Source organism: Cupriavidus sp. GW823-FHT06D04 (assembly GCF_058795055.1).
Genome location: NZ_JBXAHL010000007.1, coordinates 29849 through 213283, shown reverse-complemented (window position 1 = coordinate 213283; position 183435 = coordinate 29849). Strand labels below are relative to the sequence as shown.

General features: G+C 63.6%; 155 protein-coding genes and 2 pseudogenes. 95 read left to right on the top strand and 62 right to left on the bottom strand.

Annotated elements, in window-relative coordinates; all coding sequences use genetic code 11:
* Positions 1 to 452 precede the first annotated feature (452 nt).
* Genes AC1Q7H_RS12830 through AC1Q7H_RS12820 form a run of 3 tightly spaced genes read left to right on the top strand, consistent with a single transcriptional unit; the run spans position 453 to position 2777 of the window.
* Positions 453 to 1436 carry a Bug family tripartite tricarboxylate transporter substrate binding protein gene (locus tag AC1Q7H_RS12830; protein ID WP_153953554.1) on the top strand — a complete coding sequence of 328 codons (984 nt, stop codon included), beginning with the start codon at positions 453 to 455 and terminating at the stop codon, positions 1434 to 1436.
* Positions 1429 to 2295, top strand: a complete 867-nt coding sequence (locus AC1Q7H_RS12825; protein WP_492378076.1) for a PhzF family phenazine biosynthesis protein — start codon at positions 1429 to 1431, stop codon at positions 2293 to 2295. The genes AC1Q7H_RS12830 and AC1Q7H_RS12825 overlap by 8 nt, the downstream gene beginning before the upstream one ends.
* On the top strand, positions 2280 to 2777 hold the full coding sequence (locus tag AC1Q7H_RS12820; protein WP_492378068.1) for a RidA family protein: 498 nt from the start codon (positions 2280 to 2282) through the stop codon (positions 2775 to 2777). The genes AC1Q7H_RS12825 and AC1Q7H_RS12820 overlap by 16 nt, the downstream gene beginning before the upstream one ends.
* 17 nt (positions 2778 to 2794) lie before the next feature.
* Here AC1Q7H_RS12820 and AC1Q7H_RS12815 read toward each other — a convergent pair whose 3' ends face one another.
* Positions 2795 to 3565 (bottom strand): helix-turn-helix transcriptional regulator, encoded by a 771-nt coding sequence (locus AC1Q7H_RS12815; RefSeq protein WP_013953082.1) that lies wholly within the window; start codon positions 3563 to 3565, stop codon positions 2795 to 2797.
* 174 nt (positions 3566 to 3739) lie between these two features.
* Positions 3740 to 4045 (bottom strand): YciI family protein, encoded by a 306-nt coding sequence (locus AC1Q7H_RS12810; RefSeq protein ID WP_018314678.1) that lies wholly within the window; start codon positions 4043 to 4045, stop codon positions 3740 to 3742.
* Positions 4046 to 4427: 382 nt separating this feature from the next.
* Here AC1Q7H_RS12810 and AC1Q7H_RS12805 point away from each other — a divergent pair, with 382 nt between their 5' ends.
* The 4 genes from AC1Q7H_RS12805 (at position 4428) to AC1Q7H_RS12790 (ending at position 7255) form a co-directional block, all read left to right on the top strand.
* Complete coding sequence (locus tag AC1Q7H_RS12805) at positions 4428 to 5627, top strand: hypothetical protein (protein WP_492381372.1); 1200 nt, start codon at positions 4428 to 4430, stop codon at positions 5625 to 5627.
* Between the two features lie 252 nt (positions 5628 to 5879).
* Positions 5880 to 6134, top strand: coding sequence for an RNA-binding protein (locus AC1Q7H_RS12800; protein WP_114130830.1), 255 nt, complete (start codon positions 5880 to 5882; stop codon positions 6132 to 6134).
* Positions 6135 to 6198: 64 nt separating this feature from the next.
* Positions 6199 to 6786, top strand: a complete 588-nt coding sequence (locus tag AC1Q7H_RS12795; protein ID WP_492378070.1) for a hypothetical protein — start codon at positions 6199 to 6201, stop codon at positions 6784 to 6786.
* A gap of 247 nt (positions 6787 to 7033) precedes the next feature.
* Positions 7034 to 7255 carry a hypothetical protein gene (locus AC1Q7H_RS12790; RefSeq protein ID WP_492378071.1) on the top strand — a complete coding sequence of 74 codons (222 nt, stop codon included), beginning with the start codon at positions 7034 to 7036 and terminating at the stop codon, positions 7253 to 7255.
* A 120-nt stretch (positions 7256 to 7375) separates the two neighbouring features.
* On the opposite strand, the gene AC1Q7H_RS12785 is transcribed toward AC1Q7H_RS12790, so the two are convergent.
* From AC1Q7H_RS12785 to AC1Q7H_RS12765, 5 genes are all read right to left on the bottom strand, one after another.
* A complete protein-coding gene (locus AC1Q7H_RS12785) occupies positions 7376 to 7549 on the bottom strand; it encodes a hypothetical protein (RefSeq protein WP_492378072.1) in 174 nt (57 codons plus the stop codon).
* Positions 7550 to 7557: 8 nt separating this feature from the next.
* Positions 7558 to 7827 carry a hypothetical protein gene (locus tag AC1Q7H_RS12780; RefSeq protein WP_013953073.1) on the bottom strand — a complete coding sequence of 90 codons (270 nt, stop codon included), beginning with the start codon at positions 7825 to 7827 and terminating at the stop codon, positions 7558 to 7560.
* A 33-nt stretch (positions 7828 to 7860) separates the two neighbouring features.
* Positions 7861 to 8172 (bottom strand): hypothetical protein, encoded by a 312-nt coding sequence (locus tag AC1Q7H_RS12775; RefSeq protein WP_148271662.1) that lies wholly within the window; start codon positions 8170 to 8172, stop codon positions 7861 to 7863.
* A gap of 221 nt (positions 8173 to 8393) precedes the next feature.
* On the bottom strand, positions 8394 to 9338 hold the full coding sequence (locus AC1Q7H_RS12770; RefSeq protein ID WP_013953070.1) for a histone deacetylase family protein: 945 nt from the start codon (positions 9336 to 9338) through the stop codon (positions 8394 to 8396).
* Positions 9339 to 9769: 431 nt separating this feature from the next.
* Entirely contained in the window at positions 9770 to 10240 is a 471-nt protein-coding gene (locus AC1Q7H_RS12765) for a cupin domain-containing protein (protein ID WP_013953069.1), read from the bottom strand.
* 370 nt (positions 10241 to 10610) lie between these two features.
* Here AC1Q7H_RS12765 and AC1Q7H_RS12760 point away from each other — a divergent pair, with 370 nt between their 5' ends.
* Complete coding sequence (locus tag AC1Q7H_RS12760) at positions 10611 to 12425, top strand: L-lactate permease (RefSeq protein ID WP_153957052.1); 1815 nt, start codon at positions 10611 to 10613, stop codon at positions 12423 to 12425.
* A 415-nt stretch (positions 12426 to 12840) separates the two neighbouring features.
* Here the strand turns inward: AC1Q7H_RS12760 and AC1Q7H_RS12755 are convergent, their stop codons facing one another.
* The 3 genes from AC1Q7H_RS12755 to AC1Q7H_RS12745 form a co-directional block, all read right to left on the bottom strand.
* Positions 12841 to 13581 (bottom strand): transcriptional regulator, encoded by a 741-nt coding sequence (locus AC1Q7H_RS12755; RefSeq protein WP_249221288.1) that lies wholly within the window; start codon positions 13579 to 13581, stop codon positions 12841 to 12843.
* 1801 nt (positions 13582 to 15382) lie between these two features.
* Positions 15383 to 16663 carry an MFS transporter gene (locus AC1Q7H_RS12750; RefSeq protein ID WP_492381376.1) on the bottom strand — a complete coding sequence of 427 codons (1281 nt, stop codon included), beginning with the start codon at positions 16661 to 16663 and terminating at the stop codon, positions 15383 to 15385.
* Positions 16664 to 16791: 128 nt separating this feature from the next.
* Positions 16792 to 16989, bottom strand: coding sequence for a hypothetical protein (locus AC1Q7H_RS12745; RefSeq protein WP_492381371.1), 198 nt, complete (start codon positions 16987 to 16989; stop codon positions 16792 to 16794).
* Positions 16990 to 17361: 372 nt separating this feature from the next.
* Between AC1Q7H_RS12745 and AC1Q7H_RS12740 the strand changes: the two genes are divergently transcribed.
* From AC1Q7H_RS12740 to AC1Q7H_RS12705, 8 genes are all read left to right on the top strand, one after another.
* Positions 17362 to 18501, top strand: coding sequence for a polysaccharide biosynthesis/export family protein (locus tag AC1Q7H_RS12740; protein WP_211981490.1), 1140 nt, complete (start codon positions 17362 to 17364; stop codon positions 18499 to 18501).
* Positions 18498 to 18956 (top strand): low molecular weight protein-tyrosine-phosphatase, encoded by a 459-nt coding sequence (locus tag AC1Q7H_RS12735; RefSeq protein WP_492381370.1) that lies wholly within the window; start codon positions 18498 to 18500, stop codon positions 18954 to 18956. Before AC1Q7H_RS12740 ends, AC1Q7H_RS12735 begins: the two co-directional genes overlap by 4 nt.
* Entirely contained in the window at positions 18953 to 21187 is a 2235-nt protein-coding gene (locus AC1Q7H_RS12730; RefSeq protein WP_492381369.1) for a polysaccharide biosynthesis tyrosine autokinase, read from the top strand. Before AC1Q7H_RS12735 ends, AC1Q7H_RS12730 begins: the two co-directional genes overlap by 4 nt.
* 296 nt (positions 21188 to 21483) lie before the next feature.
* Positions 21484 to 22908 (top strand): mannose-1-phosphate guanylyltransferase/mannose-6-phosphate isomerase, encoded by a 1425-nt coding sequence (locus tag AC1Q7H_RS12725; RefSeq protein WP_492381368.1) that lies wholly within the window; start codon positions 21484 to 21486, stop codon positions 22906 to 22908.
* Between the two features lie 73 nt (positions 22909 to 22981).
* On the top strand, positions 22982 to 24289 hold the full coding sequence (locus AC1Q7H_RS12720) for a lipopolysaccharide biosynthesis protein (RefSeq protein WP_492381367.1): 1308 nt from the start codon (positions 22982 to 22984) through the stop codon (positions 24287 to 24289).
* A complete protein-coding gene (locus tag AC1Q7H_RS12715) occupies positions 24289 to 25224 on the top strand; it encodes a polysaccharide pyruvyl transferase family protein (protein WP_492381366.1) in 936 nt (311 codons plus the stop codon). The genes AC1Q7H_RS12720 and AC1Q7H_RS12715 overlap by 1 nt, the downstream gene beginning before the upstream one ends.
* A 5-nt stretch (positions 25225 to 25229) precedes the next feature.
* A complete protein-coding gene (locus AC1Q7H_RS12710) occupies positions 25230 to 26126 on the top strand; it encodes a glycosyltransferase family 2 protein (protein ID WP_492381365.1) in 897 nt (298 codons plus the stop codon).
* Positions 26127 to 26683: 557 nt separating this feature from the next.
* A complete protein-coding gene (locus AC1Q7H_RS12705; protein WP_492381364.1) occupies positions 26684 to 27967 on the top strand; it encodes a hypothetical protein in 1284 nt (427 codons plus the stop codon).
* An 89-nt stretch (positions 27968 to 28056) separates the two neighbouring features.
* Here AC1Q7H_RS12705 and AC1Q7H_RS12700 read toward each other — a convergent pair whose 3' ends face one another.
* The 4 genes from AC1Q7H_RS12700 to AC1Q7H_RS12685 form a co-directional block, all read right to left on the bottom strand.
* Positions 28057 to 29433, bottom strand: a complete 1377-nt coding sequence (locus AC1Q7H_RS12700; protein WP_492381363.1) for a right-handed parallel beta-helix repeat-containing protein — start codon at positions 29431 to 29433, stop codon at positions 28057 to 28059.
* 406 nt (positions 29434 to 29839) lie between these two features.
* Positions 29840 to 30619: a WecB/TagA/CpsF family glycosyltransferase gene (locus AC1Q7H_RS12695; RefSeq protein WP_492381362.1), complete on the bottom strand. Its 780-nt coding sequence runs from the start codon at positions 30617 to 30619 to the stop codon at positions 29840 to 29842.
* The gene (locus tag AC1Q7H_RS12690; protein WP_492381361.1) at positions 30616 to 31710 is read right to left on the bottom strand and encodes a glycosyltransferase; all 1095 of its coding nucleotides are present in this window, start codon (positions 31708 to 31710) and stop codon (positions 30616 to 30618) included. Before AC1Q7H_RS12690 ends, AC1Q7H_RS12695 begins: the two co-directional genes overlap by 4 nt.
* A gap of 37 nt (positions 31711 to 31747) precedes the next feature.
* Complete coding sequence (locus AC1Q7H_RS12685) at positions 31748 to 33127, bottom strand: undecaprenyl-phosphate glucose phosphotransferase (RefSeq protein ID WP_492381375.1); 1380 nt, start codon at positions 33125 to 33127, stop codon at positions 31748 to 31750.
* Positions 33128 to 33673: 546 nt separating this feature from the next.
* On the opposite strand from AC1Q7H_RS12685, the gene AC1Q7H_RS12680 reads away from it, so the two are divergent.
* Positions 33674 to 34492 carry a transcriptional regulator gene (locus tag AC1Q7H_RS12680; protein WP_492381360.1) on the top strand — a complete coding sequence of 273 codons (819 nt, stop codon included), beginning with the start codon at positions 33674 to 33676 and terminating at the stop codon, positions 34490 to 34492.
* Positions 34493 to 34522: 30 nt separating this feature from the next.
* Here AC1Q7H_RS12680 and AC1Q7H_RS12675 read toward each other — a convergent pair whose 3' ends face one another.
* On the bottom strand, positions 34523 to 35470 hold the full coding sequence (locus AC1Q7H_RS12675; protein WP_492381359.1) for a helix-turn-helix domain-containing protein: 948 nt from the start codon (positions 35468 to 35470) through the stop codon (positions 34523 to 34525).
* A gap of 505 nt (positions 35471 to 35975) precedes the next feature.
* On the opposite strand from AC1Q7H_RS12675, the gene AC1Q7H_RS12670 reads away from it, so the two are divergent.
* The 4 genes from AC1Q7H_RS12670 to AC1Q7H_RS12655 all read left to right on the top strand — a co-directional run bounded on the left by AC1Q7H_RS12670 (position 35976) and on the right by AC1Q7H_RS12655 (position 40425).
* A complete protein-coding gene (locus tag AC1Q7H_RS12670; RefSeq protein WP_211982182.1) occupies positions 35976 to 36776 on the top strand; it encodes a transcriptional regulator in 801 nt (266 codons plus the stop codon).
* A gap of 296 nt (positions 36777 to 37072) precedes the next feature.
* Positions 37073 to 38770, top strand: coding sequence for a hypothetical protein (locus AC1Q7H_RS12665; protein ID WP_492381358.1), 1698 nt, complete (start codon positions 37073 to 37075; stop codon positions 38768 to 38770).
* Positions 38771 to 38936: 166 nt separating this feature from the next.
* A complete protein-coding gene (locus tag AC1Q7H_RS12660; protein WP_492381357.1) occupies positions 38937 to 40058 on the top strand; it encodes a hypothetical protein in 1122 nt (373 codons plus the stop codon).
* Positions 40059 to 40137: 79 nt separating this feature from the next.
* Complete coding sequence (locus tag AC1Q7H_RS12655) at positions 40138 to 40425, top strand: hypothetical protein (protein WP_492381356.1); 288 nt, start codon at positions 40138 to 40140, stop codon at positions 40423 to 40425.
* Positions 40426 to 40561: 136 nt separating this feature from the next.
* Here AC1Q7H_RS12655 and galU read toward each other — a convergent pair whose 3' ends face one another.
* The 10 genes from galU to AC1Q7H_RS12605 form a co-directional block, all read right to left on the bottom strand.
* Positions 40562 to 41458: a UTP--glucose-1-phosphate uridylyltransferase GalU gene (galU, locus tag AC1Q7H_RS12650; RefSeq protein ID WP_492381355.1), complete on the bottom strand. Its 897-nt coding sequence runs from the start codon at positions 41456 to 41458 to the stop codon at positions 40562 to 40564.
* Between the two features lie 720 nt (positions 41459 to 42178).
* Positions 42179 to 42769, bottom strand: a complete 591-nt coding sequence (locus tag AC1Q7H_RS12645) for a phosphatase PAP2 family protein (protein WP_013953044.1) — start codon at positions 42767 to 42769, stop codon at positions 42179 to 42181.
* Positions 42770 to 43515: 746 nt separating this feature from the next.
* Positions 43516 to 47904 (bottom strand): cellulose biosynthesis protein BcsC, encoded by a 4389-nt coding sequence (locus AC1Q7H_RS12640; protein WP_492381354.1) that lies wholly within the window; start codon positions 47902 to 47904, stop codon positions 43516 to 43518.
* A complete protein-coding gene (gene bcsZ, locus AC1Q7H_RS12635) occupies positions 47877 to 49118 on the bottom strand; it encodes a cellulose synthase complex periplasmic endoglucanase BcsZ (protein WP_492381353.1) in 1242 nt (413 codons plus the stop codon). Before bcsZ ends, AC1Q7H_RS12640 begins: the two co-directional genes overlap by 28 nt.
* Entirely contained in the window at positions 49115 to 51439 is a 2325-nt protein-coding gene (bcsB, locus tag AC1Q7H_RS12630) for a cellulose biosynthesis cyclic di-GMP-binding regulatory protein BcsB (protein WP_492381352.1), read from the bottom strand. The genes bcsZ and bcsB overlap by 4 nt, the downstream gene beginning before the upstream one ends.
* A 79-nt stretch (positions 51440 to 51518) precedes the next feature.
* Entirely contained in the window at positions 51519 to 53696 is a 2178-nt protein-coding gene (gene bcsA, locus AC1Q7H_RS12625) for a UDP-forming cellulose synthase catalytic subunit (protein ID WP_492381374.1), read from the bottom strand.
* Positions 53697 to 53710: 14 nt separating this feature from the next.
* Positions 53711 to 54484 (bottom strand): cellulose biosynthesis protein BcsQ, encoded by a 774-nt coding sequence (gene bcsQ / locus AC1Q7H_RS12620; protein ID WP_211981421.1) that lies wholly within the window; start codon positions 54482 to 54484, stop codon positions 53711 to 53713.
* Positions 54481 to 55092 carry a cellulose biosynthesis protein BcsP gene (gene bcsP / locus AC1Q7H_RS12615; protein WP_492381351.1) on the bottom strand — a complete coding sequence of 204 codons (612 nt, stop codon included), beginning with the start codon at positions 55090 to 55092 and terminating at the stop codon, positions 54481 to 54483. The genes bcsQ and bcsP overlap by 4 nt, the downstream gene beginning before the upstream one ends.
* Positions 55093 to 55160: 68 nt before the next feature.
* Positions 55161 to 55616, bottom strand: a complete 456-nt coding sequence (gene bcsD / locus AC1Q7H_RS12610; protein WP_013953037.1) for a cellulose biosynthesis protein BcsD — start codon at positions 55614 to 55616, stop codon at positions 55161 to 55163.
* A 618-nt stretch (positions 55617 to 56234) separates the two neighbouring features.
* Positions 56235 to 57677: a sialidase family protein gene (locus tag AC1Q7H_RS12605; protein WP_211981417.1), complete on the bottom strand. Its 1443-nt coding sequence runs from the start codon at positions 57675 to 57677 to the stop codon at positions 56235 to 56237.
* Positions 57678 to 58073: 396 nt separating this feature from the next.
* On the opposite strand from AC1Q7H_RS12605, the gene AC1Q7H_RS12600 reads away from it, so the two are divergent.
* The 3 genes from AC1Q7H_RS12600 (at position 58074) to AC1Q7H_RS12590 (ending at position 61464) form a co-directional block, all read left to right on the top strand.
* Positions 58074 to 58388 carry a high-potential iron-sulfur protein gene (locus AC1Q7H_RS12600; RefSeq protein ID WP_080569592.1) on the top strand — a complete coding sequence of 105 codons (315 nt, stop codon included), beginning with the start codon at positions 58074 to 58076 and terminating at the stop codon, positions 58386 to 58388.
* A 730-nt stretch (positions 58389 to 59118) separates the two neighbouring features.
* Complete coding sequence (locus tag AC1Q7H_RS12595; protein WP_013953035.1) at positions 59119 to 60366, top strand: CaiB/BaiF CoA transferase family protein; 1248 nt, start codon at positions 59119 to 59121, stop codon at positions 60364 to 60366.
* A 120-nt stretch (positions 60367 to 60486) separates the two neighbouring features.
* Complete coding sequence (locus tag AC1Q7H_RS12590; RefSeq protein ID WP_153954077.1) at positions 60487 to 61464, top strand: Bug family tripartite tricarboxylate transporter substrate binding protein; 978 nt, start codon at positions 60487 to 60489, stop codon at positions 61462 to 61464.
* 217 nt (positions 61465 to 61681) lie between these two features.
* On the opposite strand, the gene AC1Q7H_RS12585 is transcribed toward AC1Q7H_RS12590, so the two are convergent.
* The 3 genes from AC1Q7H_RS12585 to AC1Q7H_RS12575 all read right to left on the bottom strand — a co-directional run bounded on the left by AC1Q7H_RS12585 (position 61682) and on the right by AC1Q7H_RS12575 (position 64366).
* Positions 61682 to 62092 carry a carboxymuconolactone decarboxylase family protein gene (locus AC1Q7H_RS12585; protein ID WP_114130878.1) on the bottom strand — a complete coding sequence of 137 codons (411 nt, stop codon included), beginning with the start codon at positions 62090 to 62092 and terminating at the stop codon, positions 61682 to 61684.
* Positions 62093 to 62097: 5 nt separating this feature from the next.
* Complete coding sequence (locus AC1Q7H_RS12580) at positions 62098 to 63096, bottom strand: Bug family tripartite tricarboxylate transporter substrate binding protein (RefSeq protein ID WP_153953997.1); 999 nt, start codon at positions 63094 to 63096, stop codon at positions 62098 to 62100.
* 211 nt (positions 63097 to 63307) lie between these two features.
* Entirely contained in the window at positions 63308 to 64366 is a 1059-nt protein-coding gene (locus AC1Q7H_RS12575; RefSeq protein ID WP_013953031.1) for a beta-keto acid cleavage family enzyme, read from the bottom strand.
* A 200-nt stretch (positions 64367 to 64566) separates the two neighbouring features.
* On the opposite strand from AC1Q7H_RS12575, the gene AC1Q7H_RS12570 reads away from it, so the two are divergent.
* The 8 genes and pseudogenes from AC1Q7H_RS12570 to AC1Q7H_RS12535 all read left to right on the top strand — a co-directional run bounded on the left by AC1Q7H_RS12570 (position 64567) and on the right by AC1Q7H_RS12535 (position 70756).
* A complete protein-coding gene (locus AC1Q7H_RS12570; protein WP_153953998.1) occupies positions 64567 to 65589 on the top strand; it encodes an AraC family transcriptional regulator in 1023 nt (340 codons plus the stop codon).
* 573 nt (positions 65590 to 66162) lie between these two features.
* Positions 66163 to 66333 (top strand): annotated as a pseudogene (locus AC1Q7H_RS12565) (IS110 family transposase); the annotation flags it as partial.
* Positions 66334 to 66808: 475 nt separating this feature from the next.
* On the top strand, positions 66809 to 67930 hold the full coding sequence (locus AC1Q7H_RS12560) for a substrate-binding protein (RefSeq protein WP_492381350.1): 1122 nt from the start codon (positions 66809 to 66811) through the stop codon (positions 67928 to 67930).
* A gap of 564 nt (positions 67931 to 68494) precedes the next feature.
* The gene (locus tag AC1Q7H_RS12555; RefSeq protein ID WP_013953026.1) at positions 68495 to 68788 is read left to right on the top strand and encodes a hypothetical protein; all 294 of its coding nucleotides are present in this window, start codon (positions 68495 to 68497) and stop codon (positions 68786 to 68788) included.
* Between the two features lie 101 nt (positions 68789 to 68889).
* Positions 68890 to 69237, top strand: coding sequence for an MTH938/NDUFAF3 family protein (locus AC1Q7H_RS12550; RefSeq protein WP_492381349.1), 348 nt, complete (start codon positions 68890 to 68892; stop codon positions 69235 to 69237).
* A gap of 185 nt (positions 69238 to 69422) precedes the next feature.
* Positions 69423 to 69707, top strand: coding sequence for a DUF3303 domain-containing protein (locus tag AC1Q7H_RS12545; protein ID WP_153954002.1), 285 nt, complete (start codon positions 69423 to 69425; stop codon positions 69705 to 69707).
* A gap of 130 nt (positions 69708 to 69837) precedes the next feature.
* Complete coding sequence (locus AC1Q7H_RS12540) at positions 69838 to 70548, top strand: hypothetical protein (RefSeq protein ID WP_228772397.1); 711 nt, start codon at positions 69838 to 69840, stop codon at positions 70546 to 70548.
* A gap of 31 nt (positions 70549 to 70579) precedes the next feature.
* Positions 70580 to 70756 (top strand): hypothetical protein, encoded by a 177-nt coding sequence (locus AC1Q7H_RS12535; protein ID WP_194946799.1) that lies wholly within the window; start codon positions 70580 to 70582, stop codon positions 70754 to 70756.
* 463 nt (positions 70757 to 71219) lie between these two features.
* On the opposite strand, the gene AC1Q7H_RS12530 is transcribed toward AC1Q7H_RS12535, so the two are convergent.
* The 3 genes from AC1Q7H_RS12530 to AC1Q7H_RS12520 are packed head-to-tail and all read right to left on the bottom strand — an operon-like array spanning position 71220 to position 74071.
* Positions 71220 to 72542, bottom strand: a complete 1323-nt coding sequence (locus AC1Q7H_RS12530; protein WP_492381348.1) for a phosphoribosyltransferase family protein — start codon at positions 72540 to 72542, stop codon at positions 71220 to 71222.
* A 19-nt stretch (positions 72543 to 72561) separates the two neighbouring features.
* Positions 72562 to 73575 carry a zinc-dependent alcohol dehydrogenase family protein gene (locus AC1Q7H_RS12525; RefSeq protein WP_492381347.1) on the bottom strand — a complete coding sequence of 338 codons (1014 nt, stop codon included), beginning with the start codon at positions 73573 to 73575 and terminating at the stop codon, positions 72562 to 72564.
* A gap of 40 nt (positions 73576 to 73615) precedes the next feature.
* Complete coding sequence (locus AC1Q7H_RS12520) at positions 73616 to 74071, bottom strand: universal stress protein (protein WP_211981407.1); 456 nt, start codon at positions 74069 to 74071, stop codon at positions 73616 to 73618.
* Between the two features lie 306 nt (positions 74072 to 74377).
* Between AC1Q7H_RS12520 and AC1Q7H_RS12515 the strand changes: the two genes are divergently transcribed.
* Together AC1Q7H_RS12515 and AC1Q7H_RS12510 are read left to right on the top strand one after the other, a co-directional pair.
* Positions 74378 to 75214 carry a universal stress protein gene (locus AC1Q7H_RS12515; RefSeq protein ID WP_492381346.1) on the top strand — a complete coding sequence of 279 codons (837 nt, stop codon included), beginning with the start codon at positions 74378 to 74380 and terminating at the stop codon, positions 75212 to 75214.
* A gap of 32 nt (positions 75215 to 75246) precedes the next feature.
* Entirely contained in the window at positions 75247 to 76089 is an 843-nt protein-coding gene (locus tag AC1Q7H_RS12510) for a universal stress protein (protein ID WP_211981400.1), read from the top strand.
* 295 nt (positions 76090 to 76384) lie between these two features.
* Here the strand turns inward: AC1Q7H_RS12510 and AC1Q7H_RS12505 are convergent, their stop codons facing one another.
* Both AC1Q7H_RS12505 and AC1Q7H_RS12500 read right to left on the bottom strand, forming a co-directional pair.
* Entirely contained in the window at positions 76385 to 76585 is a 201-nt protein-coding gene (locus AC1Q7H_RS12505) for a hypothetical protein (protein ID WP_211981398.1), read from the bottom strand.
* A gap of 201 nt (positions 76586 to 76786) precedes the next feature.
* Positions 76787 to 77050 (bottom strand): type 1 glutamine amidotransferase family protein, encoded by a 264-nt coding sequence (locus AC1Q7H_RS12500; protein WP_492381373.1) that lies wholly within the window; start codon positions 77048 to 77050, stop codon positions 76787 to 76789.
* A 618-nt stretch (positions 77051 to 77668) separates the two neighbouring features.
* Here AC1Q7H_RS12500 and mdh point away from each other — a divergent pair.
* Positions 77669 to 78841 (top strand): iron-dependent methanol dehydrogenase, encoded by a 1173-nt coding sequence (mdh, locus tag AC1Q7H_RS12495; RefSeq protein WP_492381345.1) that lies wholly within the window; start codon positions 77669 to 77671, stop codon positions 78839 to 78841.
* Between the two features lie 452 nt (positions 78842 to 79293).
* On the opposite strand, the gene AC1Q7H_RS12490 is transcribed toward mdh, so the two are convergent.
* From AC1Q7H_RS12490 to AC1Q7H_RS12460, 7 genes and pseudogenes are all read right to left on the bottom strand, one after another.
* Positions 79294 to 79578: a septal ring lytic transglycosylase RlpA family protein gene (locus tag AC1Q7H_RS12490; protein WP_080569590.1), complete on the bottom strand. Its 285-nt coding sequence runs from the start codon at positions 79576 to 79578 to the stop codon at positions 79294 to 79296.
* A 406-nt stretch (positions 79579 to 79984) separates the two neighbouring features.
* A complete protein-coding gene (locus tag AC1Q7H_RS12485) occupies positions 79985 to 80221 on the bottom strand; it encodes a hypothetical protein (RefSeq protein WP_492381377.1) in 237 nt (78 codons plus the stop codon).
* A pseudogene (locus AC1Q7H_RS12480) lies at positions 80193 to 80375 on the bottom strand (bifunctional aspartate transaminase/aspartate 4-decarboxylase); the annotation flags it as partial. The gene AC1Q7H_RS12485 and the pseudogene AC1Q7H_RS12480, both read right to left, overlap by 29 nt.
* Positions 80376 to 80576: 201 nt before the next feature.
* Complete coding sequence (locus tag AC1Q7H_RS12475) at positions 80577 to 81929, bottom strand: dicarboxylate/amino acid:cation symporter (RefSeq protein WP_013953013.1); 1353 nt, start codon at positions 81927 to 81929, stop codon at positions 80577 to 80579.
* Positions 81930 to 82367: 438 nt separating this feature from the next.
* Entirely contained in the window at positions 82368 to 82673 is a 306-nt protein-coding gene (locus AC1Q7H_RS12470; protein WP_018314260.1) for a hypothetical protein, read from the bottom strand.
* 455 nt (positions 82674 to 83128) lie between these two features.
* Positions 83129 to 83317, bottom strand: coding sequence for a hypothetical protein (locus AC1Q7H_RS12465; protein ID WP_492381344.1), 189 nt, complete (start codon positions 83315 to 83317; stop codon positions 83129 to 83131).
* Positions 83318 to 83557: 240 nt separating this feature from the next.
* Complete coding sequence (locus AC1Q7H_RS12460; RefSeq protein WP_013953011.1) at positions 83558 to 84508, bottom strand: LysR family transcriptional regulator; 951 nt, start codon at positions 84506 to 84508, stop codon at positions 83558 to 83560.
* Between the two features lie 166 nt (positions 84509 to 84674).
* Here AC1Q7H_RS12460 and AC1Q7H_RS12455 point away from each other — a divergent pair, with 166 nt between their 5' ends.
* The 15 genes from AC1Q7H_RS12455 to AC1Q7H_RS12385 all read left to right on the top strand — a co-directional run bounded on the left by AC1Q7H_RS12455 (position 84675) and on the right by AC1Q7H_RS12385 (position 103098).
* Positions 84675 to 86135, top strand: coding sequence for a form I ribulose bisphosphate carboxylase large subunit (locus tag AC1Q7H_RS12455; RefSeq protein WP_035826739.1), 1461 nt, complete (start codon positions 84675 to 84677; stop codon positions 86133 to 86135).
* Between the two features lie 57 nt (positions 86136 to 86192).
* The gene (locus AC1Q7H_RS12450; protein ID WP_010809290.1) at positions 86193 to 86612 is read left to right on the top strand and encodes a ribulose bisphosphate carboxylase small subunit; all 420 of its coding nucleotides are present in this window, start codon (positions 86193 to 86195) and stop codon (positions 86610 to 86612) included.
* Between the two features lie 152 nt (positions 86613 to 86764).
* On the top strand, positions 86765 to 87718 hold the full coding sequence (cbbX, locus tag AC1Q7H_RS12445) for a CbbX protein (protein WP_153954007.1): 954 nt from the start codon (positions 86765 to 86767) through the stop codon (positions 87716 to 87718).
* Positions 87719 to 87721: 3 nt separating this feature from the next.
* The gene (locus AC1Q7H_RS12440; protein ID WP_153954008.1) at positions 87722 to 88486 is read left to right on the top strand and encodes an HAD family hydrolase; all 765 of its coding nucleotides are present in this window, start codon (positions 87722 to 87724) and stop codon (positions 88484 to 88486) included.
* A 1-nt stretch (position 88487) separates the two neighbouring features.
* Positions 88488 to 89213: a ribulose-phosphate 3-epimerase gene (gene rpe / locus AC1Q7H_RS12435; protein WP_492378503.1), complete on the top strand. Its 726-nt coding sequence runs from the start codon at positions 88488 to 88490 to the stop codon at positions 89211 to 89213.
* A gap of 57 nt (positions 89214 to 89270) precedes the next feature.
* On the top strand, positions 89271 to 90365 hold the full coding sequence (locus AC1Q7H_RS12430) for a class 1 fructose-bisphosphatase (protein WP_492381343.1): 1095 nt from the start codon (positions 89271 to 89273) through the stop codon (positions 90363 to 90365).
* Positions 90366 to 90376: 11 nt separating this feature from the next.
* A complete protein-coding gene (locus AC1Q7H_RS12425) occupies positions 90377 to 91255 on the top strand; it encodes a phosphoribulokinase (RefSeq protein ID WP_316153732.1) in 879 nt (292 codons plus the stop codon).
* A gap of 40 nt (positions 91256 to 91295) precedes the next feature.
* Complete coding sequence (tkt, locus tag AC1Q7H_RS12420; RefSeq protein WP_492381342.1) at positions 91296 to 93305, top strand: transketolase; 2010 nt, start codon at positions 91296 to 91298, stop codon at positions 93303 to 93305.
* Positions 93305 to 94003: a phosphoglycolate phosphatase gene (gene gph / locus AC1Q7H_RS12415; RefSeq protein WP_492381341.1), complete on the top strand. Its 699-nt coding sequence runs from the start codon at positions 93305 to 93307 to the stop codon at positions 94001 to 94003. Before tkt ends, gph begins: the two co-directional genes overlap by 1 nt.
* Before the next feature lie 59 nt (positions 94004 to 94062).
* Positions 94063 to 95073 (top strand): type I glyceraldehyde-3-phosphate dehydrogenase, encoded by a 1011-nt coding sequence (gene gap, locus AC1Q7H_RS12410; RefSeq protein ID WP_013953002.1) that lies wholly within the window; start codon positions 94063 to 94065, stop codon positions 95071 to 95073.
* A 9-nt stretch (positions 95074 to 95082) separates the two neighbouring features.
* Positions 95083 to 96321, top strand: a complete 1239-nt coding sequence (locus tag AC1Q7H_RS12405) for a phosphoglycerate kinase (RefSeq protein ID WP_492381340.1) — start codon at positions 95083 to 95085, stop codon at positions 96319 to 96321.
* Between the two features lie 42 nt (positions 96322 to 96363).
* On the top strand, positions 96364 to 97401 hold the full coding sequence (fba, locus tag AC1Q7H_RS12400) for a class II fructose-bisphosphate aldolase (protein WP_013953000.1): 1038 nt from the start codon (positions 96364 to 96366) through the stop codon (positions 97399 to 97401).
* A gap of 277 nt (positions 97402 to 97678) precedes the next feature.
* Positions 97679 to 99952, top strand: coding sequence for an FdhF/YdeP family oxidoreductase (locus tag AC1Q7H_RS12395; protein ID WP_013952999.1), 2274 nt, complete (start codon positions 97679 to 97681; stop codon positions 99950 to 99952).
* Positions 99953 to 100081: 129 nt separating this feature from the next.
* Positions 100082 to 102856: an ATP-dependent Clp protease ATP-binding subunit gene (locus tag AC1Q7H_RS12390; protein ID WP_492381339.1), complete on the top strand. Its 2775-nt coding sequence runs from the start codon at positions 100082 to 100084 to the stop codon at positions 102854 to 102856.
* A gap of 44 nt (positions 102857 to 102900) precedes the next feature.
* Entirely contained in the window at positions 102901 to 103098 is a 198-nt protein-coding gene (locus tag AC1Q7H_RS12385; RefSeq protein WP_013952997.1) for a hypothetical protein, read from the top strand.
* Positions 103099 to 103163: 65 nt separating this feature from the next.
* Here the strand turns inward: AC1Q7H_RS12385 and AC1Q7H_RS12380 are convergent, their stop codons facing one another.
* Positions 103164 to 104069 carry an adenylate/guanylate cyclase domain-containing protein gene (locus AC1Q7H_RS12380; RefSeq protein WP_013952996.1) on the bottom strand — a complete coding sequence of 302 codons (906 nt, stop codon included), beginning with the start codon at positions 104067 to 104069 and terminating at the stop codon, positions 103164 to 103166.
* A gap of 78 nt (positions 104070 to 104147) precedes the next feature.
* Here AC1Q7H_RS12380 and AC1Q7H_RS12375 point away from each other — a divergent pair, with 78 nt between their 5' ends.
* From AC1Q7H_RS12375 to AC1Q7H_RS12355, 5 genes are all read left to right on the top strand, one after another.
* Positions 104148 to 105068 (top strand): hypothetical protein, encoded by a 921-nt coding sequence (locus tag AC1Q7H_RS12375; protein WP_492381338.1) that lies wholly within the window; start codon positions 104148 to 104150, stop codon positions 105066 to 105068.
* Entirely contained in the window at positions 105065 to 105523 is a 459-nt protein-coding gene (locus tag AC1Q7H_RS12370; RefSeq protein ID WP_013952994.1) for a (2Fe-2S)-binding protein, read from the top strand. The genes AC1Q7H_RS12375 and AC1Q7H_RS12370 overlap by 4 nt, the downstream gene beginning before the upstream one ends.
* 9 nt (positions 105524 to 105532) lie before the next feature.
* Complete coding sequence (locus tag AC1Q7H_RS12365; protein ID WP_492381337.1) at positions 105533 to 107707, top strand: xanthine dehydrogenase family protein molybdopterin-binding subunit; 2175 nt, start codon at positions 105533 to 105535, stop codon at positions 107705 to 107707.
* A 311-nt stretch (positions 107708 to 108018) separates the two neighbouring features.
* Positions 108019 to 108615, top strand: a complete 597-nt coding sequence (locus AC1Q7H_RS12360; protein ID WP_013952992.1) for a helix-turn-helix transcriptional regulator — start codon at positions 108019 to 108021, stop codon at positions 108613 to 108615.
* A gap of 149 nt (positions 108616 to 108764) precedes the next feature.
* Entirely contained in the window at positions 108765 to 109667 is a 903-nt protein-coding gene (locus AC1Q7H_RS12355) for a LysR family transcriptional regulator (RefSeq protein ID WP_013952991.1), read from the top strand.
* Here AC1Q7H_RS12355 and AC1Q7H_RS12350 read toward each other — a convergent pair.
* The 6 genes from AC1Q7H_RS12350 to AC1Q7H_RS12325 form a co-directional block, all read right to left on the bottom strand.
* Entirely contained in the window at positions 109664 to 111196 is a 1533-nt protein-coding gene (locus AC1Q7H_RS12350) for a class I adenylate-forming enzyme family protein (RefSeq protein ID WP_492381336.1), read from the bottom strand. The genes AC1Q7H_RS12355 and AC1Q7H_RS12350 overlap by 4 nt on opposite strands.
* A gap of 143 nt (positions 111197 to 111339) precedes the next feature.
* Complete coding sequence (locus AC1Q7H_RS12345) at positions 111340 to 112638, bottom strand: CaiB/BaiF CoA transferase family protein (RefSeq protein ID WP_013952989.1); 1299 nt, start codon at positions 112636 to 112638, stop codon at positions 111340 to 111342.
* 96 nt (positions 112639 to 112734) lie between these two features.
* Positions 112735 to 113892 carry an acyl-CoA dehydrogenase family protein gene (locus AC1Q7H_RS12340; protein ID WP_492381335.1) on the bottom strand — a complete coding sequence of 386 codons (1158 nt, stop codon included), beginning with the start codon at positions 113890 to 113892 and terminating at the stop codon, positions 112735 to 112737.
* A 52-nt stretch (positions 113893 to 113944) separates the two neighbouring features.
* Positions 113945 to 114931: a Bug family tripartite tricarboxylate transporter substrate binding protein gene (locus tag AC1Q7H_RS12335; protein ID WP_013952987.1), complete on the bottom strand. Its 987-nt coding sequence runs from the start codon at positions 114929 to 114931 to the stop codon at positions 113945 to 113947.
* Positions 114932 to 115049: 118 nt separating this feature from the next.
* Positions 115050 to 116258, bottom strand: a complete 1209-nt coding sequence (locus AC1Q7H_RS12330; RefSeq protein WP_013952986.1) for an acetyl-CoA C-acetyltransferase — start codon at positions 116256 to 116258, stop codon at positions 115050 to 115052.
* Between the two features lie 41 nt (positions 116259 to 116299).
* Positions 116300 to 117604, bottom strand: a complete 1305-nt coding sequence (locus AC1Q7H_RS12325; protein ID WP_492378510.1) for an acetyl-CoA hydrolase/transferase family protein — start codon at positions 117602 to 117604, stop codon at positions 116300 to 116302.
* Positions 117605 to 117859: 255 nt separating this feature from the next.
* Between AC1Q7H_RS12325 and AC1Q7H_RS12320 the strand changes: the two genes are divergently transcribed.
* Positions 117860 to 119026, top strand: coding sequence for an acyl-CoA dehydrogenase family protein (locus tag AC1Q7H_RS12320; RefSeq protein WP_013952984.1), 1167 nt, complete (start codon positions 117860 to 117862; stop codon positions 119024 to 119026).
* A 149-nt stretch (positions 119027 to 119175) separates the two neighbouring features.
* Here the strand turns inward: AC1Q7H_RS12320 and AC1Q7H_RS12315 are convergent, their stop codons facing one another.
* Complete coding sequence (locus tag AC1Q7H_RS12315; RefSeq protein ID WP_013952983.1) at positions 119176 to 119691, bottom strand: Lrp/AsnC family transcriptional regulator; 516 nt, start codon at positions 119689 to 119691, stop codon at positions 119176 to 119178.
* A gap of 192 nt (positions 119692 to 119883) precedes the next feature.
* Between AC1Q7H_RS12315 and AC1Q7H_RS12310 the strand changes: the two genes are divergently transcribed.
* A complete protein-coding gene (locus AC1Q7H_RS12310) occupies positions 119884 to 120900 on the top strand; it encodes a 1-aminocyclopropane-1-carboxylate deaminase (protein ID WP_013952982.1) in 1017 nt (338 codons plus the stop codon).
* Between the two features lie 42 nt (positions 120901 to 120942).
* Here AC1Q7H_RS12310 and paaX read toward each other — a convergent pair whose 3' ends face one another.
* Complete coding sequence (paaX, locus tag AC1Q7H_RS12305) at positions 120943 to 121884, bottom strand: phenylacetic acid degradation operon negative regulatory protein PaaX (protein ID WP_492381334.1); 942 nt, start codon at positions 121882 to 121884, stop codon at positions 120943 to 120945.
* Between the two features lie 131 nt (positions 121885 to 122015).
* On the opposite strand from paaX, the gene paaA reads away from it, so the two are divergent.
* The 9 genes from paaA to AC1Q7H_RS12260 all read left to right on the top strand — a co-directional run bounded on the left by paaA (position 122016) and on the right by AC1Q7H_RS12260 (position 131098).
* Positions 122016 to 123002: a 1,2-phenylacetyl-CoA epoxidase subunit PaaA gene (gene paaA, locus AC1Q7H_RS12300; protein WP_013952980.1), complete on the top strand. Its 987-nt coding sequence runs from the start codon at positions 122016 to 122018 to the stop codon at positions 123000 to 123002.
* A 54-nt stretch (positions 123003 to 123056) separates the two neighbouring features.
* The gene (paaB, locus tag AC1Q7H_RS12295) at positions 123057 to 123338 is read left to right on the top strand and encodes a 1,2-phenylacetyl-CoA epoxidase subunit PaaB (protein WP_010809321.1); all 282 of its coding nucleotides are present in this window, start codon (positions 123057 to 123059) and stop codon (positions 123336 to 123338) included.
* Positions 123339 to 123348: 10 nt separating this feature from the next.
* The gene (gene paaC / locus AC1Q7H_RS12290) at positions 123349 to 124104 is read left to right on the top strand and encodes a 1,2-phenylacetyl-CoA epoxidase subunit PaaC (RefSeq protein WP_492378512.1); all 756 of its coding nucleotides are present in this window, start codon (positions 123349 to 123351) and stop codon (positions 124102 to 124104) included.
* Between the two features lie 5 nt (positions 124105 to 124109).
* Positions 124110 to 124625, top strand: coding sequence for a 1,2-phenylacetyl-CoA epoxidase subunit PaaD (gene paaD / locus AC1Q7H_RS12285; RefSeq protein ID WP_211981377.1), 516 nt, complete (start codon positions 124110 to 124112; stop codon positions 124623 to 124625).
* A 19-nt stretch (positions 124626 to 124644) separates the two neighbouring features.
* A complete protein-coding gene (gene paaE / locus AC1Q7H_RS12280; protein WP_492378513.1) occupies positions 124645 to 125721 on the top strand; it encodes a 1,2-phenylacetyl-CoA epoxidase subunit PaaE in 1077 nt (358 codons plus the stop codon).
* Between the two features lie 58 nt (positions 125722 to 125779).
* Positions 125780 to 127444 carry a phenylacetic acid degradation protein PaaN gene (paaN, locus tag AC1Q7H_RS12275; RefSeq protein ID WP_211981376.1) on the top strand — a complete coding sequence of 555 codons (1665 nt, stop codon included), beginning with the start codon at positions 125780 to 125782 and terminating at the stop codon, positions 127442 to 127444.
* An 81-nt stretch (positions 127445 to 127525) separates the two neighbouring features.
* On the top strand, positions 127526 to 128875 hold the full coding sequence (paaK, locus tag AC1Q7H_RS12270) for a phenylacetate--CoA ligase PaaK (RefSeq protein WP_153954021.1): 1350 nt from the start codon (positions 127526 to 127528) through the stop codon (positions 128873 to 128875).
* A gap of 253 nt (positions 128876 to 129128) precedes the next feature.
* Positions 129129 to 129437: a DUF485 domain-containing protein gene (locus AC1Q7H_RS12265; protein ID WP_153954022.1), complete on the top strand. Its 309-nt coding sequence runs from the start codon at positions 129129 to 129131 to the stop codon at positions 129435 to 129437.
* A complete protein-coding gene (locus AC1Q7H_RS12260; protein WP_492378515.1) occupies positions 129434 to 131098 on the top strand; it encodes a cation acetate symporter in 1665 nt (554 codons plus the stop codon). The genes AC1Q7H_RS12265 and AC1Q7H_RS12260 overlap by 4 nt, the downstream gene beginning before the upstream one ends.
* A 47-nt stretch (positions 131099 to 131145) precedes the next feature.
* On the opposite strand, the gene AC1Q7H_RS12255 is transcribed toward AC1Q7H_RS12260, so the two are convergent.
* Positions 131146 to 131814: a DUF2076 domain-containing protein gene (locus AC1Q7H_RS12255; RefSeq protein WP_492378516.1), complete on the bottom strand. Its 669-nt coding sequence runs from the start codon at positions 131812 to 131814 to the stop codon at positions 131146 to 131148.
* Positions 131815 to 131937: 123 nt separating this feature from the next.
* Between AC1Q7H_RS12255 and AC1Q7H_RS12250 the strand changes: the two genes are divergently transcribed.
* Positions 131938 to 132123, top strand: coding sequence for a Rid family hydrolase (locus AC1Q7H_RS12250; protein WP_249679159.1), 186 nt, complete (start codon positions 131938 to 131940; stop codon positions 132121 to 132123).
* A gap of 38 nt (positions 132124 to 132161) precedes the next feature.
* On the opposite strand, the gene AC1Q7H_RS12245 is transcribed toward AC1Q7H_RS12250, so the two are convergent.
* From AC1Q7H_RS12245 to AC1Q7H_RS12225, 5 genes are all read right to left on the bottom strand, one after another.
* Complete coding sequence (locus AC1Q7H_RS12245; RefSeq protein WP_492378517.1) at positions 132162 to 133523, bottom strand: sensor histidine kinase; 1362 nt, start codon at positions 133521 to 133523, stop codon at positions 132162 to 132164.
* Entirely contained in the window at positions 133516 to 134196 is a 681-nt protein-coding gene (locus AC1Q7H_RS12240; protein WP_114135028.1) for a winged helix-turn-helix domain-containing protein, read from the bottom strand. Before AC1Q7H_RS12240 ends, AC1Q7H_RS12245 begins: the two co-directional genes overlap by 8 nt.
* Positions 134197 to 134300: 104 nt before the next feature.
* On the bottom strand, positions 134301 to 135758 hold the full coding sequence (locus tag AC1Q7H_RS12235) for an efflux transporter outer membrane subunit (RefSeq protein ID WP_492381333.1): 1458 nt from the start codon (positions 135756 to 135758) through the stop codon (positions 134301 to 134303).
* A gap of 1 nt (position 135759) precedes the next feature.
* Positions 135760 to 138921 carry an efflux RND transporter permease subunit gene (locus AC1Q7H_RS12230; protein ID WP_492381332.1) on the bottom strand — a complete coding sequence of 1054 codons (3162 nt, stop codon included), beginning with the start codon at positions 138919 to 138921 and terminating at the stop codon, positions 135760 to 135762.
* Between the two features lie 14 nt (positions 138922 to 138935).
* A complete protein-coding gene (locus tag AC1Q7H_RS12225; RefSeq protein WP_492381331.1) occupies positions 138936 to 140165 on the bottom strand; it encodes an efflux RND transporter periplasmic adaptor subunit in 1230 nt (409 codons plus the stop codon).
* A gap of 368 nt (positions 140166 to 140533) precedes the next feature.
* Here AC1Q7H_RS12225 and AC1Q7H_RS12220 point away from each other — a divergent pair, with 368 nt between their 5' ends.
* From AC1Q7H_RS12220 to AC1Q7H_RS12205, 4 genes are all read left to right on the top strand, one after another.
* Positions 140534 to 141478, top strand: coding sequence for a COG4280 domain-containing protein (locus AC1Q7H_RS12220; RefSeq protein ID WP_492381330.1), 945 nt, complete (start codon positions 140534 to 140536; stop codon positions 141476 to 141478).
* 229 nt (positions 141479 to 141707) lie between these two features.
* Complete coding sequence (locus AC1Q7H_RS12215) at positions 141708 to 142217, top strand: lecithin retinol acyltransferase family protein (protein ID WP_153954029.1); 510 nt, start codon at positions 141708 to 141710, stop codon at positions 142215 to 142217.
* Between the two features lie 212 nt (positions 142218 to 142429).
* Positions 142430 to 143104 carry a heavy metal response regulator transcription factor gene (locus tag AC1Q7H_RS12210; RefSeq protein WP_153954030.1) on the top strand — a complete coding sequence of 225 codons (675 nt, stop codon included), beginning with the start codon at positions 142430 to 142432 and terminating at the stop codon, positions 143102 to 143104.
* On the top strand, positions 143101 to 144507 hold the full coding sequence (locus AC1Q7H_RS12205; RefSeq protein ID WP_211981364.1) for a heavy metal sensor histidine kinase: 1407 nt from the start codon (positions 143101 to 143103) through the stop codon (positions 144505 to 144507). Before AC1Q7H_RS12210 ends, AC1Q7H_RS12205 begins: the two co-directional genes overlap by 4 nt.
* 1 nt (position 144508) lies before the next feature.
* Here AC1Q7H_RS12205 and AC1Q7H_RS12200 read toward each other — a convergent pair whose 3' ends face one another.
* The 5 genes from AC1Q7H_RS12200 to AC1Q7H_RS12180 all read right to left on the bottom strand — a co-directional run bounded on the left by AC1Q7H_RS12200 (position 144509) and on the right by AC1Q7H_RS12180 (position 151468).
* Entirely contained in the window at positions 144509 to 144724 is a 216-nt protein-coding gene (locus AC1Q7H_RS12200) for a hypothetical protein (protein ID WP_153954031.1), read from the bottom strand.
* A gap of 114 nt (positions 144725 to 144838) precedes the next feature.
* On the bottom strand, positions 144839 to 146386 hold the full coding sequence (locus AC1Q7H_RS12195; protein WP_492378521.1) for a class I adenylate-forming enzyme family protein: 1548 nt from the start codon (positions 146384 to 146386) through the stop codon (positions 144839 to 144841).
* Positions 146387 to 146454: 68 nt separating this feature from the next.
* The gene (locus AC1Q7H_RS12190; protein ID WP_153954033.1) at positions 146455 to 146964 is read right to left on the bottom strand and encodes an acetone carboxylase subunit gamma; all 510 of its coding nucleotides are present in this window, start codon (positions 146962 to 146964) and stop codon (positions 146455 to 146457) included.
* Between the two features lie 23 nt (positions 146965 to 146987).
* Entirely contained in the window at positions 146988 to 149312 is a 2325-nt protein-coding gene (locus AC1Q7H_RS12185; protein ID WP_153954034.1) for a hydantoinase B/oxoprolinase family protein, read from the bottom strand.
* 11 nt (positions 149313 to 149323) lie between these two features.
* Positions 149324 to 151468: a hydantoinase/oxoprolinase family protein gene (locus AC1Q7H_RS12180; protein ID WP_153954035.1), complete on the bottom strand. Its 2145-nt coding sequence runs from the start codon at positions 151466 to 151468 to the stop codon at positions 149324 to 149326.
* 439 nt (positions 151469 to 151907) lie between these two features.
* On the opposite strand from AC1Q7H_RS12180, the gene AC1Q7H_RS12175 reads away from it, so the two are divergent.
* From AC1Q7H_RS12175 to ggt, 7 genes are all read left to right on the top strand, one after another.
* Positions 151908 to 152441 (top strand): lecithin retinol acyltransferase family protein, encoded by a 534-nt coding sequence (locus AC1Q7H_RS12175; protein WP_492378522.1) that lies wholly within the window; start codon positions 151908 to 151910, stop codon positions 152439 to 152441.
* A 350-nt stretch (positions 152442 to 152791) separates the two neighbouring features.
* A complete protein-coding gene (locus AC1Q7H_RS12170) occupies positions 152792 to 154741 on the top strand; it encodes a sigma-54-dependent Fis family transcriptional regulator (RefSeq protein WP_249221285.1) in 1950 nt (649 codons plus the stop codon).
* Positions 154742 to 154903: 162 nt separating this feature from the next.
* Entirely contained in the window at positions 154904 to 155851 is a 948-nt protein-coding gene (locus AC1Q7H_RS12165; protein WP_153954037.1) for a LysR family transcriptional regulator, read from the top strand.
* 197 nt (positions 155852 to 156048) lie between these two features.
* Complete coding sequence (locus AC1Q7H_RS12160; protein WP_115213844.1) at positions 156049 to 156528, top strand: (2Fe-2S)-binding protein; 480 nt, start codon at positions 156049 to 156051, stop codon at positions 156526 to 156528.
* Between the two features lie 20 nt (positions 156529 to 156548).
* A complete protein-coding gene (locus AC1Q7H_RS12155) occupies positions 156549 to 158867 on the top strand; it encodes a xanthine dehydrogenase family protein molybdopterin-binding subunit (protein ID WP_211982177.1) in 2319 nt (772 codons plus the stop codon).
* 304 nt (positions 158868 to 159171) lie between these two features.
* Positions 159172 to 160164 (top strand): tripartite tricarboxylate transporter substrate binding protein, encoded by a 993-nt coding sequence (locus tag AC1Q7H_RS12150; protein WP_371827411.1) that lies wholly within the window; start codon positions 159172 to 159174, stop codon positions 160162 to 160164.
* Between the two features lie 149 nt (positions 160165 to 160313).
* Positions 160314 to 161921: a gamma-glutamyltransferase gene (gene ggt, locus AC1Q7H_RS12145; protein WP_211982173.1), complete on the top strand. Its 1608-nt coding sequence runs from the start codon at positions 160314 to 160316 to the stop codon at positions 161919 to 161921.
* A gap of 129 nt (positions 161922 to 162050) precedes the next feature.
* Here the strand turns inward: ggt and AC1Q7H_RS12140 are convergent, their stop codons facing one another.
* On the bottom strand, positions 162051 to 162806 hold the full coding sequence (locus AC1Q7H_RS12140; protein WP_153954040.1) for a sulfite exporter TauE/SafE family protein: 756 nt from the start codon (positions 162804 to 162806) through the stop codon (positions 162051 to 162053).
* Between the two features lie 310 nt (positions 162807 to 163116).
* Here AC1Q7H_RS12140 and AC1Q7H_RS12135 point away from each other — a divergent pair, with 310 nt between their 5' ends.
* The 10 genes from AC1Q7H_RS12135 to AC1Q7H_RS12090 all read left to right on the top strand — a co-directional run bounded on the left by AC1Q7H_RS12135 (position 163117) and on the right by AC1Q7H_RS12090 (position 174130).
* Entirely contained in the window at positions 163117 to 164085 is a 969-nt protein-coding gene (locus AC1Q7H_RS12135) for a Bug family tripartite tricarboxylate transporter substrate binding protein (protein ID WP_153954041.1), read from the top strand.
* An 11-nt stretch (positions 164086 to 164096) separates the two neighbouring features.
* Complete coding sequence (locus tag AC1Q7H_RS12130; protein ID WP_211981358.1) at positions 164097 to 165209, top strand: DSD1 family PLP-dependent enzyme; 1113 nt, start codon at positions 164097 to 164099, stop codon at positions 165207 to 165209.
* Positions 165210 to 165338: 129 nt separating this feature from the next.
* Entirely contained in the window at positions 165339 to 166793 is a 1455-nt protein-coding gene (locus AC1Q7H_RS12125) for an N-acyl-D-amino-acid deacylase family protein (protein WP_153954042.1), read from the top strand.
* Between the two features lie 67 nt (positions 166794 to 166860).
* On the top strand, positions 166861 to 167490 hold the full coding sequence (locus tag AC1Q7H_RS12120; RefSeq protein WP_153954043.1) for a helix-turn-helix transcriptional regulator: 630 nt from the start codon (positions 166861 to 166863) through the stop codon (positions 167488 to 167490).
* A 253-nt stretch (positions 167491 to 167743) separates the two neighbouring features.
* Positions 167744 to 168757 (top strand): Bug family tripartite tricarboxylate transporter substrate binding protein, encoded by a 1014-nt coding sequence (locus AC1Q7H_RS12115; protein ID WP_492381329.1) that lies wholly within the window; start codon positions 167744 to 167746, stop codon positions 168755 to 168757.
* Between the two features lie 14 nt (positions 168758 to 168771).
* Positions 168772 to 170523 carry an IlvD/Edd family dehydratase gene (locus AC1Q7H_RS12110; protein WP_153954045.1) on the top strand — a complete coding sequence of 584 codons (1752 nt, stop codon included), beginning with the start codon at positions 168772 to 168774 and terminating at the stop codon, positions 170521 to 170523.
* Between the two features lie 12 nt (positions 170524 to 170535).
* Entirely contained in the window at positions 170536 to 171483 is a 948-nt protein-coding gene (locus tag AC1Q7H_RS12105; RefSeq protein WP_153954046.1) for an NAD(P)-dependent oxidoreductase, read from the top strand.
* An 89-nt stretch (positions 171484 to 171572) separates the two neighbouring features.
* Positions 171573 to 172358 (top strand): SDR family oxidoreductase, encoded by a 786-nt coding sequence (locus AC1Q7H_RS12100; protein WP_153954047.1) that lies wholly within the window; start codon positions 171573 to 171575, stop codon positions 172356 to 172358.
* Between the two features lie 74 nt (positions 172359 to 172432).
* Positions 172433 to 173368 (top strand): dihydrodipicolinate synthase family protein, encoded by a 936-nt coding sequence (locus AC1Q7H_RS12095; RefSeq protein WP_211981354.1) that lies wholly within the window; start codon positions 172433 to 172435, stop codon positions 173366 to 173368.
* 30 nt (positions 173369 to 173398) lie between these two features.
* Complete coding sequence (locus tag AC1Q7H_RS12090; protein WP_153954049.1) at positions 173399 to 174130, top strand: ribonuclease activity regulator RraA; 732 nt, start codon at positions 173399 to 173401, stop codon at positions 174128 to 174130.
* Positions 174131 to 174181: 51 nt separating this feature from the next.
* Here AC1Q7H_RS12090 and AC1Q7H_RS12085 read toward each other — a convergent pair whose 3' ends face one another.
* Positions 174182 to 175063: a LysR family transcriptional regulator gene (locus tag AC1Q7H_RS12085; protein ID WP_153954050.1), complete on the bottom strand. Its 882-nt coding sequence runs from the start codon at positions 175061 to 175063 to the stop codon at positions 174182 to 174184.
* Positions 175064 to 175266: 203 nt separating this feature from the next.
* Between AC1Q7H_RS12085 and AC1Q7H_RS12080 the strand changes: the two genes are divergently transcribed.
* The 7 genes from AC1Q7H_RS12080 (at position 175267) to AC1Q7H_RS12050 (ending at position 183292) form a co-directional block, all read left to right on the top strand.
* A complete protein-coding gene (locus AC1Q7H_RS12080; protein WP_153954051.1) occupies positions 175267 to 176292 on the top strand; it encodes a Bug family tripartite tricarboxylate transporter substrate binding protein in 1026 nt (341 codons plus the stop codon).
* Positions 176293 to 176337: 45 nt separating this feature from the next.
* Positions 176338 to 177882: a UxaA family hydrolase gene (locus tag AC1Q7H_RS12075; protein ID WP_211981352.1), complete on the top strand. Its 1545-nt coding sequence runs from the start codon at positions 176338 to 176340 to the stop codon at positions 177880 to 177882.
* A gap of 37 nt (positions 177883 to 177919) precedes the next feature.
* Positions 177920 to 178861 carry an SMP-30/gluconolactonase/LRE family protein gene (locus AC1Q7H_RS12070; RefSeq protein ID WP_492381328.1) on the top strand — a complete coding sequence of 314 codons (942 nt, stop codon included), beginning with the start codon at positions 177920 to 177922 and terminating at the stop codon, positions 178859 to 178861.
* 81 nt (positions 178862 to 178942) lie between these two features.
* Positions 178943 to 180235 (top strand): MFS transporter, encoded by a 1293-nt coding sequence (locus AC1Q7H_RS12065; RefSeq protein ID WP_492381327.1) that lies wholly within the window; start codon positions 178943 to 178945, stop codon positions 180233 to 180235.
* A 105-nt stretch (positions 180236 to 180340) separates the two neighbouring features.
* The gene (locus AC1Q7H_RS12060; RefSeq protein WP_211981348.1) at positions 180341 to 181150 is read left to right on the top strand and encodes an NAD-dependent epimerase/dehydratase family protein; all 810 of its coding nucleotides are present in this window, start codon (positions 180341 to 180343) and stop codon (positions 181148 to 181150) included.
* Between the two features lie 458 nt (positions 181151 to 181608).
* Positions 181609 to 182355: a hypothetical protein gene (locus AC1Q7H_RS12055; protein ID WP_492381326.1), complete on the top strand. Its 747-nt coding sequence runs from the start codon at positions 181609 to 181611 to the stop codon at positions 182353 to 182355.
* A gap of 16 nt (positions 182356 to 182371) precedes the next feature.
* Positions 182372 to 183292 carry a 2OG-Fe(II) oxygenase gene (locus AC1Q7H_RS12050; RefSeq protein WP_153954060.1) on the top strand — a complete coding sequence of 307 codons (921 nt, stop codon included), beginning with the start codon at positions 182372 to 182374 and terminating at the stop codon, positions 183290 to 183292.
* The last annotated feature ends 143 nt before the right edge of the window (positions 183293 to 183435 follow it).

Genomic DNA, 183435 nt, shown 5'->3' with positions numbered 1-183435 from the left:
TCATGCATGCGGCTAACTCTGCCTCATTCTGAGGGACGTAAGTTGAGGGGAGGGGGCGACCGGCGCTTTCCGACCCCGCGCCTTCCGTCGTAACCGAAGGGCGCCGGCAAACCGTCGTCGTCGCGGATAGACCAGACCACGCCCGAATTTGCGACTTCGCGATAGAAGGCGTGGGCTTGAGGTGCGGCAGTACTCATGGTGGACTCAAATCTGGTGATGGCACTCGTCCCCGATGCAATTACGCCAATGTAGCCGATCTCTCCGACGAGTCCTTCCTTGCCGGCCTCGATTTTCCCGATCGTGCGCCGATTGAACGCTACTGGCCGGCAACCGCCGGTCGTCATTCCAAGCCCCCGGCGCATGCGCATTTCGGATGGCTGAAAGTCGCATTCCGGTTCGTAGCCCGCCCGACACGTTCGTAGACTCCATGCATTCCAACAAGCGGAGTGCACATGTCCATCCTGTCCATTTCAACGCGCAAGGCCCGCTGCGCCGTGCTGGCGGCCGCGGCCGCAGCAAGTTGCGTCGCCGCGTATGCGGAAACCTGGCCATCAAAGCCGATCACCGTGGTCGTGCCATTTCCGGCTGGCGGCGGTACCGATCTGGTGGTTCGCTCCATCCAGCCGCTGTTGCAGCGTGAGCTCGGCCGCCCCGTCGTGATCGACAATCGCAGCGGCGCAGGCGGCACGCTTGGGTCTGCCTATGTCGCGCGGGCTGCGGCCGATGGCTATACGGCCGGGGTGGTCACGACGAGCACGCACGCGGTAAGCGTCGCCCTGTATCCAAAGCTGACGTACAACCCGGCAAAGGACTTCGCCTATGCCGGATTCATTGGCACGTCGCCTTATGTGCTGGCCGTCAACAACACCTTGCAGGTGGCGGATGCCAAGGCGCTTGTCAGCAGACTGAAGGCCGACAAGGCGCAGCACAGCTTCGGTTCGGTTGGTGTCGGCACCGTGTCGCACCTGATGGGCGAGCAGTTTCAGAAGCTCGTCGCCGTGCCGATGGTTCACGTCCCGTATCGCGGTGCGGCGCCGGCATACACTGATCTGATTGGTGGACAGGTGCAAATCATGTTCGACAATCCGGTGGGACTGGCGCCATACATCAAGGCACACAAGATTGCGGCCATTGCCGTGACCGCTCCGACACCGCTGCTGCCCGATGTACCGACGTTCGCCAGCCAAGGCGTGCCAGGCTTCCAGCAGCAACTGTGGTACGGCATCGCCTTTCCGAAGGGAACGCCCGCTGCGATTGTCGATCGCTTCAATGCAGCACTGAACAAGGTACTCTCTGACAATGCGGTCGTGGCCGATCTATCGAGCAAAGGTGTGGCGGCGCGCCTCGGTACACCCGCCGCACTGCAGGCCGCGGTTCAAGCAGACATCCCGTACTGGGGCAAGATTGCCAGTTCCGTGGGAGCTACAGGTGAGTAATGTCAGTCTGATCCGGGTCTTTGTACGCGATGGGCGAGGCGGCAATCCGGTGCCGCTGGTCTCCGATGCCCGTGGCATGAGCGCGGCGGAAATGCGAAGGGTTGCTTCCGCATATGGGCACGAGTCCGCCTTTGTATTGCCGAGTGATATCGGTTGCGACTGGCGTTTCCGATTCTTCGTTCCGCAGCACGAGATGGAGATGTGCGGCCACGCCACCGTGGGCACGCTGTGGGCGTTGCGCCAATGGGGCCGCTGGACGACCCCGGCGGTGCGCATCGAGACGCTGAGTGGCATCGTGCTGGCGTACTGGGACGATGCGCTGCAATCCGTTTGGATCTCGCAGCCGACGGTGCGTACCCAGGCGCTGGACGCCGGGGCATCGGGCCGAGTGGCGGCGCAACTTGGTCTTCCGGCCGGTACGTATGCGGCCACCAATGCCGCGACGAGTCGCGTCAAGACGCTCATCGCCTTGCCTTCCGTGGCGGTGCTCGACAGCTTGCAACCGGACTTCTCGACGATGGAGTCCCTCTGCGCATCGATCGGCTCGACCGGGCTCTATCCCTATGCATTTGGCGTATCGAAAGCGGACGGCCGACCCGTGATCCATGCGCGGCAATTTCCAAAGTCGTCCGGCTATCCCGAGGATGCCGCCACCGGCATAGCGGCGGCTGCCTTATGGGGCTTTCTGAACCAGGCGGGTGAACTGGCTGGCCCTGATGGAAAGGTGTCTTCCATCGCGGTCTGGCAAGGCGATGCTATGGGCAGCCCCTCGGAAATTCTCGTGGCGCCGCGCCATACGGATTCGGGCGAGCCTGACGGATGCTGGCTCAGCGGCAGCGTGACTTGGAGCAATGCGTGACGGACAGTTCCCCCGAGGCGCGGCTTGCCGCAGCCGGATTCACGTTGCCCGAAGTGTCAAGTCCACGTGGCAGCTATGCGCCGTATTGCGCGATCCAGGTCGGCACATCGCAATGGGTGTCGATTGCCGGTCAGGTATGCCGGCGGAATGGCGTGGCCATGGCCGGCCAATGCCGGAGCGACGATGATCTGGGACTCGCCCGCCATGCCGCCGAAGTATCGGTGCTGAATGCACTGGCCATACTGCGGCTGGCTTGCGATGGCGAGTTGGCGCGCGTGGTCCAGATCGTTCGCTTGCGTGGCTTCATCCGCGCGGCACCGGACTTTACACGACATGCGGCAGTGCTCGATGCGGCCTCGGCGGTTATGCGCGCAGCATTCCCCGGTCAGCCGCTGCCGGCACGCAGCGCGCTTGGCGTGGCGAGCTTACCGGACCGGGCTTGGACGGAGATTGAGGTCGACGCCATTGTGATGACGGCCTGAACGCGTCGGCCGCTAGGCTAGGACGGCGCCGGCACCTCGCGCAGCAGCCGGTGCAGATGCCCGCTGGAGGCAAAGCCGAGGTCCATGCTGACGCAGGCGGCGGACCGGCCTCCTGCAATCAGCTTGCGTGCGTGCTCGGCCAGAATACGACGCCGTACCGTCACGGGCGTCGCGCCGAACTCGATCTGACAGGCGCGCTGCAAATGTCGGATCGAGATGCCCAGTTCGCCGGCCACGGTATCGATCGATGGCAAGGGCATGTCGCGTTCGAGCGCCGCATGGAAGCGCTGGACCATGCGCAGTGCGACGGACGCCGGCTCTTCGGGCATCGCCAGCGGCCGGCTCGTCATGATCTGCGCCACGATGGCGCGCACGAGCCAGGACGCGCTGTTGTATGAGATCGTAGGCGCGAGCAGCGCCTCAAGCATCGCGATCGTCGCGGCGTCCAGGTGCATGGCGCCGAACCGTAGGCACACGGGCAGGCGATCGGGCGGCAGATAGAGTTCCCCGTGCTGCTGAAGGCCGTGCTCGGATGCCGTCAGGTGCGACGTCGACGCATGCAGCAATACAGCGGTACCGCGCACCAGCGAAGCGGCATGCAGTGCGTCTGGCTCGCCGGACGAATCGTTCCAAACCGTCCTGAGCCTGCCCATGCGCGGCCACAACAGCATGCCGCAGTCGTGGACGTGCCATGCTCGGCGAAAAGCAGGCTGTCGGCTGTCATGCAGGGCGAATCCATGCTCGGCGGTCAGGTGAAGCTTGGGCGACAGGTGAGGATCGTTGGTCATCGCAGGCGTTCCGGCGGTCACAGGCGGAATGCCACCGATAATACGCCGTTCCGTGGACTGGGGGCAGCGGAGTGGGGGCAGCGGAGCGCCAAATCGGCGGAGCCGCGCACGCGGCGATAAAGAAAGTAGATGCGGGAGAGTGTCTTCGATCGTAGTGGGTACGGGCCCTGCCCGTCAGCTCTCGGGGTCATACCCAAACTCGCGGAGTTCCTGCGAGCAGCGGCAAGCTTTGGCGATCTTCGCAGCCCACAGGATGGCGGCTTCGCGCGACGGGAGCTGCAGGACACAGAAGCCACCGTCGAACTCCTTCGTCTGGGGATAGGTTTCGTTTGTGACCGTGCCGTCTGAGGCGACCATGAGTGGTGCGACATCCTCATTGATACCACCACCGAACACGTACACGCCTGCAGCCTTCGCCTCGCGTATGACCTCGTGCGCAGCTTCGCCCACGGCGGCAAAGTCCTCGGCGGGGACTTCCATCGCTTTTCCAGGAAAGGAGATAAGGTATTTCGTCATTTCGGTCCTTCGGTTGAGGTCGGTGCTGTTTGTGAGGCCTAGCCTGTTATGAGGCGATGTGTAACGCGCCCTAATACGGATGATGCGCTCTAACACGTGCAGATTCCGAGCATGTAGCCGTTGATCCTGCATAGTCTTGCTCTCATTGGCTGTACTTTCATCCAGCATTAAGTTTGCCGTGTTTTAGCGCTGCCGTTACAACTGGCTAGCCATGCCGACGGCCTCACGGATCAAAGTGCAATGAGACTAACACGGGACGCGTTGTTCCCGGCGAAGCACAAGTCTTTGCGGCCATCATGCACACAAATGCCCCTAACACCGGTAATAATTACCAAGGAGCCACTGTATGGGTAACGTGATAGCCGATGGCGTAGGAGGTACGATGAGGATGCGGCTGGCAATCTGGCTTGTAGTCTTGGCCGTTTTGTGGTCCGGGGCGGCAGTCGCCGCCAGCTTCGGCAGCAAGGGCGGGCCCGATCCCGCGAACATCGACCATATTGCCGACCTTCTTCGCGAGGATCCCTACGATCTGGAGTTGCTGATCAGTTTCGGCACTTCCAAGGGCGGATCGGCCGGCCATATCGCCCTTGCGATTCGAGACGAAGTACCTGGTGACGATCTGGTCTACTCAGCCAATTTCTATGCCGACCGCGCACGCAGGCACGCAACAGGTTTCTACACGAATGATCTGATGGTGGCCATTCCGAAGAAGGAGTACCTGTACAAGACGGTCTCCTCTATCGCGCAGACTGCTTCGTTTGGCCTCGACTTTGGCGAGATCTACAAGCGCTCGATCATCGGCGTGCGCGTCTATGGCGTACCGGCGAGCGACAAGGCGGCCCTTGCGGCGTACTTCAAACGCATCAATTACGACTATCACCGACGGGCCAGGAACACCGAGTATCACAGGGGCGAGATCAAGTACGATTACTTGCGCCTCAACTGCGCCAAGACCATCGGGGCCGCATTCAAGTTTGGTGCCAACTACAGGGACCTCGATGTCACCAGTGCCAGGGTTCTCTCCGGGCGGCGCGTGGTGGCGGCCGCCACGGCCAACGTTCCCACCGAAATGGCGATGAAGCTCATCGAGGAGTGGGGCAAGAGCGGGTATGGCATGGATGTGGTGCTGTACAAGAAATATGGTGGCTCGTCCTATGTCGATCCTCACGAGGACGAAAAGGTGGCGTTCAAGGACTTGCCCAATCGTTTCCCATCGGTCTTGTCCCTGGACTTCCGCAGGGAAGAGGGGACGTATCAGGACTTCGACAACCTGTTCGCGATGTACCTCCTCTATAACCTGGGCAAGTACAGCGTGCGTGTTAACGAACGTACGTTGCTGCTGGAGATCGAGAAGGAAAAGGAACCGATGACCTACCAGGAGGCGGCCAGACTTGCTAACCGGAGCGCCAGGTCAGACAGCGAGAATTTCCGCCGCCACCTTGAGTTTCGCCCGCGCGGTACACGGATCGGGGAAACGCCGGACAACACGCACCTCTACAATTTCACTGACGACAGCGCCATGAAGATTCAGCCCAACAAGGATTGAGGAACTGAAGCCGCATGTGGATCTGCTGATGACCAGGTACTTTCCCGATGCGCATTTCTCGGATGCGCACCGCGCGCTTCCAGCCATACGTAGAAGAAGCTTTTCTTATCTCATCGTCCGAAAAGATTCAGTTCTGTTGCGACCATGGCTGACGCTACAGTTCGGAACAAGACGCAAATCGGGGGCCTGGCTGCCGCGCTCAGTCCCCATGCGCAGAATGCGACTGCCGGCACCGTTTTGCGGAGGTGAGTCATGTCTATTCTCTTGCTTGGAAACCTCGACGCCAAAACCACCGATGAGGAAATCGGCGCCTTCCTGGTGAAGTACGGATTCCCGGAATACACCAGCATCGAATACATGGAAGGCGACGGTACCAGGCCTGCCGTGCGGCTGACCTTCGATACGCTCGACGATGACACGCTGGACAAGCTGCGGGGGCGTATCCACGACATGTTCTGGAAAGGTCACAAGATCTCCGCCCTCGTGATGAGAGAGCGCTTCAACTAAAGCGAGGGGCGGCATAGGACATCGCGAATGGGCGCAATGCAAGTCTGATCAGAAGGGATACAGCTTGAAACGAACGACACTTCTGGCTGCGGCGGTGATGGTAGCGGCTACCGCTTCTGCGTGGGCGCAACCCGGAACCCGCGTGGATGTCACGCAGTCAGCTGGACAGGCGACCGCGACCGGCACGGCGAAACTCACCGCCAAGATCGTCAAGATCGATGTGCCGACGCGAACAGTCTCGCTGAAATCCGCCGACGGCAGGACCACGGATCTCGTCGTGGGACCGGAGGCGAGGAACTTCGAGCAACTTAAGGTCGGAGATACCGTCACGATCGAGTACAAAGAAGCTCTGACCATGAGCCTCAAGAAAGGTAGCGGGCCGCTTGCAATGCGTGAGCGCGAAATCTCGGATCGTGCAGCGCCGGGAGCGAAGCCGGGCGGCACAATTGGCCGGGAAGTGACCGTCACGGCGGACGTCGTCGCGGTCAACACCAGCACCAAGACCGTCACCCTGAAGGGGCCGAAAGGACGCACCGTGGACCTCCTGGTCGAGGATCCGGAACGTATCAAGAGCATCAAGAAGGGCGGCCGGGTCGAAGCAGTCTATACCGAGGCCGTTGCTGTATCCGTGCAGCCGGGCGCAGGCAAGTAGCAGCACAGGATCATCACAGGACAGGCCAAGCCCGCCGACCATGCGGGCCCCTTTCCTAGTGTCCGCGGTCGGCGCGCGGACAATGCCGTGTCGCCATGGTGAACCGCCCCTCGCGTCCTTGACTCGCCGTGTCCCGTCAGCGTGTCTCGTTGACTTTTAACCGTCAGCAGTGTCGGCTTGCGCACAGACCGCGTGCCGCACGCGCCGCAAACTACTTCGAATCTGTCCAACCCGCCAGGAGGCACAGATGAAACAGGTATCACTGACCATTCCAGAAATTGGATTGATTGCCGGAACACGGGCGGCAGGCGCTGCGGGCCTCGCACTGTTGCTCAGCGACCGAATGAATCCGGAACAACGCCGCGCCGTCGGCTGGACGCTGCTCGCTGTAGGGGTCATCACCACAGTGCCGTTGGTTGCGCAAGTGCTTGGGAAACTTCAGCCATACAAGGGCCCCGACGAGAAGTGAAATAATGGTGCGAGGTCCAGAGCCCAAAATTGACGGGCTCGACGACCGACCGGTCCTGGCCGGTCGTCCCGTCGGATGCACGCTGGGAACCTGCGATCGTCCCTGACCCACTGCTGCCGTTCAGACCGGGGCAGTCGCAATGGCGTCTTCAAGCAGCACTTTCAGAAAGAAGCCGACATTCGAATGTCGGCCTGAGAGCGCAGTCGAGTGGCCGTAGTTGGCCGGTTGCGCGTGAACAGGGCCGCGCCAGAAAGCGGCCGCACGAATACGTAGCATCGTTTCGTCGGCCAGCATCGGCCGCGCTAGTACTTGATGTCCCGTTTTTCCTGGCGGCCCTCCTGCTTCGTGTCGCGCTTGTCTTGCCGGCACTGGGAGTTGCTTTTCTGGTTTGCAGCCCGGCAGTCGACCTTGCCCGCGCGCGCTTCCTGTTTGGCAGCCTGGTTTGCGTCCCTGCCTTGTTGGCGCTGTTGCGACTGGTTGGTGGCCAGGGCAGCCCCCGATAGCGCCAGGAGTCCGGCTGCGGCCAGCATTGCGCCCGTCCGCCTCCAAAGTCCATTTCTTGATTCGACCATTTTCACCTCCTCCGTGCTGGGTAGAAACGGCGGTCAGTTGTCGCACAACGCCGCCTTCGCATGCTCGTAGAGAGCCAGGCTGAAGAAGCCTCCTCCGACAAAAGAAAGCATCCCTTGCCCGCAGCCGATGATGGCACGAATGAGTGTCGCCGAGAACAAATTCCCATGCGCAAGCCGTTCCTCAAAGGGTGGCAATGGTTCGTGAGTGGCCGACGATCCCACGTCAGTTGCGGCGCGCGTCAAGCGTCCGCTGTTTGGCCATACCTGACGTTTGAGCGTCCGCGCGGTCTTCTGCGGGGATGTCGCTTGATGGCCGGCAAGAAACGGCCGATGGGAGAAGGGCACCTGGAAATCTTCAGTTCCTGATGCAGCGCTGGAGGTACCCCAAAGGTCTCCTAGGATGGATTCTTGTTGAGTTCACGTAGCGCGACCGCCTGGATCGTCGGAGCCGCGAGGGCGCCTGCGAGCGTGCGTGCAACGCTGGACAGTGTCATGAAGAGTTCCGGGGCAACCATCATGCGCGACGACGTATTATCGGCGCTGAACGCGGTCGCACCGCTGTCTCTTCACCCGGCATCGAGCTGCATCAGAGCGCTGACATGAGCCATTGCACTCGTAGCCAATGCGTCAAGACTATAGCCTCCTTCCAGGATCGATACGATGCGGCCGTCGCACGTCTCGTCGGCAATCTGCATCAGTTCCTTGGTGATCCAATGGAAGTCGCTGTCTTCCAGGTTCATGCCAGCGAGGGGATCCAGGCGGTGCGCGTCGAATCCCGCGGAGACAATGAGGATCTCGGGGGCGAATGCCCTTAGCGAGGGAAGCACAAGGGCGGAAATCGCGGCACGGAACTGCGCCGGCTCACAGCCGCGAGGCAACGGAACGTTGACAATATTGTGGTTCACCCCTGTCTCGGACCGGGCTCCAGTACCGGGATAGAAAGGCGACTGGTGGCTGGATGCATAGAACAGCTCCGGGCGGTCGAAGAATGCTGCCTGCGTTCCATTGCCGTGATGCACATCGAAATCGACCACAGCGACGCGCTCGAGTTTGTGGACCTCATAGGCGTAGGCTGCCGCGATCGCCGCCTGGTTGAAAATGCAAAAGCCCATCGCCTTCGCCGGTTCAGCGTGATGGCCGCACGGCCGCGTCGCACAGAACACGTTACGCGCCTGGCCGTCCATCACCGCATCGACACCCGCGCAAGCAGCGCCGACGCAGCGCATGACGGCTTCCCACGAGCCCGGAGACATGATCGTATCGCCCGCGTCCAGCGGCACGTATCCCTGGGTGGGGGCGCTTTGCGCGATCTCGTCGATGTAGTGCAAATCGTGGATCAATTGCAACTGCTCGACGGTGCCCATTGGCGCATCGCGCCATTCCAGCGAAGCGAACTCCGGCGTTCGCAACGCCTGCACGACGGCTCTAAGGCGTTCAGGCGACTCCGGATGGTGCGGCCCGGGGCGGTGTTCGAGACACGCGGTATGGGTATAAATAATCGTAGTTGTCATGTTCGGCTGTACTCGGTTTCAACCGGCGACGATTCCCTGAATCGCACACCGGTGGCCTACGTCGATCGTCACGGCAATCCCACCAGATATGTAATATATCAGGAGTGCGCAAACACCAACTGTCCAGCCTTTTTGAAGAGTCGCAGCGCCAGCCCGGCACGGCCGGGCGTTTTGTGCGTGGTAGTTAACTTCTTGATGGGTGGCCCCATCGGGCGGTGGCGCTGGCCGGAAGCGGCAGAGTCCTGCTCAGGGGGCGGTTGAAGCCGCGATGGCCCGCTCCAGGTCCAGCCGGTTAAGGGCCGCCGCCGTTTGTGCCCGGCGCCTTGGCCGGGGCTTGATCTTGTCGCATTCGGTCTTCGGCGGGCTCTTTCCGCCGAACGTTCCTGAACCGCCGTTCATCCGCCCCCCAACCGCTCATACCCATGTCGGACTCACGGATGCGGATGAATGGGATCGACCCAATAGACTTCTTCCGGTGGCTCGGCGGGTTTGATATCCAGGTTAATGACAATTGGATCTTGACCGCTGCGGACCACCACACAACTGAGAACCTCAGTTTTGCTTGCATTGATCTCTTGATGAGGTACGAATGGCGGCACGTAGATGAAATCGCCAGGCCCTGCCTCTGCGACAAACTCCAGATTTACACCCCATCGCATACGTGCCCGGCCGCTCACAACGTATATGACGCTTTCCAATTCGCCATGATGGTGAGCTCCCGTTTTGGCATTGGCATCAATGGTGACCGTGCCTGCCCAAAGTTTGCTAGCCCCCGCCCGCGCATGTGTGATTGCGGCCGCTCTCGTCATGCCAGGCGTTTGAGGTGTATTGAGATCGAGTTGGGAGCCAGGAATGATCTTGACTCCGTGATCGCGCCAATTTGGCTTTGACTCAGAACCCATTTCATCGCTCCAGCCACAATTGAAGTGGGGTTGGCATGGAAGCTGCCAGTTCTACAGACTCCGGCCAGCCACCGATTACTGGGAAATGCTCCTGATCAATTCAAGTTTAGGTGGCTAGCCCAGCACGTCAACTGACAGCGCCGGTCGCTGCATGACTCACAGTCCATTACGCTATTGCCGCGCGGTCGTGACATCGGGCCACGATCCAGGAACACCTTCAGGTTTGCTGGCTGGTGCACGCGGCGGTAGAATTTTTGCGGACCCCGCTGCTCTTCGCCGGCCTAAGAACAACTCGCGTGCCGGATACTAATCCGCCCACTGAATGTGCAGCATCCGATTCGTTTGAACGGGGTAACCGATGAGGGAAACCATGTACCAGCAGACATACAATCCGCTCGGGAACGTGTTTCTTTCCACAGTGGTGGCAGCGATCCCGATCCTTGTGCTCTTGTACTTCATTGCCCTGCATCGGCACCGCGATTCGCAAGGCAACGTACACCTCGGCATTTCTGCACCCTATGCGGCGCTCTATGGCGTCATCGCGGCTTTCCTGGTCTCCTGCATCGTCTTCAGGATGCCGCTTGCCTCGGCGGCGTCAGCCTTTGCGCTCGGGTCGCTGTCCGGCTTCCTGGGCATCATCTGGATCGTCCTGGCTGCGATGTTCCTGTACACGATGACCGTAGTGACGGGCAAGTTCGAGATTGTGAAGGAGTCCATCATCCATATCTCGTTCGATCGGCGGCTGCAGTGCGTGCTGATCGCGTTTTCATTCGGGGCGATCATCGAGGGAACTTCGGGCTTCGGGACGCCGGTGGCGATCGCGGGTGCGGTGATGGTGGGCCTGGGATTCAAGCCCTTCCAGTCCGCTGTCCTGAATCTTCTGGCCAATACCGCGCCGGTCGCGTGGGGAGCGATTGGCACGCCGATCGTCACGCTGGCAGCGGTGAGCGGCCTGGACCAAGTCACGCTGTCCGCAATGGCCGGCCGCCAACTGCCCTTTGTCTCGGTCCTGGTCCCGTTCTGGCTTGTTGCCACGTTCGTGAAGATGGAAGGCGGCACCTGGAAGGAAGCATTCGAGGTGTGGCCAGCGGCGCTGTGCGCGGGGGCATCGTTCGCCGTCATGCAGTGGTTCGCGTCAGGAACCAACGAGTTCCACCTGATGACGGATGTGGTCTCCGGCGTGTTCTCGGTCATCTGCACCGCACTGTTCCTGCGCTTTGCATGGCATCCGAAGACACGCTTCCTGCTCAGGGCCGAGCGCGAGGCGCTGGCTGCGGCCGGCAAGGCCAGCGCGACAGCCACGGTCGACAGTACCGAGTGGAAGTACTCGTACACGACCCGGGAGACAGTCTACGCATGGCTGCCCTGGGTGATCCTGATCCTTTGCTGCGCCATCTGGGGCATACCGGAGTTTAAGAAGTATTTGAACAACCTGTTCTCCTCGATCACGTTTTCCACGACCTTGCTTGGCTCACCATTCTCAGGGACGCTCTCGCTGCCGGTCTGGGACATGCCCGCCCTGCACAACCTGGTGCAACGGATGCCCCCGGTGGCGCCAGCCAATGCCAAGCCGGAGGTGGCAAGGTTCACCATCAACTGGCTCTCGGCCGCTGGGACCGGCGTATTCGTGGCCGCGATCCTGTCCGGCCTGGTTCTCAGGCTGAGCGCGGCGCAATGGAAGGCGGCTTTCGCCCAGACCCTCCAGCGCATGAAGATTCCAGTCCTGGTGATTGCGCAAGTCCTTGGACTCGGCTTCCTGACGCGGTACGCCGGTACTGACGCGGTGCTCGGCCTCGCGTTCACTGGGGCCGGCTTCCTGTATCCCTTCTTTGCCGCCTACCTGGGCTGGCTCGGCGTCTTCCTGACGGGCTCCGACACTGCCTCCAATGCCCTGTTCGGTAGCCTACAGCGAATCACTGCCGAACAACTCAATTTGAATCCGATCCTGATCGTCGCCACGAACTCGACCGGTGGCGTGATGGGAAAAATGATCGACGCGCAGTCCATCATGGTGGCCTGCGCAGCATGCTATGACGAGCCAGAGGAGAGATCGCATGCGCTGGGACCGATCTTCCGCACGATTTTCTGGCACTCAATCGCCGGAGCCGCGGTTATCGGCCTGATAGCGCTTCTGCAAGCTTACGTCTTCCCGGGGATCATTCCGATACCACCGGTCGGAAAATGAAGCATGAAGAGGAGATTTGACACAGACCAGACGGCGTCCGTTGATCGTGCCACTCATTGTGGGAGAACAGCACTTCGTATATGTTGGCTGGCAGCTTCACCCATCGAAGCGGCCAGCCAACTACCAACCGGCGAACGTCTTGGAAGGCCGATGAAGCGACTTGCATCGCTGGCCAAAAGTCCGTTAGCTTGCCTGGAGCCGACGTTTCAACTACCGAGTGATCGCGCGGATCTACGACGCTTGATGGCCGGCAACCGCCGTTGCCCTTCGGCCAGGCTTGGCTAGCAACGGATGCCGGCAGCACGTCAGACCAGGACGAGCGTGAGGCCAGCGTTGCCGGGGCCCAAGACAGGGCACGATAACGGGCTCTTTTATCGCGACTCGTGATGGCGGATTCCCTTGGCATACACCCATACTAGGCGAAGGATTCACGAATCCCCGCCTGAGCGTGTTCGCTGCTGGGAAACACTGGCCGAGCACCTTCCTCCGTATGGCGACCAGCCGCGTCGGCAGGCAGCTGGCTCCTCCAGTACGGATCGGGCAAGACCTCCAACTGCGCCCACGGGGCGTTGTCGACGGGATCGAGATCGAGGCAGTGTTTGAAGTCGCTCGCTGCCAGGCGCGTGCCTAGAAGCTTGCCAAACGCATCGAGCTGGACCTGCGAGATCAGTCCTGCGCTGCCGCCGAGCGCTGGGCAGATGATCCACGTCGTGCCGTCCCTGGCGAAGATGCGCAAGCGCCTGACTTGGTCGGCCGGCTGGATTGCGTGCTCTTCGCTGGCGAGCCCGCGTAGCGAGAAGGCTTCGAGGTATTCGTCGGTATGGCGATGGCCCAGACAAACGACCACCTTCGGGCGCCAGCGGGCGCAGGTCTTCGCGAGAAACCGGAAGCGTTCGCCATGCCGGCACAGATCCTCGTAGCGCGTCTGTGGGACGAGTTCGGGCTGGCCTCGGAACGCTTTGGACCAAGGCGTTCGTCCATCGAGTTGGGCAGGCAGGGGAAACAGGCTGAGCCTGAACTCGGCGCCCCCAGGCGCGTAGAGATGGCGCCAGTAGTATTGTTCCCAGTCGTTGTCCGCGAGCCGAACGCGCAGTGCTTCAGCCCGCGCGGCGGCCATGATGCGGGCAATGTACTGATGGCCGAGCCACTTGCCCATGTTTTCCCGCTGCTGGTGGCGGAACTCGGCGTCCCAAGCGGGCGGCGCCACACGCGGCTGCAGCGGCGCGACAAGGGGCTCCAACCAGGCGCGCGGGCTTCTGTCGCATATCCAGACGGGAGCTCTTGGGTTGCCTCCTTCCATCCCCACGTACGATGCAAAATAACGATCCAGTTCCTGACGCGTGAATACCCCTGAATGCTGCATATTATCCCTTGCTGCTTGGTGGGACCCCCATACATCCAATGCCGCAGCATGCCGCCGCCTCTGGGGCGTGCGTGCCACTGTGGTCGTTTAAAAACTCTTTCTGCAGGCGGAGTACGAACGCGATCAGTGCGCCCTCGCGGGCGGCATCCTTGTGCCGATGGGATCTCGGTATAATGGCCCGCCCGCTGCCATGTCACCGGTAATTGCTAGTCGTTCCTTAATGCCGGCGATATCTTGGCGCCTGCGTAACCGCAGGGCCAGGCCAGTACCCGCATGCCGCGCTGCCAGAAAATGCAGCCACGTCGCTTTCGATGACGAAAAGCAATGTCGACTGAATAAGAAAATGCCAGCCGGCCCTTTCGTGGGTCCAGGCTATGTCCGTTCTTATGTGATTGTTGTCACTGACGCAAACCGATACTACTTTTGTATCGCCTGAGCATTACCCGCATATCGATAGCACGCGCCAAGGAGGAAAAATCAAGATCTCTCGAAACGCGCAGCCATGCGGTATTCCAGCCCGGCAGCATTCTTATCCCCGATTCCTGCAATTGAGGTCAATTTAACCAAACCTGCCGGAAATAGGAATTCCAATCTTTTAAGGTCTGACATAAGTGGCTTTGCTGCGCTGCGATATTTCTGGGCTTATCCCCTTTCAATCCCCTCTATGGAGGGGATTGAAAGGGGGGCGCCTGATGTTCGTGCGCTCCGCGTTCAGTGCAAGCGTGGCACATTCGCGGTGAGTCGGCGTACTCGACGACGTTCCATTTGCTATGAAAATTCTTCCGGTCATTTGACCTAATACTTTTTCATTAACTGTTTAGCGCGCCGTACCCCGCTCCAGTAGGGATTGATAGCATTTTTAGGCCACTGGATACCGCTGCCCGCAGTGTCTGTAGGAGCCTCCGAAAAACTACTCTCCATAGTCGGCAATCCCTTGTCCATCAAGGCTTTGCGAGAGTCCAGAAGTCCCGAGGAGAGAGCGCAACGCGATTAATGCCGTGCGCTCCGACATTATCCTGAGCGCCAGCGGTGGGACGTGCGCCCCTCGTCCATAGAGCTGATTTGCCATTCCAATTCCGCCAGCTAGATTGACCTCATCGTTGGCGCTCGCCAAAGCCATCGAATTTACGTGCCTAAGAGCCGGGGAAAGGGGGGCATCCCATGAAACGCATCCATATGAGCTGTTCGGGCCCAAGGCACGTCAACAACAACCAGGCCACCGATTGGGGAGGCCTCGCCATCAACCTCGCCTGCATCAAGTAGGCACGTTGGATGGCGGCGCGCGTCTGGGCCGGGGGGGAGGCGCGCGCTTGAGCGGCGGCAGGACACATTGTCCTGCCGCCTTTCTGTTCCGCCATGGAACCTGCCGTGGCGAACGACTACGCACAGCTCGTTTGGGCTGATGGCAAAGAAAGAGGGTGTAGGCGCCACAGGGATGCGCCTACACCCTTAAGTTGGCAACGGGGTCGCCGCTTGGCATTGTGCTGCATCGCAGCATCGGCGGTACCCCTCAAGCGATGGGAAGCACGAGTGCAGCGTAAGGAAGTGCTCGGCCTGCCTGAAGCGTCGGGGAATTCTGACTTGATAGGGCGGTTCAGGCTTGTGGGCGCTGCTCCTTGATCAGCACGACCGCACCGAAACTCAGCAGGCATGTCGCTGCCATATACCAGGCCGCCGACATGGGATTGCCACTCAACTTAATCATTCCCGTCACGATGAACTGCGCGGTGCCGCCAAACACCGCAACGTTCAGCGCATGCGAAATCGCGGCGCCGCTGGCGCGAACCCGTGCAGGAAATGCCTCGAGCACAAGCAGGGTGCCAACGGCAGCGCCAAGTGCCACCATTGCGCTGATCAGCCCGACGCCAACCAGGACTGTCAGCGTGCCGTCTGCACGCACAATCGTCAGGAAGACCGGGAAGACCAGAAGCACTTTGCATCCCGCCGTGAAGAGGGCTAGCGGCTTGCGGCGGGGCAGGCGGTCGATGAGCAGGCCGGACAGCGGCGGGATGACAGTCAGCAGCAGCGCGGACAATGTTGCAGCCAAAAATCCTGTGCTGGCAGGTACGTGCATCACGCGATGCAGGTAGCTTGGCATGTAGTAGACGATGACGTAGACCGGGATCGTTGACCCCATCCTGATCAGGATCGCCAGGAGCATGGTGCTGCGATGCTCGCGCCACAGCTCGACGAGCGGCGCGGCGGCAGCTCTTCCCCTTGTGTCGGCGACCGGCGCCTCGCGAAGCTGGCGGCGAACGTAGATGCCGACTGGCGCGATCAGAAGTCCGATCAGGAACGGGAGACGCCAGCCCCAGGAAGCCAGATCCTCCGGCGACATTACCTTCGTGAGAAGGGCGCCCAGGGATGCTCCCAGCAACGCAGCCGCGCCCTGGCTCACGGACTGCCAGCTGACCACGCGGCCACGACTCGACACCGGTACGGTTTCCATCACGTATGTTGAGGCAACGCCAATTTCACCGCCGACGGCAAAACCTTGCAGCGCCCGACCGATGATGATGATGACCGGCGCAGCCGCACCGATCATTGCAAACGGCGGGCAGAGGGCGATGGCCGCCGTTCCGACGGTCATCAGGCCGATGGTTCTCGTCATCGCCGCGCGGCGCCCGACACGGTCGGCGTAGGCACCGATCATCATCGCGCCAAGCGGCCGGATGAGAAAGCCAACGCCAAAGGTGCCCACTGCCAACAGCAACGAAGTCAGAGGATCTTCCGCCGGGAAGAACTGGTCTCCGATCATCGCCGCGAAGAATCCGAACACGGTGAAGTCAAACGTTTCCAGTCCACTGACGAGAGACGTTGCGACGACAGTCTTTCGGAGGTCGCTTTCGCTTTTCTGAGTGTCTCCTTCCCCCATCTTCAACCGTCAATGCTCCAATTCATGACTTTCCCCACCTAAGCGTGGGGCCCACTAAAGCAGGGTAAGACCCGGTCCGACCCCCATCAATAATCAACCCCGGCAAGCCTGACCCCTTGCCTGACCCGTTAGGGTGTAGGACTCCCTGCGCCTACACCCTTCTTTTTTTGCGCTTTGGCAAATTGCGGGAAGAAGGGTGCGAGCATAGTGGCGTCCGGAAATCCGGTGGGCAAGATGCGCCGGATCAGACGATCTTGCAGGCCAGGAACACGGCCGAAAAAAGCCGCAGCAAGCTGGCTGTCACGAGACGAAATGCGCAGCCGCATGACGGAATTTCCCACGCTCGACGAGGCACGCATTCTTGCTCAATATCGCTTCGCGCACATCCCTCCTTTTTGCGGGTCCACTCTTACGTGGGGATAGATAACTCGCTAAAAACGCCATTTGTGCCTTGAAGATGTAGCCGCTGGAGCCATACACTTCGCCGGTCATTCGCGTAATGACGCAGTGCAAAAAGAGCGCGCCACCGCGCCGAGCAGCACGAAGCCAACACCGCCAGGTTCAAATCCGCAAGCTGCGCAAACAAGCGGAAAGGCACCAGCGTGTGCCATGTCGGACAAGCGGAATCCCCGCAATACAGCCCGCTCAGGAGACGGCGGACAATGCGGGCCTTCTTGTAACAAGGGAATAATCGAGACGTGCTAAAGCTTTCAAGCAGGCTGACGTTTGGCAGGGCGGTAATGTACCTGGGGATCGTTCCGTTGCTGGCTTCCTGTGCACTCGCACCAGGGATGCGCTTCGACCCGCAGCGACCGCTCGATCCGGAGGACCCGGAATCGGTGCCCAAGATCACGCTCATCACACCGGCGCTGGTGCGCACGCTGAAGGCATCCACACAGCCAGCGAATGCTGGGGTGGAGGAGCTGTTCGCAGACCCGAGGCCCTATACCGTGGGCGTGGGCGACATTCTCTCGATCGTTGTGTGGGACCACCCGGAACTGGTGTTCCCCACGCAAACGTACTCGATTGGTACTGCGTACGAGATCCCGAACTACAGCGGCGCGGCCAACGTGCCGGGCTACGTCGTAAGTCCCGCGGGCACCATCCAGTTTCCTTATGCCGGTGTGCTCAAGGTTCTCGGCCGCACGCCGGACGAAATCCGCGGACAGTTGAGCACCCAGCTCAAGCCTGTCGTCAACATGCCGCAGGTCACCGTACGCGTGCTCGCCTTCCGCAGCAAGCGCGTCTACATGGACGGCGAAGTCAAGACGCCCGGCCCCCAGAACGTCGACGACGTACCCATGACCCTGGTCGAAGCGCTCAACCGCGCCGGGGGTGTCAACGTCCTGACGGGCGACAACAGCCGCATCCGCGTTTCGCGCGAGGGCAAGACCTACGTCGTCAACCTGCCTGCGCTTCTGCAGCAAGGCATCGACCCCGCCCAAATCCTGCTGCGCAACGGCGACATCGTTCGCGTGGAACAACGCGAGGACAGCAAGGTATTCGTGACCGGCGAAGTCGTGCGTCCTGTTGCCGTTCTGCCGCGCAACGGCCGCCTGACGCTCAGCGAGGCCATTGGTGAAGCCGGCGGCGTCAATCCCCTCTCGGCCAACGCCAAGGAACTCTACGTTATCCGCAAAAGCAACGATGGCGAAGCAGAGGTGTTCCACCTCGACGGCAAGTCACCTGTCTCCTTTGCCCTGGCCGAGTCGTTCGAGCTGAAGCCGAGGGACGTCGTCTACGTCGATGCCGCAGGTGTGGTCCGCTGGAGCCGTGTGATCAACCAACTGCTGCCGAGCGGGAATTTCTTCACGTCCACGGCGAACGCGGTCAAATGATCAAGACTGTACTCGTGGTCTGCATTGGCAATATTTGCAGGAGTCCAATGGCGGAAGGGCTGCTGCGGGAGGCATTGCCAGGCGTAACTGTTTCGTCTGCCGGCCTCGCCGCACTCATTGGCAAGCCAGCAGACAGCAATGCGGCCGAACTCCTTGCCAAAGCCGGGCTCGACATCTCATCGCACGTTGCCCAGCCACTCACCGGCATGCTCGTTGGCCAGGCGGATCTGATTCTGGTGATGGACAAGGAGCAAAAACATGAAATTCAGAGAAGGTACCTGGCGGCATCGGGCAAAGTCTTCCGCTTGGGCGAACTCGGAAAATTCGACATCCCCGATCCATACCGCCAGCCGCGTGGTGCCTTTGAAGATGCGCTTCAGCTTATTCAGCGGGGCGTGGATGCATGGGTGCCTCGCATTCGAGCGCTGAAACCGAATTCGCAGTCCTATATATGAACCAAAACCCTCCCTACGTGCCCCTTTCCGCACCTGCTGATGGCGAGATCGACTTTGTTCGATATTTGGATGTTCTGCTGGCGAGTCGTTGGTTGATTGCTGGGATCGCAGCTTTGGTGGTGTTGCTAGGAGTGGCATACGCCTTTATTGCACGCCCAATCTACGAAGCTGACATCCTCGTGCAGGTGGAAGACAACCCTAACAGCGCGAATAGTCTGCTGGGCGATGTATCTTCGCTATTTGATGTGAAAACTCAAGCCACAGCTGAAATCGAGCTTCTGCGTTCGCGCATGGTGGTGGGCAAAGCCGTCGATGACCTGCGGCTCTACATCGATGCTAAGCCTCGGTATTTCCCTGTGGTCGGTGAGTGGCTCGCGAGCCGTTCAAAGCGACTGTCGGAGCCAGGACTATTTGGGATTGGCGGATTTGTGTGGGGTACAGAAGCCATCAAAGTTGCTACCTTTGATGTGCCAGCCAACCTGGAAGGCGAGAAGTTCCGGCTCACGTTACTTGGTGGCGGCCGCTTCCTGCTAGAACAGAGTGACCTAGATAATCCACTTGAGGGCAAGGTCGGCGAGCCTCTTCTCGTAAATCAGCAGGTTGGAGAAATCAAGCTCCTGGTCACGGAGCTCAAGGGAAAAGCTGGCACGGCGTTTTCGCTAGTCCGGAACTCCGAACTGAAGACGTTGGAAAATCTCCAAGATGATTTGAAGATTGAAGAGAAGGGGAAGCAAAGTGGCATCATCGGCGCCGCTCTTCAAGGCAAGAATCCTGCATTGACCTCCGCGATTCTAAATAAAATCGGCGCCGAGTATGTTGATCAGAACATTAGGCGCAAGGCGGCTGAGGCAGAAAAATCACTGATATTTCTCGGTGATCTACTGCCTCAACTAAAAAGCGAACTTGATCGAGCGGAAGTCAAGTACAACGCTATGCGCAATAAGCGCGGCACATTTAACCTGAGTGAGGAAGGTAAGGCGTATCTTCAGGAAACAGTCACATCTGAAACTAGCCTTCTTGAACTTAAGCAAAAGCGAACCGAATTGCTGACGCGATTCAGGCCAAATCATCCATCCTTGTTAGCAATCGATCAGCAGATTGCCGCACTAAGCGCAAAGGTCGGGAGCGTGGCCAAACAGATGAAGTCGCTGCCTGACCTCGAGCAGGACACGCTGCGTTTGATGCGTGACGTTCAGGTGAACAATGATCTCTACGTTGGGTTGCTCAACAACATGCAGCAACTCAAGTTGGTGAAAGCAGGAAAGGTGGGAAATGTTCGACTGGTAGATAGCGCGCGTATCCCGGAGGAAGCCGTAAAGCCCAAAAAGCCATTGGTTGTCGCGCTTGCTGCTGTGCTTGGTGTGATGCTAGGTGTAGTGGTTGCGTTTGTGCGAAATGCGCTATACGGAGGCATCACGGATGCCCAGGATATCGAGCAGCACACTGGGTTGAGTGTCTACGCAACGGTGCCCCTTTCCCAATCGCAAGTTGATCTAACGGAAAGGCTTCGTTCACGCAAGCCAGGCCAACACGTTCTTGCTCAGCATTTCCCGAATGAGCCCTCTATTGAGAGCCTGCGCAGTCTACGCACGGCGTTACAGTTCGCAATGCTGGATGCTGGCAACAATCGCGTGCTCCTTACCGGACCTACCCCGGGTGTTGGTAAGTCATTCATATCTGCAAATCTGGCCGTCATCATGGCTTCAGGTGGGAAACGTGTGCTGGTGATCGACGCCGATATGCGTAAGGGCTATCTGAACCAGTACTTCGGTAAGGATCGGAATCCTGGCCTGTCGGACGTACTGGTTGGCAAGGCGGCCATCGAGCAAGTAATCCATCACAATGTGATTGAAAATCTCGACTTCATCGGGACTGGGACTATCCCTCCCAATCCAGCCGAACTAATGATGAATGAGCGCATGGTGAGCTTGTTAGAGAAATTCAGTGATAAATACGACCTCGTTCTCATCGATACGCCTCCCGTGCTAGCTGTTTCAGACTCCGCTATTTTGGCAGCGAGTTGCGGGACAGTGCTTCTCGTTACTCGCTTTGAGAAGACCACAATTGGCGAGATAACGGAGAGCGCAAAGCAATTGGGTCACGCGAATGTCGACGTTAAGGGAGTGATCTTTAATGGGCTGGATCCGGAAGCATTCCGCTATGGCTATGGTTCAAAATACGGTCGATATCGCTATGCCTACTATGGTTATGCAACCGATAAAGAGCAATAAGAAGCCCTGAAGCTCAGATCGGTTGGATCCTTGAATCGGTGGCGGCTCAAAAATCGAGAGATTGCACAGACCGCCAATTAGTGTGTCGCCTGCCTGAGAAGACTGCGGAGCAACGGTGGTGTAGCCTTTTTCGACTTAGTAGGCTACGCCATTGTTCCGCCTTGCACGAAAAGCAATTCTCCTCCCGCCTGGGGGAGGTGGCGCGTGAATCTGCAAAGATCGCGCCGTTCTTCAAGCGCCTGTGTCCTCTTGGCACAGGCGGCCCGATGTAGACATGAGAGAGTAGGAGCACAGGGATGGAGTCTTCGCCCGTAATTATTCCTGTTGTCCTTTGCGGTGGATCTGGCACGCGTCTCTGGCCGTTATCACGCGAAGGTTATCCCAAACAGTTTCTTCGCCTCTTGGGCAATCGATCGCTTTTACAAGACACGCTTCTGCGCTCAAGTGAGGTGCCTGGCGTCGGCTCTCCCATTTTGATGGCGGGTCATGGGCATCGTTTCATGGTAGCCGAACAGGCGCGAGAAGCTGGATTTGAGAATGCCAGCGTGATTCTGGAGCCTCACGCGCGAAATACTGCGCCGGCAGCAGCCGTGGCAGCTTTGTGGGCTATGGCTGATGGAAAGGATCCTCTCCTTCTCCTTCTGCCGTCGGATCATTTGATTCGCAATATCCCCGCATTCGTCCATGCAGTAATGGCCGGTGTGTCCTCTGCTCAGAAGGGCGCGATAGTCACTTTCGGTATCGTGCCAACGGAGCCTGCCCCGGGATACGGCTATATGAAGACGGGACCGTGTGACGAGGATGCAGCATTTGAGGTGGATAGATTTGTCGAGAAACCATCCCTTGCAACAGCCAAGGACTATTTATCCCAAGGCGGCTATTTCTGGAACAGCGGCATGTTCCTATTTAAAGCGTCCACGTATCTTGGAGAACTGGAGAAGTTTCAGCCGAAGATGCTTCGCTCAGTGCAAGACGCTGTAGCCGGAGGACGCAAGGATCTCGACTTCTTTCGCCTGGACGAGGAGGTATTCAAGCAGTGTGGTAGTGACTCGATCGACTATGCGGTAATGGAGCACACGGATCGAGCTCGCATGGTACCCATGTCCGCGGAGTGGAGTGACGTGGGCTCCTGGGATGCACTTTGGCAAGCAGGGGAGAAAGGGGAAGATGGCAACCTTGCCACTGGCGATGTGCTTATCCACGACACAAAGGATTGTCTTGTTCACTCTTCACACCGACTGGTAGCGGTCGCCGGACTTGATAACTTGATGGTCGTCGAGACACCGGACGCCGTGCTTGTCGTGCACAGAGACAAATCGCAGGACGTAAAGGCGCTGGTCGAAAAGATACGGCATAGAGGTCGACGTGAAGTAAAAGAACACCGGAAGGTCTACCGTCCTTGGGGTGCATACGACTCCGTCGATAACGGAGAGCGTTATCAAGTAAAGCGTATTACTGTCAAGCCGGGGGGGAAGCTTTCCCTTCAAATGCATCATCATCGCGCCGAGCACTGGATCGTAGTGTCTGGAACTGCCCGCATTCGCAACGGAGAGCGGGATTACTTGCTCACGGAAAATCAATCCACCTACATTCCTGTTGGTGAGCCTCACTGCCTAGAGAATCCTGGAAAGATTCCATTGGAACTGATTGAGGTGCAATCGGGTGCATATTTGGGCGAGGACGACATAGTCCGTTTCGAAGATATTTATGGGCGTGCATAATTTTTTTTGCAGAGTTGCCATGAATATTTTCCAGCGAAGAATAGGTTAGACCTAAGAAGATTGAGATGACTTGATGATCGCGAGAGCCTGGTTTAAATCGATTTGTTCCGTTGCTGCCGTGGTCGTCATAGGGTTTGCATCGAACTTGCTGACGGCCAGAGCCCTCGGTCCAGAGGGGCGCGGATCATACTCTGCGGTGATATTGCTTACAACACTGGTTTCCGGACTGGCTCAATTTGGCTTTGGCCAAGCATTTGTTTTTGCTAGTAGAGCCGATAAAAATCTAGACCAGCGAGGCTTGTTTTGGAAATGTAGTGCCACTGTGCTGTTGAGTGCGGTTGTAATTGGTCAGGTATTTCTTATGCTTGCACCGAGATTGAGTGGCGGCCATGCGATATTCGCGATCATTTTTTGCACTGCATTTTCCCTGTACACCCTATATGTTGGCGCGGCGCAGCTGCAATCCGACCTAAATATTTACAATATTGGAAAGCTGCTATTTCCGTTTCTAAGTTTAGTTGTATTCCTCTTTGGATTTCTGGGTCAGTGGCTGACGCTTGAGTATGCATTGACTGCGCAGACGTTCCTCTCGATAGTTTGCTCTGTAGTTTTAGTGGTGATTCTTCTGAAGAAAATCATCCGAAAAACTGGGGAGGTGAGCAAAACTGCAGAGTCGAAGAATGCCACAGTGAATTTTGTTTCCTTAGCATTAAAGTATCACTTAGTGGTGGTTTTAGGTTTGGTCACCACCAATCTGGATAAAGTCTATTTGCTATTGCGCGGCGGATTGGGCGACTTTGGCTTGTATAGCGTGGCGGTCTCTACATCCAGACTGATCGGCGCTATCCAAGAAACGGCTTCCACGGCGCTCTTCTCGCATTTTGCTGGCCGGGAGACTGGCGATCCTAAGGACACCATTCTCATGGTGTTTCGAATGACATTGCTCCCACTACTGGCAGTTGCGGTGATTATATCGCTCGCTAGCACCCATTTAATAGTCTTTGTTTTTGGTCGGGACTTTGGAGCGGCTGCTCTGCCGTTCAATATACTGCTGTTTGAAAGCGTTATCGGCGGCGCCTCGTGGATTCTCGCGCAGCAATTCAATGCCATGGGTCGACCAGGCGTTGTGCTGACGCGACAGTTGGCCGCGGTATTGCCCGTGTTGTTCCTGATCCCATTTCTCTCGCAGGAAAACCTCACGGTGACATTGGCTCTTCTTTTATTGTTAGGGTCGTGTATACGATTAGTTGTCACCCTTTTGATGTACAAGATCATTTTGGCTCAGCCGATTCCGTCAATTGCACCATCTAAGGCCGATTTGAAATTTGCATCAAAGATAATTGGCGAGAAATTGTTTGCAAAACACAAAAGGTATGAGTAATGAAGAAAGAACACCGAGAAGTGATGCTGCATCTTCAGGGTTTGCATCGTGTGATCTCTGACCTTATTGACGGGCGATCGGTTAACTATATCGATGTGCCGATTCACGGAAATATTGGTGATCTATTGATTATGAAGGGGGCGATGAAGTTCTTCTCGAGGAACAAAATCAGACTCTCACTAATGGCTGGTTACTACAACTACCGACCGAATTGGACAAGGCCGGGAGATGTGGTAGTGTTCCAAGGCGGCGGGAATTTCGGCGATTTGTATTCTGGGCCCCAGCAAATCAGAGAGGAAGCGATTAATCGACTAGGAAATAATAGAATAATAATACTTCCTCAATCGATTCACTTCAAATCTGCCAAGAATTATAAGAAATCTGTGGATTTATTGGCTAAGCACCAAGATCTACATATATTTGTAAGGGATGCGGCGTCTTACGAACTTGCGAAGCCAATGTCGAGACACGTTTATCTCGTGCCGGATATGGCTCACCAATTGTGGCCATTAAAGCCGAACGTAGGATCGGGTAGCGGGGTATTGGGATTTTTTAGAACCGATGACGAAATCGGAACGCGGACCATTAGTGAATCGCGGACGCAGACTGATTGGCCGCAGGTGGTAGGTGCTAATCGTACGCAGCGGATTCTCCTGTTCTATAGGATAACGAAAGCACTTCATTTGCTTCGCGTAGACAGGCCATTTTCCATGAGGGCTATGATGCTATGGATGAAATACGCAGATCGTCTCATAGCAGAGGCAATCGATCTCTTTTCTTCCCACGAGCATGTCCTCACGGATCGCTTGCATGGGCATATCTTAGCTTGTCTTCTAGATATGCCTAATACGGTCTCCGATAATTCATATGGAAAGAATTCGGGATACATTAATTCATGGACAAAAGAAAGTAGTATTGTCAGCTTGGTTGGGTGATGCAGATGCCGAAGATTTCAGTAGTCATGCCGGTCTATAACGGTGAAAAGTACGTGCGAAGCGCTATCGAATCGATCTTGGCTCAGAGCTTTGCCGATTTCGAGCTTTTGGTGATTGACGACGGCTCCACCGATCAGACCGGCAACATTATCCAAGAGCTGGTGGACCGAGACCCGCGTCTTAAGACGATCCGCCAGGCGAATGCTGGAATCGTATCGGCCCTTAATAGGGGACTCGAACTTTCAAGCGGCGAGTACATCGCACGTATGGACGCAGACGATGAGGCTTTGCCTGATCGTCTCAAGCTACAGTGTGAACTGATGGATACGAACGAAGCCGTTGTAGCTTGCGGGAGTTTTTATAAGAAGGTCGGCGCTGCTACGGGAATTGTCAAGATGCCCGTCTTGAATGAGCAATGCCTATCCTATCTGCAGTTCCATAGCTGTTTTGCTCATCCAACGGTAATGATCAGGTCAGCAACGCTCAGGCTTCATAACCTGCGCTATAGGAAAGAGTGGGAGTATACGGAAGATTTTAAGCTGTGGTTGGACCTGGCTCAGTACGGTGAGCTAGTTAATATTCCAAAGGTCCTTTTGAACTATAGAATGCATTTTCAGCAGATTGGGGTAACGAAGCGAGCTTTGCAGAAGGAGAAGCATACGGATCTGGTCGAAAGTAACCTAAGAAAGATTGGTGTGGAGGTCTCGCATACAGATATCTACGACTTCCTCTGGCCTGAGAGGTTGAAGCCCATAAGGTCACCTGGATACATTCTTCGTGCACTGCGAATTCCCATGAGGGTCATTCGTTCGTCGGCAGAAGGTCGCTGGCGCATGGCCCGGAGGGCAGGGGAGATTATCGTGAAGAACGTCGGTAGGTCGATTCTCGCGAAATCTGCTTAATGACTTGTTGGACGAGAGAATATATCTCCAGTTGGCATTAGGTTAAAATAGGCTGAAATTATGGGCGCTATCGGGTTTCTATTTTGTGATTGGTCCTGTAACCGCCATAGTGGGAGGATACAGTTCATACTTTTCATGTACCGAGTTACATCATACTTTTATCTAAAAGGCCGCTTGGTTAGAATTCTTGCCCTTCCGCTGTTCGTATTCTATAGGATTCTGGTGGAATGGTTCTTCGGTTGCGAATTGCCGTGGAAGGCAAGGGTAAAAGGCCCTTTGACCATATATCACGCACAAGGGATTGTGATAAATCCAGCCACGGTAATCGGATCGCATTGCATTATTCGTCATAATACAACTATCGGGGCTCGACTCGCTTCGAGCGATGCCCCCATCATTGGGGATCACGTTGACATTGGCTGCAGTAGCACCATTATAGGTGCTGTCTCGATCGGCTCCCATGCCAAGATTGGTGCGGGCTCTGTCGTTGTCCATGATGTAAAAAGCCGTGCCGTGGTTGCTGGAAATCCTGCGAGGCCGATTCGATCGGAGACTGCATGAGATCGGACGTACTATTGGTAGTTCTCTTCTTTATGAAACTATCAATCGATTTTCTATCTCCTGTGCGAGCGGCTAACTTCTTGCTTACAAGTTGCGCTGCTATTGGCGTTTGTTTTGTGCTTTTGGCCCAGCCGCGTACATTTGCGCGAGTTGGTGTGGCCGGCATACTTCTCGCGTCGTCCTACTTAATAATGTGTGTTTGGTGGTACCTTCTGAGCGATGACCTCGACTCTTTTTTAAGATACGTGTCATTGGTGCCGATTTACTACAGTGTAAAACTGCTCGTGCTCAATTTGAGCGAAAAAAAAATAGCTGCGGTTTGCCGAATCGTGTTGAATTGCTTTATTTTCTTCTTTTGTATCTCGTTCGTTGTGTCTGTTGGGGTGGCGAATCCCCTGCGGAGGCAATTCTTTAATTTTGAACATGCCAATATTCTCGGAAGTTATGCATTGTGTAGCTTGGCATTTGTTTATGTTATTAATTCCGTTTCTCTGGCGCGCGTGAGGCAGAAGGTAATACCTGTTGCAATGTGTATGCTTTCGACCTCCACTGGTGCCAGTATTCTAAGTCTTGCCGCCTTCCTGAATATGAGAAGGTTTGGACTTACTTCCATTATACGTCTTCTGCTCGTCGGGGTGATCGGCGTCGTGGTATCTGGATATATAATCTACGCGATGGATATTGAGCTTTTCGGTAAAATATTTGGCCCATTTCAGCTTATTTGGAACGGCGCGATGGATCAGGTCGTGGAGTTGGCGCGACTCGGTCGTCCTATCCAGGAGCTTGGGGATGAATATCAGAGTTCACTCACATGGCGCTTCTACGCATACGTAGTTTTCGGTGATTTCATTAAATCACTACCCCTGGAGGAACTACTTTTTGGGTTAGGCTTCGGCGGCTATACCCGTGTTTGGGGTGGAATGATGCCTCATAATGACTTTCTGCTAGTGCTGGTGGATTTTGGTCTGCTTGCTCTGGTGGCGCTAATCGTGGCTATTGGGATAGGCCTGCGGTTGGTTTGGAAACGTCACCGGGCGTGGGTTCCTATAGTGTTCGTTCTTGTTTTTAGATTGTCGTTAGAAAATAATATCTCGTCATTCTATTTGGTTAGTCTTATCGTGATGACTGTGGCGCTTGCGATAGCGTCTCTTCAGATTGTGACAAGGCAACAGCGGGCAAGAGCGTTGGGGGCAAGGATTGTTGCTGAGGGTTCTGCGAGTAGAGGTGGGGAGCGAAAGGGTCTCCAGCCTCTCGGTGTCGGTGTGCGACGATCATTTTAGGCCGGGATAGTATAGGTTGATCCTGATTGCGGAGAAGTAGATGGGAGATTTTTACCAGAGCGTTTCCTTGATCCATCGGTTGGTCGTTATTAATTGGAATTCTTCTGTTGTTGCCTTGTGTCGTCAAAACTATTTCCGGAGACTGCCGTAATGGCGCGATGAACTGAATTATTAGGGCGACCGACGACACGGTTGTTTCGTACTGTGGAATTTTCCTCAGAATAACGCCCACCATTCTTACCGGTGATGCTGATACCGGCTTTGGCGGCGTTATTATATCCGTATATTATGTTGCCCTCGATCTTCAGTTCGCCAAATATTGTCGCCGCGCCGTCGGTGATAATGGATATTCCACTTTCGGTTGGCGTGTAGATGACGTTATTAGTGGCGACTATGTGACGGGTCCTGCCGTTTGTGTAACACTTGATGCCATCTCCAGTTGAGTCGCGTATTATGTTCCCTCTGGCGATTGCATCGCTATACAGATAGATGCCCTCCTTGCTGGGTGTTGCTAAGTCATTGTAGCCAGTGCGAGTTATCTTGTTGTTTAGAATGGTACCGTTTCCCTCGATCCCATTTTCCCCCGCATCTTCGATCTCGTTGTCAATTACGATGCAGTCCTCAGCTGTGGAGTGAATCAAATAGATTCCATTCGTACCGACTCCAGAGGAGCCCTTTGGCTTTAATGCACCGGTGCGCTTGATCGTGTTGTGTGCGATCAGTCCGCCGGTAGGGTTGTTATACGTCGTTATGCCACGATAATAGGTGTCATGTATATTGACACCCGATATCTCATAGTCTTTTCCTCCGTTTACGAAGACTGCACCTTGACCATATGAGCGTTGCATTTCGCCTCCGATAACGCGTAGGCGAATTCCGTTGGTTGAGTAGACCCCGCATCCTTGATAGGTTGGATTGATGTTCTCGCCACCAGTGTTCGCGAAATCTGGATTGATAACCACCAGATCGGCAGCGCCGTGGCTATTGTCAACGGCGTTGTAGTGAACGTCACGAACCTTGGGGGCTATGAGGGTTACACCATTTGCGCCTGCCAGAATGCTGAAGCCATTGCCTCGATTGGTCTTCCCGTTGCCGGAGATGAATACTCCGTCGCAGATGCACCTGGTATCCAGCTGAAGCGAGCCCTCGACAAAGACTAATTCGCCACCTTGGCCGATGATGCGGGCACCGGGTGGTACTCTAACTGTCGCCCCGATCTTGAAGCGACCAGGCGGGATGGCGATTGCCGCGCCACTAGCTAGGGCGGTATTTAATGCCGCTTGGTTGTCTGTGCCGCGGGTACCGTTCCAATCAGCCTTGGCGCCAAAGTCTGTCAGCCGGAGAACTTGGCCGCGGAAGGGCTCCACTGGGAAGGCCCCTTGAGCGCTTCCAGCGCGGCCGCGATACCCGATGCCGAGGGCGAGGCCGCAAAGCATTGCAATTGCAGTACGTCGAGTTTTGTCCATGTCGACTCCGATGCCTGTCAGTATGCAGGGGCCGTGATGTCCCCTGTAGTGATTCGCTTTCCAGTCGCACTGGCGGGATGATCGCAGAATGCACGGGCACAGTGGTGTTCTAGCTGCGCCGAGGCAACGCATTTTTCTGTATCTGACGGAGGGTATGGCAGCCTGAGGCTATAGGGAAATGGTCTATGCCGAGGCGGTAGGTATAGCCGTTTTGCCCCAATTGGCTAGCGACGTGATCGTTGACGCGAGGGGCGACGGAAGGGATTCCGAATGAGTGTAAGCGTCTGTCGGTAGATATCGGTTACACCGCTCGGCGATCCAGGTTGAGGGGGAGGTGGAATGACCTCAGCTTTCCCCTCCGAGGTTCGTCAACAAAGGTTGGACCAGCAACAGGTTACTTTAGTCTCTATGCCCTGCGGTGACGGCCAGCAACCACTTCCTTAATCACGAGCAGCGGGAAGACGACAGCACCATAGGCATACCGCTTGACCAATCTTCGTGGCTCAGACCCCATCCTATGCAGCCATTCCAAACCAGCCCGCTGCATCCATTTCGGTGACCGCCGCTTGGCGCCGGCTAGAAAATCGATGGTAGCGCCAACACACAGAGCCACTTTCACCGGGAGTTGGGCGGTGTGCTTTTTTATCCAGAGTTCTTGTTTTGGAGCACCTAGTCCCACGACGAGCAGTTCAGCACCGGATTGTGCAATCTTCGAGCAAATGGAAGCACACTCTTTCGGATCCTTTTCGAAACCAAAGGGAGGGCTATAAGTGCCCACCACGCGAATATTCCTCCACTTTCCTTCGATGTTGCGCGCGGCTAGCTCGGCCACGCCAGGCGCTGCACCAAGCAGAAAGACGGTGAGGTTGCGATGCCATATCGAGGAGACGTGCGCAAATAAATTTGGTACAAGGTCGCTTCCTGTTACCCTCTCGGGGAGACGAGTCCCCAGCAGCCTTGACGCAGCAACAACCGGCCAACCGTCGGCAAGTATCAGGCTGGCGGATTGGTATGCTTGAAGAAAATCCGCTGATTGTCCAAGCTTTACAATGTGATCAACGTTAGGCGTGACAACATACTCACAGCTACGTTTGTCCGATTGGAGTTTTTCCAGCACCTCTGCGACCGCGTCGGTTCTGTCAAGCGCATCTATCTCTATGCCAAATGCTTGCAGGCGCTTGGTCATTCGACGATTTCCCGGTAAATGGTTGCGACCTCTCGTGCCATTGCTATGTCCGAGTAGTGGGAGCGCTGTCTAGCTCGCCCGCACTCTGCGAGTTGGGCAAGCTGGGCGGGTGATTGGATGAGCTGTTCTATTGCTTCAGCAATTGCGCGAGGCTGATTGGGCTCGACAATAATTCCGGCGCCGTCTGGCTCTAAGACTTCCGGAATACCTTCTACCCTTGTGGCTACTACAGGCAGACCAAGGGCCATCGCTTCGATGACGACCATTGGTAGCCCCTCCCCGAACAGGCTGGGTAGGACGAACACATCCATCTTCTTGAATTCAGTAGCAACGTCGAGGGTAAATCCAGCCCAAGTAATAGCGTCATTAAGATTTAGCTTTGCCGTGATCTCGCGGATGTGCTTTTCATACTGGGTGGTTTCAAAAGCTCCTACCGCAAGGAGGCGCACAGATTGGCCCTTCTCTCGTAGCAAGGCTAAGGCTTGCAGCAACACCTCGAGCCCCTTACGCTGACGGAATAGGGCGACCGTACCGATCACCCATTCTGATGAGTTACCGTTCGGAATGGATTGATCGGCGATTGCGGGTACCCCATTGGGAACTACTGCTATCTGGTTCGACGAGAATCCGCAATCGCGAAGATACTGGCTCAAACTGTTGGATACGGCTATAAGCCTCACGGCTTTTGAGAGACTCCAGTTCTCCACTATCGCATTGATGAAGGTCCGAGCTCGGTTCTCGCTGTCGCGACGAGTAGGGCTATGAACGTGGTGAACCATGGGAATGCCCGCTTTGCTTGCTGCAAACCTTCCGATGAGTGCAGCGCGTGGCGTGTGAGTGTGGAGCAGTCGGTAGCCATGCTGCCTGATGATCGCGGCGACTTGGCCCGCCACAGACGCGTCGAATCTGGAGCGCATCGATACCTTATGAAGGGGCGTATCGACCGACCGCCGGCAATTTGGGAACAGTTCCGGCTTGAGACATGCGAATCCACATTCAACGCCGAACTCAGGCAGTCGCAATGCAAGGAGATCTTGAACTCTCTCGGCCCCTGAGTAGAACTCTCCGTTAATCAAATGCAATACTTTCATTGGACGCATAGTTTCCTGGCTAGGCTGCCGGATTTTTTCAGTACGCATTCCGCCCCGTCCACCCCTTGAACGCCGTCCAGAAAATAATCCTCACATCCATCCAGAACGACCAGTTCCGGATATAGAAGATGTCGTGCTCCACCCGCTTGGCCATCTTGTCCAGGGTGTCGGTCTCGCCGCGATAGCCGTTAATCTGGGCCCAGCCCGTGATCCCGGGCTTGACCCGGTGGCGCAGCATGTAGAAGTCCAACTGCTCCTTGTACATATTGTTATGCGCCATGGCATGCGGCCTCGGGCCAACCACGCTCATCTCGCCCCTGAGCACATTGATAAACTGCGGCAGCTCATCCAGGCTGGTGCGGCGCAGGAAGGCGCCGATCGGCGTGATACGGCTGTCGCCTTTGGTGGCTTGCGTGACGGTGCCATGCTCGGCGTGGACCTTCATGCTGCGGAACTTGTAGACGTGGATGACGCGGCCGTCCATGCCAAGGCGCTCCTGCTTGAAGAAGACTGGGCCCGGGGAGTCGCGCTTGATCAGGAGGCCAATGATCAGGAACAGCGGCGACAGGGCGATGAGGACGAGCGCGGCAAAGGCTCGGTCGAAGATGGCCTTGATCGTGCCCCGTACGCCGAGCGCGGGCGGTCTGTTCATTTCCACCGCGGGCATGCCGAGGAAGTTGCCGACGTTGTGGTTGAGCAAGTCGAAGTCGAGCACGCTCGGCATCCACTTGATGTCGATGAAGTCATTGCGCAGCGAGAAGTTGATCTCCTGCATCAGGCGGAACTCGCTCATCGGCAGGGTGAGCCAGATTTCGTCGATCTCATGCTCGCGCGCGAAATCGGCGATTTGGGCGCTGTCGGTGATGCGGCGGCGTCCTTCGGGCGTGGGCTCGCCTTCGGGGGCGTAGATGCCGCTGATCTTGAATCCGGTGGCGTGGCTGGCGGTCGCGCGGCGGTACATCTCCTGTCCGGTACGGCCATAGCCAACGATAAGCACGCGCTTGCTGTTGGCGCCGGTGACGCGCAACAGGTTGAGCACGACGCGGCTGGCCACGCGCAGGCCCAGCAGGCCGGCCAGCGAGAAGGCGTACCAGTAAACCATCCACAAGCGGGAGAGGGAGTCGGCCTGGTGCAGCAGGTAGGTCAGCAGAACGCTGATCAGCCAGACCAGGCTCCAGGCGGATAGCAAGCGTGTGGCGAGCGAGAACAGGCTGCGGCCACGCCATGAGCTGTAGAGGTCGAACCCGGGCAACACGATGAAGGCGATCGCGCAGCCGAAATACTGGACGAACAGGTGGATCGGCGCGTGCGCGCTGGCAAAGCGCACTTCGCTGGCCAGTATTGCCGCCACCCAGATAGCGCCGGCGTCGAGCAGGCGCACCATCAGCGCGAGCTGATCGTGATGCCTGGCAAACATATCGCGATAGACACCCATTGCTTCCCCCGAAGCGTTCGCGTAATGGGCGCTCAAGCGAGTGCCCATGCCCTTTTTTTCTCCTCCGAACTTGCCGGCCGTGCACAGTGGCGGCCAGGCTCGTCGCTGGCATGCATCTTGGTGTGCATGCTCTTGGCGCAGACAAAGCAGAGTCGTGCGGGACTGCCTTGCGGCAGTCGGTTCCATGGCGTGGCTGCGGTCAGCTAGTGACCGGCCACTGGCCGCATCCTTGAGTGCCGTCCCTGGAACTGCAACGCTCTCTTCCTGCCGGCGCGCTGGTGGCGCCGGTGTGCTTCGTGTTTCTGGTGCGAATAGTGCGGTGCAGCGTGACCCGTCGGTACCCTGCGTAAGAAGGGAAAGTGGGACGATGTTTGTGTGGCACCTTTAAGTCGCTCTCTTCCGTTTTGAGACATATGGTCAAGTGCGAGGCGCGGCCACAGCTAGAGTCTTGCGTCGGCATGGCGCGCAACGCGGTAGTGCCGATCTCAAGCCGGTGTCACGGCAATCTTCCGCAGGATGCAACAAGACATGAAAGGGAACGTTTTTACCCGCGATGAGCTGGACGCCTATTTTTCTTCCTTCGTGGGGATGGAGGGCGGCAATCCGGCGGCAGCGGTCTGGATTTGCGATCATGTACCTACCACGGTGGGCTTGCCGTTGGCGGCGCCGCTGGCTCCGCAGCGGGTGCCGAGCGCCTGGGACGCGCATTTTCGGGTCGCTCACGCACACGATATGGCAAGGTGGCAGACGCACCAGCGCATCGCGCGCATCATGTCGGCGGCGTGGGAAATGGTGTTGTTTGCCCGGCGCGATAGCTGCAGCTGGCAGCGCTATCTTTCCGAGTATCTCTACCGTGCGCGCGGGTGGGAATTCAAGCTGAGCCTGTTTCCGCTGCCGACTCGCGCGGACAACGGGCTGCCATGGAAGCGGCTGTATGGTCAGCAGCCCGAACTCAATCCCAAGGTCAACTACCTGTCACTGTGCCGCAACGGCGGACGCTTCCGCTTCATCGAGGCATTGCGCCGGCGCCAACAGCCCAAGGTGGTGATCTGCCTGGGCGAGCGTCACGAGGATGACTACCTGCACGCGTTTGGCATGTGCGGCCAGCCATACACCGAGCATGTCCTGAAGCCGGCTGACCAGGCACGGGTACTGCGCGTCTACCAGGACCAGGGCACGCGCCTGGTTATCTGCCCGGCGGTGGCCGGCGCTGCCGGCCTGGGATCGGACGTCCTGTTGAATGCAATGGGGCACTTCATCAGCCAGTGGCTGACGATCGCCGATTTCCAGATACGGCCAGAAGAGCCCGATCGACACCGACAGGAAGAGCCCGAAGCCTCGGTGTGACACCGTTTGGCCACTGCGGCTGCGGTGTCATCACGCGGCATGACGCTGCATCCATTGCTGATAATCCTTGCCCTGGACTGCGATCGCGGCTTGCCAGAAGGCACGGTTGCCGGCGTCAGTCGCGTAGGCCCGCAGGTCGCGCGGTGACATGCCGAGGGTGCGGCGGAATGCGCGCGTAAAGTCGGACGGGCTGTTGAAGCCCAGCCCGTAGGCGATGTCGTTGACAGCCAGGTGGGGGTAGCGCACCAGGTCCTGCGCGGCAGCCCGCAGACGGCTCTTGCGGATATAGGCTTGCACGCCGCCTTCGGGTTCGAACAAGCGGTAAAGGGTGGCTCGCGAGATTTCCAGCTTTGACAGCAGCCTGGTGGGCGACAGTCCGGCTTGGCCGGGATCGGCGTCTATCAGCCGACGGGCGCGTGCCAGTACGGCGCTGCGCACCGCGGCGCGAGTGCTGCCGTCCAGGCCCACGCCTCGCCGCAGGGCCCCGACCAGTAGCTCCACGCCGGTGTGCATGGCGTGCACGGTGGCCTCGGGTGTCATGGTTGGCAGATCCCGACTGAGTGCGACTGCGTGTGCAACGGCCAGTCGGCTCAGCGGTGTGTCGGTCTCCACGATACGTCCGTGCGCGGCCTCGGCTTCCATGAAAATGGCTTCCATCGTTATGCGCGGGACGAAGAATGAGAGCGCGCGTGTTGCCTCGCGCCGCATCTCAATCGGCTGCCCAAGGTCCGTCAGCAGAATACCTCCGTGGCGCGGCTGTGGATTGCGGCGCTCACCCACCACTACGCCGGCGCTGCCTTCGACGAAGACCTGTATCGCGTGATGCCGTGCCGAGTCAGTCGAGATACGCGCGAGGCTGCGTTGCAGCGTGACGCCGTCACAGCGGCAGTCCGTGAAAGACATGTCCGCGATCAGGTAGCGGTCGATGGCTGCGTGGAAGGGCGCAAGGAGGCTGTCGCGCGTGACCTTCAGGTCCATGACGTGCCCAACGCGTTGTCGCCACGCAAGTATCTGACCCCGGGCGGCCTGCGGTCCATCGGCACCTACCTCGAAGTGGCTGTGCGGCAAGCGTTCGGGTTCGGCGCCCGTGAACTGGGTAGCGTGGCGCGGTGAGGCTGGGACGTTTGACACTATCGATGACGCGAAGCTTGGTGACTGGTTACCGGCCGGTACAGAACAGAACATTGGCGCACGAGGGCAACTTTAACCCAAACGCACGACGTACGTGTGACATGCGGGCACGCTTGTAGATTGACTTGCTACGAGTTTATCGAGGCCTCGCGCGCGTGATTGCCGTGATATTGCGTTGAACGTTACCCCGCTTACGAAGGGAAACGAGATGACAACGTATCCCTCGAATGGGGGGAGAAAACACGCTGATTCGCGCGCAGAATCCGGCCGCTGCCTAGTTTGTGTGGTGCAACAAATCGCTGAGCGGGGGCTCAGCCTTTTGGCATCCTTTACTCACCCACGCGGTAGAGGCATGAAAACAGAACCGAATACAGTGTTTACGCGTGAACAGCTCGAAGAATATTTCGCGTCGTATGTAGGGATGGAAGGGGGAAATCCGGATGCGGCAGTATGGTTTTGTGACAGTTCACCGCATCCGAGAGCGGAGTCGATGGTGGCGCCGCTGGTTCCGCACGCGCAAGCCAGTGCGTGGGACGCTGCGTACCGCCACAAGCACCGCGCCCACATGGAGCGCTGGCAGTCGCACCAGAAGATTGCCAGGATCATGGCCGCAGCGCGCGCGCATTTCTTCAACACGCCCCTGGGCGAGCGGGACTGGAAGCATTACTTCGACCGTCATCTGTACGCGCCGCACGGCGCGGAGTTCAAGCTCAGCCTGTTTCCGCTGCCAGCGCGGCTGATTAACCAGACACCGTGGTCGACGGCATTCCGCGGCCAGCCGGAGCTTGTGCCCAGGCAGCGTTACCTCGAGCTTTGCCGCGATGGTCAGCGCTTCGCCTTCATTGACAGGATCCGCAGGCTCTGGAAGCCAAAGGTGGTGGTATGCCTGGGCGAGCGCCACACCGACGATTTCGTGCAGGCGTTCGCGCTCGGGAATGTGCGCGGCGCCGACCATATCCTGCAGCCCGCTGACTTGCCCAAGACCCTGCGCGTGCTGGAGCACGACGGCACCACGTGGATCATCTGCCCGGCACTGGCCGGCGCAGCGGGACTGACGTCTGACGTGTTGCTTGACGCAATGGGGCAATACATTGCCGGCTGGCTGGGACCGGGCGATTTTCCTGCGCTCTGCTCTGGTGCAGACGCCTGTTAGCGAGGCCGTAGTGAGTCACGGCGGGCGTGCGTCGGCGATGCTGCAGTGCGGCTTACGAGGCTGCGCGCAAGCAAAGGCTATCCCCCGCCAAGTAGGGGTGACACAGATTTGGGGATTTGTTTATCTGTGTGCTGGCGCGATCTGCAAGCTGCTGCAGCAAAAAACCGCTTGCGAGCCGAAGCGTGGCACGACAGGGCAGCGTAGGGCGCCGGAGACTGTGCGCGGCAGTATTCCGTCGCAGGATTTCCCCACCAATGTATCGACGTACCGAAGTATCGATCTCAGGAGAGAGAAGCGTGCAAACCAAAACCCGGAACATCTTCACCCTCGGCATCATGGCTGCCGCCGCGGCAACGCTTGTTGCCTGCGGTGGCGGCGACGATTCGCCGACGCCGTCCCAGCCTTCTGTCACCGTGAGCGGCAAGGCGGTGGACTTCTACCTGTCTGGCGCGACGGTCACCTTCCTCGATTGCAGCAACAAGACCACGACGACGAATGCAACCGGCGACTTCACCTTCCCTGCAGGTTGCGCCACGAGCGCGCTCAAGGTGACCGGCGGCACCGATATCGGTACTAACCAGCCGTTCACCGGGGTGCTGCAGGCACCGGCGGTGACATACAAGGAGGGCGTGACACCGGTGATCTCGCCGCTGACCACGCTGGTTGCGCAACTCGGCCCGACTCAGGCAGCTGCACTGGCGGCGAAGCTCGGCCTGGCAGGCAAGGACCTGGCCACGCTGGACCCGATGCAGGACGCAGCCACGCTCAGGGCGGCGGTCGTGGTACAGCAACTGGTCGACCAGGTCGCCAAGACGCTGACGGGCCTGGCCACGGGTGGCACGCTGACCGCCGAGGCTGCGGCCGCAGCGGCTGCCAAGGCGGTCGCCACCGCCGTGGCCGGCGCGTCGGGCACGGCTGACCTGGCCAGCAGCGCGCTGGTGACGAGCGTGGTGTCGGGCGCTGTGCAGAACGCCCAGAGCGGCCTGCCCGCGAGCCTGCAGTCGAACATTGCCGCCGTGGCAGCCAACGTGGCCGCACTGACCGCCCCGCTGATCACGAGCCAGGTGTCGAGCGTGAGCACAGCGCTGGACGACATCGCGCTGAGCAGCAGCCCGGCCGAAACGTTGTCGAAGCTGAAGGCGAGCGGGTCGATCAACGTCGTGACCGAGAGCGCACAGACCACGACGACCACGGCGCTGGTCAAGGCTATAACGCCGGCCGCGCTGACCGATGCGTCGAACGCGACCAAGCTGGCTGCACTCGGCGACGCCGTGTCGACCGGCAATACCACCGAGATCCAGCAGGCATCCGCGGACCTGGGCAGCGCGGTGAACAGCACCGCGATCAACGAGGTGGCGAACGCAGTCAAGCTGACCAACTACGTCCTGCTGTCCAACCTGACGATCAACGGCCAGGCTTACCCGATCACCGACTCGATCTCGGTCACGGGCGGCACGCTGAGCTCGATCAAGGTCGCGCTGACGCAGAATGGTGATGCCTTTAATGGCGGCCCGTCGCAAGTGCGCGCTGGCCTGAGCTATACCTACGGCGGCAACCAGGTCGACGTTATCATCGAGAACGTGACGCTGACGTTCAACGGATCGCAACTGGTGGATGTGGTGGTGCCGGCCAACACGACTTATTCGTTCGAGATCAGCGGCAACGTGTCGGCTGCCGCAAGCCTGACCAATGGCGTCGCGGACAACCTGTTCGACAGCGCCAACGGCGGTTCGCTGAACCTGCCGTTCACGGTGTTCCTTGGCAAGCTCAAGTCTGCCGGCGCGCTGAGCCAGGCGCAGGTTGACGCCCTCACGCCGAAGTCGCCCAGCACGTTCCCCGTGACGTTTGCGCTGACAGGTATTAGCGGCAAGGACGTGAAGCTGGGTGCGCTGGTGGACGGCAGCGTGGAGAACGCCAAGACGGCGTCGGTGAGGACTGACGCGGCCAAGGTGACCGGCGACGGCCTCAAGACTACGGTTACGCTCAACCCGTGACCGGCGCGTAGTGCTGCCTTCCGCCAGGATGGGGAAGGCTATGCCCCCGGTCATCCGGACGCATGCCTCAGGGCAGTGCCACGGGTGGCCGGGTTCTTTTGTGTCTGCGTCGAGTCCCTGGGGACGCGCCATGAATGAGGCTTGCCCCGCGGCCTCGGAGTTTTCTATGCAGCTGTTTCGCAAGCGCCGGCTGGAGCAAGCCTGCGCGCTGATGCTGGGCCTGTCGTGCGCGGGCGCGGCCAGCGCCGCGCCGGACGATGTATTCATGCTGGCCGAGCCCGCCACGGGCGAGTTCACCTCGGTGCGGGTGGAGGCCAGCTACGACATGGTCAATCGCACTGTGGATGTCTTCAACCTGCGCGGGCGGCAGGGCCCCGTGTCGGACAACGCCGGCGACTATCGCGGTGGCAAGCTGATGCTGGGCTACAAGTTCTCGCCGTACTGGTCGGGGTCGGCCACCTACTGGCGCCGCGGTATCGATTACGGACAAGACCATAACCAGATCGACAGCTGGATGTTGGCCATGCACTACGACCCGCTGGCAGAGCCTGGCGCGCGCGATCGCATCATGGTGCGCTTCTCGCTATGGGGAGACCACTCCGGCAGCCTGAACCGCTCGACGCCGGTCACGGTTCGCAACACGACCTTCAACAGCCTGACGGTGAACAACGCGAATGACGTCCAGGGCCAGGCCGACGTCATCTTCTCGGGCGAGCTGACCGAGCGCAACCAGCTCACGGGTTTCGTCGGGCTCGGGATCAGCCGTGTGACCATCGGGAACCTCAATGCCGGGCTGCAGCGGGGCAATTGCAATTTCAACGTCGCCATCGGCTCTGACAATATCGCCAACGGCGCGCTGGCCGCACCGTGCCGCGCTGGCAATGCCACCCTCCAGTCGGCCTCGTTCGCAGTCGACGCCAGCCAGTTCGGGATCAATTTCAACGACGATTTCAACTACACGGCCGGCTACCTGAACCTGGGCGGCTCATGGCGCTGGAAGTACGAGAACTTCGCCGCGCGGCTGGGCTACCAGTTCCAATACCTGCTGCGTAGCAATGTCGATGACCGCGCGAAAACCTATGGCTACTCGCCGATTCGCTCGAACCATACGCTGGGGCTGGAGCTATCGTATGCGGTAGTGAAGAACGTGGAGGTGTTCCTGCGCGGCCAGGCGTCGCTGTACAACTTCGTTGGCACCATTCCGTTTCTCTATAACGCCACGACCGCTGGCAAGCTGGACCGGTACTACGGCTACGGCTCGATCGGCATTCGCTTCTCCGGGTTCTGAAATCGAGATCCAGACTCGGTCCTTCTCATTCAACAGACATAGAATGGCTTGGAGGCGCGTGTAGCGTGGCCAAGTAGTAGTGTTGATTCCTGATTATCACCAAGCCAATTTCGCTATGTCGCAATACACCCAGCTTGCAGTTCGAGCCTTGGGCATCGGTACGCTCATCGTTACCGTGGCCGTAGTCTTCCGGCAAGCATATCTGCGCGTTGCCACCGAGGCCGGCATTGCCAGCCCAGCAGAGGCGCCCAGGGCAACGAAGTTGAAGCAATGCGAGGCTATGCACAGCCGCCTGAAGAGTCGCCATGTTTCCGAAGAAGCTGCAGAAGCAGACCGGGATCCGCGCGCCCTTTGTATCGAATCGTGACTGTAAGGGGGCTGGCATCGCCGCACAGCGACGCTTGCAGTCTTGTTTGTGAACCGCCGTATGCGGAGCCGCACGGACGGTGGAGAGAGGGGTGAGGGGGTGCCCCCCTCACCAAACTGAATGGCAGGCAGCTTCGTCAGGCAACCACGCTGTCAGCCTGATGATGGTCACCCTGCCCCAGGTAGCGGCGGAAGTCGGGGCCGACTTCCGGGTGCTTCAGCGCATACTCGACAGTGGCCTTCAAGTAGCCCAGCTTGTTGCCGCAGTCGTAGCGCGTGCCCTGGTAACGGTAGGCCAGCACCTGCTCCTGGCCGAGCAGTGACTGGATGGCGTCGGTGAGCTGGAACTCGCCTCCGGCACCCGGCTTGAGCTGCCGCAGGTGGTCGAAGATGCGCGGCGTCAGGATATAGCGGCCGACCACGCCCAGGTTGGAGGGTGCATCTTGCGGCGCGGGCTTTTCCACGATGCCGGACATCTTGATGACGCCCTCGTCCCATTCGCGTCCGTCGACTACGCCATAGGAGCGGCTCTGCTCCGGCGCGATCTCTTCCACTCCCAGCACCGAGCAGTTGTAGTGGTTGTAGATGTCGACCATCTGCTTCATCACCGGCGGATTGCCGTCGATCAGGTCATCGGCCAGCATGATGGCAAAAGGCGCGTCGCCGACAAGTTTGGCTGCGCACAGCACCGCGTGGCCCAGGCCCAGTGCTTCGGGCTGGCGCACATAGAAGCACTCGACGTTGGCCGGCTTGATAGAACGGACCGCGTCCAGCAGCGCCTGCTTGTTCTTGGCCTCGAGCTCCACTTCCAGTTCGTAGGCCTTGTCGAAATGGTCCTCGATGGCGCGCTTGGAGCGGCCCGTGACAAAGATCATCTCGGTAATGCCGGCGGCCATGGCTTCTTCCACGGCGTACTGGATCAGTGGCTTGTCGACGACAGGCAGCATTTCCTTGGGGCTCGCCTTGGTGGCGGGGAGGAAGCGGGTGCCCAGTCCCGCGACGGGGAAGACGGCCTTGGTAACGCGGTTGTCCATATCCTGTGTTCCTTCTGAATGTTTAGTGGTTCAATCAGCTGCTTCCACAACTCGTTATCAATGATCGGCTTTGCCATTACCCTGATCCGTCGTTACGCTGGCTCAGCCAACAACTTCTGCCTGCGGCGCGCAGTTACGACCGATGCGGCAGCATGCACGCTCCAGCCACGTCGCGCGACGTAGCAGTTCGATGCCAGCCCGGTGGCATTTCGCATCGAGCAGTTGTCGGAATTTTGCATAAGGCAGGCTCGAAAGCATGCGGGGGCGATTTGGGCTGGCCTATCCCGGCGCCTTCTTCCTGGCGCTGAAGTCCAGGTCCTCCGCACCAGCGGCTTCCCCTTCGCCAAGGCCTTCGGGGGGCTTTCCCTTTCAAGAATACGTGCGCACAACCTTGCTCTTGAGCGGCCATGGTCGCGCGGCGAGTATCCAGATACAGATCAGCGGCCCAAGAATCGGGATCAAGGAAAGATAGGCATATAGCGCGCTGAATCGCGCAGACCTGAACACGATGCGGAATGGAACGAACCATGCCGCCTCGAAGGCGACGAACGCTAGCAAATAGAGCATCGCGGCTTACCGGTGAGATTGACCCTGAGCGAAGCGCATTCCTAGTTTATTGTGCGCTGCAACTTGATTCTACCTACTCGTCAGCTGGGCCGAACCCCCCTGAGTAAGGGACTGCAAGCGAGGGTCCGACCTCGAGTCCCTCCCCACTTGACGTTAGCGTGCGGCCGAAACTGCGGAGAATGCACGTGCGCACAGACCTCGTGAATGTGCCTCGATCATGGTCTGGAAGGGCGCGTGGTTTCCATACGCCGCGGTGGTGACGAGGATGAGCGCAGCAGCGGCGCCAACCGGTCGAAACGGTCTGAATTCGGAACGCGTGAGAGCGCGAACAAAGAGCGCCCCGATTGCAGCGCCCAAAAGCCAGCCCGCGATGACTTCGGGAACCGTGTGCGCGTGATCGAAGACCCTGGCGACAGCAGTCAGCAGGCCGACAAGCAAGCCGGCGATGGCGCCGATGCCCGCGTTGCCTCCCATGCCCCGGGAAAGGAGTGCGATGGCGACGGTCCAGACAGCTGTCGACAAGGTCGTATGCCCGCTGATCATGCGAAATCCGATCGAGGAAATCTCGAACCCGCATCCGGCGTACAGGACTTTAGTGATGCCGGTGAGTGCCATGCCGGCCGACAGAAGCAGTATCCAGCGGATGGCCAGGCGGGGAGCTGATATTCCCAGCCAGACTGCGCATGAAATGGCGACTGGTAGCGTCAATGCGGCATCGCCGACATCGCTGATTGCGTTCCACATGGTCTCTTTGGGGAGAGAAGCTGCCGCAGCTTAGCGCAGCCAAAAGAAACTGCATTCAAGGTAATCGGGGGGGCAAGCTGATACAGCACGACGGCATATGCCGCGATGAAGCGCAGGAGGTCAAGGCAGATCGGGGCCGGAGTCGCCGGGCGGCCTCTTCATTTCGGAGCCTTTGGCTGCTGGAGTGTTGAACTGCCCGTGGACGGGTACAGAGATGGTGAACGCGGCTGGGAATTTGTCATTCCGCTTCTTTCAGACGATGTGTCTCCAAACTGGGAACGGCCTGTTGTGCCGCTATAGCGCCTCCCAATATCGGCGTTCACGCCACCCGCGGAGTAGCTTTGCATTTGGCCAGAGCCGTAGCTGGCACCACCGTACTGCGTGCCACCAGTCTGGCCGTAGCTGGCCACACCCAGACGCTGGCCGGCATTGGCGCCCCCGGCAACCAGCACGAATATCAAGAGGGATGGAAATTTCATCTGCAACCTCCGCTCGTGAATGTGTGCGCACAGGCCTTGTCTTGAGCGGCCCACGCTCGAACCGCAAGCGTTTATTGTGCGCTGCAACCTGATTCTACCGACTCGTCGGCTATGTCGATCCCTTCGAAGTAGGGGATTCCATGTGATTGCCCCGGACTCGAATGGCTCCCGACCGCGGCCATCCCGAGGCCTGAGCACCCGCCGCAGCCGTCTGTCCGGCTGCGCCTGCTTTCCGATCATTGACGCCGCGCCGGCCACGCGGCGCAATCAGAACGGCAGCGGGCCCACCGCGGATTGCGGCGGCACCGGCGGGAACGCGATCAGTCCGGTCTGGCGCTGCAGCGCATAACGTACGTAGACGCCGGCATACCATTGGCGATAGTCTCGTGCGTTGTCGATGCCCACCAGGCCGCCCACATAGAGTTGCTGCGCCGCCTGGTATTCGATCGAGCCGACCAGGTTGTAGGCCAGGCCGGTCTTGGACTGGCCCGGGTAGACTGCGCTGGTCGCGTTGGTCAGGCCCTTGCTGTTGGCGGTGGCCACCGCGGCATTGGCCGCCGACTGGGCCGCCGCGTCAGTCGGGAAGTAGTTGGAGTCATCCTCGCTGAACGCCTGCACCCCGAGCGCGCCGCGCACGTTGTAGGCCAGCCGCCCGGTGCGGCCCGACAGCGAGAGCGGCACCGTGACCGCGAAGTAGGTCTGCGGGCTGAAGTACCCGCCCTGGCCGAAGGTGAAGTAGCGCAAGTTCTCCGCATACCCCATCGAGGTAAAGTTCACACCGCTCATCAGGCGCTGGTCTGGGGTGTCGATCACGCGCAGGTAGAAGCCGCCGCCGCCTTCCCAGCGCGTGTTGCGCTTGACGTCGTGGCCGGTCAGCAGGCCATAGCCGCCGTAGCCGTAGATGCCGAAGAGTCCGTCGTCCCAGCCGACGTCCGCGCGCGCGCTGCTGTTCATCACGCCGCCCCATTGCTGGCCCGTGCGCTCGTCGCGCACGCCTGCGTAGGACAACAGGCTGTCTGTCACTGGCCGGCGCGAAGCACCGAGCGACAGCGTGGTGCGCTGGGTCAGCGGCAGGTTCAGGCGCGCACCGGCGTTGACGTCGGTGTAGCGAAAGCCCAGCGGCGTGCTGCCCAGGTCGGCATTGAAACGGTCGGATTCGTAGGCTACGCCGAGCGCCACCCCAAAGGCGTTCTGCGTGCCCGCCGAAGCGGATTTCAGCGGGCTGCCGTTCAGGTTGACCGCCGCGCCGTTCACGCCATAAGCCAGCGGACCGCCGCCAAAGCGCGAGGCGTTGTTGAAGTCGCCGCCGACCGAACCGGCATCCAGCGCCACCGGCGTCACGCGTGCCACCAGCTTGCCGTTGCCCGCCGCCATCTTGGCCTCCGCCGTGACCTGCAACTCGGTGAGCTGGCTCATGCCGGAATCGCCGTTGCGCCCGCGCAGCATGGGGCCGCCCGCGAGCGTGGCGGTACGCTGGGACTCGATTTCCTGAAGTTCCTGCTGGGCTGTCCTGGGACCGGTCGGGTTGGCCTGCGAATCGGTGTCGGCCAACCACGGCGCGCGCGACTGGGCGCCGAGCGGCTGGCGGGCCGGCACGGCGGATGCGGCGCCGTAGCCGTCGGCTGCGGCCACTGTCTGGGCAGCGGGGTATTGCGGTGCCGGGTATGGTGGCGCCTGGTACGGCGCCGCATTCGGAAACGGCGCCGGATACTGCCCGGCCGGCTGCTGCGCCTGCGCAGCAGGATAGGCAGGCGCAGCCGCCACGACCTTCGTGCTCTTGCCGCGCGTGGCACTGCTGGCGGCCGGCGCGCGCGGCGATGCGCTGGCCGGCTGCGGGTAGTAGGCCTGCGGCTGGATGGCCAATGCGCCCGCGGCCGGCGCCGTGCCGAGGGGCGCGGGGATATACGGCTGGCCGTAGGCCTGCGCGCTGGTATGCATCATCACCGGCGGGGGCAGGGCTGCTGCTGCGGTCGGCGCCGGCACGGCCACGTAGGGTGCCGGCGAGCCCGGGGGCGGCAGTTGCGAACTGCCGCGTTGGCCCGGCAGGCCGACAAAGGGGTTGGCAGGGACGCGGTCGAAGCCAGAGGCGTCAGGGCGGGCGCCGGGCGCGGCCCCGGCGGCGCTCTCTGCCGCCACCGCGGCGCGGAAATAGTCGGCCGCGCGCGACGTCTTGCCCTGCGCGCGGTAGAGGCGGCCGGCGGCGGTCAGCACTTTGGGCGACTTAGGCGCCTGCGCCAGCGCCATCTGCAAGGTGCCTTCGGCCCAGCTGAACTCCTTGGCGGCGGCGGCGGTACCGATTGCGGCCAGCATCAGGTCCAGGTTGCGCGGGTCTTTCTCCAGCACGCTTTCATACAGCGCGAGCGCCTTCTTGTTCTCGCCGGCCTGCGCGTACATGCGCGCCAGGCTCGCGCGCACGGCGCCGTTGCCGGGGCGCTCGGACAGCGCCGGGGCCAGCGTGTCGTAGGCCGCGACCAGGTCGCCGGCTTCGGTCAGCGCATCGGCCTGGCGCACGATATAGGCCACGCGCACATCGTCGTAGTCGCGCCGCTGGGGCTGGCTCATGCTGGCGCCCGCCAGCTGGCGCAGCACGCCGGCCAGCTCTACGTCCTGCCTGGTCTTGAGCAGGATGGCGGCGTACTGCAGCTGCATGCCGACGTCCGCGCGCGGCGTGCGGCTCATCACGCTGCGCATCAGCGACAGCGCGCGCACCTCGTCGCCGGCATCGGCGTAGGCCAGTGCCAGCGCGCCAAGCTGGTCGGCATCCTGCTGGGCATAGCGCTCAGCCTCCTGCAGCACGGCCAGCGCGGCGCGCTGCTGGCCGGCCGCGGCCAACTCGCCGGCGCGCGCGGCCTCGGCGTGCACCCACAGGCGACGCTGCAGCGTGCCCATGTCGCGCGTGCGGTTCTGCGGCGGGATCCGTTCGAGCGCATCGAGCCCGCCTTGCCAGTCGCCGGTCTCGGCCGACAGCAGGGCGCTGGCGTAGAGTGCGTCCGGCATGTCGGGGTTGGACAGCAGCAGGCCGTCCATGATGCCGCGCGCCTGCTCCTTCTGGCCCACCGAGGCAAAGGCGCGCGCCGCGTCCAGGCGTACCCACGGGTTGGTGGGATCGGCTGCCATGGCGTCTTCGAGCGCGCGGCGCGCGCCGGCGGTGTCGCCACGCTTCAGGGCGGCACGCGCCTGGGCACGCGCTTCGTCGGCGCGCAGCTTGCCGAGCGAGCCGACCTTCTCCTGCTGGGCCGGCGTGAGGTTCTGCACCATGGCCAGCGCTTCTGCGCTCTTGTTCTGCGCCGACAGCACGCCCACCAGCCCGCGCGTGGCGTCGGGATTGTCCGGATGCTGTTTGAGCACGCGGCGGTAGACGGCCTCGGCCTGCGCGTACTGGCCTTCCTCGGCCATCAGGTCGGCCAGGGCGACCTGAGCGGAGGGCTCGCGCGCGTCCAGCTTGATGGCACGTTCGAGCAGGCGGCGCGCTTCGGCGCGGTTGCCGGTGTTGCGCGCTGCGCTGGCCTGCTCGGAGAGCAACCAGTAGGTGGCGCTGTTCTGCGCTGCACGGTAGCGGCCGCCCGCGCCGCGCCTGGTGGCCTGCTCGAAATAGTCCACCGCCTCGGCGAACTTCTCCTGCTTGAGCCGCAGCACGCCCATGCCGCCGAGCGCGTCGGCATCGTCGGCGTGTTGCGCCAGGGCGCTCTGGAAGCGCTCGCCGGCGCGTTCGAGATTGCCCGCGTCGAGGGCGTCGAAGCCCTGCTGCACAAGCTGGCGCACCGGGCTCACGCTGGCGCCGGCCAAGCGCGCGCCTTCCTGCTGTGGCTGCGGCTGGATCCTGACCGCGTCGAGCTTCGCGCGGATGGTGGCATCGTCGGGATGGCTGGCCAGCCACGCCTGGTACAGCGGCGCATCGGCCGGGCGCCCGCCCAACCAGGTCAACGCGCGGCGCCAGCTCTCGCGCGCCTGACCCGCCACGTCGGGGCTCTTGCTGAGCGCTTCGAGCCCGCGGATGCCTTCGCGCCGGGTGGATTCGCGGTAGGTCAGGTGCTGGGCCAGGGCGAGCTGGGCGCGGTGGTCGGACGGATTGGCGCGCGCGAGCTGCTCCAGGCCCTTGCGGGCCTCTTCCCAGCCTTGCGCGGTGCCGCCCAGGGTCTGGTAATACTCGAGCGCGAGGTTGCCCTGCGGCGCGGCGCCGCCGGCGGCCTGCTGGTAGCGCTTGACCGCTTCCTCGCTCTGGCCGCTGCGTGCGAGCTGGCGCGCCTGCTCGAGCTGCTGGCCTGTGCCGCCGCTGGTGATGAGCTGCGTCAGACGCGCCACCTGAGACGAGCCGGGCTGGGCTTTCTGGAGCCGCTCGAGGTAGGAGCGCGCCGCATCGGCACGGCCCGACTCGGCCTCGGCCACGCCCATTCCGTACAGCGCCTCGGGCTGGTTGGGATTGAGGCGCAGGATTTTCTGCCACGCTTCGGCGGCGCGGTCGCTGCGGCCGCGTTGCTGCCAGTACTTGCCCTGGTCCACCAGCAGTTTGACCGGGTCCTCCTGGGCGGCGGCGGCTGCGGTGAATGCGGTCAGCAGGCTCAGCACGAGCGTTTTCGCGCGCAGTTGCCTGGCGCGTGGCGCCCGCAGGGAAATGGTCGCGCGTCCGTTCATGGCCGGGCGCTTGCGGTTCGGCATTCTTTCTCCCACTCCAGCTCGAGTTGCCCCGAAGGGGCGAACCGGTAGCGGCCTTCGGCAAAGCCGAGGCCGAATAGTCCCAATACGGTGTCGTAATACGTGGCGGCGGGCTTGCCAGCGGCTGCCGCGCCGAGCATGGCCTCGGCGCGCGCGCGCTGCGCCGCGGCGGCCGGCGATCCGGCCGCCTGCAGGAAGGGCACCAGCGCGGCGGAAAAGCCGGCCGGGCCTTCGCCCTCGAGCGCGCCGCTGCCGGCGTGCATGCGCTCGGGCGGGGCGGCGCGCCCCACCATGCGCTGCGCCTGCGGCGCCATCACCTTCATCAGCACACGCCCGGCGGCATCGCCACGCGGCGTCATGCCGGCCCACAGGTAGACCCGGATCGCGTCATAGCTGCTCACGTCGCCGTTGACGGGGTCGGTAAGGAAACCCATGCCGCCCTGGTCGGTGCGGTATGCCGACCAGTCGGGCACGATGCCCTGTCTCGCCACTGCCTCGACCAGGCGCCCGGCCTGCGTGGCAAGCGTGCCCCACGGCCCGGACGGATCGCCGCCGGCCAACCGGCGCAGCAACGGCACCGGCAGGTAGCTGGCGTTGAGGCGCCACTGGCGCGCGCCGTCTTCCTTGCCTTCGGCAAAGCCCTGCGGCCCCGGCAGCAACATGGCACCGAAGCCCGGCAGCGACACCACTTCCTCGCGCGCCACCAGCTTCAGCAGTGCGCGCGCCTGCCCGGCATAGCGCGGCTGGCGCCACACGCGGGCCGCCTCGAACAGCGCGAAGGCAAACCACAGATCGGCGTCCGAGGCGGAGTTGGCGTCGATCACGCCCCACGAACCGTCGGTGCGATGGCCCCATTGCCAGGCCGGCAGCTTGTCCTGCAGGCTGCCCGCGCCGAGGTTGGCGATGCTCCATTGCCAGAGGCGGTCGAACGTGGCGCGGTCATTGGCGATCAGCGCGAACACCATGCCGTAGGACTGGCCCTCGGAGGTGCTGTGCTGCTCGCGCGTGGACGGGTCCAGCACGCGGCCGTCGGCCTGCACGAAGGACGACAGGAAGTGCTGGTACAGCGGCCAGGGGCAGGAGGAGGGCGCAGCGGCGCCCGCCAGCGTCGGCCAGCCTCCCAGCGCCGGCAGGGCGGCCAGCGGTGCGAGCCGGGCCATCGCGCCAAGCCCCGGCAGGCGCGCCAGCCAGCGGCGGCGCGGCTGGTTGACGTTCACGTGGGTTCTCCCCGCTTGCGCCGGTTGGCACGCGCGCGCAACGAGACGAACAGCAAGGCCGCCAGCAACAGCGCGGCGCCGCCGATCATCGGCACCATGGTCAGCGACCGCCGCGACAGCCACCACTGCGCATAGGTCCACGGCGGCAGCTTGCCCACATGGTAGTTCTGCTGCGCCGCCAGGCTCTCGACCTCCTTGCCGTGCACCAGCGCCAGGCTGCCCTGCACGCGCTTCACCTGCTCGGGATCAAGCAGCACCTCGGTCATCGCCAGCAGGCCCTGGGGCGCATTGCTGGCCAGCGCCACCACGCTGCGCCCGGACGCCAGCGGCGACTCGAAGCCGCTGAGCACGGCGTCCGTGCTGACGCTGGTGAGCGACAGGCGCATCTCCACGGGATGGTTGCGCGTACCGTCGGCGCCGTTCCACCAGCCCATCACGGTGGAGACGATGTCGGTCAGCGCAAAGTGTTTTTCATTGCCCGCCAGCGAGACCGGCATGCGCGCGGCCCACTGGGTGAAGAGCGGCTGGTTCTGCGTGGTGCCGATCACCAGCAGGTCGCGCGCGGCCATCTTCCCGACCTGGGCCGCGCCGGCCACCGCCACGCCGGTGGCGGGGTGGCCGGTGGATTCGCCCATGCGGCCCATCAGCGTGAGATAGGCGGAGTAGTCCTCGGCGCCGGGCTTGTCCGGAAGGATCACCGCGGTCTCGGCGAGGTCGGCCAGGCGCGTGAAGGGGAAGCCGCTGTTGCCGAACACCGCCAGGTCCGGCAGCGCGATAAAGTGCGGCAGGCCGGAGACGTCGATGGTGGAGTCGGGATCGATGGCGCCCTTGACGTTGTCGATCAGCACGTCCTTGCAGGCGCCTTGCTTGAGATAGTCGTAGTAGAAATGGAACTGCAGCTGCGACTGCGCGGGCAGCATGAACAGTGGCAGCTCGATACGCTCATCCACCGGCACCGAGCCGTCCGGCAACACCTTGGCCAGCAGCTGGCTGGCGCGGCCGTCCGGGTTCTTGACCGGGCGCAGGGCGTAGGCGCGCAGGAACTGCTGGTTGACGTTGATGTTGAGCGTGGACTTGTCCAGCGCCGGGCGCGGTGTGTAGCGGTACTTCAGTTCGATCGGGATGCCCTTGCTGCGCCAGCCGAATAGGTCCGGCGGCAGGCGGAAGTTCACGCGCACCAGGTCGGGGCTGTAGCCCGAGACGTTGAGGTCGCGCACCTCGACGAGTTCACCGAAACGAACCGGGCGGTCGCTGCGGATCCAGTTGGGCGCGTCATAGGGCACGCGCGGCGCGCCCTCGTCGAGCTTGCTGATGGTGGCGCTCTGGCCGGAGAGTGCGCGTGCGCCCAGCGTAAGTGCGCGCGCGGCGGTCTTGAGCTCGGCGCTGTCGCGGCCCATCACCAGCAGCAACTTGGCGTTGGCATCGCCGGGATTGGGCACCACCGCGAGCGCCGGGCCGTTGACGGCCGGCACCGCCACGCCGGCCGGCTTTTCGTCGTTGGTGACAAACACCACTGCGTTGCCGCTGGCGGGCACCTGGTTGAGGGAGGCGGCAAACGACGCCCCGCGATAGCCGGCCAGCGCGCCGAACCACGACGACACCGCGCCGGCGGCTTCCAGCGTGGCGGCCGAGGGCTGGCCCGCGAACACGAAGGGCAGCCTGAGGCGGCCCACGTCGCGGCGGTCGAAGAACGGCAGCGGCAGCAGCGAGAGCTCATTGGCCAGCGCCACTGGCGCGAGCGTCAGCTCCAGCACGCTGCTGTTGCCCACGGTGGTCCACAGGCTGGAGTGGAAGGGGTCCTCGCACTCCGTGGTGTAGTGGCCGATCAGCTGCAGGTTGAGCCGGTTGAACTCGGTGATCAGGCGCGGCGAGATGGTGAGGTCGCGCTCCAGGCTGGTGCCCGCGGTTTCCCTGGGCACCGGCACGGTGGCAGCGACCTCGCCATTGACCATGACGTTGATGTGCGAGAGCGACGGGATCAGCGCGGGCGAGTACGTATAGCGCAGCTTGAGCCTGGCCGCGGTCACCACTTCGTCGGCCCGGATCGAGAATGGCACGCCGTTGATGGCGTCCACCCCGCGCAACTGGAACGGGGCGTCGGCGCCGAGTTGCTTGAGCGGGATTTGCACGGTGCGGCTGCCGCTGCGCGGCGCGGCGGGTGCGGCCGAGGGACCGGCAGCCTGCGCGGCAACCGTGTCGCGCAAGATATCGGGCTGGGCGGGGCGCTGTGCGCCGACGGGGTGCACCGCCAGCATGGCGAGCGCGAACAGGGTGCCCATGCGGGTGAGTGCGGGCAGGCGTGGTGTCTGGTTCAAACGCATTCTCTTCTTGTGCCAGTGGTCCGTTGCATGTGGTGCGCCGCAGCCGGACGGGACGCGGCGCGTGAACGGCTCTGGCTGGTCAATTGGCGGAAGCGCCGGGCTCGGGCCGGCGCAGCAGCCGGCGCATCTCGCGGCTCAGGTGGAACATCACGTTATGGAAGCCGAGCAGGCCGATGCGCAGGATCTGGCCGGCCGCCATGCCGGGCGCGTCCGGGCGCTTGCGGCCCCACGAATCGATCCAGGCGTCGGCGCGGGCGAAGGTGCACTGGATGAAGGCCATCTCCTCGCGCGGGCTCATCTCCCCCAGCACCAGCCCGGTGTGCGACTCGCCCTGGAACACCACCCTGGCGGGGAACATGTGCTCGTCGTGTTGCAGGTACAGCGAGATCCGCACTGGCTCGCCCACCTGGGCCTCGACGCCATGCGGCAGCCGGATGCCGATGCCGCCTTCGGCAAAGTCGATGGTTTCGCATACCACGGCGCGGCCGTCGCCGAAGTGCAGCGTGGCCGGCAGCTTCATCGCCACGCGGTGCGCCTCGCGGATCTGGCGCGTCTCGCTGGCCGCGGCAATGGACGCGCCCAGGATGATGAGGTTGTAGAAGGTCCAGGCCAGGTTGAGCACCACCGTGGTGGCCTCCTGGTGCCACACGAACAGCCGCAGCAGGCCCACCACTACGCCCAGCAGGTTGAACAGCAGCAGCACCAGGTAGGGGCGCGAGATGACCCAGTCGAAGTACGCTTCCTCGATCACGCCGCCCTTGGGCGTCACGTTGAACTTGCCGGCCGCCGGGTTGACGAAGGCCACCAGCACCGGGCGCATGATGTACCACGCCAGCACCGATTCGTAGACCTCGTTCCAGAAGGAATGGCGGAACTTGCCCTGGATGCGCGAGTTGGTCATGTTCGCGTGCAGCATGTGCGGCAGCGCGAAGATGGCGATGGTCAGCGCCGAGGCCTGGATCACGTGCGCGCCGAACAGCAGGTAGGCCAGCGGCGCGGTCAGGAACACCAGCCGCGGCAGCCCGTAGAAGAAGTGCAGCATGGCGTTGAGGTAGCACAGCCGCTGCGGCAGCGACAGGCCCGGGCCTAGCAAAGGGTTGTCCACCCGGCAGATCTGCGCCATGCCGCGCGCCCAGCGGATGCGCTGGCCGACGTGGCCGGACAGGCTTTCGGTGGCCAGCCCGGCCGCCTGCGGAATCGCCAGGTAGGCCGTGCCGTAGCCCTTGCGGTGCAGCTTGAGCGCGGTGTGGGCGTCCTCGGTCACGGTCTCCACCGCAATGCCGCCCACTTCGAGCAGCGGCGCGCGGCGGATGATGGCGCACGAGCCGCAGAAGAAGGTGGCGTCCCACAGGTCGTTGCCGTCCTGCACCAGGCCGTAGAACAGCTCGCCCTCGTTGGGCACCTCCTGGAAAGTGCGCAGGTTTTTCTCGAACGGATCGGGCGAGAAGAAATAGTGCGGTGTCTGCAGCATGGCCAGCTTGCGGTCCTTGATGAACCAGCCCATGCAGATCTGCAGGAAGGAGCGCGTGGGAATGTGGTCGCAGTCGAAGATCGCCACGTACTCGCCGTGGGTGTTCTTGAGCGCCTCGTTGATGTTGCCGGCCTTGGCGTGGCGGTTGTGGGTGCGCGTCACGTGGGTGACGCCCACCTTCTCGCAGAACGCGCGGAACTCCTCGCGGCGGCCATCGTCTAGCACGTAGATGTTGATCTTGTCGCGCGGCCAGTCCATCGACATGGCGGCGAACACCGTGGGCTTCACCACCGACAGCGGCTCGTTGTAGGTGGGGATGAAGATGTCGACGGTGGGCCAGGTGGCGCTGTCCGCGGGCATCGGCACCGGACGGCGCTTCAGCGGCCAGGCCGTCTGGAAGTAGCCGAGCAGGAGGACCACGAAGGCATACAGCTCGGCCAGCACCAGGCCGATGCCGAACGCCGCGTCGACCCAATTGCCCAGGCTTATCGTCTCCGTCAGCCGCCAGTACATATAGCGGCTGGACACCGCGACCGACAGCACCACCATCATCAGGGTGGCGAGATGGCCCTCGACCCGGTTCAGCCACATGGCGAGCACGATGCAGGCCGTGACAAAGCCGACTTGCTGCCAGAATTCCAGCGGCACCGTGACCACCAGGGCAAACATGAACAGCGCCAGCACCAGCGCCAGGGTGCGTACCGGCCTGCGGTTCCACAGCGGCAGTTCCACGAAGCCATTGCCGAACCGCTGCAAGGCCGCCGACAACGCGTTGGGGGAGCGCATCGACTGGTCTGGCTTCACGCGGCTTCTCCATGGGCCGCCATGACGCGGCGCAGCCACGCGGCGCAGCGCTGCAGGTCGTGCGTGGCCTGGCTATGTGGGTTGTACTCGAGCACGCTGCGGTCGTAGGCAAGCGCCTCGGCCACGGCCTGGTCCTGGTGGATCACCCCCAGCACGCGCTCGCCGAGCTGGGCGCGCAGCACTTGCACCACGTCCTTGCCAAGCTGGCGGCTCACGTCCACCTGGTTGATGACCAGCACGTGGCCTAGGTAATCGGGACGGCCTTCGCAATAGGTGCGGATCAGGTCTTCCATCAGGGGCATGGTGGCGTACGAGGCGGCGTCCGGCAGCGAGACCATCACGCAAAGCTGCGCGCACGACAGCGCCTGCCGCATGTAGGGCGAAGGGCCCGGCGGCGTATCGATGACCACCACGTCGTCGCGCCCCAGGCCCAGCGTGCCGAGCTGCGTGCGCAGCCAGCCAGGATGGGTGACGAGATGGGCCTCGAAGGCGGAGCGGTCCGCTTCGTTGAGCGCGCCGAACGGCATCAGCACCACGCGAGAGCGGCCGCGGTACATGCTCTGCTGCCAGGCCTCGCCTGCCAGCGTGGCGCGCGCGTGGCCCGACACCTCGTGCGGCGGCATGCCGAAATGCAGGCGCAGTGCATTCTGCGGGTCAAGGTCGACGGCGAGGACGTGCTCGCCGGCCATGGTCAGGGCTTCGGCGAGGTTGGCCGACAGCGTGGTCTTGCCCACACCGCCCTTGGCCGAGACGACTGCAATGATTTTCACGAGCGATTCAGCCGATCGAGGAAGGAACGGCGGGCGGGCACTCGCTCGCTGGCCGGAGCCGGCTGCGGGCGGCCTTCGAGCCGCGCGAATACGCGCGACAGTTCGGTGCCGGCAGCGACCGGCTGGGCAGGCTGGATCGGGCTTGCCCGCTCCGGCTCGGCGGGCTCGGGTGTGGGCGTCCAGATGGCGGCGGGGCAGGAGGATGCTGCAGGCTCGGTAGCAGGAGTGAGACCGGATGCGTGGCCAGATGCGGGACCTGAAGCGGGCGGCACCGCCGGGACAGCCTGGGCCAGCGTCTGCGGCGCCGGCGGCATGCCTTCGGGCGTGCGAAAGCGCGGCGCCATCGCGGGCGCCTCGACCGGGTTTGCCATCGGCTTTCCCGCGGCCGTCATGGCCGGCGACGCTACGGGCGCAACGGGTGCCGCCGCAGGCTGTCCAGCGCTATGCACCGGCGGCACGAGGCCGGCGCCGTCCACCCGCACCGCCGACAGCAGCGGCCAACGCTCGCGCGCTTGCGCCGCGGCGTCCTCGCGCACGATCTCTTTATAGGCTTCCGGCTTGCCGCCAAAGCGCTGGAACAGCTGGGACAGGTCGTCTAACTGGCTCATGGTTCTGACTCACGGAGAGGAGTGCTGTTGCTGGGGAGGCCGGCCCGGCAGGGCGGGCCCGCGTCGCCTCAACGGCCAAACCGGAATTCCAGGCACCCGGCAGCATCGATCGGCGTACTTTGGCTGACCTTCAGGGTGTCGGACGAACCCAGCATACGAAACCAGTGCTGGTAGGCCCCTTCCAGGAATGCCGGCGACCAGCTGCCGGATGACTCGCCGAGCGCTGCCTGCAGCGGCGCGCAGTAGTGGCGGATCACCAGCGCGCCGCCAGCATCCTCGATGCTGGCCCATCCCCAGTCCACGTCCAGCCAGATCTGCGCAAGCGCCCGCTCGAGTTCGGCCAGCGTGGCGCAGTTGCCCGGATCAAACCGCTGGGCAAACCGCACGCCAACGCGCCACATGAAGGCGCGCAGGCTGGGCGGGTCCATCACCCCCGAGAGTTCCTCGGCCAACGCCGTCAGCACGTCACGCCATTGCGAGGAGCAGTGGCGCTCGGTCAGGTATTGCAAGATCGCTTGATTCATCCCTAAAAAAATCCTGTCCTATGAAAACCTGGCGCAGCCGCACCCGTGCTAAGGCGCGCAAGCCCAATCGGCGGCTCCGGCGTTCGCAAATCCGCATTGCGCGGGCCGCAATCGGCGAGCCTGACAGCTTCCCTCCGCGGTGGGAAGCCTCCCCCTGCTAAAGCGGGGAAACGCAATTTGCAAACATGGGGAATTCTGATTCGCCGCCGGGCCCTTATCGCTCCGATATCCGTGAGGAGTATGCGCATTGGTCCAGCGCGACTTTTGCGTCATTGACGTCGATACGATGATGGCAATCAGGAGAACGGCGTGAACCGGAGCCGCCAGCAGGCGCAAGCACAGCTTTCAGTGGATTGACGGGACATAAGACGGCAGAAGGGCGTACAAAAAATCTAAAGATGCTAAGCAGCAGTGCATCGTGAAGGGGCGCGAGCTCTTCGAAGAAATGGGGATCGGTACTTCGCGCCCCTGATTTCTGTGCAGTGGTACCAGCCTGCCTCAGATTCCGCGCACTGCCAGCAAGTTGACAGCGCCAGCTTTCTAGCCATCCTTGCAACCACGCCTCCTCCTAACCTGGCGTCGGCCAGGAGAGGCAGGGAGCGATGATGCAGGTTACTGTTACGGAGCAACCACGAACACATCTGTGCGATTCGCCGTATTGCCTGAGTTCGCCTGGACAAAGAAGGGCACAAAGGCATTTCCCATTGTCGCCAACCCTTCATAGTCGCCGACAAAGAAGCCCGATGCCGCCGGCGCCGTCTTCATATCGAAGGGACCGGCCAGATGGACTTCGCCGCCGAACGAAACGCCCCCGTTGCCCGAGGTGGTGAGCCAGTAGTCCGTAGGCAGCGTGGTGGTGTTGCCGGTGGCCAGGTTGCGGAAATCGTAGTAGGTAACAGCAACGATTCCGGCAGAATTGACTCGCACGGACGGCGTGAATGCGGGACGTCCGGTAGGCGTATTGACGCGAATCGGAGTGCTCCAGGTCTGGCCGCCGTCGCGTGATGTCGACATGGCGATCTCATCGTACAGCCCGCCATTGAAGCGCGAATCCTGCCACACCACGTAGAGTTGCCCGGTTGCCGGGTCGATGGCCGGCTCGGGAATGATGTCCCCGGTGCGCACTGCTTCGCCGGTATTGGGATCCGTCACCCCCACCGTGCGCATGTCGGCGATGACGTTAGGCTTGCTCCAGGTGGCGCCATCGTCGGTCGACATGACGAACGCGAGCTTGGAGGCGGTGATATTGAAGGGCGGCCTGATGAGGTTGAAGAAGTTGTAGAGCGTGCCGGTCTGCGAGTTGACCACGATCTGGTTTCCAATGGTCTGCTGCCGCGACGGGGTGTTCACGATCACTTTCGGCGGGCTCCAGGTCAGGCCGCCGTCGACAGTCTTGGAGAACAGCGCGGGTCCGCGGAAGGCGGCGGTGTGCAAATTGGCATACGGATTGGCATTCGGCTGCTCGAGACGGTCCCATACGGCGTAGGCAACGCCAGGGGTGACCGGATTGGCCGTCACCGATTCCTTGTCGTTGAAGAACTGCGAAGAGGGTTCGTTATCCGCAATGATGACACTTAGGTTTTGCCAACTCTTGCCGCCATCGCGCGAGACCGCGGCGCCGACCGCGTTGCTGTTGTTGGAGCGGTTGAACGAAATCGAGATCGCATAGGCGGTGCCGTCGGGCCCGATCGACACCCACGGGTCGGAGGCGCGCTCGTAACCGAGCCCGCCGGCGCAGGCACTGAACGGCAGGGCCGTCTGCGTCCAGGTCTTGCCGCCATCGAAGGAGGAACCGGCAACCAGACCACGTGCGCCGCCATCCGACCAGCGGTCCTGCTGCCACACGCCAATGAAATTGGTGGGGTTGGCGGGATTGATGGCCAGATAAGGTTCGACCTCTGCATTCAAATAATTTATGCCGGTGCCGCCGCCAACGGTGCATCCGGCAAATGGGCTGGGGCCGGAAACCAGCGTGGCCGCCTGGCTGGGGGGGCTGACCGTCAAGGCTGCGCAGAGCGCGGTTCCGGCTAGCAACGGGATAAGCTTGTTATTGCAATGCATGAGGACCTCCTCCAATTGCAGACGGCTCGCCTCAGCTTAGGCAACTTGTCTCGTTGGCAAGATGACGAATTGTTAATTCTGTATGAGACCTGGCTTTTTGACCTCCGGCTTACAAGCGGTGCTTTCCTGAACCATGTTTCGGCTGGGGCAGGGCGATGGCAAGGGATGGAGCGGATGCCACCCGCGCGGCCCGGCGTTCATGCAATGCAGTTTGCCGCCGCGGCGCTGTCCCCAGGGGGCGGCGCTGGGTTACGCCGGTCGCAGCGTCTTGTGCTGCACTTTTCGGTTCGAAGCAAAGCGGGCCTCATGGCTTGTGTTTGCCGCTCGAACGTCTAGCGTGAAAGGAAGGGAGGCGAATACAAGCTGACCAACAATGTCTTGACTGGAGGTGCTGCGATGACTACTCGACGAACATTTTTGAGGGGTATATCGGGCGTTGTTGCGGCCGCAGTGGGTGGCATCGAGTCCCCGGCAAATGCACAAGCGGGGAAGCTTGACGAGAACGATCCACAAGCCGTCTCACTAGGATACAAGCACGAAACAACGAAGGTCGATAAGGCCAAATTTCCAAGGCACGAGGCAAGCCAGAAGTGCAGCAACTGCCAATTGTTTCAAGGAAAAGCCGGCGACGCGTGGGGACCCTGTCCCATTTTCAGTAATAAGCAGGTCGCAGCAAACGGTTGGTGCAACTCTTACGTGAAGAAGGTTTGAAAAATCTAATACGCCTCTATCTCTAAGCGCGCTATCTCACATGAACGGAGACAGCAATGAAAAAGCTAGCCTTCCTCGCCGCCCTTTCGCTTACGGCTGTTGCGGCTTGGGCCCAGGGCGGCCGCTACGGCTCCCCTCCAACACCAGGGACTGACACTGGCAGGCGCGCGGAGCCGTCTGGGCAGGCTGCCAGCGGTGCCTCCGGCGAGAGCGCCAAAAAGGACAAGAGCGCAGCTCACGGCGACGTTGACCGTAATATGGGGCGTGCAGGCGGCCAAGGCGCCTCGGCAGCGGCCACGCGTAGCCACCCCGCGTCGGCCCCAAAGGGCCAGCCCTGACCTGCGGAGGAGAGGGGCGGTGCAATCAGAACCGCCTTCTTGCTCAAGAAGCACAACCTCGAGTCAAGGTCGCCGACGGAGGGTGCCTCAGCGGCCCGATTCACTGTCAAATTTTATTGAACATTTTGTCAATTTTAATCGGGATTGTATAGCGGTGTTATCCAAGCAAGAATGCTAGGCTGACCGCGATGGGGACCCGCCCACGCCCGAGGAAGCTTCCGCTTCCTTCTGTCGCCACCGTCGTCGGCGATGCACTGCAATTCGCGATTCCGGCACCGCATCCAGAGTGCTGCGCTGCGGCAGCCCTGCCGGCATCGCGTGACGCCAGCCCGACATAAGCTACGATTATTCACAGACGGCTCGTGCCTCGAAACAGCCCATGGAGACAAACAATGCAGACGCCTGACCAATCCCAAGGCATCGACTTCCCGCTTGAGGGCGTGCGCGTACTCGACCTGTCGCGTGTGTTTGCGGGACCGCTGTGTGGCCAGGTCCTGGCCGATTTCGGCGCTGAGGTGGTCAAGGTGGAACACCCCGGCCGCGGCGACGACACGCGCGACTGGGGCATGCGCATCGGCAAGACCGAGACCACCTACTACAACAGCATGAACCGCAACAAGCGGTCCATCACGCTGGATCTGCAGAGCAAGGAAGGCGTGCAGATTGTCTACGACCTGCTGCCGCAGTTCGACGTGGTCATCCACAATTTCAAGACCGGCGGGGCTGAGAAGCTTGGCCTCGGCTACGAACAGCTCAAGGCCATCAAGCCCGAGCTGATTTACTGCGCGGTTTCCGGCTACAACACCAGCGGCCCCGAGGCCAAGCGTCCCGGTTACGACCTGGTGATCCAGGGTGAGGCCGGGCTCATGGCGCTCAACGGCGAAGCCGACACGCCGCCGCTGAAGTTCGGCGTAGCCGTGGTGGACCTGATGACCGGCATGTATGCCGCGCAGGCGGTGCTGGCGGCCTTGTTCCGCCGCGAGCGCAAGGGCAAGGGCCAGCTGATCGAGATGGCGCTGTACGACTGCGGGCTGATGGTTACCGGCTATTACGGCCTGGACGCCATGCTGCTCGGGCGCGACCCCGCACGCTATGGCAATGCCCATCCGTCCATCGTGCCCTATGGCATGTTCGAGTCCGCCGATGGCCCGCTGATCATCGCCGTGGGCAACAACAGCCAGTTCGACAAGTTCTGCCGCCAGGTCATCGAGCGTCCGGACATCGTCGAGGACCCGCGCTATGCCACCAATGTGGAGCGCGCCAAAAACCGCGAGACCTTGACCCCCATGATCACGGGCCTGATCCGCGGCTTTGCGCGCGACCTGCTGCTGGAGCGCATGACGGCCTGCGGCATTCCTTGCGGTAAGGTGGCGGGACTGCATGAGGCATTGACCAGCGAGCGGACCCGCGAGGGCGGCCTGCTGCGCGAGATGCCCCATCCCGTGGCAGGCAGCACGCACGTGTTCGCGCCCCCTTACCGCCTGGATGGCCAGCGCCTGCCGATCCGCAACGCGCCCCCGACGCTGGGCGAGGGCACGCGGGCAGTTCTGCAGAACCTGCTGCAGATGAGCGATGACCAGCTGCAGGCACTGCAGGCCCGCGGCGTGCTGACGCTGCCCGAGACACCACAGCAGGCCTGAGCATTCGTGCCGCGCGGACGCACATGAACGTCCGCGCAGCCCTGCCCGGCAAGGGGGCTTGGGTTCCCTTGCACTGATTCAACTGGAACAACAATCGTGCGTACTCGAAATTTCACCCGTATGGTCCACTCCCGGCGTCGTGCCATCCTGGCCCTGGCCGCGGTGCCGCTGCTTGTCGGCAGCGCTTTCGCGCAATCCTGGCCGAACAAGCCGATCAAGCTCGTCGTGCCGTTCCCGCCGGGCGGGCCCACGGATACGGCGTCGCGTATCGTCGGCCAGAAGCTGGCCGAGCGCCTCAAGCAGCCGGTGGTGGTGGAGAACCGCGCCGGTGCATCGGGTTCCATCGCTGCCGCCCAGGTGGCCAAGAGCGCGCCCGACGGCTACACGCTGATGATGCTGGCCACGCCCACGCTGCTGGCGCCGCACCTGTACAAGAAGGCGGGCTACGACACGACCAGGGACTTCACGCCCGTCGCCACCGTCTATGACCTGCCGATCGTGGTGGTGGTCAACCCGACGCTGCTGCCCAGCGTGACGGACCTGCCCAAGCTGATCGCACAGGCCAAGGCACAGCCGGGCAAGCTCAACTACACCAGCTCCGGCGCGGGCAGCTTCGGCCACCTGAGCATGGAACTGCTCAAGCAGATGGGCGGCTTCGAGATGCAGCACGTGCCCTACAAGGGCGGCGTGCCCGCGATCAGCGACACCCTCGGTGGCCAGGTCCCGATCATGTACGCCGACCTCGTCGCCGCGCTGCCGCACATCCAGGCGGGCAAGCTGCGCGCCATCGCGGTCGGCTCGCCGCAGCGCGTGAGCATGCTGCCCGACGTCAAGACCATTGCCGAGCAAGGCTTCAAGGGCTACGACGCCGTTTCCTGGGGCGGCCTGCTGGCGCCGCCGGGAACGCCCAAAGAGGTGGTGGACCGCGTCTCGGGCGAGGTCGGCAAGATCCTGGCCGACAAGGATGTCCAGGACAAATTGCTGAAGGCCGGTGCCATTGCCAACTACCAGGCGCCGGCACAGATGGCCCAGCGCATCCAGCAGGACTATGCCAAGTGGGGCAAGGTGATCCGCGACAAAGGCATCGCGGTCGAGTAAGCGTCTGCAAGCCGGGCACGCTGCAATGGCGTGCCCGGTGCCAGTTGGCGAGGGCGGACTGCTGTGTTTATTGCAGCCTGACATGGCGCCTGCCGCCTTGACTGGTGTTGTTGCTGAAAACGAGATGAGACCCTTTCCCGGAAAACGCTGTAGACCCGAAAGCATGCCAGTCAGCACATGAGGCTGACTGGCATGCTTTGCCTTGGATGGAAGAGATTCACTTCTTGCTTTGAGAATGCGCGTCAAAGCGCGCGACTTCTTCGAGCAGCATCGGCGCACCCATGCTGTTCGCGTGCAAGCCTAGAACACTGACGCCTTGAAGGACAGCGGCGATCTCTTCCTTGGTGGCGCCGAGCTCGAGCGCCCGGCGGATATGGCGCCGCGTACCAGGACCGTACATGTGCGTGCAGGATACATCGACGGCTATGGAGATGAACTCCCAGACCTTTGGCTCTATCAGCCCCTTGGTCATAGGATGCATGGCCATGTCGAGGAATTTCTCGGTCCAGATGGGGTCTAGCTCGGTGAAGCTGTTCCACTCCGGATTCCAATAGCCGCTCGCGCGCAAGCTGTCGCTGATGGGCGTGGCTGGCAGGGTGCTTGTACCGGTGTACTTGTCGTCGTGCATGGCGGTCAGTTCAAGGAGGGCTTGTAGTTGATGGCACGTAGTGCCTGACCTGTCCGCTCGTTCTCCCGCCTGAGCGTCTTCTCCAAATCGGCCGTCGTCTGCGTGAGACTCCCTGGGTTCATTCCAAGTGCCGCAAGCTGGCTCTTCACCGAAGGGGATGAGACGGCCTTGAGTAGCTCCCTCTGCAGCCTGCTGCGGATGGCAGCCGGCACGTCTGGCGTGGACCAGACGCTGGTGCCCATGATCTGGCTGAGATTTGGATAGCCCGCTTCCGCCATTGTCGGCACATCGGGCAGGAACGGCGAACGCTCGGCCGATGTCACCGCCAGCGCCCGGACCTTGCCGGGTTTCACGAGCGCAAGCGCGGTGCCCATGCCGTCAAACATGAACTGAATCTGGCCGCCCATCAGGTCGGTGAGCGCAGGGGGCGAGCCCTTGTAGCCGACGTGCTCCATGTCCAGCCCGGCCGCCTTGTTGAACTGCATGCCTTTGATGTGAGAAATCGTACCCGAGCTGTAGGACGCGTAGGAGACCTTTCCCGGATGTGCCTTCACGTAGGCCACCATCTCGCTGAGATTGGTGACCGGCAGACGAGGGTCGGCAACCAGCACCAGCGGCACGCTGGCCACTTCAGCGACCGGTACCACATCCTTGAAGGGATCGAAGCGGAATTTGTAGCTGTACGGGTTCTCCGTCACTAGCGAGTTGGGAGACAGCACGAATGTGTAGCCATCGCGTGGCGCGCCGAGCATTGCGTCCGTGGCAATGATGCCGCCCGCGCCGGGCTTGTTTTCAACCACCACGGATTGTCTGAGGTTCTGGCGCATGCTCTCCGCAATCGTACGTGCGATCATGTCGGATGCGCCCCCCGCCGGAGCTGGAACGAGGATGCGGATGGGGCGATTGGGCCAATCCCCTTCCGCCAGTGCGCTGGAGAGGGGCAGGGCGGACAACAGTGTTGCAAGGCAGGTACGGCGTACAAGCCGGATGATGTTCGAGGTCATTTGGCCCTTTGCGTATGTGTTGTTACGGCGTCGTATGCGGTGGTTGTGCGAATGACAGGTGTGTCTGGCATGAGCAGGGGCGCTCAGACTTGCTCCTCATGACTGACGTCAGCAGGAGCGAACAAGACAAAGCAGATCGATCCAGTTGTCGCAATTCAGGCTGGAGTGCACATATCAACTGGACCGACTTCTCGTCTGTGCCGTAGTCGACTCAGGCTGCGCGGCGCAGCGGCACGTTCTTGACACCAGGCTTGCGGTTCGGGGTCATGCCGTTGGCGGCCAGGGTTTCATCGACATCGTCGTACCAGGTGCCAATACGGTAGATTTCCCGCGCTTCCTTGCCATCGGCGATCTCGCGGCCCAACTCCTTGGCGATTCGTACGAGCTGCTGCACCTGCTGCACCGAGGTGAAGCGCTTGCCATGCTGATCGATGAGGGTGTCCTCAATGCCGCAGCGCACATGCATACCCATCGCCAACGCCATCGTGTTCCACGGAAGTACGTTCTTGAACAACGACTCTGCGGTAACGGTGCAGCCATCCGGTGCACGTTGGATGAAGTCGAACAGGTTGTACGGATGCGGTCCATGGTGGCCGCCACCGATGCCGATGCAGGTCAGGTTCAGCGGGCCCTTGTAGACCCCCTTGCGCACCATGCGGTCCAGCGTTTCGAGCGCGTGCATGCCAACCAACTGAAAGTGCGGCTGGATGCCGGCATTCTGCAGGCGGCGCAAGTGTTCTTCCGCCCAGGTCGGGCCTGCCGGAACGATCATTTCACGGTAGGCATCGTACGTAGCCGGATTGGCGAGGGACGTGCCTTCGTAGAATTCCGGATAGATCAACTCCATGATATTCATCTGGATGGTGTTGAGCGCTACCGTCACCTGGTCCGGTTTCGGGTCCAGTTCGGCCAGTGCGTGTCGGGTGTCGTCCGACAGCCACTTGGCAGCCTGGCCATCGTCTTCCGGTGCAAACGAAATCGAGCCGCCGACCTGAATGATCATGTCCGGCACCGCCTTGCGCACGCCGGCGATCAGTTCGTTGAACATGGACAGGCGCTTGGAGCCCTTGCCATCCGGTTCGCGCACATGCAGGTGCAGCACGCTGGCGCCGGCCTCATAGCAATCGACTGCCTTCTGGATTTGCGCTTCCATGGTCACAGGGATGTCTTCGGGAAAATCTTCCGGCATCCACTCCGGACCGTAGGGGGCCACCGTGATCACGACCTTGTCCATGTTCTCCGGGTGCAGCGAATCATCCAGAAATTGCATTTCGTTCTCCTTAATGGGGGGTAGCTATCGGCGCCGCAATGAACTGTTGAGCTCGAACCGGGATTAGTCTAGTAATCCCGGGGCGGTCGCTTTCTCTCATTTCATGACATTCATGTCTCATTTCATGACAGAATATTCGGAATACCCGGGTTTCCCCTGAACGAACGGATCTGGGCTACTTCCCGAGTAACGGAGAAACGATGGCCACATTGATTCGCACTGGCGTGCTCAGGAACTACTTCAAGGTTGCGCAGCAATTGGGCCTGGAACCGCAGCCGTTGCTACGGAAATTGAGGTTGAGCAGAGAGATGCTTGCGGACCCGGACCACTGGATTTCCGGGAGTGGTGCCGTTACCTTGCTTGAAGAGTCTGCGCGGATCACACAATGTCCGACATTCGGGCTGCGTATGGCCGACCTGTGGCAACTGTCTGACCTCGGTGTCGTCAGCGTTTTGCTCACGCATCAAAGGACCCTGCGCGACGCTGTCGGAACGTTGATTCAGTTTCGGCACCTGATGAATGAGTTCCTGGTCATCCGGATCGAGGAGGTCGGCAAGAAGGTTTTCGTCCGGGAGGACGTCGTCGCGGATGACGCCGGCCCATCCATACAGTCAGTTGAGCTGGCACTGGGCACACTGTCACGCATGTGTAGCACGCTTCTGGGCACCTCCTGGCACCCTCTTAGCGTCAATTTCACCCATGACGCCCCACCTGATCTGCGGCTGCACCGCCGCATCTTCGGGGGGAAGCTGGAGTTCGCAAGCTCGTTCAACGGTCTGGTTTGCCGAGCTGCCGACCTGGAGATTCCCAACCCCATTGCCGACCCCGTCATGGCACGCCATGCCCAACGCTTGCTTGAAGGGTTGCCGGGGGCTAACGAGCCGTCAGTTGTGCTCAAGGTGCGCAAGGCGATCTATCTGATGCTTCCGATAGGGCGCGCTACCATCGAGCAAGTTGCTCAAGGCGTGGGAATGAACGTGCGCACGCTGCAGCGCCAGCTCGAAAGCACCGGAGCGGTCTTCTCCGACATGGTCAATAGCGTACGGCGCGATCTTGTCATCCACTATATGGACAACGGAAGCCTCTCGCTGGGCCGCATTGCCGAGTCGCTCGGATACTCCTCTTATGGCTCGTTTGTCCGTTGGTTCACGGCGCAGTTCGGGATGACGCCGACGCGGTGGCGCAACACTAAACCAGCAGACAGGGGAAGGTGCGACAAATAGCCGTTGTTGGAGACAGCGTGCCAAAGCGGGGGCAACGACGAAGTTAGCCGCGGTCTCCGGAGGAGAACCCCGCCGCCTGCCGCTTAATCAGCCCCCGATTTGGGCGGTCTCCTTCGAGGTAGCCGCCACTGACCGGTCGATTCGTCGCCGATCTGGGTCAAGTGAGGGCAGGGTGCCGACCGGCGCTTCCCGACCCTTTATAGATAGTCCGTCCCGCTTTCATCGATACCTTGGGACTGGCAGCGAAGCTGCCAGTGAAGGCGGGACAAGCACCTGTGGGCTACGAATATCCCGACCCAAACGCCAGGACGATTGCTCAGTTAGCTCCGAGTCCACAGGTGCGCTTGCGCTCAAACGAATACTCAGGGCTCGCCGTCGCACCGGCTCACTATATTGCCTTCGCTGAACGCAAGCATGCATGTCCCTGCCAAGTAATCTATCACTTGTGGAGGTTCACATGGCACCTCTGTTGAATCAGCAATTCAAGGCCTTCGTCGGCATCGATTGGGCCGATACTAAACATGACATCTGCCTGCAGCCGGCCGGTGAGGGCAGGCGCGAGTTTGACTGTATCGAGCGAAGGGCAGCTCGTACCAGGTTGCGGTTCGCGCATTGGCGTTCAAGTGGATACGGATCCTCTACCGTTGTTGGCAGACAGGAGCTCGGTACGACGAGAGCAGCTACCTCAACGCCTTGAGGAAGCGCGGTTCGCCACTCCTCGGGAACCTAGCGCTTCCAAGGTAATCCGTTTCGGTCGGCGGTGACGAAGTTCGCCCAGGTACGAAGACGGACAGGATTGCCGGCTTAAAGGCTCGTGCGGGAAACCAACTTTGCTCTGAAAAAAACTTGACTGACCACCTCAGGGCGTGACTGAGTCATTCGACTGCTCAGTGCGGAAGGGTTGAGTTGGCCGATGTGCCGCCATCCAGCCTCCGCTCGCCGGACGGCCGGTGAAGGATGGCTAGCGGCTCTCAAGGTTGGCGATCGTCGCTTCATCGGCCTAAGTAGCCACTTGCACTTCGATCATGTGCCGCTTGCCCCACAACCTGTGGCTGCCATTGGCCGTCTTAACTCTTAACTTGAACGGGGCATCGCTAATGAGGTAGTGGACAGAAGAAATGCCCCAATGAACTAGTCTTGACAATATCGCCCAGCTACCGGGCAAGCCGGCGGCCGTGCCTTCTGCTGCTTAACGTGGCCGTTTGAGGGAGAAGAACCGATGAGTGAATCAACAAGTGGATCCATCAAGGTGGGCGTCATCACCGACATTACAGGTCCCCTCTCGTTCTTGGGCATCGCCAATGCAAATGTGGCCAAAATGGTGATCAATGAGATCAACGCAAGGGGGGGCTTGTTGGGACGGAAGATCGAGCTGTACCTCGAGGACAGTGCAACGACCGATAGCGTTGGGGAAGCCAAGGCGCGGAAGCTCGTCCAGCAAGATCAGGTCGACGTTGTTTTCGGCGGCATTTACAGCTCCATGAGGCAAGCCATCAAGGGTCCTGCTGTCTCGCAGGGCAAGAAGCTCTACATCTATCCGGAGCAATACGAGGGAGAGGAATGCCACCCGCTGATCTTTTGCACCGGCCCAGTGCCTGCTCAGCAGGTTGAATCTACGATTCCATGGCTGATGCAGAAAACCGGAGCAAAGAAGTTCTACTGTCCATCGGCTAATTACATCTGGCCGCACACGATGAACAGGAAGCTACGTGAGGTGGCAACCGCCCATGGCGGCTCGATCGTCGGCGAGGAGTACTTTCCGCTCGACCATACCGACTATAAAGCGACAATCGAAAAAATTATCTCCAGCGGAGCCGAGGTGGTATTCAACACGATAGTTCCGCCCGGCCTGGGGTCGTTCCTCGAACAACTCCATCAGTCCGGCTTCATGAAGCGCGGCGGCCACCTCGTGTGCACGTACTTCGAGGAGAACTTCCTTGGCTTCTTTCCGCCGGAACAAGTGGAGGGCCTATATAGTTGCCTCGACTACTACCAGAACGTCAGCGATCCTTTTAGCAAGGAACTGTTGGCGAAGTATGACAAGCTCTATCCAGGCGAAGCCAAATTCACCGCTGGCAGCGCAGCCACCGGCTTGTACCGTGGTCTGAAACTCTGGGAGGCTGCGGTAAAAGAAGCCGGCTCGCTAAACCAGGATGATGTGATCAAAGCACTGGACCACGCGAAGATCGCACAGGGGCCAGGGGGGGCGGCTGAAATGGTGCCCAGTCAGCATCACGTCCGGCTGAACATGTATATCGCCCAGGTGAAGGGCATGAAATTCGAAATCGTCAAGAACCTGGGGCCCATGGATCCGAAGGAGTGTATGCAAGGAATGAAGTAAGCGACCAGGATTCCACGGCTTTGCGCGCTGTGCATCCAGTGTGACGCGTAACGGCTGTATCTGCCCCATCCGGATGAACGCGAAAGTCTTGCATTTCAGCCGGCCTGCGCCATGAAACAGGACGCACCAGCACCTGACAACGCCATGCTGCGGACGGCGCTAAGGCGCCGTCGCTGATGCCGAGCGTTACTGTTTGCATTTTGAAGTATTGCGGACTTGCTTCTGTCCTGAGGTGTCTCCGCCTTTAAGCAGGCATTGAGCTTCTTCCCTTAGTTTTCCGAGGTCGGCCGTTCGAAGCTGCCTCAGGGAACGGCAGTTCCTCAGCCGGGAAGAGCGGTCCGCCGCCGTGCCGGCCAACGGCGGATCATCGGCCGATGCGGTCATCCGATGGGAGCCTTCGAGTGGCTCAAACTGGCCGGCAAGCGACCTCCGCCAGTTGTGGGCCGGTCGGCTCTTGTCGACTTTCACGGCGGCCCAAAGTGTGCCGGTCAACGCTCCAAATTGACGCGCCGAAAGATCAGGTGCAACCTTCCATCATCTTCCGCCTCCGCACCGGAGCCCGCCATGACCTCCCAAGAATTCCGAGCGTTCAAGGCAAACCTGGCAATGTTGCTCCGCGACATGCCGATCGGAACCACTGCCGATTTCTCCGACGTGGCCGTTGCCTACTGGGATGGCACGCAGGTGATCGGCGCTTATTTGCGCGACGGCGGGCGGCTGGATGAGGACTTCGAGTTCGACGAGAACGTGTGGGAGAGCTGGCACGACGAACTAGTCGGCTGGCAGGCCAACCCGACCTTCACCGAACGCGAGGAACTGAAGGCCAGCCTGCAGCACCCCGCGCAACGTGCCGGATGACCGCACCACCTCGCCAGCCCGTCTGACGACCACAGCGGGCGCACGCAAAGGCCAGCCACCGCGCACAGCAAACGCGCACCCAAATCGCAGAGGAGCTCTAAATGCGGTTTGAATCATTCTCCTTCGGCACCATCAGTATCGACGGCGTCACATACAACCACGACGTAGTCATCGACCACGGCAAGGTCCTTAAACGCAGGAAGGGCCCCTCCAAGCCATTCCGCGAAGCTTTCGGCCACACGCCGCTGTCGATCCAGGAAGACATCCCCTGGAACTGCAGCAAACTCGTGGTCGGCACCGGAACCGGCGCGTTGCCGGTGATGGACGAGGTGAAGCGCGAGGCAAAACGGCGCCATGTCGAGCTGGTCATCCAGCCGACAGCCGACGCCATCAAGACGCTCGCGTCGAACCCCAAAGGCGCCAACGCGATCCTGCACCTCACCTGCTAGCGCCGCCAGCCGTCCGCGTCGGGTGACAGGCGTCGGGCGGCGTCCGTTCCGGGCATCCCGACAGGTCACAAACTCCCCCATTTCGCCACGCGCGGAGACGCGCGCGCTCGATCGCATCCGCATGGCGCGCCGGAACGTATATAGAAGTAGGAGGAGGTGAGACACCACCATCAGGAGATGCCGCCATGAAATTCATGATGACCTTCCATTGGGCTCCGGATAAGGAGCAGCGCGCCGAAGCGATCGATCGCTTTCTGCGAACCGGCGGGCTACCGCCGGAGGGCATCCAGTTGCTGGGCAGGTGGACCAGCGCCTCTCTCGGGTCGGGCTTCGATCTGCTCGAAACCGACGATGCGGCCAAGCTCACCGAGTTCGCCTATCAGTGGAGCGATCTGATGGAGCTGGAGATCATGCCGGTCCTGGAAGATGCCGAGCTGGCCGCCGTCCTCGGGCGGGTAGCCAAGAAATAGACCAGGCGCTTGTTGCGTAGCAACGCGATTCGACATGCACACAACCCGGCACGCCCCCCTTCGCGGCCTGAGGCGCTATCCGACTGCTGCCCGGCCAGGACGTTCGAGACGGACGATCCTGGTCGCACTTTTGTTACTAATCGGCTATGCCGCAGCCGATCTCTTCTGGCCATGGCACCGCGACCTGAGCCGCTTCGATCCGATCGCGACCGGCACGCTGGAAACGAGGATGTGGCGCTCGTACTACGATCGCCGACCCGTCTCGCTCTTCCTTGAACTGGCGCAGACCCTGCGCACGCAGTATCGGTTTCCGTGGCTGAGGTCGTACGTCGGCGCCTATTATGGCGCCTCCGCCGCCTTCACCTTCAAAGAGGGGAAGCAGCGCAGCGACTACGAAAAGGCGATGCCCGCGCTGCAGTCCTATTTCACCCTGATCCACTACACGGGGGACCGCAACTTCGACATCGCCCGAACCACCAGGCTGGAACTGGAATGGTGGATCGTGCATCGGGAGCATGATCGTTATGGGCCCGATGCGTTGACCAACACTTGCGCGGAAGCGGCGGCCTCGCTGTATATGGTGCCCGCGAATGCCACGCGCGAACACGGGCGGCTGCGCGCGCAAGCGATGCTGCTTCGCGATGCTCGCGCAGAAGCGGGCGACATGACGGACGCGGACTGGGCAATCATCCAATCGATGCTGCACCAGAGCTATCAGTCGCTAAGCCATGCGGTCTCATCGCTTCCGCTGCGGCAAGCCGGCCGTGAGCTGCGAGGCGGGCGTCGATTCCTCGAGCAGGGCGCTGCTACGTCTCCACCGCAGGGCGGTAATCCGGGCTAAGTGCCGCTAACAAGACGAGGAGGTGTCAGTCATGTCAGCTATCAAGCGCATCAATCCAGGCCATTCCGCCTATCAGGCCGCGCCGCACAGGACGACCCGCTACCCTGCGGAGCACGTCACGTTGACGGCTGGCTCCAGGAAGAGGCTGCGCCCCTGTGTGCCGCATCGAAAGGTCGGGCGCGGCAAGGTCGGCGTCGGCGGCAAGTAGGCACCTGCAACCCTTGTATGGCGTCGAGCTTCAGAAGGTGGCTTGACGTGAATTGGCCTGTCCGGCGCGAGGGCGGATGAAACGCGGTCGTTCCTCCAACTCTACCCTGCCGACCTGATGTCCGCCGAAGCGTATTCGCTGCCTCCGCGCAAGCCAGGACACTCGATCGGCATTGACGGGCAGCGGTGCTGGTAGTGTCTTGAATCGTCGACCATCTACCCCTCGATGTCGACCGGTTGAATCCCCAGCCGGCAAGCGACGGTCCAGCCAGCCCAACGTTGTGTCAGGCGTCCAAAGTGAATAACCGCAGCCGAAGCTGCGGTTATTCCTCATTCTCCAGTATGACGAACCGCCACCAAGACTACCGCTCGTAGCGGCCGCGCCAGACATCCGGCTCAGTCCGAGGGGAAATGCAAGCTGCAGCTTGATAAGACTGCTGCGGAGCGTAATCCGCCAGGTATTGTCATCCGCCGTAACCCAGGCCGAGAGGAGATGGGGCCGCAAGGTGCCGCTCGAACCAGCCTATCGTGAGTGCCGCGATGTCTTCCAGGGCCCTGGGGTCTTCAAATCCGCGGCCGCTGGTCGGGATGAGCCTCAGTTGCCGCGGACAATGCATCTGTTCGAATGCAAGATTGTTGATCTGAATGTCTTTCGGATTGCCGCTGGCACATATCAGCAAGGCAGGGATTTCGAGCTGCTGCAGGGCTGCGCTTCCCGCGAGATCCAGCCGCCCCGCAACACAGGCTACAGCGCTGAGTTGCGTCGCGCTGCAGGCGGCCGAGCGCAGGGCTGCCGCCGCTGCGGTGCCGGTACTGAGCAGGCCCACAGGCAAGCTTGCGCAGGGCGTCCCAGTACGCAGGAAGCTCAAGGTCTGGTCCAGTCTTGCCACCAGCTCATCGACGTCCGATTCCGGTGCGTCGTCGACGCGGCTGTCAGGCTGCAGGTCTACGAGCAAGGTGGCGAATCCTTTCGCGCGTAGCTTGCGTGCCAGGTAATGGCTGCGGGCTGCGCGGCGTTGCGCGCCACCGGCATGCACCATCACCGCGACGCCGATCGGGTTCGGCGCCGATTCGAGCATGGCCCGGAGCCGAGTCGTCTGATACGGAATCAGCATCGCCTTGCTCAACGACGGCACGCCCGCCACCGCACTTGGCCGGGCGCGGGTCTGGGGTTGCGCTGGCGGTATACCAGTCAACTGCCGGACGCGGTCGTCGCTGACCAGCTGGAACTCATGATAGAAGTGCGCGAGGTTTTCGATGCGGTCCGGTGTATCCAGGCAGATGACTTCGTCGGCCAACGCGCGGACCCGGTCCAGGCCGGCTGCGGTGGCGATCGGGAGCGCGCATATGAGCCGGGCAGGGTGCCGCTTGCGCAGGCTTGCGAGGGCCGCATACATCGTTGCGCCGCTCACCAGGCCGTCATCCACGACGATCACCACGCGACCGCCCGGATCCGCCAGCTTGCGAACCGGCGTATACACGGCGCGCTGCCTGCGAAGCTGGTCGAACTGGGCATCACGCTGGCTGCTGGCGCCGCCATTTGCGTTCATTGCGTCCGTGCACCATGTCGCGCCAGAGTCGTCCAGTGCTACGCCAGGAGCGATCCTGCGCGCCATCACCAGGTCGAAGTCAGCGCCCAGTGCGTCGGCCACAACGCGCCCGACCGGCACGCCGCCGCGCGGAATCGCCAGGACCAGGGCACCGGTTCCCCGATACGCGCGCAACGCCCAGGCCAGTTCCGAGCCCGCATGCTCACGCGCCTGAAAACGTGTCTGGTAACGGCTCATCGATCTATCTGCCAGGAATCTATTGACGGAGTTTCAGGACGGCGGCGCCGGTAAGCCGGCCCTCGCGCAGGTCGGCCAGCGCTTCGTTGGCCTGCTCCAACGGATACGCGGTGGTGTGCGTATGCAGCGGAGTCCGGGCGGCGATATCCATCAGCGCGATGCCGTCGGCACGCGTGAGGTTGGCTACGGAACACAGGCGCCTTTCTTCCCAAAGCAGCTGGTAAGGCATGCTTGGGATATCGCTCATATGAATTCCGCCACAGACCACGATGCCACCCTTGTCCACAGCGCGCAGCGCCTTGGGAACCAGCGCGCCCACCGGGGCGAAAATCAGCGCGGCGTCCAGCGGCACGGGCGACTGGAGGTCGCTCGAGCCGGCCCAGCACGCGCCGGACTGGTATGCGAGTTGCTGCGCGCCTGCGTCGCCCGCGCGGGTGAAGGCGTAGACTTCGCGGCCTTGCGCCACCGCGATCTGCGTCACCAGGTGGGCGGCGGCGCCGAAGCCGTAGATGCCGATGCGGTGTGCATGGCTGGCTGCGCCCGCCATGCGCAGCGTCCGGTAGCCGATCAGGCCGGCGCAGAGTAGTGGTGCGGCGTGTTCGTCATCGTAGCCAGGCGGAATCTGGAAGCAATAGCCGCTGTCGGCAATAACGTACTCCGCATAGCCGCCATCGCGGGTATAGCCAGTGAACAGCGGCGCGTCGCAAAGATTCTCGTGATGACGCAGGCAGTAGTGACAACGGCCACAGGTATGTCCGAGCCAGGGCACACCCACGCGGTCGCCCGGCTTGAAGGCGGTGACGCCGGCGCCGCACGAATCCACCTGTCCGACGATTTCATGCCCTGGGATGAGCACCGGCTTGGGATGGCGCAGGTCGCCGTCGGCGATATGCAGGTCGGTCCGGCACACCCCGCAAGCCCCCACGGCAATGCGAACTTCGCCAGGCCCCGGGTCGGGAACCGGCAAGTTGTGAAGGCGCAGCGGCAGGCCCGCGCCCTCGAAGACCATCGCACGCATGGTTTGGTGGGGCATGGCCTGGCACTCCTACGCCGCCCGTGGCGCCGTGACGCGCCTAACCTTCGACTTCGCTGCGGACCAGGAGCACGGGCTTGCTGGTCTTGGCAAGCACGCCTTCCGACACGCTGCCCATCAGCAGGCGCCGGACGCCGCGGCGGCCGTGGGTGCCAAGCACGATCAGGTCGGCATTCCACGCATCGGCCTCGGTGACAATGGTCAGCGAGATCCGGCCGGGCGCAACCGGCTTTTCATCCAGTTTCACCGAGTTGCGCACGCCTGCTTCGCTGAGCCTGGCCGAGGCGGCATCCAGCGCCTTGCGGCCGTGCGCGGTGATGTTGTCGATCAGTTCCTTGGGGTTGAAGTAACTAGCCTCGAAGAACACATCGCTGTCGTCTACCACGAACAACGCTTTGACCTCGGCCCCGGTTGCCTTGGCGATGATGGTGGCCTGGCTCAGTGCAAGGTCGGAAGAACGGCTGCCGTCGACAGCGAGCAGGATGCGCTGGTACATGATGGGTCTCCTGAGGGGCAAGGGTGTGCTCAATGTTGCGATTCGCTGCATTCAGCGTAGGCGCCGGCCTCGATACGCGCTTGATATATGTCAACCCGAAGAGGCAGGCGCGGCGAGTAATTGACCGCAAACAGAAGTGATGGCCGGACGGCTTGACGTCTCCGCATACGTTTGCCCGCAGTAGCCTCCACCGCACATCAGGGCGATGCGTGAGCGATTTCGCCGCAGGGCAGGCCCGTTGATCCGGGTCAAGCGCCGGTCGGCCTTGCTGCCTAGACTGGTCTGTAGTCGAGCGAGAGGGCGATCATGGCTTACGACAGCATCCTGGTTCATCTGGACAGCAATCCGCAGGCACGGCAGCGGCTTGAAGTGGCGGGGCGCGTTGCGGCGGCCAGCGAGTGCCGGCTGATCGGCATGTACGCCGGTTTCATTCCCGATCCTGCCTGGTTCTACCTCATGGACGGCGCGCAGCAATATGTTGCGGACGACCTGGCCCGGCGCAAGCAGGTCAGGGAAGACGTCCGGGCGCAGTTTCTGGCTGCAACCCAGGCCATGCCAGTGCGCGCGGAGTGGCGCGCTGCGGAGCTGGGGGCCGTGGCATCAGTGCTGCGCGAGGCCCGCGAGGCCGGCCTGGTCGTTGCCGGCCAGTACGACCCCGGCAATACCGAAGGTCCGGTGGCCCGACAACTGCTGGAATCGCTGCTGCTGGAGACCGGCCGACCGACGCTCGTGGTGCCGTGCACGGGCACGTTTCCAACGCTGGGTACGCGCGTTATCGTGGCGTGGAATGGCAGCCGCGAGGCGGCGCGGGCGCTTCACGACGCCGCGCCGCTGATGGCCGGCGCGCAGGCGCGCATTCTTTGCGCACAGACTGCGGCCAAGGAGGCAAGAGCAGACGCCACCCCGGTCGGCCACGCCGCACGCGTGCTGGAACGCCACGGCGTCGCCGTGGAAATCGAACACGGTCCCGGTGGGGCTGACCTGACCATCGGCGAACTCATCCTTTCGCGCGCGGCGGATTTCGATGCCGACCTGATCGTGATGGGTGCCTACGGACACGGTCGCATGCGGGAACTGGTGCTGGGCGGTGTCACGCATACGCTGCTTGACTCGATGACGGCACCGGTGCTGTTTTCACGATGATGCGAACTTAAACCAAAGAGTGGAATCACCTCATGGACTTCAGAACCATCCTTGTCGACCTCAGCGAAGATGCTGCACGGTCCGCGCGCATTGAAACGGCGGCACGGCTTGCCGGAAGGTCCGGCGGCAGCGTGGTCGGCCTGACGGCAACAGGAACGCACCTGGAGCCGTTTCGTGGGGCGGGCGAAGAAGCCGGGCAATACGCTGTGCTTGCCGCGAGCCATTTGCACAAACTGGCTGCCGCTCACAAGAACGCACTCGACACGCTGACCAGGCAAGTGTCACCGGCCATTCCCACCCGGCACATCGTTGTCGACGCCGAGTCCGGCTGGGCGCTTGCCGACGAGGGCCGCTTCGCCGACCTCATCCTGCCCGCATCGCCCTCGGCGCAGGCCGAAGTGCCGGCTTTGCTGGCCGGGGCCGCTGAGTATGCGATGCTCAATGCAGGCCGGCCCATTCTGCTGGTGCCGGGCGCATCCGTCCCGAGAATTGGTGGCCATGTTGCCATCGCATGGAACGGCGGCCGGGAGGCCGCGCGGGCGGTCGCGGACGCACTGCCGTGGCTTGTGCATGCCAGCGCCGTTACCGTCCTGGTGGTCAGCGCTGGCAAGCACAGCACTGCCGGTGAGAAAGCGGCCTATCGAGACAGCGCGGATCGGCTGACAGCATGGCTGCTCAGCCATGGCATCCGCGCCAGTCTGCTGGTCGGGGAGGGCGATCCCGACCACGTGCTGCCACAACTTGCGGCCAAGGTTCAGGCCGACCTGCTGGTCGCCGGCGGCTATGGCCGCTCCCGGCTGAGAGAGCTTGTGCTGGGTGGCACCACCCGCGCCCTGCTGCGCCAGTCAGACTTGCCAGTCTTCATGTCGCACTGAGGTGTGACCACCGCCGATCGGGCACTGGCGGCGCGCGAGCGGCCTCGCCGCCGCCCGGAGGGTTCCGACCGGAATGTGGCAAAGCATTTTCGAATCCCGGCCAACCCTCCTGAACCTCAAGCCACGCGTCGCCCCGGCATCAGCCCGCCATATTCCCTCCCCAAAAACTCCGCCGTGTGCTCCGGCAGATAGGCGCGGCAGCAATAGGGGAAAATCCGGTTCGGCGCGGTCAGGTTATGCCCTCAGGGGGCTTTGGGACGCGTCGGATAGCACGGCAGTGAGCGCGCGAGAGGAATCAGAACCCATCTTGGGTGCCGTACTCCAGCTCCAGTTTGACCAGTTCGCGCGTGGCGACGCCATAGCGCCTGCCAATATCGGCAAGTGTCTCATGCAGTTGCATGACGGGCAGCCTGTCCGCCGGCAGGGAAACCCGGTATGTGCCATTGCCGGACAAAGGGGATGTCGGCACCAGCGTCAGGCCGCTGCGCATCTTCACTGCGCGGCTCGCTTCGGCCAGGGCATGTGATCGGTAGGTGCGAGACCAGGCATCCGCCGTCAGCGCGAGCTGGATGTCATCGACGCCATCGCTTACCGGAATGGCGATGGTCTCGCGCCGCCAGAATGCGACGCTATTGACGACCAGCGCCAGGACTCGATTGGCGTCGATCCGGAATGGGGCACTGTCATGCGTGGTCCCCTATGTGCGTAAGCCGAGCGATTGCGCCACCGCAGCCGCACGAGCTGGCCCGGCAATCGCTTCGACGATTGCCACGCTGACGGGCACCGACGCGGTTACGCCCGTGGTCGACACGACGCCGCGGTCGGCAATGTAGCGGCGATTGGGAACATGGGTGGCGCTGGGATGCCGTTCCCGTAGCTTGTTCCTGTCATACCAGTGTCCCGCGAACCGGCGACCATCGAGCAAGCCGGCCTTGCCGACGACCAGCGCGCCGGAGCAGATCGCGACGATTACTGGCCGCAGGAGAAGATAGCACGGGAAAGCGGCTTTCAGTCAGTCGACGCCTTTCAACGTGCATTCGGCCGACAAATGGGTGCCACACCAGACGTATATCGCTCGAGAAGCGGCCTTTTATCGTGAGTCCGTTAATCCCAAGCTTCTGCGGCACTGGAGACGCGGTGCTCAACTCGCTCGATGCAGCGGGTGTTGCCGTCGCATCGAGCAGACGTGCGACGTACGTCTTCGGGAAGGGGCCAGAGGGCAATCGGCTCTGTGCGATTGACAATTCGGGACCGATCTTCTTGATGCGGCATTGCTGTCGGTGACCTGAATCGAGGGCCGAGCGCCTGGCCTCTGCCAGTCGCAAGCCAGTTGTCTCTTCCCGACCCCTCACGGTCATTCGCACACTGCTCTGAGAACGACTGAAGTTCGGCCGATCCAGCCGTTGTCGGATACGCCCAGTCGCTCCAAAACTGAACACATCGATTCAAATTGCAACACTCCACGAGGTGCATCTGATGGACAGCGTCTGAAAAAGACCTCGCCAGACACAGGTACGGTTCGTGCGTCAAGGCTTGCGAGGACAGGAGACCTCATTTTCATTACAACCTTGGAGACGACATGACCCACCTGAACATCGCTAATCGCGTCGACAGCTTCTTCATTCCCTGCGTGACCCTCTTCGGTCCGGGCTGCGCGCGCGAAACGGGCGCTCGCGCCAAATCACTCGGGGCCAGGAAGGCTCTCATCGTCACGGATGCAGGCTTGCACAAGATGGGGCTCTCCGAAGTCGTCGCGGGGCACATTCGCGAAGCCGGGCTTCAGGCCGTCATCTTTCCGGGTGCCGAGCCCAATCCCACCGACGTTAACGTTCACGACGGCGTCAAGTTGTTCGAGCGGGAAGAGTGCGACTTCATCGTTTCGCTCGGCGGCGGCTCATCGCACGACTGCGCGAAAGGCATCGGCCTCGTTACCGCCGGAGGCGGACATATCCGCGACTACGAAGGCATCGACAAATCAACGGTGCCAATGACGCCGCTGATTTCGATCAACACGACCGCTGGCACTGCTGCGGAAATGACACGCTTTTGCATCATCACTAATTCGAGCAATCATGTGAAGATGGCAATCGTCGACTGGCGTTGCACGCCATTAATCGCCATCGACGATCCGAGCCTGATGGTCGCGATGCCGCCCGCCTTGACGGCGGCGACCGGCATGGACGCGTTGACTCACGCCATCGAGGCATACGTTTCCACCGCCGCCACGCCAATTACCGATGCCTGTGCGGAGAAGGCGATCGCGCTGATCGCCGAATGGCTGCCCAAAGCTGTCGCGAACGGGGACTCGATGGAAGCACGCGCGGCCATGTGCTACGCCCAATACCTTGCCGGCATGGCCTTCAACAACGCATCACTCGGTTACGTGCACGCGATGGCCCATCAACTCGGCGGCTTCTACAATTTGCCCCACGGCGTGTGCAACGCGATCCTGCTGCCGCACGTGTCGGAATTCAACCTCATTGCCGCGCCGGAGCGCTACGCGAGAATCGCCGAACTGCTAGGCGAGAACATTGGGGGCTTGAGCGCGCATGACGCCGCCAAAGCTGCCGTCTCGGCGATCCGGACCCTTTCCGCGTCGATTGGCATTCCGGCGGGTCTGGCGGGCCTGGGCGTCAAGGCGGACGACCATGAAGTGATGGCAAGCAATGCGCAAAAGGATGCTTGCATGCTGACGAATCCGCGCAAGGCCACGCTGGCGCAAGTCATGGCAATCTTCGCTGCGGCGATGTAATGCGTATGCCCCCTGCTGCGAAGGGGGGGGCGGGCAGACTGCGGACATTTAGGGAGCATTGCGAAGGTCCCTTTGTGGCCGGACTCGGCCGGCCGCCTACAGCTAGGCTGCGGCCTTCTCCGACCGACCCATTGCGGCCTGTCGACCCAGCGTGACATCTATGGCGGCTTTCAAGGTACAACGGCCGCTCGTCGATGCGCTTGGGGGACGGAGTTCGGCCATTGCCGATGAAACAGTCGCGGGCTAGGCGGGCGGCCTGCGCCCTTCACCACATAACATTGCCTGGTGTCGTGGCGTCCCGCCGCGAAGGTCCGCTGTTTGGAGGTTCTTTCCGTGCCGCCCTATCAAGAGGAAATCTCCGCGGTCGCGATCACGGCGACAAAGACGCTAAGTGGCACAAGGTGCGTAAATCCGCGGTGGCGCAGAACGGTCAAAACCGCAGCCGCAATCGATCAACGTTCAATCTGCACGTGCATCGACCGCGCGTCTGGCAAACCCAAGGCCGCCGCCGCAGCGTAAGAGAGATCGATAATCCGGCCTTTGACGTATGGTCCGCGATCGTTGATGCGAACGACAACAGACTTTCCGGTAGCCAACGATCTGACGCGCACATAGCTGCCGAGCGGTAACGTTCGATGGGCGGCAGTCAAGGCGCCGCCATCGTAGCGTTCTCCGTTTGCGGTCAGATGCCCCTGGAGCGTTGCCGAATACCATGACGCCTCGCCGGATTGCAACATCTCGTGCTCGTGCCGAGGGCGACAGGAATCAGCTCTGCACGCAGAATGCTTGGACGGAATCTGTCCGCAAGCAGTGAACAAAGCGCAGATTCCCAAGAATCCCAAATAGCGAAGTGATAGCACCATAGACCACCAGTCAGTTATTGAGACGTGGTTCTAGCGGTCTCCAAAAGTTCACGTTGGCGGCGTGACCGGGTTACGTAACACCTTGACAATATTTTAGGTGACAAGCGACGCCCCTGAAGGTCCGACCCAACGACAGGCTGGTTTCTGGACTATCGGTCGAATGTGGTCCAAAGGTTTCGCATTTTTCCCGGAGCATTTGACGCGACGCCGTTGAGTTGACCACTCTATTCCCGCATTGTGGAAAGCCTGAAGGCAGTCAGCGCCACGGGACGGGAGAACCTCAGGCCACCCGCCGCCCCGGCATCAGCCCGCCATACTCCTTCCCCAAGAACTCCGCCGTGTGCTCCAGCAGATAGGCGCGGCAGCTCTCGCTGGCCGGTGGCAAACGCTTGCTGGACATATGCGCGACATTCCAGATGCGCTCGATCGGCGTGCCGGTTACGTCCAGCAGCGCGATCTCGCCGGTGCGCAGCTCCAGCGACAGGTTCGAGATACTCGTTGCGCACGCAGCGACCAATCTTCAAATAGTCTTCTTCATTGAGGTTGGCCAGCGAGACCCGCCCCGACGGGTGGCGCGTACCGAATCCCTTGCCAGGCAGCAGTACCACGCCCGCCTCCTCGGCCAGGCGGAACAGCAGTTCGTGAGGCTGAATCGACTCAAGCAGCCATTTCGAAATCGTACCTGCGCTGGTGATTGTAGAGGCGTTCGATCTGGTTGACGACCGGCCACGCCTCGGTCTGTCCATCAGGGAAGGTCGGGCTTCATGGCGCAACGTAAGCCGGTGCGCCTGCCGCGGTCGAAGCCTTCCGTAGTGCCCGGGAGCCATAGTTGCCACAGCCCGCGGTGGTGATGTGTGCTTGCGCGGTGCCGCTCACTGGGTTACCGTGGTGTCGGCGGCCGGCATATGGGTCGCGACCTGGTCGAGCACCACTTCCGGCTCGTCGGCCTCAATGTCCGACTCGTCATCAAGCCTGCGGTGCATCCGCTCGACATCGAGGTCGCCGGTCCATTTTGCCACCACCACTGTGGCCACGCCGTTGCCGATCAGGTTGGTCAGGGCGCGAGCCTCCGACATGAAGCGGTCAATGCCGAGGATCAGGGCCAGCCCCGCCACAGGAACATGCCCCACCGCCGAAAGCGTGGCCGCCAGCACGATGAAGCCACTCCCGGTGACACCGGCAGCGCCCTTGGAGGTCAGTAGCAGCACGGCGAGCAGGGTGAGTTGCTGCATCAGGGTCATGTCGGTGTTGGTCGCCTGGGCGATGAACACCGCCGCCATGGTCAGGTAGATGGAGGTGCCATCCAGATTGAAGGAGTAGCCAGTCGGGATCACCAGTCCGACGACGGACTTGCGGGCGCCCAGGTTCTCCAGCTTGGCCATCATCCGCGGCAACACGGATTCCGACGACGACGTGCCCAGCACGATCAGCAGTTCCTCCTTGATGTACTTGATGAACTTCCAGATCGAGAAGCCATGCAGCCGCGCGATGGTGCCCAGCACGACGAAGATGAAAAGCAGGCAGGTGGCGTAGAAGGTCGCCATCAGCTGGCCAAGCTGCAGCAGCGAGCTCACGCCGTACTTGCCGATGGTGAAGGCCATGGCGCCGAAGGCGCCAATCGGCGCGACCTTCATGATGTAGCCGACGATGGTGAACAGCACGTGCGAGAACTTCTCGATAAAGTCGAACACCAACGTGCCGCGGCCGCCGAACCTGTGCAGCGCGAAACCAAACATCACCGCGAACAGCAGCACCTGGAGGATCTCACCCTTGGCAAAGGCATCCACCACCGTGTTCGGGATCACGTGCAGCAGGAAATCGACCGTGCCTTGCATCTTGCCGGGCTCGGTATAGGCGGCGATGCCCTTCGTGTCGAGGGTGGATACGTCGACGTTCATGCCGGCGCCGGGCTTGACGATGTTGATGATCAACAGGCCAACCAACAGCGCAATGCTGCTCACGACCTCAAAGTACAGCAGCGCCAGCCCGCCGGTCTTGCCAACCTTCTTCATGTCCTCCATGCCGGCGATGCCCACCACGACCGTGCAGAAGATGATCGGCGCGATGATCATCTTGATCAGCTTGATGAAGCCATCACCCAACGGCTTCATCGCCTCGCCGGCATGCGGCCAGAAATGGCCGAGGATGACGCCGATGACAATGGCGGTGATGACCTGGAAGTAGAGGGATCGGTAGAACGGCTTCGGGTGATCGTCTTTGTCCATCATCGTCTCCATTGCTGGTTCACGGTCGGCATCCGGACGCCCGGTCGGGTCCGGCAGCCGGTCGTCGCTTGCCGGCCCACTGCGGCCGCTGTGTCCAGGCTACTTCAATGGCAGCTTCCAAGGTACTACGGCCATCCAGTCGGTCACGTTGGCTGGCGGGTGTTCGGCCAAAGCTGTCGGTGTGCAGGGAGTGTCCGCTTTGCAGAGCGCGGAACTGCTGCCGACCCGCTGCCGTCACTCACACCGGCTGAAACCGGACGGTCTCGTCGATGCGACTTCAAGTATTTTCTACAACATCAACACTGGACGTAACCGGCGCCATGCGAGCGGCGTGCCGCTTGCATGGCCTCCGTGGTGACGGAAATGTTAGATACCATTAACGGAAATGAGTGTGGGGCCGTCTGGGGGCTATTCGTTACCGATCTCGCCGACCGCTCATCACGCCCACTTCTTCCCTAGTTCCTCCAGACCAGCCTTTTGCAGATCCTCCTGGCTCATCACAATGCGGAACTTGCAGTTGGCCTGGAAGTTGAGAAAGAAGGGCTCCGCAAAAGCAGGAACGTCGGATGGATTTTCGACGTTGATCAGGAAGACCCCGCAGCGCATTCCGTCTTGCTCAGTAAAGTACACCGCTTCCGGTTTGATCGCTTCTAGGATACGCCCAATTATCTCGCCCGCCTTCCCGCCTCTGACGAGGGAGTTGAAGGGCTCATGAGGGATTTCGACTGTGAGTAGCATCTTCATAATTCACCTTCCTCTTTCATCGTTGCTGCGCCGTGGCCAGACTTTTGCCTCAGGCGCTCGTGCCGCCTAACGTCGTCGCTCAGCGGCCCGTCGATCACGGCGGGTGGGCAAACCGACGCCGTGGCTGGCCGGGGCGCCGATACTAAAAGATAGCACCGGCCACTGAGAATGCTAGTTGTCGGCCATCCCGCTCGCGGGCGAGGCCGGGCGTGATGGCTTCACGAGACGGCTACACACCGCGAAAGCGAGAAAGCCCGCAGCCGACGTTCGAATGTCCGTGAGAATGCATGGGTCTATGACCGCAGATGGCCGACAAGCGACGGCCCAACCAGCCCAACGTTGTGTCAGGCGTCCAAAGTGAATAACCGCAGCCGAAGCTGCGGTTATCCTTCATTCTCCAGTATGGCCAACCGCCATCAAGACTGCCCTCGTAGCGGCCGCGCCGGACATTCGCCTCAGTCCGAAGGGAAATGCTCCGCAGCAGTCTGATCAAGCCGCAGCTTGATCATGACCACCAGGCAATGAATGCCGTGGCATGCCTCGGAACGCTCGCTTTCCACTTCCAGCGGGGACAGGACGCAACTAAGGCTGGCGCTGATGTGCTCGAGCGATTCGAGGCAGTCTGCTGGATTGGCGGCCAGCACGGTTTGTGGTTCGTTTTTGCATTGCGAGCTCCTGAACGCGTGAACTTGGCCGCATGATGCGGCCACCGTTAGCGAGCTTCAGGTTGCTACGCCCGATCACCGTTGTTTCGGTGATGCCTCTAGTGTTCCCATCGCGAACGTTCATGGCGATCAGAGGAATCGCAATTCTCTAGCCTTTGTCATCGGAAGGCCTTCACCAGCTGCCGCTGCCCAGCGGGTTCCGGGCGGGACCGGAGAACCTCAGGCCACGCGCCGCCCCGGCATCAGCCCGCCATACTCCTTCCCCAAGAACTCCGCCGTGTGCTCCAGCAGATAGGCGCGGCAGCTCTCGCTGGCCGGTGACAAACGCTTGCTGGACATATGCGCGACATGCCAGATGCGCTCGATCGGCGTGCCGGTCACGTCCAGCAGCGCGATCTCGCCGGTGCGCAGCTCCAGCGATAGCGTGTGCAGCGACAACAGGCTGATGCCCATGCCGGCCATCACGGCCTGCTTGATGGTCTCGTTGCTGCCCAGGGTGATCACCTTGGCCGGCGTGAACAGGTGGTCCCGGAACATGTACTCGGCCACGGTACGGGTGCCGGAACCCGGTTCGCGCAGCAGGAAGGTCTCGTGACGCAGTTCCTGCAGGTCAAATCCCTTTGCGTCGTGTAACGGGTGCCGCGGCGAGGCCACCAGCACGTGCGGGTGCGCGGCGATGGGTTCCGACACCGCATCCAGTTCGCGCGGCGGGCGGCCCATCAGCGCGAGGTCGATGGCGTTGTCCTGCAATAGCCGCAGCAGCGTCTCGCGGTTGCCTTCGGCGATGCGCAGGTCCACGCCCGGGTGCAGCGCGGTAAAGCCGGCCAGCAGCTTGGGCGCGAAGTACTTCGACGTGCTGATCAGCCCGATCGTGATCGAACCCTGCTCGACGTCCTTGACCGCCTGCAAGCCTTCCTCGGCGTCCTTGACCTCGCCGAGGATCCGGGACGCATGGTGCAGCAGGCGGTCGCCGGGCTCGGTCAGCGTGAGCTGCCCCTTGACCCGCTCGAACAGCGCCATGCCGACCACGGATTCAAGCTGCTTGACCTGCATCGAGACCGCTGGCTGGGTCAGGTGCAGCTCCTCGGCCGCGCGCACGAAGCTGGCGTGCCTGGCCACGGTGACGAAGATCTGCAACTGGCGAAGGGTGAGGGCGCGCAGGAAGGACATGGGCGGTGGGGGCGGCTTTGGATGTTCCCGTGATGTGCAGCTTTGGTCGCACTTAAGGGATAGCTTATACAGGCACTAAGAATATCTGAATTTACCTTATGTGGGTGGGCTTATATCTTTGCATCAACGCAGTAGCCACGACGCTCAACCAAGCAAGGAGACAAGCATGAACGCACCTGAATCGGTCCAAGCCAAGCCGCGCAAGCGCTACGACGCCGGCGTCATGAAGTACAAGGAAATGGGGTACTGGGACGGCGACTACGAGCCCAAGGATACCGACTTGCTGGCGCTGTTCCGCATCACGCCGCAGGATGGTGTGGATCCGGTCGAGGCCGCTGCCGCGGTGGCGGGCGAATCCTCCACCGCCACCTGGACGGTGGTGTGGACCGACCGCCTGACCGCCTGCGACATGTACCGCGCCAAGGCCTACCGGGTCGATCCGGTGCCCAACAACCCCGAGCAGTTCTTCTGCTACGTGGCCTATGACCTGTCGCTGTTCGAGGAAGGCTCGATCGCCAACCTGACCGCGTCGATCATCGGCAACGTCTTCAGCTTCAAGCCGATCAAGGCGGCGCGCCTGGAAGACATGCGCTTCCCGGTGGCCTATGTGAAGACCTTCGCCGGCCCGTCCACCGGCATCATCGTCGAGCGCGAGCGCCTGGACAAGTTCGGCCGCCCGCTGCTGGGCGCCACCACCAAGCCCAAGCTGGGCCTGTCGGGCCGCAACTACGGCCGCGTGGTGTATGAGGGCCTGAAGGGCGGGCTGGACTTCATGAAGGATGACGAGAACATCAACTCGCAGCCCTTCATGCACTGGCGCGACCGCTTCCTGTTCGTGATGGACGCGGTCAACAAGGCCTCGGCCGCCACCGGCGAGGTCAAAGGCAGCTATCTCAACGTGACCGCCGGCACCATGGAAGAGATGTACCGGCGTGCCGAGTTCGCCAAGTCGCTGGGCTCGGTCATCATCATGATCGACCTGATCGTCGGCTGGACCTGTATCCAGTCCATGAGCAACTGGTGCCGCCAGAACGACATGATCCTGCACCTGCACCGGGCGGGCCATGGCACCTACACCCGGCAGAAGAACCACGGCGTGTCGTTCCGCGTGATTGCCAAATGGCTGCGCCTGGCAGGCGTCGACCACATGCACACCGGCACCGCGGTGGGCAAGCTGGAAGGCGACCCGCTGACCGTGCAGGGCTACTACAACGTTTGCCGTGATGCCTACACCCACACCGACCTGTCGCGCGGGCTGTTCTTCGACCAGGACTGGGCTTCGCTGCGCAAGGTGATGCCGGTGGCCTCCGGCGGCATCCATGCCGGCCAGATGCACCAGCTGATCCACCTCTTTGGCGACGATGTGGTGCTGCAGTTCGGCGGCGGCACCATCGGCCACCCGCAGGGCATCCAGGCCGGCGCCACCGCCAACCGCGTTGCGCTGGAAGCCATGGTGCTGGCGCGCAACGAAGGCCGCGACATCCTCAACGAAGGGCCGGAGATCCTGCGCGATGCCGCGCGCTGGTGCGGACCGCTGCGGGCTGCGCTCGATACCTGGGGCGACATCAGCTTCAACTACACGCCGACCGACACCTCGGACTTCGCGCCCACCGCGTCGGTGGCCTGAGCCCTGGCGAGACGCCACCAAAGCACGACGAGCGAACCCAAAGAACGAGAGGACATCATGCGTATTACTCAAGGCACTTTCTCTTTCCTGCCCGACCTCACCGACGCGCAGATCACCAGCCAGCTTGAATACTGCCTGAACCAGGGCTGGGCGGTCGGCATCGAGTACACCGACGACCCGCATCCGCGCAATACCTACTGGGAGATGTTCGGCCTGCCGATGTTCGACCTGCGCGATGCCGCCGGCATCCTGCTGGAGATCAACAACGCGCGCAGCACCTTCCCCAACCACTACATCCGCGTCACGGCTTTCGATTCGACGCATACGGTGGAGTCGGTGGTGATGTCGTTCATCGTCAACCGTCCTGCGGACGAGCCCGGCTTCCGCCTGGTGCGCCAGGAAGAGCCCGGCCGCACCATGCGCTACTCGATCGAGAGCTACGCAGTGCAGGCACGCCCCGAGGGCAGCCGCTACTGAGCGGCGCCGGCTGAACCGCCGCGCGGCGCTGCCGCCGGCGCTTTTCCTGACTGTGCAATCCCACGGGTGCGCTGCCGCAAGGCCGCGCACCGGGGGGAGCTGCGCCTCGAATCTTCGAGCCAGATGCTCGAATGATCCTCACGGAGCCTGCCATGTCCGCACCTGAAACGACCGCACCGCTGCAGCCGCCAGCCGCTCCGGCCGCATCGTTGCCCGGATCCCTGGCCGAGTCGCTGGCCAGCTCGGGCATCACCGAGCTGCTGGCCCAGCTTGACCGCGAGCTGATCGGACTGAAGCCGGTGAAAGCGCGTATCCGCGATATCGCCGCCTTGCTGCTGGTGGACAAGCTGCGCGCCGCGCGCGGCTTCAGCGCCGGTGCGCCCAGCCTGCATATGTGCTTCACCGGCAATCCCGGCACCGGCAAGACCACCGTGGCCATGCGCATGGCGCAGATCCTGCACCAGCTGGGCTACGTGCGCCGTGGCCACCTGGTGGCGGTGACCCGCGACGACCTGGTCGGCCAGTACATCGGCCATACCGCACCCAAGACCAAGGAGATCCTGAAGAAGGCCATGGGCGGGGTGCTCTTCATCGACGAGGCCTACTACCTCTACCGCCCGGAGAACGAGCGCGACTACGGCCAGGAGGCCATCGAGATCCTGCTGCAGGTGATGGAGAACAACCGCGACGACCTGGTGGTGATCCTGGCCGGCTACAAGGACCGCATGGACCGCTTCTTCGAGTCCAACCCGGGCATGTCCTCGCGCGTTGCCCACCATGTCGATTTCCCTGACTACCAGCTCGACGAGCTGCGCCAGATCGCCGACCTGATGCTGGCCGAGATGCAATACCGCTTCGACGACCAGAGCCGGGCCGTGTTTGCCGACTACCTGGCCCGGCGCATGGCGCAGCCGCATTTTGCCAATGCCCGCAGCGTGCGCAATGCGCTGGACCGCGCGCGGCTGCGCCACGCCTCGCGCCTGCTGGACGATGCCGGCACGGTTGTCGACGACCGTACCCTGACCACCATCACGGCGTCTGACTTGCTGGCCAGCCGCGTGTTTTCGAAGGCTGGGCCGGACGCACAGGCCCCGGCCAAGGAGTAAGCCATGCAAGCCCTGATTTTCGATGTCGACGGCACGCTGGCCGATACCGAGAGCGCGCACCTGCAAGCCTTCAATGCCGCCTTCGCCGAGGTCGGCCTGGACTGGCACTGGGACGCGCCGCTCTACACGCGCCTGCTCAAGGTGGCCGGCGGCAAGGAACGCCTGATGCATTACTGGCGCATGGTCGACCCGGAAGAGGCCCGTGGCTGCAAGGTGAAGGAAACCATCGACGCCGTGCACGCCATCAAGACCCGCCACTATGCCGAGCGCGTGGGCGCGGGCGGCCTGCCGCTGCGCCCGGGCATCGCCCGCCTGATCGCCGAGGCCGGCGAGGCAGGGCTCCCGCTCGCGATTGCCACCACCACCACGCCGGCCAACCTCGACGCGCTGCTGCAGGCGCCGCTTGGCGCGGACTGGCGCCGTCGCTTTGCCGCCATCGGCGACGCCGGCACCACGGCCATCAAGAAGCCGGCGCCCGATGTCTACCTGGCCGTGCTGGAGCGGCTCGGCCTGCAAGGCGGTGACTGCCTGGCGATCGAGGACTCGGAGAACGGCCTGCGCGCTGCCCGGGCCGCAGGTATCCCCACTGTGGTCACGCCCACCGCGTTCAGCGGGCAGGACTCCTTCGAGGGCGCGCTGCTGGTGCTGCCGCATCTTGGCGACCCCGGCGAACCCATGCCCCAGCACGTGCCCGGCGCGGCGCACCGCTGGGCCGACCTTGCCGCGTTGCGCGCCTGGCACCACGGCACCCTGATCGAGGCGACCTGACATGCATGCCACTGAAACCAACACCGGCCATGGCAGCCTGCGTGCCATCCGCCTGGCGCCCTCCATCCTGTCGGCCGATTTCGCGCGCCTGGGCGAAGAGGTGTGTGCGATCGAGGCCGGGGGTGCAGACCTGGTGCACTTCGATGTGATGGACAACCACTATGTGCCCAACCTGACCATCGGCCCGCTGGTGTGCGAGGCGATCCGGCCGCTGGTTTCCATCCCCATCGACGTGCACCTGATGGTGGAACCGGTCGACGCGCTGATCCCGCTGTTTGCCAAGGCCGGCGCCAACATCATCAGCTTCCACCCGGAGGCGAGCCGCCATGTCGATCGCACCATCGGCCTGATTCGCGACCACGGCTGCAAGGCCGGCCTGGTGCTCAACCCGGCCACGCCGCTGGGCTGGCTGGACCATACGCTGGACAAGCTCGACCTGGTGCTGCTGATGAGCGTGAACCCGGGCTTCGGCGGCCAGGCCTTCATTCCGGGCGTGCTGGACAAGGTGCGCCAGGCACGCGCGCGCATCGACCGGCAGGTGGACGCCGGCGGGCGGCCGGTCTGGCTGGAGATCGACGGCGGCGTCAAGGCCGACAACATTGCCGGGATCGCACGCGCGGGCGCCGACACCTTCGTGGCCGGCAGCGCCGTGTTCGGCGCGCCCGATGCCGACGGCGGCTACTCGAGCATCCTGCGCCGCTTGCGCGAGGCCGCCACGATCACATAGCGGCCACCCGCACCGGCACTACACAAGAACACATAGCCAATCTATAGGAGACCTGTCATGCCTGAAGTCCAAAGGATGACCCTGACGCAGTTCCTGATCGAGGAACGCCGCCGCTATCCGGATGCCAGCGGCGGCTTCAACGGCCTGATTCTCAACGTCGCCATGGCCTGCAAGGAAATTGCGCGCGCGGTTGCCTTCGGCGCGCTGGGGGGCTTGCACGGCAAGGCCAGCAATCAAGCTGGAGAAGCAGGGGCCGTCAACGTGCAGGGCGAAATCCAGCAGAAGCTGGACGTGCTGAGCAATACCACCTTCCTGCGCGTCAACGAGTGGGGCGGGTACCTGGCCGGCATGGCGTCGGAGGAGATGGAGGCGCCTTACCAGATCCCGGAACATTACCCGCGTGGCAAGTACCTGCTGGTGTTCGATCCGCTCGACGGCTCATCCAACATCGACGTCAATGTCTCGGTGGGCAGCATCTTCTCGGTGCTGCGCGCCCCGGAGGGTGCAAGTGCCGTGACCGAGCAGGATTTCCTGCAGGCCGGCAGCGCCCAGGTGGCGGCCGGCTATGCGCTCTACGGTCCTACCACCATGCTGGTGCTGACCGTCGGCATTGGCGTCAACGGCTTCACGCTCGATCCCAACCTGGGCGAATTTTTCCTGACGCACCCCAACCTGCGGGTGCCGGCCGATACCCAGGAATTCGCCATCAACGCGTCGAACAGCCGCTTCTGGGAAGCGCCGGTGCAGCGCTATATCGCCGAGTGCATGGCCGGCAAGAGCGGGCCGCGCGGCAAGGATTTCAATATGCGCTGGATCGCGTCGATGGTGGCCGAGGCGCACCGCATCCTGATGCGTGGCGGCGTCTTCATGTACCCGCGCGACTCCAAGGATCCCGCCAAGCCGGGCCGCCTGCGCCTGCTGTACGAGGCCAATCCGATCGCCTTCCTGATGGAGCAGGCCGGCGGGCGCGCCAGCACGGGCCGGCAGACGCTGATGTCGGTGGCGCCGGGCGCGCTGCACCAGCGCATCGGCGTGATCTTCGGCTCGCGCAATGAAGTGGAACGGATCGAGGGCTACCACACCGACCAGACCGATCCCGACCTTCCGAGTCCCCTGTTCAACGAGCGCAGCCTGTTCCGCGCGTCTGCCTGAGGTGCCTGGCCATGTCAGAACGTTATCCCATTATCGCCATCACCGGCTCCTCGGGCGCCGGTACCACGTCGGTGACCCGTACCTTCGAGAACATTTTCCGCCGCGAGGGCGTGAAGTCAGTGGTGATCGAAGGCGACAGCTTCCACCGCTACGACCGCGCCGAGATGAAGGTCAAGATGGCCGAGGCCGAGCGCACCGGCAATATGAACTTCAGCCACTTCGGCGAGGAGAACAACCTGTTCGGCGAGCTGGAGAACCTGTTCCGCTCCTATGCCGAAACCGGCACGGGCATGCACCGGCACTACCTGCATAGCCCGGAGGAGGCGGCGCCGTTTGGGCAGGAACCCGGCACCTTCACCCAGTGGGAGCCGTTGCCGGCCGATACCGACCTGCTGTTCTATGAAGGCCTGCACGGCGGCGTGGTCACCGACACGGTCAATGTCGCGCAGTATCCCAACCTGCTGATCGGCGTGGTGCCGGTCATCAACCTGGAATGGATCCAGAAGCTCTGGCGCGACAAGAAGCAGCGCGGCTATTCGACGGAGGCCGTGACCGACACCATCCTGCGCCGCATGCCGGACTACGTGAACTACATCTGCCCGCAGTTCTCGCGCACGCATGTGAACTTCCAGCGCGTGCCGTGCGTGGATACGTCCAACCCCTTTATCTCGCGCGAAATCCCCGCGCCCGATGAAAGCATGGTGGTGATCCGCTTTGCCAATCCGAAGGGGATCGACTTCCAGTACCTGCTTAGCATGATCCACGACTCCTTCATGTCGCGCGCCAACACCATCGTGGTGCCCGGCGGCAAGATGGAACTGGCCATGCAGCTGATCTTCACGCCCTTCGTGCTGCGCATGATGGAGCGCCGCAAGCGCGCCGCGCTGTAAGGACCCGACCGTGAAACGCCGACTCGCGAGGATCTTCTGAATGAACGCCCCAGAACGCATCGATTCCGCAGCGCGCTGTGCCAATGCGCTGCGCTTCCTGGCCGCCGACGCGGTGGAGCAGGCCAAGTCCGGCCACCCCGGCGCTCCCATGGGCATGGCCGAGATGGCCGAAGTGCTGTGGCGGCGCCACCTGCGCCACAACCCGGCCAACCCGGCCTGGCCCGACCGTGACCGCTTCGTGCTGTCCAACGGACATGCATCCATGCTGCAGTACGCACTGCTGCACCTGACCGGCTATGACCTGCCGATGTCGCAGCTGCGCCAGTTCCGCCAGCTGCACGCGGCCACGCCCGGCCATCCGGAGCTTGGCGTGACGCCGGGCGTGGAAACCACCACCGGGCCGCTGGGGCAGGGCCTGGCCAATGCCGTCGGCATGGCGCTGGCGGAGAAGCTGCTGGCCGCCACCTTCAACCGGCCCGGCTTCGACATCGTCGACCATCACACCTACGTCTTCCTTGGCGATGGCTGCCTGATGGAAGGCCTCAGCCACGAGGCCTGCTCGCTGGCGGGAACGCTCAGGCTGGGCAAGCTGATCTGCCTGTACGACGACAACGGCATCTCCATCGACGGCGAGGTGGCCGGCTGGTTTGCCGACGACACCCCGAAGCGCTTTGCCGCCTACGGCTGGCATGTGATTGCCGTCGACGGGCACGATGTGCAGGCCATCGACGCTGCGCTGCACGAGGCCAAGGCCGAGCGCGACCGGCCCACGCTGATCTGCTGCCGCACCGTGATCGGCAAGGGCGCGCCCGCCAAGGCCGGCGGCCACGATGTGCATGGCGCCCCGCTGGGCGCGCCGGAGATCGCCGCCATGCGCACCGCGCTGGGCTGGGAAGCCGAGCCCTTCACGGTGCCGGCGGATGTCGCCGACGCCTGGGACGCACGCGCGCAAGGCGCCGCGCGCGAGGCCGAATGGGAGGCGCGCTTCGTCAGCTATTGCGCCGCGCACCCCGAACTGGCCGAGGAGTTCGTGCGCCGCGTCAAGGGCCGCCTGCCGCAAGGCTTCGATGCCGAGCTGCTGGCGTTGCTGGACGCGCCGTCGCCGCTGCAAGGCAAGATCGCCACGCGCAAGGCATCGCAGCTGTGCCTGGAGGCGCTCACGCCCGCCTTGCCCGAGCTGCTGGGCGGCTCGGCCGACCTGACCGGCTCCAACCTGACCAATGTCAAGGCATCGGTCTGGGTCAACCATGCCGGGCATGGCAACTACGTGAGCTACGGCGTGCGTGAGTTCGGCATGGCCGCCGCCATGAATGGCATTGCGCTGCATGGGGGGCTGATCCCCTACGGCGGCACCTTCATGACCTTCTCGGACTATTCGCGCAATGCCATCCGCATGGCGGCGCTGATGCGCCTGCGCGTGGTCCACGTGCTGACCCATGACTCGATCGGGCTGGGCGAGGACGGTCCCACCCACCAGCCGGTGGAACACGCCGCCAGCCTGCGGCTGATCCCCAACAACCAGGTCTGGCGTCCCTGCGACGGCGCCGAGACCGCGTATGCGTGGCTGGCCGCGCTGCGGCGCGAGGATGGCCCGAGCTGCCTGGTGCTGTCGCGGCAGGCGCTGATGCCGTTCGAGCGCAATGCGGCCCAGCGCGCGGAGATTGCGCGAGGCGGCTATGTGCTGCGCGATGTGCCGGCGCCGCGCGTGGTGCTGATCGCCACCGGCTCCGAGGTGGAAATCGCCATGCGCGCGGCACTGGACCTGGCCGATACCGGCATCGCCGCACGCGTGGTGTCCATACCCTGCGTGGAGCTGTTCTACGCGCAGGACGTGGCGTACCGGGACACCGTGCTGCCGCCGGGATTGCCGCGCGTCAGCGTGGAGGCGGGCGGCACCTGGTTCTGGCGCGGCGTGGTGGGCGAGCAGGGCCTGGCGCTGGGCATCGACAGCTTCGGCGAATCTGCGCCGGCCGAGGCGCTGTACCAGCACTTCGGCCTGACCCCGACGCATGTCGCCGCGGCCGCGCGCGTGCTGCTGGAGGAGGCGTGATGGCTACCACATCCATGCCCTGCACCGCGGTGCTGATCGACCTGGACGGCACGCTGGTCGACAGCGCGCCCGACATTGTCGAGGCCGCCAACCGCATGCTGGCCGACCTCGGCAGCCCGGCATTGCCGTTCGACACCGTGGCCGGCTTTATCGGCCGCGGGGTGCCCAACCTGGTGCGGCGCGTGCTCGAGACCGCCGGGCTCGCGGCGCAGGTTGAGGCTGCCGATGCCGTGGCGATGTTCCACCGCCACTATGCCGAGACCAACGGCCGCCTCGGATCGGTGTTCCCGGGCGTGGAGGCAGGCCTGGAGGCGCTCAGGCGGCAGGGCTACCGGCTTGCCTGCGTCACCAACAAGCCGCGCGCGCTGGCGGTGCCGCTGCTGGCGCTGACCGGGTTGTCGCAATACCTGGAAGTGCTGGTGGCGGGCGACTCGATCGCGCAGATGAAACCGGACCCCGAACCGCTGCGCCACGCCTGCAACCTGCTCGACGTCGATCCGGCGCAGGGCGTGCTGGTGGGGGATTCGGCGGTGGACGTGGCGGCGGCGCGCGCGGCCGGCATCCCGGTCTGCCTGGTGCGCTATGGCTACGCCGGGCCCGGCGGGCCCGCGGCGCTGGGCGCCGACGCGCTGCTCGACTCGCTGGAGGCGTTGCCAGCGCTGCTGACGCCGGCGCGGCTGGCGTCGCCAGCAGCCTGATGTTGCGCCGGCGCGCCAGCGCGACGGGCAAGGATACCAAGACAAGTAAAGGAGACAGCATGACTATCAAGGTTGCCATCAACGGCTACGGACGCATCGGCCGCAATGTGCTGCGCGCCCACTATGAAGGCGGCAAGCGGCACGATATCGAGATCGTCGCCATCAACGACCTCGGCAACGCGGCCACCAATGCGCACCTGACCCAGTACGACACCGTCCACGGCCGCTTCCCGGGCGAGGTCTCGGTCGACGGCGATGCCTTCCGCGTCAACGGCGACCGCATCCGCGTGCTGGCCCAGCGCAACCCGGCCGAGCTGCCGTGGGGCGAGCTGGGCGTGGACGTGGTGATGGAATGCACCGGGCTCTTCACCAGCAAGGAAAAGGCCTCGGCCCACCTGAAGGGCGGCGCGAAGAAGGTGATCATCTCCGCCCCCGGCGGCAAGGACGTGGACGCCACCATCGTCTACGGCGTCAACCACGGCGTGCTGAAGGCCAGCGACACGGTGATCTCCAACGCCTCGTGCACCACCAACTGCCTGGCGCCGCTGGTCAAGCCGCTGCACGAGAAGCTGGGCGTGGTGAACGGCCTGATGACCACGGTGCACTCCTATACCAACGACCAGGTGCTGACCGACGTCTACCACGAAGACCTGCGCCGGGCGCGCTCGGCCACCATGTCGATGATCCCGACCAAGACCGGCGCCGCCGCCGCGGTCGGGCTGGTGATGCCTGAGCTGGACGGCCGGCTGGACGGCTTTGCCGTGCGCGTGCCGACCATCAATGTGTCGCTGGTCGACCTGTCCTTCGTGGCGGCGCGGCCCACCACGGTGGAGGAGGTGAACGGCATCCTGAAGGCAGCCGCTGAAGGCGAGCTCAAGGGCATCCTGGACTACAACACCGCGCCGCTGGTCTCGGTGGACTTCAACCACAACCCGGCGTCGTCCACCTTCGACGCCACCCTGACCAAGGTCAACGGCACGCTGGTCAAGGTGTCGGCCTGGTATGACAACGAATGGGGCTTCTCCAACCGCATGCTGGATACCGCGGTGGCGCTGGCCCACGCACGCTAGCAGGTTGCCATGATGAGCCTATCCCATGCTACGAACCCGCAACCGAAACCCGCGGCGGCGCCGCACACGCTGGCCGCACTGCTTGCAGCAGGCGGACTGGCTGGCAAGCGGGTCTTTATCCGCGCCGACCTCAACGTCCCGCAGGATGCAGCGGGCGCTATCACCGACGACACCCGCATCCGTGCTTCCGTGCCTGCCATCGCGGCCTGCCTGCAGGCGGGCGCCGCGGTGATGGTCACCTCGCACCTGGGCCGGCCGCAGGAGGGGGCGCCCGACCCGCGCCACAGCCTGGCGCCGGTGGGCCGCCGCCTGTCGGAACTGCTGGGCCGCCAGGTGCCGCTCTTGTCCGGCTGGACCGAGGGCGGCTTCCAGGTGCCGCCCGGGCAGGTGGTGCTGCTGGAAAACTGCCGCATGAACACGGGCGAGAAGAAGAACAGCGACGAGCTGGCGCAGAAGATGGCCGCGCTGTGCGATGTCTACGTCAACGACGCCTTCGGCACCGCCCACCGCGCCGAGGCGACCACGCATGGCATCGCCAGGTACGCCCCCATCGCCTGCGCCGGCCCGCTGCTGGCCGCCGAGATCGACGCGCTGGGCAAGGCGCTGGGCCAGCCGGCGCGTCCGCTGGTGGCAATCGTGGCGGGCTCCAAGGTTTCGACCAAGCTGACCATCCTGAAGTCGCTGGCCGACAAGGTCGACAACCTGATCGTCGGCGGCGGCATCGCCAATACCTTCATGCTGGCCGCCGGCCTGAAGATCGGCAAGTCGCTGGCCGAGCCTGACCTGCTGGCCGATGCCAGGGCCATCATCGACATCATGGCTGCCCGCGGCGCCTCGGTGCCGATCCCGGTCGACGTGGTATGCGCCAAGGAATTCAGCGCCACCGCCGAGGCTACCGTGAAGGACGTGAAGGACGTGGCCGACGACGACATGGTCCTGGACATCGGCCCCAAGACCGCCGCCATGCTGGCCGTGCAACTCAAGGCCGCCGGCACCATCGTCTGGAACGGCCCGGTGGGTGTGTTCGAGTTCGACCAGTTCGGCAATGGCACCAGGGTGCTGGCCCAGGCCATCGCCGAATCGAAGGCGTTCTCGATCGCCGGCGGCGGCGACACGCTGGCGGCCATTGCTAAGTATGGCATTGCCGACCGCGTGGGCTACATCTCCACGGGCGGGGGGGCGTTCCTGGAATTCCTGGAGGGCAAGACGCTGCCCGCGCTGGCCGTGCTGGCACAGCGCGCCGCCTGAACCCGACCTCACCGATTCTGCAATCAGTAAAGGAGCTTCATCATGGCACTCATTTCCTTGCGCCAGCTGCTGGACCACGCGGGAGAGTTCGGCTACGGCGTGCCGGCTTTCAACGTCAACAACCTGGAACAGATCCACGCCATCATGGAGGCGGCCGAGGAAACCGACAGCCCGGTCATCCTGCAGGCCTCCGCCGGCGCCCGCAAGTACGCCGGCGAGGCTTACCTGCGCCATATGGTGCTGGCCGCGGCCGAGACCCATCCGGACATCCCCATCGTGCTGCACCAGGACCACGGCTCCAGCCCGGCGATCTGCCAGGCCTCGATCCGCTCCGGCTTCACCAGCGTGATGATGGACGGCTCGCTGCGCGAAGACATGAAGACCCCGTCCGACTACGACTACAACGTCGACGTCACGCGGCGCGTGTGCGAAATGGCGCATGCGATCGGCGTGTCGGTGGAGGGCGAACTGGGCTGCCTGGGCTCGCTCGAAACCGGCCAGGCCGGCGAAGAGGACGGCGTGGGCGCGGCGGGCACGCTGTCGCACGACATGATGCTGACCGACCCGGCCCAGGCGCGCGACTTTGTCGCCCGCACCGGCGTGGATGCGCTGGCGATTGCCATCGGCACCAGCCACGGCGCCTACAAGTTCTCGCGCAAGCCCACCGGTGACATCCTGGCTATGGACCGCATCCGCGAGATCCATGAGCAGATCCCTGACACCCACCTGGTGATGCACGGCTCCAGCTCGGTGCCGCAGGAATGGCTGGAGATCATCCGCCAGTACGGCGGCGACATCAAGGAGACCTACGGCGTGCCGGTCGAGGAGATCCTGCGCGGCATCAAGATGGGGGTGCGCAAGGTGAATATCGACACGGATATCCGCCTGGCCATGACCGGGGCGATCCGCAAGTCCTTGTCCGACGACCGCAGCGAGTTCGATCCGCGCAAGGCGCTGCTGGCGGCCAAGAAGGGCGCGAGGAGCGTGGTCAAGCTGCGCTTCGAGGCCTTCGGCTGCGCCGGGCAGGCTTCGCGGATCAAGCCGGTGCCGCTGGAGCGGGTGGCGAAGCTTTATTCCTGAAGGCGCCGCCTGATGGGCGAATGGCGGAGATCAGCAAAGTGGGCCGTCTGCAGTACCACGAACCCACGCATACGCTCCCCTCTCCCGCGCGCGGGAGAGGGGTGGGGGTGAGGGCCGGAGCATCAACGAAGTAAAAGCCGTCGGTATGCCTGGGCCTGCCCTCACCCCCGGCCCCTCTCCCGCAAGCGGGAGAGGGGAGCAAACCGGCGGCAGGAACAGCACGCGTGACTAACCCCAACGCCGTCACCAGCAACCTGGCGCGGCACAAGGAGCAAACATGGCCAATCGACGCGAAGTGCCTGGTATCCGGAAGTACGACGGTCCCGCCGGCGGCTGGGGTGCGCTGAAGGCAACCGCCACGGCGATCCGGACGCAGATGGATACCGTCAAGGCGCCGATCACGCTGATGCGGACCAACCAGCCTGACGGCTTCGATTGCCCCGGCTGCGCATGGCCCGACAAGGAGCACCGGTCGACCTTCCAGTTCTGCGAGAACGGCGCCAAGGCCGTGACGTGGGAGGCAACCACCAAACGGGTGCCCCCCGAGTTCTTTGCAGCCAATACCGTGTCGTCGCTGTTGAACCGCACGGACTACGAGCTCGAGGACTTTGGCCGGCTGACGCATCCCCTGGTCTACGACCGCGCCACCGACACCTTCCGCGCGGTGGAGTGGGAGGCAGCCTTCGCCCGCATCGGCGAGATCCTGCGCGGGCTGACGCCGGACCAGGTCGAGTTCTATACCTCGGGCAGGGCCTCCAACGAGGCCGCCTACCTGTACCAGCTGTTCGCGCGGGAATATGGCACGAACAATTTCCCCGATTGCTCGAACATGTGCCACGAGCCCACCAGCGTGGGCTTGCCGCGCTCGATCGGCATCGGCAAGGGCACGGTGTCGCTGGATGACTTTGACACGTGCGAGCTGATTATTTCGATCGGCCACAACCCGGGCACCAACCACCCGCGGATGATGGGGACCTTGCATGAGGCCTCGCGCCGCAAGGTGCCGATCCTGGTGTTCAACCCGCTGCGCGAGCGGGCGCTTGAGCGCTTCGCTGACCCGCAGAACATGGTGGAGATGGCCACCTATGGCTCCACCCGGATTGCGTCGTCCTACTTCCTGGTCCGCGCCGGTGGCGACGCCGCCGCCATAAAAGGGGTGATGAAGGCGCTGCTGGACCTGGAGGCCAGCCAGGGCAATGTGCTGGACCACGACTTCATCGCGGTCCACACCGAGGGCTTTGAGGCGCTGGCCGACGATCTGCGGTCGACCGAATGGGCGGATATCGAAAAGACCTGTGGCCTGACCCGCGCGGACCTGGAGCTGGTGGCGGCGGCCTATGCCAAATCGAATGCCACCATCGTCACCTACGGCATGGGCGTGACCCAGCACAACGAAGGCACGGCCAATGTGCGCCTGCTGTGCGACCTGCTGATGCTGCGAGGCAACTTCGGCAAGCCCGGCGCCGGCATCTGCCCCTTGCGCGGCCACTCCAATGTGCAGGGGAACCGGACTGTCGGCATTACCGAGAAGCCGTCGGCCGGCTTCCTGCAGCGGATCGAGGACACCTTCGGCTTCAGCCCGCCCGCCGGACACGGGCACGATGCCGTCAACGCGATGCAGGCGATGATCGACGGCAAGTCCAGGGCGCTGTTCTGCCTGGGCGGGAACTTCGCGGTCGCCTTGCCTGACCCCGAGCAGTGCTTCCCCGCCATGGGCAAGCTCGACCTGAGCGTGCATGTCGGGACCAAGCTCAATCGCACCCACTTGCTGGTGGCCAAGGAGACCTATGTGCTGCCTTGCCTGGGCCGCACCGAACTGGATGTGCAGGAGACCGGGCCGCAATCGGTGACGGTGGAGGATTCGATGTCGATGGTGCATGCGTCGGCCGGCAAGCTCGCGCCGGCGTCCGAGTTCCTGCGCTCCGAGCCGGCCATCGTGGCGGGCATGGCCACCGCGACCCTGCCTGACAGCAAGGTGCCATGGCTGGAACTGGTTGCCGACTACGACAGGATCCGCGACCTGATCGAGAAGACGGTGCCCGGCTTTGAGGACTTCAACACGCGCGTGCGGGTCCCTGGCGGATTCCGCATGCCCTTGCCGCCAACCGAGCGCAAATGGGAAACGCCGTCGGGCAAGGCCGAGTTCTACGTGTTCAAGGGGTTGCATGAAGACAAGGAAGTCCTTGCCGACGATGTCCTGCGGCTGGTGACGATCCGTAGCCATGACCAGTACAACACCACCATCTATGCCATGGACGACCGCTACCGGGGCGTGTTCGGGCGGCGCGACGTGCTGTTCATGAACCCAGCCGACCTGGCCGCGCGCGGCCTGGAGCATGGCGACCTGGTCGACATCGAGACCATCGCTGCGGGCCGGCAGCTGCGTTTCGAGAAGATCACTGCGATTGAATATGAAATTGCGCCCGGCTCCGTCGCTGCCTACTATCCGGAGGCAAATAGGCTGGTGCCGCTCGACTACATCGACGAGGACAGCGGCACCCCGTCCTACAAGTCAGTGCCCGTGCGCGTGGTGCGTTCGGAGGTGACGTAATGGCAGGCCAGCCCACCATCACGTAAGCACGGCTCATGCCCGCTTTTTAGCGCCGCTGCGCGCGGCCCTGAGCGCGCGCAACGTCCCCCTGTTGAAGCAATGTGACCTACCTGTGGAGGAAAGTCCATCATGCCGACCCTATGCGAAATCTGCAACGCACGTCCCGCCGTGGCACGGGTGACCGTGGTTCAGGACGGCGAGCGCAAGACGATGTCGATCTGCGACTACGACTACCGGCAGCTGCTGCGCCACCAGGACATGCTCAACCCGTTCGACTCCCTGCTGGGTGGCGGCGGCCTGTCCCGCTTCTTCCGCGGAATGGGAGGCGGGATGGATGACGACGAGCATCCCGGGTACTCCACCGAAGTTCCGCGCGAATCCGTCGACCCCACCGATGCCTTCAGCGAGCAGACCATGGAGCTGCTGCAGCGCGCCGCGGAGAAGGCCCACGAGCTGCGGCGCAATGAACTCGATACCGAGCACCTGCTCTACGTGCTCGCCGATACCGATGTCTGCACGGCGCTGCTCAAGGAGCTCAAACTCTCGCCGCAGGACATCAAGGGCTATATCGACGAGCATGCGCAGACCGGAACCGCCGAACCCGACGCGGCCATCGACCGGATGACGATCTCGCCGCGGCTGAAGAAGGCCTTCCAGTTTGCCTTCCAGGCCTCGCGCGACCTGGGGCATTCCTACGTTGGACCCGAGCACCTGCTGATCGGCCTGGCCTCGGTGCCGGACAGTATTGCCGGGACGCTGCTGAAAAAATACGGCGTGACCCCCGAGGCGCTGCGCCAGAAGGTGGTGAAGGTGGTCGGCAAAGGCGCTGAAGACGGCCGCGTCGACACGCCGACCGGCACGCCCACGCTGGACAAGTTCGGGCGCGACCTGACCGCGATTGCGCGGCAGGGCAAGCTCGATCCGGTGCTGGGCCGTGCGCAGGAGATCGAGAGCACGATCGAAGTGCTGGCGCGGCGCAAGAAGAACAACCCGGTGCTGATCGGCGAGCCAGGCGTGGGCAAGACCGCCATCGTGGAAGGCCTGGCGCAGCGCATCGTCAATGGCGATGTGCCGGAGGTGCTGCGCGGTAAGCGTCTGGTTGAGGTGAACATCAATTCGATGGTCGCCGGGGCCAAGTACCGCGGCGAGTTCGAGGAGCGTGCCAAGCAGCTGATCGATGAGGTCACGGCCAAGAACGACGAACTGATCCTGTTTATCGACGAACTGCACACCATCGTCGGCGCGGGGCAGGGCGGCGGCGAGGGCGGGCTCGATATCGCCAACGTGCTCAAGCCCGCGCTGGCGCGCGGGGAACTGAGCCTGATCGGCGCCACCACGCTGAACGAATACCAGAAGTACATCGAGAAAGACGCGGCGCTGGAGCGTCGCTTCCAGCCGGTGCTGGTGCCGGAGCCAACCGTCGAGCAGACCATCGTCATCCTGCGCGGCCTGCGCGACAAGCTTGAGGCGCACCACCAGGTCACCTTCGCCGACGACGCCTTTGTCGCCGCGGCGGAACTGTCGGACCGCTACATCACCTCGCGCTTCCTGCCGGACAAGGCCATCGACCTGATCGACCAGGCCGCGGCGCGCGTGCGCATCGGCGCCACCTCGCGCCCCGCGGATATCCAGGAACTGGAGGCCGAGATCGCCCAGCTCAAGCGCGAGCAGGACTATGCGTCGTCGCGCAAGCGCTTTGACGAGGCCAAGGGCTTCGAGGACCGCATCAACCACAAGCAGAAGCGGCTTGATGAGCTGACCGAGGCCTGGCAGCGCAAGACCGGGTCGGAGACCCTGGAGGTGACGGTCGCGGCCATTGCCGAAGTGGTGTCGCGCCTGACCGGCATCCCCGTGACCGACCTGACCCAGGAAGAGCGCCAGAAGCTGCTGAAGATGGAAGCGCGGCTGCGCGAGCGGGTGGTGGGGCAGGAGGACGCGGTGGTCGCGGTCAGCGACGCGGTGCGCTTGTCGCGTGCGGGCCTGGGCCAGGCCAACCGCCCGATCGCGACTTTCCTCTTCCTCGGGCCGACCGGCGTCGGCAAGACCGAGCTGGCCAAGGCCCTGGCGGAAACCGTGTTCGGCGACGAGCAGGCCATCATCCGCATCGACATGTCCGAGTACATGGAGCGCCATGCGGTGGCCCGGCTGATCGGCGCGCCCCCGGGCTATGTCGGCTACGACGAAGGCGGGCAGCTGACCGAGCGCGTGCGGCGCAAGCCCTATAGCGTGATCCTGCTGGATGAGATCGAGAAGGCCCACCCGGACGTGAACAACGTGCTGCTGCAGGTCTTCGATGATGGCCGCTTGACCGACGGCAAGGGCCGCGTGGTGGACTTCAGCAACACCGTCATCATCGCCACCAGCAACCTGGGCGCGCCGATCATCATGGATAACCTGGAGCAGCCCGAGGACAAGCGCATGCCTGAGAAGGACTTGCGCGAGGCGCTGATGAAGGTGCTGAAGGGACACTTCCGGCCCGAGTTCCTGAACCGCATCGACGACATCATCGTGTTCCATGCGCTGTCGCGCGAGAACATCCGCGCGATCGTGCAGATCCAGCTGGAGCGCGTGGTGCGCACCGCCGCCGCGCAGGACATCACGGTCAAGCTCGACGATGACCTGGTCGATCATCTGGTCGAGGTGGGCTACCAGCCTGAGTTCGGTGCGCGGGAGCTGCGGCGCCAGATCCGCCAGTCGGTCGAGACCGGGCTGGCCAAGGAGATTCTCGGCGACAAGCTGAAATCCGGCGACAGCGTCGAGCTCGGCTACGACAAAGCAAGCGACGCCGTGGTCTTCAGGAAGATGGAAGCCGTCAAGAAGCCGAAGGCAGGCAAAGCTGCTGCCAAGGGCGCTGCACCCAAGCAGGCGGATAGCACCGTCGCGGCAGGAGACTCCAGCGCTTGAGCGCACGAGCCAGGGCAATCACGACTTTCGTGGGAGATTCGCAAATGCAGGAGTACGACTTTTACATCAATCTGCTGAAACCGACGCTGGGGCTCTATGTGCGCAAGGGGGCAGGACTTCAGGACCTCGCCGACGCAAAGGAGTGGCAACTTGAAGGGACGGTTCCGGAGAGCGCATTGCCACCCGGTATGTTGAAGGGGCTGGAAGCCAACGGGCACGCCTTTCAGGAGCTGGGCGGGTAACCCGCCACGCGCGGCCGCGGCCTGTTCCGATGGGTTGCGGCCGCACGGCTTCCTTCCTGCCAGCATCACTTCTCGTCGACAAAGAACTCGATACCCTCGTCGATGCATTCTTTCGGCTGGGCAAAGGTAATCCAGCCATGACCCCTGAGCGTGATTTCGTCACGGCGCAGGATGAGCGCGTTTTCGCCATCGATCTTCACGTGGGTGCCGTTCGAGCTTCTGTCGATCAGGACAAAGCGGCCGCCGCGCGGCTCCACCGTGGCCTGGAATCTCGACACCTGCCGGTCCGTGACCACAATGCTCATGGTCGTGTCCCGGCCAATGGTGACAGGCGGCGAGGCGGTGTTCATTTCGAAGACGGTTCCCCGATACCGTAGCGAGAGCAATGCCGAACGGGCCAATGCGAGATCCACCGGGGCCACCAGGGTCAGGTCGATGCTCTGCTGCCAGATCGCTTCATACAGCTCGATCACCTGGTGCTTGCCGCGCACCTGTATCGGATACAGGTAGCGTGTCATCTGGCGCAGCCCCGCGGACAGTTGCTCAACCGCGTTCTTGCTGGTGATGATCTGGCCCCGCGACGCGAGGCTGGCCAGTCGGGCGGCAAGGTTCACGGTGTCGCCGAACAGGTCGCCGGATTCGTCCGACAGGATCGGACCATGGTGGAAGCCGATATGAATTGCCAGCGGTGCGCCGATGATCGGCGGCAGCCCGGCGACGGCCTCCTGCATGTCCAGTGCCGCCCGCATCGCATTCTCCGCCGCGGGAAACAGCACCATGATTTCGTCACCGATGGTCTTGACCACCCGTCCTTGCGCGGCCGCGGAGTGGGACTTCATCAGCGCGAGGCACTGGCGGATTGCGCCAAGCGCCACGGCATCGCCGGCCTGCTCGTAGAGTCTGGTGCTGTCGCAGACGTCCGCGAACATCACCGATCCATCGGACGCGTCTTGTCGCGAATCTTGGTCCATATGCATCACAGGCCGTTTGGTCGGAGCGCGCCATGCCCTTCAATCGGCAGTGCGCTTCGTCTGCATGATAGAACTTCATTGCGACATTGCAGCACTGGTGACCATCTCGAAAAAGTGCTGCTTGCCGATCCGGGCACCTCGATCCTCTCCTGCCGTTTCGCCTTGCCAGGGATCGCATCAGGCACTACAACGATCAAGCACGCCGACGACGGTGAAGGAGGAGGCCCCATAATGCATCACGCCCGCAACCCTCTCGTCGCCGCCACTCGCCAGCTTTTGGCGGGCTCCGTCCTGACGCTTCCGGCGCTCGCCTTTGCTGCCGGGCCCGGCGGAGCCTTCCAGCCCACGCAGGTTTCCGCCACGCCCGACCGCAACGCCGGGCTGCAGGCCTTCGCGCAGATCGAACGTGTGCTGCTGCATGCCCGCTGCCTGAATTGCCACGTGCCCGACGGCCCGCTGCAGGGCGATGCGAAACGGGTGCACTTTCCACCGGTGCAGCGTGGCGCCGACGGCAAAGGCGTGCCGCCACTGCAATGCGCCACCTGCCATGCCACCCAGAACAGTCCGCTCGCGCATGCGCCGCCCGGGCTCGATACCGACGGCCAGCCGGGCTGGCACATGCCGCCAGCGAAGATGAAGATGTCATGGTTGGGCCTGTCCGGGCCGGCGCTGTGCAAGGTCTTGCGCGACACCAGGACCAACGGCGGCCGCTCGCTGGCGATGCTCGAAGAACACATGGTGACCGACCACCTAGTGGCTTGGGGCTGGCAACCGGGGCCGGGGCGCGAATTGCCGCCGCTGGACAAGCCCGCGTTCGACGAGCAGGTGCGCCAGTGGATACGCAATGGTGCGCCGTGCGATACGCGCGAGCCGCTGCGTACCTCTGCCGGGCCCACGCGTGCCGCCGCCGACGAAGCCTTGCTGAAGAACCTGCGCGCCATCGCCGGATCGGGCGCCTTGACCCAGACGACGGGCACGAGCAACGGGAGCCAGCCATGATCTCCTTTCAACTGAACGGCAAGACCCAGCAGGTTGACGTGCCCGGCGACACGCCGGTGCTGTGGGTGCTGCGCGACACGCTGGGCCTGACCGGGACCAAGTTCGGCTGCGGCATCGCGGTGTGCGGCGCGTGCACGGTCCATGTCGATGGCCAGCAGCGCCGCGCGTGCGTGACGCCGGTGTCCTCCATCGCCGGCCGGCAACTCACCACGATCGAGGGCATCGGCGAGGACCCGGTGGGGCGCGCAGTCGAAGAGGCCTGGGTGCGCAACGACGTCACGCAGTGCGGCTATTGCCAGAGCGGCCAGGTCATGTCGGCGGTGGCGCTGCTCAAGGTCAACCGGCGCCCGACCGATGCCGACATCGAACAGGCCATGAGCGCAAACCTATGCCGCTGCGGCACCTATGCGCGCATCCATGCCGCGGTCAAGGATGCAGCCAAGGCTATCGGCTGAGGAGATGCCATGAGACTCATGCAGCAGGCAAGCGGCGGCATCGACCGGCGGACCTTCCTGAAGCTGAGCGTCGGCTCGGGCTTCGCGCTCTGTGCCGTACCGCTTAGCGCGCAGACGGGGGCGGCGGCGCAGCCCAAGGCGCCGGTGCAGCCGTCGGCCTTCGTCAGTATCGATGCCGACGGCACGGTGATGGTCACGATCGGCAAGCTTGAATTCGGGCAGGGCGTGCAGACGGCACTGCCGATGCTGGTGGCCGAGGAACTGGACGCGGACTGGAGCAAGGTGCGCTGCCAGCTGGCCCCGGCCGGCGAGGCCTATAAGGATCCGGTGTTCCATATCCAGATGGTCGGTGGCTCGACCAGCATGAAGAACTCGTGGACGCAGTATCGAGAGGTCGGCGCGCGCATGCGCGCCATGCTGCTCGGGGCGGCCGCCAGGCGCTTCGGGGTGCCGGCCGGGCAGCTGAAGGCCGAGGCCGGCGTGGTGACCGCGCCCGACGGCCGCCGAGCCACGTACGGCGAGCTGGCCGCCGCGGCCCTGGCCGAGCCGGTGCCGGCGAGCGTGCAGCTGAAATCGCCGCAGCAGTTCAGGCTCATCGGCAAGCCCACCGGCCGGCTCGACGCGCGCGACAAGTCCACCGGCAGGCAGCAGTTCGGCATCGACATGGCGCTGCCCGGCACGCGCACCGTGGTCATGGTGCATCCGCCGGTGTTCGGCGCCAGGGTCGCGCGCTTCGACCCCGCGCGTGCCAAGGCCATCGCCGGCGTGGAAGAGGTCTACCAGGTGCCACTGGCCGGCGGCGCGACAGGGTTGGCGATCGTGGCCAATGGGTTCTGGCCGGCGCGCACGGCGCGCGAGGTGCTGCAGGTGGAATGGGACACCAGCGGTGTCGAGAAGCCGGACAGCGACGCACTGCTGGCGCGCTACCGCGAACTGGTCACCCGGCCCGGCGTGCAGGCCAGGGCGGCGGACACTTCGGCGCTTGCCACCGCACCACACAAGCTTACCGCAGAGTATGTCTTTCCCTACCTGGCGCACACGCCGATGGAGCCGCTCAACTGCACCATCGACTTTCGCGGCAACCAATGCACCGTCTGGGCCGGCTCGCAATTCCAGACCGTCGACCAGGCCAACGTCGCAGCCGTGCTCGGCCTGAAGCCGGAACAGGTGACGTTCAACACCATGATGGCCGGCGGCGGCTTCGGCCGGCGTGCCGTGCCCACGTCCGACTACCTGTTCGAGGCCGCCCAGGTGGCCAAGGCGCGCTATGCGGCCGGCCGGCGCGAGCCGATCAAGATGATCTGGACGCGCGAAGAGGACGTGCGCGGCGGCTACTACCGCCCGATGCACCTGCACCGCGTTGAAATCGGCCACGACGGCAAGGGCAAGGTGCTGGCCTGGAAGCACGTGATCGTCGGCCAGTCCATAACCAGCGGCACCCCGTTCGAGTCCTTCACCGTGAAGAACGGGGTCGACTCGACTATGGTCGAGGGTGTGAGCGACAGTGCTTATCCGTTCCCGATCGCGCTCGAGATCCATCATCCCAAGGTCAATGTTCCGGTGCTGTGGTGGCGCTCGGTGGGGCACACGCACACGGCCTATGTCATGGAGACCCTGGTCGATGAACTGGCGCGCGCTGGCGGGATCGATCCGGTGGCGTACCGCCGCACGCTGCTGCGTGAGCACAAGCGTCACCTGGCGGCACTGGACCTGGCGGTCGAGCGCTCGGGCTACGGCAAGCGGCGCCTCGTGGCCGGGCGTGCCTGGGGCGTGGCGGTGCATGAATCGTTCGACACCGTGGTCGCGTATATCGTCGAGGTCTCGATGCGCGGCAACCAGCCGGTGGTGCACCGGGTCACTGCGGCCGTCCACTGCAACATGCCGATCAATCCGCGCACGGTCGAGGCGCAGGTCCAGGGCGGCATGATGATGGGGCTGGGCACCACGCTGCCCGGCGCGCAGATCACGCTGAAGGATGGCGTGGTCCAGCAGAGCAACTGGAACGACTACCGGCTCGCCACGCATGCGGACATGCCGCCGCAGATCGCGGTGCATATCGTGCCGTCGGCCGACCCGCCGACCGGCATTGGCGAGACCGCGGTGCCGCCGATCGCGCCGGCACTGGCTAACGCCGTCGCGGCGCTCACCGGCAAGCGGCATCGCAGCCTGCCGTTCACCGCGTGATCTTCGAGCAAGTCGGTATGGCCAGCGTGGGGCTCCCCTCTCTCCCGCAAGGGGGAGAGGGCCGGGGTGAGGGGTGGTTTAGCTGGGAACCACATCAAGCGGGGCCTTCGGTTTTATCCAGCACAACGCCCGTTGAAGGCCCAACCCTCTCCCGCAGGCGGGAGAGGGAGCAAACACCCCGGCAGTTCAAGTGTCCATCGTGCACCAACGGCCATGCGGCGGCGGTGAACGGTGCATTCGGAAATGGCAGAGGCGGGCAATCCAATTAGCGGCGATCATGCAGCCTGATCCTGTCCGCATCCCGAGCCACCATGCACGTCCATCTGCAGTCCCACATGCACGTCAGCCTGCAGCAGCTGTTGCTGGCCTTCCCGCTGTCGGTCTCTACGGCCCACGGCAGGCTGGTGCTCAGGCGCCGCGGCTATGAGCGTCTGCTGCTGCCGGGCCAGCAGCTCACCATCGAACCGTTTGAAACCTTTGCGCTGCACCTGGATGGCAGCAGCACTCAGCCGGCCGCGTGCACCCTCGAAATCCAGCGCATGATCCCTGCGGCGCAGCAGGAATGCCTGCACCACCGCATCTGCAAGCGAGTCTTCCTGCAACCGCATTACGCCTGGAATGCTGCGTTTATCGCGGAACGGCTGGGCATGTCCACGGCACAGCTACGCCGCCTGCTGTTTTCGCAGGGCACGGCGCTGACCGACCTGTGCCGCACGCAACGGCTGATGCGGTTGCTGTTCGAGGTCATGGCCGGTGATGCCGGCATTGGCGATGCCCGGCGGCGCGTCGGCTGGCCAGCCAGCAGTGATCTGGACTGCGCTTTCTACGACCGCTTCGGCTTATCGATGGAGGCTGCCAGGCGGTTGGCGGTGGTGCGCGCGGCGCAGCGGCAGCGCTCGGTCGCCTGACTAGTTCCCAATAATCTACCTGACGTTCGCAAGCTTCCGGGATCAGGTCCCCGATGCGAGGGTGCCGGCCCCTGCAAATTGCGCCCGCCAGAGTGTACTGAGCGCCGCGCTTTGCGAGATAATCCGGCCCTACGCTGCGGAATGATGTCATGCGCTTTGATCTGGTCGACCTGAAACTGTTCACGCATATTGCGGAGGCCCAGAGCCTGACCGGCGGTGCGCAACGCTCACACCTGTCGCTGGCCGCGGCCAGCACGCGCATCAAGAACCTCGAGGAACACGTCGGCGTCAAGCTGCTGAGCCGCAGCAGCCAGGGCGTGAAGGTGACCGGGGCGGGGGAGACCCTGCTCGCCCATGCGCGCCGCGTGCTGCGCCAGCTGGAGCAGCTGAGCGGCGATCTGCAGGAATACGCGGCGGGCGTGAAAGGCCATGTGCGCGTGTTCGCCAACACCACCGCAATGAGCGAGTTCCTGCCGGCGGTGCTGCGCACTTATCTCGTCAGCCATCCGGACGTGACCATCGACATGCACGAGCGCCTGAGCCCGGATATCGTGCGCGCGGTGCAGGAGGGTATGGTGGACATCGGCATCATTGCCGGCAACGTGCGCACGGAAGGGCTGGAGGTGATGCCTTACCGGCGCGACCGCCTGGTGCTGGCCACCGCGCTGAGCCATCCCCTGGCCGAGCGCGGCAGCGTGGATTTCATCGATACGCTGGACTATGACTTCATCGGTCTGCCCGAGGCCAGCGCGATCCACAATTTCCTGATGCGGGCCGCGGCCGACCTGCAGCGCACGCTGCGCTGGCGCGTGCAGGTCAGCAACTTCGAGACCGCGTGCCGGATGATCGAGGCCAATGTCGGCGTCGGCGTGTTGCCGGAGACTACCGCCAGCCGCCATGCGAAGACGATGGCGCTGCGCATCGTCCAGCTCAACGATGAATGGGCCGAGCGCAAGCTGCAGGTATGCGTGGCCGACCTCGGCGCCTTGCCGCTGTTTGCGCGCAAGCTGGTGGACCTGCTGGTCGAGGACGGCCTGGGGCGCCAGGACTAGGGCTTGTCCGCCAGCATCTGCCGAAGCTGGTGCTTCAGTAGCTTACCGCTGGCCGTGGTGGGGATCGAGGCCACGCGCAGGATCCGCTCCGGGCGCTTGTACGGCGACAGGCGGTCGACCAGGTAGTCGTGCAGGGCCTGCGCGTCGAATTTCTCGCCATCCCTGATCTCGACGAAGGCGATCACTTCCTCGTTGCCGTCCACGGTGGGATGTCCGATGACGGCCGACACGCGCACGGACGGATGCGTGTTGATGACCGATTCGACTTCGATCGGGTAGACATTGAAGCCCGAGCGGATGATCAGGTCCTTGGTGCGGCCGACGATGAACAGCGCGCCGTCGGGGTCCAGCCGGCCGATGTCGCCGGTGTTGAGCCAGCCGTCGGGCCGCAGGGCCTCGACGCTCAGGTCCGGTGCGCGGTAGTAGCCGCGCATCACGCCGGGCCCCCTGATCCATAGCTCGCCGGGTTCCCCCTGCGGTATCGGCTTGCCCTCCGGCCCAACCACCCGCAGTTCTGCGCCTTCGACGATCTCGCCCGCCGAGCAGTCGGTGCGCGGCCGGTCCATGCGGGTCACAAACAGCGACCCCGCATATTCGGTCATGCCGTAGCCATGGTGCAGCGGCTGGCCGAACATCGCCTCGACGTCGTGCTTGAGCGTCGGATCAAGCGGCCCGCCGCCGGTGTAGAGATAGCGCAGCCGCGGCGAAGGCTGCAGGGGCGCTCCCGTTGCCCGCACATGGGCGAGGATGCGGTTGAACATCGTCGGCACGCCCTGCAGCAGCGTGATCGCACCCTGCCGGATCGCAGCGGTGACGTCCGCGGCATTGAAGCGCGCGCTCAGGTACAGGCTGGCGCCGGCCTGCAGGGTCGAGACCAGCAGCGTCCCCAAGCCGAAGATATGCGACATGGGCATGACTGCATAGGCGCAGTCGTCTGCCTGCATGCGGCGCGACGCCACCGTGACCCGCGCAAAGTGCAGCAGGCCCCGGTGGGTGACCATCACCCCCTTGGGCTGTCCGGTGGTGCCTGAGGTGTAGATCAACGCGGCGACGTCACGCGCCAGCGCTTCAGGCTCGCGCTCGCCGGCCTCGTCGACAGCGCCTGCCATCAGCGGGCCGAGGCCGGCCGGGGCAATCTCCCTGGCCCGGTAGCGCACGCCGTGCCGCAGGGCATCGGGCGACACCGCGTGGGTGAACAGCATCAGGCGCGGCTGGCAGTGGGCGCGGATCACCTCGATTTCCCGCTCCGACAGGCGGGCGTTGACGACGACCGGCCACGCGCCCAGTTCTGACAAGGCGAACACCAGCGTGATCACTGCCAGGCAGTTCTCGGCCGTGATCAGCACCCGATCGCCGGTGCCGACGCCCTGCGCTTGCAGGTAGCGCTGCGCATCCTCGATGCCCGCCCACAGCTGCGCATAGGTGGTGGTCCGACCTTCCTCGAAGACGGCCACATGGCCGGGGGTCTCGGCGGCCCAGTGGCGTGGGATGTCGCTGATCCGTGGTGGGGTGTCTCGGTCCGGTGGCATCTCGCGGGAATCCTTGTGCTGGAAAAACCGTTCGGCAAGGCGGCGTGCCAGCCGAACGGCGCCAGTGTATGTGTGCCCGTTGCACGGTGCAATCGGTAATCGGCAAAGGCGGATTTCTTGCCTGCCGAAAGCCGCCTGGCCGCTTACACCACGCGCCTGGCGCGCAGTGCTTCCAGCTGCTGCGGGCTCAGCTTCAGGTACTCGCGCAGCACCTCGTCGGTGTGCTGGCCCAGGGCGGGCGGGGCATAGCGCAGCGTCGGGGGCGTCTCCGACAGGCGCAGCGGGCTGGCCGCGGTGACCACCTGGTTCACGGACTCGCCTGCGGGCGGCTGGGCTCCCGGATAGCGCTCTTGCTCGACGCGCAGGCCACGGTGCTGCACATGTGGGTCGGCGTGGGCCTGGGCGATGTTGTTGATGGGGCCGCAAGGCACGGAATTGGCTTCCAGCAGCGTGACCCATTCCGCCGTTGACCGGGTGCGCGTGAGCTCCATCATCATTGCGATCAGCGTCTTGCGGTTGTTGACGCGGCCGGTGTTGGTGGCATAGCGTTCGTCGCGCGCCCAGTCCACGCCCGCGGCGTCGCAGAAGCGTGCGAACTGCCCGTCGTTGCCGATGGCCAGCAGCATATTGCCGTCGGCGGTCGGGAAGTCCTGGTAGGGCACCACGCTGGGGTGGATATTGCCCTGGCGCCGGGGCACGTCGCCGGCGTTCAGGAAGCCCGCGCCCTGGTTGGCCAGCACTGCCATCGCCACATCCAGCAGGGCGATGTCGATATGCTGGCCGCGGCCGGTGAAATGGCGTGCTTCCAGCGCGCTCAGGATCGCGGTGGTGGCATACATGCCGGTGAACAGGTCGATCACGGCCACGCCCACCTTCATCGGGCCGCCGCCGGGCTCGCCGTCGGCGTGGCCGGTGATGCTCATCAGGCCGCTCATGGCCTGGATCAGCAGATCGTAGCCGGGCCGCGCCGCGTAGGGACCGGTGTGGCCAAACCCCGTGACCGAGCAATAGATCAGGCGCGGGTTGAGCGCGCTCAGGCTGTCATAGTCCAGCCCGTAGCGCTTGAGGCCGCCGGTCTTGAAGTTCTCCACTACCACATCGCTCTGCCGGGCCAGTTCGCGGATCAGCTCCTGCCCCTCCGGCGTGGCCATGTCCACCGTGACCGAGCGCTTGTTGCGGTTGGCGGCGGTGAAATAGCAAGCCTGCCGGGTCGGCGCGCCGGCCTCGTCAGCGAGGAACGGGGGCCCCCAGTGGCGCGTATCGTCGCCTTCGCCGGGTTTCTCGATCTTGATCACGTCGGCGCCCATGTCCGCCAGGTTCTGGGTGGACCACGGCCCGGCCAGCACGCGCGAGAGGTCAAGCACCCGCAGGTGGCTCAGGGCGCCGGTGCGGGGGGAGGGGGGAGGAAGGCCAGTGGCCGGCGTAGCGGTGGAATCTGTCATGTCAGGTCAGGCGGTCTCAAGGCAGGCTGCCTATCCTGGGGGCGGGCAGCGTTGCGCGTGGGCTTGGGTCAGGCGTCCTGGAACGGGGCGCGGTTCTTACGCGCCGCGGGCTTCACGGATCATGTTGCGCGCAATGATGACCTGCTGGATCTGCGTGGTGCCCTCATACAGGCGGAACAGGCGCACATCGCGGTAGAAGCGCTCGATGCCGAACTCGGAAATATAGCCGGAACCGCCAAGGATCTGCACCGCGCGGTCCGCCACGCGGCCCACCATCTCGGTGGCGAACATCTTGCAGCACGAGGCCTCGGTGGAGACGTTCTTGCCTTCGTCGCGGCGGCGCGCGGCGTCGATCACCATACATTCGGCGGCATAAAGCTCGGCCTGGCTGTCCGCCAGCATGGCCTGGATCAGCTGGAACTCGCAGATCGGCTGGCCGAACTGCTGGCGCTCCAGTGCGTAGTTCAGCGCGTCGCGCAGCACGCGCCTGGCCACCCCGACGCTGACCGCCGCAATGTGCAGCCGGCCCTTGTCGAGCACCTTCATCGCCGTCTTGAAGCCCTGGCCTTCCTTCAGGCCGATCAGGTTGGCCGCCGGTACGCGCACGTTGTCGAAGATCACGTCACAGGTGTGCGCGCCTTTCTGCCCCATCTTCACGTCGCGCTTGCCGAAGCTGATGCCCAGTGTCTTGGCATCGACGATAAATGCAGAGACGCCGGCCGAGCCCTTGATTTCAGGGCTGGTACGCGCCATCAGCGTGAACATTCCGGCCTGCGGCGCATTGGTGATAAAGCGCTTGGTGCCGTTGACCACGTAGTGGTCGCCATCCCTGACCGCGGTGGTGCGCAGCGAACCGGCGTCCGAGCCGGCTTCCGGTTCGGTCAGGGCAAAGGAGGCCAGGATCTCGCCGGTGGCCAGGCGGGGCAGCCACGCGGCCTGCTGCTCCGGCGTGCCGTCCATCAGGATGCCCTGCGAGCCGATGCCCACGGTGGTGCCCAGCAGCGAGCGGAAGGCCGGCGAGGTCTGACACAGCTCCATGACCACGCGCACCTCCTCTTCCATGGTCAGCTCCAGGCCGCCAAAACGCTCGGGGATGGTCATGCCGAACAGGCCCATCTCGCGCATGTCCTGCACGATGTCCTGCGGGATTTCGTCGGTCTCGGCGACCAGCGCCTCGGCGGGAACCAGGCGTTCGCGCACAAAGCGGCGCACGCTGTCGAGCAGGGCTTCGAGGATGTCGTTATCGCGGATCATGTCAGTTCTTCCTGGATGTCGGGTCGGTGTCGGTTCGAGGGTGGCGGGGCCATCAGTCCAGCGTCACGCCCTTGAGCACGCTGGCCCACTGCGTGCGCTCGCGCGCGGCGGTGTTCACGACGTCCTGCGTGGTGCCGCTCCACTGTTCGTAGCCCAGTTCGGCATAGCGCTTCCTGAGCTCCGCGTCTTCCACGGCCTGCCGCACTGCCGCGGCCAGCTTCTGGGTCTGCTCGGGGGTTACGCCCTTGGGGGCGTAGATGGCGTACCAGCCGCCGGCTTCATAGTCCTTGAGGCCGGCAATCCCGGATTCGCGGAAGGTGGGCACGCCGGGCAGCGATGCGCTGCGCTTGGGCGAGCCCACGGCGATGGGCTTGACCTTGCCGCTCTGCACATAGCCGCTGGCGGTGCTGATGATGTCGAACATCACGTCGATCTGGCCGCCGATGGTGTCGGTCATGGCCGGGGCATTGCCCTTGTAGGGAATATGGTTCAGCTCGACCTGTGCCTGCCGGGCGAACAAGGCCATGGCGACGTGGTTGGAGCTGCCCACGCCCGAAGAGCCGTAGCTGAGCTTGCCAGGATGCGCCTTGGCGTAGGCAACCAGGTCCTGGGTGCCCTTGAACGGCTCTTTGACGTTGGCCACCAGCATGTTGTAGTAGCGCGCCACCGGTGCCACCGGGGCGAGGTCCTTCGCCGGGTCGTACGGCAGGCTCTTCATGATGTTGGGCGCGACCGTCAGCGCCGCGCTGGCGGCGAACCACAGCGTGGCGCCATCGGGCTTGGCGCGGACCACTTCATAGCCGGCCAGCGTGGCATTGGCGCCGGGCTTGTTGTCGACGATGACGTTGGCGTTGAGCGCCTTGCCCAACGCCACCGCAAACAGGCGCGCGGCCTGGTCGGCAGGGCCGCCGGCCGCGTAGCCGACCACGAGGCGCACCGGCTGGCCGTTGGGCTGCGCCGAGGCAGGGGGAGTGGCCAGAGTTGCGCCGCACAGGGCCAGGGCGGCCAGCATGGCGTGACGGCGTGAGATGGAAATCAAGATACTTCTCCTACGTAAAGCAAAGAGCCGATGGCAAAAGCCGAAAAGCAAAAGGCAAAAGGCGGGCGCAGCCCCCGCCGTCGCGCACGGGGGCTGTACGGCGAATGCAGTGGGTTTCTCAGTAGCGTTCGAAGACCGCGGCAATACCCTGGCCGCCGCCGATGCACATGGTTTCCAGGCCATAGCGGCCGCCGCGGCGCTGCAGTTCGTGCAGCAGCGTGGCCAGGATGCGCACGCCGGTGGCGCCGATCGGATGGCCAAGCGAGATGCCCGAGCCGTTCACGTTGAGCTTCTGCTCGATCGCGTCCTGGTCATGCCATTCCCAGCCCTTGAGCACGGCCAGCACCTGGCAGGCGAAGGCTTCGTTCAGCTCGACCAGGTCCATCCGGTCCAGCGTCAGGTTCAGGCGCGCCAGCAGCTTCTTCACCGCGGGCACCGGGCCGATGCCCATGTGCGAGGGCTCGCAGCCAGCCGCCGCCCAGCCCACCAGCGAGGCCATGGGGGTGAGGCCCAATTCGGCCAGCTTGTCTTCGGCCACGATCAGGCACGCGGCCGAGGCGTCGTTCTGCTGGCTGGCGTTGCCGGCGGTGACGGTACCGTTCGGCATCAGCGTGCGCAGCTTGCCCAGGCTTTCACGCGTGGTTTCCGGGCGGAAACCTTCGTCGCGCGCGAACCGCACCGGATCGCCCTTGCGCTGGGGCACCTGCACGGGGACGACCTCGGCATCGAAGCGGCCGGCCTCCCAGGCTGCCGCGGCGCGTGCGTGGCTGCGGGCGGCGAAGACATCGGCCGCTTCGCGGCTGATGCCGTAGTCGCGCGCCAGGTTCTCGGCCGTCTCGATCATCCCGGAGATCTTGCCGAAGCGCTCGACCGGCTGGGAGCGTTCACGGCCGCGGTCGAGGCGGTCGAAGAAGCGCACATTGCCCGAGCGCGCGCCCCAGCGCATGTCGGTGGTGTAGTACTCGATATTGCTCATGCTCTCGACGCCGCCCGCGATCACCACGTCGGCGGCGCCGCTTTGCACCATCATCGAGGCCGTGACGATGGCCTGCAGGCCGCCGCCGCAGCGGCGGTCCAGCTGCATGCCCGGCACTTCGACCGGCAGGCCGGCCTGCAGCGCGGCCCAGCGGCCGACGCAGGGCACTTCGCTGTTGGCGTAGGACTGGGCAAAGACCACGTCATCGATACGCGCGGGATCGATGCCGCTGCGTTCCACCACGGCGCGCACGGCGGTGGCGGCCAGCTCCTCCACGGGCACCGGGCGCAGGCTGCCGCCGAAGGTGCCGACGGGCGTGCGGAGGGGAGTGACGATTGCAGCTCTGCGCATGGAAGTCTCCTTGGAACTCTGTGTTGGGGTGAGCAAATAAGTCAGTCGGTCAGCGTGTGCCCGGGAAGGGCCACGAAGGCCGCGCCACACTGGCGCAGCATGGCGTGGGCCTGGTGCTCCAGGTCCTCGCGGTGTTCGGGGGCGGCAATGTCCAGCATGCGGCGCACGCGCTGCGACAGCGTCTGGCCGCGCAGGTCGGCCACGCCGTGCTCGGTGACGATCAGGCCCGCATCCGAGCGGGGCGTGCTGACCGGGCCGGACAACTGCGCCACGATGCGGCTCGCGCCCTTGGCGGTCGCCGGCAGCGCGACGATGGGCAGGCCGCCGCGGCTGCGCGCGGCGCCGCGCAGGAAGTCCACGGCACCGCCGACGGCGCCGACATAGACGCCGGCGGCGACTTCGGCGTTCACCTGGCCGGTGAGGTCGACCTCGATGGCGGAGTTGATGGCGGTCAGCTTGTCGACGCTGGCCAGCACCTCGGGGTGATGGGTATAGGCGGTCTCGCGCAGCTGCAATTGCGGATTGCGGTGCGCCCAGCGCCGCAGCCGTTCGCTGCCCATCAGGATGCCGGCAATGCCCACGCCCGTATCGATGCTCTTGCGTGCGTTGGTCAGCACCCCAGCTTCGGCCAGTGCCGCAATGCCGTCGCCGATCGCGCCACTGTGCAGCCCCAGGTCGCGGTGGCCATGCAGCGCAGCCACCACGGCCTCAGGGAGGTTGCCGATGCCCATCTGCAGGGTGGCGCCATCCTCCACCCAGCCGGCGATGTGGCGTGCAATCGCCTGTTCGGCCGGCCCGGGCGCGCTGCGGTCAAGGCTGATGGGCGGGTGCAGCGCTTCGACCTGCAGGTCGATATCGTCCGCGGTCAGGTAGCGGCTGCCGTGGGTCCACGGCACCTCCGGGTTCACCTCGGCGATGATGACGCGGGCGCGGTCGAGCGCCGCGGGGAGGTATTCATGCACCGCCCCCAGGCTGTGGCGCCCCTGCTCGTCGGCGGGCGAGACCTGCACCAGCACCACGTCCGCCCGAAGCGTGCCCTGGCGGATCAGCCCGGGCAGGTGCGAATAGTGGCTGGGCACGATGTCCAGCACGCCGGCCCTGGCCAGTTGCCGGTGCGGACCGCTGGCGGCGTAGCCGAAGAAGTCGAGCACGTCGGCCTGGGCCGGCTGCAGGGTGTCTGACTGCCCGATGCCGACAAAGACACTGAGCCGTCCGCCCTGGGCGATGGCGTGGCGGTGTTCCACCAGCGCGCGCGTCAGCGTCAGCGGCTCGGCGGTGGCCTGCCCCCACCAGATATGGTCTCCGGGGCGGATCAGGGCTTTCAGGCGGGAGGCGAGGGTGTGCATGTCCACGGGGCAGCGGTCAGTCGGCGCATGCGCCAGATAGCCCGGAGCATGTCTCCAAAGCGGGGTTTGCGCTATTTGACAATGCCAATGGCGGACTTTGGCGAAAGCGAAAGGCCTTGACCGTCGCCGGGACTTAACCCCGGTGGAAGGCGCGCTTTCGGAAAGGCTGATTGTCCAACTGGCCGAACGCCGCGACTATTGCGGCTATCACAAGGAGGCGGCCGTCCGCCACAGACCGAACGCAAGCCAAGCGCCATGATCGAACAGACCCAATCGAACAACTTCCAAGAAATCCGCGACGCCATCCGCGCGCTTTGCGCGGAGTTTCCCGATGAGTACTTCCGCAAGGTGGACGAGCAGCGCGCCTATCCCGAGGCCTTTGTCAATGCGCTGACCGCGGCGGGCTGGCTGGCGGCGCTGATTCCGCAGGAATACGGTGGTTCCGGCCTGGGCCTGACCGAAGCCTCGGTCATCATGGAAGAGATCAACCGCTGCGGCGGCAACTCCGGCGCCTGCCACGGGCAGATGTACAACATGGGCACGCTGCTGCGGCACGGCTCCAAGGCACAGAAGGACAAGTACCTGCCGAAGATTGCCTCGGGGGAATGGCGCCTGCAGTCCATGGGCGTGACCGAGCCCACCACCGGCACGGACACCACCAAGATCAAGACCTCGGCGGTCAAGAAAGACGGACGCTACGTCATCAACGGCCAGAAAGTCTGGATCAGCCGCGTCCAGCACAGCGACTTCATGATCCTGCTGGCGCGCACCACGCCGCTGGCCGAGGTGAAGAAGAAGAGCGAAGGGATGTCGATCTTCATGGTGGACCTGCACGAGGCGCAGAAGAAGGGCCTGACCGTGCGCCCCATCCCCAATATGGTCAACCACGAGACCAATGAACTGTTCTTCGAGGACTTGGAAATCCCCGAGGAAAACCTGATCGGTGAAGAGGGCAAGGGCTTCAAGTACATCCTCGATGGCCTGAACGCCGAGCGCACGCTGATCGCGGCCGAGTGCATCGGCGACGGCTATTGGTTCATCGACCGCGTCACCAAGTACGTCAAGGAACGCGAGGTCTTCGGCCGCCCCATCGGCCAGAACCAGGGCGTCCAGTTCCCGATTGCCGAGTCCTTTATCGAACTGGAAGCGGCGAACCTGATGCGCTGGAAAGCCTGCGAACTGTTTGACAAGCACGAGCCCATGGGGGCCCAGGCCAACATGGCCAAGTACCTGGCGGCCAAGGCCAGCTGGGAGGCCGGCAACGCCTGCCTGCAGTTCCACGGCGGCTTTGGCTTTGCCTGCGAATACGACGTGGAGCGCAAGTTCCGGGAAACGCGGCTGTACCAGGTGGCACCGATCTCCACCAACCTGATCTACTCCTTCGTCGCCGAACACGTCCTGGGCCTGCCGCGCTCATTCTGAGCGATGGACTGCGCGCCAGCCCCAACATTCAAGGGGCTGGCCGGATGGAACCCCGGCAGCAACGGCGCCGGGGGTTCTGCTTCCCCCCAGGCCCCCGAATTTCCCCCTGTCTCCTCTCTTCGTCCGCGCAGCCGGATCCAGCCCGATCCTCAAATCGGAAACTGCGTCGTCGACAGCACCTGCTTGAGCACCATGAACGAGCGAATCTGCCGCACGCCCGGCAGATAGAGCAACTGCTCCGCGTGGAGGCGGTTGAAGCTCTCGCTGTCCTTCGTCCTGAGCATCATGATGTAGTCGAACTCGCCGGTGACTTCATGGCATTCCATGCAGCCTGACACCTTCTGCGCCGCTTTCTCAAAGGCGGCGAACGACTCGGGCGTGGACCTGTCCAGCACGACCCCGATGATGACCAGCATCCCCGCGTCCAGGGGAGCCGGGTTCAGCAGCGCCACGACGCCGCGGATCAGGCCATCCGCCTTCAGGCGTTCCACGCGGCGCAGGCATGCGGGCGGGCTGAGGCTGACCTTGGCCGCCAGGGCCAGGTTGGAGATGGATGCATCGCGCTGCAAGGCGCGGAGGATGGCCTTGTCCGTGCGATCCAGCACCGGCGCGGGCTGCGGGGAGGTCTCGGATTTCGTACGAAATTTTATTCTGGATGTGGCCATTTCTACGGAATAAAGAGAATTTTCTGGTGCTTCCGGCCTTTTTATCGTGCAAGAACTCGCAGATCTTTGCAAGCACCTTTCGTCCCAGCGTTCTTATGATGATTCCAGATGCGGCGTCGCGCAGCTTCCGTGCGAATGCCGGGCTTTGCGGCTGCCGGGCGCCCGCATGCCAACCACAACCTGGAGCCAGTCATGAACCTGAAGCAATTTCCGCGTCATTCCCTGACCTTCGGCCCGACGCCGATCCATCCGCTATCGCGGCTGAGCGAAAGCCTGGGTGGCAAGGTCGAGCTCTATGCCAAGCGCGAGGACTGCAACAGCGGCCTTGCCTTTGGCGGCAACAAGACGCGCAAGCTCGAATACGTCATTCCCGACGTCCTGGCGCAGGGCGCCGATACGCTGGTCTCGATCGGCGGGATCCAGTCGAACCACACGCGCCAGGTTGCCGCCATCGCGGCCCACCTGGGGCTGAAGTGCGTGCTGGTGCAGGAGAACTGGGTCAACTACTCAGACGCGGTCTATGACCGCGTGGGCAACATCCAGATGTCGCGCATCATGGGGGCCGACGTGCGCCTGGTCAGCGAAGGGTTTGACATCGGCATTCGCCCAAGCTGGGAAGATGCCATGGAGAGCGTGCGCAAGGCGGGCGGCAAGCCCTACCCGATTCCGGCAGGCTGCTCGGAGCACCCGCTCGGCGGTCTCGGCTACGTAGGGTTCGCCGAGGAAGTCCGGGAGCAGGAAGCCGAGCTCGGCTTCAGCTTCGACTACATCGTCGTCTGCTCGGTCACCGGCAGCACCCAGGCGGGCATGGTGGTGGGATTCGCTGCCGACGGCCGTGCGGACCGGGTCATCGGCATCGATGCATCGGCCAGGCCGGAACCGACGCGCGCGCAGATCCTGCGCATCGCACGCCATACCGCGGAGCTGGTCGGCCTCGGCCGCGACATCACTGAAGCGGACGTGGTGCTGGACACCCGCTATGGCGGCCCCGAATACGGCCTGCCTTCGGCGGGCACCCTGGAAGCCATCCGCCTCAGCGCCAGGCTGGAAGGCATGATGACCGACCCGGTCTATGAGGGCAAGTCCATGCAGGGCATGATCGACATGGTCCGTCGCGGCGAGTTTCCGCAAGGATCGAAAGTCCTCTTTGCTCACCTGGGCGGGGTGCCGGCGCTGAACGCCTACAGCTTCCTCTTCAAGGACGGGTGATTCCGTGCACAGTCTCGCAGCCGGGATTCCCCCGATGCCCGGCTAATTGCCGCCGGCCGCCTGCGCGCCGGGCCCAAAGCGCAGGCGCAGGCTCCGGTTGGCATCCTGCAGCGAACCGTCCGCCGCTTCCACCACGCGGTGCAGGTAGTCTTCGCTGGCGTCGATCAACGCCCCATACAGGGTGTGGCACAAGCCGCGCGCGGTGCGGCCGGGCCAGTCTTGCGGCAGCATCGCTTCAGGCAGGTTGGGGTCGCGCAGCAGCACGCGCCGGTATTCATGCACCAGCAGCGTCCGCACGAAGAAGGCATCGGCCGGAGCAAGCCCGGCGGCCTCTTCGGCCAGCGGCGTAAAGCGGCGCAGCAGCGCCTGCCAGGCAGCGGCCACGTCGCCGAGCTTGAAGGTCTGGTGCATCAGCGCCTGCAGCGGCCGGATGGAAAACGCCTCGAGGCTGCTTGCCTCCATCACCGCCACATCGTCCTGCGCGCGCGCGGCCTGGATGATTTCGCGCAGCGAGGCGAGGTCCGCATTGGGGTGGGCCATCACCCCTGGCGCAATGGCGCCGAAGCCCTCCCACAGCAATTCCCGCTTCAGCTTCTGCCGGACCGTGGCGCGTACGTCACCGCGCACCATCACCAGGGTCCAGCGGCCGTCCCATTCGGATGCCTCACCGGCGTAGATGCGCTTGCCGGCGTGCAGTACACGCTGCAAACCGGCGTCTGACAGCCCGTAGTAGCTGCGCCGCCCGATCCTGGTAGCGGCCAGCCAGTCGTCGGCGGTAAGGCGGAAGGTGGCGGTTCGCACCAGCCGGTCATTGATGCCAAACGGCGCCGCCAGCCGGATCAGGCTGCCCAGCCAGATGGCCTGGGGCCGCGGCGCCACCACATCGCCGAACAAGGTCACCAGCATGGAATTGGCGCCCAGCTTCAGCCCGCGTGCCAGCCGCGCCACGCGCGGAGAAACCGGATCGGTGCCTGACGTTGCCATTGGCCTGCCCCTTTAAGTGATACACAAACGCCGATTGATTGAATCAAATTGTATCACTACCATCCGTTGCAACTGACGATGTTGATGCAGGTCAAGACCCCGATTCAGAGCAACCAAGAGCGGAGCAAAGGATGTACGCACAGCTGGTGGAGACAGGAGCGACGAGGCTTCGCGCCATGGAAGAAATGGAGCCGCAGGAACGCGAGTTCCAGGCGCGCGTGGATGCCGGGATCAAGATCGAGGCCAAGGACTGGATGCCCGAGGCCTATCGCAAGACCCTGGTCCGCCAGATCTCACAGCATGCGCATTCGGAAATCGTGGGCCAGCTGCCGGAAGGCAACTGGGTCACCCGCGCGCCGACGCTAGAGCGCAAGGCAGTCTTGCTGGCCAAGATCCAGGATGAGGCCGGCCATGGCCTGTATCTCTACAGCGCGGCCGAGACGCTGGGCGTGTCGCGCGACCAGATGCTGGGCGACCTGCACACCGGCAAGGCCAAGTATTCCAGCATCTTCAACTACCCGACGCTGAGCTGGGCCGATATCGGCATGATCGGCTGGCTGGTCGACGGCTCGGCCATCATCAACCAGGTGCCGCTGTGCCGCTGCTCGTTCGGCCCGTATGCGCGCGCCATGGTGCGCGTGTGCAAGGAAGAGTCGTTCCACCAGCGCCAGGGCTACGACATCCTGCTGTCGTTGTGCAACGGCACGCCCGAGCAGAAGCAGATGGCGCAGGACGCGCTGAACCGCTGGTGGTGGCCGGCGTTGATGATGTTCGGCCCGTCCGACGGCGATTCGCCCAACAGCGCGCAATCCATGCAATGGCGCATCAAGCTGTTCTCCAACGACGAGCTGCGCCAGAAGATGGTCGACCAGACCGTGCCGCAGGCCGAGTACCTGGGTTTGGTCATTCCCGATCCCGAGCTGAAGTGGAACGAGGAGCGCGGCCACTATGACTTCGGCGAGATCGACTGGTCCGAGTTCTACAACGTCATCCAGGGCAACGGCCCGTGCAACCGCGACCGCCTGCGCACCCGCGTCAAGGCCTGGGAAGAGGGCGCGTGGTTCCGCGATGCCCTGGTGACCCACGCCGACAAGCAGGCGCAGCGGGCCGCCGCCTGACACCGCGGCGCGCGGCGCCGCCACCCATCCAACGCAATGACACAGGAGGTTGCCATGAAAGAGTGGCCGCTTTGGGAGATCTTTATCCGCAGCCAGCACGGCCTGGCCCACAAGCACGTGGGCAGCCTGCACGCGCCGGACGGCGAAATGGCGATCAACAACGCGCGCGACGTCTACACGCGCCGCAACGAAGGCGTCAGCGTCTGGGTGGTGAAGGCCGGCGACGTGGTCGCCAGCAGCCCCGGCGACAAGGGCCCGCTGTTCGAGCCGGCCAACAGCAAGGTCTACCGCCACCCGACGTTCTTCCCGATGCCGGAAGCCGTCAAGCACATCTGATACGGCCCGCATGATGGACAACCACAAGCTCGAATACCTGCTGCGCCTCGGCGATTCCACGCTGGTCCTCGGCCAGCGCCTGTCGGAATGGTGCGGCCGCGGCCCGGCGCTGGAAGAGGACATCGCGCTGACCAATGTCGCGCTCGACCTGACCGGCCAGACCCGGCTGTGGCTGGGCTACGCCGCGGAAGTGGAGGGCGCCGGCCGCACCGCCGACCAGCTGGCCTACCTGCGCGACGCGCACCAGTTCCGCAACCTGCTGCTGGCGGAGCAGCCTAACGGCAGCTATGCCGATACGCTGGCGCGGCAGTTCCTGTTCGACACCTGGCACTACTTCCTGCTCGACGGGCTGCAGCGCTCGACCGATGCTCGCATCGCGGAGATTGCCGCCAAGTCGCTCAAGGAAGTGACCTATCACGTGCGCCGCAGCGCCGACCTGGTGGTGCGCCTGGGCGACGGCAGCGAAGAGAGCCACCGCCGCATGCAGGATGCCTTCGACGACCTGTGGATGTTCAGCGGTGAGCTGTTCGAGTCCGACGCGGGCGACGCCGCGCTGGTGCAGGACGGCGTGGTGCCCGACCCCGCATCACTGGCCGAACCGTGGCAGCGCCACGTGGCCGCAGTGCTGGAAGAAGCCACGCTGCAATTGCCTGCCGGGACGTGGTCGCAGAGCGGCGGCCGCCACGGCCGCCATACCGAACACCTCGGCTACCTGCTGGCCGAAATGCAATTCCTGCAGCGCGCCTATCCGGGCGCCAGCTGGTGAACGCCATGACTGCGCAAGCCATCGCACGCCCGGCCATCGGGCAGGTCTGGACCTGGCTCGATACGGTGCCCGATCCCGAGATCCCGGTGATCTCGGTGGTGGATCTCGGCATCGTGCGCGACGTGGCATGGGAGGACGACGCCTGCGTCGTCACCATCACCCCGACGTACTCCGGCTGCCCGGCCATGACCGTGATCCGGGAGGAAATCGAGCGCACGCTGGCCGCGCAGGGCATCGCCAGCGTGCGCGTGCGGACGCAGCTGGCGCCGGCCTGGACCACCGACTGGATGACGCCGCGCGGCAAGGCCAGCCTGGGCGGCTACGGCATTGCGCCGCCGGCCCAGCAGGTGATCGACATCAGCGGCATCAGCCGCAAGGTGGCGCCTGCGCTGGTGGTGGCCTGCCCGCACTGCGGCTCGCGGCACACGCGGCTGGTCAGCCAGTTCGGCTCGACCGCCTGCAAGGCCCTGTACCGCTGCGGCGACTGCAAGGAACCGTTCGATTACTTCAAGGCGCACTGAACCTGACCGGGGTAGTGAGATGAGCAAATTCCATGAACTGACCGTGGCCTCGGTCACCCGCGAAACCCGCGATGCCGTGGCCGTGACCTTTGCCGTGCCGGATGAACTGGCCGACACCTACCGCTACATCCAGGGCCAGCACCTGACGCTGCGCACCGGCATCGGCGGCGAGGACGTGCGCCGCTCGTACTCGATCTGCTCGGCGGTGCAGGACGCGCAGCTGCGCGTGGCGATCAAGCGCGTCGACGGCGGCCTGTTCTCGAACTGGGCCAACGAACAGCTGCAGCCCGGCATGAAGCTGGAGGTGATGCCGCCATCCGGCCACTTCCACGTGCCGCTGTCTGCCGCGCAAGCGAGGCACTACGTGGCATTTGCCGCCGGCAGCGGCATCACGCCGATGCTGTCGATCATCAAGACCACGCTACAGGCCGAGCCGGAAAGCCGCTTCACGCTGTTCTACGGCAACCGCGCCTCGTCTTCCGTGTTGTTCAAGGAAGAGCTGGAAGACCTGAAGGACACCTACCTGCAGCGCTTCAACCTGGTGTTCGTGCTAAGCCGCGAGCAGCTGGATATCGACCTCTTCAACGGCCGCATCGACGGCGAGAAGGTCAATGCCTTGCTCAAGCACTGGGTCAAGCCGCAGGACATCGACATCGCCTTTATCTGCGGCCCGCATTCGATGATGGAGGAGGTGTCGCAGGCGCTGCTCGACAACGGCGTGGACAAGGCCCGCATCAAGCGCGAGCTGTTTGCCACCAGCATCCCCTCGGCACGCCCGGCCGCGCATGCGCACAAGCAGGTGGGTCAGCAGCAGTGCGAGGTGACGGTGATCCAGGACGGCCGCACGCGTTCCTTCACGCTGGAGAAGAACAAGGAGACGGTGCTGGATGCCGCGCTGGCGCAAGGCATCGAGCTGCCTTACTCATGCAAGAGCGGGGTCTGCTCGACCTGCCGCTGCAAGCGCATCGAAGGCGAGGTCGACATGGACGTCAACTTTGCGCTGGAGGACTACGAAGTCGCGCGCGGCTTCATCCTCAGCTGCCAGAGCTACGCCGTCAGCGACAAGCTGGTGATCGACTTCGACCAGGAAACCTGAGGCGTTTCCTGCTGCCGTCCCGACCCATACACAAATCATTCTGCCCCCGGAGCAAGCCGTGTCCCATCTGTTTTTTGAACGCCACCAGGCGCTGCTGGAACAAGCCACCCAAGCCATTGCCGAGCGCGGCTACTGGAGCCCGTTCACCGAAATGCCGAGCCCCAGGGTCTACGGCGAAACCGCCAACGCCGACGGCAAGGCTGCGTTTGAGGCCCGCCTGAACCGCCCGTTCGCGCTGTCGCAGCCGGGCACCGTCGGCCAGGCGGGCAAGGAAGTCTCGCCCTACGGCGCGGAACTGGGCATCACCTATCCGAAGCCCGACCTCGACCAGCTCTTTGCCGGCGTGGCCGAAGGCATGCCCGCCTGGCGCAAGGCCGGGCCGGAAGCCTGGGTCGGCGTGTCGCTGGAAATCCTGCAGCGCCTGAACCGCCGCAGCTTCGAGATTGCCTACGCAGTGATGCACACCACCGGCCAGGCCTTCATGATGGCCTTCCAGGCCGGCGGCCCGCACGCGCAGGACCGCGGACTGGAAGCCGTTGCCTACGCCTGGGACGAGATGCGCCGCATCCCGAAGCAGGCGATCTGGGAGAAGCCGCAGGGCAAGAGCGAGCCGCTGCGCATGGAGAAGCGCTACAGCGTGGTGCCGCGCGGCGTGGGCCTGGTGATCGGCTGCTGCACCTTCCCGACCTGGAACGGCTATCCCGGCCTGTTCGCCAGCCTGGCGACCGGCAACGCGGTGGTGGTCAAGCCGCACCCGGGCGCGATCCTGCCGCTGGCGATCACCGTCGAGGTGGCGCGCGAGGTGCTGCAGGAAGCCGGCTTCGACCCCAACCTGGTCACGCTGGTGGCCAACGACCCGACCGAGCGCATGGCGTCCACGCTAGCGCTGCGCCCGGAAGTGCGCCTGATCGACTTCACCGGCAGCAGCGCCAATGGCGACTGGCTGGAGCGCAATGCGCACCAGGCCCAGGTCTATACCGAGAAGGCCGGCGTCAACCAGATCGTGATCGACTCCACCGGCGACTTCAAGGGCATGGTGCGCAATATCGCGTTCTCGCTGGCGCTGTACTCGGGCCAGATGTGCACGGCACCGCAGAACATCTATGTGCCGACGGACGGCATCGACACGCCGGAAGGGCACCTCAGCTTCGACCAGGTAGCCGCGGCGATCGGGGAGGGCGTGGTCAGGCTCACCAGCGATGCGGCCAAGGCGGTGGAGTTGCTGGGCGCGATCCAGAACGACGGGGTGGTGCAGCGCATCGAATCGTCGCGCGCATTGGGCGAGATCGTCGCCGACAGCCGCGTGCTGGAGCACCCGGAGTTTCCCGGCGCGCGCATCCGCACGCCGCTGGTGCTCAAGGTGGACGCCAGCGACGAGGGCAAGATCATGCAGGAGCTGTTCGGCCCGATCTCCTTCATCGTCGCCACCGACAACACCGCGCACAGCATCGCGCTGGCGCACCGCGGCGCGAAGGAACATGGCGCACTGACGTTGTCGGCCTATACCACCGATGCCGGCGTGAATGAGGCCATCCGCGATGCCGCCGAGGACGCGGGCGTGGCCCTGTCGCTGAACCTGACCGGGGGCGTGTTCGTCAACCAGTCGGCCGCGTTCAGCGACTTCCATGCCACCGGCGCCAACCCGGCAGCCAATGCCTCGCTGTCGGATGCGGCCTTCGTCGCCAACCGCTTCCGCGTGGTGCAGAGCCGTTCCCATATCTGATGTACTAGCTAGCAGTCGCAGTACCCGGCGCCGGCCCCCAAATACGTATGCGGCGCGATCATAACGATGATGGAGTAGACAATGGTTCAACGCATCCCCAACCCCAACGAGCTGGAGCCGATCGAGCGCGCCAGCCGCGACGAACTGCAGGCGCTGCAGCTGGAACGGCTGAAATGGAGCGTGCGCCATGCCTACGACAACGTGCCGCATTACCGCAAGGCCTTCCATGCGGCCGGGGTGCATCCGGACGACCTGCAGTCGCTGTCAGACCTGTCGAAGTTTCCATTCCTGACCAAGCAGGACCTGCGCGACAACTATCCCTTCGGCATGTTCGCTGTGCCGCGCGAGAAGGTGGCGCGCGTGCATGCGTCGAGCGGCACCACGGGCAAGCCGACCGTGGTCGGCTATACCGCGAAGGATATCGATACCTGGGCCAGCGTGGTGGCGCGCTCCATCCGCGCCGCCGGCGGCCGCGCCGGCGACCTGGTCCATGTCAGCTATGGCTATGGCCTGTTCACGGGCGGCCTGGGTGCCCACTATGGCGCCGAGAAGGCCGGCTGCACGGTGATCCCCATGTCCGGCGGGCAGACCGAGAAACAGGTGCAGCTGATCCGCGAGTTCCAGCCCAACATCATCATGGTGACGCCGTCGTACATGCTGAACCTGATCGAGGAGATGGAGCGCCAGGGCATGGATCCGTCGGAGAGCTCGCTCAAGGTCGGCATCTTCGGCGCCGAGCCGTGGACGGATGCGATGCGCGCCGAGATCGAGGCCCGCGCCGGTATCGACGCGGTGGACATCTACGGACTGTCTGAAGTCATGGGGCCGGGTGTCGCATGCGAATGCATCGAGAGCAAGGACGGCCCGGTGATCTGGGAAGACCACTTCTACGCCGAGATCATCGATCCGGTGACCGGCGAGGTGCTGCCGGATGGCGAAGAGGGCGAACTGGTGTTCACCTCGCTCACCAAGGAAGCGCTGCCGGTGATCCGCTACCGCACGCGCGACCTGACGCGCCTGCTGCCGCCCACCTCGCGTTCGATGCGCCGCATCGGCAAGATCACCGGCCGCTCGGACGACATGCTGATCATCCGCGGCGTCAATGTGTTCCCGTCGCAGATCGAGGAGCTGATCCTGAAGACGCCGGCCCTGGCGCCTCAGTACCAGCTGGTGGTGACCCGCGACGGCCACCTGGACAAGCTGGAAGTTCGGGTCGAAGCGCGGCCCGGACCTTCGGCAGCCCTCTGTGCCGACGCCCGCGCGACGCTGGAGCGTGAGCTGAAGGACCAGATCAAGACCTACGTGGGCGTGACCACGCGCGTGCAGGTGGTGGATGCGGACGGCATCGAGCGCACCACGGTCGGCAAGGCACGGCGGGTGCTCGATATGCGGCCGAAGGTGACGCACGAGCAGCCGGTCGGGGCGATCTGAAGCACTGTTCTCTACCAACACCCGTGGCAAACGTTCCCCCCTCCCGCCTGCGGGAGAGGGGTGGGGGAGAGGGCAGGAGTATCCACGGAGTGTGGCGGCAACGTGCTTGCCACACGCCTGCCCTCTCCCCCGGCCCCTCTCCCGCGCGCGGGAGAGGGGAGCAAACCGCCGGCAGATTCATCCCCGCAGCAATTCATCCACCGATGGCGCCCACCCAGAGGCGCCGCGCCCCCCTGCGCCAAAGGAGACCACCATGGACGCGAGACAACTGGAAACCATCCAGAACCACCCCGATTTCATCCGGCTGACCAACGGGCGGACCCGCCTGGGCTGGTCGCTGACGCTGGTCATGCTGGCGATCTACTTCGGCTTTATCCTGCTGCTGGCGTTCTCGCCGACCACGCTCGGCACACCGCTGGGCGCGGGTGTGATGACCGTCGGCATTCCCCTCGGCGTCGCGGTGATCGTCTCGGCCGTGCTGCTGACCGGGATCTACGTGTACCGGGCCAACCGCGACCTGGACCCGCTCAACGAACGCGTGCGCAAGGAGTGCCAGGCATGAAGCCCGCCAACCGTTACCTGTGCGCGGCCCTGCTCGGGCTTGCCAGCATGGCCGCCTCGGCGGCACCCGCAATCCAGGGCGATGCCGCGCCGCGGCCGCTGAACTGGAGCGCCATCGTGATGTTCATGCTGTTCGTGCTGTTCACGCTCGGCATTACCCGCTGGGCGGCGCGCCGCACGCGCTCGGCATCCGACTTCTATGCCGCCGGGGGTGGGCTGAGCGGCTTCCAGAACGGACTGGCAATTGCCGGCGACATGGTTTCCGCGGCCTCTTTCCTCGGCATCTCCGCGATGATGTTCGACAAGGGCTATGACGGCCTGATCTACGCGCTGGGCGTGGTGGCCGGCTGGCCGATCATCCTGTTCATCGTCGCCGAGCGGCTGCGCAACCTCGGCCGCTATACCTTCGCCGACGTGGTGTCATACCGGCTGGCGCAGAAGCCGGTGCGGATCACCGCCGCCTGCGGCACGCTGACGGTGGTGATCATGTACCTGGTGGCGCAGATGGTCGGCGCCGGCAAGCTGATCGAGCTGCTGTTCGGCACCAGCTATGAGTCCGCCGTGGTGATCGTCGGCCTGCTGATGGTGCTGTATGTGATGTTCGGCGGCATGCTGGCCACCACCTGGGTGCAGATCATCAAGGCCGCGCTGCTGCTTGGCGGCGTGACCTTCATGGCCGTGATGGTGCTGGCGTACTTCGGTTTCAGCCCGGAAGCCATGTTCGCCGGCGCGGCGAAGGTGCATGACAAGGGGCTGGCGATCCTGTCGCCGGGCGGGTTGGTGTCCAATCCCGTCGATGCGATCTCGCTGGGGGTAGGGATGATGTTCGGCACCGCGGGCCTGCCGCACATCCTGATGCGCTTCTTCACCGTGGCCGACGCCCGCGAGGCGCGCAAGTCCGTGCTCTATGCCACCGGCTTCATCGGCTACTTCTACGTGCTGATCCTGGTGGTGGGCTTCGGTGCGATCGTGATGGTGGGCGCGGACCCGGCCTACCGCGACGCCGCCGGCAAGATCATCGGCGGCAGCAATATGGTGGCGGTGCACCTGTCGCATGCGATCGGCGGCGATCTTTTCCTCGGCTTTATCTCGGCGGTGGCGTTCGCGACCATCCTGGCGGTGGTGGCGGGCCTGGCCCTGTCGGGCGCTTCGGCGGTCTCGCACGACCTGTACGCCAACGTGTTCCGCCGCGGGCAGGCCAACGAGAAGGACGAGATCCGGGTGTCCAAGGCGGCCACCCTGGTGATCGGCGTGCTGGCCATGGTGCTCGGCGTGATGTTCGAGAAGCAGAACATCGCCTTCCTGTCCGGCCTGGTGCTGGCGATCGCGGCCTCCGTCAACTTCCCGGTGCTGTTCCTGTCGATGTTCTGGAAAGGCCTGACCACTCGCGGCGCCGTGACCGGCAGCATGGCCGGCCTGGTGTCGGCGGTGGCGCTGCTGGTGCTGGGCCCGACGGTCTGGGTAGGCATCCTGCATCATGACAAGGCGATCTTCCCGTATGCCAACCCGGCGCTGTTCTCGATGACGCTGGCCTTCGCCAGCGCCTGGCTGGCGTCGGTGCTGGACCGCTCCACCCAGGCCAGCACCGAGCGCCAGCGATATGGTGCGCAGTTCGTGCGTGCGATGACCGGGATTGGCGCTGCCGGGGCGAGTCAGCATTGATCCTGGGGGGCAGGGCAGCCGCGTGCCACGCGGGCAGCGCGATGGCGCTAGATCACGGTCGAATCGTCGTCCAGGAAACCGTCGTCACTCAGGCCTGCATCGAGATTGCCACTATCCGATCCCCCATCGCGCGCAGCGACCGATGTCTGGTCATCGTTCCCGTAGTAGTTGTTGACGACGTTCGTTTCCGTTCCTGGCGTGTTCATGCCGGACGGCTCCAGGAACGCGTTCTTGCTGCTGTGGCCGAACAGGTTCTCGATACCCTGGAACAGGAAGGCACCGCCGGCCACGCCGGCAGCCGTGGTTGCGATGCTGCCCAGCGTGCCGCCGAGCCCGCCGCTCAGGAAGCCCGGCCGGGGCGGCTGCGCCGGGGGGATCTGCAACGCGGGTGACACTGACTGAGCGGGCGCAGGCACGGGCGTCGCGGCAGCAGGATTCGCACTGGCGCCCCACGCAATCTGCTGATCGATGAAGCTGCGGGAGCCGTTGGCCTGCGCAGCCTGCAACTGGTCCTGCAATGCAGCGATCTGCGCCTTTGCCATCGACAAGGCATGATCGAGCAGCATGGCCCGCTGGACCAGCAAATAGGCGGCGTCCGGCTGTATCGCGACCGCTTGGGCGATGAGCGCCTGCGCCTGCGGGTCCTTCGCGCCGGCGCGGGCCTGGGTCAATTGAGTCAGGAAGACTTCGAGTGCTTGCGAATCTTGGAGGGTCATGGCCTCTGTATCCGGTTGTTGGTGGTACAACCTCACTCTATGAGGAAAGACTTAAGGGAGACTTAAAGGGGAGGGGACATCGAAGGTGATGCTCGCTGCAAACGGCTTTGGGCCGCAGCCCGCGTGGATCTTGTCGAACTGGTCAGCTATCACGTCGATGTCGACAAGCAGCTCCAGGTGTTCCGCGAAATCAAGGACCGCTACATCCGGGAAGACGCTCCCGCCTGGACCATCCTCGGCGTGGCCGCATTGGCCCCGCCGTCGCTCTTCGTCGAAATCAGGGCAGTGGCCGCGACACGCGCTGCGTGATCGGCAGGGGAGATCACGACCCTCCCCAAGTATGAACTCTAAGAAAAGAGGACCAGCGTTGCCCTCAACCCCGGGTGATTGTCGGTCAGCTCCAGGGCGCCGCCATGCAGCTTTGCAACGGCGGCCACGAGGCTGAGCCCCAATCCCACACCCGGTGTACTTCGACTTGCGTCGCCGCGGTAGAAGCGTTCGAGGACTTTGTGCTTCTCGTCATCGGGGATGCCCGGCCCATCGTCTGACACAGAGATGACGACCGCCCCGTCAGCGCGGCGTGACGCCTCGACTGTGATTGTCCCGCGCTGCTGGGCATACTTGAGCGCGTTGTCGATAAGATTCCCGACCGCCTGCGCCAGCAACAGGGGATCGCCAGCCAGCGGGAGCGGACCGGACGACGCGAAAGACAGGGCCACCCCCTGGAGTTCCGCCACGGGTTGATAGAATTCAGCGGCTTCGCCCGCCACGGCAGCGGCATCGACTTCGATGAAGCCAGAGCGGCGCATTCCGGAGTCAATCTCCGCCAGGCGCAGCAGCGCGTTGAAGATGCCCATGACGCGGTCGACGTCGGCAATGGCGCTGTCGATCTCGGCGAAGGTTTGTTCCGGGCGCGGCCGGGTCACCGACAATTCTTCCAGGCGGGAGCGCAACTCCGCCAGCGGGGTGCGCAGGTCATGCGCGATCGCATTGGACACGTTGCGGATGCCCTCGACCAGGTGCTCGATCTGGTCGAGCATGCGGTTCTGGGTCTCTACGAGCGTATTGAGCTCGCTTTCACCGCCGTAAGCCGGCAACCGGTGTGCGAGATTTCCCTGCATGATGGCAGCGGCTGCCTGGTTGATGTCGTGCACCTTCGAGAGCAGCGTGCGACGGACCAGTAGCCCACCCGCTACGCCTAGCAGCAAGACCATGCAGGCTGCGCCCGCCAGCGCGGACATGAACAGTGCTTCGAGCTTCTCAAAGCGGCTGACGTCCCGCCCCAATAACAGGTGATAGCCCCCGGGAAGTACCTTGTGGATCAGCACGGCCCTTACCACCCGCTCGCGTACACCGATTGATGCGGCGTGCATGCCAGTCGATGCGGGAACCTCGCGGGGCCATGCCGGCAAATTGCCGGCAAGCTTCGCCAGGGCCGGATCAGCGAACAGGATGATGGTGGTTTCGACGTCCTCAAGTTGCCCGCCGACCCGGGTTTCAATGGCCATGACCAGCGCATCGGCTCCGTGCCTGGCAAAGAGATTTTCCATATTCCGCGCATCGGCCTGTAGCATTTCGGTGCGACTTTGCTCGATGGTGTTGTGCCAGGCGTACAAGAGCGGTGTGGCAAACAGGGTGAGCACGACCAGGCTCACGGCAACATAGCCAAGCCCGACGTTCAGCGCTGAAAAGCGCAAGCGCTTAATCATCTGCTGTCAGCATATAGCCGGCGTTGCGAATGGTCCGCAGCAATTGCCGCCCGCTGCCGTCATCGATCTTCTGCCGAAGCTTGCTGACATGGACGTCGATGACATTGGTCTGTGGGTCGAAATGATAGTCCCACACGTTTTCCAGCAGCATGGTTCGCGTCACCACCTGGTTGGCGTGGCGCATCAGGTATTCGAGCAGCTTGAATTCACGCGGTTGGAGCGCGACGGCCTTGCCCGCCCGCGTTACCTTATGGGCAAGCAGGTCCATGGAGAGGTCGCCCAGCGTCAGCGTGGTCTCGGCCCGGCCCTCCTGCGAACGCCGCAGCAGTGCATCGAGGCGTGCCAGCAGCTCGCCAAAGGCAAAGGGCTTGACCAGGTAGTCGTCACCGCCGCTCTTGAGACCCCGGATGCGATCGTCCACATCCGAAAGGGCGCTCAGGATCAGGATAGGGACCTTGCTTCCGGTCCTGCGCAACGCCTCGATGATCGCCAGGCCGTCAATGCCGCCTGGCAACATCCGATCCATGATGATCGCATCATAAGGCTCGCTTGCAGCGAGGAACATGCCGTCGCGTCCGTTGTCGGCGTGATCCGCGGTGTGCCCCGCTTCGCTCAATCCCTTTTTGAGGAATTGGGCGACGCGCTCGTTGTCCTCGACGATCAGTAGTTTCATGATGAATCCGGTCCCCAGGCATGGCCTGATGAGATATTAGGCACAGTGTGTTCTGGTTGCCAGCCTCGCGGCGATCCGAAGGCCCATCCTCACGATTCCGGGAATTATGAGGCACTTGCCGCCTGCCGCGGCGCATCGCCAGTGCGCTGGATCCAGCCGCCGCCGAGCGAGCGGTACAGGTCGACCAGACTGGTCAGGCGGTTCAGGCGGGTCGTGACCAGTGCCTGCTGCGCGTTATACAAGTCGGTCTGTGCGGTCAGCACGCTCAGATAGCTGTCGGTGCCACTCGTGTAGAGCATGTTGGCCAGCGCCAGCCGGCGCCGCTGGGTATCGGTGTAGCGCTGCTGCGCCGCCAGCTGGTTGTCGTAGGTGCCGCGCTCCGCCAGCCCGTCGGCAACCTCCCGGAACGCGGTCTGGACGGTCTTCTCGTATTGCGCGATGCCGATGTCCTTCTGGACCGTCGCGACATCCAGGTTGGCCTGGTTCGCGCCAGCGGTAAAGATCGGCATGACCAGGGAGGGGATGAAAGACCATGCGCTGGATCCGCCAGCAAACAAGCCACCGAGTGCCGCGCTGGCCGTGCCGAGGGTGCCTGTCAGCGAAATGCGCGGAAAGAAGGCCGCGCGCGCGGCGCCGATGTTCGCGTTCTCCGAGCGCAGGGTTGCCTCGGCCTGCAGGATGTCAGGACGGCGATGCAGCAGATCCGAGGGCAGGCCGGCCGGAAGGTCGGTCAGGATCGGCTGGTCGCCGAGCCTGACGGGCGCAGGCAGGTCGGGCGGCATCGGCTGGCCGACCAGCAGCACCAGCGCATTCTCGGCCTGCGCGCGCAAGCGGACTTGGGCGGCGTAATTTGCCTGTGCCTGCTCGACCGTGGTCTCCGACAGGCGCAGGTCCAGTTCGGACGCGGTGCCTGTGTCGAACTGCAGTTTCACGATCTTGTAGGCTGCCTGCGCGGTCTCCAGGGTGCTCTGCGTCACCGCGAGTTGCTCGTCGTAAGCGAGCGTGGTGAGGTACTGGTCAGCGATCTCGGACACCAGCAGGATCTCGGCCGCCTGGCGCGCGTAGGCACTTGCCAGGTACTGCTCGAATGCTGCATCCGAGAGGCTTTGCAGGCGGCCAAAAAAGTCAATCTCCCAGGACGCTGAAAGACCCGCCGAATAGCTGTGGGAGGCGCCCGCGCCGGTGATGGAACCGCCGGGAGACGTGCTCTTGGCCGTAGCGCTCGCGCCGGCGTCCACCTGCGGATACAGTGCCGCATTCTGGATGCGGTACTGCGCCTGGACTTTCCTGACGTTCAGCGCCGCGATGCGCAAGTCGCGGTTGTTCTGCAGTGCGAGTTCGACCAGCCGCTGCAGGCGAGGATCGGCAAGAAAATCGCGCCAGCCGATCTCCGCGGCCGGCAGCGTGGCGCTGGCGGTCCCGGCTGAAGCGGTCTTGTAGGCCTCGCCCGCGGGAAAGGCGGCCGACACGGGTGCTGCTGGTCGCTGGTACACGGGCTGCAGCGAGCAACCGGCGGCAAGGGTCACGAGCAGTGCGCAGGCTGCGTATCGGTATCGCTTCATCTCAGTGTCCTCCTGCGCTTTGGTCAGCCGCGGCCATCGCGGATGCTGCCGGCTCGGCCGGCTTCTTTCTGCCAAGCCTGTTGCTGACCACGACATAGAACATCGGGATCAGGAAGGTGGCAACAAAGGTGGCGGTCAACATGCCGCCTATCACCCCGGTGCCGATGGCGTTCTGGCTGGCGGAGCCCGCGCCATTTGCCAGCGCCAGCGGCAGCACTCCAAGCATGAAGGCCATGGAGGTCATCACGATCGGCCGCATGCGCATATGTGCCGCTTCGATGGCCGCCTGGAGCGCCGTGAGGCCCTGGGCGTGACGCTCGCGCGCAAATTCGACGACAAGGATGGCGTTCTTTGCCGACAGGCCTATGGTGGTGAGCAGCCCGACCTGAAAGTAAACATCGTTGGACAGGCCCATCAATGACGTGGCACCGAGCGCGCCCAGGATGCCGAGCGGCACCACCATGATGACGGAGACCGGGATCGACCAGCTCTCATACAAGGCGGCAAGGCTCAGGAATACCACCAGGATCGACAAGCCGTACAGCAGGGGGGCCTGCGAGCTCGATTGCTGCTGCTCCAGTGAGGTGCCCGTCCACTCGAAGCCAATACCCGGGGGCAGTTGCTTGGCCAGCCGCTCCATCGCCAGCATTGCCTGTCCGGAGCTCTTGCCCGGTGCGGACTGGCCCTGGATCTCCATGGCTTCGACGCCGTTATAGCGCTGCAGGACGGGCGGGCCGTAGGTCCATGCGGACCTCGCGAAAGCGGAGAAGGGCACCATGCTGCCGCCGCTGTTGCGCACATAGAGCATATTGATGTCGTCGGGATTCATGCGATAAGGCGCATCCGCCTGCACGTATACCTTCTTGATGCGTCCGTCGGTATCGAGGAAGTTGTTGACATAGCGCGAACCCCAGGCAGTCGAGAAGGTCTGGTCGACGTCGCTCAGGCTGACGCCGAGCGCGGCGGCTTTCTCGCGATCGATATTGACCTTGAAAGTCGGATTGTCCTGTTGCCCGTTGAAGCGCACCTGCGCAAGCTCCGGATCCTGTTTGGCCAGCGCGAGAAGCCGCTCGCGCGCCCTGGCCAGCGCCTCATGACCGAGCCCGCCGCGGTCCTCGAGCTCGAAGTCAAAGCCGGCGGCAACGCCCAGGCCGCGAATCGGCGGCGGGCTGACCGGGAAAATGACGGCATCCTTGTAGGCGGCATAGCGCTTGACGATGCGCTCGGACAGCGCCTTGGCGGTCAGGTCGGGACGGTTCCGCTGGCTCCAGTCCTTGAAGCGGACGAACAACTGGCCCTGGCTCTGACCGCGGCCGGCATTGTTGAAGCCATTGACCATGAAGGTGGCCTCGACCATCGCCGCTTCATCCTTCAGCAGGTAATTGCTGACCTCGTCGAGTACCGCACCGGTGCGCGCCTGCGTGGCGCCCGGCGGAGTCTGGACCTGCACGAACATAAAGCCCTGGTCCTCGTTCGGCAGGAACGATGTCGGCAGCTTGACAAACATGATGCCCACGGCAGCCACGATTGCCGCGTAGATGATCAGCCAGCGCCCGGAGCGGGCCGCGACGTGCCGCACCCCATGCACATACCTGTCCCGGCCCTTGTCGAAGGTGCGGTTGAACCAGCCAAAGAACCCTTTCTTCTCGCCATGGTCCTCGCGTGGCGGCTTCAGCAGCATGGCGCACAAGGCGGGCGTGAGCGAGAGCGCGACGAACACCGACAGCAGCATCGACGAAACGATCGTGAGCGAGAACTGGCGGTAGATCCCGCCGACGGTGCCGCTGGAGAACCCCACCGGCACGAACACCGCGCACAGCACCATCGCCACGCCGATCAGCGCACTGCTGATCTGGCTCATCGCCTTGCGGGTGGCCTCGAGCGGCGACAGTCCTTCCTCGTGCATCACGCGCTCGACGTTCTCGACCACCACGATGGCATCGTCCACCAGCAGGCCGATGGCCAGCACCAGGCCGAACATCGACAGCGTGTTGATGGTGAAGCCAAGCGCCGACATCACGCCGAAGGTGCCGAGCAAGACCACCGGCACCGTGATCGAGGGGATCAGCGTGGCGCGGATATTCTGCAGGAACAGGTACATCACCAGGAACACCAGGACGATGCCTTCCAGCAGGGTCTTGATCACTTCTTCGATCGAGATCTTGACGAAGGGCGTGACGTCGTTCGGGTAGACCACCTTCAGCCCATGCGGGAAATACGGTTCCAGCTCCTTGATGCGGGCGCGTATCGCGGCGGCGGTGACCAGCGCGTTGCCGCCCGGCGCGAGCTGGATGCCGATGCCGGAGGCGGGCTGGCCGCTGTACTTGTTGTCGACATTGAAGCTCTCCGCGCCGAGATTGATGCGCGCGACGTCACGCAACCTTACCTGCGAACCGTCGGGCAGCACCTTGAGCAATACCTTGCCGAAATCCTCGCTCGTGCGCAGCAGCGTCGCTTCAGTGATGGTTGCGCTCAGCTGCTGGTTCTGCACGGCCGGCGTTCCGCCGAGCTGGCCGCCGGAGATCTGCACGTTCTGGCTTTGCAGTGCCGCAGTGACGTCAGTCGGCGTGAGGGCGTAGCTATTGAGCTTGTTCGGGTCGAGCCAGATCCGCATCGCGTACTGCGTACCGAACACGTTCATGTTGCCGACGCCATTGATCCGGCTGATCGGATCCTGGACATTGGAGACCACGTAGTTGGCGATGTCGAACTTGTTCATGCTGTTGTCAGCCGACACGAAGCCGATCACCATCAGGAACGCGTTGGTGGATTTGGTGACGCGCACGCCCGACTGCTGCACCTGGGCCGGCAGCAATGGCACGGCGAGCTGCAGCTTGTTCTGCACCTGCACCTGGGCGATGTTCGGATCGGTGCCGCTGGCGAACGTGAGCGTCGTGGTCGACTGGCCGGTATCGTCGCTGGTCGAGGACATATAGAGCAGGTTGTCGATCCCGCTCATCTGCTGTTCGATCACCTGGACCACGGTGTTCTGCACGGTGGTCGCGGAAGCCCCGGGATACGTGGTGCTGATCTGGACCGAGGGCGGCGCCACGGGCGGAAACTGCTCGATCGGCAGGGACTGGATCGCCAGTCCTCCAGCCAGCATGATGAGCAGGGAGAGGACGATCGCGAAGATGGGGCGGTCGATGAAGAATCGTGCCATGTCAGGGTCCGCCCTTATCTTGCCTGCGCAAGCACAGGAGCCTGGCGCGTTGCAGACGCGCCGCCGGCATTCGCTTTGGCCGCGGCCTGCGCGGTCCGGGCTTGCGCGTCGACAGCCTGCACCAGCATCCCGGGTTGCACTTTCTGGCCGCCGGTCACGATGACCCGGTCGCCATCGCTCAGGCCGCCGGTGACAATCCATTTGTCGCCGGACGTGCTTTGTGCCTGGATCGTGCGTTGGACGACCTTGTTGTCAGGGCCGACAACCAGCGCGGTTGCCTGCCCCTGCGGGTTATGACCGACGGCCGGGACCGGCACCAGGAAGGCGTTGTCATTCACCCCTTGCTCGAGGCGGGCGCGCACGAACATGCCGGGAAGCAGGACATGGTCCGGATTCGGGAAGACCGCGCGCACTGTCACCGAGCCGGTGGCCGGATCGACCGTAATGCCGCTGAACTCGAGCTTGCCGGCCAGCGGATACTGCGTACCGTCCTCCAGCGTGAGCGTCACCCTGGCCTGGTCCTGGCCATGCAGCTTTACCTGTCCGCTGGCGACATCGCGCCGAAGCTGCAAGCCGGCGACACTTGCCTGGTTGAGGTCCACGTGGATCGGATCGATCTGCTGGATCGTGGTCAGCAGCGTTGCCGCGCTGCCTTGCACATAGGCGCCCTGGGTGACCTGCGAAATGCCGCTGCGGCCGGCAATCGGCGCCACCACGTCGGTATATCCCAGGTTGAGCCTTGCCATCTCGACGGCAGCCTTGGCGGCGGCAACATCGGCGGCGGCCTGCTTGCGGGCCGCGACGGCGTTGTCATAAGCCTGCTTGCTGATGGCGTTGCCGGCAACGAGGGTCTGGTAACGCTCGGCCTGCGCGGTCGTGGTGGCGAGATTCGCTTCTGCCTTCTGCAGTTCCGCCGATGCGCTGTCCAGGGCGGCGCGATACTGCGCCGGATCGATCTGGTACAGCGGTTGGTTGGCCTTGACGTCCGCGCCTTCCTGGAAGCTTCGCTTTTGCACGATGCCGTCAACACGGGCGCGGACCTGTGCAATGAGGTAGGCGGAGGTGCGGCCGGGGAGTTCCACCGAGACCGGGACGCTGGTCCGCCTGGCCGTGACTACCGTGACTTCCGGCGTCGCTGATTTTGGACTAGCCTGCTTTGCGGGACCGCAGCCCGCGAGCGCGAGGACTGCCAGCGTGACAGCCGCCAGGCAGGCACTGCGCCGAAGTGTGTTGTGTGAAGGCATCGAGGCTCCATCCCAGGAGTTTGTGAAGAGCGGGTGGTTGCACTCTGCACGATCGCGAATGAAGGCTGGGTTGGCGGTTCATTAACGATTGTTAATGTCCCGGAGGGAGCAAGAATGACAAATCCGTAATCGAATTGACATCTTTGCACGCCGCCGCACTGACTAGAATCCACGCCGTCGCACGCGCAGGACGGCGGCCGGAGCGCACCCCGGCGCAGCACCGCCGCAAAAAAAAGCGGCCTCCTTGTCTGGAATTGCTTCGCTGGAGCGCACCGAACGCGCCAGCGAGCGAACCCTGTCACCCTGAAGAACTGGAGCGGGACATGCCTGAATGGACTTCGGCAGGACCTTCGATACTTGCAGCATTCATGGCCTCGCTGGTCGAGTTCGTGGAGGCACTCACCATCGTGCTGGCGGTTGGCGCCGTGCGCGGCTGGCGCTCGGCGCTGCTGGGGACCGCAGCCTCGCTGGCCGCCCTGATGCTATTGGTGGCAGTCGCCGGCCCCGCGCTCGCCAGGATTCCGCTGCCGGTGGCCCAACTGGTCGTTGGCACGCTGTTGCTGCTGTTCGGCCTGCGCTGGTTGCGCAAGGCGGTGCTGCGGGCGGCGGGCATCTTGCCGCTGCACGATGAAGCTCAGGCGTTCAGCGCGCAAACCGAAGCCTTGCGCCGGCAAGCCGCAACATCCGGTCGGGCGATCGATGCGGTGGCATTCGCGACCGCCTTCAAGATCGTGATGCTCGAAGGGATCGAGGTGGTGTTCATCGTCATTGCGATTGGCGCGGGCGGCCGGATGATCATCCCCGCGTCCATTGGTGCCGGCCTGGCGTTGCTTGCGGTGATGGCGCTCGGCGTGTGGCTGCATCGGCCGCTGGCCAATGTTCCGGAGAATGCGCTCAAGTTCGGCGTCGGTGTCATGCTCGCGGCTTTCGGCACCTTCTGGGCAGGCGAGGGCATCGGCCTGTCGTGGCCGGGTGAAGACTGGGCAATCCTGGCACTGATCGGCGTTTTCGCCGTGGTTGCGCTGGCAATGGTTCATCCCTGTAAACGGCTGCGCAAGCCGGCCACGGCACTGTCAAGTGCAGCCGCCGGCGCGCGTCCGCCCGCTCGGGGCCGCCTGGCGATGGTGGCCGAGGAAGTGATGGGGCTTTTCGTCGATGACGGCTGGCTGGCCATCGGCGTGGTGGCCTGGGTGATGGCGTCGTGGGAGATGGGGGCCATGCATGCCGTCACTGCGGCCAGGGCGGGGCCGCTGTTCGCGGTCGGACTGACGGTGCTGCTGGCAGCCAGCGCGGTCCGGCGTGCGCGCGCCTGAGGAGCGGTCCCCGGCATCGCAAGCGCCCGAACCGTACAGCGAAGTCGACTGACGAGGGTCCGATTCAGCGCGCAACCAGGGCGCCGTTGATACTCCCTGGCCGATCCAGTAGCAAAACGCATGGCATAAACAAAAACTTATGAACAGTAGAAGAATGTTTAATTGTTATTAATGTGTTGCCGGACATAGGCTTTTCTCAAGTTCACCTGATCGCTTGGGCATTCCGAACATGGGCCAGCCAACCTCCAGCCAACGTCGCACCGCCAGCGCAGCCGTGGCACAGCGACGCCTCGATGCCGGCGCAGAACCGCCGCTCGGTGCCCATCTCGTCACCCCGCGGCGCGGCTACAGTCACCATGGCATCTATGTAGGCGACGGCAAAGTGGTGCATTACGCCGGACTTGCCGGGTCGCTGCGTCGCGGCCCCGTCGAGGAAATCAGCATCACGCATTTCGCTGCCGGATTCGAAGTCCTGATCGAACCAAGTGCTGATCCGGTCTACGTCAGGCATGAAGCCGTGCGGCGTGCACGCTCGCGGTTAGGGGAGAATCGCTACAGGCTGCTGACCAACAACTGCGAGCATTTCTGCGCCTGGTGCCTGTATGGGGAAAGCCGTAGCGAACAGGTGCTCGCGTGCCTCATCGACCCGCGCGCAGCCCTTCGGACCGCGTTATGCCTGTTCGCGGCATGCCTTGCGGCGGCATGGCCGATGCGGCGCACCGGAGCCTACGTGACCTGACCGGCCCCGGTTCTTCGTACAGCGCGGTCGCGGTAAGCCCGATGAACGATGCTCTGTATTTGACGGCGTTGTCGGCGCGCTCCGGCGACGATGCCATCCCTGGGCATCAGACGGCGGGCCAAACGATTACAGCCTTGTCATTCCGCGCACGGTGCGGCGGGAATATGATCGCGGCATGTAATACAGACGGCGGCAACAGGGAGCGCAAGACAATGAAGATCCTGGTAGTGGAAGACGAGCCCAAGACGGCGGCATACCTGCGCAAAGGCCTGACGGAATCGGCCTTCGTGGTGGATGTCGCGGTGACGGGTGCCGATGGGCTGCATCAGGCCATGGAGCATGCTTATGACCTGATCATCCTCGACGTCATGCTCCCCGGGATGAACGGCTGGGACCTGCTCAAGCAACTGCGCGAGCACAAGGACACGCCGGTGTTGTTCCTCACCGCCCGCGACGACCTGGAGGACCGGGTGCGCGGCCTGGAGCTGGGCGGCGACGACTACCTGGCCAAGCCGTTCGCGTTCGTGGAGTTGCTGGCACGCGTGCGCACATTGCTGCGGCGCGGGCCCTTGCGCGAAGCCGACCGGATCGAGATCACGGACCTGGAGATCGACCTGATTCGCCACCGGGTTACCCGTGGCGGCCAGCGTATCGACCTGACGCCGCGTGAATTCGCGCTGCTGCACTTTCTTGCGCGCCGGCATGGCGAGGTACTGAGCCGTACCCAGATTGCGTCGCACGTGTGGGATATGAACTTCGACAGCGACACCAACGTGGTCGATGTTGCCGTGCGGCGGCTGCGCGCCAAGATGGATGACCATTTCGCGCCGAAGCTGATCCACAGCGTGCGCGGCATCGGCTACGTCCTGGAAGCGCGCCAGTCGTGAAGTCAGCCGGTTCGCTCACCGCGCGGCTCGCGCTGGCCTTTGCGCTGATTGCGGGGGGCGCCTTTGCCGGGGTCGGGCTATACCTGTATCACGCGCTGGCCATGCAGATCATCGAGCGGGACGACGCCGAACTGCTGCGCAAGGCCGCGCGCGCCCGCGCCGAACTGGCCGAGACGGGCGGGAGCAACGCCGAGCGATGGCGCGAACTCGGCGGCGTGGTCGCCGGCAATGCCGAGTACGGCTTGCTCGCCAGCGCGCCCGACGGCACGCCGCTGGTGGCAGCGGGAGCAGAGCCGGGAGTGCCGCCCGAAGCCCCGTTGCTGCCGCCGGGCGCGCCGCTCGGGCCGGCATCGATTCGCGCATGGAGCGGCGCCGACGGACTGCCTGTGCGCGGCATCTCGATGCTCGCGCACGCCGGCGCGCAGCCGCTGCCGGTGCAAGTCACGGTCTACCAGGTTGCTGTGTCGCGCATGGCACTGTTGCGCGCCTACCGTTGGAAGCTGGTCCTGGCGACGTGCCTCGGTGCCCTGGCGGCGGGCGGGCTTGGCTATGCCGCCCTCCGCACCGGCATGGCGCCATTGCGTCGCATCGCCGCCGGCACCCGGGCCGTGACCTTCACCAGCGGAGCGCTGCCCGTCGATCCGTCGCTGCTTCCCGCGGAACTCAATGAGCTGGCGCTGGCGTTGCAGCACATGATCGAGCGGCTGCGCGAGCGCTACGAGCGCTTGTCGCAGTTCTCCGCGGACCTGGCGCATGACTTCCGCACGCCTATCAATAATCTGCTCGGACAGACGCAAGTGGCGCTTGCCAGCGACCGGTCGGTGGAGGAATACCAGGCGCTGCTGGTGTCAAACGTGGAAGAATACGAACGCCTTGGACGCATGATCGAGAACATGCTGTTCCTGGCCCGCGCCGACAACGCGCGCGTGGCGGTGCGCTACGCCGAGCTGGACCTCGCCACCGAGCTGGAGCGGCAGGCGGACTACTTCGAGCTGCTGGCGGACGCCCGGGGGATCACCATCCTCGTCGATGCGCGGGGCCAGGTCCATGCGGATCCCGCGCTGCTGCGGCGCGCCGTCGGCAACCTGATCTCCAATGCCGTTCGGTACGCGCCCACCGGCACACAGGTGCGCCTGTGGGCGCGCGAGATGGGCGCGCAGGTGCGGATCGAGGTGTCGAACCCGGGCCCGGGCATTGCCGCGGAGCATTTGCCGAAGCTGTTCGACCGGTTTTTCCGTGCGGACCCGGCCCGGGCCAACTCCGGCGAGTCATCAGGCATCGGGCTCGCCATCGTCAAGACCATCATGGACCTGCACCATGGCACCGCGCAGGCGGAATCGACACCGGGGCAGGTGACCTGCTTCCGGCTGGTCTTTCCGGGCCGCGCGGAGCCGGGCCAATGATTCAGGTCTGCGCAGGCAGGTGGGCGCCATCGAGGTAGGGATCGCGCGCGCTGTTGTTGGCGCCGTCCGTGAAGGGGTCGCGCTGGCGGTGGACCTGGTCGGCGGTGGTCCCGTTGGCATCGTTGGCGGGATCGACAGCCGCTGAGGCAAAGGGCGCTGCGGAGCCCAGTACCGTGAGTAACACAGCGGCAATGAGGATTCGGCGGGTAGGCATCATGACACTCTCCTGTTGACTTGCGCGGCGCGCGGATCGTCGCGCCGTGCAAAGCAGTCTATGTATCCGATGCCAACCGATGCATTGCTGCTTGATGACAGAGTTGTAAGTCTCGGCCTACGCAAGCTGCCAGCGCCACGTCCTGGCATTCGCCTGTTCGCCACCTTGGGCCAACAGCTCCCGTAGCGCGGTCTTGAGTACCTTGCCGTTGCTGTTCTTCGGCAACGCATTGACGAACAGATAGGCTTTCGGCCGCTTGAATCTGGCGATCCGGCGCAGGCACCACTGATCCAGTTCGGACTGGGTCATCCGCATCCCGGCCTTCAGCACGACGACGGCTACCACTTCCTCTCCCCAGACGGGATGCCTGCGGCCGAGCACGGAGACTTCAGCCACCGCGGCATGGGCGAGCAGGGCGTCCTCCACCTCGCGCGGGTAGATATTGGAGCCACCGCTGATAATCGTGTCCTTGCTGCGGTCCTTCAGCGTGAGCTGCCCCTGCTCGTCCACGCACCCGACATCGCCGGTATGCAGCCAGCCATTGCGCAGCGTCGCCACACTGGCCTCCGGGTTGTTCCAATAGCCTTGCATCACGGTGGGCCCGCGCACCAGGACTTCACCGACTTCCCCCACCGGGAGCGCACGGTCCCCGGCATCGGCGATGCGAATCTCCACGCCGGGCAGGGCATGCCCGACCGAAGCCAGCGCCTTGAGGTCGCCGACGGCGTAGGCGCGGCCGATTTCGTGGGACGACTGGGCGGTGATGGTCATCGGACTTTCGCCCTGGCCGTAGATTTGCGCGATGCGGGGGCCCAGGCATTCGACTGCGGCGATCTCGTCCTCCACATAGAGGGGCGCACCGCCACAGACTACGACCTTGAGATTGGAGACGTCGGCCCGGGTCCGGCGTGCGTATTCGACCAGGCGGTTGAGCATGGTCGGCGCAGCGAAGACGCTCGGGCGCTGGTGTGCGGCGACGAGGCCCGCCAGTTCGCCGGCGTCGAAGCCGCCTGAAGGTGGGACCACCTGACTCGCACCTTCGGCCATGTGGGGGACCACGTAGAGTCCCGACCCATGGGACATTGGCGCCGCGTGAATCAGGCTGTCGCCTGGAAGGATGCGGGTGACCGCGCTGGCATAGGCGTGGGACATGGCGCCTAGATTGCGGTGCGAGAGCATGACCCCTTTGGGCTTGCCGGTCGTGCCGCTGGTATAGAACAGCCAGGCGAGGGCGTCTTCGGACACATCGGTGACCGGCATGCCGTGTGCCGCAAACAGGGCATGGTAGTCGGTGGAACCGACCACGATGGTCCGGGCGCCAGACACTGCTTCGGCATCGGCGGCGAAGCTGACGCGGGCGCCGCTGTCGTGCAGGATGCCCTCGATTTCGCGCGGATGCAGCCTGGCGTTGATCGGCACGGCACACAGGCCGGCATGCCAGATGCCATACAAAAGCTCGACGTACTGCGGGCAATTCTTCATGACCAACGCGACCCGGTCCCCGGCCTGCAGGCCGAGCCAGTCACGCAGGCCGCAGGCGCAGCGTGCCACGCGGTCGGCGAGTTGCTCGAAGGTACATAGCCGCTCGGTGCCGAGATAGAGCGCTGCCTGATCGGGATAGGCGCGGGCCGTGCGGACGAGCATTTGCGCAAGGTTGGGGTTCATGCTGCCTCCCTTCTTAACCGGTGTCTGCGGGGGGCAGGCAGCGCCTGCCCCCGCTCTTCACGCTGCGATCAGTCTGGGGCGCGCTCCGGAACCGTCAGGTGCACCCATTCCTTATAGAAGGCCTCGATGTCCGGCTCGAAGTCATGGATCACCGGATACCACGGGGTGGGTGCTTCGACGTCGTGCATGGTGCCGCACGCCGGGCAGTAGTACTCACGATAGACCTGCCACTGGGTGTCGGGGGCCATGAGCCTGGGATAGACCTCGGTCATTGCCTCCTCGGTGTCGCGCACGTAGATCGAGGCATGCAGCTTCCAGTTCTCGCGGTAATCGCAGAACTCATGGCCGCAATCGCACTTGACCAGCCACTTCATGTTGCTGGCCGATTGCACAATGTGCATATGCGGGCCGAGCGGAAGCACGATGCGGTCCGGAAAGCTCACCTTGGCCTGCAGGGCCGCCAGGTATTGCTCGAAGCGGCTGTCATCCTTGGGCATCGAGAGCATGCGGAAGGTGGTTTCCCAGTCCAGGGAGCCTTCGACGAGGTGGGCAACCTGTTCATTGGTGTAGGCAGACATTGTTCAGCTCCTTGATACGGTGATTACTCTTCGACCTGGACGACGGTGGTGACGTCGGGCAGCAGGGAGAGGTCCATGCGGTGCTTGGAACCGTAGGACGGCACGCCCAGGTCTTCCTCCAGCAACTGCCAGTCCGCGGGGAGGTTCCAGAATGCCTTGAATTCCCGAGTGAACTTCTCCGACAGTGCGAAGCTGGTGGCGAACATGTGTTGCACCTGGACGGATGCGTGCTTGTTGAGGATGCGTTCGCGCTCTTCCTTCATCCATTCGCGGGTGGGCAGGGACCGGGCCAGGCGTTCCTTGCGGATCTCGGCACGGCGAGCCTGGGTTTTGCCTGCATCTACCGTGAATACGCCCTTGGCGTCCTGGGTGAAGACGGCGCCATAGACCTTCTGCGCATATTCCGGGAGCAGGAACTTCTGGTTGAGGTCCGTTTCGATGGCCTTCGGATCCCGGTCGATCGGGTCACCGAAGCCCGGGCCCCCGCGCAGATAGTTGAGGTACAGGTCGTGGTTGGCGTAGCAGTCCTCGGTGGTGATGCACTGCTTGTCACGCTTGACCACGGCAGTGGCATCGATGTGGCGCTCGTAGTCGGGGTTGCCCGGATCGATGTCGCCGCCCAGAGGCAAGGAGTCGCCGATGGCGATGCGCTTGTCCAGCCCTGTCTTGTGTGCCTCGAAGCGGTAGCCGGTGGCTGAGGGATAGCCGCCCATCATGCCCCAGTCGCTGTTCATGAAGCCGTTGCCCATGAAGAACATGGTCCAGTCCTGGGCGTTCCACACCATGCGCAGCGTCTCGAAGCCGCAACCGCCACGGTACTTGCCATACCCGCCGGAGTTGGCCTTGACGTTCCGGCCAAGGTAGAGCAGTGGCTCGGCCATCTCCCAGATCTCAATGTCGCCCATGTCGCCTTCCGGGTTCCAGATCGCGGCGGCATGGTTGAGGCCATCCTTGACCGCGCAGGCACCGGTGCCGCAGGAGCTGGCCTCGAAGCTGTTGACCGCGTGGATCTCGCCGTCCTGGTTGATGCCGCCACCTTGCAGCCAGTTGGAGGTGTTGGCATTACCGGCGTTGACCTCTTCCAGATAGCCGCGGCTGAAATAGGACTGGGAAAGACCGCGCCACAGGGCCGCCCAGCCGGAGACCAGGAAGTGCCAGGCGTAGGCGTGGCCGGTGCGGCGGTCATCCGGGTTGCACCAGGTGCCCTTTGGCAGGCGGAACTCGGTGGCAAAGTAGGCACCGTCGTTGATGCGCTGGGTGGGCACCAGGGTCTGGCACATCATCACCCAGATGCCGGAAGTAAATGCCACCTGATGGGCGTTGAATGTATGCCAGCCCCAGCGGCTCGCGCCTTCGAAGTCGAGGCGCCACTTGCCGTCCGGCTTGATGGTCATCTCCACCGGCGAGTGCATGATGGAGTCGAGCTTGGCGAAGGCGTTGGAGACCTGCACGTCGTCATGCTTGTAGGGCACGTCGACAAAGGAGACCTTGCGGTACTTGCCCGGCAGGGTCATGGCCTTGATACGGCTCTGCAGTCCGCGGCGGCCTTCTTCGATGACCTCGTAGGTGAATTTCTCGTAAGCCTCGATGCCGTCGGCACGAATCACCTCCTCCACCAGTTCGCGGATCATGTGGCAGCCGGCGATGCGGGTCTTTTCGTCGAGGATCCAGTACTTGGGCGTGCGCACCGAGCGCTGGGACTCGTGCAGCCAGTCGCGCAGCGGCTCGTCGTTCACGCCGGTTTTGCGGCAGGTGATCATGTAGCCGTCGCCGAAGCGCTGGGTCTGTCCGGTGGACATTGAGCCCGGCGTCACCGAGCCGGTGTCGATGACGTGGGTGACGCCGCCCACCCAGCCGATCAGCCGGCCCTTCCAGAAAATCGGGACGATGGTGGCGATGTCGCAGGGGTGGACGTTGCCGATGGCGCAGTCATTGGTCGTGAACATGTCGCCAGGGTTGATGCAGGGGTTGGCTTCCCAGTTGTTCTCGATCATGTACTTGATCGCCGCGCCCATGGTGCCGACGTGGATGATGATCCCGGTCGAAGTCAGGACGCAGTCGCCGGCGGCGTTGTAGAGCGTGAAGCAGAGTTCGCCTTCCTGCTCGACGATGGGGCTGGCGGCGATCTTCTTGGCAGTCTCGCGGGCATGCACCAGGCCGCCGCGCAGCTTGGAGAACAGCTTCTCGTAGCCGATCGGGTCGCCGTCACGGAATTCCAGCTTCTCGAGGCCGTTGTAGTGGCCCGTGGCCTTGGTGCGCTCGATGATGCCGTCGCGGTGCTGCTTGAGCGTCTGGCCGTTCTGCAGCAGGTCGGCGAAGCCGACTTCTTTATTACTCATCATGTTCATGGCGGGTCTCCTTACTTCACTTCCTTGAGATGGAACAGGCGGTGCTTGTCGATCGTGGTTTCGAAGCCGTCTGGCACGACGAAGGTCGTGGCGTCGGATTCGATGATGGCGGGACCCACGATGTGATTGCCGGCCTTGAGGGCTTCCATCTTCCAGAGCGCGGCATCCACCCACTTCTTGTGGCGGTAGAAGGGACGAGTGCCGAGATAGGCTTCCCTGGGCGGCGTCGGGCCGGCATCCGGGTCTTCCGGCAGCACCGGCTTCTGGGTTACGACGGTGCCGCGCAGGATGGCGCCGGTGATCGAAAAGCCCAGTTCCGGCGAGCGGGCGGAGCTCGCGTAGACGCGGCCGTAGGTGTTCTCGAAGGCCTCGACGATCTGGTCCCAGTCCGCGGCGGTGGCGGCGCGGGTCACCGGCGAGACGATTTCGAGGTCGTTGAGCTGGCCCATGTACTGCATCTTGTAGCCGGGGATCAGCAGCACGTCCTCGGGCTTGTAGCCGTTGAGGACGAATTCCTCGATGACCTTGACTGCCAGTTCAGACCAGGCTTCCTGCAGGCTCTTGCAGGCGGCTTCCTTGTCGGCGTCGGGGGCGTGCTGGGCGACACCAAGGTCCACTGACTTGTCGTAGCGGTACTCGAAGTCGGCGCAGGCGCAGCCGAAGGCCGAGAAGCCGGCCGCCCAGGCCGGCACGACGACGTCCTTGAAGCCGACGCCCCCGGTGTAGCCGTAGGTGTGCACCGGGCCGGCGCCGCCGTAGGAGAAGCAGGTGAATTCCGCCGGGTTGTAGCCCTTGGCACTGATGTTGGCGCGCAGGTACTCGGAGAGCGTGAGATCGAGCAGTTCGATGACGCCGGCGGCTGCATCCTCGACCGACAGGCCGAGCGGGTCGGCGATCTGGGCCTTGATGTGGTCGCGCGCGCGCTGCACGTCGAGCTTGATGGCACCGCCCAGGAAGTTCTCCGGGTTCAGGTAGCCGAGCACGACGTGGCAGTCGGAGACCGACACCGTGTCGAGGCCGCTTTCCGGCCAGCAGGTGCCGACGCGGTAGCCGGCGCTGTCGGGGCCGAGCTTGATCGACTTGCTGTAGGGGTCCAGGCGCACGAAGCTGCCGGCGCCGGCACCGACCGAGTCCATCGCCACCAGGGGCAGCGAGAGGACCAGGCGGGCCATGTCGGGGTCGGACTTGATGGCGAAATTGCCCTTGGTGATCAGGGCCACGTCGAAGCTGGTGCCGCCGATGTCGGAGCAGGCGATGTTCTCGTCCCCCAGGTATTCGCCCAGCAGCTTGGAGCCAATGACGCCGCCGATGGGACCGGAGACGATCGTGCGCGCGAGCTCCTTGGCCTTCCAGCTGATGGTGCCGCCGTGCGTGGCCATCACCCGCAGGTCGAACCTGGCGCCATGCTTCTTGAACCGGTCGCTCACCTTCTTCAAGGTCTGGCGCGAGGGTTCGGCGCCATAGGCCTCGAGGATGGTGGTATTCATGCGGTGGCTTTCCTTGCGCGACGGGTAGTAGTCCACCGAGGCGAAGACGGGGATATCCACCTTCAGTTTTTGCAGCTCGTCCCTTACCGCATCCCGGGCGCGCTGCTCGCTCGATTCGTTCTTGTGGGATTGCAGCAGGCAAATGACGATGGCTTGCGAGCCGGCCTCCACCAGTTCCCGGGTAGCCTGGCGGACCTCGTCTTCACGCAGGGGGATGACCACCTTTCCCTGCACGTCGGTACGTTCGGTGACGCCGCGCGTGCGCGAGACGGGCACAAGAGGCTCGTCGTAGCGGTGCGTGTTCAGGTGAATGCGGTCCTCCAGGGCATAGCCCAGATAGCTCTGCAGCGCGCGGCCCATCGAATGGATCTGCTCGAAGCCGCGGTTGCAGATGAGGCCAACGGCAAGGCCCTTGCGCATGAGAATGCGATTGAGCATGGCCGTTCCGGAGTAGACGCAAGTCACCAGTTCCGGATAGACATCGTCCACGGTCCGGTCCCAGTGGGCAAGGGCGTCTTCGGAAGAGTTGAAGATGGCAAGGGATTCGTCGCCGGGATTGCTCTGCGCCTTGCCGACCACGAAGCGGCCATCGGAGCGCACAAAGAATGTGTCGGTCATCGTGCCGCCAGCATCGATGCCCATCACCTGTACGGTGGACTGCGGTTGCATACTGCCTCCTGTCGTTGGTGTAGTCATGGTGGGAGTTCCCCACGACCCAACCATGGCAAGGCCTGTGCCAAGCGCTGGCTGGCACAGACGCGCAGCGCCGGTATGCAATGGAATCAACACGTTGCGGGCATTCCCCGGCCACTCCGGTGGTAGCAGGGGTGCCTGCCGTCGCTGTCCGGATTCACGACGCCCCTGCACAGTGGTGTCCGGGAACCGGACATCTTCTGGCCAGCGATTCGATGCGGTTGTCTTGCGGCGAGCCCAGGCTTTAGCGGCCGGGGGCATGCGCTGTTGCCCTGCGCGGATGGCGCCGGGCGTGGGGATGGGCCGCTTGCCTGTCGCCGCAGCGATGGTCTTTGACTTCCCTGTGCCCGGACACAGCGCTGGCACGACCTGTGCGCTGGTTTCCTGCGAATGGCAGCGAAACGTGGTGAAGTCCATGAAGAATTCAATGATGACAAGGCGCCTGCTGGTCGAAGCGGTTGCCGACACCGACCTGGCTCCCGGCGCCCATCTCGTCACCGATCGATTTGGGTACACGCATCATGGCGTCTATGCGGGCGCCGGCAAGGTCGTGCATTACGCGGGTCTGTCGCGGTCGCTGCGTCCGGCCCCGGTGCACGAGGTCACGCTCGAGGAATTCGCGAACGGGCATCCGGTGCGGGTCCGGCAAAGCCCCGGTGCCAGGTTCGCTGGTGTGGAAGCCGTCCGGCGCGCCTACTCGCGCCTCGGCGAGGATCGCTATCGCCTGATTTCCAACAACTGTGAGCACTTCTGCATGTGGTGCTTGTATGGCGAGAGCCGCAGCGATCAGATCGACCTCTGGAAGTCCTGGGCAAGCGATATGCTGGCTGCCTGCCGCAAGGCCATCAGGCGGCTCGCGGACGCGCGCAGTGTGCCGGTGGTGCGAGCCGATTCCCGCTTCGGATTCGAGTGCGGGACGTTCGCGAATTCAACGCAATCCTCTTCCTGAGCCGTGCTCGTGCGACATGCATGGATTCCGGCACATCGGCCAACGATCAGACGGCCGCTACCTTCGTGGCGGCTACGGCTACGGCTACGGCTACGGCTACGGCTAACGAAACCGGACCTGTCGCGGGCGGACGGTTGGCACTGTCCGGTTTCCGGACACCTGAAGCGGCGTTGACCGGAAACCGGACACCTCCGATTGATTTGCTGCAGAGCACAAACTGTTGATTTCAAAGAGGTTGTTGACTTGGGGATAGCGCGGGCATACGGTTACTGCAGTCAATTGATAGTGATCGTTCCATGCCGTCTCTACATTGCAGCGCCCTGATCCCCCGCATCGGCGACGAACTGGTCGTGGCGTCGGCCTGGGAGCGTTTTCTGCAGGACCAGCCCGTGGAAGCGAAGGGGGTGCGAAGCGTTGTCCTCGCATCGTGGCAGCGGTGTCGGTCCGAGGCCGTTGATCCGGCCAAGCACTCCGCACCGGGGGCTGGCGCCGAGCATGTGCGCCAGTTGCAGCGCCAGAGCCGGGACCTGTGCGATGCCGCCAGGCCGGCACTCGAGAGCCTGCGCGAGATCCTGCGCGAATGCGGTACCCTCATCATGCTCTGCGATCCGGGCGGCACCATTCTGCTGCTCAACGGTGAGACCCGGGCCCGCAGCGTTGGCGAGAGGATCAACCTGGCAGCCGGCGGCTGCTGGAATGAGGACGTGATCGGCACTAATGCCATCGGCACCGCGATCGCCACCGCCGCTGCGGTTCAGATCCATGCCAACGAGCATTTCTGTGTGGACGTCAAGAACTGGACCTGCGCCGCGGCGCCCATTCTCGACCCCTTTGGCGGCACCCTGCTGGGCGTGGTGGATGTCTCCGGCGTCAAGGAAACCTTCCATGGCCACACCCTGGGCCTGGTGGTGGCCGCCGCCAGGCAGATCGAATGCGAGCTGGCCCGCCGCAGCGTTGCCATGCACGAGCGGCTGCTGACCCGATCGATCGATCATTTCATCCGCTACGCCAGCGACTTTGTGGTGCTCGTAGACAGCCGTGGGCGCGTTGTCCGTACCAACGGCAATGCGCAGGCGGCGCGCGAGAGCCATGACGTGCGGCTGCCCCTGGAAGCTGGCGCCCAGGTACCTGGACTCAACCTTGCACTGCCCGATATCGACCGGAGCTGCCAACGCCCGCAATGGCTGCGCCCCGAATGGCTGCACCCGGTGAAGGACCATGACGGCATGCTGGGTACGATGCTGGTGATCCCACTCGAGGCGCGCCAGCATCAGGGCGCGGTATCGTTGCCGACGGCTACGGCACCGATGGCAGCCAACGATGCGTTTGGCGAGATCGTCGGGTCAAGCGAGGTCCTGGTGGCGACCAAGGCGCGCGCGCGACGTATCGCACCACTCGATCTGCCGGTACTGCTGCTTGGCGAAACCGGATCCGGGAAGGAACTCTTTGCCCGGGCGCTTCATCGGGCGGGTAACCGCCCCGACGGTCCGTTCGTTGCCGTCAACTGCGGCGCTTTTACCCGTGAGCTGCTGGCCAGCGAACTCTTCGGCTATACCGACGGCGCTTTTACAGGCGCCCGCCGTGGTGGCCTTCCGGGCAAGTTCGAGCAGGCCGACGGCGGTACGTTGTTCCTGGACGAGGTTGGCGAGATGCCGCTGGACATGCAGCCCCACCTGTTGCGCGTGCTGCAGGACGGCGTTGTGGTCCGCCTGGGCGATACCCGCGAGCGGCGCGTCGCGGTGCGCGTCGTCGCAGCCACCAACCGTGACCTGCAGAAGGAGATCGCAGCCGGGCACTTTCGCGAAGACCTGTACCACCGCCTCTGCGTCGTCAGCCTGCTGCTACCGCCGCTGCGCGACCGGCCCGGCGATATCGAGGCAATCATTGCGCATCTCAACGGCAAACTGGCGCGCAAGTATGGCTGTGCGCCCAAGCAGCTCGAGCCCGCCGTGTGGCAGGCGCTGCTGCGCTATCGCTGGCCGGGCAACATACGTGAACTGCACAATGTCTTCGAGGTGATGTTCGCGCTCAGCGAAGGCCACATCATCGATACTCCTCTGTTGCCCCCGGGCATCGCGCAGATGCCAAAGGACTCAGTTTCCATATCCACCTCGACGTCACTGCCTGTTCCGCGCGGTCGCCTTGAGGAAGTGGAAAGACAAGCGATACTCGATGCGATCGCGAATTCCCACGGCAATATGTCCATGGCCGCCCGGACACTGGGAATTTCGCGGAGTACGTTGTACGTCAAACTGGCCGCGATCCAGTCCGGGCCCGGCAGTTCAGGCGCCGGCATGTAGCGGGTCGATTGGCCCGCGGCGTGGCATCCTTGCGCCGCTATCGCATCGCCGGGTGCCAACTCGCGCCGGTGAAGCATCGCATCGTCCGCACTTATACTCCACGATTTGGAATATGCGCGCCAGCCGGGACGCGAAGTTGCCGGCCGGGATCGCCGAGGGTGCATGCTGAATCGACTCGAAATGCTCAGGATTTTCTGCGTGACCGCGGAAGCGCCTTCCTTCAAGGCGGCTGCAGCTCGTCTGAGCACCTCGCCCCAGACCGTCACGCGCGCGGTGAAGGAGCTGGAAGACCTGGTGGGGGAGCCCCTGTTCCACCGCAATACGCGTAGTGTGCGAATCACCGCCGCGGGAGAGCGGCTGGCCGAACGCGCACGTCAGGCATTGAGCGATGTTGACGGCCTGTTCGCCCAGCCTTCGGCCCGCGCCGCGACTGAGCTGAGGGGCGCCGTGCGAATCACGGCCCCGTATACGCTTGGCCGCGAACACCTGCTGCCGGCCCTGCGGCAGATTGCGCTCGACCATCCGGGCCTGATGCTCGACCTGCGGCTGTCGGACCAGGTTGCCGACGTGGTGGACGAGGAAATCGACATCGGCGTGCGTCTCGGCATGTTTCGCGACCAACGCTTCGTCGCCCGCATGACCGGGCGGATTTCGTTCCATGTGGTAGCGACGCCAGAGCTGGTGGCGCGCGCCGGCAGCCCTTCGGTCCCCGCCGATCTCCATAGGCTGCCGACCACCGGCCTGGTGGCCGGCAGCACCCGCCGACCCTGGCCCTGGTACTTCGCGCAGGACGAGCAGTTCATTCCCCGCGCCCCGGCGTTCCTCACGGACGACCCGCAAACGGAGCTCGGCGCAGTGCTGTCCGGCCTCGGTTATGGCCAGCTGCCGGACTACCTTGCAGGCGCGTACCTCCGCACTGGCCAGCTTGTCAGCGTGCTGGAAAAGCACACGCCGCAGCCATGGGGCCTCTACGTATTCCGTCCGCGGCGGGCGCCGGTACCCAAGCGCGTGCGGCTGGTGTTCGATGCACTGGTTGCGTATTTCACCGATCCCGACCTGTTCCCCGGCAGCGGACAGGGTGGCAGGCGCAGAGCGTCCGGCGGAGCGTAGGCGGCGCGCTTGCCATCGCGGCATCGCTGCCGCGCCGGCCGTCTTCCGGGCAAAAGAGGAATTCCGACGCCTGGAATTGTGAATTCCCAAAACTCTCATTCCGGGGGCGCCGTGCGCGCACCAGAATCTCCGTTGCATTCGCCGCGTGCGGCCTTGTAAAGGCCGTCCGTTCCCACTGGCACGCCCTGCAAGAAGACATGAGAACAATCACCATCAACGGTAAGCCCCAGAAGATCGATTTGCCCGACGATGCGCCGCTGCTGTGGGCGGTGCGCGACCACCTAGGGATGACCGGTACCAAGTTCGGTTGCGGCATGGCGTTGTGCGGCGCCTGCACCATGCACCTGGACGGGCAGCCGATCCGCTCCTGTGTCACGCCCGTTTCCGCGGCGGCTGGCAGGAAGCTGACCACCATCGAGGGCCTGGCGGCCGATAAGGTCGGGCAGGCGCTGCAAGCAGCGTGGGAGCAGTTCGGCGTGGCCCAGTGCGGCTACTGCCAGGCCGGCCAGCTGATGTCCGCCACGGCGCTGCTGAAGGCCAACCCGCATCCCAGCGAAGCCGATATCGACGGCGCCATGAGCGGCAATATCTGCCGCTGCGGCACCTACACGCGCATCCGCGCCGCCATCCAGCATGTGGCGAAATCGAACGTGGCAGGCAAGGGGGGCGCCAAATGAAACCGGCACAAATGCGCGGGATGAGCGGTATTGAACTGGCAACGGCGCAGGACGCCGCCAATGGCGAGCCCGCATCGGCAGGTCGGCGCCGCTGGCTCAAGGGTATGGGCGCGATGACAGGACTGGCACTGACGGTCGGCATGGACGGCGTCGTGCTGGCGCACGAGGTCAAGAAGTACGGCCGTGACGCGATGCCCGGCGGCGCGGTGGACGATCCGCTGGTCTTCGTGCAGATCGGCGAGGACGGTCGCGTCACGGTCGTGTGCCATCGCTCCGAGATGGGGCAGGGCGTGCGCACCAGCCTGCCAATGGTGGTGGCCGACGAGCTGGAAGCCGACTGGGCCCGCGTGGCAGTGGTGCAGGCCCCGGGCGACGAAACGCGCTATGGCAACCAGAATACCGACGGCTCACGCAGCATCCGGCATTTCTTCGAGCCGATGCGGCGCGTCGGCGCCAGTGCGCGGCAGATGCTGGAAGCCGCCGCCGCCGCGCGCTGGGGCGTGCCGGTGAGCGAAGTGCAGGCGCGCAACCATGAGGTGGTGCATGCCGCGAGCGGCAGGAAGCTGGGCTACGGCGCGCTGGCGCGCGACGCGGCCCGCCTGCCCGTGCCCCCGGCCGCGAGTCTCAAGCTCAAGGATCCCGCCGCCTTCCGCTATATCGGCAAGGACAGCACACGCAATATCGATGGCCGCAATATCGCCACCGGCCGTGCGCAGTATGGCATCGACGTGCGCATGGACGGCCTGCTCTACGCCGTGATCGCCCGTCCTCCGGTCTTTGGCGGCAAGGTGGCCAGCTTCGACGCGGCGCAGGCCGAAAAGGTGCCGGGCGTGGTCAAGGTCGTGCCGCTTGCCGGCAGCCCGGCGCCGGCCCTGTTCAATCCGCTGGGCGGGGTGGCGGTGATTGCCACCAATACCTGGGCCGCCATCAAGGGCCGCGAGGCGCTGAAGATCCAGTGGGAGGACGGCCCCAATGCCGGCTACGATTCGGCCGCCTTCAGGACCAGCATGGAGGCGGCGGCCAGCCGGTCGGGTCGGGTGGTGAGAAACCAGGGCGACGCGATGGCGGCGCTGGCCGGCAGCGGCAAGCGGATCACGGCGCAATACTACCTGCCGCATATCGCGCACGCATCGATGGAACCGCCGGTGGCTACCGCAAAGGTGCGCAACGGGTCGTGCGAGGTGTGGGCGCCGGTGCAGGCGCCCCAGGCCACGCGCGAGACCGTGGCCAAGGCTCTCGGTCTCAAGCCTGAGAACGTGACCGTCCACGTGACGCTGCTGGGCGGCGGCTTTGGCCGCAAATCCAAGCCTGATTTTGTCGCGGAGGCCGCGCTGTTATCCAGGGCAATGGGCGGCAAGCCGGTCAAGGTGACCTGGACGCGGGACGACGATCTGCACCACGACTACTTCCACACCGTCTCCGTGGAGCATCTGGAGGCCATGCTCGGCCCGGACGGCAAGGCACTCGCGTGGCTGCACCGGACCGCGGCGTCATCGATCAGCTCTACGTTCACCGCCGGCGCCAGGTCGGAATCGGCGGTGGAGCTGGGCATGTCCGCGATCAATGTGCCCTTCGACATCCCCGACCTCCGGGTGGAGAACCCCGAGGTGGAGGCGCATACCCGCATCGGCTGGTTCCGCTCCGTGTCCAATATTCCGCATGCTTTCGCCGTGCAGTCATTTGCCGCTGAACTGGCTGCGGCGGCGGGCCAGGATCATCGCGACTACCTGCTGGCGCTGCTAGGGCGGGATCGCCGCATCGACCCTGGCCAGATGGGCGACACCTGGAACTACGGCGAGTCGCCGCAGCAGTATCCGCTGGATACGGGCAGGCTGCGCAAGACCATCGAAGTGGCCACGCGCGAAGCGGGCTGGGGCCGCAAGCTGCCGTCGGGCCGCGGCCTGGGCCTGGCGGTCTGCTACAGCTTCGTGACCTACGTTGCCGCGGTGGTGGAAGTCGTGGTTGGGCAGGACGGCAGCATCAGCGTACCGCGCATCGACGTTGCGGTCGACTGCGGTCCCCAGGTGAACCCGGATCGCATCCGCTCGCAGGTCGAAGGCGCTTGCATCATGGGCCTCAGCCTGGCCACCAGCGGCGAGATCACCTTCAGGAACGGGCGGCCACAGCAGGACAATTTCCACCAGTACGAGGTGTTGCGCGCGCCAGCCGCACCGCGGGAGATCCATGTGCACCTGCTGCCGAGCCGCTTCGACGTGCCGCTCGGCGGGGTCGGCGAGCCGGCGACGCCGACCATTGCGCCGGCGCTGTGCAACGCAATCTTCGCCGCCACCGGCACGCGCATCCGCACGCTGCCGATCCGGGACCAGCTCAAGGGCTGATCTGACCGGATCGCGCCGTCGTCACACGCATGCGATCGGCCGCCCCAGTGGGCGGCAGGTCCGGCTTGCCACTGTTTCGCCTCGCTACCCAAGAAGCTGACAGTGCGTTGTGCGTTCCCTCGCCGGCGTCGCCTTGCCGTCTCAGTTGCTCGGGCAGCGCTTCATGCTGCCTCAAAGTAGTTCTCATAGCCTGGACAAAATATCTACTATTGAATATATTGTCCAGAACCTTGGATTTCCGCCCGCCTGACACTGCCGGGATCAGGCTGCCCCGCGTGGGACAAACAAGGACACCGATGGAGGCATCTTGAAATCAGCATCCGCATCCGTTTCCCGTAGCGTGGCGTTCGCCGCCACGCTGATTGCCTGCCTGGTGTCCGGCGCGGTCTTCGCGCGGGATGGGTATCCAGGCAAGCCCATCACCATCGTCGTGCCCTATCCGCCGGGCGGCTCCAACGACATCTTCGCGCGCATCGTCGCCAAGGGGATCGGCGAGGAGCTCAAGCAAGCCGTCGTCATCGACAACCGCCCCGGCGCCAGCGGCAATACCGGCACCGGCATCGTCGCCAAGTCCGCCCCGGACGGGTATACGCTGGCCGCCGTGTCGTCCAGCATGACAACCAATGCCGCGGTGCAGGCCAAACTGCCGTTCGATGCAATCAGGAGCTTCGCGCCGGTGGCGATGTTTGCGCGAGGGCCGTTCATCGTCGCGGTCAACAATGCATTCCCCGCCAGGACACCGCAGGAACTGATCGCCGCGATCCGCGCCAATCCAGGCAAGTACAACTACGCCTCGTCCGGGCCGGGCGGCGTCAACCAGTTCGGCACCGAACTGCTCAAGGCCATGGCCGGCAACCTGCTCATCACGCATATCCCGTATCGCGGCATGCCCCCCGCCTTGACCGACCTGATGGGCAACCAGACGCAGTTGCTGATCTCCACCGGCCCGTCGCTGCTGCCGATGGTCCGCGCCGGCAAGGTGCGCGCCATTGGCATCACCAGCCTCAAGCCGAGCCCGATCGCGCCGGAACTCACGCCCATGTCCAGCGCGGTGCCGGGCTACGAGTTCGAGCTGTGGTGGGGCCTGCTGGCGCCGGCGGGCACGCCGCCGGCGATCGTCAACCAACTGAACGCCGCCGTCAATGCGGTCTTGTCCAAGCCCGAGATCAAGGCGGCGATCCTGAAAGAGGGCGCCGAAGCCAGGCCCATCACGCCGGCCCAGTTCGCCACCACCATCGCGCAGGACGTGGAGCGATGGAGGGCGCTTGCCAAGCGACAGAACATCGTCGTGGATTGATATGGGTCGATGCGTTTTCGCGTCGCCCGCAATGCCAATTGCCCGGAGAACAGCGCCTAATTGCGCCGACTTTTTTTCAACCGCCATGCTTAGCTGAACGGCTTGCCGCCGCCAGACTTCGCGTGGGCTGCTATTTACACCAGGACAACATGCAATCGAATCAAGGTGCTTTCTGGACGTTCCCGTACACGTCGCAGCGTTTGCCGCTGGTCGCCGACAACGTCGTGACGACCTCGCAGCCGCTTGCCTCCGCGGCCGGCTTGCAGATGCTGCTGCGCGGCGGCAATGCAGCCGATGCGGCGCTTGCCACGGCAATCGCCCTGGCTGTGGTCGAGCCTTGCAACAACGGTATCGGCGGCGACGCGTTTGCACTGATCTGGGATGGCGACACATTGCATGGTTTGAACGGATCGGGCCGGGCACCGGCCGCATGGACGCGCGAGTATTTTTCAAAATACAAGGAGATGCCGAAGCGGGGCTGGGACTCGGTAACCGTGCCAGGCACCGTTTCAGCGTGGCGCGCCATGTGGGAGCGCTTTGGCAGCCTGCCGTTCGAAGACCTGTTCGAACCGGCGCTGCGCTATGCGCGGGAAGGTTATCTGGTTTCGCACAATGTCCACAATCAGTGGCAAAAACAGGTCGGCGAACTGATCGATCAGCCGGGCTACCGCGAAGCGTTTGCCCCCAACGGCCGGGCGCCGCTCCAGGGCGAGCGCTTTATTTGCCCGGGACAGGCAAAGGCACTCGAGCGCATCGCGCGCAGCAAGGGCGACGATTTTTACCATGGCGAACTGGCCCGTGCGATTGTCGACCATGCGCGCAATACCGGTGGCGCGATCACTGAAGCCGACCTCGCCGCGCATAAGGCGGACTGGGTCGAGCCGATCGGCATCCGCTACCGGGATGTTGAACTGTACGAGATCGGGCCAAACGGTCAAGGCATTGCGGCGCAAATGGCGTTGGGCATGCTTGAGCATTTCGATCTGAAGAGCCTGGATCAGGATAGCGCGCTGGCGATGCACTTGAAGATCGAGGCAATGAAACTGGCCTTTGCCGACTTGCATGAATACGTCGGCGATGTGGATCACATGACGGAAGTCACAGCGGCCGACCTGCTCAACCCGGCATATCTGGCACAACGCGCCAGGTTGATCGACCCCGAGCGGGCAGCGCCGGCCCGCACCGGCAAACCGCTTGGCGGCGGCACCGTCTACCTGACCACGGCGGATCGCAACGGCATGATGGTTTCGTTTATTCAATCCAACTTCAAGGGCTTTGGTTCGGGCGTGGTCGTGCCCAATACCGGCATCGCCTTGCAGAACCGCGGCTGGGGCTTCAACTTGCGTCACGGCCATACCAACGAGGTGGCGCCTGGAAAACGTCCATTCCACACCATCATCCCCGGCTTCCTGATGCAAAACGGCCGGCCGCTGATGAGCTTTGGCCTCATGGGCGGATCCATGCAGGCGCAGGGTCATATGCAGATGGTCTCCCGCATGGTCGATCACGGGCTGAATCCGCAGGCGGCAAGCGACGCGCCGCGCTGGCGCGTACTTGACGACAATCATGGCGTTACCGTCGAATGGAATATGCCGCAAGCGGTGATTGAAGGACTGATCTCGCGCGGGCATCCGATCACGGTTGCCAAACGCTTTGATACCGAGTTCGGCAGCGCCCAGGCGGCTCTGCGCCTGGAAAATGGCGGCTATGTCGCGGCAAGCGATCACCGCAAGGATGGCTATCCGGTCGGAATTTGATCGGCGGTCGAGCAGGAGCACCGAGCCGTCAGGCGCCTCACTCGACCGAGGCTGGCCCTCAAGAACTTTAGCTGCGCGAGCATTCTTTGGGGTGGCGTCGACGGCCTCGCTGTTGCTGCGACAGAAGCCCTACGCCAAACGCTGAAGCAAATGCGGGACGGACGATGTCAGCAACGCGACCCCGGATGCCGCGAGCAGGCTCAATACAATCTTGCGGAAGGTCGCTTCGGAAATCCCAACATACAGCCGGGCGCCCAGGATAGTGGGAATCAGCATCGCCGGCCCGACGATTCCGAGCATCGGCAGCATGGCACGTGTCACGAATCCCTTTTCCACGTAGATGGCCATGGTCACAAGCAGCAAGGCGAGATTGAAGTTCTGAATGATCGCACGCTGTTCATCCTTGTCGAATCCCCGCAACGAGCACCACAGTGTGGGAATCGTGCCGGTAAAGCCGCCGATGCCACCCATGATCCCGCCGATGCCGCCCACGATCCCGTCGGCCAGCCTCCCGCCCGCTGTGATCTTCGGCAGGTTTCGTACGGCAAGCATCGTCGGGCACCACAGCACCAGGAACGTACCGAGGAAGGCCTTGAAGAGTTGAAGGTCGAGCGACGGGAGAATCGCGACGCCAACGGGTATGCCAGCCAGGCCGCCGATCAGGAAAGGCAATAGCCTGCCCAGCTTGAATCCTCGGCGCATGGTTACCACGGCAATGATCTGCCCCGTTAGCGCCCCAAAAACCGCCATTGACGCGGCCAGCCTGGGATCCAGCGACCACGCCCAGAACGACATTGCAGTGAGACCAAAGGCGAAGCCCGAAAGCCCTTGTACGAAGCCAGCAACAATGGCTCCCAGTGCCACGACCAAGATTACCGGATCCATGCGTAAGGGCCTCTTTCCTATTGGGGCGTCATATGAGTGTCCGCAGTGACCAGCCTGGCGACATGGGACCTTATGAAGCAACGGTGAAGCGCGTGGTCTGCAGGCCGGAATCCATATTGGCCTTCGGGCGCGCGTTGCTCTGGGGCAGGGGGCTGGCGCGAGTTGTTCCGTTACTTCCTGCGTTGGTTGACATTCTATCCAGAACTGTATATTTTGTCTAGAACACAAACCGTAAGCATGGAACTTCGATGGCGCAGGTGCTGCTGATGGAATGACTCGAAAACGCGAATCACGTACAGGAGATGGTCCAATGAGTTCCCGACGTTTTTTGGTGAAGTTTGTGTTAGCGCTGTGTGCAGCGTTGCCGGTTTCCGCCTTCGCGGCTTATCCGGACAAACCGATCAGGCTGATTGTGCCGTCGGCCCCCGGCGGTGCTCCGGATGCGTTAATGCGGGCCCTCGCTCCGCAGCTGGCACAGCAATTGGGCGTGTCCATCGTGATTGACAACAAGCCTGGCGGTTCCTATGTGATCGGCACCATGGAGGTGGTGAAGGCCGCGCCCGACGGCTACACGCTGGCTTACGGCAATATCGTCTCGCTGGCGACCAACAAGTCGCTGCTGCCATCGGTGCCGTACGACGTCGAAAAGGACCTGACGCTGATCGCCAACACGCTGCGCCTGTCCAACATGATGATCGTCAACGACAGTGTGCCGGTCAGGACCATTCCCGAGCTGATTGCCTATGCGAAAAAGAATCCGGGCAAGCTGGCCTTTGGATCGGATGGCAACGGCACCACGGCACATCTGGGCGTCGAACTCTTCAAGGCGATGACGGGCGTTAACATGCTGCATGTGCCCTATCGCGCAGCGACTTCGGCCGTCACGGACCTGATCGGCGGTGGCATACAGCTGATGATGATCAACACGCCGGTTTCCGCACCGATGGCCAAGGCGGGCAAGGCGCGGGCGCTTGGCGTCTCCTCGGCGCAGCGCCTGGCTGGATATCCGGAAGTTCCCGCGATCGCCGAATCCGTGCCCGGATTCGAGGTGTCGGCGTGGGGAGGCATCGTCGGCCCGGCCCACATGCCTAAAGACATCGTTACCCGCCTCAACCGCGAGATTCGCATCGCGCTGGAGAGCCCCGCCGTGCGAGAGCGATTCAAGCTGCTGGGGGCGGAAATCGCGCCCAGCACGCCTGAGGAGTTCCTGGACCTCTCCCGCCGCGAGACGGTCAAGTGGGCCAGGATCGTGAAATTCTCCGGTGCCAAGATCGATTAAAGGAAATCCCCGTGAGTCCCTGGAAAGCAGCCCAAATCGGCGACCCTGCCGTTGCCATCGATACACCCGCGCTCGTGCTCGACCTGGATGCATTCGAGCGTAATCTGAAGCGAATGGCTGACGCATTGCGCGGCCGGAACGTGCGTCTGCGTGCCCACGCCAAGAGCCACAAGTGTCCGGAGATCGCCTTGCGACAGATCGCATTGGGCGCTGTGGGAATCTGCTGCCAGAAGGTCAGCGAGGCTGCCGTGTTTGTCGAGGCCGGCGTTACCGACATCCTCATCAGCAACGAGATCGTCGGTGCAGCGAAAATCCGCCACCTGATGGAACTTGCCGGCTCTGCCCGCATTGGGGTTCTGGTCGATGATGCCTCGCAGATTCAGGCTCTGGCCGCCGCCGCACAAGCATCCGGGAAGAGCGTGGATGTCTATATCGAAATCGACGTCGGCGCCCATCGCTGCGGCATCCCTCCAGGTGAAGAAGCGGCGCATCTCGCAGAATTGATTGTCTCCTCACCGCTGCGCTTTGCCGGGCTGCAGTGCTATCACGGACCGGCCCAGCATCTGCGCACGCCGCAGGAGCGTACTGCCGCAATTCGCGATGCCGCTGAACTCGCGCTGTCGACAAAGAAAATCATCGAGGCACGTGGCATTCCGGTTGAGATTATCGCTGGCGCAGGCACTGGCACGTTCCTCCTCGAGCGCGACTCCGGCGTCTATAACGAGCTTCAGTGTGGCTCCTATGTCTTCATGGATCGCGACTACGGCGAAAATACGCGTGGGCCGGACGACATTCCCTTCGAGCATGCGCTCTTTGTCCTGACGACGGTGATGAGCAGGGCCACTGGCGAGAGGGCTATCGTGGATGCCGGCCTGAAGGCCTCCAGTGTTGATTCCGGCATGCCACTAGTGTGGAAGCGCAGCGATCTGAAATACCTGAAAGCATCAGACGAACATGGCGTAATTGCTACCCCCAGTCCCGCTTCAGTGGAGCTGGGAGAGAAACTGATGCTCATTCCCGGCCACTGCGATCCCACCGTCAATCTTTATGATTCTCTGGTCTGCGTACGCGATGGAAGGGTCGAAGCGCTATGGCCGATTGCGGCGCGTGGCGCTCTGCTCTGACTGCCATTGCCGATGGTCTGCGAGCACGATTGACATGCATTGATCGCGTCGCCGATCCCGCGACGCGATGCATCACCACACAGCCCGGCTTCCGGAGCAATTGATGAACACGATACCAGGGAGTACCCGATGAGTGAGCGTTATGACGTCATGATCCGCAATGCCTCGATTGTCGACGGAACGGGGGCTCCACGTTATGCAGGCGAGGTCGGTATCAAAGGTGACCGTATTGTGCGCATCGGCGATTTGCGGGGGGGCAGCGCAGCCACGGAAATCGATGCATCTGGCCTTGTGGTGGCGCCTGGTTTTATCGATGCGCACACGCATGACGACCGCTTGCTGCTCTCTGGTGGGGACATGGCTCCCAAGGTCAGCCAGGGTATCACTACTGTGATCGGCGGCAATTGCGGCGTTTCGCTGGCGCCGATGCCGCGGCAGATTCCCGATCCGGTCACCCCGCCGCTTAACCTGCTCGATGATGGCGGTGCGTGGTTTCGGTTTGCTGCCTTTGCGGAATACCTGGAAGCGTTGCGCGCCCAGCCCGCGGCAACGAATTGCGCCATGCTGGTCGGCCATACGACATTGCGGGTCGCGACGATGAATGATCTTTCCCTGCCGGCAAATCCGGACGAAATCGCAGCCATGCGCGCGCTGGTCGATGAAGCCATGCGCGCCGGCGCGATTGGCGTGTCAACGGGGCTGTTCTATGAACCGTCGATTGGGGCGCCAACGGAAGAAGTCATTGAAATATGCGAGCCGCTACGCGAGTACGGCGGAGTCTATTGCACGCATATGCGAAACGAGGGCGACCACATCATTCAATCACTGACCGAGACCTTCCGCATCGGTCGCGAAGTCGGTGTACCGGTCGTCATCTCGCATCATAAGCTGGTCGGCGTCAACAATTATGGTCGCTCCGCGGAAACGCTGAAGTTCATTGCTGAACATATGGAAAAGCAAGAGGTTTGCCTCGACTGCTATCCTTATCCGGCGTCGTCCACCATTCTGTCCGCGCATCGCGCACGTAATGCGACCCGGGTGACCGTGACCTGGTCAAAGCCCCTGCCACAGTATGCCGGCAAGGATCTGGCCGACATCATGGCCGAACTCGGTGACACACAGGAAGAGGTAGTCGACCGGCTGTCCCCCGCCGGTGCGATCTACTACATGATGGACGACCGGGATGTGCAGCGCATCCTGGCCTTCGACCAGACCATGATCGGCTCGGACGGTTTGCCCCACGACGACTCTCCGCATCCGCGTCTTTGGGGAAGCTTCCCACGTGTTCTTGGCCACTACGGACGGTCCCTGGGCCTGTTTTCGCTTGAGACCGCGATCCATAAGATGACCGGACTGACCGCCAGGAATTTCGGGCTCGCCGACCGTGGGGTAGTGCGGGAGGGCGCCTTCGCAGACTTGACCGTTCTCAATCCCGAAACAGTTGGCGAGGGAGCGTCATTTTCCAGGCCGATTGCACCGGCCATAGGCATTGATACTGTGCTTGTCAACGGCAGCGTCGTGTGGCGCGATGGCAAGTCCAGCGGCGCGCGGCCCGGCCAGGTGCTACGGCGGGAGCGAGCGTAATCGCCGAGCCAGGAGTGGCCGGGCCGTTTCTTTGACGTAATATCTTGATTTTAGATATTATTTCCAAATGAAAAAACTTTCGGCGGAGCAGCAAGCGCTGCTTGAACAAATTGAGCAGGTCGCGCAGGGTCTCGGCGAGACCCTGGCACCGTTCTGTGAAGTCGTTGTACATGACCTGCTGCATCCAAAGCAGGCCATCCTGGCGATCCACAACAATCTATCGGGCCGCAAGGTTGGCGATCCGGCCACAGAACTCGGTATCGCACGCATTGCCGATCCGGAGTTTCCGCAAGTCATCGCGAACTACGCGAATCAGTTCGCCGATGGCCGCCAGGCAAAGAGCACGTCCATAGGCATCAAGGATTCGAGTGGTCGCTACGTGGCGGCCTTGTGCATGAATGTAGACCTGACGCTTTTCCGAGGCTTGCAAAATGCGCTGAACCAGTTTGGCAGCGTCGGCTCTGCTGCAGGTGTGAGCGAATCGCTCGATCCGGCCGGCGCCGAGGCCATCAGGCGCCGCATTGACCAGTTCGCTGCGCGGCTTGCGACCACGCCCCGTTCCCTCAAGGCGCAAGAGCGTCGCGCACTGATGCGCGAGCTCAAGGAGTCGGGCTGTATGGAGGTGCGCCGAGCCATGGAGATCGTCGCGCAGCATCTGGGCGTCTCGCGAGCCTCGGTGTACAGCTATGCTAAGTGACGCTGGCCTGCTGCCCGGCTCGTTTCCGCATTCATTCCGCTAACGCGGGTTATCCAAGCGTAGCCCCCCAAGCCGGCCTCGGCCAGGGTCGGCCCGTTTAGCAGCGAGCGGCCCTGGGGGGCCGCGGAAACCAAAATAATCTTTTGGTTAATCGGTCTGGAGATCGCTTTTTTTCGCCTTCCGTCTTCGTCAAACTCCGTGCATGACGCATCCCCGGCTGTGGGTGCGCTGACAACAAGAGACCGGAGACGACATGGATTTCCCTACCACCAATGCGACTCGTCGCACCCTGCTGCGGGCAGGGCTGTTGGCCCTCACCGCCATGGCCGCTTTCACCAGTGCCCCGGCCGCGTTCGCGGCCTATCCGGACAAGCCGATCCGGCTGGTCGTGCCTTATCCGCCGGGCGGCGCCACCGACGTGATCGGCCGCATCGTTGCCACCCGCCTGGGCGAAGTGCTGGGTCAGCAGGTGGTGGTTGACAACCGGGGCGGCGCGGGCGGGAACATCGGCGCGGAAGTGGTCGCCCGCAGCGCGCCAGACGGCTATACGTTGCTGATGGGCGCACTGACCTCCCATGCAACCATGGCGACCCTGGAAAAAGGGCACTTGCGTTACGACATCCTCAAGGACTTCGCCCCGGTGATGGTCGTTGGCTCGGTGCCACTGGTCGTGGTGGTCAATCCGAGGGTGCCGGTCAAGACGCTCCAGGAACTGGTCAGCTACGGCAAGGCCAATCCCGGCAAGCTTAACTACGCCTCTTCCGGTGCCGGCGCCCCGCAGCGCATGGCGGCTGAGATCTTCAAGAAAGAGGCCAATATCGACATGACCCACGTGCCGTACAAAGGCAGTGGTCCAGCCATGACAGACCTGGTGGCCGGGCAGGTCAACATGATGGTGGAGACGGTGCCGGCCGCGCAGCCGTTCATCAAGGCAGGCCAGTTGCGCGCGCTTGCCGTGGCAGCACCCAAGCGCATCTCGATGCTGCCGGACGTGCCGGCTGCCGCAGAGAGCGGCATGCCTACCCTGGACGTCAGCTCCACCTTCGGCGTGCTGGCACCGGCGGGCACGCCCGCGCCGGTGGTTGAGCGCCTGAATGCGGCGCTGGCCAGGACTCTGGCATTGCCCGACGTCAAGGCACAGTTCCTGAAACAGGGTGTCTATGCCTTGCCGCCAACCAGCCCTGAAAAATCGGCCGAGCGCTTGCGTACCGAAGTCACACGCTGGGAGAAGGTCATCACCGACGCCCATATCAATTCCGATAGCTGAACCGACCACGAACCATGACCACCAATAAACCCAAAGGACCGGACGCTTCCTCCGGGGATACAGGCCTGCGCAAGGGACTGACCAACTATGGCGACCTTGGGTTCTCGCTGTTCCTGCGCAAGGCGTTTATCAAGGGCTCGGGCTATACCGATGCAGCACTCGACCGCCCGGTGATCGGTATCGCCGATACCGGCAGCGCATTCAACCCGTGCCACGGCAACATGCCGCAGCTGATCGATGCGGTGAAGCGCGGCATCATGCTTGCCGGCGGGCTGCCGATGGAATTCCCGACCATCTCCATCCACGAGAGCTTTGCCGCGCCGACCAGCATGTATCTGCGCAACCTGATGTCGATGGATACGGAGGAAATGATCCGCGCCCAGCCGATGGATGCGGTGGTGCTGATCGGCGGCTGCGACAAGACCGTGCCTGCGCAGCTGATGGGCGCGGCTTCTGCCGGTGTGCCCGCGATCCAACTGGTTACTGGCGCGATGCTGACGGGTTCGCACCGCAGCGAGCGGGTCGGTGCTTGCACCGACTGCCGCCGCTATTGGGGCAAGTTCCGCGCCGGGGAAATCGACGCGGAGGAAGCCTCGCAGGTCAACAACCAGCTGGTGGCCAGCGTCGGCACCTGCTCGGTGATGGGCACCGCCAGTACCATGGCCTGCCTGGCCGAAGCGATGGGCATGAGCCTTCCAGGCAGCGCCACGCCGCCGGCCGTGACCGCCGACCGCATCCGCATTGCCGAGGAAACCGGCGCACGTGCCGTGGCGATGGCACACGAGCGCCTGACTATCGACAGCATCCTGACGCCGGCCGCGTTCGAGAATGCCATGCGCGTGCTGCTGGCCATCGGCGGCTCGACCAACGGCATCGTGCACCTGGCGGCCATCGCGGGTCGCATGGGCCTGGATATCGATATGCAGGCGCTTGACCGCATGGGCCGCGAAACCCCGGTGCTGCTCGACCTGAAGCCGAACGGCCAGCACTATATGGAGGACTTCCACAAGGCCGGCGGGATGGCCACCTTGCTGCGTGAACTGCGCCCGCTGCTGCGCCTCGATGCGCTGACCGTCACGGGGCGCACGCTGGGCGAGGAGATAGACAATGCCGGCCCGGGCTTCGCGCAGGATGTGGTGCGCAGCTTCGACAACCCGATCTACCCGCAAGGCGGCATTGCCGTGCTCGCCGGCAACCTGGCGCCTGGCGGCGCCATCATCAAGCAGTCCGCGGCGAGCGCGGAGCTGATGGAGCACGAGGGCCGCGTGGTGGTGTTCGAGAACGCGCAGGACCTGATCGAGCGCATCGACCTGGACGACCTCGACGTGAGCGCCGATGACATCCTGGTGCTGAAGAACATCGGCCCCAAGGGCGCGCCCGGCATGCCCGAGGCCGGCTATATCCCGATCCCGCGCAAGCTGGCGCGGGCCGGTGTCAAGGACATGGTGCGGATTTCCGACGGACGCATGAGCGGCACCGCGTTCGGTACGGTGGTGCTGCATGTGACCCCCGAAGCCGCCGTGGGCGGGCCGCTGGCGCTGGTGCAGACTGGCGACCGCATCCGCCTGAGCGTGAGCCGCCGCGAGCTGGCCCTGCTGGTATCGGATGAGGAACTGGCGCGCCGCCGCGCGGCCGCCCCGGTGGTTGAGCCGAGCGCGCCGCGCGGCTACCTGAAGCTGTTCCTGCAGACCGTGACGCAGGCCGACCAGGGCGTCGACTTCGACTTCCTGCGCGCGCCCGAAACGCGCGGCAAGGCACCTGAGTAAGAAGGGGGGGACATGACAAGCGATACACGTGAGCCCGTGCTGCGCATCGGCGTCTTTGAAGCTGCGCAGCAAGACGCGATCGACGCCGCATTCCGCTGCGTCTCCGAGGCCGAGATTGCGGCTGACGCCGGCTTGCGCGGCGCGGTGCGCGCCATCGTCACGCGCAGCAATTACCAGGTACCCGCGGCGGTGATAGACAGCCTGCCTGCGTTGCGGGTGATTGCGACTTCCGGCGTGGGCTACGACGGCATCCCCGTCGCCCATGCCGCCAGGCGCGGCATCGTGGTCACCAACACGCCCGGGGTGCTGGACGCGGCCGTCTGCGAACTCGGCATCGGCCTGTTGCTGGCGCTGCTGCGCCGGATTCCCGCCGCCGATCGCCATGTGCGCGGCGGCGCCTGGCGCGAGGACGACTTCCCGCTCACCACCAGCCTGGCCGGCAAGCGCGTCGGCATCATCGGGCTCGGTCGCATCGGCACGGGCATTGCGCAGCGGCTGGCGCCCTTCGGCGTGGAGCTGGCCTACACCGGCACCCAGCGAGCAAGCCTGCCATACCGCTATTGCGAGAGCCCGATCGCGCTGGCTGCGTCGGTGGACATCCTGCTCCTCACCTGCCGTGCGACCGAACAGAATCGCCACCTGGTCGATGCCGCGTTACTGGCTGCGCTGGGGCCGGACGGCTACCTGCTCAATCTGGCGCGCGGCAGCGTGGTCGACGAGGCGGCACTCTGCGAGGCCCTGCAAGCCGGCACGATCCGGGGCGCGGCGCTCGATGTGTTCGAGTTCGAGCCGTTGGCCGATTCGCCGCTGACCGCGCTGCCCAACGTGTTGCTGTCTCCGCACGCGGGTACGGCCACCCGGGAAACGCGCGCGGTGATGCTGCGGCTGATGCTGGACAACGTGCAAGCCGTGCTGGCAGGGCGAACGGCGCTGACGCCGGTGGCGGTGGCGGTGGCGTGAGGGCGGGCCCTGGCGCGGCAGCTCAATCGAGCGCGCGGCGAACGTAATTTGTCAATCCAGGCGTTTCAAGATATTCAAGCGAGGTATTCATGCAACTAGGAATCGAAGGCAAGGTAGGACTGGTGCTGGGCGGCGGCGGCGGCCTGGGCAGCGCCATCGCGCTGGCGCTGGCGGCGGAGGGTGTGAAGGTCGTGGTCGCCGATGTCAATGAGGAAGCGGCAAGCCGCACCGTGGCAACGATCGTCGCCAAGGGGGGCACGGCGCTTGCGCGCACCTGGGATCTGGCGGACCTGGCGTCGATCGAGACCCATGTCGCCGCCATCGAGGCCCAGTTTGGCCAGGTCGATATCCTGGTCAACAATACCGGCGGCCCGCCGCCCACCACCGCGTTCGGCCAGGAACCGGCACTGTGGCGCAAGCACTTCGAAAGCATGGTGCTGTCGGTGATCGCGATCACCGACCGGGTGCTGCCCGGCATGCGGGCCAGGCAGTGGGGGCGCATCGTCACCAGCACCTCGTCCGGCGTGGTCGCGCCGATTCCGAACCTGGGCATTTCCAATGCGCTGCGCCTGTCGCTGGTGGGCTGGTCCAAGACCCTGGCGCGTGAAGTCGGCCGAGACGGCGTGACGGTCAATATCGTGCTGCCGGGGCGCATCGCCACCGACCGCATCCGCTTCCTGGATGAAGTCAAGGCCGGCCGCGAGCAGCGCCCGGTGGAGGAGGTGTCGGCTGAAAGCACCGCGGCCATCGCGGTGGGCCGCTACGGCCGCCCGGAGGAATATGCCGATGCGGTGACGTTCCTGGCCAGCGACCGCGCCGGCTATATCACCGGCTCCACCATCCGCATCGACGGCGGCCTTATCCAGAGTATCTGAGGCTCGCGGGAACTGCCCCCCGCGCCCCGGCACGACCGACCCGACCCAACACCAGCTTTCGCGGAGACCCAAAGATGCTGTTGACCGCTGACGCCAAGGGCGTCTTCCCCATCGCGCCCACTCCATTCCTGGACGACGGATCGATCGACGTGAGTTCGATCGATCGTTTGATGGACTTCTATCTCGGCTGCGGCGCGACCGGCGTGACCGTGCTCGGCCAGCTCGGCGAAGCGCCCAAGCTCGAGCACGCCGAGTCGATCGACGTGGCCGCGCGCATGATCCGGCGCGCGGGCGGGCTGCCGGTGGTGGTCGGGGTCTCGGCGCCGGGTTTCGCCGCCATGCGCGCGCTGACGCGCGAGGTGATGGACCTGGGTGCGGCCGGCGTCATGATCGCGCCGCCCAACACGCTGCGCACCGACGACCAGATCGTCGGCTACTACCGGCAGGCGGTAGACGCGATCGGCGCCGACGTGCCGTTCGTGCTGCAGGACTATCCGCTGACGTTCTCGGTGCAGATGACGCCCGGCGTGATCCGCCGCATCGTCGGCGAGTTGCCCTCGTGCGTCATGCTCAAGCACGAAGACTGGCCCGGCCTGGAAAAGATCTCCGCCCTGCGCGCTTTCGAGAAGGACGGTTCAATGCGGCACATCTCCATTCTTTGTGGAAACAACGGGCTGTTCCTGGACTATGAAATGGAGCGCGGCGCGGATGGCGCCAATACCGGCTACAGCTTCCCCGATATGCTCTGCGACCTGGTGCGCTTGTCGGCCCAGGGCGAGCGCGAGGCCGCGCACGATCTCTTCGATGGCCACCTGCCGCTGCTGCGCTATGAGCAGCAGCCCGGTGCCGGCCTGGCCGTGCGCAAGTACGTGATGATGCGCCGTGGGCTCCTCGCCTCCGCGGCGCAGCGCAAGCCAGCGGCGGCCATGTCGGCGACGGCCCGGCACGAAGTGGAGCATCTGCTGCGGCGTCTCGCAAGGCATGACTCGCGCGCGGCACTGGCAGATTAATCCCCAAACCAAATGCAACAAGGAAACATCATGGCGACCACATCGCTTCCCCTCGACGAAAGTGTGATCAAGGCGCTGCAAGGCGTGACCACCGCAACCCTGACCACCGTGCTGCTCAAGCATGGCCTGCGCAACGTCTGGCTGCGCGGCACGCGGCCTCTGGCACCCGGACAGCCGCGCCTGGTCGGCCGCGCTTTTACCTTGCGCTTCGTGCCCGCGCGCGAAGACCTGGCCACGCCGGCCTCCTGGGGTTCGCCGATTTCCACGCGCGCGGCCATCGAGGACATGCCGGCCGGCTGCATTGCGGTGGTGGGCGCCCTGGGTGTGACCGATGCAGGCATCTTCGGCGATATCCTGTGCGCGCGCCTGCGCAAGCGCGGCGTGGCCGGGCTGGTGACCGACGGCGTGGTGCGCGATGTGGCTGGGGTGCTGGGCACGGGATTGCCGGTATGGTGCCAGGGCGCAGCGGCACCCGCTTCGGTCGCCGGTCTCACTTTCGTCGGCTGGCAGGAACCCATCGACTGCGGCGGCGTTGCGGTGTTCCCCAACGATGTCATCGTGGTGGACCAGGACGGCGCGGTGCTGATTCCCGCCGCCATGCTTGACGAAGTGATTGCCGCCTCGGTGGAACAGGAGCGCCTGGAGGGCTGGATCATGCAGGAAGTGGAGCGCGGCATGCCGTTGCCCGGCTTGTATCCGCCCAATGAGGAGAACAAGGCGCGGTACAAGGCCTGGACGGAAGGCGAAGGCGCGGGCCGCTAAACGCTGTGGGCGCCAACGCGCGCCCGCGCCGTCATTGCGGCGGCCGCGCGTTCAGGTTCCCCGTGCACGCCGCGAGGCCATGCCGAACTCCAGGAATGCCTGCGACAGGGCGGCGTGCGCGCCGTGTGGCGACCACAGGAACCCCACCTTGCGCACCGGCGCCCGCCCGGGCAGCGGGATCCGCGCCACCTTCAGGCCCTCGGGCCATGGCGGCGTCCAGTCCGGCACCAGCGAGACGCCGATGCCCTGGTGGACCAGGGTGGCGATGGCATTGAGCGCATCGATCTCCAATCGCTCCTGCGGCACGATGTTGTGCTCCTGCAGGTAGCGGTCTGCCACCATGCCGCCCCACACGGCGCGGTCATAGCGAATGAACGGCTCGCCGGCGAGCAGGTCATGCGCGCCGCGGCCGGCCATGGCCTGCGATGCCAGCACGATGAACGGTTCTTCCACCAGCACTTGCCAGGCGAATGCCTTGGGAATCGTGAACTGCGGTGCCACGATGATGCCAGCGTCCAGTTCACCCGAGACGATGCGCCGGTACAGGTGCGAAGAGGCGCCTGGCTCCACGTAAATCTTCAGCTGCGGATGCGCCGTGTAGAGCCCTTCCAGTATCGGCGGCAACAGGCCGGTCAACGACGAAGTCGACACGCCCAGCCGCAGTTCTCCCACCAGGCTGTCGTCATGCGCCACCGCGCTCAGGTCGCGCACGTCGCGCACCACCGCGCGCGCCTTGGGCAGGATGCGCAAGCCCCCCTGGGTCGGCAGCACCGTGCGGCCCGCGCGCTGAACCAGCGGGGTATCCAGCGCGTCCTCCAGCGCCTGGACCCGCGCCGCAATGGCGGCTGCCGTGAGGCCCAGGCGACGCGCGGCTTCCGCGAAGGAACCGTACTCGACCACGGCGACAAAACTCTGCAGGTAGCGGGTGTCCATAACAAAAAAATTCTATTGATTGAACAAGGCGGTCAATGCTGTTTTTGCATTCTGCCAGTTTCTAAAATCTGTCTCAAATCAAATCAGGATTCCGCAGGAAACAACGCGGCCTGAATCGATAACAGGAGCATCGCCCCATCCGTGGACAAAGATCTGCGATGGACGAGTGCTGAAAGCAGGACATAACAACCAGGAGACAGTCCATGCCCACCACGCCCCCAACCACGCCCGTCAGCCGCCGGGTCAGCGATGAGCGCCGCCGCATTGTGCTCTGCGCGTCGATTGCCGGCATCGTCGCGACACTCTGCGCCGCGCCTTCAGGCGCGGCCGACGCCTATCCGACCAAGACTATCCGCATCGTGGTGGGCTTCGCCCCCGGCGGCGGCGCCGACATCGTGGCCCGCGAACTTGGCGCCCAGCTCGCCAGGCAAACCGGCCAGACTGTGATCGTCGATAACCGGCCCGGCGCCACCGGCACCATCGCGGCGGCCAACCTGGCCCAGTCGGCCGCCGACGGCTATTCGATCATGCTGGCGTCGCAGTCGACCATGGTCATCGCGCCGAGCATGTATGCAAAGCTGCCCTTCGATCCGCTGAAAGACTTCATGCCGGTGACGCAAGTGGTGTCGATGCCGCTGGTGATGGTGGTGCACCCGTCGGTGCAGGCCAGTACGGCGCGGGACGTGATCGCGCTCGCGCGCGCCGGCAAGCTGAGCAGCTATGCCTCGTCGGGCCTTGGCGGCCCGCAGCACATTGCCGGTGCGCTGTTCGATTCGATGGGTGGCATCGGCCTGACGCACGTGCCTTACAAGGGTGAGTCGGCGGCGCTGACCGACGTGATGGCGGGCACGGTGCCGGTGATGTTTGCCAACGTGCCGGTGGCTGCGCCGTTCATCAAGAGCGGCAAGCTCAAGGCAATCGCGGTGTCCAGTCTCGCGCGCGCCCAGGCGCTGCCGCAGGTGCCGACGCTGTCGGAAGGGGGGCTGAACCGCTTCGAGGTGCTGACCTGGTATGGCCTGTTCGTGCCTGCCAGGACGCCCAGGGCCATCGCCAGCAAGATCAGCGACGAAGTCAGCGTAGCCCTGAAGGATCCTGGGCTGCGCGCCAAGTTCGCCGAGCAGGGCTTCACTATCCTCGGCACCAGTCCCGAACAGTTTGGCAAGTTCATGGCCACCGAAGTCCCCAAGTGGGCCAGCGTGGTGAAGAGCGCCGGCATCCAGCCCGAGTGAGCGGCGCCTGGCCTTTATCCGATTCCGCAATCCAGGAAAAGTAGTATGGAAACCCAGAAGAAGAGCATCATCGGACCTTGCATCCGCCTGCATCCCGCGGACAACGTGTTGGTAGCCCGCATGAACGTGGCCATCGGCGCGCAAGTGCCGGGGGAAACCTGGGGCGTGCGCAGCCAGGTGCCCGCCGGCCACAAGATCGCCGCCCGCTTGATCAAGGCCGGTGAGCCGATCCTGAAGTACAACGTGTGCATCGGTTTTGCCGCGGCCGATATCCAGCCGGGCAGCTACGTGCATTCGCACAACGTCAGCTTCCAGGAATACGAGCGGGACTACGCCTTCGGCCGCGACTACCAGCCCGTGGTCCCGGTCGAGGCCGGCCGGCAGGCGAGCTTCGACGGCATCGTGCGCGCCGACGGCCGGGTGGGCACGCGCAACTATCTCGGCATCCTTTCCACGGTGAATTGCTCGGCTACCGTTGTACGCAAGATAGCGGAGTGGTTCACGGCGGAGCGGCTGGCAGATTTCCCCAACGTCGATGGCGTGGTGGCGTTCAGTCACTCGCTGGGCTGCGGCATGGAGATGTCCGGCGAGCCGATGGATCTGCTGCGCCGGACCATGGCCGGCTATGCGCGCCACGCCAACCTGGGCGCCGCGCTGATCGTGGGGCTGGGCTGCGAACGCAACCAGCTCAACGGCCTGCTCGACACGCAGTCTCTGCAACCTGGCCCCTTGCTGCGTACCTTCGTCATGCAGGAAAGCGGCGGCACGCGCCAGACCATTGAGGCCGGCATTGCCGCGGTCATGGAACTGCTACCGCAAGTCAATCGCGTGGAGCGCCGTCCGGTGCCGGCCAGCCACCTGACCGTGGGCCTGCAGTGCGGCGGCTCGGACGGGTTTTCGTCCATCACCGCCAATCCGGCGCTGGGCGCGGCCGTGGATCTGCTGGTGCACCACGGCGGCACCGCCATCCTGTCGGAGACGCCGGAAATCTATGGGGTGGAGCACACGCTGACGCGCCGTGCCGCCAGCCGCGCAGTCGGCGAGAAGCTGCTGGAACGCGTGCGCTGGTGGAAGGAGGACTATTCCGTCGGACGCGATGTGCAGATCAACGGCGCCGTCAGCCCGGGCAACCAGATGGGCGGCCTGGCCAACATCTTCGAGAAGTCACTGGGCTCGTCGATGAAGGGCGGTACAGGTCCGCTGATGGAGGTGTACCGCTACGCCGAGCCGGTCACGCAGCACGGGCTGGTATTCATGGACACGCCGGGCTACGACCCGGTCTCGGCCACCGGCCAGATCGCCGGCGGCGCCAACCTGATCGCCTTTACCACCGGACGCGGCTCGATGTTCGGCGCCAAGCCTGTCCCCAGCGTCAAGCTGGCCACCAATTCGCCGATGTATCGCCGGCTGGAGGAAGACATGGACCTGAATTGCGGCACGATTCTCGACGGCGAGAAAACCATTGAGCAGGTCGGCGAAGAGATCTTCCAGTTGATGCTGCGTACCGCTTCGGGCAAGGCGTCGAAGAGCGAACTGCTTGGGCTCGGGGACAACGAATTCGTGCCCTGGCATATCGGCATCATGAGCTGATTTCCGACATACGGGAACAGCCAGAAGGAAAGTAGTCATGTGGCAACCAAGTGCACGCTACCCCGATCCCCGCATCCAGGTGCTGGAACCGGAGTTCGAGAAATACCGGATCGCCTACGCCGCCGTGGAGCAGATCGCAACTGGATTCCGCTGGGCGGAAGGGCCAGTCTGGTTCGGCGATGGCCGCTTTTTGTTGTGGAGCGACATTCCGAATAACCGGATGATGAAGTGGGAAGAGGAGACTGGCGCGGTCAGCGTGTACCGGCAACCATCCGGCTACGCCAATGGCAACACGCGCGACCGGCAAGGGCGGTTGATCACATGCGAGCACGGCGGCCGCCGCGTTGTGCGCACCGAATATGACGGCAGCCTCACGGTGCTGATCGACAGCTTTGAGGGAAAGCGCCTCAATTCGCCCAACGACGTCGTCGTCAAATCCGACGGCTCCATCTGGTTCACCGATCCGCCCATGGGGATACAGGGCAATTACGAAGGTCGCGCCGCGACCCCGGAACTGCCGCATTCGGTCTACCGGATCGACGCCGGCTCGGGCTCGCCGACCGTCATGACAACGGAACTGAAGGGGCCTAACGGCCTGTGCTTCTCGGCCGACGAGCGCATCCTGTACGTCATCGAGTCGCGCGGGACGCCCGGGCGCAAGATCTGGGCCTATGACGTCGTCGACAGTGGCACGCGCATCGCCAACGGAAGGAGCCTGCTTGATGCGGGCGCAGGAACCCTCGACGGTATGCGCTGCGATGTTCACGGAAACCTCTGGTGTGGCTGGGGCATGGGCAGCGACGATCTTGACGGCGTCATGTGCGTGTCACCCGCAGGAAGACTGATCGGGCGCATCGCACTTCCGGAACGCTGTGCCAATCTTTGTTTTGGCGGACCAATGCGCAATCGCCTCTTTATGGCTTCTTCCCAGTCGATCTATGCCTTGTATGTCAACACGCAAGGCGCCGTCGGCGGCTGAATCTCAGTCTTTTGGCACTCAATTAATTCGCAAATAATTTTTTGTAATTTTATTTACAAATAGTATAGGTTTTTGGAGGCAATGATGTCTGGAAAGTATCGCTATGTAGTAGCCGGGTTACTATTTTCGGCCGGGATGATCAACTACATGGATCGCGCAGCGCTGGGCGTCGTTGCACCGATTATTAGCAAAGAGCTGGACATTTCCCCGTCGGAGCTCGGCATTGTCTTTAGCAGCTTCTTTTTTGGCTATTCCATCTTTGCTTTTGTCGGCGGACATCTTGCCGACCGCTACGGGCCCAAGCGCGTTTTTTCCTGGGCGATGGGCGGCTGGTCACTGGTGTGTGGACTCACCGCCGCCGTGACCGGCTTCACGACCCTGCTGGTGACGCGTGCGCTATTTGGTTTCGGCGAAGGGCCGATGAATTCGACCACCAACCGGACCATTACCAACTGGTTCCCGCGTAGTGAAACCGGCCGAATGATCGGCTTTTCCTTCTCGGGGCAAACGCTCGGCAGTGCCATTTCCGGCCCGATTGTGGGACTGGTGGCAATCGCTTTCGGGTGGCGTATTTCCTTTGTCGTGATTGCGCTGATTGGCTTGATCTGGATCGTGTTCTGGCGCTTCTTCGTTACCGATAGCCCGGTACAGAGCCGCCGTGTGGGCGCGGACGAATTGCGTCTGATCGAAGAGAGCCGCAGTGCCGCGCACCCAGCCGACGACGGCGACCGCGGAACGACGCTGCGCGAGCATCTGTTCAAGCCCAGCGTACTGGCGCTGGGCACCGGCTTGTTTGCCGTGAACTACACACTGTTCATTTTTGTATCGTGGCTGCCGAGCTATTTCACCAATGCCCTGCACCTTGACCTGAAACAGATGAGCATGCTGAGCACGATTCCCTGGGCGTGCGGCGCAATCGGCTATTTCGGCGGCGGCCTCGTGGGCGATTTCATCTACAAGCGCATGAAGAACCCGCTGAATGCACGCAAGCTCTCTGCGGTCGTGCCGCTCGCCTTGTCCGCAGTCGCCATGCTCGTAGTGAGTTTCGCTACGCAGACAGCGACAGCAGTGGCTCTGGTGGCGGCTGCGGTGCTGTTCCTGACCGCCGCCTCTCAGTCTTGCTGGGCCCTGATGCACGAACTCGTTCCGGGGAAGCATCTGGGCGGCGTCAGTGGCTTTGTGCACCTCATGGCCAATATCTCCGGCATCATCGGCCCCACCGTAACAGGCTTCGCGGTTCAGTACTTCGGAGGCTACGGCAGCGCCTTCGCGCTTGGCGCAACCATCGACGTGGTGGGCGTACTGGCCATGGTATTCGTGATCAATGGCCGCGCCACACAGAGTCAACCGGCGGTGAGCAGGTCCGCTGCATAGCTTGCGTTCACCGCTGCCTCAGCAAGGATGGCGGCTGTCCATCCTTCCCGTCAGAGGTGCCGGCTTGCATAAGCAGGCCGACCACACACCATTTTGGATAAGTACATGAAGCGGATTTTGATTACCGGTGCTGCCGGCCACATCGGCCGTGCGCTGCGCAAAGGGTTGCAAGGGCAGTACGAACTGATACGGCTTGCCGATGTCGCATCCCAGGCGCCTGCCGCTGCCGGCGAGGAAGTCGTGACGGCTGACATTACCGACATCGAACAGCTAGCGCATGCGATGCAGGGAATCGATTGTGTCGTTCACCTGGCCGGCATTCCCGACGAGGACACATGGGACCGTATTCGCCGCCTGAACATTGAAGGCTGCTACAACGTGTTCGAGGCGGCCCGCATGGCTGGCGTCAAACGCGTGATTTTTGCCAGCTCGAATCATGCTGTTGGCTTTCATCGCCGTGATCGGATGATCGATGACCGAGTCATGCCGCGACCGGACAGCCGCTATGGTCTGTCCAAAGTATTTGGCGAAGCGCTTGGCCGTCTCTACGCGGACAAATATGGCCTGTCAGTGGCTTGTCTGCGTATCGGGTCATTCCGTCCAGACGACCAACCCACGGTGGAACGCCACCTTTTCTCTTGGATCAGTCATCGAGACATGGTGCAGTTGACGCGCCGGGCGATAGATGCTCCGAAGTACCACTTCCTGATCGCATATGGCGTGTCCGCCAATGCCAGAAATCGTTGGGACAACGCCAACGTACGCTTCCTTGGCTATGTACCAGAGGATGATGCGGAGCGATCCGGTGCTGGCGTCCTGGAATCCGGTGTCCGTGAGGATAAGCGCGAAGCTCTGTTCCACGGCGGTTTTGGTTGTCTTGTCGAATTTGCGGGACGGCTTGAGGATATCGATTGAACGTGTACTGTTGGGTCGATAATCGCCTCGATATGGTGTCTTCCTTGATACGCTCGCTATCTTTGAACGGGCACTGCGCGTCGCTCCTCCGGGCCATGCCCCGCACTGACTGAGCTGAACGCGCATTGGCTCAGTCCGCTATTGCGCAGTCCCGCCGCCACCCCGTTGATGGTGCGGCGGGATTGAAGCTGAGCCGCCCGCTGCTGCAGCGCAATTCGCGCTCACGCACAATCTGCATACGTCAATACATCCTTAACACCGCGCCGCCGGATCCAGGCGGCGGCGCGTCCCTCCGCAATGCGTCGTCCCGTCTCCGGTCCTTTTTGTGCTAACTGCACCTCGACACAGAATTGTCATGTCGTCATCTAATACTGGTCGCGCCTCACGCAAGAACAACTCCCTCACATTATTCCGACCGCCTTGATCAAAAGGGCAGGTCCCAACATTCTGGACCAGGAATGGCAACGTTCCAATCAACTCGCTGTATTCTTGTTTTACCCGCGGTCGCATCGGCCTGCATACTGACGGCATGCGGCGGAGACGGCAGCACCAGCGCTGGCACCAGCACGGACCCGGGCCAGGGCCAGGGCCAGGGCACGCAGTCCATTGCCGGCGTCGTCGCGACCAGCGGCTTCATCCCCGGCAGCGCGACCGAGCCCACGCTGAAACCCGGGTACTATCAGGGCGCCCTGGTCTGCGCTGACGCCAATGAAAACGGCAAGTGTGAGAGCGCGGAGAATCCGGCTACCACCGACGCGCATGGCGCCTTCAAGCTGAACGTCAGCGGCCCCACTTCGTTGATCGCCGATATTGGTACCTCGGCCGTGAACACGGGGACGCGCGCGCCCGTCACCAGCCGGATGGTGCTGCGCGCCTCGCTGGATCAGGTGAATGAACAGATCGGCGGGGGTGTCGTGATCAGCCCCTTGTCGAGCGAGGTGGAGCGCCTCGTCGAGGCGAACGGCACGAGCTATGCGATTGAGAAGGCCAACCTGGCCCAGCGCCTCGACGTCGGCATCGATGCGGTGCTGGCAGACATCGGCTCGGCGTCGGGGACGGCGGCCGCGCCGTGGATGCGAACGCCGGAAGCACTGCGCGCATTCCCGATGGCCGCGCGCGTGATTGAAGGGGCCGGGACGATGCAGTTGCGCGAAGGCTTCCACCTGACGACGGATGGATGGGCCCCGAACGACGATCTCAGCTGAACGGAGCCTGCCTGCCATGTCAGAGACTACGCTCGCCCTAATCAACTTCCCTCCCGCGCTGCGCGACTGGATCACGCAGGGGCTGCAGCGCGGCGGCGCGCCCGGCGAAATGGCGCAGGCCCTGGCCTCGCAGGGCTACGATCCGCTGGTCGCGCGCGAGCTGGTGGCTGCCTTCGAGCGCGCGTACCGCGACGGCGCGCCCTTGCCGCGGAACAGCATCACGGTGTCCCGCGGCAAGCCGACGGCTCCTGGCGTGCGCCTGGCGCGACTGGGACGAGGCACGCTGCTCGGCGCCACCGATCGCGAGGTACGCGTGCTGTCGCGCATGGACAATCCGGCGGTCGCCGTGCTCGAAGGCGTGCTCAGCCATGACGAATGCGACGCGCTGGTCGCGATGGCGCAGCCGCGGCTCGTGCCCTCCACTACGGTCGATCCTTCGACGGGTTTCACAGTGGTTAGCGACGAGCGCACCAGCCACGGCATGTTCTTCCGGCTGCAGGAAAACGCGCTGGTGGCGCGCATCGACCAGCGCATCTCCGCGCTGATGCGGCTGCCAGTGGAGAACGGCGAAGGCTTGCAGGTGCTGCGCTATGGCGTGGGCGCGCAAAGCACGCCGCACTACGACTTCCTGATGCCAACCAACGCGGCCAACCGGGCTTCGCTGGCGCGCAGCGGGCAACGGGTCAGCACGTTGGTCGTGTATCTCAACGATGTCGACGCCGGCGGCGAGACCACGTTTCCCGAGATCGGCTTCGCGGTTTCGCCGCGCAAGGGCAATGCGGTGTATTTCGAGTACTGCGATGCGGCCGGTCAACTCGACGGCAGGACGCTGCACGCGGGGGCGCCAGTGCAGGCCGGCGAGAAATGGGTCGTCACTAAATGGATGCGGCAGCGGCGCTTCGTGCCCGCCGGCGGAAAGGATCGTGTGTCCAGTTAGTGGCCGAGATAGAGCGCACTTGCACGATGGCGATCAACAAGCTCAGCGCAAGCATGATCGGGAACAACGGCAGCGGTGCCTTGGCCGCCTTGTCCGCTGCTTTGATGGCCTGGGGACGCTCCCCTCAGCACAAGACGAGGCCC

What these genes read in the sequence shown, in the direction of transcription:
- galU (WP_492381355.1), bottom strand. Translation starts at nt 41,458, where the DNA reads ATGGACAACCGCGTTACCAAGGCCGTCTTCCCCGTCGCGGGACTGGGC.
- AC1Q7H_RS12215 (WP_153954029.1), top strand. Translation starts at nt 141,708, where the DNA reads ATGGGCCAGCCAACCTCCAGCCAACGTCGCACCGCCAGCGCAGCCGTG.
- AC1Q7H_RS12715 (WP_492381366.1), top strand. Translation starts at nt 24,289, where the DNA reads ATGAAGAAAGAACACCGAGAAGTGATGCTGCATCTTCAGGGTTTGCAT.
- AC1Q7H_RS12065 (WP_492381327.1), top strand. Translation starts at nt 178,943, where the DNA reads ATGATGTCTGGAAAGTATCGCTATGTAGTAGCCGGGTTACTATTTTCG.
- AC1Q7H_RS12255 (WP_492378516.1), bottom strand. Translation starts at nt 131,814, where the DNA reads ATGACCCTCCAAGATTCGCAAGCACTCGAAGTCTTCCTGACTCAATTG.
- tkt (WP_492381342.1), top strand. Translation starts at nt 91,296, where the DNA reads ATGAACGCCCCAGAACGCATCGATTCCGCAGCGCGCTGTGCCAATGCG.
- AC1Q7H_RS12090 (WP_153954049.1), top strand. Translation starts at nt 173,399, where the DNA reads ATGGCGACCACATCGCTTCCCCTCGACGAAAGTGTGATCAAGGCGCTG.
- AC1Q7H_RS12240 (WP_114135028.1), bottom strand. Translation starts at nt 134,196, where the DNA reads ATGAAACTACTGATCGTCGAGGACAACGAGCGCGTCGCCCAATTCCTC.
- AC1Q7H_RS12430 (WP_492381343.1), top strand. Translation starts at nt 89,271, where the DNA reads ATGCCTGAAGTCCAAAGGATGACCCTGACGCAGTTCCTGATCGAGGAA.
- AC1Q7H_RS12115 (WP_492381329.1), top strand. Translation starts at nt 167,744, where the DNA reads ATGGATTTCCCTACCACCAATGCGACTCGTCGCACCCTGCTGCGGGCA.
- AC1Q7H_RS12135 (WP_153954041.1), top strand. Translation starts at nt 163,117, where the DNA reads ATGAGTTCCCGACGTTTTTTGGTGAAGTTTGTGTTAGCGCTGTGTGCA.
- AC1Q7H_RS12560 (WP_492381350.1), top strand. Translation starts at nt 66,809, where the DNA reads ATGAGTGAATCAACAAGTGGATCCATCAAGGTGGGCGTCATCACCGAC.
- AC1Q7H_RS12380 (WP_013952996.1), bottom strand. Translation starts at nt 104,069, where the DNA reads ATGGACCAAGATTCGCGACAAGACGCGTCCGATGGATCGGTGATGTTC.
- paaC (WP_492378512.1), top strand. Translation starts at nt 123,349, where the DNA reads ATGATGGACAACCACAAGCTCGAATACCTGCTGCGCCTCGGCGATTCC.
- AC1Q7H_RS12675 (WP_492381359.1), bottom strand. Translation starts at nt 35,470, where the DNA reads ATGGACCTGAAGGTCACGCGCGACAGCCTCCTTGCGCCCTTCCACGCA.
- AC1Q7H_RS12075 (WP_211981352.1), top strand. Translation starts at nt 176,338, where the DNA reads ATGGAAACCCAGAAGAAGAGCATCATCGGACCTTGCATCCGCCTGCAT.
- AC1Q7H_RS12660 (WP_492381357.1), top strand. Translation starts at nt 38,937, where the DNA reads ATGCAGCTGTTTCGCAAGCGCCGGCTGGAGCAAGCCTGCGCGCTGATG.
- AC1Q7H_RS12165 (WP_153954037.1), top strand. Translation starts at nt 154,904, where the DNA reads ATGCTGAATCGACTCGAAATGCTCAGGATTTTCTGCGTGACCGCGGAA.
- AC1Q7H_RS12725 (WP_492381368.1), top strand. Translation starts at nt 21,484, where the DNA reads ATGGAGTCTTCGCCCGTAATTATTCCTGTTGTCCTTTGCGGTGGATCT.
- AC1Q7H_RS12520 (WP_211981407.1), bottom strand. Translation starts at nt 74,071, where the DNA reads ATGTACCAGCGCATCCTGCTCGCTGTCGACGGCAGCCGTTCTTCCGAC.
- AC1Q7H_RS12220 (WP_492381330.1), top strand. Translation starts at nt 140,534, where the DNA reads ATGGCCTCGCTGGTCGAGTTCGTGGAGGCACTCACCATCGTGCTGGCG.
- AC1Q7H_RS12195 (WP_492378521.1), bottom strand. Translation starts at nt 146,386, where the DNA reads ATGAACCCCAACCTTGCGCAAATGCTCGTCCGCACGGCCCGCGCCTAT.
- AC1Q7H_RS12100 (WP_153954047.1), top strand. Translation starts at nt 171,573, where the DNA reads ATGCAACTAGGAATCGAAGGCAAGGTAGGACTGGTGCTGGGCGGCGGC.
- AC1Q7H_RS12175 (WP_492378522.1), top strand. Translation starts at nt 151,908, where the DNA reads ATGAAGAATTCAATGATGACAAGGCGCCTGCTGGTCGAAGCGGTTGCC.
- AC1Q7H_RS12805 (WP_492381372.1), top strand. Translation starts at nt 4,428, where the DNA reads ATGGGTAACGTGATAGCCGATGGCGTAGGAGGTACGATGAGGATGCGG.
- AC1Q7H_RS12810 (WP_018314678.1), bottom strand. Translation starts at nt 4,045, where the DNA reads ATGGAAGTCCCCGCCGAGGACTTTGCCGCCGTGGGCGAAGCTGCGCAC.
- AC1Q7H_RS12385 (WP_013952997.1), top strand. Translation starts at nt 102,901, where the DNA reads ATGCAGGAGTACGACTTTTACATCAATCTGCTGAAACCGACGCTGGGG.
- AC1Q7H_RS12490 (WP_080569590.1), bottom strand. Translation starts at nt 79,578, where the DNA reads ATGTTGCAATCCGGCGAGGCGTCATGGTATTCGGCAACGCTCCAGGGG.
- AC1Q7H_RS12190 (WP_153954033.1), bottom strand. Translation starts at nt 146,964, where the DNA reads ATGTCTGCCTACACCAATGAACAGGTTGCCCACCTCGTCGAAGGCTCC.
- AC1Q7H_RS12585 (WP_114130878.1), bottom strand. Translation starts at nt 62,092, where the DNA reads ATGCACGACGACAAGTACACCGGTACAAGCACCCTGCCAGCCACGCCC.
- AC1Q7H_RS12345 (WP_013952989.1), bottom strand. Translation starts at nt 112,638, where the DNA reads ATGACAGATTCCACCGCTACGCCGGCCACTGGCCTTCCTCCCCCCTCC.
- AC1Q7H_RS12260 (WP_492378515.1), top strand. Translation starts at nt 129,434, where the DNA reads ATGAAGCCCGCCAACCGTTACCTGTGCGCGGCCCTGCTCGGGCTTGCC.
- AC1Q7H_RS12690 (WP_492381361.1), bottom strand. Translation starts at nt 31,710, where the DNA reads ATGAAAGTATTGCATTTGATTAACGGAGAGTTCTACTCAGGGGCCGAG.
- paaX (WP_492381334.1), bottom strand. Translation starts at nt 121,884, where the DNA reads ATGGCAACGTCAGGCACCGATCCGGTTTCTCCGCGCGTGGCGCGGCTG.
- AC1Q7H_RS12140 (WP_153954040.1), bottom strand. Translation starts at nt 162,806, where the DNA reads ATGGATCCGGTAATCTTGGTCGTGGCACTGGGAGCCATTGTTGCTGGC.
- AC1Q7H_RS12470 (WP_018314260.1), bottom strand. Translation starts at nt 82,673, where the DNA reads ATGAAGATGCTACTCACAGTCGAAATCCCTCATGAGCCCTTCAACTCC.
- ggt (WP_211982173.1), top strand. Translation starts at nt 160,314, where the DNA reads ATGCAATCGAATCAAGGTGCTTTCTGGACGTTCCCGTACACGTCGCAG.
- cbbX (WP_153954007.1), top strand. Translation starts at nt 86,765, where the DNA reads ATGTCCGCACCTGAAACGACCGCACCGCTGCAGCCGCCAGCCGCTCCG.
- AC1Q7H_RS12645 (WP_013953044.1), bottom strand. Translation starts at nt 42,769, where the DNA reads ATGTGGAACGCAATCAGCGATGTCGGCGATGCCGCATTGACGCTACCA.
- AC1Q7H_RS12550 (WP_492381349.1), top strand. Translation starts at nt 68,890, where the DNA reads ATGCGGTTTGAATCATTCTCCTTCGGCACCATCAGTATCGACGGCGTC.
- AC1Q7H_RS12685 (WP_492381375.1), bottom strand. Translation starts at nt 33,127, where the DNA reads ATGTTTGCCAGGCATCACGATCAGCTCGCGCTGATGGTGCGCCTGCTC.
- AC1Q7H_RS12765 (WP_013953069.1), bottom strand. Translation starts at nt 10,240, where the DNA reads ATGGGTTCTGAGTCAAAGCCAAATTGGCGCGATCACGGAGTCAAGATC.
- AC1Q7H_RS12770 (WP_013953070.1), bottom strand. Translation starts at nt 9,338, where the DNA reads ATGACAACTACGATTATTTATACCCATACCGCGTGTCTCGAACACCGC.
- AC1Q7H_RS12325 (WP_492378510.1), bottom strand. Translation starts at nt 117,604, where the DNA reads ATGCACACCCTCGCCTCCCGCCTGAAAGCCCTGATCCGCCCCGGAGAC.
- AC1Q7H_RS12475 (WP_013953013.1), bottom strand. Translation starts at nt 81,929, where the DNA reads ATGGACAAAGACGATCACCCGAAGCCGTTCTACCGATCCCTCTACTTC.
- AC1Q7H_RS12575 (WP_013953031.1), bottom strand. Translation starts at nt 64,366, where the DNA reads ATGCAATTTCTGGATGATTCGCTGCACCCGGAGAACATGGACAAGGTC.
- AC1Q7H_RS12780 (WP_013953073.1), bottom strand. Translation starts at nt 7,827, where the DNA reads ATGGTCGAATCAAGAAATGGACTTTGGAGGCGGACGGGCGCAATGCTG.
- AC1Q7H_RS12085 (WP_153954050.1), bottom strand. Translation starts at nt 175,063, where the DNA reads ATGGACACCCGCTACCTGCAGAGTTTTGTCGCCGTGGTCGAGTACGGT.
- AC1Q7H_RS12695 (WP_492381362.1), bottom strand. Translation starts at nt 30,619, where the DNA reads ATGACCAAGCGCCTGCAAGCATTTGGCATAGAGATAGATGCGCTTGAC.
- AC1Q7H_RS12200 (WP_153954031.1), bottom strand. Translation starts at nt 144,724, where the DNA reads ATGATGCCTACCCGCCGAATCCTCATTGCCGCTGTGTTACTCACGGTA.
- AC1Q7H_RS12070 (WP_492381328.1), top strand. Translation starts at nt 177,920, where the DNA reads ATGTGGCAACCAAGTGCACGCTACCCCGATCCCCGCATCCAGGTGCTG.
- AC1Q7H_RS12670 (WP_211982182.1), top strand. Translation starts at nt 35,976, where the DNA reads ATGAAAACAGAACCGAATACAGTGTTTACGCGTGAACAGCTCGAAGAA.
- AC1Q7H_RS12390 (WP_492381339.1), top strand. Translation starts at nt 100,082, where the DNA reads ATGCCGACCCTATGCGAAATCTGCAACGCACGTCCCGCCGTGGCACGG.
- AC1Q7H_RS12800 (WP_114130830.1), top strand. Translation starts at nt 5,880, where the DNA reads ATGTCTATTCTCTTGCTTGGAAACCTCGACGCCAAAACCACCGATGAG.
- AC1Q7H_RS12120 (WP_153954043.1), top strand. Translation starts at nt 166,861, where the DNA reads ATGAAAAAACTTTCGGCGGAGCAGCAAGCGCTGCTTGAACAAATTGAG.
- AC1Q7H_RS12460 (WP_013953011.1), bottom strand. Translation starts at nt 84,508, where the DNA reads ATGTCCTTCCTGCGCGCCCTCACCCTTCGCCAGTTGCAGATCTTCGTC.
- AC1Q7H_RS12160 (WP_115213844.1), top strand. Translation starts at nt 156,049, where the DNA reads ATGAGAACAATCACCATCAACGGTAAGCCCCAGAAGATCGATTTGCCC.
- AC1Q7H_RS12050 (WP_153954060.1), top strand. Translation starts at nt 182,372, where the DNA reads ATGTCAGAGACTACGCTCGCCCTAATCAACTTCCCTCCCGCGCTGCGC.
- AC1Q7H_RS12680 (WP_492381360.1), top strand. Translation starts at nt 33,674, where the DNA reads ATGAAAGGGAACGTTTTTACCCGCGATGAGCTGGACGCCTATTTTTCT.
- bcsA (WP_492381374.1), bottom strand. Translation starts at nt 53,696, where the DNA reads ATGCGCTCCCCCAACGCGTTGTCGGCGGCCTTGCAGCGGTTCGGCAAT.
- AC1Q7H_RS12750 (WP_492381376.1), bottom strand. Translation starts at nt 16,663, where the DNA reads ATGGGGGAAGGAGACACTCAGAAAAGCGAAAGCGACCTCCGAAAGACT.
- AC1Q7H_RS12830 (WP_153953554.1), top strand. Translation starts at nt 453, where the DNA reads ATGTCCATCCTGTCCATTTCAACGCGCAAGGCCCGCTGCGCCGTGCTG.
- AC1Q7H_RS12760 (WP_153957052.1), top strand. Translation starts at nt 10,611, where the DNA reads ATGTACCAGCAGACATACAATCCGCTCGGGAACGTGTTTCTTTCCACA.
- AC1Q7H_RS12590 (WP_153954077.1), top strand. Translation starts at nt 60,487, where the DNA reads ATGGTCCACTCCCGGCGTCGTGCCATCCTGGCCCTGGCCGCGGTGCCG.
- AC1Q7H_RS12355 (WP_013952991.1), top strand. Translation starts at nt 108,765, where the DNA reads ATGCGCTTTGATCTGGTCGACCTGAAACTGTTCACGCATATTGCGGAG.
- AC1Q7H_RS12570 (WP_153953998.1), top strand. Translation starts at nt 64,567, where the DNA reads ATGGCCACATTGATTCGCACTGGCGTGCTCAGGAACTACTTCAAGGTT.
- AC1Q7H_RS12705 (WP_492381364.1), top strand. Translation starts at nt 26,684, where the DNA reads ATGAGATCGGACGTACTATTGGTAGTTCTCTTCTTTATGAAACTATCA.
- AC1Q7H_RS12405 (WP_492381340.1), top strand. Translation starts at nt 95,083, where the DNA reads ATGATGAGCCTATCCCATGCTACGAACCCGCAACCGAAACCCGCGGCG.
- AC1Q7H_RS12440 (WP_153954008.1), top strand. Translation starts at nt 87,722, where the DNA reads ATGCAAGCCCTGATTTTCGATGTCGACGGCACGCTGGCCGATACCGAG.
- AC1Q7H_RS12230 (WP_492381332.1), bottom strand. Translation starts at nt 138,921, where the DNA reads ATGGCACGATTCTTCATCGACCGCCCCATCTTCGCGATCGTCCTCTCC.
- mdh (WP_492381345.1), top strand. Translation starts at nt 77,669, where the DNA reads ATGACCCACCTGAACATCGCTAATCGCGTCGACAGCTTCTTCATTCCC.
- AC1Q7H_RS12125 (WP_153954042.1), top strand. Translation starts at nt 165,339, where the DNA reads ATGAGTGAGCGTTATGACGTCATGATCCGCAATGCCTCGATTGTCGAC.
- paaE (WP_492378513.1), top strand. Translation starts at nt 124,645, where the DNA reads ATGAGCAAATTCCATGAACTGACCGTGGCCTCGGTCACCCGCGAAACC.
- AC1Q7H_RS12210 (WP_153954030.1), top strand. Translation starts at nt 142,430, where the DNA reads ATGAAGATCCTGGTAGTGGAAGACGAGCCCAAGACGGCGGCATACCTG.
- AC1Q7H_RS12510 (WP_211981400.1), top strand. Translation starts at nt 75,247, where the DNA reads ATGGACTTCAGAACCATCCTTGTCGACCTCAGCGAAGATGCTGCACGG.
- AC1Q7H_RS12225 (WP_492381331.1), bottom strand. Translation starts at nt 140,165, where the DNA reads ATGCCTTCACACAACACACTTCGGCGCAGTGCCTGCCTGGCGGCTGTC.
- gap (WP_013953002.1), top strand. Translation starts at nt 94,063, where the DNA reads ATGACTATCAAGGTTGCCATCAACGGCTACGGACGCATCGGCCGCAAT.
- AC1Q7H_RS12790 (WP_492378071.1), top strand. Translation starts at nt 7,034, where the DNA reads ATGAAACAGGTATCACTGACCATTCCAGAAATTGGATTGATTGCCGGA.
- AC1Q7H_RS12180 (WP_153954035.1), bottom strand. Translation starts at nt 151,468, where the DNA reads ATGCAACCGCAGTCCACCGTACAGGTGATGGGCATCGATGCTGGCGGC.
- AC1Q7H_RS12235 (WP_492381333.1), bottom strand. Translation starts at nt 135,758, where the DNA reads ATGAAGCGATACCGATACGCAGCCTGCGCACTGCTCGTGACCCTTGCC.
- AC1Q7H_RS12055 (WP_492381326.1), top strand. Translation starts at nt 181,609, where the DNA reads ATGGCAACGTTCCAATCAACTCGCTGTATTCTTGTTTTACCCGCGGTC.
- AC1Q7H_RS12700 (WP_492381363.1), bottom strand. Translation starts at nt 29,433, where the DNA reads ATGGACAAAACTCGACGTACTGCAATTGCAATGCTTTGCGGCCTCGCC.
- AC1Q7H_RS12455 (WP_035826739.1), top strand. Translation starts at nt 84,675, where the DNA reads ATGAACGCACCTGAATCGGTCCAAGCCAAGCCGCGCAAGCGCTACGAC.
- AC1Q7H_RS12310 (WP_013952982.1), top strand. Translation starts at nt 119,884, where the DNA reads ATGAACCTGAAGCAATTTCCGCGTCATTCCCTGACCTTCGGCCCGACG.
- AC1Q7H_RS12350 (WP_492381336.1), bottom strand. Translation starts at nt 111,196, where the DNA reads ATGCCACCGGACCGAGACACCCCACCACGGATCAGCGACATCCCACGC.
- fba (WP_013953000.1), top strand. Translation starts at nt 96,364, where the DNA reads ATGGCACTCATTTCCTTGCGCCAGCTGCTGGACCACGCGGGAGAGTTC.
- AC1Q7H_RS12605 (WP_211981417.1), bottom strand. Translation starts at nt 57,677, where the DNA reads ATGCATTGCAATAACAAGCTTATCCCGTTGCTAGCCGGAACCGCGCTC.
- AC1Q7H_RS12755 (WP_249221288.1), bottom strand. Translation starts at nt 13,581, where the DNA reads ATGGGCAAGTGGCTCGGCCATCAGTACATTGCCCGCATCATGGCCGCC.
- AC1Q7H_RS12710 (WP_492381365.1), top strand. Translation starts at nt 25,230, where the DNA reads ATGCCGAAGATTTCAGTAGTCATGCCGGTCTATAACGGTGAAAAGTAC.
- AC1Q7H_RS12245 (WP_492378517.1), bottom strand. Translation starts at nt 133,523, where the DNA reads ATGATTAAGCGCTTGCGCTTTTCAGCGCTGAACGTCGGGCTTGGCTAT.
- AC1Q7H_RS12185 (WP_153954034.1), bottom strand. Translation starts at nt 149,312, where the DNA reads ATGAACATGATGAGTAATAAAGAAGTCGGCTTCGCCGACCTGCTGCAG.
- AC1Q7H_RS12735 (WP_492381370.1), top strand. Translation starts at nt 18,498, where the DNA reads ATGATCAAGACTGTACTCGTGGTCTGCATTGGCAATATTTGCAGGAGT.
- AC1Q7H_RS12365 (WP_492381337.1), top strand. Translation starts at nt 105,533, where the DNA reads ATGAGACTCATGCAGCAGGCAAGCGGCGGCATCGACCGGCGGACCTTC.
- AC1Q7H_RS12720 (WP_492381367.1), top strand. Translation starts at nt 22,982, where the DNA reads ATGATCGCGAGAGCCTGGTTTAAATCGATTTGTTCCGTTGCTGCCGTG.
- AC1Q7H_RS12095 (WP_211981354.1), top strand. Translation starts at nt 172,433, where the DNA reads ATGCTGTTGACCGCTGACGCCAAGGGCGTCTTCCCCATCGCGCCCACT.
- AC1Q7H_RS12555 (WP_013953026.1), top strand. Translation starts at nt 68,495, where the DNA reads ATGACCTCCCAAGAATTCCGAGCGTTCAAGGCAAACCTGGCAATGTTG.
- AC1Q7H_RS12425 (WP_316153732.1), top strand. Translation starts at nt 90,377, where the DNA reads ATGTCAGAACGTTATCCCATTATCGCCATCACCGGCTCCTCGGGCGCC.
- AC1Q7H_RS12535 (WP_194946799.1), top strand. Translation starts at nt 70,580, where the DNA reads ATGTCAGCTATCAAGCGCATCAATCCAGGCCATTCCGCCTATCAGGCC.
- bcsB (WP_492381352.1), bottom strand. Translation starts at nt 51,439, where the DNA reads ATGCGTTTGAACCAGACACCACGCCTGCCCGCACTCACCCGCATGGGC.
- AC1Q7H_RS12815 (WP_013953082.1), bottom strand. Translation starts at nt 3,565, where the DNA reads ATGACCAACGATCCTCACCTGTCGCCCAAGCTTCACCTGACCGCCGAG.
- AC1Q7H_RS12360 (WP_013952992.1), top strand. Translation starts at nt 108,019, where the DNA reads ATGCACGTCCATCTGCAGTCCCACATGCACGTCAGCCTGCAGCAGCTG.
- AC1Q7H_RS12320 (WP_013952984.1), top strand. Translation starts at nt 117,860, where the DNA reads ATGATCGAACAGACCCAATCGAACAACTTCCAAGAAATCCGCGACGCC.
- AC1Q7H_RS12060 (WP_211981348.1), top strand. Translation starts at nt 180,341, where the DNA reads ATGAAGCGGATTTTGATTACCGGTGCTGCCGGCCACATCGGCCGTGCG.
- AC1Q7H_RS12340 (WP_492381335.1), bottom strand. Translation starts at nt 113,892, where the DNA reads ATGATCCGCGATAACGACATCCTCGAAGCCCTGCTCGACAGCGTGCGC.
- paaK (WP_153954021.1), top strand. Translation starts at nt 127,526, where the DNA reads ATGGTTCAACGCATCCCCAACCCCAACGAGCTGGAGCCGATCGAGCGC.
- AC1Q7H_RS12545 (WP_153954002.1), top strand. Translation starts at nt 69,423, where the DNA reads ATGAAATTCATGATGACCTTCCATTGGGCTCCGGATAAGGAGCAGCGC.
- AC1Q7H_RS12105 (WP_153954046.1), top strand. Translation starts at nt 170,536, where the DNA reads ATGACAAGCGATACACGTGAGCCCGTGCTGCGCATCGGCGTCTTTGAA.
- paaD (WP_211981377.1), top strand. Translation starts at nt 124,110, where the DNA reads ATGACTGCGCAAGCCATCGCACGCCCGGCCATCGGGCAGGTCTGGACC.
- AC1Q7H_RS12640 (WP_492381354.1), bottom strand. Translation starts at nt 47,904, where the DNA reads ATGCCGAACCGCAAGCGCCCGGCCATGAACGGACGCGCGACCATTTCC.
- rpe (WP_492378503.1), top strand. Translation starts at nt 88,488, where the DNA reads ATGCATGCCACTGAAACCAACACCGGCCATGGCAGCCTGCGTGCCATC.
- AC1Q7H_RS12595 (WP_013953035.1), top strand. Translation starts at nt 59,119, where the DNA reads ATGCAGACGCCTGACCAATCCCAAGGCATCGACTTCCCGCTTGAGGGC.
- AC1Q7H_RS12730 (WP_492381369.1), top strand. Translation starts at nt 18,953, where the DNA reads ATGAACCAAAACCCTCCCTACGTGCCCCTTTCCGCACCTGCTGATGGC.
- AC1Q7H_RS12110 (WP_153954045.1), top strand. Translation starts at nt 168,772, where the DNA reads ATGACCACCAATAAACCCAAAGGACCGGACGCTTCCTCCGGGGATACA.
- bcsP (WP_492381351.1), bottom strand. Translation starts at nt 55,092, where the DNA reads ATGAGCCAGTTAGACGACCTGTCCCAGCTGTTCCAGCGCTTTGGCGGC.
- AC1Q7H_RS12330 (WP_013952986.1), bottom strand. Translation starts at nt 116,258, where the DNA reads ATGCGCAGAGCTGCAATCGTCACTCCCCTCCGCACGCCCGTCGGCACC.
- AC1Q7H_RS12395 (WP_013952999.1), top strand. Translation starts at nt 97,679, where the DNA reads ATGGCCAATCGACGCGAAGTGCCTGGTATCCGGAAGTACGACGGTCCC.
- AC1Q7H_RS12370 (WP_013952994.1), top strand. Translation starts at nt 105,065, where the DNA reads ATGATCTCCTTTCAACTGAACGGCAAGACCCAGCAGGTTGACGTGCCC.
- AC1Q7H_RS12265 (WP_153954022.1), top strand. Translation starts at nt 129,129, where the DNA reads ATGGACGCGAGACAACTGGAAACCATCCAGAACCACCCCGATTTCATC.
- AC1Q7H_RS12080 (WP_153954051.1), top strand. Translation starts at nt 175,267, where the DNA reads ATGCCCACCACGCCCCCAACCACGCCCGTCAGCCGCCGGGTCAGCGAT.
- AC1Q7H_RS12600 (WP_080569592.1), top strand. Translation starts at nt 58,074, where the DNA reads ATGACTACTCGACGAACATTTTTGAGGGGTATATCGGGCGTTGTTGCG.
- paaB (WP_010809321.1), top strand. Translation starts at nt 123,057, where the DNA reads ATGAAAGAGTGGCCGCTTTGGGAGATCTTTATCCGCAGCCAGCACGGC.
- AC1Q7H_RS12530 (WP_492381348.1), bottom strand. Translation starts at nt 72,542, where the DNA reads ATGAGCCGTTACCAGACACGTTTTCAGGCGCGTGAGCATGCGGGCTCG.
- AC1Q7H_RS12745 (WP_492381371.1), bottom strand. Translation starts at nt 16,989, where the DNA reads ATGCGGCTGCGCATTTCGTCTCGTGACAGCCAGCTTGCTGCGGCTTTT.
- AC1Q7H_RS12580 (WP_153953997.1), bottom strand. Translation starts at nt 63,096, where the DNA reads ATGACCTCGAACATCATCCGGCTTGTACGCCGTACCTGCCTTGCAACA.
- paaA (WP_013952980.1), top strand. Translation starts at nt 122,016, where the DNA reads ATGTACGCACAGCTGGTGGAGACAGGAGCGACGAGGCTTCGCGCCATG.
- AC1Q7H_RS12155 (WP_211982177.1), top strand. Translation starts at nt 156,549, where the DNA reads ATGAGCGGTATTGAACTGGCAACGGCGCAGGACGCCGCCAATGGCGAG.
- AC1Q7H_RS12450 (WP_010809290.1), top strand. Translation starts at nt 86,193, where the DNA reads ATGCGTATTACTCAAGGCACTTTCTCTTTCCTGCCCGACCTCACCGAC.
- AC1Q7H_RS12525 (WP_492381347.1), bottom strand. Translation starts at nt 73,575, where the DNA reads ATGCCCCACCAAACCATGCGTGCGATGGTCTTCGAGGGCGCGGGCCTG.
- AC1Q7H_RS12785 (WP_492378072.1), bottom strand. Translation starts at nt 7,549, where the DNA reads ATGCTGGCCGACGAAACGATGCTACGTATTCGTGCGGCCGCTTTCTGG.
- bcsD (WP_013953037.1), bottom strand. Translation starts at nt 55,616, where the DNA reads ATGAATCAAGCGATCTTGCAATACCTGACCGAGCGCCACTGCTCCTCG.
- gph (WP_492381341.1), top strand. Translation starts at nt 93,305, where the DNA reads ATGGCTACCACATCCATGCCCTGCACCGCGGTGCTGATCGACCTGGAC.
- AC1Q7H_RS12515 (WP_492381346.1), top strand. Translation starts at nt 74,378, where the DNA reads ATGGCTTACGACAGCATCCTGGTTCATCTGGACAGCAATCCGCAGGCA.
- AC1Q7H_RS12315 (WP_013952983.1), bottom strand. Translation starts at nt 119,691, where the DNA reads ATGGCCACATCCAGAATAAAATTTCGTACGAAATCCGAGACCTCCCCG.